Genomic DNA, 230,686 nt, shown 5'->3' on the forward strand with positions numbered 1-230,686 from the left:
ACACTGCTTCATTCAACGGCTTTAAAACAAGGTCCAGGGTTGGTCGTTTAGAAATTCCAAAAGAGACAATTTCCCCATTAAATAAGTCCATAATCGGGCTTAAATAAAGCTTCTCATTTCCTGCACATTTGAATTCCGTCACATCTGTGACTAATTTTTGGAGCCGTATTGGCGTGTGGAACCTGCGTTTTAATCGATTATGAGCCACTTTCCCAACTGTACCTTTGTACGATTTATACCGGGATTTTCTAGTGAATTTCTCACACTTCAATCCGAGCTCACCCATGATCCGATGAACTTTTTTATGGTTGATCCTATACCCCTGATTTCTAAGCTCGAAAGCAATGCGGCGATAGCCATATGTCCCGTTGTGCTTATGAAAGAGTTTCGTAATTATTTCTTTCCACTCTTTATTCGGATCTTCCTTCTGTAACTGCTTCTTCTGGTAATGATAAGTGGCTTCAGGAATGTCCACTCTTCGTAAAGCGTCTTTTACTTTGAATCCTTCTTGTTTGAGTTCGAATACCAGCGCTGCTTGTGCTTTTCGAGATAGGCGTCCGGATTCTCCTGAAAAGCTTTTAACTTTTTTAGATAAGAATTCTCTAAACGTAGGAGTTCATTTTCACGTTCCAATTGTTCTTCCCGAGTTGGTGCTTTTTCTGTTTTGGGTAACTTTTTCTTAGGTTTTTTTGACATAGAAGGCCGTCCTTTCGCTTTTTCCCGGAGGCCCTCGCTCCCTTCCTTCTGAAATATGTTGGCCCAGCTCGCAATTAAAGCAGGGTTGTTCAGTTGGAAGGCAATCGCAGTCTCCTGAAGAGAAGCTCCTGTCTGTTTCCTAAAGTTTAATACATCCATCTTGAATTGGACAGGGTGGACTTGTTTGGAATGCTTCCTTTTTAACCCTTCTTCTCCAAATGCTTGATAAGCACGAACCCAACGTAAGATTTGAGCATCACTAGGAATGGAGTACTTTTTAGCTAATAAAACGTATCCTTTATGTCCTTGAAGATATTCCCTTACCACCTTCAATTTAAATTCCTTACTATACTTTGCCATAGAAAACACCCCGGAAGTTAGATTTTTCACTCTAACTTCCGGGGTGCACTACCATCACCATGTGATGGCCTTCCGCTTTTCTTTTTGGGGAGTATAATCCTTTTTTCCTATTTAAAAGAATGGACACATCCAAAGATTATTCCCTTTCGTAACCTTTATAAAACGTGAAAGATTTACTGTATGTAAGTTATACTAAGGAATACTATAGGCCTGTATAAAGGGGAATTCTGAATGAATAGACCAACCGACCTGGAATTATACGAACGAATAGGTGACAAAGATAAAGCAGCACTGGAACTATTATATGAACGCTATGAAAAATTATTATATTCTTTCGCTTATCGACTTCTCAAAGACCAGCAGGGAGCAGAAGAAGTAATGCAGGATGTTTTTGTGAAACTGTGGAAAGGAAAGGGAGCCGGCCGCTATGTCAGCGAGAGAGGGAAATTCTCAAGCTGGCTGTTAACGATTACCAGAAATGCTTCGATTGATGTGATACGGAAAAAGAAAGTACAGGAAGTGGAATGGGACAACCGGGACTCCTTAAACGAAAAAATGCCAGGAGTCGAGGAAGAGATTCAAGATAAAGAAGAACGAGATCAGCTGCGTAAAGCCATTGATACACTTCCCGATGAACAGCAGCGAATGATCTGTCTCTTTTATTTCCAAGGTTTATCCCAAAGAGAAATTGCAGAGAAATGTAATATTCCTCTTGGAACAGTAAAAGGACGGGTACGTTTAGCATTAAAGAAGCTTCGTGAGCATCTAGAAGAGAAAGGGGGGACTTCCCATGAGTAAACAGCAATGTGATAAAGTACTTGATTATTTAAATAATAAACTTACTGATCAAGAAAAAGAAGAATATGAAAATCATCTGCGGGAGTGTCCCGAATGTCAGGAGGAAGTAAAGGAACTTGAAGAGATTATGGGAGAAGTTCCTTATCATATTGAAGAAACGGAAGTCCCGTCTGGTATGAAGTCCCGTGTACTTGGTGGAGTGTTTGAAGAAGAGACGGAAGGAACTGAACACCATGTAATCCCTTCAAAGCCAGCGAAATGGAAATTGTGGGCCGGCGCTCTTGCTGCAGGGCTTTTGCTTTCAATTGGCGGGAATATTTTTACAGGACTTCAGCTTCAACAGCTATCTTCCCAGAATGATCAACTGGAATCCACCCTTTCTGATCTGCAGACGGTGATTACACAACTGGAAGAACAGGGGAGAGGAACCGTATCACCACTGATGCAGACCCAGCTTGCATCGACAGGGGAAGCAGGTCAGGGAATCGCTACGATGGTTGATCAGGAAGATGGAGCGGAACTGCTGGTCCAGGTGAATGAAATGACAAAGCTTGAAGAAGGAACCGTTTATCAAGTGTGGCTTATCGAAGGTGAAAATCCGGAACCTGCCGGCGCATTTACAACGAACGAAGAAGGAAATGGGGCCGTAACCTTCCATTTTGATGATGAGAACCTTAAATCATGGGATTCCATCGCAGTTACGGTTGAACAAGAGCCTAACAATCCGCTTCCACAAGGAGATATCGTCCTGCAAGCTCAGTTATAAAAAAATAAGTTATCTAAATTTGCTCGAAAGCTCCTGCGATACAGGGATCTCTTGTTAAGATCCCTGTTTTTTTATGCTAAGATAAGAGTGATAATTTTCCATATTAAAATGAAATCCTTCAAGATGAGGAGTGATCTTTATCAATTTACACCCCCCTTTCAACAAGGTGGTAAAAACAGAAAGCGAGCTTCGTTCCATATTGGGGGAACCAGGTGAGCTTGCCCAAGAAAAGGTAATTCCTTATCTTGATGAACATTGCGTGCAATTTATTAATCAATCCCCTTTTGTTGTACTTTCCACCTTTAATAAGAATGGCACATGCGACGCTTCGCCTAGGGGAGACAGAGCAGGTTTTACTTATATAGTGGATAAAAACCGACTGGTGATTCCGGAAAGAAGAGGGAATAAGAGAGCGGATTCTCTTCTTAATATTATGAGTCAGCCCAGCATAGGCATGTCATTTTTCATCCCCGGGCTCAGTGATACATTACGTGTAAATGGAAAAGCATACATAACGAAAGATCATGAACTTTTAAATAACATGACAGTTGAAGGGAAAAATCCGTTATTAGGGATTGGTGTCTTAGTTGAGGAATGTTTTATCCATTGTGGAAAAGCCTTTAAAATATCTAAATTATGGAATTCAGAAACGTGGCCGCTGAAAAAAGACTTGCCTTCAAGTGGGAAGATAATGGCGGCTCATGCTCAATTAAAGGAAAATTCATCAGATATAGAAAAAAGGCTCGAAGAAGGGTATGTGAGAAGACTTTATTAAGGAGGAACATATGGTTGAAAATGTTTTAACCGTAGTAATTATCGCAGGACTTATCATCTCGAATATTATCACCTTTAAAAAGAGAAAAAAGCTGGGGATTACAGGATGGAGAAGCCTTCTTACTTCAATTTGCTTCTCGCTCATAGCTATTGTTCAGATCATAGCCTATTATTCAGGTTTTCTCGGCCTGATAAGCTGGATGATAACAATGATTTTGCTGTTGTTAGCAGCTTATTTTACAAAGTTTTTACCAAAACGAGAGAGTGAAGCTTGATCTGTTTAAATGATCCAGTTGGAATGTACCTTCACAAATTGAAATGCATAAGATGATTTTATAATTCGTGAAGGGAATGACCCGCATGTACTACTCCTCTAATATGGATTCCTATGCTTATGGCGGTCCAAATCAGGAGCAGCTTCTTGATGCTGTGCTTTCTGGGATCAAAGGAAAAGCCGAAGCCGCTGATTTTTACAGTCGCTTAGCAGCCTTCGCTCCGAATCAAAAACACAAAAGTGAGATTCTTCGAACGCTGGAAGAAGAAGAAGGCCATTTGAAAATGTTTACGGATACGTATGTAATGCTCACTGGGGAAATACCGCAATATGATCTTCACCCCCTCACCTTCAATACTTACGATGAGGGATTGGAAAAGGCCTATGAAACGGGTTTAACGAAGTATGAAGAATACCGGGACCATTACTTACTCACACAGCATCTACCGATTCGGGAAGTGTTCATGAGAGCTTGTAACGATGAAGTCGATCTAGTGGAACGCATTACTTCCTTATCATCTAAAGATGAACGTGTAGAGCTTGAGGACTTTGGAAAGCAGCCGTTTGTTATAAATATTGAAGAAGCGACTAAGCAAAATAATACTTTTCGCACCGCCATATGGACAGGAGATCACCTGCAGGTTACCTTAATGACTATAGACGTCGGAGATGACATTGGATTAGAAGTTCACCCTGAGGTTGACCAGTTTCTGCGCATTGAAGAAGGAGAAGGTCTTGTGCGAATGGGGGCGAGTCGGGAGCAGCTGGATTTTGAAGAAGAAGTATATGATGATTATGCTATCATGGTGCCGGCAGGAACATGGCATAATTTAATCAATACAGGTGATAAGCCGCTGAAGATTTATACAATTTATGCACCGCCAGAGCACCCTTTTGGTACTGTTCATGAAACGAAAGCAGATGCAATGGAAAAGGAATAAAAAGGAAGAGGCTATCCTTCAAGAAGGGTAGCCTTTGCTATTAGGAAAACTTTTGTTGAAAATGACTCGCTTTCTAAAGAGAGCCGTTTAACTAGCTTAGGTTACTAGCGCGAACCTTACCTTTTTTTAGAATGGGGAAAGACTGTTCCGTTTACTGTAGAAAGAGAAAAGCGGCTGGGAAATAGCTCGCTTTCCGCGGGGAGCCGGTGAGCTAGCTCGCTGCACTCGCGGATCTCACCCTGGGCTCTATCTCCCTGCAGGAGTCTCACCATTTCCCAACCTCTTTACCGCTGATGGTATAAACAGAATACTATGTTTGGAGGAGAATCCTCTACCTTTAGCCTATTACGTTAATGTTCCGTTACTCTAAAGAGTGATAAAGGGCCGTAGGAAACGGCGAGACTCCTATGGGAGGATAGAACAGGGTGAGATCCCGGAGGGCTAAAAGCCCGAGGAAGCTCACCGTTCGCCCATGGAAAGCGAGTCTTTCCCCAGGCCCGGTTCTCCATATTCAGGCAAACGGAACTCTCTTCCCGTTTTGTTAGAATCAAAGAGGTCTGCTTGGAAGCTCACCGTTCGCCCATGGAAAGCAAGTCGTTTCCCCTGGCTCAGTTTTCTTTATTCCAACAAACGGCTCCGACTTTCTAAAAGGAAAGAAAAGAAGATATTTTTTTACAGTAAAGGGTATAATTGAGGGTATTAGAAGACAAAATCTTGGAGGAAATGTCATGAAAAAGCGGCTAGTAGTTTTCACGGGGATAGCAGTAGCGGTAGCTTCCTTTATTAAATCTATTTTTGATACGAAGATTATAAAAATAAACCGATTGCAGTTGCAAAGCAGTAAACTGCCAAAAGCTGCAAACCTTAATATTATGCAGATCAGCGACCTTCACAATAAAGAATTCGGAAAGGGAAATAAACAGCTGATAGCTAAAGTTAATGAACTTAATCCTGATATTATCGTAATAACCGGCGATCTTATCAACCGGCAGACAAAGTATTTCCATAAAGTTTTTTCTTTTATTGAACAAATAACGGACAAACATGCCGTTTATTTTGTTACTGGAAATCATGAATGGGAAAACCCTGTGAAGGATGTATTTTTAAATGGGCTTAAAGCAAGAAATGTAGTCATTTTAAATAATGAAAATATGAATTTTACTAAAGCAAACACTGTTTTAAACATCGTCGGAGTAGACGATGTTTCCACAGAGAATGAGAATATAGAGAAAGCATTTAACGGCTTGACTAAGGATCGTTATACCTTGTTGCTTTCTCATGCTCCTGATGTGGCCTTGATATATAATGATCTTCCTGCAGACTTGATATTAAGCGGTCATACACACGGAGGACAGATAAGACTTCCTTTCATCGGTGCGTTAACCGCTCCTGGCCAAGGTTTTTTCCCGAAGTACGATAAAGGTATATTTTCTATTAGCGAAGGTCAAAAGCTTCATATCGACAGCGGACTAGGGACCGTCCACATTCCTGTTCGATTTTTCAATCAAAGTCAAGTCAGTTTCATTCAGCTCGTTAACCCTGATAATAGACAACAGTAGTCTATAACAGTGCAGGCTGCAGGAGGAGTAATAATATTGAACTTCCATTTACAAAGCCATGTACAATAATACCTGGCCAGATAGAATGAGTTTTCTCATATGCCCAGGCAAATACAATCCCGTCCATAAAATTAATCGGCATCGTATTTGTGGTCGGATAGTGGGCAGCTGTAAATATTAAAGAGCTTATTAATATTCCCATGCTTACACCGGTGCGCGTTCTAAGCCAGCGGTAAAGAAAGCCGCGGTAAAAAATTTCTTCATAAACGGGTGAAATAACGGCAGCACTGATAAGGCTAATTCCTATGGTGATCGGGGTAACATTTTTCTGAAGGCTGTCCGTTTTACTATTTTCGGGAGAAAGTCCTAAAGAGTCTGCTATTGCTATTAGAGCAAAACCGCCCGCCATCAAAAGGGAGATCCATAAAATAATCCAGAACCAATCTTTAGGAGGGAAAGTGCGGAGCCCTATTTTATTCCAGGTTAACTTTTTAGGTCTTAGAGCAATTAAATAAACGCCTGAGGTCAGGACGAGCGCGATCACTACTCCTGTGAGTGCCCCAGCATAAAGAGAGTGATCGAACCATTGCTCAAAAAAGGGCTGAACTCCATGTTTAACGAACAAGATAACAAAAATAAATTCGACTAGTAACAGACTGGTAAAAGTTTTCCATGTCCACGGGTCTTTTTCATTAAAGAAAGCTTTCTGATCCATATTTCTAAACACCTCCTTTTCAATACCTTTACTATATCGGCTGACGTAACGTCACTTACAAGCTTTTTTGAAAAAAGTTATAGGTTCTATTCAACCGGGTATAAAAAATGTAAAAGAAAATCATAGGCAGCCTATGATTTTTTATTTTTAGCAAAGACTATGTTTAGATGAAGGTATGCCAAACGAAACGAAGGGGATAAAATGACACAAAACATTATTAATGCAGGTTGGAATCTCAATAACAGCTATGCGCGTCTGCCGGACCCATTTTTTGAGAAAGTACAGCCAGATCCTGTCAGTAATCCTGAATTTGCAGTTTTTAATAAAGCTTTAGCGGAATCATTAGGACTTAATTCAGATAAATTAAATAGTCAGGAAGGTGCAGAAATTTTTTCTGGCAATACACTTCCCGAAGGTGCTATGCCTATAGCACAAGCTTACGCCGGCCACCAATTTGGGCATTTCACGATGCTTGGGGACGGAAGGGCAGTACTATTAGGCGAGCAGCTGACAGTTTCGGGTAAAAGATACGATATTCAGCTGAAAGGTTCCGGTCGTACTCCATTTTCTCGTGGGGGCGATGGCCGTGCCACACTTGGTCCGATGCTGCGCGAGCATATTATAAGTGAAGCTATGTATGCTCTCGGTATTCCTACGAATAGGAGTCTCGCGGTAGTGACTACCGGAGAGCCCGTTTTTAGGGAAAATGAGCTCCCTGGCGCTATTTTAACGAGGACAGCTTCCAGTCATTTACGAATCGGCACGTTTGAGTACGCCGCTCAGTGGGGCGGGAAAGAAGGCTTGAGGACGATTGCTGATTATGCGATTAAACGTCACTACCCTGAGGTTGAAGCTCAGGAAGATCGGTATGTAAAGCTATTTGAAAAAGTAGTGGAAAATCAAGCCGCCCTGATTGCAAGATGGCAGCTTGTCGGTTTTATCCATGGTGTTATGAATACGGATAATATGACAATAAGTGGAGAAACCATTGATTATGGGCCGTGTGCTTTTATGAATGAATACGATCCGGCTACTGTATTTAGTTCCATTGATGTTCAAGGCCGCTATGCCTATCAAAATCAGCCGCCGATCGGACAGTGGAATCTCGCTCGTTTTGGAGAGGCCCTTCTCCCATTGTTTGCGAAAGAACAGGATAAAGCAGTAGAACTTGCTCAAAGTGTACATTCTAAATTCGAAGAGCTGTATCACAAGCATTGGCTGGACGGAATGAGGGAAAAGCTCGGGTTTTTAGAAGGAGCTGCACAGGATGAACCGCTCATTGAAGATCTTTTAGGCATAATGAAAAAGCATCAAGCCGACTTTACCAACACATTCCGTGCCTTAACAATGGATAAGCCGGAAATTACACCAATGAAAGATACTCCCGACTTTACCAACTGGTATAAACAGTGGCAGGCAAGGCTTGAAAGGCAGAAAGTGTCTAAGAATGAGGCCTTTGCCAAAATGAAGAGTGTGAATCCTTCTGTCATTCCCCGAAACCATCTGGTAGAGGAAGCACTGGAAGCCGCTGTAAGGGATCGCGACTACAGTGTAATGGAACGCCTGCTGAATGTCCTTGCCGAGCCATATGCCTATTCTTCTGAACAGGAGGAATTTACGAAACTGCCTCCTGCCTGTGATCGACCTTATCGAACATTTTGCGGAACTTAATAACAAAAAGAAACGTCAGGATGGTGCTGCCCCAGCCGACGTTTCTTTTTATTTTATTTTTCTTTTACGGCTGTTCCTGCATAACGATCATGAGGAAGGATAGAGCCGTTCTCTCCTTCAAAAGATTTTCTGTCTTTTAAGTAATCAAAAGAGCTGATGGAATCCCGGTAAGCCATTCTTTTTACAATTTGTCCGCAGTCTGGCTTTTTCCCTTTTTCATTCTCAAGGATGATTCCCATTGCTTTATATCCTATAGTCTGACCTCTTTTTCGAAGCTGAGCATACTCTAGTGCCCACATTACGGCGGTGGGGGGAATCAGCGCATGAAAAGCCTCATTTTTTATCTTTTTTCGAAGTATGTATTCGACTCCCGCCGTTACAGCAGTAGAGACAGCAAAATCAATAAGTAGAGCTTTGGAACGTTTTTTTGTAAGAGAATGAATAGAAATTACCTCCTTTATATTTTCTCTGTAAGATACGTGTGATTATGAAAAAGGTTTCAATTTAAACATTAAAGAAGGCACAAAAAAAGTCTGCAGGGATCTCCTCTCTACAGACTTTTAAGATCATCTTAATATTCATTATGGGAGCGTTGAAGCTTGTCTTCCTTATCGTAATACCTGTCCTCACGATCATAATTTCGAAGCAGTGGATTATAATCTTCTACTTCATCATAACGCGGACGGCTGTGCTTACCTGAAGATTTATATTTAATGTGAAATTCTTCATGAAATTCAGGTTCATCCACTTCTTTTACCATTCCTGTTTTTCTCATACCATATATCCAGGTTTCGAATTTATATGTTCCTCTGTCAATAATCTGGCACAAATCTTCAAGGGTTTGAGTAAGCTCTGTTAAACAGTCCAGCCCGTTTCTTAAAATTATCCCTTTTTCCTTGGCTTTATCGACAGTGTGATCCAGCCTGTAAGTCTGTTCTTTATACTCGAATTCTATAAAGCAGCTGTTGCGGTCCCAGTTGAAAATGAAGTTTTCCACCTTTAGTCGTTTAATAACCTTAGCAAGTTTCTTTTCACAAATAAACTGTTCTCTGTATGGCATCCATTTAAAAAGCAAGTTCTTAAAGATATTAATGTTGGACATACCATCACCTTCCTTTAATTTTGGCTTTTGTACGACGGTCCCTTATACATAGAAGATTCTACAAAATAACTAAATCCCCTGTAAAAATCGTTAGACAAATATCGATGGAATTTGCAGAATTTGGATGCATATGATTGCTACGTAAGCCGTGATATGTTATACACCTTTCTCGGTTTTATAACGTTTATTTAGAAAAAGGTATAATTATTTAAAAAAATAATTTATTTCGATAAAAGATGATGGAATAGCCGTTCAAATTCTTCCTTCTTCTCATAGTTTAATAGAGAAGGAGGTGAATTTATGCCGATAGTTACGACAAAAGGGTATATTTATACTGTGAAACAAGGGGATACCCTTTATTCGATTGCCAATCGTTTTGGCAGCACCGTTGCTGCGATCGAAAGAGCAAATTATTTGTTTGATCCGGTAACAGACCGAGGATTAATATACCCGGGAGATGTACTGGTTATCCCAACTTCTGCACAGAACCGCATTATGAGTTATGTAGTTGCCAACGGTGATACTCTTACGAAAATTTCTAATAGATTTAACACGTATGTGGATCTTGTAGCAGGCGTCAACAAAATTGCAGATCCAAATAAAATCTCAGTAGACCAGCGTCTGCTTGTTCCTGCGTTCGCATATCGAGTGGAAAGTGGGGATTACCTTATTGCTATTTCTAGGAAGTTTGGCGTTTCAGTTTCCGCTATTGAAGCAGCGAATGCTAACAGACCAGGATTTCAAAGAGATGTGATTTGGCCAGATTACCACCTCATTATTCCAATACCGACTTCACGAAATATTTTTGTTTCGAACCCGCTTCCAGGTTCTACTATTAGTAGCGGCCAAAGATTAGAAGGGTATGCAAGAGTGTTTGAAGCGGTCGTCAGTTACCAGCTGCGTGACTCAAACGGAGTAGTTGTATCCAACGAACGCTTTACGATGACAGATGAAGGTGCTCCTGCTTATGGGTTCTTTAGCACCACTCTGCCATTTGATCGTCAGCCGACATCAAGTACAGGGGAACTTTGGGTGTATAGCCGAAGCGCTAATGATGGAAGTATTCAAGATTTAGTGAAAATAAAAGTATACTTTTAGTGTCTATTTTTTAGAAAGAACATTCTACAAGACGCTTATCTTCCAAGTGATAAGCGTTTTTTCTTTTTAATAGGAGAAACAGTTAGTCAAAGAAAGCTCGATGAGGTTTGAGAGTCCTAAAAAAGTCCTTTTATATGTCTCCAACGGTAAGAATTGCTATACTAAATACAAGATTCTAATAGAAGGGCTTGGTAGAAGTGGCAATTAGCAAGAGAAAACGTGCATTAAATGAAACAAAACAGCTCCTTATGATAACAATAGGTGCAATCATTGCAGCAGCTGGTCTTGAATTCTTTCTCGTGCCTAATAACATTTTAGATGGCGGAGTTATCGGTCTTTCGATTATTGCAGCAGAATTGAGCGGCTTACAGATGAGTATTTTTCTTATCATTTTAAATCTTCCTTTTCTTTACATAGGCTATCGAAGAATTGGCTCAAGATTTACTATACATACGTTGTATGGAGTTATTGTTTTATCTGTAAGTGCAGCTTATTTTCATCACTTTGAGCGGGCAACTAATGATTTGTTCTTAGCTACGGTAATCGGGGCTGTGATCCTTGGTACTGGAGTAGGACTTGTTATTCGTACAGGCGGAGCATTGGACGGTACAGAAATTATAGCTATCCTTGTCAGTAAAAGAAGGATCGTATCAGTCGGTCAGTTCATTATGATTATAAATATTTTTATCTTTATTCTTGCGGCATTTCTGGTGTTCAGCTGGGAAACAGCTATGTATTCTATTATTACTTACTATATTGCCTATAAAATGATAGATATTGTAGTTGAGGGAATGGAAGAGTTAAAGTCTGTGACGATAATTTCGAATGTACCTGAAGAAATCGCGGATGCTCTTATTAAACAGTTAGGCCGTGGAATGACCTATATACAGGGACAGGGTGTTTTTACTAATGAACCTAAAAAGATCATCTATACTATTGTAACCAGAATTGAGCTCTCTACCCTCCGGTCTATTGTGGATGAAATCGATCCGGAGGCTCTCGTAGCGATTGGAAACATTGCGGATGTAGCGGGAAGCAACTTTGACAAAAGTTCCGCACATTAATAATCAAAAAGGCAGCTTATTTAAAAGCTGCCTTTATTTTGTTGGTCTTTCATAGCCAATCAGAGTACCCGGTGAGCTAGCTCGCTGCACTCGCGGCTCTCACCCTGGCTCTACCTCCCTGCAGGAGTCTCGCCATTTCCCAGCCTCTTTAAATTTAATTGGAGAAACGGAACGCTGTAATCTCCGTAAGCTCTCTCATGAGATTGATCCCCTCTTCTTAAATGTTCCGTTACCCCCAAAAAACGTAAAGGGCCTGGGGAAACGGCGAGACTCCTATGGGAGGATAGAACAGGGGGAGATCCCGGAGGGCTAAAAGCCCGAGGAAGCTCACCGTTCACCTATGGAAAGCGAGTCGTTTCCCCCGGCCCGGTTCACTATATTCAGGTAAACGGAACAGGATCCTCATATTATTGAGAATCAAAGAAGGCTTTATCAGAGCACAGAACAAAGGTGAGATCCTGGAAGGCTTGGCCTGAAGAAGCTCACCTTATCTGGTTACTTGTTTATTCGCCCGATGCTCCGTACTAAAATAAATGATAGCAATCAGAAACAAAACCGTGGAAATCCACATAACTATCCCGTTTAATTCCCCGTTAAAAACGGTTGCATTTACAAGTGTCAGCATATGCATAAGAAAAATAATAATAAAAAGCACTTTGTAAGTTTTCATTCTCCCATCCTCCATTTGAAAAGTATCTTCTCTATGATTCCAAAATATAGCATTATGATCAAGGAAATTGATAGAATAAAAAGTGAAAGCCATAATGAAGGAGTCATTTATTTGCTTAATTATTTCAAAAATCCAATTGTTCTTATATCTATGATACTTATCGGCATCTTGATCATTTGGTTAATAGATACTACTCCTTCCCACCCTGTAGTGGAAGAGGCAGAACAGCATATCGGAGTGAGCTATCAAGAGGGAGGAGCCTTTCCTGAGCAGGGATTTGATAGTTCAGGTTTCATTCAATATGTTTTTAATGAAGTCTATGACTTCTTACTGCCTCGTACGCTCGATCAGCAGATAGAGCAGGGAAATGAGATATCACGGAATGAGCTGGAGGAAGGTGATGTTGTATTTTTCAGTAAGAATGGAGAAGGGGTGTCCCATTCGGCGATTTATATCGATAAAGACCGACTTATTCACCCCACAGTTTCTGGAGGAGTGGAGGTAACTCCTTTCGAAGAGAGCAGTTATTGGAGCAGCAATTTTATAGAAGCGAGGAGAATTACCGAGCCGCCTGATATTGCAGAAGATAACGACCTTGTAGCTGGAGCACAGAAATATTTAGGAGTTCCTTATGTATTTGGCGGAGAAACTCCTGAAGGATTTGATTGTTCTGGCCTTCTTCAATATGTATTTAAAGAAGTAAGTGATATTTACCTGCCGCGTACGACAGACCAACAGTGGGAAGCAGGAGAGAGCGTAGAGATGGAAGATATTCAGCCGGGTGATGTGCTTTTTTTCAGTGATACTTATAGAGATGGAATTTCTCATAATGGTCTATATATTGGAGGAGGTCAGTTTATTCATGCATCAAGAACTCAGGAAGTAACGACTTCTTATATTAGTGCTGACTACTGGCAGGAGAAGTTCACAGGAATCAAAAGGTTTCAACATTTAAAGATTTCAGAGAGTGATCCACTTGTCAGAGAAGCAGCCCGCTATATCGGTGAGATCCCCTATGAAAGAGGGGGGGCGAATCGTAAAGGCTTTGACACCACGGGCTTTATTCAGTTTGTTTTTCAAGAGGCAAAAGACATTAGATTGTCTCATTCAGCAGAGAAACAATGGAAAACAGGAGAACGAGTAGATAAGGAAAATCTTAAGCCTGGGGACCTGGTATTCTTCAAAGCTGATTATTTAAATCCTGCCATTTATGCAGGAGCAGACCAGGTAATCCATGTCACACCAGATGATGGGGTTACAGTCACTCATATGGAAGCGAGTAATTACTGGGAACCGAAATATTATGGTGCCAGACGTATACAGTCATAAAAGAAGGCAGCGCTAATAGCTGACTTCTTTTTTTGTTATTTTTAGGAAATAACAGGAGGATATGCTGACGCTTTATGGAATAGGTAATTTAATACAATATTTGCATTAAAATAATCTCCTCTTATTGTTTACCCGTTGTAGTATCAGTGTAAATTAATCGAAAGGTGGATTACATGTATAAAAATTTATTTAAAAGTACATTGGCAGCCCTCAGTATTTTAGCAATCATGCAATATGGAGAGGTAAATGCACAGTCTCAGCAAGCCGTTCACCACGATAGTCTTACAATTGGAAAAGGTAAGCTTCCTGAAACACGTACCATAACAGAACTGACAAGGGGAGTAACACACACAGAAATTACACGGGGGTATCAGTCAGATAAAGCCTTTTATACAGTAGATGTGGACTTTTTTAATGAAAAAAAATCCGCGATGAAGCTTGCCAAGGAGTTAAAGAAAGATGGATACCGGGCGACCGTTCATAAAATAGATCATAAACATAGAAAATCCACAGATGTCGATAGTAGAAAAATCGGTTATGTAGTGAGAACAGGATTTTTTACTAACGAGGAAGAGGCTGCAAGGCTAGCGTCTCGAGTTAAAGAAGAGGGTTATGAAGGAGCGAAAGCGGTCTATTCAGAATATGATGGAACCAAAAATACAAAGGGTCCCTGGCAGCTTGATGTTATTGAAATTAATCCAGGACAGTTTGACGGTGAATTAACCAGCGGCCTTGCTCAAGATAAAATACAAGAAAGAGAAACTATCTCCTCTATGGCCGAACGAATGAATGCGATTGCCGGTATAAATGGGGGATATTTTGTAGTAGGGTCAAAGGACGGAATACCAGGAGACCCGGCAGGCACCTATGTAATGGATGGGGAATTAATAAGTGAGTCAATCGGAGAGCGCTCGAGTTTATTAATTTCTAATAACAAGGCAGAGGTTTCTGAAGTATCCACAGAACTAAGTTTGGAATTAGAGGATGGTACCCATGCAATTGTTGATGGGGTAAACCGTAAGCCAGGACTTATTCGAAGCTGTGGTGGTATAGGAGACAGCCCAGGCAGCGAGCCGAGACACGATGTGACATGTACTGATGACTCTGAAATAATTCAATTTAACCGTTATTTTGGAGAAAATACACCGAAAGGTAATGGTTTTGAAGCGTTAATTAATGAGAATGGAAAGGTCCTAAATACATATGAAGAGCTTGGCCATGAAATCCCCGATAAGGGTACAGTCATTTCTGCTACTGGAGAACAGGCACGTTGGCTTCAAAACCACGTTGAAGTAGAAGATACTCTTAAATTAACAGAAAAAATCAAGGCAGATGGCAAACGGTTAAACCTTACTTCTTCTTTAGACGTCATTGGAGGCGGCCCCCAGCTGCTTAATGATGGAGCTGTAAACATTCAGGCAGAAGAAGAAGGGTTTCGCTGGAGTAATGATTTTTATTATCATTTTGCGCAATATCGGCATCCAAGAACACTTGCGGGAGTTAAAGATAATGGAAATATTTTACTTGTTACAGTGGATGGACGTAATCCTAAAGAGAGTATAGGCCTGAGTTTCTATGAGAGTGCACAGGTCCTTAAGTCTCTTGGTGCTGTAGATGGGCTGAATCTCGATGGAGGCGGCTCCACTTCAATGGCAATCAATGATCAACTGGTTAATTTTCCATCCGATCCTTCAGGGGAACGACCTGTGTCAGATGGAATCTTCTTAATAAAATAAAAAAGTCAGGCTTAGCTGCCTGACTTTTTTGCTTTATTTAGCTGTACTTGTTTTATTCATGAATTTTATCAAATCTGTAAGCAATGTGCTGAATGTCGATAAGTGGTTCTGCACTCGTCCAGGGTATTCGCTATCGATAAATTCAAGCGTATCATTGCTAGTATGCCAAATGCCTCCATGTTCGGCGGTCTGATCATATCCATCTAATGCCCCAATTTCCCAGTTTGTCGCTTCTAAGTAACCGTAAGGGATGCCTTTAGCTTTAAAAGGGGCATGGTCGCTCCAGTCTCCAGTAGTTCCTGTTGGATAGGAAGGGTTTAACCCTGGGTTAGTTTCCACGTCCAGCTTTTTCTTATCTGCAATTGCTAACGCCTGGTCGCGGATAAACCCGTCTTCTCCCGCCCCTCCATAAACATACATCTGGTCACCTGCTGCTAAGCTATCTAAATTAATCATTCCAATTGTGTTTTCGATTTCTTCTTCTGTCATTTGATCGGCATAATAGTTAGAACCTTGAAGGCCCGCTTCTTCAGCACCAAATGCTATATAGACGATTGAATAAGGTGTTTTAATCTTTTTCAGAACTTCCGCTATCTCTAAGAGAACCCCTACTCCTGAAGCATTATCATCAACACCGCGACCGACTGACACTGAATCATAATGAGCCCCCACAATGATCTGTTTGCTTGATTTCCCAGGCTTATAGGCGATGATATTCGATGAGGAGACTGTATGATTACGGTAGCTGAAGTTCTGTACCTCTGTCTTCAAGCCCATTCGTTCAAACTGAGATTCAATATATGTTTCTGCTTTTCTTTCATTTTCTGAACCAGCTGTTCTAGCACCTATGTCATAAGCTAAATATTTCATATGCTCATATGCCATCGCACCTGATTTATGGGCAAGAGACGGGTGATATGTAACGGTACTAGCGGAAACAGTGGCTCCTGCTAAGAAACTGCTGACTAAAATGATAAGGTAAACAACGAAATTCTTTTTCATTAAATAATCTCCCTTCAAAGTAAGGTTATTTTCTTTTAAGGTTAATAGATTATATAAGAAAAAGGAAACTTTAAGGTGGGTTTCGACAAAATGAGCTGAAATTAAAGTTATTTCCCGGGAAATTCGAAACTGCTAAATGTACATTATTTAAAATGATATAATTTTCATATCTTATTGTAAGGTGGTGGAAAGCATGAAGAAGATTTCAGCTGGGTTAATTCTCACAGACGGAGAGTATTTTTTAGGGTGTCATTCTACCGGCAACTGGTTTTATGATCTTCCAAAAGGCGGAATTAATAAAAACGAAAGACCAATTGACGCATGTATTAGAGAAACGAAAGAAGAAACAAACCTGGATATAGAAAAAGAAGAGTTAGTAGATCTGGGCGTGTTTTCCTACAATCCTCGCAAGGATCTTCATCTTTTTGCAAAATTCATGTGCGATCTTCCATCTACAGAACTGATGAGCTGTTCTACTGAATTCATTCATTATTATACTAAAGAAAAAACTCCCGAAGTTGACGGTTATAAGTATATTCGGTTTTGTGAAGCAGGAGAGTTTATGACAAAGAATATGCAAAAGGTTATTATAAAAGCTAAAGAAAAAACAAGGCACTAGAAAAAGGGGGAAACTTAACCAAAACTCCCTTAGCTTTGGAAATACTTGTGTAAGAGGTATGATTTACACCTTAACTCTGTTAGCATGAAACCAAGGGCGTAGTAATATGCCATTGTGCTAATTGGTCGGTCTATAAAATCCTCCATTTCACTTTGACATCCCGACGATGAGATTTGGATGTGCTGCCAGCTTTGTTAGTAAAAAAGGAGGTTTTTATGGAACCACGGATTTTATTTATAGCCGATGGCTATACAGATGCTTTAGATTTGCTTCATATTCTTGATGAAAACGATATCTTTTATCACTGTGAAAATATAGATCCTTCTAGTATGGAAAAGTTGTTAAAGGTTAATCGGATAAATTTAATATTATTAGATGAATCGTGTTTTTCGCTTTTGGGTTTCTTAAACAGTCTTACAGAAGCAACAGGAGTTATTATTGTTCTCCACCATCATAACGAAGAAACGATTAAGACTTCATGGAATTATAATATCTCCGGGTTTGTCGTAAAACCTAATTACTACGGACTTTTGCCTGCCATAGAAAAGGCCCTCTCCAATTAATAAAGAGCAATCGGCCTTCAGCTTTACAATTGAAGGCCGATTGCATTAAATTTTTCCGGTATAGACTAAAACAGCATCTCTTAAAAATTCGGCTCCCCCTTTTACGTGCTTATCATAGTATGCCGTGAATCTTTCATCAGCAACGTACATTTCAGCTAGACCTGCATGTGCATCTTTAGAGTAGCTGGACCAGGTGTACAACAGCCATTCTTTATGTTTAGCTGCCAGCATCTGAGCTTTGCGTGAGGCGGGGTCTCCGGTTTCAAACGCTTCTTTAAGAAGTGTAAGGACTTGGTCTTCTAGAACTGTCATAGCTTGATATTCTTCTTCAGACATTCCCATAAGCTTAGCGTTGCTTGCCTCAACTTCTCTATCTCCATACTTTTCCCGAATTTCTTTTCCATACTTTCTCTCGTTTGCCTCAATCATTTTTTCCTTGAAGCCTTCAAATTTTTCTTGATCTGACATATAAATCCCTCCTTCTCTACTTTCAATGGTCTTCTCGACCGTAGCAATTATTTTGTCAAGGCGGGTCCTTTTCTCTTTTAATTGATGATAATGGCTTTTCAACGCAACCGTCGGCTCAAAATCTGGATTATGAATAATATCCATAATGTCCTCCAGGCTGATTTCAAGCTCACGGTAAAATAAAATCTGCTGAAGCAGGTCAACTTCCTTCTGGCTGTAAATCCGGTAACCAGTAGAATTCATTCTGTGAGGCTTTAACAAGCCGATTTGATCATAATACCGAAGTGTGCGGCCGCTGACTCCTGATATTTTCGCTAATTGGCTTACCGTATATTCCATCTCACACCCTCCTGACACTTTTAATGATAAAGCTTTACGCTGCGTAAACCTCAAGAGTTTTTTTAGAGAAATTGAAAAAAGGGCTTTTGTATATTATTTCTCTCTCTTGAAATAATAACGGGGAATTTATGATGAGGAGGAGACGTAATGCCATTATTACCTAATGATTCATTCCGTCAGTTAACGAATATGAGGAGAGAGTTTGATCGCGTGTTTAATGAGCTTCCTTGGGGATTTGATGAGGAGAGAAGCCTTGGTGGAATAAGGGTGGATGTGCACGAAACAGAGAGTGAAGTTATTGCTGAATGCGATCTTCCGGGTCTTGAAAGTAAGGAAAACGTAGATATTGAAATCGAAAATAATGTTCTGCGAATCAGTGGTACAATTCACAAAACTAAGGAGAAGAAAGAAGAAAATATGCATCGCCAAGAGAGATATACAGGCAGTTTTCACCGTGCTATTACACTGCCATGCCCAGTCTCCCAGGAAGGTGCCAGCGCTGTCTATAAAAATGGTGTGCTGGAAGTGAAAATGCCTAAAAGGACAGAGGAAGAAAAAAATAAAATCGAAGTAGATTTCCATTAAGAAAAACAGCCGTCCCGGTTGTTTTTTTTATTTAGAAGATTCCACAAAGTAAATTATTTAATTTTGGATATTCTCACATATCTTTCATGTTTCGACATCAGGTATTATTAATTTACAGTATTATTTGAATTTGCAGAAAATTAAAACGGGGGAGGAAGAAAATGAAAAGAATATACGGCTTGGTACTCCTGATTTTTGTCCTTGTGCTTGCTGGATGTACAGATCCTACACAACCTGAGTCACAAGATGGAGAAGAAGCTTCTGCTTCAGATGGTGGAGGTACATTGACGATTACCGATTTGTCAGAGGGTCAAAGTCTAGACCCGCACGTAGTGACAGATGCCGCTTCTATGAGATACATCGAGAATATGTACAGTACGCTGTTCCGCTATAAAGCGGGGGCATATGGTGAAGTAGAAGGAGAATTGGTAGAGGACTATGACGTTTCAGAGGATGGATTAACGTACACTTTCACTTTGCATGACGGTGTAACTTTCCATAATGGAGATGATTTAACCTCTGAAGATGTGAAATACTCGATTGAGCGTATTATTGACAATGAAGTTAGAAAAGCACAATTTGACGCCCTTGAAAGTATTGAAACACCATCAGATACAGAGGTTGTTATCAATCTTACAGAGCCCGTTGCTCCATTTTTAACTTTCCTGGCAAATCCTATGAACGCGATTGTGAATCAAACGATCGTAGAGGAAAATGATGGCGACCTTTCGAATGCTGATGCAGGCTCCGGAGCTTTTCAGTTAGTAAATTGGTCCAAGGATCAGGAAATGGTTCTTGAGAAATTTGATGACTATTTTAAAGAAGGAAAACCTTATCTAGATGAAGTCGTATGGCGTTCTATTCCAGATGAGACAGCACGTTCAACGGCTATTCGAAATGGTGAAGTAGACATTGTTCTTCAGGCAGAGCCTAAGGATATCACTACTCTTGAAGAAGCTGAAGGAGTAAAAGTAGAAATGATTGACGGCTCTTATTGGGAGTACCTGGGCCTCAACACTGATTCAGGTCCGCTTGCAGAAAAAGAAGTGCGTCAGGCCATTGCATGGGCGATTGACCGCAGCGCCATCAATGATGCCGTGAAATTCGGAGAGGCCACCCCCCTTCTAAATGGTCCGATTCCAGAGAGTCATTGGGCACATGCTGAGGAAGATATTTACCCAGAGCCTGACCTTGATAAAGCTCAGGAACTGTTGGAGCAGGCAGGCTATGGAGATGGACTTGAACTTGAATTGATTGTGGGTACGAACCAGTATCAAATTGATGCAGCTCAAGTTATTAAACAACAGTTAAGTGAAGCAGGCATTACCGTTGACGTCCAGTCCTCAGAAGACAGTGTGTTTTTTGAAGCTTTAGGGTCTGGTGATTTTGAAATGACCGTCGTCGGCTGGGTAGGTTTCGTAGACCCGGATGAGTTCCTTTATAATATTTTCCACACAGACGGTATGTACAACCAGCAAGGCTATTCTAATCCAGAAGTGGACGAGCTGCTGGAGCAGGGACGAGCTGAGCTTGACCAGGAGAAACGCAAGGAAATCTATGATGAAGCTCAGGCTTTAATTTCAGAAGATGCACCGATGGCGTTCCTATATGTAAATCCGCAGATAACCGCAATGCGCGATCACGTCAAAGGTTTCGATGTGAATCCGACAGTTACAACGAAATCGCTTGAAGATACAAAAATTGAAGAATAAAAGGAAGGAATAAAGAAGCGGCCTTGCTTTCGGCCGCTTTTTTCCTTAATAAGAAAAACTTAACCTCGATATAGGAGGGACAAAAAATTGATTCAATATGTCATTAGACGACTGCTTATTTCTATACCGGTATTGCTTGGGATATCAATTGTTGCCTTCTTTATTGTCCGGCTCGTTCCCGGTGATACGGTAACGGCTATGCTTGGGAACACTTATACCCCAGAACAAGCCGAAACGCTGCGGGCTAAGTATGGATTAGACCAGCCGCTTATCCAGCAGTACTTCCTGTGGCTCGGTAACGTTCTGAAGGGTGATTTCGGTTATTCTCAATTCACAAATACACCCGTACTGGACGCCATTTTGGCTCGGCTGCCGATTACGATTGAGCTGGCCTTACTGAGTGTAACCATTGCAGTTCTTATTGCTATCCCTCTTGGAACAATAGCAGCGCTTCGAAGAAATAGTAAGTTTGATTATGGAGCAAGTGTTTTTGGTTTGCTCGGTATTTCAGTTCCAAACTTCTGGCTTGGTACGCTTATGATTTTGTTCTTTTCGTTATATGCAGGCTGGTTCCCTTCCGGCGGGTTTGTGGGATTAAGTGAAAGTATAATTGGAAACCTGCGCAGCATGCTGCTTCCGGCAATTGCCCTTGGAACAGCAGTAGGAGCTGTGGCAATGAGGATGACGCGTTCATCTATGCTGGAAGTAACGAATCAGGAATATATCAAGATGGCTCGCGCTAAAGGTGTTTCCACACAGCGGCTGATCTGGCGTCATGCTATAAAAAACGCAATGATACCTGTCATCACGGTGCTCGGTATTCAAACAGGATATCTGCTTGGGGGATCAGTTGTCATCGAGCAGATTTTCGGTCTTCCAGGTGTCGGACAGTTAGCACTGCAGGCGATTACCAACCGTGATTATGCTCTGCTTCAAGGGACCATCTTATTTATTGCCAGTGCTTTTGTTGTCGTCAATTTAGCAGTAGACATTATCTATGGATTTTTAAATCCCCAAATTCGCTATTAATAAGGAGAGATTACAGGTGTCAGAACTTTGGTATCAATTAAAGAAAAATAAGATTGCCATGTGTGGTCTTATTATGACAGGAATCCTGATAATCGTGGCCATTACAGCGCCCTGGGTCGCTCCATATGATCCTTATAAAATGGCACCCGATGCGAGATTGGCTGGTCCAAGTCTAGCCCATCTATTTGGAACCGATCAGTTCGGACGTGATATATTAAGTCGGATTATTTACGGATCAAGGATTTCTCTGCAAGTCGGCCTTATTTCTGTAGGATTATCAGTGGTGGCCGGTACGATTATAGGAGTAGTGGCTGCTTATTATGGAAAATGGGTGGATGCCGCATTATCCCGCTTAACAGATGTCATGTTCTCGTTCCCTGATATACTTCTGGCGCTTGTCATTATGGCAATCCTTGGACCAAGCCTTACGAATTTAATGATTGCGGTAGGAATAGTATATACGCCGATTTTTGCCCGAATTGCGCGAGGGGCTGTCTTATCTATAAAAAACTCTCTTTATATTGAAGCAGCCCGGTCGATGGGAATATCAAACATAAAAATTATGTGGAGACATATCCTCCCAAATAGTCTGGCTCCTTTGATTGTTCAAGTGACACTTTCCTTTGCTTTCGCGATTTTAGCAGAAGCGGCTCTCAGTTTTCTTGGCTTAGGAGTATCTCCAGATACGCCTTCCTGGGGAATTATGCTGAATGAAGGGAAGAGCTGGATGGAAACTGCCTGGTGGATTGCTGTCTTCCCTGGTATAGCCATAACCCTGGCTGTATTCAGCTTTAACGTCATGGGTGACGGACTAAGAGATGCCCTTGATCCAAGGCTTAAAAATGAGTCAGCGTAACAAAGGAGAGGCTGGAATGAACGATTATATTATGGAAGTCAAAGATCTAAAGACACATTTTCATACAAAAAAAGGGGTCGTTAAGGCCGTGGATGGAGTAAGTTTTAAAGTGAAGAAAGGAGAAATCCTTGCGATTGTTGGGGAGTCTGGCTGTGGGAAAAGCGTAACCTCCCAATCCATCATGCGCCTTGTCGGCCGGAAAAAAAGTGAAGAAGTCACAGGGGAAGTTCTCTACAACGGGGAAAATTTAATGTTAAAAACAGAAGAAGAGATGCGGAAAGTCCGTGGAAAAGACTTATCGATGATTTTTCAGGATCCGATGACTTCATTGAATCCAGCATATACCGTAGGGACCCAAATAGCAGAAATGCCGCTAATCCACGAGCGCACAGGCAAAAAAACCGCATGGAAGCGGGCAGTAGAGATGTTGACAAAAGTAGGCATTCCTTCTCCTGCAAAACGGGCCTCACAGTATCCCCACCAATTCAGTGGAGGGATGAGACAGCGCGGAGTAATTGCCATGTCCCTGGCATGTGATCCTGATTTAATTATTGCCGATGAACCGACAACCGCATTGGATGTTACGATTCAGGCGCAGGTATTGGATTTGCTGCGGGCTCTCAGGGATGATACAGGTGCTGCGATTATTTTGGTCACTCATGATTTAGGAGTGGTTGCTGAACTGTGTGACAAGGTGGCTGTCATGTATGCCGGTAAAATTGTGGAACAGGGTAAGATCGAGGATATTTTTGATCGGCCAAGCCATCCGTATACGAAGGGTCTTTTAAATTCTGTGCCGCGGCCGGGGAAGCGCGAGAGGCTCCAGCCGATTGAAGGGCAGCCGCCCAATCTTCATGACCTTCCAAACGGATGCCGCTTTGCAGAAAGGTGTCCATTTGTCATGGATATATGCCGGGAGAAGGAACCAGAGCTGCTGGCAGTTGATTCAGACGAACATACATCAGCCTGCTGGTTAGAAGAGGAGGGAAGAGAAAATGACAACAGAAGAGATTCTAAAAGTCGAGGGGCTGAAGAAGTACTTTGAAGTCTCTGGTGGTTTACTGAGGAAGAAAAGCTTAGTAAAAGCCGTCGATGATATCAGCTTAACCGTTTATAAAGGAGAAACACTCGGCATAGTTGGAGAGTCAGGATGTGGAAAATCAACGACTGGCCGATTGCTGATGAGACTGCTTGATGCCACTGAGGGTTCTGTATATTTTGAAGGCGAAAATATTATGGAGTGGAGCAGAAGAGAATTGAAACAGCGCCGCAGGGACTTTCAGATGATCTTCCAGGATCCATTCGCCTCCTTGAATCCGAGAATGACAGTAGAAGATATTATTGAAGAACCTCTGACTACTATAGGGATGCCAAGAGGAGAAAGAAAAAAGCGCGTAAGGCAACTCCTCAAGGATGTTGGAATCCCAGAAAGCTACACTGGACGGTACCCTCATGAGTTTTCAGGGGGGCAGCGTCAGCGAATTGGGATCGCCAGGGCTTTAGCTCTGAAGCCTAAGCTAATAATTGCCGATGAACCAGTAGCCGCCCTGGATGTCTCCATTCAGGCCCAAATTATTAATTTGTTGATGGATCTGCAAAAAGAGTATGGCTTCACCTACCTTTTTATCGCTCATGATTTAAGTGTCGTTCAGTATATCAGTGATCGTGTCGGTGTTATGTACCTGGGACAGATGGTAGAGCTGGCGGAAAGTGATGAATTGTATGAAAAACCTCTTCATCCTTATACACAGGCATTACTGTCTGCAATTCCAATCCCTGATATCCATATTAAGAAAGAAAAAATTAACTTAAAAGGAGAAGTGCCAAGTCCGGACAATCCGCCACAGGGCTGTCGCTTCCATACGAGATGTCCGATCGCCACAGAACAATGCAAACGAGAAGTACCTGTATTTAGAGAAATTAATAAAGGTCATTATGTGGCCTGTCATGAGGTGTAAACTATGAAGCTGAACACATTTTCAATTATAGCCCGCTGTCCAGAGACAGGATACTTTGGAGGTGCTGTAGCGACTTGCTTTCCAGGTGTTGGAGCTTACTCTCCTCATATTGAACCCGGCGTAGGAGCCGTTATTACACAGGGATGGGTGAATCCGCCGCTTGGACAGAAAGGGATCGATCACCTGAAAAGAGGGCGGACAGCAAACGAAACATTAAACCATCTGCTTATGAATGACCCCGGAAAGGAACTGCGGCAAGTGGCGGTAATGGACTGTTATGGGAACTGTGCGGTTTATACTGGAGTGGAAAATGATGAACATAAGGGGCACCGTGTAGGAGATCACTGGACGATTCAAGGGAATTTAATGACAGGTCCTGAAGTAATTGATGAAATGGCAGAAGCTTTTGTGAAGGCTCCAGGTCCTTTAGCTAACCGGCTGTTAGCTGCACTGGAAGCAGCAGATGCAGCAGGTGGAGACATAAGAGGAAAACAGTCGGCAGCTATTAGAGTTGTGGCTGTTGATCAATACCCTTTTGTCGATTTTCGAGTGGACGACCATAAAGAGCCTGTAGCTGAACTGCGCCGCATCTATGAAAAGAATAAATCTGTTTTAATTGAAAGATACTACGAATGGATTGATGCTGTAAAGCAAGGTACCACATTTTGAGGAATACGTTTTAAGTAAATCTTTCTTTATAGTAGATGATGAGGTGAAACGATGAAAAGTGAGCTGCTGAAACAGTTGAAAAATCAATTTCATCAGGAAAATATCTACTTAATTGATAAGCAGGAACGAAAAGCTGTGTCTGCCAGAGAAAACTTTATTAATGTTCCAAGCTGGATTGATATGTCTTTAGAAAGCCAAGAACCGATTATAAAATTATCAGATACGATGTATGGCTTTCAATATGACGATATCATCATCGTATTAACAGGAACAGCTTCTTATAATAAACAGGAAGCCTATCAATACTTTAAAAATAATGAGCAATGGCTAAAGCTTCTTATTAATTATTCAAGAAATGAAGAGAACCAGAATTCTTTGGACTTATTAATGAATGTAGCGCGGACACTTGCTTCCCGGATGTATGAAGAAAACATATTGGAAATAATCATTCAGTCTGTAGTTGATGCCATCCCGGCAGCGGACACCGGATTCTTGTTTTTACTGGATGAAAAGCTAAGTCGGCTTCTCGTCAAATCCGCTGTAGGCTTTCATGAAGAGTCTTACAAGAAGACGCGTTTGAAAATTGGGGAAGGCATAAGCGGACAAGTTTTCCAGCATGGGAAGTCTGTCATGATTCATGGAGAAAAAGAGATCGCTGCCCAAATGGCGAATATGTCTGAAGCGAACTTTCGCTATTATATTGATTCGACAATGTATAAGAATTTTCCAGACAGCATGATATCTGTCCCGCTTCGTTTTCAAAATGAGACAGTGGGAGTTCTGACTATTAACAGCTTTAAAGGAGGAAGTCTGTTTACGGAACAAGACTTAAATCTCCTCGAGTCTTTAGCTGACCATGTCGCTATCGTGATTACTCATGCAGAACTTTATAATAAGGAAAGAAAACAGAAAAAAGAGTTACAGAAAATTCATCAGGCGCTTCGCAATGAACATGTGACCCTTCAGCGCACGACTGATTTCCATAATCAGCTGACAAATATTGCTGCCAGAGGAGAGGGAGCAGATGCAATTGTCCGTACGCTGAAGTCCATGGTTCATTATCCTTTTGCTATTTATGATTCACTTCTTAAACCTTTTTATATCGATGAAGCAGTGAAAAATAAGCATCTGCCAAAGGGATTCTTAAGCCATGAGCGCGTAAAAAAAGTTATGTCTACAAATAAATGGCAGCAAATTACTTTAGATGGGCAGGAGAGGCTTGTGGTTCTGCCCGTCATTGGTGTGGAATCCATGTGGGGATTTCTTTGTATATGGATTGATTCTGCGGATTTCTTTGATAATGACATTTTTCTTTTTGAATATGGGGCTACTGTGCTATCACTGGAATTAACGAAGCAGGATGCTGTAAAGGCAGCAGAGAAACAGGCAAAGGGAGAATTTGTGGAAGTTCTTCTGACAGGGGGAATGCCCCCTGCACTCGAGGCACAGGCTGTGAATCTTGGTTTTCATTCTTCAGACTATTATGTTATGGTTCTCTGCAAAGTGGATCCGGAAGCTGTAGAAAAGAAATCAATGGATCAAAACATTCGCAGACAAAAAGGTGAAATTATCGAACTCCTTGAGCATGGATTAGTCAAACATCAGCTGAAAGGGATTGTATCCATAAATAGTACATACATTTTTGCTATGATTAGTTTTACAGAAACAGAGGGCAAGCTTTCAGCCAGGGAAAAAATTAAGCCATTTGTTCAATATTTAGAGAAAACTCCCGCCCTTATTAAAACGGGAATAGGCCGTGTACATAAGTACCTGTCAAACTTAAATAATTCCTATAAAGAAGCAGAGAAGTGCATTCAGCTTTTAAGAAGCCAGCAGGGGAAAAAGGTAATAAGCTATGCAGAATCAGGGATCTTCCGATTTTTCTTTCAAAACAGTGAAGAGGAATTAGCTCTATACGTTTCTGATATTCTTGGAACGCTTATCAATTATGACCGTCAAAAAAACACTGATTTTATTAGGACTTTAATGGCGTATATCACATATGATAAAAATTTACAGAGAGTAACAGATGCTTTAAATATTCACCCTAATACTTTATATTACAGAATTAAACGAATTCAAAATATTTTAGATCTTGATTTTGAACATTCAGAAGACTGGCTGAACGTGCAGCTTGCCTGTCAAGTTTACGAATACATCAACCAGAAAGAAGGGGAATTGCATTGATTGCGATACAAAACATTACGATACATCCGGTTACAAGCCCCCTGATCAAACATGCAACACTTTTTATTAAAGATGGAAAGATCGATAGAATTGAGCAAGGAGAAGTTGATGTTGCGGGTTGTGAACGAGTCATTAATGGTGAAGGAAAGTTCCTGACGCCAGGGTGGATTGATGCCCATACTCATCTCGGAATTGATGAAGAAGGTTATGGCTGGGAAGGAGCGGATTTTAATGAAACAACAGAGGCGGCTACTCCCCACTTAAGGGCCATTGACGGTATTAATCCTTTTGACATCGGCTTTCAAGATGCAGCTCAGGCGGGAATAACATCTGTCCAAGTCCTTCCGGGAAGTGCGAACGTCATTGGTGGATTGACCGCTATTTTAAAAGTTAAACCCGGAAAAATAGTGGAAGAGATGACGTTAGTAGAAGAAGCAGGCTTAAAGATGGCGCTCGGTGAAAATCCGAAGCTCTATCACGGCAAAGAAGGTCGTTTCCCGATGACCCGAATGGGCATCGCGGCTATGATTAGAGAATTTTTTGTAAAAGCTGATGAGTACTTATCGTCTGATATGCCTCGAAATTTGCGGCTCGAAGCATTAGGTAAGGTACTGAAAAAAGAAATACCGCTGCGTGTGCACGCCCACAGGGCGGACGATATTATGACAGCTATCCGACTTGCCAATGAGTTTAATATTAATATGAACCTGGAGCATGTAACCGAAGGACATAAAATTGTGGACCATTTAGAACATTATAAAAACCGCTACAAATTTTCCATTGGCCCCACTTTATCGAGCCGGAGCAAAGTAGAGCTTAAAAATATTTCCTGGGAAACGTACGCCACATTTGCTAAGCATAATATCCCTTTTTCCATGATCACTGATCACCCGGTGATCCCTGTCGGTCAGCTGCAAACCTCAGCACAGCTTGCGGTAAAAGCAGGTTTGAACGCAGATACGGCGCTTGAGAGTGTAACGATTCGTGCAGCAGAGGTACTTGGTCTTCAGAACCGCACAGGAAGTATTGAACAAGGGAAAGATGCTGATTTAACCATATGGGACAAGCATCCGATTAGAGAAAACGGACGAGCAGTAATGACATTTGTAGACGGAGAAGTGGTATTTGAATGATAAACAGCCGCCTTGTAAGGTGGCTGTTTTTTTTTGATATGATATAAAAGAAGGAGGGAAAGAAATGAATCGATGTGCCTGGGTAACAAACGAACCTCTATACGTGGAGTACCATGACAAAGAGTGGGGAATCCCTGTTTATGAGGACAAGAAGTTATTTGAAATGCTCTGCTTAGAAGGTGCTCAAGCCGGGCTGAGCTGGTGGACAATTTTGCAAAAACGGGAAAATTACCGCAAAGCCTTTGAGCAATTTGAGCCTGAAAAGATTGCTCTCTACAGTGACGAGAAGATTCGAACTTTGCTTGAAAATAAAGGGATTATACGCAATAAACTTAAGGTGAAAAGTGTGGTCACTAACGCAAAGGCATATTTAGCCATCCAAAAGGAGTATGGATCTTTTTCCAACTATATATGGTCATTTGTCGATCATACCCCAATCGTGAATCACTGGGAAACAATAAAAGATGTCCCGGTGTCCAATGAATTAAGTGAGAAGATGAGTAAACAGTTGAAAAAAGACGGCTTTAAATTTGTTGGTCCTACTATCTGTTACTCGTATATGCAGGCTGTTGGAATGATAAATGACCACACGCTTAACTGCTTCCGGCATCCTTCAAGGTTATAGTTAAAAACCTGTATTTTTCCTTTTTTTAGGAGAGTTAAAATAGTTACATTACCTGTACAAAGAGAAAAGAAGCGGGGAAGTGATTCGCTTTTTTAGCGGGGAGCCGATGAGCTAGCTCGCTGCACTCGTGGATCTCCCCTTGGCTCTTCTCCCTGCAGGAGCTTCGTTATCGCTTCATTTTCTTCTTAATGGTGAAAGAGAAAGAGCTGTTCCGTTTATCAAGTACGGAGAAAAGCGGCTGGGAAATAGCTCGCTTTCCGCGGGGAGCCGGTGAGCTAGCTCGTTACACTCGCGGATCTCACCATGGATCTATCTCCCTGCAGGAGTCTCACCATTTCCCAGCCTCATTACCATTGATAGTATAAACGGAACGCTGGAGTTTCAGTAGTCCCCTTAATAGTAATAGTCTTATCTTACTCAGGGTTCCGTTACTCCTAATAAACGCAAAGGGCCGGGGGAAACGGCGAGACTCCTATGGGAGAAAAGAACAGGTGAGATCCCGGAGGGCTAAAAGCCCGAGGAAGCTCACCGTTCGCCCATGGAAAGCAAGTTGTTTCCCCAGGCCCGATCCTCTATATTCAGCAAACGGAACAGGGTTCTCATTTTTTTGAGAATTAAAGTGATCTGCAAGGGAGTTATGAACATGGGGAAGCTCCGAAAGGCTATTTACCGGAGGAAGCTTACCGTACTCCCTGGAGAATAAATTTTCCCCCACGTTCTTTTCATTCTAACAACATGGGGACTCCTGAATTTTAAACGCTGCTTACTCCTTTTTTGTATCTCCGGAAGCCGTCAAAACAGTTCCAGACTGCAGCTGTTATAAATATAGTGCTGATCCCCCAAATAAAACTTGCCTGAAATTGTTCTGGGGCTACATTGAAAAGGTCCGCCATATAGCTGATAAACTCGGGGTTAAATAATCCGCTGCTTGTTATGATTATTATAAAGATAAGTGTGGCTGTCACTTCGTGTATGGTATTATACCAGGCCAGCCCAGCGGTCCACTGCCTTTTCAAAAGTTTATAAAGCGCAAACCCAATCTCCAGGCCAATCACAACAATAACAGCAGGCCAAAAGGAGTTTAAGACCTCCTGATTTAAAGAGGGAATAACAAAAGTTAATCCGTCTCCATGATTTTCATATACACCTAAAAGCTGGTCAGCATTAAAATAAACGGTGGACCAGACAGCTGTCCAAAATAGCCCAACAAATACTTCCCAAAGAGGAATGGCGCGTTTTTTTGGAACGTAAGTCACTGCTTTTAGTTGATCCGGGGTCCATTCCTGGCCATGCGGGGTGAGCGGCTGCTGATCAATTTTTTTATCAGCTCTTTCAATAAGAGCAAAGGTTAAAGTTACCCAAAAGAACACTTGAATACCGACTTCAATGACTCTCCAGATCCCTTCAGCAAAGATAGTAATTATAATATCAAGTGCGGAATTACTTTCTTCTGGAGAAAAGAAGGACTCAGCAGTCAGGCTGATCAAAGAAATAACGGCGGCAATGGGCAGAATCATTTTAATAAGAGAAATATACATATCATAATAGCGAGGACCAATTAGATGCATCGGTCTGTCCCTATAGCCGGCTGCAAGCAAAACCGGATTTCCCATTTGTTTAAGCACTTCTTTTACATTTTCTTCTGTATAATCATCTGGCAGCATATCCTCAATCGTCGACCTTATTTCAAGCAATATGTCCTCCCGATTCTTTTCTGGAAGGCGCCTTTCTACTTCCTGAAGATATACCTCAATTAATTTCATCGTTCTCCTCCTCAAGTAAACGAGATAGTTCTTTGGTCGCTTTGAACCATTCTTCTTTCAGCTGTTGGAATATTTCTTCTCCATAGTCTGATAACACATAATATTTCCTGGGCCGTGTTTCTGTTGTATCCCAGCTGCTCGTAACAAGCTCTTGTTTCTCAAGACGCCTGAGCAAAGGGTAGAGTGTGCTTTGCTCAATAAAGATGCCGGACTTTTCTAAAAGACGGACAAGTGAATATCCATACTGCGGTGATCTAAGCTGGCTTAACACAGCTAACGTAAGGTTACCGCGTCTTTGTTCTGTTAATAGCGTTTGGAGAAGCTGGTTCATATGTTCCCCTCCTTTTCATACTGTATGTCGTACTCTATATTTATAGTATATGTCGTACAGTGTTGTTTGTGCAACACTATTTTATTTCAAAAATAATTGACCAGTGTGGTCGAAAAGAATATAATGAAATTGACCACACTGGTCGACTGAAATATGACTTAAAAAGGGGGATCTCTGTGACAGGGAAGTTTGAAAGCCTTGAGGATGAGAAACGCGAGAGAATACTAAGGGCAGCCTTTCTTGAGTTTGCTGAGAAAGGGTATGACCAGGCCTCAACGAATGCCATTGTAAAAAATGCAGGCATTGGAAAAGGAATGCTGTTTTATTACTTTAAAAATAAAAAAGCCTTATATTATTACCTGATGAAATACAGTCTAAATGTAATCACTGAAGAATATTTTCAACGTATCGATATTACAGAAAGTGACTTTATTGAGCGGTTTAAACAAGCTTCACAAGTCAAAATGGAAACTTACCTGGAAAACCCGGAACTGTTTCGGTTCACTGGAACTTTTCTTGTACAACAAGAGGAGAACCTTTCGGAGGATTTGAAAAAACGACTGAATGACGTTCAGAAACAAGGGTTTTCCATCATTTATGATAATATCGACTATTCATTGTTTCGCAAGGACATTGATGTAGAAAAGGCTTTTAATCTGATCCGCTGGTCTATCGATGGCTATCAAAATGAGATTAAAGAGAGGCTAAAGGGCCAAAACCTGGCGGAAATAAATTTTGATCCTCTGTGGGAAGAATTCTATGAATACCTTGAAGTTTTAAAGAAAACCTTTTATTCGTAAGGGAGGCAGTGAGATGGCTGTATTAAAAACGAGAAACCTTACTAAGCATTATGGAAAGATTAAAGCTCTGGACGGTGTTGATATTCAAGTGAATGAAGGTGAAGTGTTTGGTTTTATTGGTCCTAATGGAGCGGGGAAGTCCACGACGCTTCGAGTCTTGCTCGGGATTATTAAGGCAACTTCGGGAGAAGCAGAGATTTTTGGGCAGGATGCCTGGAAGGATGCTGTTGAAATTCATAAGCGGATCGCCTATGTACCTGGGGATGTGAATTTATGGCCGAACCTGACGGGAGGGGAAGTCATTGATCTTTTTATAAAATTGCGAGGCGGGCATACTAACGGCCGTAAGGAAGAATTTATTGGAAAATTTGACTTGGATCCTACTAAAAAGTGCCGGACCTATTCGAAAGGAAACCGTCAGAAAGTGGCATTAGTGGCTGCCTTCTCTTCAGATGCCGATCTATATATTTTAGATGAACCGACATCAGGACTGGATCCCTTGATGGAGAGGATTTTTCAAGAGTGTGTGATGGAGGTTAAGAGAGAAGGGAAAAGTGTGCTGCTTTCAAGTCACATTTTATCTGAAGTTGAACGGTTATGTGATCGTGTCGGCATTATCCGCCAGGGTCAGATTATTGAAACAGGTTCACTATCTGAAATGCGCCATTTAACACGCACTGTTCTATTAGTGGAAACAAAACAGCCGATGCCTGAACTCAGCCAGCGAGAAGGTGTTCATAACGTAGAAAGATTAGAAGATGTTTATTCATTCCAAGTCGATTCAGAAAAGCTGGATAAGGTCATAGCTTACGTAAGCGGGTTTGGCATAAAGAAAATCGAGAGTGCTCCCCCGACATTGGAAGACTTATTTATGCGTCACTATGAAGGAGCAGGAGGTGAAAGATAATGAATCGGCAGTTATTTGCTAATTCAGGTCTGCTTTCCCGTCTTGTTTTAAGGCAGGATCGCATAAGACTGCCTATATGGCTGCTTGCATTTATCGTTTCAACCCTTCTAGTTGCTAATTCATTTTCAACGTTGTATTCCACACAGGAACAACGGCAGGCGATGGCAGAAACGATGTTAAATCCAGCAATGACGGCAATGGTAGGACCTGGGTACGGTCTTGATCATTATACGGTGGGTGCCATGCTGGCCCATCAAATGCTGCTGCTTACGGCTGTAGTGGTTGGAATTATGAATATTCTGCTCGTCACCCGGCATACACGTGCTGAAGAAGAAGATGGACGCCTTGAACTCGTTCGTGCTCTGCCTTCAGGAAAATTGTCTAATGTTACGGCTGCACTTTCAGTAATTTGTGGAGCAAATATTCTACTGGGTCTCCTGGTTGCCGTTGGTCTTACGGGTATGGGCATTGAAAGTATTGATATGGAGGGTGCCCTGATATATGGTGCCTCCTTAAGCGTAACAGGCATTTTCTTTGCTGGAGTAACTGCATTGATTGCTCAGTTATCTGGGAATCCGCGGGGAACGATCGGCCTGTCTATGGCCGTACTGCTGATTGCGTATTTGGTTCGTGCAATCGGAGATGTAAGTAGTGAAACACTTTCATGGTTTTCTCCTTTTGGCTGGATTGTCCGATCTGAAGCTCTTGTTAATAATGAATGGGGACCTGTTGCTTTAACATTAGGGGCAGCGGTATTATTGATCCTCATTGCTTTTTCTTTAAATACGATTCGGGATGTAGATGCAGCCTTTCTTCCATCAAAACCAGGCAGAAAACAAGCTTCTTTTTTCCTGTTGAGCGGGGCTGGACTTCCTCTAAGTCTCCAGCGTACAGCTATCATTTCCTGGGCAATAGGGATGCTTGTGCTAGGCGCATCCTATGGATCGGTGCTTGGAGATCTGGAGTCATTCTTTACGAATAATGATATGATGCAAGAACTCTTAACACCTGTTGAAGGTGTTTCCTTAACTGAACAGTTTCTCACCATGCTGATGGCTGTTCTTGCGATGCTTAGTACCATTCTCCCGATGATGGCTATACTAAAACTAAAAGGAGAAGAAAATAAAGGTCGTGTAGAACACCTGTTAGGAAGAGCGGTTTCACGCACTAAGCTGCTTGCAACTTATATAGGAGTTTCTATCGTCAGTGGGTTTATTACGCTATCTCTTGCTGCAGCAGGCATTAGTGGAGCAGGTCTAGCGGTAATGGAGGATGCTCCAGCCTTTAGTACATTTTATAAATCAGCTCTCGTTTATTTGCCGGCTATGTGGGTGATGATTGCTGTTTGTGTATTACTTTTAGGATGGGTGCCACGATTAACAGGAATCGCCTGGATGTATTTAATTTATTCTTTCATTGTCGTTTATTTAGGAGGGCTTTTTCAATTTGAGGAGTGGGTAGAAAAATTAACCCCATTCGGTCATATCCCTGAACTTCCAGTAGAAGAAGCCTCCTGGGGGAATTTAACCGTTCTGACTATTTTAGCGATTATCCTCATATTCATTGGTTTAGTGGGCTATAACAAGCGGGATATTCAAGGGTAATAAAAGCCGTCTTGATCACACCCTTGTTCCGTTTGCTTAAATAAAGAGGAGCAGGCCTGGGGAAAGGCTCGCTTTCCATGGGCGAACGCTGAGCTTCCTCAGTCTAAAGCCTTCCGGGATCTCACCCTGTTCTTTTCTCCCATAGGTGTCTCGCCGTTTCCCCCGACCCTTTATGTTTTTTGGGTAACGGAACATTTAAGAAGAGAGGAGTAATCCTATTAGAGAGCTTAATGAGATTACAGAGTTCCGTTTTCTCCATTAAATTTAAAGAGTCTGGGAAATGGTGAGACTCCTGCAGGGAGAAGAGCCAAGGTGAGATCCGCGAGTGTAACGAGCTAGCTCACTGGCTCCCCGCGGAAAGCGAGTCATTTCCCAGCCGCGTTTCTCTTTCAACAGAAACGGAACAGTTTTTTCCTTTCCTCACAAAGGGAAATGGTGAGATCCGTGAGTGTAGTGAGCTAGCTCACCGGCTCCCCCCCCCTGAAAAGCAGTTATTTCCCAGCCTCCTCCCTCCTATTACAGGAAACGGAACAGCTCCTTTCACATCCCTTTTTCCTTTGAAGAAACAAAGGGAGTCTATAGTCACAAAAAAGCCATTATAAGTTATATATCATTAGTCTGCTGTCCTTGCCATTATCCTTCAGCTTTCATATAATATGGAAACACTTAGGAAGAGATGATAGGAATGAGCAGAGATTATTTAAGGTGGTCAGAGGTCCCATATGCTGGAGAAAAACATCCGCCAACAAATCCAATCACACCTTATGCAGGATCATGGCCGCTTTTTTATTTAAAAAAGGATAGCAAAGGAGCATATTATGGACCGGACGGGCAGAAGTTAAACTTCCCACTTGTTCATCCGAAAAAAATTGATTTTTACGAAGAACTAAAGGAAGTAAAATATACGTTAAATCATCTGACTAAAGAACAAAAGAAAATTGCCATATATTATGGATCGGGCGTTCCGACTAAACAATGGTCTCCCGTTATTGATCGGTTGATTGATACGTATAATGTGAGTCCCACCTATGCAGCACGTATATTGGCAGTCGTTCAAGCTGCCGTAAATGATACGATGATGGTGGTTTGGGATATGAAATATAAATGGGATACGGCCCGCCCAGATCAATACGATCAGAAGCTGAGAACTATACTATGTACCCCAAGGTTCCCCACCTATCCATCCGGTCATGCTACGATGTCCGGATGCTCGGAAGTTGTCTTAAGCTATTTCTTTCCTTCTGAAGCGAAAAAGCTGAAAAAAATTGCTGAAGATGACGCTGTCAGCCGATTATACGCTGGTGTCCATTTTCCTTCCGATAATGAAGAAGGAATCAAATTAGGGAGGTATATTGGCCATATCATTGTCCAGCATTTAGAAAAAGAACGTGATATACGGGGGAAAAAGGTTGACCACCCTGTAACCGAATATAGAGACGCAAATATTTTTCCTTTAGACTATCAGCAATTTATTCCTTTTGATTTCGCTGCGGATTGCACGTCTCTTATGAAAGACTTTTATAATCACAAGGTAGAAAAGAAGGATAGTTTTCCAAATCACATATCAAAACCAAAACTATTTTATTAAAAAAGGAGGGCGGCTTTATGCCGTCTTCTTCTTTATGTAAGGGCAGTAAAGGGAGGTTAACTTATTTTTGTTGAGGTTGACAATGTTTGATGTAATAGGGTAACCTTCATTCATACATATTATAAAGAAGGTGCCTTTGATGAAATTATTAACTATGGTTTATGCCTCTTTATTTGCAGCAATAATAGGAGCTTTAGGTTTACTGCCTCCAATTGTTACGCCATTCACACCGGTTCCTATTACGGCTCAGACACTTGGTGTTATGCTGGCTGGGTCAATATTAGGGGCGAAACGAGGGGGGCTTAGTCTATTAATCTTTGTCCTGCTCGTTATGTTTGGAGCTCCTCTTCTTTCTGGAGGAAGAGGGGGACTTGGAACGTTATTTGGCCCTTCAGGTGGCTATATTATCGCATGGCCAGTGGCCGCCTTTGTTATTGGGTTATTAGTAGAACGCTTATGGAAAAAGTTGAACATCGGCCTTTATATTTTTATAAATATTTTAGGCGGGATACTGTTAGTCTATGCTTCGGGCGTTACCTATCTATCTTTTATGACACAGACTCCATGGCTAAGTGCGCTGACAGCTGCTCTCATATTTCTTCCGGGAGATATAGTAAAAGTAGTGGCAGCTTCGCTCCTTGCGCGGCAAATCAATCGAGTGTATCCGCTGATTGGGAAAGAAGAAAATTTAAAAAGGCATTCACGTGCTGCCTAGGCTTGCCTTATACAGGCAAGCCTTTTTTAAAAAGGAAAGGAATGAAAAGAAGTGACCTATATAGGAAAAGAGATAAAAAAGATAGCTGGATGCCATCCAAAACGAGTTGCTGTCAAAGCGGAAGGGGAATCTATTACTTATGAATCTTTCTTGGATTCCATTCAATCTCTCAACAAAAACCTCCATTCTGTTTTTTCGAATATGAAAGGAAGAAAGATAGGGTTTTTATTGGAGAATAGTCCCCAGTGGCTGGAGGTCTTTCTGGCGGTGAGTGAGAGCGGAGGGATTGCTCTTCCATTGGATCCGAAGTGGAGCAGTGCTCAGTTAATAAGTGTAATCAGTGAAGCTGAGCCTGACCTTGTCATCTTTGATTCCTGTTATACTGAACGTGTAGATCATTTATCTTTTGCTGTTTCCATGGATGAGTTAAAGAGACTTCCAGGTGCAGATAAAATAGGTAGACCAGTGTCTGATCAGCATCCTTTTTATATCGGCTATACTTCAGGTACGACGAGTCAGCCTAAAGGATTTGTAAGAAGTCACGCCTCATGGGCCAACTGTTTTTTAAAGGGGAAGGAAGTATTTTCCTTAAAAGAGAGTGACCAGATTCTCTGTCCAGGCCCAATGGTCCATTCTCATTTCTTGTATGCAGCCGTTCAGGCGTTACATATTGGAGCCACCCTGCATCTGACCTCGTCGTTTGACGGGGAAAAAGTTTTAAACCTGCTTCAAACAGAACAGATTTCTGTCTTGTACATCGTGCCTACTATGTTTGAAGCTATGTACAAGTTTAAAAGTAAAGGAGCCCCTCCAAAGCTGACTACGCTTATTTCCTCAGGAGCAAAATGGCCGGTTTCTTCTAAAATAGAAGCTCTTGAATTTTTTTCTGATGCTTCTATATATGAATTTTACGGAGCTTCAGAGTTGAGTTTTGTCAGTTATAAGCTTCTAAAGAATCAAAATCTGCAGGAAGAGACTATAGGTGTCCCGTTTCCCGATGTGGAGATTTCCATTATTACTTCGACCGGAAGACCAGCCCGGCAGGGAGAAGTCGGCCAATTATATATAAAAAGCCCGTGGGTGTTTGATGGTTATTTAAACCGCCCGGAAGAAACTAAGCAAGTCTTTTACGAACAGTGGGCAACTGTTGGCGATCTTGGTTTTAAGGATGAGTGTGGGCAGATCATTTTAAAGGGACGCAGCCAAAATATGATCATCAGCGGTGGTCTTAATATTTATCCTGAAGAAGTGGAGCAGGTGATTCGAAAACACCCTAATATTTATGAAGCTGTTGTCAAAGGAATTGAAGATAAGTATTGGGGAGAAAAGGTGGTAGCTTTTATCACATGTAAAGAAGGCAAGCAGCCTCATATAGACGATCTTATAAGCCTGGTCTTCCATCATCTTCCTAAATATAAGTGTCCGAAGGAATGGGTGGTGCTGGAGGAATTTCCTTATACGAGCAGCGGGAAAATAGCTCGAAAAGAATTGACCATTTCTTAAGGAGGGATTATATGCATGAAGCAGTGATCGTTGAAGCGAAACGAACACCTATTGGCAAGGCAGGCGGCAGGCTGTCCCACCTTCCTCCTGAAAAACTGATGCAGCCTCTTCTTGAAGTTTTAACAGAAGATCTTGATTGTAATGAGCTTAATGATGTAATACTGGGGAATGTCGTTGGGCCAGGAGGAAATATTGCCCGCTTGTCCCTTCTGACTGCAGGGCTGCCTGTCTCAGTTCCTGGTGTAACAATTGACAGACAGTGTGGGTCTGGACTGGAAGCTATTAATATGGCTGCAAGATTTATTCAGTCAGGAGCAGGTGATATTTATATTGCCGGAGGGGTAGAGAGTACAAGCCTTGCCCCATGGAAAATAAAGAAGCCTGCTTGTATTCATGAAGCTCCGGAAATTTTTACGCGAGCAAGGTTTTCTCCGCCATTTATCGGTGATCCGGAAATGGGAGAGGCGGCAGAGAATGTTGCAGAGCGTTATTTCATTTCAAGAGAAGAACAGGATGAATTTGCTTTTTACAGTCACAAAAAAGCAGTGCGAGCTCAGCGTGATGGTACTTTTAACGATGAAATTGTTACAGTCGATAATGTCGATCGCGATGAATGTCCCCGCCCGGATACTTCCCTTGAAAAGCTTTCACGTTTACAGCCCGTTTTTAAAAAAGGAGGAACTGTTACGGCTGGGAATGCCTGTCCAATGAATGACGGAGCGGCGGCTGTACTAATTATGTCGCTGGAAAAATGTCAGCAACTTGGATTTAAACCTCTGGCCCGTTTTGTTGATAGTACATCAGCGGGGGTGGACCCCAATTTATTGGGCATCGGACCTGTACCGGCTATAAAAAGGCTCTGGGAACGTCAGAATTTAAGTGAGCGTGATGTGGATTGTGTTGAATTTAATGAAGCATTTGCCTCTCAATCTCTGGCATCATTAAAAGAAATGAACATTTCTCTTGAGAAAGTGAATCGCTCTGGAGGAGCTCTGGCGCTTGGGCATCCTTATGGAGCTTCTGGAGCCGTACTGGTCACAAGGCTTATAGCAGAGATGAAGAGAAGTTCTTTTCACCGGGGAATGGCCTCACTCGGGGTTGGGGGAGGAATGGGACTGGCTGCTTTCTTCGAGTCACTTTAAGGGAGGGGAAAAATTAATGAACAGTCTAAAAGATGAAATTATCATTATCACAGGTTCAACTCGTGGGATCGGAAAAAGCACGGCTAAGGCTCTAGCAAAAAAAGGGGCGGCTGTTATGGTTAACGGTCGTGATGAGAAAAGCGTGAATAGAGTGGTTAAAGAAATAAAAGAACAAGGCGGGCGTGCTGAAGGACTGGCTAAATCAGTTATTGAGGAAGATGCCGGAAAAATGCTTGTTGAAAAGTCTGTGGGTGCTTTTGGAGGATTAACGGGAATTATCAATAATGCCGGGATTACTAGAGATCGTATTTCTTACAAAATGGAGTTAAAGGACTTTATGGATGTTATCGATTCCCATGTGAAAAGTACGTTCATTTGCAGTACCGAAGCTATCCGATATTTTAAGAGTAACGAAAGATCTGCCTTTATCCTTAATACGACGTCACTGGCCGGAATTCTCGGCAATCCTGGCCAGATTAATTACAGTGCGGCTAAGTCCGCAGTGATTGGTATGACATTAACTCTTGCAAAGGAACTTAAAAACAAAAAGATCCAGGTTAACGCACTGGCTCCTGCAGCCCTTACCGATATGACACGCCTATTTATAGAAAAAGCGGCAACAGAAGAGGAAGCAGCTTACTGGGATATTGGAACACCAGACCAGGTAGCAGATTTTATATGCGAGTTTATCGAAAAACGAAGCATAAAACAGACTGGAGAAATTTATGCGGTTAATAAAAGTGAAAAAGGCTGCTGGATTCCGCCTTCCTATGAAGTTTTATAAAAGGTACAATGGAAGAAACTTTCTCAGGTGGTGAAATGTCATCGATAAAGAGATTTTTCAAAAAGCTTATGAAACTTTTCAATACTTACATAATCACGCTGAAATCAGTTGGGAAGAAATTGAAACGACGAAATATATCGCGAAGATCTTAGAAAAAAGCGGGTGTCGGGTAACAACCTTTAATGACTGTCCAGGAGTTATCGGAGAATACGGGGATTTTAGTGGAAAACTTCCTGTGATAGGCATTCGTGCTGATATGGATGCCCTTTGGCAGCAGGTTGATGGTAATTACAAGGCGAATCATTCGTGCGGTCATGATGCCCATATGGCCATGGTATTGGGACTGCTTTGGAAGGTCGAGCAGGCGCCGGAGCTTTCTGAAAAAATTGCTCTGAAGTTTATTTTTCAACCGGCTGAAGAAAAAGGAGCTGGGGCTCTGAAGATGGTTGAAAAAGGGGCAGTCGATAATGTGGATTACTTATATGGCATTCACCTGCGTCCGAAGCAGGAAATGAAAATGGGGGACGCTTCCCCTGTTATCCAGCATGGAGCCGTACGCATGTATGATGTTGAGATTAAAGGAAAAGATGCTCATGGGGCAAGACCTCACCTTAACCATAATGCGATTGAACTCGGCTCACAGATTGTTCAGCTGCTGGCAAAGATTCATGTGGATCCTACGATTCCTCACTCGATAAAGATGACCCGATTTCATGCAGGGGGTAAAAATGTCAATATTATTCCAGGCAGTGCCTCTTTTTCTCTTGATCTTCGGGCACAGACGAATGAAGTGATGGGAGAAATTGAGGAGCAGGTACAGCGGATATTTGAAAGCTTAAGAAATCTTTATCCTGTTATTGTTGAGGTTACTCATATCGATTCCATTGCAGCTGCTATGGTAAACACAGAAGCCATAGATATTATGAGTATGGCAATTAAAAGGGCTTTAGGAGGAAACCATCTCCATCCGCCGCTGATTACGCCGGGGGGAGATGACTTTCACTTTTATACCTTAAAACGGCCATCTCTTAAAGCAACGATGATTGGATTAGGATGTAACTTGGAGCCGGGACTTCATCATCCCTCTATGACGTTTAACCATGAAGCTCTAACTAATGGTATTGAAATCTTATACCAGGCTGTTTTGGCTACCTATCAGTATGGAGCGGATGCAGAAAAAGCTGAGGAAAACTGATAAAATCTTTGCCCGAGTCTTTGAATAGGACAAATTCGCTTGTCATAGATATGAGTGATATGGATTATACAGGCAAAGGGAGGGGTTTTCGTGGCGTTTTTAGAATTGGATTCACAAACCAAGCTTTATTATGAGGATGAGGGAAAGGGCCAGCCCATAATTTTTATCCACGGCGTCATGATGAGCAGCCGTTTCTTTCATTATCAAATTCCGTACTTTAAAGAAAAGTATCGGACGATCACTTTCGACCTGCGCGGTCATGGACGTTCGAGCAAGGTACAGCATGGCCATACCGTCGCTCAATACGCCAAGGATTTAAAGAATTTTATTGAAAAGCTGGAGTTAACGAATGTAATTCTTGTCGGATGGTCGATGGGAGCTTTTGTTGTATGGGATTATGTGAATCAGTTTGGAACAGATAACATTAAAGGGGTTACGGTTGTCGATCAATCACCATCGGATTATTTATGGGAAGGCTGGAAGTTTGGAGCTTTTGACTTTGAAGCCATTAAAGGTGTCATGCAGTCCATTCAGGAAGATCAGCTTGGCTTTAATAGTGAATTCATTTATGGAATGTTTAAGGAATCACCGGACCCGGAAGTACACGAATGGATTTTAGAAGAAATGATGAAGGTACCGGCTTCTATTGCCAGTACCATTGTCTTTAATCAGACAGCGGTCGATTTCAGGGAATCCTTAAGTAATGTAGATATACCTGCCTTGATCTGCTTTGGCAGGGATGATAAATTTTTCCCTGTAGCCGCGGGAGAATATATACAGGAAAGAACCCCTGGTTCTAAGCTTGTACCATTCGAAGAAAGCAGCCACTGTTTGTTTTTAGAAGAACCAGATAAATTTAATCAGGAATTAGACGATTTTTTTCAGAGAAGATGTTAAAAGAAGCAGTAAATTTAAATGAAATAGCTCTGCCTCCGGTTATGCAGCCGGAGGTTTTTTGTTTGTTCCCATTCCAACTTTTTAGTTCTTAATACAATGGATCTAAACGTATACATGCTGTATTGGCGTCTTAATCTGGAAAGGATGATTTTATGAAATGTCCACAATGCGAAAATGAACAGTCATCAGGGAAGTTTTGTGGAGTATGCGGAAGTGCTTTAACCGTAGAGGAGGCAGCTTCTACTGCTTTAATAACGGTAGAAACTAAGGAAGCTGATACGATTGGAAAAGTAAAGGCATATTGGGATCAATCGCTTCTATATTTAAAACAGCCGCTGGAAGCCTTTCGGGTATCTGAATCTTTTTTTGCTCAAGGGGCGGCAGCACTTCTACTTTATACGCTTGCCTTTAGTTTAAGCATTTATTTTCTTGCCAATTCGATCATAAAAATAATGAGTCTGGGATGGGAAGAGGCGGAGAAACTCCCGTTTTTTGAAACGACTTCTAAAATTTTTCTTTATTCGATTGTCGGTGTGGCCATTAGCCTTGCTGCTATTATGATTGTTTCTAAACTTATGAAGCTGACATTGGATATGAAAAGGACAGTTGCCCAGTATGGAGCGCTGATCACACCTTTTATTCTAGTGAATTTAATTTCAATATTATTTGCATTAAGCGGTACGGTTACTGCTACTATAGTTCTACTTGGATCCTCACTGTCCTATGCCTTGTATTTAGTTCCGGTTTTGTTTATTTTCAATCACGGTGTAAGCGGTCAGAGACGACCTTATGCGTTTTATGGAGCGATCGGAACGAGTGTGATTATTTCATTTCTGACTTATTTCTTTTGGAAATGGAAGCTGATTGAGAAATTTAATGAATTTGACTCCTTTTTTAGTGGCTTTTACTTTTAAGAAAAATAAGTAGAGGAAGTACATTCCCGAATTCATAGAAGGAGAGGAGAAAGCTTGACATACTGCACCTCATGCGGCCGTTCTCTATCTAGCGACCATTCGTATTGTATTTACTGTGGAGCCGAACGGGGAGCTGAGCCACCTCCTTCCCGACAGGTTCGTCACTCCCGTAAACCTATGAAAAAAAACTGTCTGGATTGTAGTATCTGCTGCAGTTCTGCTGTTTGGAACCCACCAGTGGATTTCTTCGAAAATTGATCCAATGAAAACAATTAGAGCGATGGATCAATCGATGTCCTCCTTTGAAGCAGATGAATTTTTAAATTACGTGCAGCTGGATAAAGATGTGTTAATAAATAAGAGCGAATATTTCAAGTACATCCACTCAGAAGGATGGGAGGAAATCCGGGACCAATTAGAGGAAATAGTAGAAGGAAAAGAAGGAGAGAGCTTTAAAGTAAAAGATAGTGACGGTAATGAGATTTTTAAAGTCAAAAAGGAGCCTTACCTGCTGGGGTTCTATCATACTTTTGAAGTTTATGCGATTCCTCAGGAAATCAAAGTAGAAACCAGTCTAAACCCTATTACCATTGAATTCGGAGAAGAAAAGCGGAAAATAAAAGGTGAAAAAAATGTTGAATTTAATGCTTATCCTGGTAAATATCAGCTTGTAGGGTCTTATACAAGTACGTTCGGCAAAATTGAATATAAGGAAACAGTGCGTATCGAACCTAATAAAGAACAACAGTCCAACATTTCTATGAAATTCCCAGAAGAAGTCTACACAATTGATACCCAATATCCGGAAGCTGTTCTTTTTATTAATGGAAAAAGCACGGGGAAATCCTTAAATGATTTTCATACCCTTGGTCCTTTTCCTGAGGAAGAAGTCTGGATGTATGCTGAATGGACCGATGAAAAAGGAGAGGTTCAGCGAAGTGAAGAGGTCAGCCAGTATTATCAATATGGAGGTATGCTCACTTTCTGGTTTGACACGGAGCCAAATGAATACGGGGAGGAAGATGCATACCTTGAAAAAGAGACGGAAACAGAAAAAGTAACAGCAGGTGCAGAAGAATTTACAGACGGGCAGGCAGGAGAGTATGTTATTGATTTTAGAGAGGCATATGAGACAGCTTTGAATACAGGAGATTACAGCTATATCTCTAACTTTTTAGAGAAAGACAGTGAGGCGGCAGACGAGTTGGATGATTATATAACAGAGGTCAAAGGTAAGGGGTTCAGCTTTGATTTTCAAACGAATGAGGTGGTATCTGTGGAAAGGGAGGAGAACACCTATTATGTGCAGACAAATGAGAAGTTTACCTTCATAAATCAAGAGGGGAACGAAACACAGTATGTGCGGGTTAAAAATTATACATTGGTTAACACAGGCGATGGCATGAGAATTACGAAAATAGATATTAGTGAAACAGAAAGAAACGGAGAGGAAGGGTAACCTTCTTCTCCGTTTTCTTATGATAAGGAGTTTGTATCTTATAATGAACAGGACCATAAGACTAGATTAAGCCCTGTTTTTGCTGTTAGTAACAATCGTGTCACAAAAAGTTAACGAAAAAGTAAGAGTGAAAGCAGAGTAAATAGGTTATATACTTTATAGTGAGATAATTAACAGGGATGAGGGGGATTGGGAATGAAAGGGATTATTCTAGCAGGAGGAAGCGGGTCGCGCTTGTCGCCGAGTACGCTCAGCGTAAATAAACATCTTCTGGCTGTGTTTGACAAGCCGATGATTTATTACCCATTGTCTGTATTAATGCTTGGAGGTATTAAAGAAATCTTAATCATCTGTGCACCAGAAGATGTCAGCCGATTTCAAGCGCTGCTTGGGAATGGTGAATCTTTAGGGATTTCTATTACGTATGAAGTACAAGAAAATCCTAACGGAATTCCAGAAGCGCTCATTATAGGAGAAGACTTTATCGGCCGCGATGATGTCACGCTCATTCTTGGAGATAACATTTTTTACGGGCAAGGTTTTACTACTTTGCTTCGTAACGCGATAAAATCACATAAACACGCTACGGTTTTTGGTTATCGTGTAAAAGATCCAGAACGCTTCGGTGTCGTTGAATTTGATGAGAATAAGAAAGTGGTCTCATTAGAAGAAAAACCAGATGACCCGAAATCAGATTTTGCGGTCACAGGTCTCTATATTTATGATCACCGTGCTGTTGAAATTGCTAAAAAGCTTTCTCCTTCAGAACGCGGAGAACTGGAAATTACAGATCTAAATAAATATTATTTAAAAATGGATGAACTTGATGTGCAGCTGCTCGGACGGGGTTTTGCATGGATGGATGCGGGCACTCATGAATCTCTTTTTGAAGCATCGGAGTTTGTGAAGAATATTCAGCAGCGCCAGGGCTTTAAGCTTGCCTGCATTGAAGAAATCTCCTACTACTTAGGGCATATTGATAAGAACGAGCTTAGAGAAATTGGGAAATTTATGGCCAAGACCGATTATGGGCAGTATTTAATTGATATAGCAAATAGAAAGCATATTGAACAATACTGGGATGAAATGGACAGCCATCCGATGTTAGAGGTGAGTAAGAATGACTAATTCCAAGCCGTATCTTTTATTAACAGGGGGAGCGGGCTTTATTGGATCGAATTTTGTCAGCTATTATTTAAAAAAATATCCTGAAGCTGCTCTTTTAAATGTTGATAAATTAACATATGCAGGATCATTATCCAATCTTTCCAATCTGGAAAACTATGAAAACTATCAATTTATAAAGGGAGATATTGCAGATCCTGCATTCATTGATCGATTATTTAACGATTATCAGATTAAAGGAATTATAAACTTTGCAGCCGAATCCCATGTTGATCGCTCGATTGATGACGCTCGCTCGTTTATTGAGACTAATGTGATGGGGACACAGGTACTGCTTCAGTCTGCACTGCGTCATTGGGAAAAAAAGGGGACATTACAGGAGAATCGTTTTCATCAGATTTCCACTGATGAAGTTTACGGCTCGTTAGAAAGTGATGAAAAGTTTCACGAACATACTCCTTATGATCCGAGAAATCCATACAGTGCTTCCAAAGCCGGAGCTAATTTACTTGTAAGAAGCTTTGGGTATACATACGGGATGAATGTGGTTATCTCAAGCAGTTCTAATAACTACGGTCCGCGGCAGCATGAAGAAAAGCTGATCCCTACCATCATTTCCAATGCCTTAAAGCAACAGCCCATCCCTATATATGGCGATGGTCAAAATATAAGGGACTGGCTGTACGTAGAAGATCACTGCCGGGCATTAGATGCCATTTACCATAAGGGCGGTTCTATGGAGAACTACAATGTTGGCGGAGGCAATGAGTTGAAGAACATAGATCTTGCCGAAAAAATCTGTGAGATATTAGATGAAATCACCCCTCAGGCAAAAGGTGAGCTTCATAGTTTTAAAGAATTGATTACTTTTACAGAAGATCGTTTGGGACATGACCGCAGATATGCTGTAGATGATACGAAACTGAGACATTCACTGGGCTGGCAGCCGACCATTACCATGGCCCAGGGATTAAAAGAAACCGTAAGCTGGTATGTGCAGCAATGGGCCCAGCTAAGCCGGTAATATCAGTCGTAGTGCCGGTTTATGGCTGCCGCTCCTGCCTGAGAGATTTGTGTGAACGCGTGCGTACTACGATACTAAGTATTCCTGCAGATTATGAGATTATTTTAGTTAACGATTCAAGCCCTGACCATGCATGGCAAACGATTACTGATCTGGCCCTTGAGGATAAACAAATAATTGGTATTGATCTGGCAAGAAACTTCGGCCAGCATTATGCCATTACTGCAGGTCTCGATCATACGAACGGAGACTGGGTGGTTGTGATGGACTGTGACCTGCAGGACCGGCCAGAAGAAATCTCGTCCCTTTACCATAAAGCACAGGAAGGTTATGAAGTAGTTTTTGCGAAAAGAGTAGAGCGTCAGGACAGCTGGTTAAAAAAGATGTCCTCAAAGGTTTTCTATCGTGTATATGACTACTTCACCGGACAAGTGTCTGATCATACGGTTGCCAACTTCAGTATAGCTCATAGAAAAGTAATTGAGGGGTTTCGGCAAATGCGCGAACAGAGCCGGCTTTATCCCCTTTTTCTTCAATGGATGGGGTTTAAATCATCCAATATTGTTGTCGAGCATAACGAAAGAAGTGAAGGAAAGTCATCTTATAATTTAAAAAAATTGGTTACTTTAGCGACTGATACGATTATTGCTCAGTCTAATAAGCCACTGAGATTATCGATTCAACTCGGCTTTTTTTTATCGCTAGGCTCTTTCCTATACGGGCTTTACCTTTTTATGCGGTATTTCTTTATGGATGAACATGTGCAGGGGTGGACAAGTGTAATGGTCAGTCTGTATTTCATTGCAGGCCTGATGTTTTTTAATTTTGGAATTATTGGCCTTTATATAGGAAAAGTCTTTAATGAAGTGAAAGGCAGACCGATTTATTTAATTCGTGAACAAATCAATGAGAAAAAGCAGTGAACCGAACGGAGTTGATTTTATGAGGGAGTATTTACGTCCTACACCGTGGGATGTCCGTAACTTTAATATAGATACGTATGAAGTAATGAGTATGGAGGAAGAGGCGCTGGCACAGACCGATGAAAGAGAAGGACATTTCACCATAAAAATAGATCCTCTTTCAAATTCAAAGCTCCTTGTAGAGCATGGTTTTTATTATGTAGACACATTAATTGAGCCCGTATGTAAAAGAGATAAACTTCTGTCTGTTGAACAGGAAGGGATATCCATAGAAGAGGAATTTGATAGGAATATTATTCTTGAAATTGCTGAAGAAACCTTTCATCACGGGCGCTTTCATCGTGATTTTAACATTCCGGATGAACAGGCGGATAAAAGGTATATGAATTGGACGAGAGATCTTATGGACCAAAACCAAGTGTATGGCTTAAATTTTCATGGAGAAACGATGGGTTTTTTTGGCTTCGAAAAAAACCGCGTGCTTCTGCTTGGAATGGATAGAAGGTACCGTGGAAAAGGACTGGCAAAGGGATTTTTAAGTAAGGCTTGTCAAAAGCAGTTATTAAATTCGGGACATGAAGAACTGATTACTTCTATTTCCGCCGCTAATGTAGCGTCCTTAAACTTATTCTATTCCCTGGGATTCAGGCTGCGTAAAACGATAGACGTCTATCACAAGCTTAACCGGTTGGGCGGGTAAAGGATGGGATATTTATATATATTTGGAACCATCTTTTTCACTGTATATGGCCAGCTAATATTAAAATGGAAAATTGACCAGTATGGAGGTCTTCCCGCTCAGTGGACCGATAAAGCTATATTTCTTGTACAGCTGCTGCTTAATCCTTTTATCTTATCAGGCTTCCTATCTGCATTTGTAGCGTCGATTTTCTGGATGGCCGCGATGACGAAGTTTGATATCAGCTACGCCTATCCATTCATGAGCCTGTCTTTTGTTCTTGTATTCGTCCTATCTGTTTTTCTATTTGGAGAACCGATGACTTTAAAAAAAGTGATGGGCATCTCTTTAATTGTTGCAGGAATTATCGTAATGAGGTGATCTAATGATTCCATTTAACCGCCCGTGTATTCTAGGTGGAGAAGAAGAATTAATGAAAGAAGCATTAGCCAATGGTAAGCTCTCCGGTAACGGTCCATTTGATAAAAAGTGCGTCAGCTGGCTGGAAGAACGTCTTGATTGTAACCGTGCTTTTATGACTCCTTCTTGTACAGCCGCCTTAGAGATGGCTGCGATCTTAACTGAAACAGGTCCAGGGGATGAAGTAATTATGCCCTCGTACACATTTGTTTCAACAGCCAATGCGTTTGCACTCAGAGGAGCTCACATTCGGTTTGTCGATATTGAAGAAAAGACGTTAAACATATCTCCAAAGGAAATTGAGAAGGCAATAACTCCAAAGACGAAAGCTATTGTGGTCGTTCACTATGCAGGAGTTTCCTGTGATATGGATGAAATCATGAGCATCGCTGAAGAACATGGCTTATGGGTCATTGAAGACGCGGCGCAGGCGTTGACGAGTACATATAAAGGCAGACCTTTAGGTACCATCGGCCATTTAGGAACCTTCAGCTTTCATGAAACAAAAAATTACACATGTGGTGAAGGCGGTGCTCTAATCGTCAACCATCGTCCCTTTATCGAACGAGCGGAAATGGTTCAGGAAAAAGGAACAAACAGGGCTCAGTTTTCAAGGGGAATGGTTGATAAATATACATGGCGAGATGTAGGCTCCTCTTATTTGCTTAGTGAGTTGAACTCGGCTTATCTCTATGAGCAATTTATAAACATTCAAAAGATTAATGAGGATCGAATGAACACTTGGAATACGTATTGGCATGAACTGAAGGACGTAATGGCCCTACAAGGGATAGAGGGACCGTACATCCCCGCAGAAACAGAGCATAATGCCCATATGTTTTACTTGAAGTGTCGTGAGGAAACGGAGAGGGCCCAATTCATGGAATATTTAAAAGAAAACGGAATCATGGCTGTTCCGCATTATGTTCCTCTTCATTCATCGCTTGCTGGAGAAAAATTCGGATCTTTTGCAGGAGACGATAAGTTCACAACGCGCGAAAGTGAACGTGTACTCCGTCTGCCTTTATACTATGGAATTACAGAAGAGGATGTCCGTCATGTGGTTGAACATATTCAAATTTTTTATCAGACATAAGTGGCCCTTTCTTGCGTGTGCGATTTTATTTATGTATCTCCTGCCTTATTACACATTAGGAGGAGATGCTCATATACGTGTGCACGATAACCTTGATTCCAATATCGTCTGGTATAAAGTGCTGGCAGAAAGCGGCCACATTTTCGCATCACCCGGTACGACTCTCCCTAACATTGTTAACGGCTTACCGAGGAGTGCTCTGCCTTCTGCTTTAGACGGTATTCTTTGGCTGTACGTATGGTTTGGGCCGGTTGTGGCTTATATGATCAGCCAGACGATAATGAGGATGGGTGCTTTTTTTGGGATGTATCTATTATTAAATCGCTTCGTTATTCCTGAAAATCACCATAAATGGCTCTCAGCCGGAGTGGCGCTTGCATTTGCTATGCTGCCATTTTGGCCATCTGGTGTTTTAACAATTGCCGGCCTTCCTCTTGCGTTCTATTTATTTCTGACCGTACGGAAAAAAGGGAAGCAAACGCCCTGGTATATTTGGCTGACGATAGCCGTTATTCCGTTCTTCTCAAATTTCGTTCTTTCTTTTATTTTCTTCCTCGGAATTATGGGCGTATGGTGGCTGGTGGAATGGGTGAGAAAGAAACGATTCAATGGCCTGTTTTTTACAGCCATTGCCGGAATGACCTCACTGTATCTTATAAAAAATTACTTGCTGATCTATACGATGTTTATTGATTCAACATTTACCTCTCATCGGGAAGAATATAATCTTGGACATAAAGATATCGCCGGCACGCTGGAGCTTTTTGATAGAAACTTCTTTTTCGGTCATACTCATGATGAAGCCATACAAACTCCTCTCGTGATATTAGTCATTATTGCAGCACTGATCCTTGCGATTATCCGGGGAGCCTACCCTCTTAAACTCATACTGCTTTTTGGCGCAACACCAGTGCTTTCCTTGTTTTATGCATTATGGTACTGGCAAGGGCTGAGGCCTCTAAAAGACAGCATTAGTTTTTTTAACACCTTTAACTTGGCGAGGATTCATTTCTTTGATCCTATGCTGTGGTATTTGTGTTTTGCTATAGCTCTCGTCATTATTGCCAGGCAATTTAAAGGAAGCCAGCTCATTGCCGCTGTTCTCATTGTTATGCAGTGTTCCAATGTCTATCAGCTAAAGGAAGAAACGAAGTATGGTGAGTTCAATACACCAACATTTAATGAGTTTTACTCGACTGAGCTTTTTGAAGACATTCAGGTCTACATCGGTGAGGAGCCTTCAGAATACAGGGTGATCAGTGTTGCGATGCATCCGACCATACCGCAATATAATGGTTTTTATACGCTTGACACGTATAACAATACGTATCCGTTAGAATATAAGCATAAGTTCAGGAAAATTATCGCTCCTGAACTTGAGAAAACCCCTTCTTTGGAAAACTACTTCGATACTTGGGGTGGAAGGCTGTACGTCTATTCCAGTGAACTCGGTAAGGACTATATGTTTAAAAAGACGAGTGATCAGACGATTGAAGAGCTGCTCTTAGATACAAAGGCTTTAAAAGAGTTAGGTGGAGATTACATTCTTTCCGGTCTGCCTATTGAAAATTATGATGAAATAGGTCTTGAATTTGAACGTTCTTTTGAAAATGAAGCATCCCCGTGGAAAATTTACTTGTACCACGTCTAATGAGAAGTTACTTAGTCCCGGATAAAAGGAATTAGGAGACACAAGGAAAGAGCTTCATACCGACTATTTAACAGCAGATTAAAGAGCGGAATGTTGGGAATATAGGTTCAACTTTTATGCATCCGGTATCCCCTCCCAACAGCTTGTGTTATTTTTATAACCAATAGATGAGGAGGGGTGGAGGATGTATATGAAAAAAGTGGCAGGTTTTATACTTTGTAGTCTTTTTCTTTTCACTTTTTACCCGCAGACTGGATATGCTCATGCACTGGAGGCTCCATTGTCCGTACAGGATCAGAAGATTAAAGATGAAATTGAACAGCTTACAGCTGAACTAGAAGAGGAGAACATTTCAGAACTTCATTTTGTAACAGGGCTTGATGAACGACTTTCAAAGAAACCGAAATACAATAAAGCAAAGAGTCAGCCAGTACAAGATCCATCAGCTAATGACGGGGAGAACATGCTGCAAATACTGGCTGATACCGGAGCGACAGAATGGAACAGCTCGATAATTGAGTTTGCGGAAGAACTTCCTGTCTCACAGGAATCAAAAGAAACGTTGATCAAGCTCTTTAATTATCACGTAGTAAGCAATGTCGTTGTCTCCTCCATGGATTCAGATGATGTAACTGAGGCCATGATTCTTGAGTTGAAGGAAAAAGGGGTTACTGATGATTTTGCAAAAACTACTTCTCATACCTTAGTATTTTTGCTTTTGTAGGAAGCGTGTTACACAAAGAAAGCCCTTATCCTGGCCAGGATGAGGGCTTTCTTTGTCATTAATCTATCAAAGTGAATCTCTTCGATTGAACATCCTGGCTGTTTCCTCCAACAAATACTTCAAATTCACCTGCATCACTCTTGTATTCCATGTCAGGATGAATATAGCGTAACTGCTCCTCCGTGATCGTAAAATTAACCTGTTGGGTTTCTCCGGCTTCCAGGTGAATTTTTTGAAAGTCCTTTAATTCCTTCAGTGGACGAACGACCTGACCAATTAGATCTCTGACATAAAGCTGAACGATTTCTTCTCCAGCTGTTCCACTCGTATTCTTAACTTCTATACTAATAATAAGAGGTTCATCTTTTGTCATAGTCTCAGCCGAAATTTCAAGGGTGCTGTAGGCAAATGTACTGTAGCTTAAGCCGTAGCCAAAGGGCAGCAAAGCCTCATTCGGAGCATCTAAATATTGAGACACATAGCGAACCTGGGCATCTGGAGCATCTTTGGGCCGCCCTGTATTGTAGTGGTTGTAGTAAACAGGGACCTGGCCAACGGAATAAGGAAAGGACATGGACAGCTTCGCGGAGGGGTTCACTTTTCCAAATAGAATATCAGCAAGCGCATGGCCGCCTTCTGTTCCAGGATACCATGCTTCAACTACAGCATCTGCATGTTCCATAACTTCTTTTATATCAAGCGGGCGTCCATTAAACAGGACGGCAACCACTGGTTTACCGAGTTCTTTTATTTTCTTCAGCAAGTCCACTTGTACCTCTGGAATCCGGATGTCTGCACGTGAGCCTGCTTCTCCACTCATGTCAGAACGTTCACCAAGCGCTACTACAATTTTGTCGGCTTGCTTCGCTTTCTCAACCGCCTCCTGGAGGGTTTTCTCTGAACCTGTTTCAATGTCACATCCATCTGCTGTTAACAAATCCGCTACATAGTTTTTCATCCCCTGGTCAAGGGTGATGGTATCTTCTGGGGCGCCTGCCCAGGACCATGGACCTAAAATATCTGTACTCATTGAAAAAGGACCGACTAGTGCAATCTTTTCTTTTTTTAATGGAAGAACCTTTTCGTTTTTCAAAAGGACGATAGATTTCGAGGCAAGTTCTCTTGCCGCCGCTCTATGTTCTGAAGATAGAATAAATTCTTTTTCTTCTTCTTCATTTGCAAAGCGATGAGGATTCTCAAATAAGCCTAATTTCTTTTTCAATGTAAGAATTCTAAGTACCGCTTCATCCAACAGGTCCTCAGTAATCTTGCCTTCTTCAATCAATTCACTCAAATGATTTACGTAACAGGAGGTCATCATTTCAATATCTACTCCTGCTTTAAGCGCCTGCTCAGCTGCTTCTTTTTCATTTGCAGCTACCCCATGTGGAAGAAGCTCTTTTACGGCACCCCAGTCAGAGATGAGTACACCGTCAAAACCCCATTCTTTTCGCAGAAGATCACGCATAAGTGCTTTGTTTCCAGTAGAAGGAATACCATTTAATATATTAAATGCTGTCATAACCATTTCGCATCCTTCATCAAGGGCCGCTTTATAAGCGGGTAAATAGGATTCACGCAGCATCCATTCTGACATATCTACTGTATTATAATCTCTTCCTCCTTCAGGAGCGCCGTAAGCCGCGAAGTGTTTAACACAGGAAGCGACTTTGTACTTGTCACTCTCTAAGTTTCCTTGAAAACCTCGCACAAAGGCCCTTGCAAACGTACTATTTAAAAATACATCTTCTCCGGTCGATTCCATAACCCGTCCCCACCTGGGATCACGTGATAAATCTACCATCGGTGCAAATGACACATGAACTCCAGAAACGGCCGCTTCCTTTGCAGCAATCTCAGCACTTTTCTCTGCAAGCTCCATATCCCATGAACATCCAATCGCTAATGGAACCGGGAAAATCGTCTTAAATCCATGGACTATATCTGACATAAATAATAGCGGAATATTAAGACGGCTGCTTTCTAAATATTTTTTTTGGATATTTTTAATTTCCTTTGCTCCTGAGGCTCCTAAGACGGATCCTGCATTTATAATATCTTTATCGTTAATCCCCATATCCTGCATCGGTCCGGTAATTTGCCCGCTGTCGGAAGCCCCTTTAAAAAAAGGTGTGGCTAATTGCATTAGCTGTCCCGTTTTTTCTTCTAATGTCATTTCATTAAGCAGTTCTTTTAATTGATGGTCATTCATTTTAGTGTCCCCCTATCTAAAATTCGAAACGTTTCAATACATCATGGATAGAAGTATAAGCGTGGTTTCTAATTTCGTCAACCTTGTTACTAGGCTTTACACTTCATTTAAATGGAAAATTTGTAATTTTAAAAAATATATTGAAAGCGAATACAAAATTAAGTACAATAAGTTTATCGAAACGTTTCAACAAAACTTGGAGGGGGATTATTATGAAAACGAAAATATTTGCTTTGCTTGCTGTTGTTTTACTATCAGGTACATTGGCGGCTTGTTCAAGCGGTTCATCATCAGGAGAAGGTGACAATGAGACGGTTACAGTATGGGCAATGGGTGAAGAAGGTAAGAAGCTTAAAGAGTTTAGCAAAGGATTTGAAGAAGCAAACCCTGATTTAAAGGTAGATGTCCAGGCGATCCCATGGGACACAGCGCATGATAAATTGCTGACTGCCGTAGCTTCAGGTAATGGACCGGATGTCGTTCAGTTAGGAACAACCTGGGTGCCAGAGTTTGCAGAGGCAGGAGCACTACTCGATCTTTCTGAATACATGGAAGACTATCCGGGCTTTGCAAAAGAAAACTACTTTGAAGGCTCTGTCTCTACGATGGAATATGAGGATCAAATTGTAGGGATTCCGTGGTATGTGGAAACACGCGTATTGTATTATCGTACAGATATTTTAGAAGAAGCTGGATATGAGGAAGCCCCTAAAACGTGGGACGAGCTTAAGGATGCAGCACGTACGATCGCAGACAGTGGAGAGGATACGTATGGACTTGATATTGACAGAAATGATCAGATCACTCCGTTTATCTTCGCATGGCAGAATGGATATGATGCCGATATTGAAAACAAACAGCTGAACTTTGAGAGTCCTGAATTTAAAGAAGCTATCGAATACTATGCCAGTTATTTTGAAGAAGGAATTAGTCAGACTCAAGAAGGTGTAGATATAGTCCAGGCGTTTAAAGAAGGAAATAAACCGATGTTCTTCAGCGGACCTTGGATGATAAATATCATTAATGACCAGGCCCCTGACATTGAAGGGAAATGGGCAACGGCTGTTATGCCTGAGAAGGAGACAAATACTTCCAGTATGGGTGGAGCCAACTTATCTGTTTTCCATTCTTCCGATAACGTGGAAGGTGCTTTAGAGTACATTTCTTACATGACAGAAGTAGATACTCAAATGGAATGGCTGGAAGCATCGAATACACTACCTTCCCGCACAGATGCCTGGGAAAAGGATATTATGACTGAAGATCCAATGTACGCTACGTTTGGCGAGCAGCTTGAAAATACAAAACCTGGTCTTCAAACCCCTCAATTCGAAAGAATCGCTCAGGAGTTTCTCGGATCGATTGAACGGATTACAGAAGGCGGCGCAGATATAGACGAAGAGCTGGAGAGCTTTAACGAGAAAGCTAATAACTTAATTGACGAATAATAAATAATGAAACGGTGATGGGGTGGAGGGAATCTTTCACGCCATCATCCTTTTTTAAAAGCTCTTAACCATTCGGTTGATAAAGATAGGTGGGTATAAATGAAACCGTTAAGAAATTTATACAGTAACAGACATCCATATATGTTTATAGCACCAGCCGTTATACTGCTTGCTGTCTTCAGCTTAATTCCAATTCTTGTTGCATTTGTAATTAGTTTTTCTGATATGAATTTAAAAGGGCTGGCAGACTGGTCTTCGATCACCTTTATCGGGCTGGAGAATTATATGGATCTGTTTTCTGATGATACTTTTATAAAATCAATTTATAACACATTGTTTTATGTCATAATCGGTGTCCCGCTTGTAATCGTATCTTCTTTATCGATTGCACTGCTGCTTAACTATGGAACGAATAAAATTTTTACTGTGTTCCGCGCCGTATATTATATGCCTTCTATTACTAATATTATTGCTGTGGCTGTTATCTGGGGATATCTTTACAACACGGAATACGGATTGTTTAATTATCTTCTTTCCCTTTTAACAGTGGATAATATTCCGTGGCTGGAGGAGCCGACGATTGCCAAGCTTTCACTTATCCTTTTAGCGGTTTGGAAAGGTATTGGGATTAACATGATTATTTTTCTTGCGGCTTTACAGGGAATTCCTAAATCCTATTATGAAGCAGCCGAAATGGATGGAGCGAACCGTCTGCAAGTGCTTTTTAATGTGACTCTCCCTCTGTTAAGGTACGCAACCTTTTTCGTCACGATTACGACACTAATAGGCTGGATGCAGTTTTTCGAAGAGCCGTTCGTTATGACAGATGGCGGACCGCTTGACGGCACGATTTCCATTGCATTATTTATCTATAAAGAAGGCTTTCAATTCAGTGAATTTGGTTACGCGGCTGCTGGATCATTTATTCTGTTTGCCATGATTATAATCGTAACGCTGATTCAATTTAAGTTTAGAAAATCTGATACTCAGTACTAAAGGGGAAGGAGTGAAAGAAAATGGCAGTGGCTAAGAAACAGAATAAGTTAGAGAAATATTTCGTACTCGCTTTATTGATAATCGGCGGAATTGCTGTATCAATTCCTTTCATCTGGATGATATCAAGTTCGTTTAAACCAGAAAGTGAAGTGCTGTCTATCCCTCCGACGATTTTGCCTGATAATCCGACACTTGATAATTACATCAGCCTTTTTACGGGCATGAATTTTACTGTGTATTTACGAAATACACTCATTATAGTCTTCTTTTCGTTTATAGGACTGCTGTTTAATGCGATGGCCGGCTACGGTTTTGCTAAATACAGCTTTAAAGGCAGGGAGAAAGTTTTTTATCTAGTTTTGGCTACTATGATGATACCGGGGCAGGTAACGATGATTCCTGTGTATCTTATTTTGAATCAGATGGGACTCACGAATACAATGACAGGGATTGTGCTGCCTGGACTTGCCGTAGCATTTAGTATTTTCTTGTTCCGGCAGTTCATGACGACTGTCCCAGATGATTTAATAGAAGCTGCCAGGCTGGACGGCGCGGGGGAGTTTTATATCTTCTTCAAACTGGTCGTCCCGATTGCTAAACCAATTTTTGCAGTTCAGGGAATCCTGACTTTTATAGCAGGCTGGAATAGTTTCCTGTGGCCATTAATTATTGCAAATGATGAAAGCTTATACACCTTGTCTGTCGGTCTGTCTCTCCTCCAGGGGCAATATGCGAATAACTTTGCTTTACAGATGGCGGGTGCAGCCTTCATGGTTGTTCCAATTATTATTATCTTTTCCTTTTTTCAGAAGTATATTGTGGAAGGTTTTACAATGTCCGGAATTAAATAAATTCGAAATGTCATCCTAAAAACAAGTACAATAATTGTAAGCAGGATATAAAAGGAGCAGGAGTTAAGATGGCGACAATAAAAGATGTAGCTAAAAGAGCGGGAGTTGCGGTCTCCACAGCTTCTTACGCGCTAAACGGCATAAATAAAGTGAGTTCTGCCACTATTGAAAAGGTACTGAAAGCCGCTCAGGAGTTAAACTATAAAAAAAGCGGAACGGCTTCAGATTTAAAACGTACAAAGACGAATACCATTGCGTTGATACTCAGTGACTTATCCGGTCCTTATTTTTCAGAGTTAATTAAAGGTGTGCAGGAAGCCACGGCTTCTAATGGTTATGATCTTATCGCCTGCAGTTCAGTAGGCGGAGACAAGTCAACGGCTTCCAAGTTTTTAAAAGAAAAGCGTGTCGATGGGGCTATCGTTCTTGCACAGAATATTTCTTCAGAATTGATCAATGCGTCAGCACGTGAAGATTTCCCTGTCATCGTTCTTGATCGCAAGGTGGACAGTCCATATGCTCTCCACGTGAAAGTAAATAACAGGCAAGGTGGATATGAGGCAACACAATATATGATTAATAAAGGGCACCGGACGATCGCGTATATAAGCGGTCCTCTAAACTCCCATGATAATGAAGAACGTTTTAAAGGGTACCTTCAGGCATTGGAAGACCATGATCTTCCTTATCAATCACGCTGGAAAATAAGCGGTGATTTCACAAGAGAGGGCGGCTACCGGGCAACGAAAATGATGATTGCCCAGCAGAATCTCCCCGAAGCGGTATTTTATGCTAACGATGAAATGGCGATTGGCGGCCTGCAGGCGTTTGCGGAAAAAAATCTAAAGGTGCCGGAAGATATATCGGTGGCCGGGTTTGATGATATTCAATTATCTGAATATGTAAATCCTCCCCTTACTACCGTAAGACAGCCAAAATACGAAGCCGGTGCGCTGGCTGTTCATTTGATTTTTCAAATGTTAGCTGGAGAAAAGGTAGAAAAAACATACAATCTGCCCACTGATTTCGTTGAACGTTTATCAGTTAGAGCTAAGAAGTAAGTACAAAAAAACCTGCATCCTAATGGCTGGATGCAGGTTTTTTTATTTTTGTTTAGATGTCGATTCCCGGACGATCAGTTCAGCCGGCAGCAGAATTTCCTGGTGAGCTTTTTTAGGGTTTTCCATTCTCCAGAAGAGTCTTTCAACTGCAGTCTCTCCGAATACTCTGAAGTTGATATCCATTGTGGTAATGGAAGGAGTCGACAGCTGAGACAGCTGGCCGTTATCAAAACTGCAGACAGATGCGTCTTCAGGTACCTGGAGTCCATGCTGCTGCAATCCTGACGTAACAAGGTACCCCAAACCGTCATTCACACAGAACCATCCAGAAGGTTTAGGGGAAAGCTGCCCAATAAAGTGATTTATGACATTACTTTCTTCAGGAGCATCTGTAAATAAAAACTCTTTTTTTGTCTCGATACCATATTCCTGATGAGCGAGCAAAAATCCGTCCAGCCGTTCCTGATAGCTCGGTGAAAACCTCGTATTTCCTATGAATGCAATATCTCTATGACCGAGTTCAATTAAATGCTGAACTGCAGAATAAGCACCGAAACGGTTATTTGTTAAAACAGCGTCAGCTTTAATGCTTGGATGGTGATGATCAATAAGAATTGTGGGAATTCCTGTATCAAGTACTTTCTGAATATATTCATTACTTATATGAGAAAGGATAAGGACTCCATCCACCTCTCTATTTTCTATAAAAGAAGGAAGAGTGAGTGATTCTTTTGCCTGTAAATTGATGGATTGAATCAGCAGGTTCTTATTTCTTTTATTAACTTCGTTTTCAATGGTCAAATATATTTCTCCAAAGAAACTTCTCATTGAAAAAGCAAATTCGGAAGCAATTAAGGCGATGCTGCCGGTTTGTCTTTTGCCAGAGGTGCGTGTCTGGTATGAACGGTTATAACGATACCCGAGCTGATCGGCAACCTGCTTTACATGTTTTCTGAGTTCCTCACTGACTCCAGGCTTGCCTGTTAAGGCTTGGGATACAGAGTTTTTCGATATATTCAGGTGGTCGGCAATATCTTGCATTGTTACTTTTTTTGCCACGGAAAAAACAACCTCTCTATATAAACATTTTGTAACGTTACTTAATAATATACTTCAATACTATTATAAACACAATAACTTAAATTTATAAGGGTCTGTAAAATTACTATTGACATTACAAAGTGAAGTTGTATAATCAATTGTAAAGTTACTAATAAGCTGTTTCACAACAAAAACCTTTTGTAAGGTAAATTTTTTTAGTTGTAAATGAAAAGGCTTACAATTAAGAATGGAGGAGTAACGGCTCGATGAATGTATCACGGTTAAAAACGAACCCGCTAATCACACCCGAAGATTTAACTCCCTATCATGAAAACCATGAAATTATTGGAGTATTTAATGCAGGAGTAACAATGTACCAGGGAGAAACACTTCTTTTACTAAGAGTAGCAGAACGACCTATTGCAAACAATCCAGAGGTCGTTAAAGCTCCGGTTATCAATAGTTCAAACCAGCTGGAAATTATCGAACTCAGTAAGCATGATGAGACCTATGATTTTTCCGATCCACGAACCATCCGATATCAGAGGGATGGATCAACCGCTTATTTAACATCGCTTTCTTATATTCGTCTCGCCAGAAGTTCGGATGGAAAAATTTTCTCAGTAGATCCTCAACCTTTCATTTATCCGGAAAATAAGCATGAGTCCTTGGGAATTGAAGACGCCCGTGTGACTCAAATAGATGAGATTTATTATATCCAGTACAGTGCTGTATCACAACATGGAGTCGGCGTTGGACTTGCTTCGACAGAGGATTTTAGTACGTATAAACGTCTTGGCTTGATGCTTCATCCGGAAAATAAAGATGTGGCCATTTTTCCTGAAAAAATTAATGGGAAATACTATACGCTGCACCGGCCTGTTCCAAAAGGTATTGGAAACCCAGAGATCTGGATTGCAGAATCGGAGAATTTAATTCACTGGGGCAATCACCAGCACCTGCTGGGATTAAGTGAGGACGGATGGGATAGCGGACGAATCGGAGGCGGAGCAGTTCCTTTTAAAACAGAGAAAGGGTGGATGGAGATCTACCATGCCGCTGATAAAAATGACCGCTATTGTTTAGGGGCGGTTCTTCTTGATCTGCACGATCCCTCCAAGGTTTTGGCGAAAACTTTAGAACCGATATTAGTTCCGGAAGCTGATTATGAAGTTAATGGTTTCTTTGGTCAAGTAGTTTTCACTTGTGGAGTAACGTTACAAGATGGAATGGTACGTATTTATTATGGAGTAGCTGATACATCGATGGCTGCAGCTGACCTAAGAATTGATGACATTTTCAATCAGCTCACCTACGTAACGTTGGCTCGAGGAGGTGCGGTCGAATGACACACTCCGTCCAGAAGCTGCTGAAGGATTATGAAAAGGTAAAGGGAGTGAAGTACGCAGAAAAATTGAAATTTACTGGGGTAGGGGACCGTGATGTATATAACATTACAGCTCCTTTTTCAGATGAAGGAGTTAATGTAATCGCAGGCCGAGTAGAAAACAGGAACACGGAGTATTCAGATGTAATTTTCTTTAAAGAACAAAACAATCAATGGACTCCTTGTAAGAACTATCCAAACTATGCCCTGCAGGATCCATTTGTTACGAAAATTGGCGGCAAACTAGTGTTTGGCGGGGTGAAGGTTACCCCGCATCCTGATGATCATAAGAAGCTTACATGGAAAACGGTCTTTTACAGCGGAGAGAGTCTTAAAAAGCTTAAGTTCTTAACAGAAGGACCGGAGGGAATGAAAGATATTCGTCTGCTGGAAATGCAGGATGGACAGATTGCCGTATTTACCCGTCCTCAAGGTGTAAAAGGCGGAAGAGGGAAAATAGGCTTTACTAAAATAAATGACTTATCCGAGCTGACTTCCGCCAGTATCGAAAAAGCCCCTCTGATTCAACCTCACTTTTCAGAGGAGGAATGGGGAGGAGCAAATGAACTCTACCTACTTGAAAATGGAGATATTGGATTGCTCGGTCATATTGCACGATTTGATGAAGAAGGTGACAGGCATTATTACCCGATAACCTGCCGATATCAAATAGAATCTAATCAATTAACTGACATGAAGATCATCGCTGAAAGAAAGGATTTTCCGAAAGGAGCTGCAAAGCGTCCGGATCTCACAGATGTACTGTTTAGCGGAGGATTGCTTTTTTTAGAAAATGGTGATGCCGAGCTCTATGTAGGAGTAGGTGATGCTGAGGCTCATAAAGCAATCGTGCCTCATCCTTTTAATAAATAATAAAGAAAAAATGAGAGGGGAATGAAAGATGAAAAAGCTGCTTAATCTTCGTTTATTTGTTTTGCTGTTGGTAAGTCTATTTGCTGTCACTGGATGTCAGTCCGGAGAAGGCTCAGAAAATGGCGGTTCAGAGGATGGCTCAGTGGAGTTCGAATTCTGGGCAGCCCCTAACCCGACTCAGGAACAATTCTGGGATGAAATGGCTCAGAAGTATATGGAAGAAAATGAAGATGTAACGATTAACGTATCGCCGATGCCGGAGAGCCCGTCATCAGAAGCTGGTATTCAATCAGCTATTGCGGCGGGGAACGCGCCTGCTATTTCAGAAAATATTTCACGTGGATTTGGGGCTCAGTTAGCGGAAAGTAACGCGATTGTACCGCTCAATGAGTTTGATGGCTATCAGGAATTAATTGAAGAACGCCAAATGTCCGAAACGATGTCCACTTGGACGTTTGCTGATGACCAGCAATTTGTTCTGCCAATCTACTCAAATGCTATGTTGTTTGGGTGGAGAATGGATATTTTAAATGAACTTGGTTTTGAAGAAGTGCCAAAAACGTATGATGAAGTTTTGGAAGTGGGACAGAAGCTGAAAGATGAGTATCCGGAAAAATACCTTTGGGCTAGAGGAGATTTAGTAAAACCGACATGGTCTGCCCGCTGGTTTGACTTCTTCATGATCTATAATGCAGCGTCTGAAGGTAATGGTTTTGTAGAAGGCAGTGAGTTTACGGCTGATGATGAAGCTGGTGTGGAAACACTCAAATTCTTCCAGGATTTAAGTGAAAATGGACTTCTTTTAACACGAGAGGCTACAGATCCATTTGAATCTGGTGATTCAATCATGATGGACCTTGGTCCTTGGACGTTCTCTTACTGGGATGAAAAGTTCCCTGAAATGGAGCAGGGAGAGACTTATGAACTTGCGATGCCTCCTGTTCCTGAAGGAGAAGAGTCGACCACCTTTGCAGATACAAAAGGACTATCCATTTACGCATCTGCGACAGAAGATCAGCAGAAGGCCGCATTTGATTTTGTGAAATGGGTATTTTCAGATGCTGAAAATGACCTGGAGTGGTTTGAAGCAACAAACCTTCCTCCTGCTCGTGATGACTTAGCAGATAATGAAACATTCACTTCATTCTTAGAAGAGAACCCGGAGCTTAAGCAGTATGCAGATAACATTCCGAATTCTGTACCGCCAATGGATAATCCTCAAACGGCTGAAATTCAGGAGCTGATTGGAACACAAGGGTTAAATCCGGTTGTTAATGGAGACAAGGATGCTGAGCAAGCATGGGAGGACATAAAGACCGCGATTGACGGGGTGCTGAAATAATATGGATAAAAGTAATGCAAGGCTGGGTTGGCTGTTTGCCAGCCCTTACCTTATCTATTCCCTTATTTTCTTTTTATTTCCCCTTTTGTGGGCCACTTATTTAGCCTTTACTAACTGGAACTTAATTGCTCCTGATTTCGAATTTGTAGGGATTCAAAATTTTATCGAAGCTTTTTTCAGTGAAAGCGTACGTGCGGCCTTTTTTGTTACTTATAAATTTTTAGGAATGTTCGTCCCTATCGTTGTAGGAGGAGCTTTGATTCTTGCCATGATTATTCACACTCTTCCTAAGTTTAAAGGTTTGTTTTCTGTGGCTTTCTTTTTGCCATACTTAGCTTCAGGTGTAGCCTCTGCGATAATTGTAAATGGAGTGTTATCGTATAACAGCCCATTCAATGTTTGGCTGAGAAGCTCATTAGGACTGGACATTGACTGGTTAGGGTCTTCTATACTCGCTCCTTTAATTATTGCATTGATGATGGCTTGGAAATTTGCTGGCTACTACGCGCTTTTATTTGTGGCCGGACTGGAAAGTATTCCAAAAGAGGTATATGAAGCTGCTGAAATCGATGGAGCGGTTGGTTTTAAAAAGTTTTGGCACGTAACTATTCCGATGCTCTATCCATCATTTTATACAGTTACCATACTGGCTGTCGGACTGATGTTCGGGATTTTTACAGAACCTTATGTCCTTACAGGAGGCGGACCTGACCTGGCCACACATACGTGGCAGCTGGAAATTTACAGTCAGGCTTTTGAAAGACTAAACGCCGGTTATGGAACAGCTATTGCAGTGATCAACTCGATTGTTACATTTGGTTCCATACTTGTCTTCCGCAAAATTTTAGAGAAATGGGGGGCCAAGCATGGCTGGGAATAATAAACTGAAATTAACTTTTTTATATATTGCGGCCTTCAGTGTCCTCATTGTTATGGTGGCGCCTTATATCTATATGGTCTTAGGCTCGTTTGCTGTATGGGATCAGGTCGATCGTAAAATTATCCCTACTCAATTTACACTTAGGTCCTATGAATGGCTGTTTTTTGGTGGAGAGGGAGCAAATGCCAGGCCATGGCTCCGCGCCTTTTTTAACAGTATTTTCGTCAGTACCACTTCTGCTGTCTTAATGATTGCGACAGCATTACTTGTCGGTTATTCGTTAGCTAAGCTGAAATTTAAAGGAAACCGAATGATTAATAACGTCATTTTATTTCAAATGTTCTATCCTGCGGTTATTCTTTTAATTCCACTCTTTCTAATTATCCGCTACTTTGGGATGTATGACACATACTGGGCAATGATCCTTCCGAAAGCTGTGAATCTGTGGGCGATTTTTATGTACACGAACTTCTTTAGAGGACTGCCTGACGAACTAATTGAAGCGGCAAAAATCGATGGAGCAAGTCAGTGGAAAATCGTTTGGAAGATTGTCCTTCCTATGTCTAAGTCGATTACGACAATAATCTTCTTATTTGTATTTATGGAACGATGGGTGGAACTGTTGTGGGACATGCTTGTTGTAAACAGTGAAAACATGCTGACACTTAACGTATTGCTCGCGCAGATGTTCGGTCCATATGGCGGTTATCCAGGTCCCATGTATGCAGCATCTGTTCTGCTGACATTGCCTATCTTAATATTATTTATCATCTTTAGTAAGAACTTCAAGAAAGGGATGCAGTTTGTGCTTAAGTGATGTTCGGGAGATTAGGAATAATATAAAAAACCAAAAAATAAAAGGAGTGAGCGGATATCGCACCCATTGCTTTGCAATTATATTCGTTAAAGGATTATACGGAGAAGGATTTTACAGGGACCCTTGAAAAAGTAGCAGGAGCAGGATACAGCGGAGTAGAATTTGCCGGATATTATAATACATCGAGCAAAAATTTAAAAAAAGTTTTAAATCAGCTTGGTCTAAAAGCAGCAGGTAGTCATATCGGAATAGAAGATTTAGAGAATAGATTAGAAGAAATAATCGACTATTCTCTTACTATCGAGAGTCCATATATTATTTGCCCAGGTCTTCCTGAATCTTATAGAAACAGTGCAGATGCTTATAAGAAGACAGCCGAACAACTTAATAGAATTGGGGAAAAGTGCAGGGAAAGCGGGCTTTTATTTGGCTACCATAATCATCATGTAGAGTTTGAGCAATACGGAGGAAAATACGGACTCGATATTTTAGCAGAACATACAGGAGAGGAGAACCTCTTTCTCGAATTAGATACGTATTGGGCTGAGGTCTGCGGTATAAAGTCTGTCGATCTTATGGAAAAATACAAACAGCGTATGAAGATCCTTCACATTAAAGATATGAACAACTTTGACGAAAAAAGAAATGTAGAGATTGGCAGCGGTGTGTTGAATTTCCAGGAGATTGTAAAAACAGGTAAAGCCCAGAAGATAGATTGGTATACCGTGGAGCAGGAAGAATTTGATAAAGATCCATTCCTGAGCATTGAGGAAAGCTGTCAGTATTTGAAAAGCATTATGTAGGAGGATGAGCGCATGTCAGAAAACAAGCTGAAAGTAGGTATTGTCGGGTGTGGAGGCATCGCTAACGGAAAGCAGATGCCTAGTCTTGCCAAACTAGAAAAAGTGGAAATGACAGCATTTTGCGACATTGTGGAAGATCGTGCCCAAACAGCAGCTGCAGATTTCGGCACTGTGGATGCTAAAGTATTTATTGATTTCCAAGAATTACTTAAAGAAGACCTTGATGTGGTTCATGTTTGTACACCAAATAAATCTCATGCAGCGATAAGCATTGCAGCCCTTGAATCTGGTAAGCACGTCATGTGCGAAAAACCAATGGCGAAAACGGCATATGAGGCCAGAATGATGGCAGAAGCTTCTAAACGAACAGGGAAAAAATTGTCTATCGGTTATAATAACCGCTTCCGTAACGATTCCCAGTATTTAAAAAAGGTCTGTGAAAATGGGGAGCTTGGTGAAATCTATTTTGCCAAAGCCCATGCTATCCGCCGTAGAGCTGTGCCTACATGGGGAGTTTTTCTTAACGAAGAAGAACAGGGCGGCGGGCCGCTAATTGATATAGGCACTCACGCCCTTGATCTTACACTCTGGCTCATGGATAACTATGAAGTGAAAAGTGTAGTAGGAAATGTCTATCATAAGCTCTCTGATAAAAAAGATGCCGCCAACGCTTTTGGACCATGGGACCCTGAAGAATTTAAGGTAGAAGACTCAGCCTTTGGGTTCATTACGATGAAAAACGGAGCCACTATTATATTAGAATCAAGCTGGGCGTTAAATACACTAGATATTGATGAAGCGAAAAGTACACTATGCGGGACAGAGGGCGGTGCCGACATGAAAGACGGCCTTCGCCTCAATGGTGAGAAGTATGGGAAGCTACATGTGACAAATCCGGAACTTGGCGCAGGGGGAGTTGCTTTTTATGACGGAGCTGACGAAAGTGATAGTGACCGCGAAGCACGATTGTGGATTGAAAGTCTGCTAAATAATAAAGAGCCAGTGGTTACACCAAATCAGGCGCTGGTAGTTAGTGAGATTCTTGAAGCAATTTATACGTCAGCAAAGACAGGGGAAGCTGTTTACTTCTAAAATAAAGGATTAAAGATTAAAGGCTCATCAATATTGATGAGCCGTTTTTAATCATTCTCTAGTTTAATTTTCAAACCAATTCCTTGTTCATGATTGCCGAATTTCGGCCCGAATATATTGAGTCCTCCTTTATTTGCTGCTTCTTCTTTAATTCCTAATCGAAAGGAAATGTAAGGAAGGTTGTCTAATTGAAGATCGTTTATCGTAACATCAGAGATTTGTTCATTATCTATATAGCATCCTTCTTTAGTCACCTTCCAATTTTTTAAGAGCTCGTACTGTGTGAGATTAGTGCGCCACCAGTCAGGGGTGAGGGCTCCTCTTTCGCCGCCGAAGTCTCCTGGCGAAGTCCAAGTCCCTGTCTCTTTATGATTCACCCAAATAGTGATATCAGAAGGCCAGTCAAGTTTATGGTTGGGGGCTTCTGAACATAGCTCTAAACTAAATTCGATCTCTTTAGCGTGATGATCATAAGGGATACGGTTAGGGAAACGATATTCTACATAACCATCTCGAAAATATAGTAATTGAGCCCTGATTCGGTCAGGCTCATAAAACGATCGTGGATCGTCTTGATTGCCAATGTAATCTCTTTCGCTCACTATTCCACAGGGAGGAAGAGCATGGCAGTCAATATATTCACCAATACCCATCCAAAGGATGACTTCATGTTCATTTGACGTTTCTTCAGAATTATATAAATCAATTTGGATACGATCGTAATTTATCGCACTTACTTTTTGTGTGCCTCTTCCTGGAACAAGTTGAGTTAGAATTAAATTTACCTTCTCGAGCTTATTAATATGAGAAGCTGTTGTCGAGAAAGGGAGATCTAATTTCTCAGCTAGTTCATTAACATTATGGGGTTTTTCACTTAATAGCTTTAGTATTTTGATACGGGTAGGATTCGCTAATGCTTTATTAATGGGCAGCATATTATCAAAGCTAAGGGGTAACTTTTTCACTAGAGGGCCTCCATAGAATCAATTTCTTTTATTATAACAGAGGTTTTTTCTGAAAAAATATAACAAGCGAAGGACTTTATAAAAAGACCTTCGCAAAATCTTCTGATTACTAGCGTTTTCTTTTCGGAGCTTAATTTTCGACACTGTTTCTTTATATTCTGTTGCAGTTTTAAAGAACTATCCAGTAATTCTCTGCACGTTATGTGTAGGCTGAATGAAAAAGATATTGTTTTTTTGCCCCGTGTACACTTTAGTTACAATATTATATCTGGCCCTGATAAACTATAAATAATAGTAAAGTCAAGGAGGGGAAGTATGAGACATTCTCTAGAGCCTAAGGTTGGTGAAGGACCGAAATCTCCATTACCACAGCAGCTTCAATTATTGGATTCCATCATTCAATCAAGCTATGATGGTATTTTTGTAGCGGATGCATCAGGAATCGGCTGGACGATGAATGATGCCTACACGCGAATTACCGGGGTACCTAAACATAAGCTGTTACATAGAAATCTTAAAGATGCAATAGAGGAAGGGGTCATTTCTGACTCTGTCACTTATAAAGTATTGGACGAAAAGAAAGCGGTTACAATTGTGCAGAGTGTTAACGGAGTGGAAGTACTCGCTACGGGTAATCCTGTTAAAAACGAAGAAGGAGAGATCACGCATGTGGTAACAAATATACGTGATCTGCGTGACTTAAATTACTTAAAATTTGAGCTTCATTCTTCTAATCTAAGTGATGAAACGAGAATCCCCATAACTTCAAGAAGTATAGACCTGCCGCCAAAAGGAGTAGTTGCTAAGAGTAGAAAGATGAAAGAAGCGTTTAGAGTGGCCGAGAAAGCTGCTAGAGTAGATTCTACGATTCTTTTGACAGGTGAATCGGGGGCCGGAAAAGAAATAATTGCTAACTTTATACAAGGAAACAGTAAGCGGTCTAAAGCAGAATTCGTTAAAGTGAATTGTGGAGCGATTCCTTCGACACTCCTGGAGGCGGAGTTGTTCGGTTATGAAAAAGGGGCGTTTACCGGGGCTGTGAACAGCGGGAGAATCGGGCTGTTTGAGAAAGCGAATGGAGGTACTATTTTACTGGATGAAATTGGAGATATCCCTCTTGAGCTTCAAGTGAAATTGTTAAGAGTATTGCAGGAAAAGGAGATTCGAAGAGTGGGAGGGACCTATCAAATTCCGTTGCAGTTCAGGGTGATCGCCGCGACAAACCGCAACCTTGAAGAACTCGTGAAGGAGGGGGGATTTCGGGAGGATCTGTATTATCGTTTGAGCGTCATACCAATTCATGTGCCGCCATTAAGAGAACGCCGTGAAGACATAACCCCCATTGCCTTTTACTATCTCCAAAAATTAAATGAATCTTATGATATGGCGAAAACCTTACATCCTGATTCATTAGCCGTCTTAGAGCACTACAAATGGCCGGGAAATATAAGGGAACTGGAAAATGTGCTTGAGCGTGCAGCGGTTATTTCTGACGCAGATGTAATTCTCCCTGAAGATTTATCCATTTTATCTAAGGAAGGTCCTTCTATAATTCACGGGGAAAGTCTTAAAGCTAAAGTCCAGCAGCTTGAAATTGATTTGATCCGCGAAGCTTTGAATGACCATAAAACAACTAGAAAAGCGGCTAAAGCATTGGGCATTAGCCAATCGTCCCTTGTAAAGAAAATGAAGAAATATGAGTTGGCTGATCAGGAATATATACATGAATGAAAAGAAACGATCCAAATTCGTTTCTTTTTTGATTCTAATTTTCATCATTTTTATTCCAAATCGAATCAAAACTATTTTAGTATTTATCAAATAATGCTGAAGATTCGCAATTGTTAATCCAAAAAAAGTTGGCATGAATCTTGCTTGTAGTAGAGTGAATGACCTTTTAAGGAGAGGAGTGCCTCAATGAACAAAGAAATCATTCATGGAAGAGAAGTATATGCTTACACGCCACGCCCATCTACATTAATAGACATAGTTAAGGAGTCTGCAAATAGTAATCCTGATAGGGAAGCTATAGTCTATCAAGGAGAACGTGTGACATATAAGCAGCTGCTCCAGCAAGTGAATGTTATCAGTGCTTATCTTTATTATGAATGCCACTTAAAAAAAGGAGATCGTCTAGCTTTATTAGTCGGGAACCGGCCGGAGTTTATTCAAATGTTTCTCGCCTGTGCACGTCTAGGAGTTATCGTAGTTCCATTAAACCTTCGCTCTTCAGACAAGGAATTAATCGATATGATGATTAAAGCCGATATCTCTGTTTTATTCGCAGAAGAGGGGTTTGAAGATCTAGTTAGAAAGTGGAAGAAGCAGCATCCAACTTCAATAATTATCGGCACGGAAGGAATAAAAGGAGAAAATATTTATGACTCCTTTAAAAATCTGCTTCATCACAATTTCCCTGATCCAGAGTACCCCTCAATAGATGAAGAAGACCCGCTTTATATTATGTTCACATCAGGTACAACCGGAATGCCAAAAGGGGCAGTTGGCAGTCATGTAAATGTTATTCACAGCGCGCTTCATTATAAAGAAGTCTTTCAAGCAAAAGAACCTGTGCGTACACTAATTGCTGTACCGCTGTTTCATGTGACAGGTCTAATTGGACAGCTATTTTATATGCTGCTTATCGGCGGCACCTGTGTGTTAATGAAGCGGTATCAGACTGGAAAATTTCTTGACTTAATTGAAAGGGAAAACATTACGTTTCTGTTTAATGTACCGACTATATATATTATGATGCTGAGTCATGAGACCTTTCAGCCAGGCAAACTGCGTGCATTAGACATTGCAGCATTTGGAGGAGCGCCTATGTCACAGGAAACGATCGAGTCTTTAATGAAAGCGCTTCCTTTTTTAAGGCTTCATAATGCATATGGCGCTACAGAAACTTCTTCACCTGCAACCATTACTCCTATGATTGAAAATTTTTCTAAGATTGCATCAATTGGCCGAGTGGTGCCCGCCGGAGAAATGAAAGTGATAGGTGAAGATGGTATAGAAGCGGCACCTGGCGATGTAGGTGAATTATATATAAAGGGGCCTATGATTGTAGCGGGGTACTGGAGGAATGAGGAAGCAAATCGTCAGGCATTTGAAGATGGCTACTGGAAGTCTGAAGATATGGCAGCCATTGATGATGACGGCTTTGTATATTTAATGGACCGTAAAAAAGATATGATAAACCGCGGTGGTGAAAAGGTATTTTCTGCTGAAGTGGAAAATGTGCTATACGGGCATCCTGAAGTACTGGAAGCGGCAATTGTAGGTGTTCCTGATGAAATTTTTGGAGAAGAAGTGAAAGCTTTTATCGTGCCGAAGAAAGGATCGGCCCCTAAGGCAGAATCTATTCAAGCTTTTATGGAGGAGAGAGTGGCTGATTATAAAGTTCCAAAACTGATTACATTCATCGATGAACTGCCACGTAATCCTGGAGGGAAAATATTAAAACAGCAGCTTACTAAATTTATAGAAAAATAAAGAAAGGGGAGGATCGATTTGTTTAAGCTGGAAGGAAAGGTAGCGATGATCACTGGCGGCAGCAAAGGAATTGGATTAGGTATGGCCCACTGTCTTGGAAAGAGAGGGGTAAAGCTTGCGATTTCAAGCCGGGGTGAAGAAGACCTAAAGAGAGCAAGCATTGAATTAAAAGAGGAAGGTTATGAAGTTTTTGCTACACCCGTAGATGTAGCAAAACAACATAGTGTAGAAAATTGGATGGAGGAAGTCATTAACCACTTCGGGAAAGTGGATATTGTCGTAAATAATGCAGGTACAAACATTCGAAAACCGCTGGTTGATATTGAAGAAGAGGACTGGGATCGTGTCATTGATACAAATTTAAAGGGGGTATTCCTCGTTGGGCAAGCTGCAGCTAAACAGATGATTAAACAGGGAAAGGGCGGAAGAATTATTAATGTTTCTTCCATTTTTGGTGGTGTAGGAAGCAGTCATCAGACAAGTTATGCTTCTAGTAAAGGTGGAGTTAACCAGCTAACAAAGGTGTGGGCACATGAGCTTGCAAAAGACGGAATCAATGTAAATGCCCTGGCACCTGGTTATATAAAAACCCCAATGACTGCTGGATGGCTGAATGATGAAGACCGTTTACGCAAAATTATTGATCAAACAATGGTTAAACGAGTCGGTGAATTAAAAGATCTGGAAGGCCCCCTTTTGCTGCTTGCTTCAGATGAATCAAGCTACATGACAGGACAGACGATTTATGTGGACGGCGGATGGACCGCTCAATAAAAAGGAGGCAATATTATTGGGACCGACTGCGAAAAAGCTGGAGTGGGAAGAGAAACCAAAATCGAATAATATAATTGCAAAGCTGGCGATATTTTTTGCTAAATTAGCTGAACGCTGGCTTCCAGATGCCTTTGTTTTTGCCATTTTACTAACGTTAATTGCTTTTGTCAGCGGAATATTTTTAACGGAAAGTTCTCCGTTTGATATGGTTATTCACTGGGGAGACGGTTTCTGGGGACTGCTTGAATTTACAGCGCAGATAATTACAACTTTTGTGATGAGTTATGCATTAGCACTTACTAAACCTGTTTCTAATCTGCTCGAGAAAGCGGCAGGACTTTGTAAAGGACCGGCGTCTGCGATTTTAGTTGTTACCTTTTCCTCCCTTATCGGTTCTCTTATCAGCTGGGGATTAGGATTAGTAGTAGCTGGAATCATGGCTCGACTCGTAGGAAGAAAAGTTCCGAGTGTGGATTATCGAGTACTTGTGGCTGCCGGCTATTCGGGCTTCATCATTTGGGAGGGAGGTCTTTCTTCTTCACCTTCTCTATTTGTAGCAACCGAAGGACATAACTTTCAGGATATGGTAGGATTAATCCCAACATCAGAAACGTTATTTTCATTAACTAACATTATTCTAGTTCTGGTAATCTTTCTTACTCTGCCATTTGTCATGCTGCTCATTCACCCGAAACGCCCCGAAGACAGGGTGACTATCAGCAAAGATCTGCTGCAGGAAACTAAAATCACTCATGAGCAAATTAAGACAAAGGACATGAAGCCTAATGAAAAGCTGGATAACAGCCGGGTGATTGTTTTGGCAGGCGGACTGCTGGGAGTGACATATTTAACGGCGCAATTTTATCAGAATGGATTTGCCTTAGACTTAAACATTGTTAATCTCATGTTTTTAACAGCGGCTCTTCTGCTGTATAGCAATGTGAAAGAGCTGGGCAATGGAATTAAAGCTGCTTCAGGAAGCGTAGGACAATTTGCTTTGCAATATCCTTTCTACGCAGGAATTATGGGGATGATCAGTGGATCAGGATTAGCGATTTGGCTCTCGCAGAATATTTCAAGTATCGCTAGTGATCAAACACTGCCATTCTTTGCTTTTTTATCCTCAGGATTATTAAATATGTTTATTCCATCCGGGGGAGGACAGTGGGCTGTACAGGCACCGATTATGCTTCCGACAGCTATTGAGATGGGCGTAGATCCAGCTAAAATTGTCACTGCCGTAGCGTGGGGAGATGCCTGGACGAATATGATCCAACCGTTTTGGGCTGTACCAATGCTCGCAATTGCCGGTCTTAGAATTCGCGATATGATGGGGTTTGCGACGATTACATTATTATACACGGGGATTATAATTGCCATAGTGCTTTTATTTATCTCATAAAAGTAAGCGCTTACGAATGGAGGGGTCTGATGGCTGTGCTTACCGAACAAGACCGTAGTGAGATTAATTGGACAAAACTAAAAGAGCTGCTTACGGAGTCTATCCCGCAAGCCAATGGAGAACTTCAAGTGCAGCGTTTTTCAGCTGGTTATTCAAATATTACCTATGCTGTTTCAATTGGGGAATGGAAAGGAGTTCTGCGGCGGCCGCCTTTTGGGGCAATTCCACCCAGAGCACATGATATGGAGCGTGAATATAAGATTCTGCAAAAAATCCATCCTGTATTTCCACTTGCTCCAAAACCGTATGTATATCGTGATAATCTGGAAATTATGGATAAACATTTTTATGTAATGGAGTTAAAAGAAGGGGTAGTGATTGATGACGACCTTCCTGAGCACTATAAAGACATCGAGGGTATCAGAAAAATCATTTCAGAAGCAGTCATAGATTCCCTTGTAAGTCTCCACTCTATAGATATCAATCAAAATCAATTAAGAGAACTCGGAAAACCTGAAGGCTTTCTGGAGCGCCAGGTCAAGGGCTGGATTAAACGATATAACCGTTCGAAAACTTCCGAGTATGACGGGGTAAGTCAATTGGAGGAGTGGCTGCTTGCACGTATTCCCAATTCTCCGGAACCTACGATTGTCCATAACGATTTTAAATTAAATAACATGATGTTTGCTAACAGCCAGCCGGGGAAGGTAACGGGCGTATTTGACTGGGAACTCAGTACGATTGGTGATCCGCTTACTGATGTTGGGGCAGCACTTGCTTATTGGACAGAGCCGGGAGATGCAGATACAGGACTTACTGCTCTGACAAAAGAAGAAGGATTTTTCTCTCGAAAACAAATGCTTGAACTGTATGCCGAAAAGAGTGGAAGAGATATGTCCCAAATCGATTACTATCTCGTTTTTTCCTTTTATAAGATTGCCAGTATACTGCAGCAGATCTATGCAAGATGGAAAAGCGGAGAAATCCAGGATGATAGGTTTGCCGATTTAGATAAAGGTGTCGAAAATTTATTGTTAAAAGCACAGCAAGCTAGAAAAAGTCCAATTTTAAGATAATAGTGGAGGGGAAGAATATGTATACAACGAAATCTGTCAAAATTGAAGCATTGCAGGAAAAGCTCATCCAGTTTATGGAATCCCATGTCTATCCTAATGAAAAGCTTTATGAACAACAACTGAACGATGCAGAATCACGCTGGACGATTCCGCCGGTAATGGAAGAATTAAAGGATAAGGCAAAACAGGAAGGACTATGGAATTTATTTAACAGCGAAGAAGACTATGAGCTCCAGCTTACAAATTATGATTATGCTCATTTATGCGAAATTATGGGCCGATCTCTTATTGGTCCTGAAGTATTTAATTGTAATGCACCAGATACCGGAAATATGGAAGTGCTTATGAAATTCGGTACAGATGAACAGAAAGAGCGCTGGTTAAAACCCCTTCTCGAAGGAAAAATCCGCTCTTGTTTTACAATGACCGAGCCAGACGTTGCTTCTTCTGATGCAACAAATATTCAAAGCCATATCAAGCGTGATGGTGATGAATATGTGATCAATGCTAAAAAATGGTGGTCCTCAGGGGCGATGGATCCACGCTGTGAGATCGCTATATTTATGGGAAAAACAGATCCGGAAGGTCCTCGTCACCGACAGCAGTCTATGATTCTTGTTCCTATGGATACACCAGGAGTAGAAGTAAAACGTCACTTGCCGGTCTTTGGGTATGATCATGCGCCTCATGGGCATGCAGAAATTCATTTTACTAATGTTAGAGTACCGGTTGAAAACTTGATTTATGAAGAAGGGGCCGGCTTTGAAATTGCTCAGTCCCGTTTAGGGCCAGGCCGGATTCATCATTGCATGAGGGCGATTGGGGCAGCAGAGCGTGCGATCGAATTATTAGGCGAACGAGCTTTAAAAAGAGAGGCATTTGGATCTCCGCTGGCTGAAAAAGGGGTAATTCGGGAAGTAATTGCCGAGTCACGGATTGAAATTGATCAAGCTCGCCTATTGACTCTTCATGCAGCCCAAAAGATGGACGAACAAGGAGCAAAAGCAGCCAGGAAAGAGATTGCGATGATAAAAATAGTGGCACCTCGTGTGTCTTTAAATGTTATCGATCGTGCCATTCAAGTGTTTGGAGGAGCAGGAGTTTCAGAAGACTTCCCGCTGGCTGCTCACTGGGCTAACGCCAGAACCCTGAGAATTGTTGATGGACCCGATCAAGTCCACTTACGGGATATCGGCCGGTTGGAATTGAAAAAATTTCAGTAATGAATACTAACCAGTTAAGGACTCGTCTATACAGGCGAGTCTTTTTTAGTTACTATTGATATAGCGTTTACATAAGGAGAAGATGATGATGAAAGGCAGGTTTCATGTTTCTTTAAAAACAAAAATTCAAGTGTTAATTTTTACTCTAATCGTCTCTATTATTATTATCCTCTCTGGCGTATTTACTTACTGGGAGTTCGAAGATACGGAAGCTGTAATGGGGGATAAGGCTCTCCAGACGGCAACGACGATATCGTATATGCCCTCCGTAAGAGAAGCTTTTGAAGAACAAAACCCATCGGACAAGCTGCAGCCGCTTGCCCTGCAGATACAAGAGAGAATGGGGGCGGAATTCGTAGTTATTGGAAATACGGAAAGTATCCGCTATGCCCATCCGGATCCCTCTAGAATTGGGGGGAAGATGGTTGGGGGAGATAATGAACCTGCATTATTAGAAGGAAAATATTATGTGTCTCAGGCGAAAGGGACTCTCGGTCCTTCACTTCGGGGAAAGGCACCCATCTTTAACGATAATCAGGAGGTTATCGGCATAGTTTCAGTCGGCTTTTTAATGGAAGATATATATACTGCCTTTTTTAGAAGGCTGGGTAATATTGCCGGAATCTCTTTGCTCGTCCTTTTGATTGGCGGCATAGGGGGTTATTTACTGACTAGGAGTATCCGAAAAGACACGATGGGACTTGAACCTTATCAAATTGCTTCTCTATATCAAGAAAGAGAAGCGGTTCTTTCATCTATTAAAGAAGGAATTATTTCTATTACCCGTGATGGACGGGTATCCATGATTAATTCATCAGCTAGACAATTATTAAATATTACTGAAGATATTACTAATAAGCAGATAAGAGAGATCCTGCCTGCTTCAGAAGCAGAACGGGTGATACAAACGGGAGTAGCGGAACGGGATCGTGAGTTATATCTTAAAGATCGAACGGTTATCGTAAATAGAACCCCCGTTATAGAAAATGGGGAAGTAGTGGGAGTTGTTTCCAGCTTTCGTGATAAATCAGAAGTGCGTGATATGGTTAATGCATTGTCTGAAATCAAGAGATATTCAGAAGGTTTACGTTCACAAACCCATGAGTTTGCGAATAAGCTGTATGTTTTACTCGGTTTATTGCAGCTTAAGCATTATCAGGAAGCCATTGATTTAATAGAATCAGAATTTCAAATAGCCAGCAATCAATCAAGCCGCCTTCATCAAATTGAAGATGAAACTGTAGAAGCGATATTGCTTGGGAAATTGAGTAAAGCCTCTGAGATGAAAATTGATTTTCAAATTCATGAAGAATCTGCCTTAGGTATAATGCCTTCCCATATAAATCGTGCGAAGCTTGTAACTATACTCGGGAATCTAATCGATAACGCTTTTGAAGCAGTCAGTCCAAACAAAGTAAAAAAGGTGGTATTTTCCGCGATTGATGTTGGGGAAGAAATCGTTTTTGAAGTGAGCGACAATGGACCTGGAATTTCAGAAGAGCAGCTCCCTTATATATTTGATCAGGGATTTTCTACAAAGAAAGGCGACCATAGAGGGTTTGGGCTGCCTAATGTAAAAGAGATTTTAGAAGAGCTGGGCGGAGCATTTGAAATCGATACGAAACAAGGGAAAGGAACAACGTTTTCCGTTTTTATAGAAAAACGAAAGGAAGGGATAGAATGAGAGTCATCATAGCAGAAGATGATTATCGTGTGGCACAGCTCCATGAAAAATTTATAAATGAAATCAATGGTATGGAAGTGGCGGCCAAGGCTTTGAATGCAGGCGCTGCTTTGAAAGCTGTTAAAGACCATAAACCTGACCTTTTATTACTGGACGTCTATATGCCTGACCGGTTAGGGATTGATCTTCTTCCTGAACTTAGAGAAATTCATGTAGGTTTAGATATTATCATGATTACAGCAGCAAATGAAAAAGAAATGATCTCCAGAGCCCTTAATTATGGTGTGGTTGATTATATTATTAAACCTATCTCTATGGAACGATTTATAGAAACATTAGAATCCTATCGTAAGAAGAAGAAATTAATCAATAGTGCTGATAAATTAGATCAGCAAACGATTGACCAGTTAATAGGCAAAGATTCAAAAGTAAATCCTTCAAAACACGTGCCTAAAGGGATTGACCAATTAACCTTAAAGAAGATAAGACAGCTATTAAAAGAACGCGGTGATGATGGAGTAACAGCAGAAGAAGCAAGTGACTATTTAGGTGCCTCTAAAACGACAGCACGAAGATATTTAGAATATTTAATTTCTACAAAGGAAGGAATCGCAGAAATGAGGTACGGAAAAGTAGGACGGCCAGAAAGAAAATATTTCTATCAAAGTTGAAACAGCCTGGAGCAGGCTGTTTTTTTATGTCTTCATAAATTATATGAATTTAATTCAGCTTATTTTTTTAATAAGACTTATTTTGAAAACGATTACAAAAGAAAGTATGTCTATTACTATATGAATTACATAATTCTTAATTTTCTAAAAAGGAGGTCACGTTCTTGAAAAAAATATATAGTTTTTGCCTATTATTATTGTTAGTTATTCTCTCTGCATGTGGAAATCAATCTGCAAGTTCAGAAAACGGGGAGTTCAAACCTCAGCGGCCGATTGAAATGGTGGCACCGGCCGGTGCGGGAGGCGGATGGGATACGACAGCTCGTACGGTTAGTATGGTAATGGAAGAAGAAGGAATTATTGATGAGGATATTGGTGTTGTTAATAAACCGGGAGGCGGCGGAGCTGTCGGTTGGGCTTATATTGATAGAAAACAAGAAAACCCTCATTACCTTTTTGTCGGCTCACCACCTCTTATTTTTATTCCTTTAAATGGGCAGTCTCAGCTGGGATATGAGGATTTCACCCCTATTGTCAATATGATTGGAGATTATGCAGCATTTGCTGTAAGGGATGATGCCAGATGGGATAATTTGAATGAACTATTCGATGAGATGAAAAAGAATCCGAGTGAAATTACAGTAGTTGGTACATCTTCTCCCGGTTCGATGGATCATATGCAGTTTGTGAAAATTGCTAAAGCAGCAGGCGTAGATATTACGAAAATTAAGTATGTTTCCTCACAGGATGGCGGAGCACTTACCCAAATATTAAATGGAAGTGCCGATGTTGTTTCAACGGGTGTAGCAGAAACAGTGGAACAGGTAAGAGGCGGAAAAATTAAAGTACTAGGAATTACTGCGGAAGAACGTCTGGAAGGGGAGACTCTCTCAGAATTTCCTACCGCTAAAGAACAGGGAATTGATGCTACTTTTATAAACTGGAGAGGTTTTTTTGGACCTAAGGGTATGACGGAATCTCAAGTGAAATATTATGAAGAAAAATTTAAAGAAGTTAGTGATTCACAGGCATTTGATGAAATCCGCAAGAAATACGGATGGGAAGAAATGTATATGACGAGCGAGGAGTACAAAGAATTTCTAGCAGAACAAAATAAGGAGCTGGGAACTCTTCTTGATGAAATGGGATTAGGACGGTAGACAATGTACAAATGAGGTGATTCGATATGGTAAAAACAATGAACCAGAAAATTAGCATTGTGCTCATGTTATTTTCAATCGGCTATTTATATTTAAGCTTTAATTTAAGAGAGTACCCATATGTACCGGTGGATTCTGACCTGGTTCCTAAGGTGCTCGGGTTTATACTATTTGGTTTAGCGATTCTATTATATTTTGATAAATCCTCTGAAACAAAAGAGCAAAAAGCCAAAAGAGACGTTCCAAAAAGAGAAATTCCAATGATGCTCGGTGTCGCTGGAATGATTCTTATTTATATTTTCTTGTTTGAAATGATCGGCTTTTTGATTATGACAGCATTATTCGTCTTCGGTTGTGCAGCTTTCTTAGGATATCGCCGCTGGGTAACGAATGTCATTGTATCTCTTCTGTTTCCCGGGATATTATATTACGTCTTTAACTACTTGCTGCAAATTAGACTGCCACAAGGCATACTACCATTTTAAAAGGTGTTGATAGGTTATGGGAGGATATGATGGATTGCTGCAGGGCTTGCAGGTAGCCTTCAGTATCGAAGGAATATTATTTGTATTGATTGGCGTATTTATAGGAACATTTATCGGCATGATGCCAGGACTTGGACCGATTAGCGCGATTGCTATTATGATCCCTATTACGTATGGGATGAGTCCCACCTCGGCTTTAGTTATGATGGCAGGTGTTTATTATGGAGCCGTGTTTGGAGGATCCACGTCTTCTATATTATTAAATGCCCCTGGTATATCGGGGACAGTTGCTACCGCTTTTGACGGCTATCCAATGGCCCAAAGAGGAGAAGCAGGTAAAGCGTTAGCCATAGCAGCGGTTTCTTCCTTTGTCGGAGGGACAGTATCTGTAGTGCTGCTTATGTTATTTGCTCCGGCCTTAGCCCAGGTTGCTGTTACATTTGGACCGCCGGAGTACTTTGCTCTAATGTTTATGGGGCTGACCGCCATTACCAGTTTATCCGAAGGCTCAACGGTGAAGGCTTTAATCTCAGCGACCCTTGGTTTTATCGCTGTAACGGTCGGTATTGATGGACAGACAGGTACACCAAGGTTTACATTTAACAACCCTAACCTGTTAGAAGGGTTTGATTTCCTTGTTATCGCTCTTGGTTTATTCGCGTTAGCAGAAGTCTGTTTTCTGATTATAAACCGGAAGGACACTTCCTTAACTGATAAAAATGATGTGGGGAGTATCAAGTTGAGTAAAGAAGATTTAAAAGAAATGCGAGGGCCTATTTCGAGACAGTCATTTCTAGGTTTTCTCCTAGGAGTACTTCCTGGCGCCGGAGCTACAATTGCTTCTTTCATCGGTTATATTACAGAGAAAAAGATCTCAAAAAAACCCGAAGAATTTGGAAAAGGTTCAATCAAAGGTTTGTCTGCCCCTGAAACGGCCAATAATGCAGCGACAAGCGGTGCTTTTGTGCCATTATTAAGTCTTGGTATTCCTGGATCAGGCACGACTGCCGTATTACTTGGAGCATTCTTAGTCCTCGGCATCCAACCGGGTCCGCTGTTAGTACAGGACTCACCGGATATTTTCTGGGGAATCATTATAAGCATGTACGTTGGTAACATATTTTTGCTTGTACTGAACTTACCTTTAATTCCTTATATTTCTAAATTGCTTAAAATACCTAGACCGCTTTTAATATCACTCGTTATTATTTTTAGTATGATAGGGGTCTACTCTGTAAGCTTTAATGTGTTTCATCTTTATGTTCTTCTCTTCTTTGGAGTCATTGGTTATTTGATGAGGCTGATCTCGTTCCCGGCCGCTCCATTTATCCTCGCCTTTATTCTAGGTGGAATGATGGAACAGTCATTACGCCAGGCACTGACTGCTTCAAACGGAAGCTACATGGTGTTTGTCTCACAACCGATATCACTAACGCTGATTATAATTGGGCTGCTATCATTCTTAGTACCTGTTTTCCGGAGCCGAATGAGCAGCAGGCAAGCATAAAGTCATTTTAGAGGAAGCTTCCATTTTTAAAACGTTATCTCAGAAGCTGAACTATTGAAGATATTCAGAAAAAAGACCAGTTTTCTTGTTAAAGAAACTGGTCTTTTACTATATTCAAAGTTTACGTATTTGAAAGTTAGACTGAAGGACCGCCCAGTTTTGCGGAAACGGATTACCGAGTACCCAGTAGCTTCCGCCTTTTAATCCATATTCCTTCATTAAATCGTATTTTGCCTGCATACTGCGCGCGTCTTCAAACCACACCTCATGTTTTTGCCCGGTTGCATCTGTAAAGGAGAAGTGAGGGGATTGATGTTCCTCGTTATATTCTATAGGGACATTATATCGGGCAGCGAGTCCCACGGCCTCTTGCGGGCTGATCGTTCGTGCAAATGTCCCTTCCACCCAGGGTACTTTCCAATCCCGTCCATACAGCGGCATCCCCATCATAATTTTATCTCTTGGAATGACGGTTACCGCATAGTCGAGTACTTCTCTCATTTTATTGATTGGTGCCACTGCCCACGGTTCTCCCCCGGCCCATCCCCATTCATAGGTCATCAGGATAATGAAATCTACAATTTCCGCCTGTGCCCGGTAGTCGTGAGCTTCGTATAATAATCCTGTTTGATCGCCGCTGATTTTTGGGGCGAGAGCGGTGGAGACGAGAAGGTTTTTCTCATGAAACCTGTCTGTTAAGCGTTTTAGAAAATTAGTGTAATTCTCACGGTCTTCTGGATAAACATATTCGAAGTCAATATTTATTCCTTTATATCCCTTGTTTTGTATAACTTCCAATAGATTATTAATAAGGGTTTCTTGTATGTCCTCGTTTCTTAGGACAGCCGCCGCCAAGTCTGAATCAAAGTTGCCTGCTTGAAAGTTAGTGAGAGTCAGTAGTGGAGCAACATTTTGAGCAGCAGCTGCATCAAGTACAGGCTGTTCCTGTCTTTCAGTGATACTGCCATCTTCTTTAATTGCATACATAAAAGGGGAAAGATACGTAAAGTTTCGGCCAAGAGCTGTGACCTCCTGGGCTCCCTGAGGATTGAGCTGTGTAGTATAGGCATTTATCTCGGTAATTGGACGTGCGGGTGCAGGGATTATCATAATTTGGCCAACGGAAATCGTTTCAGGGCTTTCTATATTGTTCGCCTCAGCAATTTGACTGGCGCTGATTCCAACGCGTTGCGCGATATTTGTTAGTGTATCTCCTTGTTGAACTCTATACCTAAAATAAGGGATAATCAGCATTTCTCCCGTTGTAATTCTTGAGGGGTCTGCTATGTTATTAGCTTGTGCTAGATCGTTGATGCTCACTCCAAATCTTTGAGAAACGGCCCATAAATTATCTCCTGGCGTTACCACATATTCGCGGATTGGGTTGGGAATTACCAGGGCCTGGCCAATGACCAATATATCCGGGCTGGCCGGCTGGTTAAGGTATATAATCTGATTTATGTTTACCCCATAGGCCTGTGCGATCTGCCATAAGGTTTCTCCCTGCTTAACAACATGAATCCACATAGGACCTCTCCTTTATTAAACCTTTCTATTATAAAGTTATTCACAGGAGTCCTGTCCTATTATGGTTATCCTTTTCTTTAAAAATAAAAAAAGCCGGAGAGTGAGCAGGATCTCTCGCCGGCGGTTAAGTATTTTTACTTAAATTCAGGAAGCCAGTTTCCATGAGCTTCGATAAGATCATCACACATAGATGTAATATCGTCCATGGATAGTTCTGCACCTGTATGAGGATCAAGCATGGCTGCCTGGTAAATATGCTCCTTTTTTCCTGTAGCTGCAGCTTCAATGGTTAAAAGTTGTGTATTAATATTTGTACGGTTTAAGGCTGCTAACTGCTCCGGCAGATCTCCGATATAGACAGGGAGAATGCCATTGCGGTCAGCTATACACGGGACTTCTACACAAGCACTTTTCGGCAGATTTGAAATAAGCCCGCCCTCGTTTATCACATTTCCCCCGAATTTAAAGGGGATGTTTGTTTCCATCGCTTCAATTATCCGTGAGCCATACTCATGGGAACGCTCGTGGCTTAACTGCGCATTATGAACGATCTCCTCCCGCATCTCTTCCCAATCTCTTATTTGATTCACGCAGCGGCGCGGGTACTCATCAAGAGGAATGTTAAAGCGGTCAATCAATTCCGGGTAAGCATTTTTTATAAAATAAGGATGGTATTCAGCATTATGCTCGGAAGATTCGGTTATATAATAGCCGAATTTATCCATTAATTCGAATCGGACCATATCATCATGCTTTTCTTTCTGCTTCTCTTTGGCACGTTTCTTGATTTCAGGATATAAATCCTTGCCGTCTTTTTTTACTTCTAATAGCCAGGCCATATGGTTGATGCCGGCAATTTTTTCTTCCGTTCCTTCATGATCCATATCAAGTGCCTCAAATAAATCCTTCGTACAAACTTGGACACTGTGGCAGAGACCGATTGTTTTAATGTTTGTATAGCGCAGCATATACCCAGTTAATGCGGCCATTGGGTTTGTGTAGTTTAACAGCCAGGCATCCGGGCAGACCTCTTCCATATCATCAGCAATGGCTTTCATTACAGGAATTGTCCTTAGCGAACGGAAAATCCCCCCGATGCCTACCGTATCTCCGATCGTCTGCCGAAGACCATATTTTTTAGGAATCTCAAAATCTATAACCGTGCTCGGTTCATATCCACCGACCTGGATAGCATTTATAACGTATTTCGCTTCTTTTAGCGACTCTTTCCGGTCTGAATAAGAAACAATCTTAATGGACTGGTTATACCGCTCGGCCAGGTTTTTTAACATTTGTTCAGACTCTTTTAATCTCTTTTCATCAATATCATGTAGGGCAAATTCAAAACCATTTAAAGAAGGGACAAACATGCAGTCCCCCAAAATATTTTTGGCAAAAATCGTACTGCCTGCACCAATAAAAGTTATTTTTGACATTATCTTTCCTCCTGCTTCACGTATTTGAAAACGCTTTTAATTTAACCTAAACGGATAGGGTTGTACGGCTGTTCATAACTGCCGATTCACGATACTGAATCTTGCAGGGATGAGTAACTTTCGAAGGTACTTCTCTTCCTTCCATTCTTTCCTTTAATAACTTTACCGCTGATTTACCCATTTGCTCCGTAAAGACTTTAGCCGTAGTTAATGACGGACTCATGAATTTTGCTATTTCTACATCGTTGAAACTTGCAATGGATACCTGTTCCGGGCATTTAATGCCGGCTTCGTGCAATGCGCGGATCGCCCCTATTGCGAGGGGATCACTTGCAATAAGAAAAGCTGTTGGGAGATTCCCTTTATTTAGAGCTTTTTTCATCATTTGATAGCCTGAGTCTGTCGACCATTCACCGATATAGACATTTTCTTCGTTATAGCTTCCCTTGCTGCACATGATTTTTTTATAAGGAAGGTAGCGAAGTTTTTCCACATTATCCATCACATCCAGTTCAAGGGGAGATGAAGTAGAGTGAATAGTTTCTCCTCCACCTATAAAACCAATCTCCTCATGTCCTAAAGAGAATAAGTGTTTCATAAGCTGACTTGTTGCTCCAAAAAAGTTTGAGGTCACACTATCAAAAATCTCAGGATCCGGAGATTCATCCACAAAGACGACTCTATTAAACTTTTCATAAATAACTTGCACTACCTCAGGGATAACTTTGCCGACCACGATCACTCCATCTAAATCGTTTAGACTGTTTTCTTCTAAAAAATTACTACCCTGGCGAACGACAGTAGTGATATTCATATTTAAGCGGGCACTTTCTGCTTCTATGCCTACCCTTAGCCCGGTAAAGTATTCATCTTCAAATTCATAATCCTTTGAACAAAAAACAATTAAGCCGATCGACTTTTTAGATTTATATAGTAAAGAGGTTTTTTTCTTATCAGTTAATGAAAGATAATTTAGTTTTTTTGCAGATTGTAAGACTCTTTCGCGCGTAGAGTCAGCTACAGATAAGGTTTTATCGCCTCTCAGCACTCTGGAAACAGTTGCAATAGACACATTAGCCTCTTTTGCAACATCTTTTAAACTGGCCATTATTTCACCCTCTTCCTTTTTAACTAAAATTTTACTTATCAATTAATTTATCACATTCAGGTTACCATTACAAAGATTTTATTTGGGTTACCTTAATACTCTTCACAACAACCTGCACAACCAAACCCAGGCCTTCAGTTTAAATTATTGGCAAATAAATAAAAAATTCAAAAAATAACTTGTAAGCGATTTCTTTATCTGCTATATTCGTAGTAACTTAATAAAATTTTAGTAAAAATATTATGGTAATTGGTTTATTTTTACTAATTTGTTTGCAGTACTTTTTCATTCTATTTATAACGAGGGGGTAATTTAATGAAGAATTCAATGGTAAAGTTAATCGGCGTTGTAGGTATGTCAGCTTTGTTAGCAGCTTGTGGAAGTGGCGGTGCAGAAAGTGAAGGAAGCAATGGAGAAGGAGAAGTTACAGGGGCCCAGGAAGGAAAACTTACGGTAGCAATGACGGCAAGCAGCGAGGGCGAAAGAAATACTTTTGAAGAGTTAATTGCTGAATTTGAAGAAGAAAGTGATATTGACGTTGAAGCCAGTTTCCCTGCTGGTGGCTATGAAGACCAAATGAGAGTCCAAATGGCCGCAAATGATCTCCCTGATGTATTTGATACGCACGGATGGTCACAGCTTAGATATGGAGAATATGTAATGGACCAAAGAGATATGGACTGGGTGGACAAGCTAAAACCTGAAATGAAAGACATCGTAACCGATGAGGATGGGAAAGTTTACACTTACCCAGTAAACATGGCCCAGGATGGTGTCATTTATAATAAGAAAGTATTAGATGAATATGGAATTGAGGTGCCACAGACTTGGGACGAATTTGTAGCAGCTTTAAAAACCGTTCGAGATGAAAGCGGAGGTCAGGTTACTCCACTATGGATTGCCGGTGGAGATGGATTCCCATTAGGACAAATGGTAGACCAGATGTTAACTCCAATGTTTGCGACAGATGAAGATCATGATTATACCGAAGAGTTATTAGATGGATCCTTTGACTGGAGCCGTTATGAGTGGCTTCCTGAACAGCTTCTTATGCTCCAGGAAGAAAACCTTTTAAATCAGGACGTGTTAACAGCGAAGTATGCACAATCAGCAGAAATTATGGCTGGTGAACAGGCTGCTTTCATGTTTTCAGGCGGTTCTATCGGTCCGGATACTACTCAGGTAAACCCTGAAGTGGAAATCGGGCTGATGCCGACACCTACAGTCCATGAGGGAGACGAGCCTGTCTGGATTGGTGGAGAACGTTTTACACTTGCTATTTTTAAAGACTCTCAGATGAAAGAAGAAGCAAAACAGTTTATCGAATTTATGGCAGAGCCCGACCATGCACAGCAGATTGCAGAAGGCACCAACCTTGCATCAGCTCTTGAGGGAGTAGAAGCGGATACTTATTTCTCTGAAGATCTTAAAAAATATGAAGGTACAGAAATTGTCAGCTATTTCGACCGGGTTTACCTTCCTGGCGGCATGTGGGATGTTATGGCCACTACTACAGAGGAACTGCTGGCCGGCGGAACACCTGAACAGGCGGCTAAGACGATGGAGTCTGAATATAACCGATTAAGAGAAGAATAAAATTCGTTTGATAAATAGAGGGAGAGTATAAGCTCTCCCTTTTCTATTAAGGAGCAAACTCTTTTTATAAGGAGATGACAAAGAGTATGAGTGAACTGGTTGGGAAGTTGAAAAGCAGATCTGCGGAAATGGGAGGGAAGCGGAGGAAAATGAAAACGGAAAAATCTTTATGGTGGATGTATCTGCCAGCTGTTTTATTTGTAACCGTATTTATTGTCTACCCGTTTCTAGATGGGGTTAGAATTTCATTTACCGATTGGAACGGATTTTCTCAAACAATGAACTTTGTAGGATTGGAGCAGTACCAGAGAATGTTCTCAGATCCTACAACCTGGACGGTCATTCGGAACACACTTTTATATGGAATAGGAAGTACACTCCTGCAAAATGCGCTTGGTTTAGGTTATGCCCTGTTATTAAACAATTCTATTAAGTTTAGAACAGTAACTCGTACGATTGTATATCTTCCTGTTATTATCAGCCCATTAATTATGGGATACATTTTTTATTTATTTTTTGCTTTTCAAAATGGAGCCTTGAATGATGCCTTGATCTTCTTCGGGTTTGACCCAATAAATGCACTGGGGAATGCAAACATCAATCCATATATTATCGTCCTTGTAAATACGTATCAGTTTGTCGGTATTGCCATGATTATTTACTTGGCAGGTCTTCAAGGAATCTCGAAAGATTTTTATGAAGCAGCTGATATCGATGGTGCATCTTCTTTTCAGAAGTTTAAGAGGATCACTCTTCCGATGCTTGCGCCTTCCATAACAATCAATGTAGTCATTAATATCATTGGTGGTTTAAAACTATTTGATGTCATTGTAGCTTTAACAGGAGGCGGACCTGGTAATGCATCACAGTCCAGTTCTACGTTTATGTATGACTTATATTTCAGCAGGCAGGATGCCGGGTATGCAGCTACACAAGGTGTACTCATTGCGTTCATTATCCTTATTTTAAGCTTGCTTGCCCTGTGGTACTTCAAAAGGAAGGAGATTGAAGCCTGATGAGCCGATCAAAGAAATTATTACTGACAATTCTTGCTGTTCTGGTGGCAGCTATTCATATTATCCCCTTCTACATCCTTATCACTACAGCTTTAAAGACGAGAGGGGATTTCAGTTCCCGCTGGGCACTTCCTAAATATTTTAGTCTTGAGAATTTTTCCATTGCCTGGCAGCAGGCCAATCTAGGTCCTGCCTTTATAAACTCACTGATTATTACTTTTTTCGCTGCCGTATTACTCATTCTTTTTGGATCGATGGCGGCCTATCCTTTAGCACGCCGTGCGACTAAGATGAATAAGGCGGCGATGATGTTTTTTATTTCTATAATGGTGATCCCGCCGCTTACCGCACTTGTGCCGCTTTATCAATTGATCGTGGATATAGGAATGCTGAATACACGTACTGTCGCGGTTTTAAACAACGTGGCTGCTTTTATTCCGCTGACCGTATTTCTGTATGCGGGTTTTATTCGTTCTACGATTCCTAAAGAGCTTGAAGAAGCAGCGAAAATTGATGGAGCCAGTACGCTTGGAATTTTCTTCAGAGTTGTCTTTCCACTATTAAAGCCGGTTACAGCGTCTGTTTTAATTATCGCTTGTGTATTCATCTGGAATGATTATCAGTTTGCGATCTTCTTCCTGCAAAACAGTGATGTGCAGACATTAACTGTCGCTATGGCAAGCTTCTTTGGAGAAAATCAGCATAATCTCGGTCTTGTAGCAGCGGCCGCGTTCATTGCTATGATTCCGATGGCGATTTTATTCTTATTATTACAAAGATACTTTATTGCCGGTCTGTCATCCGGAGCGGTAAAAGGGTAAGTTATTCTACTAGATTTTGTTGTATGGAGGATTGTAAATATGCCGATACATTTCAATGAAACAACGAAAGAGTTCCATCTGCAAAACGATGGACTAAGCTATATATTTACTATTATAAAAAATCGCCAGCTGGGGCATTTATATTTTGGAAAAAGGATCCATCACCGTGAATCCTTTCAGCATCTGTTTAAAACACAGGCAAGGGCGGGAATGTCCAATGTTTACGAAGGAGATTTAGAATTTTCCTTAGACATTATAAAACAGGAATACCCAGCTTACGGAACGGGCGATTATCGTGAACCCGCCTTTCATCTTCTTCAGGAAGATGGAAGCCGGACAACACAGTTTGAATATATTTCTCATGAGATTATCAATGGGAAGCCTGGTCTTATAGGGCTTCCTGCCACCTATACAGAAGAAGACGAAGAGGCGTCGACTTTAATTGTAACACTCAAGGACACCCTGATTGAGGCAGAGATTGAACTGCTGTATACCGTTTATGAGACGCGCAATGTCATTACCCGGAGTGTGAGGTTTTTAAATAAGGGAGAGCAGAGACTTCAGTTAACGAGGTCGTTGAGTGCGAATGTTGATATGTTTGACGCAGATTTTGAGATGCTGCAGCTTTCTGGTTCATGGTCCAGAGAACGTCATGTGAAATCGAGGGAACTAATATCAGGTATTCAAAGTATAAGCAGTACAAGGGGAACGAGCAGCACTCAGCAGAATCCTTTCCTGGTTTTAAAGAGAAAGTCGGCAGATGAGCATCAAGGCGAAGTGTTTGGATTTAATCTTGTATACAGCGGGAATTTTCTCGCTCAGGTCGAAGTCGATCATTATGACACAGCAAGAGTTTCTATGGGGATAAATCCATTTGACTTTAACTGGCTGCTTGGACCGGGAGAAGTTTTCCAGGCGCCTGAAGTCGTCATGGTGTATTCGAGTGAAGGTTTAAATGGAATGAGTCAGGAATTCCACAGTCTTTATCGTGAACGTTTAGTCCGGGGGTATTGGAGAGACAAAGAACGACCTGTTCTCGTTAACAATTGGGAAGCCACTTATTTTGATTTTAACGAAGAAAAGCTTCTGAATATTGCCAAAGAGTCAAAGGAGCTGGGAATTGAGCTATTTGTTCTGGATGATGGATGGTTTGGGAAAAGAGATGATGATACAACATCTTTAGGTGATTGGTATGCTGATCGAACAAAACTGCCGAATGGGATAGAGGGTATTTCACGAAAAATCACTGATCTCGGAATGAAATTCGGTTTATGGTTTGAACCTGAAATGGTCAATAAACAAAGTGATTTATACGAACAGCATCCAGATTGGATTATCCAGGTTAAAGGGAGAAACAATTCGCATGGACGAAACCAATATGTACTAGACTTTTCCAGAAAAGAAGTCGTGGACAACTTGTATAAACAGATGGCGGCCGTACTGTCCAGTTCTCCCATTTCATATGTGAAATGGGATATGAACCGCTATATGACAGAGGTTGGGTCGCTAGCCTTGCCTGCTGAGCGTCAGAGCGAGGTAGCACACCGCTATATTTTAGGCGTATATGATTTATATGAGCGATTAACTTCTGAGTTTCCGTATGTCCTTTTTGAGTCCTGTGCCAGCGGCGGCGCCCGCTTTGATCCCGGGATGCTTTATTATGCCCCTCAGACCTGGACAAGTGATGATACAGATGCTATAGAACGGTTGAAAATTCAGTATGGAACATCTATGGCCTATCCGCTAAGCTCAATGGGTGCCCATGTTTCTGATATTCCTAATCATCAGGTTCAGCGCTTAACAGGACTTGAAATGAGGGGAGATGTCTCTTTATTTGGAATGTTTGGCTATGAGCTCGACATCACAAAGATGTCGCGAGAAGAAAAAGAGGAAGTGAAGCAGCAGGTCAGCGTATACAAGGAAAATCGCCGCCTTATTCAAAATGGTACATTCTATCGTCTGCTCAGCCCTTTTGATGAGAATGGAAACTATGTTTCCTGGATGGTTGTTTCTAATGATCAGAAAGAAGCGCTGGTTGGTTACTATAAAATTCTTGCTGAACCGAACCCGGGCTTTAAGAAGCTGCTGCTAAAAGGGCTTGATCGTAACAAAGAATATGCCATTGAAGGAAGACAATGGAGCTATTTTGGCGACGAACTCATGAACGCCGGTCTAATGCTTGATAATGAATACTCAGGATCAACAAAACCGCAGGAAGAAAAGCTTGGTGATTTTCGATCCAGGATTTATAAGCTAAAAGAAATAGATAAATAAAACAAGTCTGGCTCAATCCCGAGCCAGACTTGTTTTATTATATTTTGTAGTACTCTCTCTTTTAATTAATTTAGTGGGGATTACCACTTTTTTAGGAATGGTACGTTGAGTAGTTAATCGTTCGATCATCAATTCTACAGCTGTTTCACCCATGAATTCTGTATAAACTTTAACTGTTGATAAAGATGGCTGCAGGTAATTTGACGCGGCTATATCATTAAACCCAATGAGAGAAACTTCTTCTGGTACATGAATGTTTTGTTCATGTAATGCTTTTAAAGCACCAATAGCCATAGAATCACTGGCCACCACAAAAGCGGAAGGCAGGTTTGGCAGCTTCAGCGCTTTTTTCATGAGATTATAACCATTCTCCGGAGTAAACTTGCCTATAAAAACATACTCTTCCTTGAAAATTTGATGAGAGGTTAAATATTCCCGAAAAGCCGTTTCTCGATCATCCATAAGGATTTCCCCTGGACGAATATTCAAAACTCCTCCTATAAATCCGATTTCAGAATGTTTTAGTGCCATTAGATAATCGAGGATATTAGTCATTGCTCTTCTAAAGTCGATAATAACAGAATCAAATTTTGCTTCTTCCGGGGAAGTATCCACAAAAGTAATATATGTCGTTAATTTTTTAATTTCTTCTATCTCTTCAGGCGGTATTCTTCCGACTATAATCATACCGTCTATTTGACCTACGGCAGACAAATCCAGCTGATCATTTCTGCGGTAGACCTTTATTAAGTCTACATTTTTAGCCATAGATTCTTTTTCAATACCTAAACGAATCGCTAAAAAATAAGGATCATTAATCTCGTCCATCTCTGAGTGAAACAAAGTAATTCCAAGTTTATACTTTTGTTTGTTTGCCTTAGCTGAACGCTGCTTTAATGTCCGATAATTCAGTTCCTCGGAAACTTTAAATATGCGCTCTTTTGTTTCATTTGAGACTGACAAAGTTGTATCATAATTTAACACTCTGGATACAGTAGCAATGGAATAACCAGATTTCTCTGCAATATCCCGAATTGTGGCCATCTTGTACTCTCCTTCTATCATAAAAGCTCTAGTAAAAATAGTCTCTCTCTATACTATAGCACAGAGCCCTGGTAAGTAATGCGTCCAGGTGTATAACTATTTTGTCTTCTAACCATACTGTTTCTAGACTAACAGAAGGGCGAGACAGTTTTTGAGAAGATTAATCATGACAAGTTTGCCGCTTATTTACATGCTCATAATCTGGTATCAATCCAGCCATTCGATAACTGAAATTAAAGCCATTTTGGGGTTGAGTCCATGACGGTCAATGGTTTATTTGAAAGCCTTCATATCATTGAATTTGCGATCCTTTATGTTCTTCTGCTTGGTGCGTTAAAAGCAAACCGCAAATTATCCATGTTTACTAGTGTTTTAGCTGCTTTATTTGCCATGCTTTATGGCATGATCGATGAAATACATCAACTTTTTGTACCGGGCCGCTCTTTTACCGTAAATGATCTTATGAAAGATTGGATCGGTGTTGCGGCAGCTTTTATAATAGTCCACGTGTTCTTTTTAAAAAATAAGATAGTCACGGAGTCAGAAGCAGTCGGTGAAAGGAGAAGGAGTTCGGTGAAATAGACATAGGGTAAAGGTGCTTTCTTACAATAACCAGCTTAGCCCTGAGTTTAATTCAGCCGGATTGTTTTTCAAGAAGTGTGAGACCTGATCAGATAAATAATTCATTTTTACCGAAGCGGTGGTAAAAATGGATTATTTTTTTATAGAAAATATCCTTTACAATGAAAATAGTTGCAAAGTTGAGAGAAGGAGGAAATACATATGAAAATACTAGCTGTAACGGCATGTCCGGTTGGCATCGCCCATACTTACATGGCTGCGGAAAATCTGCAGAAAGCAGCAGATGAAATGGGCGTTGACATGAAAGTAGAAACACAAGGGTCCATTGGCGTGGAAAATCCGCTGACAGATCAAGAAATAGCAGAAGCAGACGGTATCATTATCGCCAGTGATAAAGAAGTTTCAAAAGAAAGGTTTGGAGGAAAACGTCTGCTTGTCGTTGGGGTGCAGGAAGGAATCCGTGAGCCTGAACGGCTGATCCAGAAAATTATAGATCATGAGGTGGAGGTATATGGAGGAGCATCTCCCTCAGTAGAAACTGGGAGGCAGCAGAAAAAAGAAAACCCTATTTACCGCCATTTAATGAATGGAGTTTCCTATATGATTCCTTTTATCGTGGTGGGGGGCCTGCTGATTGCCATCTCATTAGCTCTAGGTGGAGAACAGCAGCCAGAGGGAATCGTCATTCCTGAGGATTCATTTTGGAAACAGATTGAAGCGCTAGGGGCGGCTTCGTTCAGTTTTATGGTACCAATTTTAGCTGGTTTTATTGCATATAGTATCGCTGATCGTCCGGGATTGGCTCCTGGAATTATCGGAGGGTATATTGCAGCTGATGGAAGCTTTTATGGAAGTGAAGCGGGTGCGGGTTTTATCGGGGGAATTATTGCTGGATTTCTGGCAGGGTATGTAGTACTAGGAATAAAGAAAATCAAAGTTCCCCAGGCTGTTCAGCCGGTTATGCCTATTATTTTTATACCTATTATCGGTTCGTTAATTGTTGGCTTACTGTTTATTTTTGTAATAGGTGCACCTGTGGCAGCAATATTTGAAGGATTGACCTCATGGCTTGAAGGAATGCAAGGATCAAGCGCCGTGTTATTAGCAGTAATATTAGGTGCTATGATCGCTATTGATATGGGAGGACCTTTCAATAAAGTAGCCTTTCTATTCGGAGCCGCCATGATTGCAGAAGGAAACTATGAAATCATGGGAGCCATTGCTGTGGCGATCTGTATTCCGCCGCTGGGCATGGGGCTGGCCACCTTTATCAATAAGAAAAAATATCAGCAGGCTGAGCGTGAAACAGGAAAGGCATCCTTTACAATGGGACTGTTTGGAATTACAGAAGGTGCCATTCCATTTGCTGCGCAGGATCCGCTTCGCGTTATTCCGAGTATAGTAGTGGGCTCAGCAACCGGCTCTGTAATCGCAATGCTCAGCAGTGTGGGTGACCGGGTGGCTCATGGAGGACCAATTGTAGCGGTCCTGGGAGCGGTTGATAATATAATCATGTTCTTTGTAGCTGCCGCTGTCGGTATGGTAGTTACGGCCTTTATGGTAAATTTGCTGAAAAAAGAACCGGTAACAGCTTCCTCGGATGCTCAGGATACAACAAAGGCTGAATATCCAAGTCCTGCAGAGAATAAAGAAGAGCCAATAGAATTGAAGCAGCTGACGGATATTATCTCCTCAGACCTTATTCATACAAATGTGGCAGGCACTACACGTGATGAAGTCATTGATGAACTGATTGAGAGTTTAGATGAAAATGGAATTATAAATTCAAAATCTCTTTTTAGAGAAGCTATTTTAAACAGAGAAAGTAAAGGATCCACTGGGCTTGGCATGAACATCGCTATTCCGCACGGGAAGTCAGAAGCTGTTAAGCAGCCAGCTGTTGTATTCGGTCGGAAACTAGAAGGAGTAGACTGGAAGAGCGTGGATGGCACAAGCGCTAAGCTTATATTTATGATTGCTGTACCTAAAGATCGTGAAGGCGATGATCATTTGAAAATCTTGCAGATGCTGTCACGTAAACTTATGGATGAGGAATTTAGAAATGAGCTGCTAAAATCAGATAAAACAGAAGAAGCCTATCACTTACTGGAAAAAATTAAATAAATATAAATGAGTATCCAATATGCTTTGCTTCCTCTTATTTAACAGGGAAAGGGCTATTCCTTCCTTTTACTGTAGTATTAGAAAAGCGGCTGGGAAATGATTCGCTTTCAATGGGAAACCGGTGTCATCTTTTGAGAAGAGAAAAAGACTGTTCCGTTTACAGTAATAGGAGGGACGAGGCTGGGAAATAGCTCGCTTTCCTCGGGGAGCCGATGAGCTAACTCGTCGCACTCGCGAATCTCACCCTGGCTCTATCTCCTTTCTTGTGAAGGAGAAGGGCTGTTCCGTTTACTAGGGCAGGAAAAAAGCGGTTGGGAAATAGCTCGCTTTCCGCGGGGAGCCGGTGAGCTAGCTCGTTGCACTCGCGGATCTCACCTTGGCTCAATCTCCCTGCAGGAGTCTCCCCATTTCCCATCCACTTAACCGTTGATTGTATAAACGGAACGCTGTAGTATCAGTAACCGTTCTAATGAAAATAAGCTTTCCTTTCCCAATGTTCCGTTACTCTAAAAAAACACAAAGGGCCGGGGGAACGGCGAGACTCCTATGGGAGGATAGAACAGGGTGAGATCCCGGAGGGCTAAAAGCCCGAGGAAGCTTACCGTTCGCCCATGGAAAGCGAGTTGTTTCCCATGCCCTGCTTTCTATACTAAGTAAACGGAACCCACTTCCAAAATAGCTAAGAACGAAGCCTCACTGCGAGTTCAGCACGTAGTGAGATCCCGGAGGGCAAAGCCCGAGGAAGCTTACTGTTCGCCCATGGAAAGCGAGTTGCTTCCCCATGCCCTGCTTTCTATACTAAGTAAATGGAACTCACTTCCAAAATAGCTAAGAACGAAGCCTCACTGCGAGTTCAAAACGTAGTGAGATCCCGGAGGGCTAAAAGCCTGAGGAAGCTCACCGTTCGCCCATGGAAAGTGAGTCTTTCCCCAGGCCCGGATCTTTACGAAGGCTCTAGAAGCAAAGCATGGAGGATACTTTGCTTCTATTAATATTGTTCTTTATCGTCTTTATCGATCCACTCTTCAAAAGGCTGATTGTTTTCATCCAGGTCGATTGAATGAAAAGAAAGATCTCTTTCTTCTGGCGTTTTATTTAATTCCTTATAAATAAACTGATCATCAAATCCGCCGGCAGCTGCCTGCTGCTGATCTGCGGTATAATAAACCTTTTCAATCTTTGCCCAGTAAATCGCTCCAAGACACATTGGACACGGTTCACAGCTCGCGTATAACGTACAGGAGGAAAGGTCAAAAGTATTAAGATTTTCACACGCCTGGCGGATGGCCTGGATTTCGGCATGAGCCGTCGGATCATTTGCTTTTGTAACTATATTTTGTCCTGTTCCTATGATATGACCGTCTTGCCCTATAACAATAGCCCCGAATGGACCGCCGCCTGATCGAACACTATCAATAGCAAGCTGTACGGTTTGATGTAAATAATGCTTTTCCTTCATATTTTTCACCTACTATCAAATAAAAATTCCAACCCAAATTGCATTTATGACCGCCATTAATAAAAGGATTTTTTCAATATTTGAAACTTCATCAGGGGATTCTACATTCATTTTTAAAATTAAATAAATAGAGAAAGCGATTATTAAACCAACACCAAGTGCTGCCCACAAACGTTCAAGTCCTAACCAGAAAACACAAAGCCCTGTTAATAAAAAGTAAATGAGGGCTGGCAGACGACTGAATGCAATTCCAAATCTGTCCACAGACCAAACAACACTTGTTTTCTTTGATGGAACGGCATTTTTATCCGCTTCATAATCCGGTATATGATGAACCATTACCCATGAAATGCAAAAAAGGGCATTAATTACTGAATTTTGCCAGGCCCATTCAGGGATTGTATCTAAGGAAAGCCAGGCGCCTGCAACTCCTAGAAAAAGCACAGATGGAAACGTAGACAGCCATTCTCCAATGATTGGCCTGTAGCTTAACCGAAGGGGAGGGAGCGAGTAGGTAATCGCTCCCCATAGTCCTATCGAAAGTAAAATCGCCAGCTTAAGGAATCCAAATAAAAACAACCCTATCACAGCAGCTATTAGGACTGCAATCAATCCTTTTCCTAGTCGTCCCATCATTTCTGCAGATATTAACCCATTCTGTATCACACGGCTCCCTCCAGATAGAATAGCCGGGCTGTGATAATCGGTTCCTGAAAGGTGATCTGTATAATCGTTCAGTAAGTGAGTAAGAATGCCATGGATTAAAATGGAACCTACTAATAAAAGACAAAATAACCTTATGATGAAACTTACAGAAAACGAGTAGTAGAGAAGTAAAGGGAGAATAGTAGAAACGATCGTTGCACCACTTGAAGAGATAACAGCAATGGAGCGAAGAAGAACCCATCCGTTTTTGATAGCTGTCAGAGCCTGGTTTGTCATAATGGATCTCCTTTCAGCATGTATCAGCTATTAAGTAGACTACCCGATTTATGAAAAAGTAAATCGAAGTTTATATAAGAAAGCGTTTTTAATCTCTATTATTTATTGATAATATAGTAAGGAATTCTTTTAATGAGGAGAGTGTTATTTATCGGTTACTTTGATTTAAATGGAAAAACAGCTATTGTGACAGGTGGAAACAGGGGTCTGGGTGGAGCAATGTCTTACGGACTGGCAGAGGCAGGAGCAGATATTGCCATTGTTCAGAGGTCGAAAGAAGAAACAGAAGTCGTTCAAAAAATAAGAGATCTAGGGCGGCAGTGTGAAGTCTTCAGCTTTGATTTATCTCAAACAGGAAATCTGCCGGAGTTAGTAGATCAAATAAGCGAACGATTTGGAAAGATTGATATATTAATAAATAATGCCGGTGTCCAGCGCCGTTCTCCAGCTGTAGAATTTTCGGAAGAAGATTGGGATTTTGTTATCGAAGTTAACCAAAAGTCTGTGTTCAGGCTCTGTCAGCTTGTTGGTAAAAAGATGATTGACCAAGGAAGCGGAAAAATTATTAATCTTGCTTCACTTTTGTCCTTTCAAGGCGGCTATACGGTTCCAGCTTATGCAGCAGCTAAAGGAGCGGTAGCTCAGTTCACTAAATCTCTTGCTAACGAGTGGGCTTCTAAAAATGTAAATGTAAATGCTATAGCTCCAGGTTATATGGCAACAGAAATGAATACTGCTCTAATGGATGATGAATCACGAAGCCATCAGATTCTTGAGAGAATACCTGCAGGACGTTGGGGCAAGCCTGAAGATATGGCAGGAGCAGCTGTTTTTCTTGCATCGAATGCCTCGGATTACATACATGGTGAAATCATCACAGTTGATGGTGGATGGATGGGCCGATAGTGAAATCAATACGGCTTAAGTGGTATAATTTTAGAATAAAAAGCCGGAGGTCTGTAGCATGACAAAGAAGGAATCAACTACTGTTCAATCTGTTGATCGAGCACTGAATATTTTGGAGATCTTAAAAGAACAGCCGAGAGGATTGGGGGTGACCGAACTATCCTATCGTCTGGATGTATCTAAGAGCACTGTGCATCGTCTTTTGAGTTCTTTATTAAAAAAGGGATTTGTCAAGCAGGATGTGGAAAATGAGCGCTACTTGCTTGGACTGCGTTTAATCGAATTTGGAGAAATAGTTTCCAGTCGTTTAGATATTAGAAAAATAGCCGCGCCCTATTTAAATACACTTGCTGAAAATACTGGGGAAACCGTTCACCTCGTTCAAATGGACCAAAGTGAAATCGTCTATATTGATAAAACAGAGTCAGAAGCGACGATAAGGATGTTCTCAAAGATAGGGAAACGTGCACCCATGTACTGTACAGGAGTGGGAAAAGCAATCTTAGCTTATCTTCCTGAACAGGAAATCAAGCGTGTGTTAAATGAAAAAACGTTAAAGAAATATACAGAAAATACAATTACAAATAAAGAGGAAATGATCAGTCACTTAGAATTGATAAGAGATCGAGGGGTCTCCTTTGATATGGAAGAACACAAGGAAGGAATTAATTGTGCAGCAGCACCTATATTTAATGCGGCAGGAGAAGTAGTCGCAGGAATCAGTGTAGCTGGACCGGTAATGAGAGTAAACGCCGAGAAGCTTCGCAAATTAGCTCAAGAAGTTAAAAAGACGGCCAATGAAATCTCAAGGGAACTAGGTTCTTAGATTGACAGCGTTTTCTTATGTGTCGTATAATTTCTAGTAATATAGCGTTTGGTTTTTTATTTTAGAATGAAAAAGGAACGGTGTTTCGTATTAAGGAACAAGGAGGAGAAGATGAAAATAATTGATGTTATAAATAATGAGAAGGCTGTTGCTATTATTCGTTTGGATAATAACGATAAAGTAGAAAAGTTGGCAGACAGCTTATACGAGGGTGGAATTCGTGTACTTGAAGTCACTCTTAATACACCAGGGGCTTTCCAAAGCATACAGTCAATAAAAGAAAAGTATTCTGATTTACTAGTAGGTGCAGGGACTGTCCTTGATGGTGAAAGTGCTCGATCTGCAATTTCGGCTGGAGCTGACTTTTTACTGGCTCCCACTTTAAGCAAGGAAACGATAGAAACAGGAAATCGCTATGGGGTACCTGTGATACCCGGTGTGTTTACACCGACTGAAGCCCTTCAAGCTTACGAATATGGAGCACAGATGGTGAAAGTTTTTCCTGTACGTTCTGTCGGAGAGACGTTTGCAAAAGATCTGAATGGACCTCTTCCTTTTATAAAGGTTATGGCTGTCGGAGGAGTTTCACTGGAAAACTTTGAAGCTTACTTAGAGAAGGGGTGGCACTCCGCAGGTATAGGAAGCTCGCTGGTAAACCCTGCACTGATAAATAATGAAAATTATGCAGAGATTACAGAAAGAGCTGAAAAATTTATTGAAATTAGAAACCGCATAAACAAAAAGGGGTGATCGGTTGATTATCTTAATAGATTCAGGTACGACAAACTCAAGGATTCGTTTAGTAGAGGAAACAGAATTAAATGTTTCAGATTCTATAAAAGTAGAAGCGGGTGTCAGAAATACTGCGATAGAAGGAAATAATAAGAAGTTAAAAAACGAAATAGCTGCAGGAATAAAACAATTATTACAAAAACATTCTTTATCTCCTGATGATATAAAATACATAGTAGCGTCAGGTATGATTACATCTAACCTGGGGCTTTATGAAGTGCCACATATAGAGGCGCCTGCTCAATTAGATCATTTTTTAAAATCTGCAAAATTGATTAAGTCAAAAGACTTTTTTAATATTCCCTGCTTATACGTTCCTGGAATGAAGAACAAGACTAGCGGTTCTCTCTCTAAAGATTTAAGCAGCGTGAATGAACTGGACGTTATGAGGGGAGAAGAGATAGAAACGTTTGGACTTCTGCAGCAAATTTCCCCAAAAGGAAATGGAATAATGGTGCTTCCCGGCTCGCATACGAAGTTCGTTCGTGTAGGGAAAAATGAAAATCTCCTGAGCTGCAGAACTACTCTTGGAGGAGAGATGTTAAAGGCGGTCAGGGACCAGACAATTATTTCTGATTCATTAACTCCCAAACTAGTGGAAACGGTACTTTCTGAATATTTAATGAAGGGATTTAATGCAGCCCTCCAGGAAGGTGTAACCCGAAGCCTTTTTCATATTAGGCTTCTTCATCTTTTCTCTGAGTTAAGTGAAAATGAACGGGCAAATTATTACGCCGGAGTAATTCTTTCCTCAGATATAGAAGCATTGGATACAATCGTTGAAAGTGAAAAAGTAGATTGGATTTTAATTGGAGGATCCGATCCACTTAGGAGTCTTTTCCTGAATCTAATAACTTACAGAGACTATCACACAGAAATTATTGAAGCAAGCGAGGAACAGGTGGAAATGGCGGCGGTTTACGGGGCTGCTAAGATAGGAAAAGCCTATTATTCAAACGAGGGGTGAATTTATGAAAATACTTAGCTATGAGCTTTATCAAGTACCGCCAAGGTGGCTGTTCTTAAAAATTGAAACGACTGAAGGAATTACCGGATGGGGAGAGCCAGTTGTTGAAGGACGAGCCCATACGGTAAAAGCAGCGGTAGAAGAACTGATGGAGGGATTGATCGGGGAGGATCCCCTTCGTATAGAAGACCACTGGAATATGATGTATCGTTCCGGCTTTTACCGTGGCGGTCCGATATTGATGAGCGCTCTGTCGGGAATTGACCAGGCCTTATGGGATATTAAAGGAAAATTTTATAATGCCCCGATTTACCAGCTGCTAGGAGGTGCTTGCCGTGAGTCCATTAGAGTTTACTCGTGGATTGGAGGAGATCGGCCCTCAGAGGTAGGCACAGCTGCCAAGGAAGCGGTAGACCGGGGATTCACAGCAGTAAAAATGAATGGAACGGAAGAGCTTCAGTATATCGACAGCTACAGCAAAATTGACCAGGCTGTTGAACGTGTAGCTAATGTAAGAGAAAACGTCGGAAAAGATGTTGGAATTGGTATTGATTTTCATGGAAGAGTCCACAAACCGATGGCCAAGATACTGGCTAAAGAGCTGGAGCCTTATCGTCCGATGTTTATTGAAGAACCTGTGTTATCAGAAAACATTGAAGCCCTTCGCGATATCGCAGGACACACGCATATTCCGATTGCTACGGGTGAACGCATGTACTCACGCTGGGACTTTAAAACATTGCTTTCTGATGGATTTGTAGATATTATTCAGCCGGACTTATCTCATGCAGGGGGAATAACTGAAACTAAAAAGATCGCCTCTATGGCGGAAGCTTATGATGTCGCCTTAGCTCCTCACTGTCCTTTAGGACCGATCGCCTTAGCTTCCTGTCTGCATGTGGATGCTACTGCTTATAATGCATTTATTCAGGAGCAGAGTTTAGGAATTCACTACAACCAGGAAAATGATTTACTTGATTATGTAAAAGACAGAAGTGTATTTGATTATGAAGCGGGTCATGTTAAGTTTCCAAGCGGGCCGGGATTAGGCATCGAAATCGATGAAGATTATGTAAGAAAACGTGCAGAAGAAGGTCATAACTGGAGAAACCCCGTATGGCGACATAAGGATAAAAGTATTGCCGAGTGGTAAATCATATATGGTAATAAACAAAAAAAGCGCTGCCTTATAGGTCTGCGCTTTTTTTGTTTATGAATTTTTCATCATTTGAATGTACATCTGGTTATAAGCCTGCTGTTCTTCTTTATTCCCTATTTCTCCATATAGCTTTGCAAGCCATTGAACAGGCTGTGGATCATCATTACGAAGCTCCATTTCCCAGCTCATACAATCGATGGCTTTTTGGGGCTGATGGAAGTAATGATAAAGCTCTCCCAATTTTCTCTGCTGATTAGGATCTTCCATTAATACACACATTTCATTAACTTTTTGAATAAGAGGTTTTGTAAAGGATTGATGTTCAAAGGACTTCAGCCAATTACTCACGAAAGCAGGATTGTTTTTCTCAAGTAAAAGTTCAACCCCCTGATGAAGAATATTATGGGATACTTGTTCATCTGTTAAGTCTAGAACCAATAAACATACTTCTTTTAACTGTTCAGGATTCGATTGAAAGGCACTTAAGTTGTTTTCTTTAATAAGTGTACTTAAATGTTCGCGCTTTAATGGGGAAAGAGAGAGTTTATGTTTATGAATCAATGCCAGAGCTTTCTCTACTTTGGCATGTTCCAAATAATAATCGAGTAAATGGTCTAAAAATACTTCTGATTTAAAGCCGCGATTATATAGATCCTCATATAAGCCTAGTTTATCAAGGTCTACAGAGAGATTGTCCATGTCTTTTAAAAGCTCAAGATAAACTTTACCCGATTTTGTTTCCTGTATTGTTTTTAAATAGAGTGCAATCACATCTATTTGACGATCTTGGTTTTTATATAAATAAAGAAGTGTTTGAAATGATTTTTGGGAAGGTTTTTTATTTGTTAAATATTTCTCGGTATAAATTGGATCTTTTTCGATCAGAGAAGCATCCAAACTTTTATAGAGAGGGTCATAGCTTGAAATCTGAAAATCACTGGAGAATGTTTGAATTAAACTATGGGATGGAGAAAAGTCTTTAAGAAGACCTAGCAGCTGATAACATGAGAATAACTTTCCAGCTCGGCGTTGGATATAATACAGTTCTTTCAGGTAGTTGACTATTTGTTCTTTTGGAACAAAGGATTCAAAATAAGTAGAAATGAGGGCAGCTTCCTGAATAGTGTATTGTTTTTTAAGTTTTTTAAACAGATCCTCAATGTTTTGCTTTTCAAGATGAGTGTAATCGGAAAGAATCATTTTGATTAACGGATGAGGGTGAGTTAAGATTAAGCCTTTTTTAAAAACTTTTCCTACATAGGAATGGTTTTTTGGTTTCTTTGTCTTTACGTAGGTTAAATATTGGTCTTTATGAAAGAAAATAAAATATTTCTGCTCATCCTTAAAGGCTTCAATTACTTTACACTGTTGGTATACTGCCATGCGATGAACGGTTAATTCCTCGGTAAGACGATTCTTTTTAATAGTTACATTTGAAGATGGCACTATTAACCCTCCTTCTATTCCTCCTAAGCGTAACACTAAATCGCCTATAAGTCATTCTTATCCCATTTACTACATTGATTGGTATCATTTATCTATTCAGTTATTTTTTACCTTAATGTAACATTAATTTACCTGCTATTTATATCCAGTTCAAATACCTTCTCTAACATAGTAGGTAAATATGAAAGGAGAGGAAGCTATGAAGAAGTACATCTTTATTATTTTGACAGCTCTATTATTCTTGGGGGTGGCATTTGTGCCGTTAAGTACAGCGAGTGCTGAGGAGGTTAAGAATAAAGATAGGAAACAGACTTTGAACATTGCACACAGAGGGGCATCCGGCTATGCGCCTGAAAACACAATAGCTGCGTTTGACAAGGCGTTTGAAATGAAAGCAGATATGTTTGAGGTTGACGTACAGATGAGTAAAGATGGAGAGCTTGTTCTTATTCACGATACAACCGTGGATCGTACGACTGATGGTTCCGGTCAGGTTGGAGACTTTACATATGAGGAGCTCCAGGAGTTAGATGCCGGAAGCTGGTTTAGTGAAGAATTCTCTGGTGAAGAAATACCGACACTTGGGGAAGTCCTGGATAAATACAGAGGAAAGATTGGAATTTTAATTGAACTTAAATCCCCTGAACTTTATCCCGAACTGGAAGAAAAGGTAGCTGAAGAATTAAGAGAACGTAACCTTGATAAACCTAAAAACAATAAAATTATCGTCCAGTCCTTTAACCATGATTCTGTAAAAGAAATGCATGAATTACTGCCTTCCATTCCACTTGGTGTGCTTTTAGGCAATACTAAAGTAACAGATGAACAATTAACTGAGTTCGCTTCTTATGCAGAATACTTTAACCCAAACAAATCAATGATTACAAAAGAATTTGTAGACCGTTTGCATTCTTTTGGTCTTAAAACTCAACCGTATACTGTAAGGGACAAAGAATCTGCCGACTTTCTGATGAAAGCAGGGGTCGATGGTATTATTACAGACTTCCCGGATTATGTAGATCCGAGATAACTAGAATCTCTGTTTGCTTCAGTTCCCAATACCATTAGTAGAAACGACTTCCCTTACTTATCTGTGAAGTAGGCTTCGATGGTAAGTTTGCTTTAAAGGGGAAAAGAGTTCCGTTTACTTTGATTAGAAAATCGGGCCTGGGGAAAGACTCGCTTTCCATGGGCGAACGGTGAGCTTCCTCGGACTTTTCGCCCTCCGGGATCTCACCCTGTTCTATCCTCCCATAGGAGTCTCGCCGTTTCCCCTGGCCCTTTATGTATTTAGAGTAACGGAACATTAACGTAAGAGGCTAATAGTAGAGGATTTTACTCCAAACATAGTGTTCCGTTTATCCCGACAACGGTAAAGCGGCTGGGAAATGGCGAGACTCCTGCAGGGAGATAGAGCCAAGGTGAGATCCGCGAGTGTAACGAGCTAGCTCCCCGGCTCCCCGCGGAAAGCGAGTCATTTCCCAGCCTCGTCCCTCCTATTACAGTAAATGGAACAGTCTGTGCTCTACCTAAATGAAAAACGTAAGACTTCTGTAAGGAGATAAGCCATGGTGAGATCCGCGAGTGAGCGGGCTAGCTCCCCGGCTCCCTGGGGAAAGCGAGCTATTTCCCAGCCTCGTCCCTCCTATTACAGTAAACGGACCAGTCTGTGCTCTACCTAAAATGAAAAGTTAGGCCTAGAATTCAAATAGCCAAAAGGCGAGCATTCTCTGCTCGTCTTTTTTAATGCTTTGATATAATACAGGTAATCAATAATAAAGGATGAGATTATTGAAACTTCTCCCCGAACTTGCTGATAAAATTATTCAGGAAGTCCAGCTTGTTTTAAAAGAAAATATCATCGTTTTAGATGAGAAAGCCGTCATTATTGCTTCCACGGAGCCAGAACGTATCGGCAGTTTTCATGAAGTCGCTCAACGAGTGCTTAATACCCAAAAGAAACAATACATATCTCAAGCTGAAGCACGGCATATTAACGGAGTAAAAGCAGGAATAAACCTTCCTATTTTTTTTGAAAGAGAAGTCATTGGTGTGATCGGTATTACAGGAAAGCCGGATACTGTAGAACCATACGCTGACTTGCTGAGAAAGATGACAGAGCTTATGGTTCGAGAAACTTATTATTTGGAGCGAAAAGCTGCACAGTCCAGGGGGCTTGAATCTTACTTCTATGAATGGCTCTACACTGATGGCGTAGATGACGATTTTGTACATAGAGGTGAATTGTTAGGAATATCGGTTGATACACCTCACCTTTGTATTTTATTTCATGTGAATTCCAGTCAAAGTCGTGTCTATTCTTTTATGGAAGATACCTTTCGGCAGATCATGCCTTCCCAACCAGAGAATATATTCACTCAGTGGGGCGAAGGGCAATTTCTTCTATTAAAAAGTACGGAGGAAAATGATAATAAACGTCAGTTGAAACGTGAGCTTAAGCAATGGCAGGAGGCTTTCCAGCGAAAGCATGATCTAAAGTTAGCGATTGGTGTAAGTAAATCAACAGCCAAAAGGAATTTAAAGCCGACATATACGGAAGCTGAAAAAGCATTAAAGGTTTCTAAAGCTCGCGGTCGTATGATCCATTATGATGAATTAATGCTTGATATTATTTTAGAGGAAGTGAGTGAACCAGCTCAGCGTGAATATTTAGAGAGAGTCCTCGGAACTGTTCAGGAAAAAGAAGAATTGATGGAAACATTAACAGGTTATTTCTCTAACAATCAATCATTGGTTGAAACAGCTAGGGAACTGAACATCCATGTGAATACTCTACATTACCGGCTGAATCAGTTGAAAAATCTGACAGGAATTGATCCGAGGGAAGCCGAAGGAATTACGTTGTTTTATTTAGCTCTTAGTATTATGGGCAGGTATTCCCATAGAAAATAAAAAAGAAAGCCCTGGTATCCGTCTGTCATCCCCAGGGCTTTCTTTTCGATTTAAACAGGTTGAGTTTGAGCTGTTTCAAAGGCTTCCAGTAATAAATCTGCGATATGAACAGCTTTCATTTCACCAGATAACCCTTCTTTTTCAATTCCAAGCTTCATTTGCAAAAGACAGCCAGGGTTTGCGGTAACGATTGTCTTGGCTTTCGTTTCTTTTGTTTTTATCATTTTATAGTCAAGGACCTGCATGGACATTTCTGTTTCTACGAGATTATAAATACCCGCTGAACCGCAGCATCTCCCGGCGTCTTCCATTTCTACATATGAAACATTTTCGATTGAACTTAATAGAATTCGTGGTTCCATAAAAGTACGCTGGCCATTTTTTAAGTGACAGGAATCCTGATAAGTAATAATTTGAGAGTTTAGCTTTAACGTTTGTTTATGGAAATCCATTTCTACGAGGATACTCGTAACATCTTTCACTTTATTTGCCATGTTCTCTGCCCGTTCTTTCCACTCTTCTTCATCTTTTAAGAGATGGGAATAATCGACGAGAAAAGCACCACAGCCTCCCGCATTTGTAATTATATAATCTGCATCTTCTTGTTCAAAGACCATTATATTTTTCTTAGCCAGCTGCTTGGCTTTATTTTTTTCACCACTGTGGCCATGCAGGGCACCGCAGCAATTTTGACTTTCAGGTATCACGATTTCACAGCCCGCGTGCTGCAGCAGTTTTATAGTGGCATCATTTGTTGAAAGAAAGAGCGTATCCATCAGACATCCGGTGAAAAAAGCTACTTTTTTCTTTTGAGGTGATAGAGGTTTAAGGTGTCTCGGCCGGCTGAGCATCTCTTTTCGCTTAGGAGCTTCAGGCAGAACTTTTTCCATTGTACTTAAAGAGTCTGGAAGGAAATTATAGAAGCCTGATTTCCGAACCGCTTTCTGCACACCGGATCGTTGGTAAAAACTAAGAAGTCCTGTTACTGTTCTCATTCGATTCTGATAAGGAAATAAACCTTCAAAGGCCGTTTTTCTAAGAACCTTTGCCGGTAAGGACATTTTCTGATTCTGATATATGATGTCACGAGCTTGCTCAAGAAGGTGGCCATAGTTTACCCCGGAAGGACAGACCGGCTCGCAAGCACGGCAGCCTAAGCATAAGTCTAAGGAACGTTTTACTTCTTCGTCAGGTTCAATCACTCCGTCGACGACACCTTTCATTAGGGCGATCCTTCCTCTTGGTGACTGCACTTCATCATAGCCTGATTCAATATAAGTAGGACAACTAGGAAGGCAGAAACCACAGCGCATACAGTTTAACAGCTCGTCATAATCCATTTTTTCTTTAAATTCTTTCTGAATGGTCTGCTTTTCTTTATTATTCATCTTTTCACCACCACTCGTTTAGGATTAGATTTAGCAAAAATCTTTCCTGGATTCATTATGTTATTTGGATCGAATGCATTTTTCATACTTTGCATCACACTGATCCCCGCTTCTCCTACCTTTAAGTGCAGGTAATTAGATTTCATTGCTCCGACACCGTGTTCTCCTGTGATCGTACCTCCGAGTTCCACCGCTTTTTTAAAAATCTCTTCAAATGCTGCTTCTACACGTTCAATTTCTTCTTTATTTCTTTCATCTGTTAAACAAGTGGGGTGTAAGTTGCCGTCACCGGCGTGGCCGAATGTACAGATATCTACTCTATGTTTCTTTGCAATTTCATTAATAGACTGAACCATTCTGGCAATCTCTGAACGTGGAACGGTCGCATCTTCAAGGATTGTTGTCGGTCTTAGACGGGCAAGGGCTGATAAGGCTGAACGCCTGGCTGTACGAAGGGCTTCAGCTTCAGCTTCTGTTCTAGCAGTGTCTACCTGTACTGCTCCGTTTTCCTGACAGATTTGCTGCATTTTTTTCATGTCTTGTTCAACAGCATCAGCTGTTCCATCTTGTTCTATTAACAATACCGCCTGCACGTGGGTAGGAAGACCGATCTTTGAAAAATCTTCAACGACTTTAAGTGTCGGCTGATCTAGAAATTCCAGAGTAGTTGGTATAATACGGCTCGATATAATTTTCGAAACGCTCTCGGCTGCGGCATTTAGGTCTTCATAAAGGGCAAGCATTGTTTTCTTAGACTCAGGGAGAGGCACGAGCTTTAATGTAGCTTCAGTTACGATTCCAAGGGTGCCTTCAGATCCCACGAAGAGTCGGGTGAGATCATATCCGGCTACATCCTTAGCAAGTTTTCCACCCGTACGAATGATGTCTCCATTGGGAAGGACAATTTCAAGTCCCATGACATAATCTCTAGTCACCCCGTACTTTAATCCTCGTAAGCCACCGGAATTTTCGTTAATATTTCCACCGATTTGAGATATCTTCATTGAGCTTGGATCAGGCGGATAAAAAAGTCCCTTAGCTTCCACTGTTTCAATCAGCTTAAGAGTATTCATACCAGGCTGAGTAGTCACAGTGAGATTATTTTCATCGATTTCGAGGAGTTTATCCATATGTTTAAATAGCAGGACAATCCCTCCTTCTAAAGGAGTCGTTCCTGCGCTCAAGTTTGTCCCTGATCCTCTGGGAACAATAGGAACCTTATGTTTGCAGCATAATTTTACGATCTCAGAAACCTGATTTGTATTACGCGGTGCCACAATGGCATCAGGCATAGCCTGAAATTGGGGGGTGGCATCATATGAATAAGCCAGCTTACTGGCATTGGAAGACTGGACATTATCTTCCCCAACTATATGTACTAACTGTTTCATAATTTTTTTCTTAAGCATAACGGCCTCCTGATCAGCTAAGCTGGTTTACTTTTATCATACTCGAGAGCCCAGATAATGAATATGTGGGAATATACAAAATATGACTTAAACTTTTGCTGATAATTATATAAAACTATAAATAAGAGGGAGTTGAAAATTAGTTCAATTACTTTATAAAACTTCTTTTTTAGTTCTCTGTTTCATCCTAATGACCTACTATAATAGTTTCATTTACAAAATTATTACAAAATAATGGTTTTTAGTAAATTAAAGAATGATAGGATTTAATTGTAAAATATTCTTATATGGAGGGATTTAATGAAGAAGAAAGTTTGTTCAATGGGAATGTTGGCCACATTATTATTTGGGACTGCAGCCGGTACAGCAGTACCTGCGGTTCATGCCGAAGAAGAACCCGAGATTAAGAATGTAATTATGTTAATCGGGGATGGAATGGGCGCTACATACACAACGGCACACCGCTACATGAAAGACGATCCTGATACCCAGGAAATGGAGAAAACGGTTTTTGATGATTACTTAGTAGGCATGCAATCTACTTATTCTGCCGATCCATACTATGAAGGTGGAGAAGATGACGTGAAAGAAAATGTGCCGGATTCTGCCGCTACGGCAACAGCTATGTCTTCCGGTGTTAAAACCTATAACGGGGCTATTGCTAAGGACTTAGAGGAAGAAGATACCCCGACAGTGTTAGAAGCTGCCAAGGAAAAAGGGATGTCAACAGGGTTAGTATCCACTTCTGAAGTAAACCACGCCACTCCGGCTTCTTATGGTACCCATGACGTGTCTAGACAAAACTATCAGGAAATTGCAGACGACTACTATGATGATTTAATCAATGGCGAACATAAAGTTGATGTTCTGCTTGGCGGCGGAACAGACTACTTTGAAAACGATGATCGTAACATTGCTGAGTTATTTGAAGAAGATGGCTACAATTATGTAAAAACAACAGGTGAGCTTGAAGAAAACACAAATGAACAGGTTTTAGGTTTGTTTGCCCCTGTCGGAATGGATAAATATATCGACCGTCCGGAAGAACAGCCAACCTTAAAGCAAATGACAACCTCCGCTTTAGATCAGCTTAAGAAAAATGAGGATGGATTCTTTCTAATGGTAGAAGGAAGCCAGATTGACTGGGCTGGGCACGATAATGATGTCGTCGCAGCTATGAGTGAAATGGAAGATTTCGAGCGTGCCTTTGAATCGGCGATTGAGTTTGCTAAAGAGGACGAGCATACTCTTGTCGTTGCAACCGCTGACCACAGTACCGGCGGATTCTCTATTGGCGCTGATGGGGAATATAACTGGAATACTGACGTTATAAAAGCAGCAAAGAAAACTCCGGATTATATGGCGAATCAAATTGTTACGGAAGGACAGGATATTGAAAGTGTTTTAAATGAAAACATTGACTTTGATATCGAAAGTGAAGAATTACAGTCAGTCACTGATGCTTACGAAGAAGGTCAGTCGGAAGAAATGGAAGAAGAGGACCTTATATTGGCAGTAGATGACGCCATTGAAGAAATTTTTAATAAACGCTCATTAACAGGATGGACAACCGATGGACATACAGGTGACGATGTGCCTGTATATGCATATGGACCAGGTTCCGATATGTTTTCGGGAATGATCGATAATACAGACCAAGCGAAAAACATCTTCAAAGTTTTAGGTGTTTCTCCTGGGGAAGATGGAGGGGAGTTAGCGGATACCAGCACTTCCTATCCAACTGGAATGCTTCTTGGCGGGCTGCTGCTTGTCACTGGATCTATCTTCCTGTTTAGAAAAAAGAAAACAACTGCATAAACTAAGACCCTGCGGAGATCTTTTCTCTGCAGGGTTTTCTTATGAGATAACTTAGATGGGAAAAGCATACATTGATAAAAATGCTGACAGTTAAAGGGGAGATCCAATGTCCAAATCTAAAGGACTTCTCGTGCTCATTTTTGTCCTCGTCTCCTTAGCTGCGATATTGGCAGCTTTTTTTATGATGCCCTCCCAAAGTGCAAGGCGGGCTGTAGTAAGCTTTTATGAATTTGAGCAGCAAGGGGAGTTTTCAGAATCCTGGGAGATGTTTCATCCTCTAATGAAAGATAAATTTGATAAGGGGCATTATCTGCAGGATCGGGCCCACGTCTTTATGAATCACTTTGGGGTAACCACTTTTACTTTAGAGATTTTAAGTACTAAAAAAGTGAAAAAGTGGTCTATGGAAGAAGGAAGCCGCACCTTTAACCATGTTTATTCTACAAAGGTGGTTCAAACGTTCAAGGGAAAGTATGGGACATTTCACATTCAGCAGGAAATGTATGCAGTTAAGGAAAAGGGAGAATGGAAGCTGATGTGGGATTATAACAAATAAAAAGATCTCACTGCTCCATTTTCTTTAAAGGCTTAAGACCGCTTAGACGGTCTTTTTTTAGTTATAATCCAGTAGCTATCTTACGAATTTTTATATTATTTCTCCGTTCAAGGTAGGAGAAGTGCTTTTAATATTAAAAAAATAAATAAAAAATTTACATAAGTGATAATAATTTCATGAGAAATCCTCATTTTATTAGTCCGAGTGCAGGTAGTAAGGGGATTTTAACAGTGTAAATTCCTTGCCGGATAAGTAATTTATAGAAAATATATAAAGTAATTATTTTTTTACGATAATATTACATGTAGAAATTTACCAAAAAAGAGGTTTATGTTTTTGTGTATTGGTGAATTGTCTCTATGTAATAAAATTTCTGAAGGAGGATAAATCGAAATGGCTAAAAACAGTAACAAAAACAATAATAGCAATCAAGGAACAATGAGCAGAGAAGAAGCAGGTCGTAAAGGCGGAGAAAAAACAAGCCGCAAATACGATCAGGAGCATTTCGAGAATATTGGTCAAAAGGGCGGAAAAGAAACAGCCCGCAAGTATGATCAGGACCACTTCGAAGAAATCGGCCAAAAGGGCGGCGAAACGACAGCAAAAGAGTATGACCAGGAGCACTTCGAAAACATCGGTCAAAAAGGTGGAGAAACCACTGCGAAAGAGTATGACCAGGAGCATTTCGAAAACATTGGTCAAAAAGGCGGAGAAGCCACAAGCAAGAAGTACGGTGAAGAGCACTATGAGAAGATCGGCCAAAAAGGCGGACGTAACTCTTCAGGCAACAATTCTAACTCAAACAATAACCGTAATTCCTAAGAGATCTTTAGAGAGAGAAATATTACCAGAAAATGATATGTGAATATTTTTGTAAACAATTTCTATACGGAGGTGGCCATTGATGGCTAATAAACAGTATAAAACTGGCGAGAAGGCACCAGAAAGCGGTAAGTATAAAGTAGATAAGCTGGTAAACGGTAATACCAGTGGAGATAATACAGAAATCAATCTTAATGAAGGAGATCAATTTCCACCGTCTCCATCTGAGAATGAAGCAGCCTATTGGGTAAAAGCTTCCTCATAAGCTTATAAAACCCTCTTGATGCTAGCATCAAGAGGGTTTTATTCCGCACTGCGATAGAAAATTTTAACAAATATGAGAAGGCAAGGTGAAATAAACATGTTTTCCCACAAAAAAGAATTGCAATACCATGCGAAACCTGAGCGTCCAGATCCACTATTTGCTAAGCATCTACAGGAGATTCTTGGGGGGCAATTTGGTGAAATTTCAGTAGCCATGCAGTACCTTTTCCAAGGCTGGAACGCCCGTGGAGATGAAAAGTATAAAGATTTAATTATGGATACAGGTACCGAAGAGCTTGGACATATTGAAATGATTTCTACTATGATTGCTAGATTGCTGGACAATGCTCCGCTTAATGAGCAGGAAAAAGCAGCAGAAGATCCGGTGATCGGTGCTATTATGGGCGGAATGAACCCGCACCACGCGATTGTTTCCGGATTAGGTGCTATGCCAGAGAACAGCGCAGGGGTACCTTGGAGCGGCGGATATATTATTGCGAGCGGTAACTTAGTAGCCGACATGCGTGCGAACTTAAACGCTGAATCTCAAGGACGTCTTCAAGTTGCTCGTCTTTATGAGATGACAGATGACCGTGGAATTAAAGAAATGCTGTCCTTCCTGTTAGCCCGTGACACCATGCACCAAAATCAGTGGTATGCGGCTCTTAAAGAACTTGAAGAAGTTCACGGAACCACGGTGCCTGGTACAGTTCCAAGAGAATGGGAAGCAACGGACTTTTCCTATGATCTGATCAATTTCTCAGAAGGTGAAGAAAGTGCAGAAGGAAGCTGGGCTTCTGGTGCAACGCCTGACGGTGCCGGGGAATTTGCTTATGTCAAGGAACCAAAAGCACACGGCGGCAAACAGGAATTAAAGCCAGCGCCTTCCTATGTACACGGTACACCGCCAACTAAATAAATTACAGATGAAGGAGGACAATGATTATGTCAGTTAAAGGTTATGCAAAACATGAGATCTTAGAGGTACATGAAATATTAACAATAAAAAATGCTTGTGCTGCGAAATCTTCTATGATGCAAGGTTTGGCATCAGACAGCAAATTGAAAGAAATTTTAGAAGAAGATACTAAAATTTCTCAGGATGCAATTAAAGAACTTAAAGGGTTCCTAGAGGAAGTTAAATAAAAGGAGGAAGTAACATGGCGAGCATACTGGATAAGATTAATAATAAAGAATTAATTACAGACGAAGTAATTGCGACTGATTTACTTGTTTCTGCTAAAGCGGCAGTAAGAAGTTATGCTGTAGCAATTACTGAAACGGCAAGTGATGATATCCATGAAACTTTGAAAAAACAGTTAAATGATGCCATTGATCTTCATCATAAAATCGCGCAGTATATGATTGACAATGAGTTATACCATGCGTACGATATTGGTGAACAGGTGGAACATGACCTGAAAAAAGCTGAAGTAGCATTGGAAATGCCTACAGACAGTAAGTAAAAAAGAGGCGGAGTAATTCTCCGCCTCTTTTTTAGGTTTAATCCCTGTGGCTCACTCATGATAAACGGAATGATTTCTCTCCTTGAAGGAAGGTGCAATAAGATGAGATCCCATTTAAAAGCCATAATTGTTAAATTTGTTGGAACTTCTATTGTCCACGGAGTGGTCCTAAGTCTGTGGAACATACCACTGCCATCTATCTTCATTGTCAGCTTAGTCCTAACAGTGCTTGGCTATGTTATAGGTGATATATGGATGTTCCCTTCCTATGGGAACTGGATAACAACAATGGGAGATTTCGGCCTTTCCGTAATTGTTGCATGGCCGATAGGAAAGATAGTATTTCCTAATATTAATATTCTTTTAACTGCAGTAATATCCGCTTTGTTTATCTCATGTACAGAATGGCTGTTTCACAAGTATATGGCAAGAAACGTGCTAAGTAAAAGAAGCAGTCATGTAAGAAAAGAGGCATAAAAAGACCCCGGAACTCTTAATAAGACCCCGGGGAAGTTTATTTATTTTTTTAAAGTCTCAGGTAAGATACGTTCGGTTGTTAAAACAGACTCAATGCCATTTCGTCCTTCTCTTAATACTGATTCTCTCCATTCTTCTTCTTCAGGGTAGAACATAGCTTTAAACTCATCTAAAATCCATTTCCTGTCCTTTTCATTTTCTGCCCCTTCCCAATATAAGTGGTTTTCGAGAATAATGGTCATGAATTCTCTTAGCTCGGCTTTTTTACTTGTCCCAAATGTACCGAATTCAAATAGGGCGGTGAAAAGATAAGAGTGTGGATATTCCTCTTTTTTAAGTTTATAAAAATGGTTGGTTGAATCACCTTTAACTTTTTCAGGCGTAAATTTATTAACATTTTTTAAGTGGTATTCTGTTTCAAGTTCTTTTTCTTCCTTAGGATTATTTTCAGAAACTACCATTGTGATTTCATTAGTGGGTCCCAGAGCGGTATGCCAATCCATATGAATGACGCGCTTGAAATTACCAAGCAGCTTCCGCTGAATGCTCTTTAAGAAAGCAGTGGTCTCCTCTTCTCTGCTTCCCCCAAAATATACACCACGCGGAAACTGAAACTGACCCATGCCTTTCGCTTCTTTTAGACCTCCATAGCCTTCTTTAGCGAGAGCGATTCCCAGATCTTTATAAAGTTTCTTTCTCTCTTTATCAAGATCTTTTATTTTTCCTTTTGGCAGAAATAATTCACTTTCTTTCGCATAGTGAGTGTTTACATCTGTTGGAACAGAGTCCGCGTCATAAAGATAATTTCTATTTAAATCAACGTTGTTTTCATTTACTCTCCGGAAATTTTTCATGCCCCATGGATTTAAAGCGTGGATAAAGCAAATCCCTGTAGTTTCCTCATCTACCTGATCCAAATACTCTTCCACAAATAAATGAATCATTGCTGCTCCGGCATATCCTTCAATTCCGTGTTCTCCGGAAGTGAAAAAAAGCACTTGGTTATTAGATGTAGTGGCATCTGCATAAATCATATCAATGGTATTGTCCTGTCCTTGTCCAATTGTTTCGGTTGAAAGCTCTGCATCAGGCCATTTCTGCTTTATTTTTTGTAAATGACTCCGAAAAACTTCACGTGATTCTTCATAGGTATTTTTAAAGTAAACGTTGGTTTTCTCCATTATAGTTTTTCTCCTTTTATTAATGGTATTAGATATAGAAAAGGACTGAATAGAATTCAGCCCTTAGCTTAAGAGTCAAAGTCATCTGGATTTTTTTCACTTTTGTTATTAGAACGATTATTATCTTCCACTTCTCTTTGTGGGTCTACGTCACGGTTCGGGTCTTCTTCTTTTATTTTCTGTTCAGGAGAACGGTTATCATGTTGATATCTTTGGTTTTTGTGATCAGTCATTGTTTAAAACCTCCTTAGATGATTCTTATATAATTTTTTTCCTCTAATGGAGATCTTTTAAACATTATTTTAAAAAAATGAACGGTAGACGGTTAAATACTTTTTAATCAAAAGTATTAGGGGTACAGAAGGGTACTACTTTTATAAAGGAGGCAGTTTTAATGGAAGAACAATTTATTCCTTCTCAATCGTTGTGGAGAACAACGGAAATAACTTCTTTTCCAAAATTAGATAAAGATATTCAAACAGAGGTCACAGTTGTAGGGGGAGGAATTACAGGGACTACAACAGCTTACATGCTTGTTAAACAAGGTTTCGATGTGGTGCTGCTGGAAGCTGGAAGACTTGTAGAGGGAACAACCGGCTATACGACCGCAAAGATATCTTCCCAGCATGACCTTATTTATGCCAATTTGAAAAAGTCTTTAGGACAAGAAAAAGCAAGGCTTTATTATGAGGCGAATCAAGAAGGGTTCGATCTGATTGATACCATAAGAAAAGAGCTGAGGATCGACTGTGACTTCTCATATCAGGATGCTTTTATCTATGCAGATACCCAAAAACAGGAGAAATTAATAAAGAAAGAAGTAGCCGCCTATCAGGAGCTGAACATTAAAGGAGGATGGACAGATGAAGATGAGCTTCCTTACCCGACCCGTTCTTCAGCAATTATCTCCCAGCAGGCACAGTTTCATCCTGTTAAATACCTTCAAGGAATGATCCAGTTTCTTAAGGAAAAAAATACTCCTATCTATGAAAATTCAAGGGCTGAAAATATTGATAAAGGCCATACGCCAACTGTCATAGTAAGAGATGGACATCGTGTAGAATCGAATCATGTGGTTATGGCCTCACACTACCCATTTAATGATTTTGAAGGGGTTTATTTCAGCCGCCTCCATATTGAACGCTCTTATACGATAGCAGTTAAGACAGAGGATTATGTTCCTGCTGGAATGTACTTAAGAGCTGGCAGCCCGAAGAGGTCAATTAGAAGTGCACTAGATGAAAAAGGAGATTCACTTCTTCTTATTGGAGGAGAAGGTCATACAAGTGGACAGAAAGAAAATACAAACCGCTGTTATGAGAATCTACTGGAATTTGCGAAAAAATATTGGAAGGTTACAGACGTTCCATACAAATGGTCTTCTCAGGATATATCGACATTAGATCAGGTTCCATACATTGGACCAGTAACTGAAACGAATTCTAATGTGTATGTAGCCACAGGCTTTTCCAAGTGGGGAATGACGAATGGGACAATTGCTGCCAAAGTTATAACAGACCAGATTTCGAAAGTTTCTAATAAATATGAGGAGCTATTTAAACCATCCAGGTTTAATGCCAATAAAGATATCCCCAATTTTGCTTTCGAAAATCTTGATGTAGCTAAAGAATTTATTAAAGGGAAGCTTAATAGAAAAGATCATACAGTTGAGAATATTAAGAGAGGAGAGGCCTCTATCGTCCGTTATAACGGTAAAAAAGGAGGAGCCTATAAGGATGAGGAAGGAAATGTAACAGTAGTAGATACAAGCTGTACACATATGGGGTGTGATGTCGCCTGGAACAATGCTGAAAACTCATGGGATTGTCCTTGTCACGGTTCCAGATTTACGGCTGAAGGAGAAGTTATTGAGGGTCCTGCTGTTAAACCGTTAAAGCTGTTTTATCGGTCTGAAAAGCTAGTAAATATCAATTAACTATATTGATATAACACTGAGTCTCCCCTATAATAGGTATAAATAATGAGAAAAAAGACAAAATCTGTCGAACTTTATCGTTGCTAATAAATAACGTTTGTTTATAGCACAGTCCTAATGTACGGGGGGATTGATTGTGAAAGCTTGGAAACTATATGAGGATTTAAAGAAGGATTTTGAAATAAAGATCGGTCGAGAATTAAAAGAAGAAGAAAAGCAGCTCGTTCAATGGATGACCGAGCAGTATTTATTAGAATATGGAAAAAATCTTTTGAATAATTGATACGGTTTAATCACATCAATCCCATATTTAAACAGTCGCTTCCAGTAAGGAAGCGACTGTTTTTTACTCCATTTGACTATTATTCTCGTTTGGAGAAGTCTCATATGGAGGTTCACTAACCCGGCTTTTATCATCATGAGTATTGTGTGCGCCAGGAAATTGACGGGGCAAATTTGCATGAAGGTTGCGGTTTTCATAGGCAGAATTACTGTAGTACTGCTGTCCTTCCTTCCAAGGGGTATCCTTGTTTTCTACAGGAACCTTTTTTCCTTTAGCGGCACCAAAAGGACCTTCTGGAAATTCTTCAGAAGCAAGGAAATTCTGCTGAGTTTCCACATTGGCAAAGTCGGTGTATTTTTGATTTTTCTTAACCATTCAGATCAGCTCCATTTAAAATGAGACTTATCTTTAATGTGCCCTGATGCTCATAGGACATGTATAACTAATAAAAGTGCCCTTCTATTTGAGAAGGGCACATACTAAAATCAGGTTGTTTGAACAGGAATCTTTGTATGAAGAGGCGGTGTAATTAACCAGCCTTTTTCTTTATTTAATCGAAGGGCCCTGGCACCAGCTTGTGCTTTATTCATATGATATTGCCCAAAAAGCATAGCAATATCTTCTCTTGTACATTGACCAATAATCTGACTGCAAGCAATAAGGCCAGCAGCGATATTTGCTGATACCATTGCACTGATTTCTGGATCGTTAAAGCGGGCACCTACAGGAATCTCTTCGATATCAGCAACCGGACGCTCTGGAGGCGATGGAGGCAGAGCAATTCCATTAATTTTTAAAATTTCTTCGATTTCATTTACTTCTTGTTTAATCCCTTGGTTTAATTCTTCTAATAGCTGCCTAAGTTCTTTGTCACCTGTATGGTTGATATAAGTTTGGTAAGCAGCATGTGATCCTTTTGCAACAGCAAGGTATGTCCACATACCGAATATCTCTCCATAATGAAGAGGCTGTTTTTCTTGATTTCCTGATAAAATTCCCACAGATAGTATCCTCCTAAAAAGTTTTCTTGAATAGTTTATCTAAAGATTTCGTTGTTACTCTAATTTTATTTATTAAAGTAAAGGGAGACTTGCAATTATTTTACAATACATGTTTTAGATCATTTTAAAGTGGTATGTATCCTATGTAGATATAACATTTTAGTTAGGAGGAGGAGTGGACAATGGCGAATAATCAGAATAACAATCAAGGCAATATGAGCAGAGAAGAAGCAGGCAGTAAAGGCGGAAAAGAAACAGCGCGTAAATATGATCAGGAGCACTTTGAAGAGATTGGGCAAAAAGGCGGAGAAACTACAAGTGATGAGTATAGTCAGAAGCACTTTGAAGAAATAGGACAAAAAGGTGGAGAAACCACTAGTAAGAAGTACGGAGAAGAGCATTACGAAAAAATTGGACAAAAAGGCGGCCGCAATTCAGGAAACGGCTCTAACTCAAACCGAAATTCCTAATTTGCGACCGCAAAACAGAAAATGATTGGAAATTGAATACTTTGGTAAACAATTTCTCATTACAGTATAACGGAGGTGTTTTCTAATGGCAAATAAACAATATAAAACGGGTGAAAAAGCCCCTGAAAGTGGAAAATACAAAGTAGACAAGCTTGTGAATGGAAAGAACGCAGAAGATCAGACGGAAATTAATTTAAATGAAGGGGATCAATTCCCGCCTTCACCATCTGAAGGGGAAGCAGCATACTGGGTAAAATCGTCTTAAGTGGACAAAGCTTAAAGCAGGGGACAATGAGTTCCCGTTATGACATTAAAAGCGCGTGAAATTAAGATTATTACATTTAATTTCACACGCTTTTTTAATTTTTAGCACTTTTGGAAACACATAGTTTATTTTTCGACTAAATGAAATCCGATATATTCTAAAGCCGTTTGGATATTATGTACAGTTTTAACCCTTAATGATATAAATGAATGGTTGTTTACTTCTTGTCGAGCAAGAGCTGGAGTAATACCCGTCATGATGGTTTCGATGCCCATCAACTGAAGGGACTCCACGATTTCTATTAAGGATGGAGGGAACTCTTCATCTAGAATAATTAAACCAGACAGGTCAATAATAAAATAAGATAGCTGTTGGTCAGCTCCATATCGAAGGGCCTCAGATACTAATTTTTTTGACCGGAGCTCATCGATAATACCTTGTATTGAAAGAATAGAGACACCTTTCTTTAACGGGATAATGGGCACATTTAAAAAAGCCATATTATATTTCGTTTGATCGAGTTCAATAACATGTGAAAGAACTTCCGCCATTGATCTCAAATATTCAATATCATCCTTGTTAAATTCGCGTTCTTCACTATCCCCGACACATAGAGTTCCAAATACTTGGCCATTCATATCACGAAGTGTTACACCTAAGAAGCCCTTAATCTTCAGCTGGGGAGTTATTTCCATCTCTCGCGTTAATTCATTTTCCATAAGATTTATGGAGTTTACCGTACTATCGCTGTTTGAAAGGATCAATCGGCAATAGGATTTGCTATATTCAATGGTAAACCCTTCTGGTACAATTTCTTCTTTATTATTATAAGAGCTTAAGACAGTCATCTCATTGTCCCCGCGTTTAACTACATAGGCGGTTTGTACATTCAATCGCTTGCTGATGGAAGAAAACATTCTTTTAGAGGCCGCTTTCAGTGACCGAAAATCAGAAATACCTAAATTATATTGATCAGTCAAAAAGATCCCCCTTCCAAATATTATTCAAGTAAAATAATATTTTTTTTCATTTTAACATATATAAATTCTTATTATTAATTTAAATGCAGCGGATAGTCAATTATATAAGAAAGCTTGGTTTCGTTCAAAGAAAGGGATCGTAAGGGTTTTACACGTGTAAAAGCATAAGATGTGTTTAAATAGAATTAAAACCATTAGTATTTGGAGGATGTGTCAATGTCATGGAGTCAGCAATCAATTAAATCACAAAATAAAAGCAGAATACTACAGACCATTATTAGCGATTCCCCTATATCAAGAGCGTCTATTGCAAAAAAATTAAAAATAACTAAAGGTACAGTTTCATCCCTTGCCTCTGAACTTCTTGAAGAAGAAATAATAATTGAGTACGGACCTGGTTCTTCAAGTGGAGGGAGACGTCCGCTCATGCTATTATTTAATGAAAAAGCCGGTTTTTCCATAGGTATTGATCTTGGGGTGAACTACATATTAGCAACGCTTATAAATTTAAACGGGGAAGTCATTTATGAAAAAAAACAAACAATAACAGAACTAAATAAAGAAGTTATACTTACAGACGTCATTAAGATCATTAAGGAAACCATCTGCTCAGCACCACAATCTCCTTATGGGATGATCGGTATAGGCATAGGTGTTCCTGGTATTGTTAGTAATGAGGGAGTTATTCTGCTTGCTCCGAATTTAAAATGGGAACACGTGCCTTTAAAACAGATTCTCGAAGAGCAATTTAATGTACCGGTCTTTGTTGAGAATGAAGCGAATGCTGGAGCTTATGGTGAAAAAGGGTTCAGCTTGAAATATCCTGAAGCCGCAGACAATTTAGTCTATGTCAGTGCAGGTATGGGAATAGGCATTGGTATTATTATGAATGGGGTACTCTATAGAGGCAGAGATGGTTATGCTGGTGAAATGGGGCATATGAAAATTGATCTTAGGGGCAGGCAATGTTCATGCGGCAGTAAGGGTTGCTGGGAGATGTATGCATCTGAGAAAGCCCTCCAGCTGGAAGTTGATAATATGGGCATACTTTCAGAAGAGTTAAGTCTTGAGAAGATTAGAAAAGAAGCCGACACAAATAAAGAACTCCGAGAAGTATTTAAGAGGATCGGATTTTATCTAGGTGCAGGGATCAGCAATATTTTAAATACGTTTAATCCACAGGAAGTCGTCATCGGCAATCGTTTGGCTGAATATAAAGATTTATTAGAAGATGTAGTAATAGAATCAGTAAACCGTCACGCTTTAAGCTTTCAAACAGAGAATGTCACCATCAGGTTTTCAAATCTTACACCGTATTCAACAGCTCTGGGTGCTGGTTATTTTACGATAGAAAAATTTATAAATGAATTTTAAAAATTCCCCTTATCCGAATTACCTTGGATAAGGGGGAAATTATTTATGAAGAGCTCACCTCTTTGGAAAATTCATCAGTTTGACTCCACTGCCTCTCAAGCTGTTCTAAAGATTTACCTTTAGTTTCTGGAACGAACTTCCAGACAAATAAGGCAGAAAGGATGCTCATTAATCCATAAAACATATACGTAAGCCCACCGCTGAATTCCATCATGACCGGATAAGTGGAAGAAATAAAGTAGTTCGCTGCCCATTGAGCTGCCACAGCAACAGCGACAGCTTGTCCCCGAATCTTATTCGGAAAGATTTCAGAAATTAATACCCAGACGACCGGTCCCCATGACATCATAAACGAAGCTGTATAAATAATAATAAATATTAAAGTTCCTATCCCAATGGCATTAGAAAATGCCATTCCTGCAACACCAAACATTCCAATCGTCATACCGAGAGATCCTATAATCAGGAGCGGTTTTCTTCCAAACTTATCAACCGTCAAAATAGCTATTACTGTAAAAACAACATTTACGAGCCCCATAATAATGGTCTGAAACATTGAAGCATCGCGGGCTGCTCCCATACTTTCAAAAATCCTAGGCGCGTAGTAAAGCGCCACATTTATTCCGACAAACTGCTGAAATACGGACAGAAGAACCCCAATGACTATAATTGGAACTCCAAAGGAAAATAGTTTACCTTTTTTAGCATCAAATGAATGATTAATTTCCTGTAACGTTGCTTTTGCTCTTGATTCCTCATAAATCTTATTGAGAACTGTAAATGCTTTTTTATTCTTATTTTTAGAGACTAAATATCTTGGCGTCTCAGGGACAGCAAATAATAATAGCAGGAATAGGGCGGCAGGAATGGCTTCTGAAGCAAACATAAGCCTCCAGCCAATTTCGTTTACCCATTCCAGCGATTGACCTCTGGCAATTCCCCAATTAACAAAATAAACAACCAACATACCAAAAATGATGGCAAATTGATTTAAAGAAACTAGACGACCTCTAATATGGGCAGGGGCTATTTCGCCAATATACATAGGAGATACAGCCGATGCAAGCCCTACGCCAATTCCTCCTATAATGCGATAAAGATTAAAAGTAGTAAGTAAAGCGTAACTTGGACTATTTGATTCAAAAAATAGAAATTCAGGATATGCTGAACCGAGAGCAGAGATGAAAAATAAAATAGCAGCAAAAATCAATGTGTATTTTCTTCCGAACTTTGTAGAAAAAACTCCGGATAAAAGGCCGCCGATTATACATCCAATTAATGCGCTTGATACCGTAAGTCCATGAACTAAAGAGCTTAGCTTTAAGCTATCAGCGAAATAACTCTGCAATGAACCTTCTGCTCCTGAAATAACTGCCGTATCATAGCCGAACAACAGTCCTCCCAATGTGGCAACCAGAGTAATTAAAATGATATACATATTTTTTTTCATAATATTTGAAGTAACCGGATATTGTTACTTCCTCCTCCTCTCAAGAAATCGCTTTCAATAATCGTAGTATATCAACATTGACTTAGTTTGTATAGTGGACGAACTAAGTTTTTGTTATTGGTATAGACAACTATATATATTCATGGTAATTTACTTGTATGAAACGTTTTCAACAATAGATATTAAGGGTGGGTAAGTATATGTTAAATTTTCTTCAGCGTATCGGTAAGTCCCTGATGTTTCCGATCGCGACATTGCCGGCAGCTGCTTTGCTCGTACGTTTGGGCATGGAAGATATGCTGGATATACCTTTTGTTACTGCAGCAGGGAACGGAATATTAGAGAACCTTGCACTTATCTTTGCAATTGGTATAGCCATGGGGTTTGCAAAGGATGGAAGTGGTGCTGCGGCATTGGCAGGTGCAGTTGGTGTCCTCGTTCTTGAAGGCGGGATTGAAGCTATAGATAAAAACATAGAAATGGGGGTGTTTTCAGGTATTATTGCTGGTATTATCGGCGGCATGCTTTATAACAGATATCATGACGTTAAGTTCCCTGAATTTCTTTCGTTCTTCGGAGGGAAAAGGTTTGTACCGATCATTACATCACTTGTGATGGTCGCATTATCTTTTGTGTTTGGATATCTATGGGTTTACCCTCAAAACGTTCTTAACGCTACAGCAAACTGGATTTTAAATGCGGGTGAACTTGGAGTTGGAGTGTATGGAGTACTCAATCGTCTATTTATCCCGGTCGGTCTGCACCATGTGATGAATACACTAATCTGGTTTGATTTTGGTACATTTACAACAGCAGCAGGAGATGTATATAAAGGGGAAATTAATCGTTTTCTAAATGGCGATCCGGATGCGGGTTATTTCTTAGCTGGGTTTTTCCCGGTTATGATGTTTGGCCTGCCAGCAGCATGTCTGGCTATGTACGCTGCAGCGAAAAAACATCGGAAGGCCGCAGTGGGAGGTATGTTCTTTAGTATTGGGTTGACGGCCTTTTTAACAGGTGTAACCGAACCTATTGAATTCTCGTTTATGTTCCTATCACCTCTGCTTTATTTCATACATGCCCTGTTGACGGGGGTATCAATGATTGCTGCCTATATGCTGGATGTACGGCATGGTTTCGGATTTTCGGCAGGATTGATTGATTATCTCCTCAACTATGGAATTGCCCAAAATCCCCTAATGCTTATTATTATTGGTCTCCTATTATCTTTAGTTTATTTCTTCATATTCTACTTTCTCATTATAAAATTGGATTTGAAAACACCAGGACGAGAAGATGACGATATTGAAGGAAGTGGAGCCGAACAGCAGGAAGCAGGAAAAAGTGGAGGAGATGACGAAAAAGCTGGGGAGTATTTGAAAGCACTTGGTGGGCCGGAAAATATTAAAGCGCTCGATTACTGTACTACACGCCTGCGACTTGAAATGGTGGATCGTGAAAGAGTGGATGAGAATGCCCTCTCCCGGCTTGGATCGCGCGGAGTTGTTAAAATAGGGAAGCAAAACCTCCAGGTCATCATAGGAACCTCAGTAGAATTTATTGCAGAAGCTATGAAAAAGAAAATGAAGTAATCAGATTAAGTTTATAAAGATCATGTTCATTTAAAAGTCAGGAGGAGGAAAATGATGAGAACTATTGAAATAAAAAATATTAAGATTGCTGGAGAAGGAAAAACTCTTTCTTCTGGATCCCTCCTTGTTCAGGAGGGGAAAATCCAAGCTATATCTTCTGAACCTATTGGAGGAGCGGATCTCGTTATCGATGGAGCAGGGAAAAATTGGTCATTAGTTCCTGGGTTCATTGATGTTCATATCCACGGAGCCGGAGGTTATGATGTAATGGACGCTACCTCTGAAGCTTTAGAAGGTATTACTAAACAACTGCCCGCTGAAGGAACAACAAGTTTTCTTGCTACAACGATGACTCAGTCCAGCGAAAATATATCCTGTGCACTGAAAAATGCAGCTTCATTTATAGAGAAACAATATGAAGACGGAAGTGCTGAAGTGCTGGGTGTGCACTTAGAAGGCCCATTTATTGCAAAAAATAAAGCAGGAGCGCAGCCGTTAGAACATATTTCTTCTCCTTCGATCTCGCAATTTAATCTCTGGCAAAAGGAAAGTGGGGGCACGATTCGGCTGGTTACCCTTGCTCCTGAGGTGGAAGGCGGACTTGAACTGATTGAACATCTTACCAAATCAGGGGTTACTGCTTCAATCGGTCATAGTGAAGCAACATACATTCAGGTTGAGAAAGCCGTTGAGAAGGGAGCGCGTCACATCACTCACCTTTTTAATCAGATGAGCGGGCTTCACCATCGCGAACCAGGAGTCGTCGGTGCGGCCCTGCTGAACGATAAACTGAAGGTGGAGATGATTGTAGATTATGTCCATTCAAGACCGGAAGCCGTAAAGCTTGCTTATCAAAATACGCACGCCGCACGAACGATTCTTATTACGGATGCGATGCGAGCAAAGTGCCTGCCCGAGGGAACATATGATTTAGGAGGACAGCAGGTTGAAGTTCAGGGCAAAGAAGCCCGGCTAAAGGATGGTACACTGGCGGGAAGCATCCTGACCTTAGATGAAGCCGTTAGAAATATGAAATCGAACCTTAATCTGTCTCTTGAGGACATCGTAAAGATCACTTCTTCCAATGCAGCAGAGCAGTTAAATGTTATTGATCGTAAGGGATCGATTGCTGAAGGGAAAGACGCGGATCTTGTAATAATGGACGAAAATTTTGAAGTTATTATGACTCTTTGCCGGGGCGTGATGGCATATCAGCGGGAAGAGAAAATGACATGAACGTTATCCTCACAGAAAACTATCAGGAATTAAGTGAAAAAGCGGCGCAATTGATAGAAAAACAAGTACAGGCAGACCCTCAGTCTATTCTTGGATTAGCAACAGGCAGCACCCCCTTAGGGACATATCAGGAACTTATTAAAGGATATAAAACGCGGCACATCGATTATAGGGACATTCTTACATTAAATTTGGATGAATATGTGGGGTTGGACAAAAACAGCATCCAAAGCTACCATTTTTTTATGAAGCATAAGTTATTTAATAAAACAGGCAAATGCCCGTTTTTTTTCTTCTTTAAAGGAAGTCCCAAAACAGGCTGTGACTATGGGGATTGCCTCTATATTAAAAAGCAAGAAAATCATCCTATTAGCATCTGGTGAAAATAAAGCAGAAGCTATTAGTAGACTGTTGCGAGAACCAGTAACTGGAAACTTCCCTGCCTCTGCACTAAAACTTCATTCTAATGTTACTCTTATAGTAGATCAGCAGGCTTACAGGAAAGTAAATCTTGGAAAGGAGTAAATAAATGATTGATAAGAAATCACCGCTTCCGATGTATTATCAAATCGAAGAAAATATAAAGCAGCGCATTTCAAATGGAGATTACCAGCCTTCAGATATGATTCCTTCAGAACGTGAACTCTCGGATACTTATAAAGTCAGCCGCATGACTGTAAGACAAGCTATTAACAATATGGTAAATAAAGGGATCTTATTTAGGGAAAAGGGAAAAGGGACCTTTGTCTCTGCAAAAAAGATTGAGCAGCCGCTAAAAGGATTAACGAGTTTCACAGAAGATATGCAGGCACGTGGGATGAAACCGAGCAGCAAGTTAGTATCCTTCAATAAAATTGGAGCTTCTGCCGAACTGGCTCGAAAGTTTGAGAGAGAAGAGGGAGAACTTGTTTTTCAAATAAAGCGAATAAGGTATGCAGACGGAAAAACAATGGCCATTGAAAATTCGTATATACCTGTTGAGTTACTTCCTGATTTAACGGAGCAAGTAGTAAGCGGTTCCATCTATGATTACGTTGAAAAAACGCTAAAACAGTCCATTGGAAAAGCGAGCCAGTTTATTGAAGCGAGTATTGCTGAAGACAGCCAGTCAGCTATGCTTCAAATTCCCCCTGACTCTGCTATCTTAAATATCGAACGAAACACGTTCCTGGCTGATGGAACTCCTTTTGAAGTTGTCAATTCATCTTATAGAGCCGACCGTTATAAATTCATTAGTGACATCTATCGAGTTTGAAGGAGAATCAAATATGACTTATCTTTCTAAGGTTATTCGTCACCTTCAGGAGCTTGAAACTTCTAATACAAAGGAATTGGGGAGAAGAATTACAGAGCGGCTGATCAATGGCGGGATTATTCAGCTATTCGGCTGCGGCCATTCAAGTCTTCTCGCTCAGGAACCTTATTATAGAGCAGGAGGCCTTGTCCCTGTTAAACCGATTATTATTGAGCCGCTTATGCTGCACGAAGGGCCTGTTAGGTCGAGTGCCTATGAAAAAACCTCTCATTATGTAGAGAATTATTTAGAAGACGTAGATCTAAGAAAAGAAGATACATTAATTATAATTTCCACATCGGGACGAAATCCTGCACCGATTGATACCGCTCTCTGGGGTAAGAAAAAAGGGGCGTATGTTCTCGGGATTCTTTCTAAAGCTTACTCCATATCACAGCCTTCCAGACATTTGTCGGGGAAGAGGCTGGAAGATGTAGTGGATGACGTTATCGATACGAATATTCCTGTAGGAGATGCGATACTTGAAGAAGGATCTACAGGTCAGCCTTTTGCTCCCGCCTCGTCTGTTGCAGGGATCGCTTTACTCCAAAATCTGCTGGCTGAAGTAGTCACCTGTTATAAAGAGTTCGGAGAAGAACCTCCTATTTTTTGGAGTGGGAATCTGGATGGTGTAGAAGAACATAATAAACGGTTAATTGAAAAGTTTGAACACCGGATCAATTTTGAATAAACAAAGCCCTGTTTCTGATTAAACAGGGCTTTGTTTATATATTCTGCCTCATGGAAGAGACAAATCCGAGACGGCTTGAAACAAGCTTATTTACATTTTTCAATGTTTTAGTAATGGTTTCTTTGTTATTTCTCATACGCTCGGTAGGACCTGCTACACTGACTGCGGCTATGGCGCGGCCGGTATAGTTGAAAATTGGGACTGCTATGCAAGTCAAGCCAGCTTCGGCTTCTTCATCATCCATAGCATAGCCATTCTCCCTCACGCTAATTAATTCCTCTAAATACCTCTGTTTGTCGGTTATTGTTTTACCCGTAAATTTAGCCATTCCTTTTTCAACTAATATACGATTTATTTCTTCTGAGGGAAAAGTGGAGACGATTGCTTTGCCAAGCCCGGTGGAATGTATCGGTTTACGTGTGCCGAGGTCAGCTGTCGTTCGGACAGATTGATTAGCTTCCGCTTTGTATAAATACACAACTTCCCCTTTATCATAAACAGCTAAGAAGGCGGTTTCGTTTAAATCTGAAGCAAGCTGCCGCAAATGTGGCGTTGTAACATCCACCAAATTCCACTTCGTAAGGCTGGACATACCTACTTCGATGGCTTTCAATCCCACCTGATACTTTTCTGCAGCCTCGATTTGTTCAATAAACCCCTTGTTTTTAAGAGCTTCCATAATACGATGTGCAGTACTTTTTGCGATACCAAGTTCTTGAGAAATCTCAGCAAGACTCATTGGTTCTCTCTTTTCAGCAATCAGCTCCAGGATGGTTAGTGCCCTCTCAACAGCTGAATTTGATTGGGAAACACTTTCTTTATCTGTCATTTCATTCAGCTCCTCCTGCAAATAATGGAACGCTATTCCTGTATTTTAATGTTAAGAAAAAATATACACCAAGTCAAATTAATTATTTCGTTAGGAAAAATTGTTGAAATATTTAAAAACATTGTTACAATAAAATTATGGAACGTTATTCCGTTTAAAAACAAACGTTATTATTTTATGGGAAGGATGAGATTTATGGAAGTCAGATATGCAACGAACCCGAGAGATTTTAATCAGTATGACAATGAAAGAATCCGTGAAGATTTTTTAGTAGAAAATTTATTCGTGAGAGGCCGGCTCAATATGGTATATTCCCATTATGACCGTTTAATCGTAGGTGGAGCAATTCCTACGGATGCCCCTTTAAAGCTGGAAGATCCGGAAACTTTGAAAACAGAATTTTTTCTCGAAAGAAGAGAGATTGGAATTATTAATATTTCTGATCAGCCAGGAAAGGTTACAGTAGATGGAGAAGAATATGAGCTTAATAAAAGAGATTGTTTATATGTAGGAAAAGGAAAAGAAGATGTTACAATAGAAAGTGCAGATGCCTCAGAGCCTGCTTCATTTTACCTTGTTTCTGCAACCGCTCACAAATCTTATCCTGTACAGAAGATGGCGCGCGAAGAAACGGATGAAACCCATTTAGGTTCAGATGCAGAGTCAAACAACCGGGTGATTTGTAAATATATTCACGAAGACGGCTTAAAGAGCTGCCAACTAATGCTGGGCATGACGTTTTTAGCGCCAAACAATATGTGGAATACGATGCCGGCTCATGTACATGACCGCCGTATGGAAGCTTATCTATATTTTGATATGGATGAAAGCTCCAAGGTATTTCACTTTATGGGAGAACCAAATAATACAAGAAACCTTGTGGTGAGAAACCAGCAGGTCGTACTTTCCCCACCATGGTCCATTCATTCAGGGGTAGGGACAAGTAATTATACGTTCATTTGGGCAATGGCCGGGGAAAATTACACGTTTACTGACATGGATCATGTGGATATGGAAGATATGAAGTAATGATAAAGCCTCTTAATTGAGGCTTCATTTTTTTATGATCAGTGCATAAAGGAGAGTGTATCATGAAGGATATTATAACTATCGGAGATGCTATGATTGCATTTGAACCCGATTCTACCGGCCCCCTGAGATTTGCAAGCCAATTTCAAAAGAAGGTGGGCGGCGCAGAATTAAATGTGATGGTCGGCTGTTCACGTTTAGGGTTAAATACAGGCTGGATCAGCCGTTTAGGACATGATGAATTTGGCAGAGCCATCCGAAATTATGCCAGAGGAGAAGGGGTGGATGTATCTCAAGTGGAATTTGTCACAGGCCATCCAACCTCTGTGTACTTTAAAGAGATGATGGAAGACGGAAGTGTCCGCACATTGTATTATCGTGAAAAATCGCCTACACTCCCGATGAGAGCTGAAGACCTGGACGAAGATTATATTAAACAGGCAAAAATCCTTCACATTACAGGAATCTTTCCAGCGATTGATGAAAGTAATGTAGCGATCATTGAAAGAGCCATTTCCCTGGCGAAAAAACATGGAGTGAAAGTCTCTTTCGATCCGAATATCCGGTTGAAACTGTGGAGTAAGGAAGAGGCTAGAGATACTTTGGGCCGTATCCTTCCGAGTGTAGATATCCTGCTGGCAGGGGCCGATGAGATGGACATATTAATCGGAGAAAAAGATCCAGCAAAAATTATTGAGAAAACAAAAGAACTGGGTATCGAATATACGGCGATTAAGATGGGAAGTGAGGGATCTGTAGGATTCTTTGAAGGAAAAACGATAAATGCTCCGCCAGTTCCTTCGAAGAAAGTAGTGGATACAGTGGGTGCTGGTGACGGATTTAATGCCGGGTTTCTATATGGTTTTATTCAGAACTGGTCTATTGAAAAGACTTTGCATTTTGCTAATACAATTGGCTCTATGGTCGTCGGGGTAAAAGGTGATAATGAAGGCTTGCCGTATTATGAAGATGTGCAAATTCTCCTCGGAGAGAAAGAATTAATAGAGAGATAGAAAGGAAGTATTAGATGAACAAAATTCATACACTTCAGAAGCTGGAAAAAGAGAAACTCGTAGCAGTCATTCGAGGAGAGACAAGTGAAGAAGCACAAAAAATTTCAGAAGGCGCTTATGCCGGCGGAATTAAGATCATGGAGATTACTTATACAGTACCAAATGCCTCCCAATTAATTGAAAAACTTTCCGCAGATCAGGAGCGGGACTGGGTGATTGGTGCTGGGACTGTTCTGGACGAAGTTACCGCACGAATGGCCATCCTTGCCGGTGCTGAGTTTATTGTCGCTCCTAATTTTAATCTCGATGTCGCTAAGCTATGCAATCGATATCAAATCCCTTACATTCCTGGCTGTTACACTGTAAACGAAGTAGTACAAGCTATGGAAGCAGGAGCCGATATCATTAAAATATTCCCTGGAAACACAATCTCTCCTGCCGGAATAAAAGCTATTAAAGGACCTCTCCCACAGGCAAATATAATGCCATCAGGAGGAGTCAGCGCTGACAACTTAAACGAGTGGCTGGAAAAAGGAGCCGTAGCGGTAAGTATAGGAGGCAGCTTGTATAAAGAGAACTTTGAAGACATTAAAGCAGCAGCAGAAGAACTCGTTCAGAAATTATAAAAGTGTACCTGGCACCAGAATATTTACCACTGTGCCAGGTACACTTTTTGTCTTGTGATTTATAAACTATAAATCTAGTATCTTCCGGTAATATTAGGTAAGATAGAATTGACCAATTAAAGGAAGGGATGAATTTTCAATGACGAAAGAGAGTTTGTACAAAAAATCATATTTTGACCGGCTTCCAGAAATAGGAGATCTGGCACCGGAAGCCTTCAAAGCATTTGTGAATTTTGATCAAAAAGCAATGGCTCCCGGAAACTTGTCAGTTAAGTTAAAAGAAACTATTGCCATTGCTGTTGCTCATACTACCGGCTGCCCTTACTGTATTGAAGTTCACGTAAAGAACAGTAAAAATCAGGAAGTCTCTAAAGAAGAAATGTCAGAAAGTATATTAGTAGCAGCCGCTCTAAAAGCAGGGTCAGCTATTGCGCACGGTGTAAATGCTCTCAATACATATGATAATCATTCCGATACAGAACTATATAAACAACAATATTTTGATCGAATTAAAGAGTTTGCTGATCTTGCCGGGGAACCATTTAAGGGTTTTATCGACTTTGACACGAAAGCAATGAAGTCAGGAGCATTAACAGCAAAGGAAAAAGAACTGATTGCAGTCGCTGTCGCTCACACCACCGGCTGCCCGTATTGTATTGATATTCATACAAAAGGAGCAAAAAGTCAGGGAGCATCTAAAGAAGAAGTAGCAGAAAGTATTCTTGTGGCTACAGCATTAAAAGCCGGATCAGCAATCGCTCATTCGGTCAACGCCTTGAACGCATATGAAGATTAAAGTTTTCCCTTACTTGCCATAGGCAGGTAAGGGATTTTTATTTGTAAAGAGGAAAATTATTGGAAAAAAATTGGGAAATGGAGTGTAAATCACGATAATGTACATAAACTGTCCGTCGTATTGTGATGAAAGCGGATTCATTACAATCTTTTCATTGATAATATTAATAACGAAGGAGGGATCAAGTTGACGCTTAGCGAACGGAGCAGAATTATTCTTGATGAATTGGTCATTAACCCAAGGGTTACAAGTATGGACATAGAGAAGAAGCATTCATTAACCCGACGGCAGCTTGGCTATAGTTTCAATAAAATCAATCAATGGCTTATGAAAAAAAACCTTCCTGTTATTGAACGTACGAGACAAGGCCACTTCATTATTGACCAATCTGTCTTTACTGCTCTAAATACGGACCAGGCAGAAGTGATTCGAGAAGCTGATTTTCTGACGGAGGAACAACGTATCTATTTTATTTTAATGATGCTTATAAGCAGTGAAGAAGAGCTTTCCCTCCATCACTTTACAAGTCAGCTGAAAGTCAGCAAAAATACGGTGCTTAGTGACCTTAAAAAAGTCCAGATTTTCTTAAACGATTACGATCTTACTTTTCGATATACAAGAAAAGCCGGCTATGTACTGGAAGGCCAGGAATTTCAAATCCGCAAGCTGCTGATCAATGTCACCTATCACTTATCACAAATGGCAGGAGGCAGTTATTGGATTAAGAAGCTTGGGAATTTAAAGCAGAATCAGATTAATCAGTATGTAGGAAAAATAGAAAACGTAGAAAAGAAGCTGAACCTTAAGTTTACAGATGAGAAGATCAGCACCATGCCTTACATCTTTCTGCTGGTTTTAAGAAGAATTCATAGAGGCCGTCTCGTCGAATTCTCTTCGATTAAATACGAGGAGCTTTCTGATACGAAAGAATATTTAGCCACTGAGGAACTTTTTCAGGAAACGAAAGAGATTCCCGAGCAGGAGCGGCTGTTTATGACACTTCACCTGTTAACAGCCAACGTTTATTGGTCTGAGTATTTAGAGAATAATGATGCTGTTCCTAATTTGCTGCCAGCGGTCGACCAAATGGTCCGTCAGTTTGAAAGAAGTGCTTGTATTTACCTACAGGACAGAGAACAGCTTTTGAGTAAGCTCCTGCAGCATATCAAGCCAGCCTATTATCGAATTAAATATCAGCTTACAGAAGTGATTAACATGCAGGATTCGCTGAGTAAGGAATTTAAGGAACTACATCACTTGATTAAAAGGTCTTCAGGGCCGCTTGAAGAGTTAATTGGTCAGAAAATCCCTGAAAGTGAATTGACGTTTATTACTTTTCTAATTGGTGGATGGATGACTAGGCAAGGAGACAGCATTGACGAAAAAGTAAAAGCTATTGTTGTCTGCCCTCAAGGAGTGTCTGTATCTAGGCTGATGTTTAATGAATTGAGAGAGTTGTTTCCAGAGTTTATTTTCCTCGATTCATTATCCGTCCGTGATTATTTGAATTATAAGCTGGATTATAATCTCGTATTCTCTTCAACATCCTTAGATACAGAAAAAAGTTTATTCGTAACGAAACCTTATCTAAATAAGGAAGAAAAATATCGTTTGCGGAAGAAAGTGATGCTGCAGCTGCACGGCTATATGGTGGATGATATTCATGTACCGCAATTAATCGAGATTATAAAAAATCATTCCGTGATTAAGGATGAACGTGCATTAACGAAGGAGCTTGAAAATTATATCCATCGTGAGGAAGATTCCTCAGTAACTCAACAAGTGAACAAACAGCAAGCAAATTTGAATGAGCTGATCACTCCAAATCATATTACAATCCGCCATTCCATGACTTCATGGGAGAAGGCTGTTCAAGCAAGTGCCCGACCGCTGCTGGATAATGGACAAATCACACAAAGATATGTAGAAGCTATGATTCAGCAGGAAGAAAGGGACCCATATATTATTATCGGCAAAAACATGGCCATTCCTCATGCATCTCCTGATGAAGGGGTTAATGAAGTTGGTATGAGTCTTCTTCGGTTAAAAAAGGGTGTTTCCTTCAATGAAGATTACCGTATAAATTTAATTTTTGTAATTGCTGCAGTTGATAAGCAGCAGCACATTCATGCATTGATGCAGCTAATGAAAATAGCAGGTTCAGAAGAAGATCAAGAACGTTTAATCCAGGCTGGATCTGTATCTGAAATGCATGATATTCTATCCGCTTATTCCAGAGGATGAGCAATAGTCACAGACACAAACGGGGTGAACAGAAAATGAGTGAATTATATTTCAATGAATCTATGATTCTATTAGATTTAAATGTTAAGACAAAAGAAGAAGCTCTTACAGTAATGGGGCAGAATTTAGTAGAGAAAAAGCTTGTAAAAGAAACATTTACAGAGGCTATCCTGCAACGCGAGAAAGAATTTGCGACTGGCCTTCCGACAGCCGGTGTATCTGTGGCTATTCCGCATACAGATGTGGAGCACGTAAATCAGAAAACGATAAGCATCGCAGTTTTACGGAACCCTGTACATTTTGGGGTCATGGGGGATGATAGTGAAACGACAGCAGTTAAAGTTGTTTTCTTATTAGCAATGGATGAAGCTCATTCCCAATTATCTTTACTGCAAAAACTGATGCAGCTGTTTCAAAATGAGGTAACGCTGAACAGTCTGGCATCTGCAAATAATAAACAGGAAATAAAAAACCTGGTAGAAGAAAAATTAAGCTTTTCAAATATTAAGGAGGAATTTTAAATGAAAAAGAAACAAGTATTAGTTGCATGTGGAGCTGGAATTGCTACATCTACGGTCGTTAACGGAGCTATTGAAGATATGGCTAAAGAGAATAACCTGAAAGTCGATCTCGTCCAAATTAAGATTTCCGAAGTTGGTGGATACGAAGATACAGCTGATTTACTCGTAACTACAGCAATGACGAAAAAGGAATATCCTTTCCCTGTGATCAATGCACGATCATTTCTAACGGGTATTGGAACAGACCAAACGAAGCAGCAGATTCTGGAAGAGCTGAAAAAATAAAAAAAGCTGAATAACTTTTAAGTGGGGAGGATGAATAGTATGCAAGGTTTTGTTGATTTTATCCAGGGATTCCTCGACCTCGGGGCAACGGTAATCCTGCCTGTAGCGATTTTCCTGTTAGGCCTGTTATTTGGCCAGAAGCCAGGAAAAGCCTTCCGTTCTGGTCTAACGATCGGAGTAGCTTTTGTAGGGATCTTTTTAGTAGTAGATTTGCTTGTAAATAACTTAGGTCCGGCTGCTCAAGGTATGGTGGACCGCTTAGGTGTAGATTTGAATGTCATTGATGTAGGCTGGCCGGCTACTTCATCCATTGCCTGGGCGTCTGTTGTGGCGGCCTTCATCATCCCGCTCGGACTTGTCGTAAACGTAGTCATGCTTGTCACGAAAACAACAAAAACGATGAATGTTGATATTTGGAACTACTGGCACTATACCTTTATGGCAGCTATGGTATATGCCGTTTCAGGAAGCATTATTCAAGGGTTAATTGCTGCCGTACTTTTCCAGATTGTCTGTCTGAAGGTTGCCGACTGGACAGCACCGATGGTCAGCGAGTTTTATGAACTGCCTGGAGTATCAATTGCTACTGGAAGTACGATCTCTTATGCACCTGGGATCTTTTTAGTAAACCTATTGCAGAAGGTGCCTGTCATTAATAAATGGAATGCTGATCCAGATACTATTCAAAAACGATTCGGGATTTTTGGAGAGTCCATCTTTATCGGACTGTTTTTAGGGGCAGCCATTGGTATTTTGGCAGGATACAGTACAGGTGATGTTATCGAGATTGGAATGGCGATGGCAGCAGTTATGGTGCTAATGCCAAGGATGGTAAAAATCCTGATGGAGGGGCTAATGCCAGTTTCAGAGTCTGCCCGTGAATGGTTATCGAAGAAGTTTGGTGACCGGGAAATTTATATTGGACTTGATGCTGCTGTAGCTCTCGGGCACCCCGCTGTTATCTCTACCGCACTTATCCTCGTCCCGATTACTGTAGTGCTTGCTGTTATCCTGCCAGGGAACGCTCTCCTGCCTTTCGGTGACTTAGCGACAATTCCTTTTATTGTTGCCTTTATTGTAGGCGGGGCTAAAGGAAACATTGTGCACTCCGTAATTGTAGGAACAGTAATGATTGCCCTCTCTTTATATCTGGCTACAGATGTGGCCCCGATATTTACAGAGATGGCCGTAAATGCCGACTTCAATATGCCGGAAGGATCGGCTAGAATCTCGAGTATCGACCAGGGTGGAAATTTAGTCAACTGGGTGATCTATAAATTTTTTGCCTTATTTAACTAGTAAAGGAGCTGCCAATTATGAAAGCGCTTGTTAAGAAAGAGCTCGGATTTGGAAACTTGGAAATTCAGGAAAAGCCTATACCTCAGCCAGGTCCCGGCCAGGTGAAAATTGAAGTCAAATATGCCGGTATTTGCGGATCTGATATTCATACGTACGAAGGTTATTATAAAGTAGCAGCTCCTGTCACCTTAGGCCACGAATTTGCAGGTGAAGTTGTGGAAACAGGAGAAGGTGTTACTGAATTTAAGCCCGGAGATCGAGTAACTTCAGAAACAACTTACTATGTATGCGGTGAGTGTGAATATTGTCAGTCGGGTGATTATAACCTATGTAATCATCGAAAAGGATTAGGGTCCCAGCAAGACGGAGGGTTTGCGAAATATTTAATTGCACGCAAAGAAAGTGTCCATCACCTTCCGGACCATGTTGATTATCGATCGGCTGCCATGACAGAACCATTAGCATGTACTTACCACGCGGTTGCCAAAACAACGATTAAAGAAGGAGACATTGTCGTTGTAATCGGTCCGGGACCAATAGGACTTTTCACTGCGCAAGTTGCTAAAAGTAAAGGAGCTACTGTAGTGATTACCGGTCTTTCTAATGACCGCATCCGTTTAGAAAAGGCCGAAGAACTCGGAATTGACTACACTGTTAACGTGCAGGAACAGGATCTAAAAGAGCTGGTGCAAAGGTTAACCGACGGGTACGGAGCAGATGTAGTGTTCGAATGTTCAGGAGCACCGCCTGCAGCAAAGCAGGGGCTTGATCTACTAAGAAAGAAAGGCCAATACGCCCAAGTTGGGATTTTTGCTTCCCCGGAGGTAACGTTTGACCTTGAAAAAATCATCCAAAAAGAAATTCAAGTGGTGGGCAGCCGAAGCCAAAAATCAGCAGACTGGGAGCCGTCCCTGGAATTAATGAATGACGGACTTGTAGATGCTCAGGCTCTCGTTACACATGAGTACAAGATTGATCAATGGGATGAAGCATATGAAGCAATAAAGAGCGGCAAAGCCATTAAGGTTCTGCTGACTCCTATGGATTAAGCGAAAGGGAGGATTCTATGGTAGACGCAATGCTGGACTTTATGCTCGGACCCATGCGGGGCATAGGGACCTTTTACTATGAAAATCAAATGATATTTAACACGCTGATTGTAGGTATAGCTATTTATAAATTATCCGGTAAAAAGCGGACGTCAGCGAACCAGTCTTGAAAGGAGATAGCTTATGAAAGCATTGAACTTATATGCTGCTCAAGATCTCCGCTATGAAGAAACAATAGAGCCGGTTATTGAGAATGAGGACGATGTGATTGTAAAAGTGAAGGCCGCCGGTATCTGTGGATCCGATCTTTCACGTTATAAAAAACTCGGCCCCTATGTAGAAGGAATGACCTTTGGTCACGAGTTTGCAGGAGAAGTGTCAAAAGTAGGGCCTAAGGTTACACATGTAAAAGTGGGAGACCGGGTGGCCGGCTGCCCGGCTTATTATTGCGGAAAGTGTGAAAGCTGCCAAAAAGGAGAACTGGCGAGATGTGAAAAGCTTACGGTAATTGGCGCCCGCCATCCAGGAGCATACGCACAACTTGTCAAACTTCCAGCAGAAAATATTATTCCGCTGCCTGATCATGTTGATTATGAAACGGCCGCCTTAATCGAGCCTTCTTCCGTAGTAGCCCATGGATTTTATCGTACCCATATGAATCCGGGAGATGAAGTCGCAGTGATCGGTTGTGGAAGTATTGGCCTCCTGGCCGTTCAGTGGGCTAAAATATTTGGCGCCAAAACTGTATATGCCATTGACATTGATGATGCTAAGCTGGCTGTTGCAAAAGAAGTTGGCGCAGATGAATTGATAAACTCAAGAAATCAATCAGCTGATGAGCAGATTAAAAAACTTACAGGTGGACGTGGTGTTGACGTAGCCATTGAGTCTGCTGGGTCACCTGTAACCTCAGCCCAGGTTTTTGCCTTGCCTAAAAAAGGGGGAGAGGTCGTATTTATGGGGATTCCTTACGCTGATATTCAGATTGAACGCTATTATTTTGAAAAAATCGTGAGGAATGAATTAAGAATTTTAGGTTCCTGGAACGCGATTTCCTCTCCATTTCCCGGGAAAGAATGGAAAGCAACGGTTCATTATATGAACACTGGGCAGTTAAACGTAAAGCCGATGATATCACATCAGCTTACTTTAGATAAGGGACCGGAGATTTTTGAGAAAATTATTAATCGGAAAGAAAATTACGTAAAAGTGCTGTTTCAGCCAAATTAAATGTGGAAAACCTTAAATCAGCTTAATACTCAAAAAAAGCCTCCGATATGGAGGCTTTTCGTTATGGCAAAAGACTTTCTACGTGTCCGTTATTTTGTACAATTAATAATACTTTTCCTTCATCCAAATCTTCTTCGTACTCAGCTGCTTCTTCTTCGGAATACCCCATTTCCTGGATTTTCGTACGAAGTTCATCACCTTTTTTGCTGAAGATATTACTAATAAAGTTCTTAGTATCCTGTTCAGAGAAACCAATTGTGTTAGCATTTACGTTTTCAGCAATACGATTAGTGCGGTCATCATCATGAGAAAGAACATAAATGTCACGGCTGTTTACACCTTCATTTTGCAGTTTCTTGACAGCTTCCATCAGTTTCTCGTCATTTGTATATTCGCGTGTAAATGGCATCTTGGGTTTCACTCCTTAGAGTTAATAGTTTTACACTGCTCTATATACCCTTCATTTTTTCAAAAAAACCTAATAAGTCTACTTTTAATATTATCCCATCCCTGGATCACCGGGATCTGCTAATGCAATTTCAGTTACTCCCGGAGTGTCTATAGTCTGTCCTTCTGGATAAACTTGAAATCCCCACATTATGAACACAGTTAATAATACGGCAGCAAATAACTTTCTCATTATAATTCTCCTCTTATATTATTTTGAGACGCTTCAGGCAGGAATTAAGCAGCTGGATAAATAATATCTGCACACGCTGATAAAAAAATGCCGAGTGCGGGGATAATTTCTAGCGCATTTTTCAAGATCGAAATAATCCACTGGAAACACGCCAAATTTTGTAAAGAAGAATGTTATTATTTCTGGCAAAACTAATGGAGAAAGGATGGAGATAAAATGTTGTCTGTCTACTTGAGGAAAGATAAGCTGAATCTTACTTATATTTTCTTTGTCAGAATCGTTTAATAACAAGGTGCCGTTAATTTATTTAGAAATCTTACTTCCATATAATGTAACCATTATACCTTGTTAAAACTATACTAGTAAACGGTTTCAGGGGAAATTTGAAATATACTAAAAAACAAAACGCCAGCAATTTTAGCGTTTTGTTTAGAGATTAATATATTTTCTAAGATAAATTAACGGGAGTTTAGCAAAAAAATGATCTCCCAGCTGGTATTTAAAACGCCGGTACGCATTTAATAATCGTTGGGGGTCGTCCGAGGCTGCACCTAAGTAGGTTTCCTGGAAGGGGGAAGGGTTATTTATTTCCTTTAAAATTTTGAAAGCTGTTTTGTAATCTCTGTCAGCTAAAGCCAGGTGAGCAGATTCCGTCGCATCTGTTGTATTTATGCCTTCTATTTTTCCGTGAAAGGCACTGATAAAGGGGATCGTGTTATTTTCAAGGGTGGAGATAGATGTAGTTATTTGAGCTTCATTTGCTACTTTAAGGGCCATTTGGGCATGGCTTATGGAAGCAGCATAACCTTCATATAAATTACATAATGCCAGATGATGATACATCTTGCTTAGCTGTCGTCCTGGAAGAACTTTATTAATATATTTATAAGCGTATTTTTGAGCGAGGAGTTTGTTATCTGTTTTCCAGTAATGATGAAAGGCCACTTCTTCAAAACGAAGCTTCATAAAATAATAGAAAAGAGGTTCATTTATTTTATTTAAAGCTGCTTCACAAGATTCAATATACTTATCAAACCCTGTGTACTGTTTTATGTCATAATATCCGTAAATCATTGTGTAAATATGAAGACAGTGAAGAGAAGGATGTTTGAAAGACATACTTTCCAGCATCTCTAGATCATTCTTTTTCAGTAGATTTATCTTTCGCTTCATCAGAAGCTTATACAGCCAGACGGCTTTTGGCTCAAAGTAAGGGGAGTCCAACAGCTCATTAAGTTCTTCTAAGTAATCATTTGTATACAGGAATTCTAAAAAAGCAAGCTGATCTTCAAAATTTTTAGGAGAGTGTGTCAGACAGTAGTGACGTGTAAGTTGTGCAGCTTTTTCGTTAGAAAAATTTTTTAAAGCCTGATGGTAATACGTATAGACAGTTGATACCTGATACATCTGAATCTTAGTAATGGGACTTGGCTCAATGACGTTATAGCATCCCATTCTTCACAATCCCTTCTGCCTCTAAGGCTTAATTAACTGCATATAAGGTAATTATATACTATTAATTTAATAATACAAAACTTACCTTTTATACAAAGAGAGCAGATATAAAGAAAAGAAAAGGTGATAGATCTTGATATCAAGAGGTTCCAGTCAGTTTCAATTAATAGAATTTTTTAAATTATAATAAATAAAAACTGGAAACCGGTTTAGTTAAATTCTACTAGTGGTACTAGTAACTCGTATTCTCATTTACATACTAGTATTAAGAAGGAGGAATAAGCTAGATGGGTAAAGATAATAAAAAAGACGATCAGTTAGAGGAATTTCGTACAGATGATCGTGGAAAAGAAATGACGACTAACCATGGAGTGAAGGTTTCGGAAGATGAATTTTCTTTAAAAGCAGGTGAACGTGGTCCTACTTTAATGGAAGACTTTCATTTCCGTGAGAAAATGACCCACTTTGATCATGAACGTATTCCTGAACGAATTGTCCATGCTCGTGGTTTTGCGGCACATGGAGACTTTCAAGTCTATGAATCGATGAAAGAATATACGAAAGCAGGTTTCCTCCAGGATCCAAGTAAGAAGACGCCGGTTTTTGTTCGTTTTTCTACAGTTGCAGGTTCTAAAGGGTCTGCAGAAGCGGTAAGAGATGCCCGCGGATTTGCTACAAAGTTTTACACAGAGGAAGGGAATTATGATTTAGTAGGAAACAATATTCCAGTGTTCTTTATTCAGGATGCTTTGAAATTCCCGGACTTAGTTCATGCTGTAAAACCTGAGCCCCATAATGAAATGCCTCAGGCTGCTTCAGCTCACGATACATTCTGGGATTTCATAGCAAATAACCAGGAGTCAGCTCATATGGTAATGTGGACGATGTCTGACCGTGCCATTCCAAGAAGTTTCCGTATGATGGAAGGGTTTGGTGTACATACCTTCCGTTTTGTTAATGAGAAAGGCGAAGGTCACTTTGTGAAATTCCACTGGAAACCTGTACTAGGAACACACTCTCTCGTATGGGATGAAGCACAAAAAATAAACGGTAAAGATCCCGATTTTCATCGTGGTGATCTTTATGAGTCTATTGAGGAAGGTAATTACCCGGAATATGAGTTAGGTGTTCAAATTGTGAAAGAAGGCGATGAATTTAACTTTGATTTTGACCTTTTGGATCCCACGAAACTTTGGCCGGAAGAAGATATACCTGTAAAGCTTATCGGCAAATTAACATTGAACCGCAATGTAGATAACGTTTTCGCAGAAACAGAACAAGCGGCTTTCCACCCGGGGAATGTTGTACCGGGGATTGACTTTACGAATGATCCACTTCTTCAAGGACGACTATTCTCTTATACGGATACCCAGCTTATTCGCTTAGGCGGACCAAACTTCCATGAGCTTCCGATTAATCGTCCGGTATGTCCTTTTCATAATAATCAGCGTGACGGATACAGTCGTATGACGATAAATAAAGGGCCGGTTAGTTACCACAAAAACTCGCTGGCGAAAAATACACCTGCCCCAGTTGAAGAAGAGAAGGGCGGCTATGTCCATTATCAAGAAAAAGTAGATGGACGAAAAGTAAGAGCAAGGAGCGACAGCTTTAAAGATCACTTCTCCCAAGCAACTTTATTCTGGAACAGTATGAGTAACGCAGAGAAGAATCATATAAAAGAAGCCTTCAGTTTTGAACTTGGAAAAGTTGAGAGCGAATCTGTTAAACAGCAGGTTATTGATATGTATGCCAATGTAAGTTTAGAGCTTGCTCAGGATGTTGCTGAAAACATTGGTGTGCGAATTCCTGAAACGGGTGGATCTGATGTTACGAAGTCCTCCCCAGCCTTAAGCCAGGAAAATACAAAGAAAAAACCTAATACCCGTAAAGTTGCTGTTCTTTTAACAGAAGGTTTTGATGGAAAAGAAGTAAATTCTATTTTAAAAGATCTTGAAGGTAAGGGCGTAGCCCCAGAGATTATAAGTGATAAATTAGGTAAAGTAAAAGGTGCCGATGGGTCTGAGCTGAAAGCAGATCACACTTATTTAACGGGTGAATCTATATTGTTTGATGCTATTTATGCAGTAGGCAGTAACAACCCAAGTGAAAAGGTGCAAAAGGATGCCTTGTACTTTATCCAGGAAGCTTTTTCACACTTTAAGCCGATTGGTGCTACCCATGATGGAGAAAAATGGATTAATGAAGCAAATATCGCTGGTGCTCCAGGCGTAGTAGTAGGGAAAGATGCAAAAGAATTTGTAAAAGATTTTGTCGAGGCCATCTCCGAGCACCGTCATTGGAACAGATCATTAGTATAATTAACAAGGAAAGCCATGTTGAGAGGATCTCAACATGGCTTTTCACTTGCTATGGAAATTTTATTTAATTTGGACTCTGCAAGTCTTTTTCACAGAAACAGGAGAATTGTGCTCCGTTTGCCTGAATATAAAAAAACCGGGCGTGGGGAAAGACTCGCTTTCCATAAGCGAACAGTGACCTTCCTCAGGCTAAAGCCTTCTGGGATCTCCCTGTTCTATCCTCCCATAGGAGTCTCGCCATTTCCCCCGTCCCTCTATGTTTTTTTTAGAAGTAACGGAACATTGAATTTCTAACCAACAGCGTCCGTTTCCACTGCTAACGTTAAAGAGGCTGGGAAATGGCGAGACTCCTGCAGGGAGATAGAGCCGAGGTGAGAGCCGCGAGTGTAGCGAGCTAGCTCACCGGCTCCCCGCGGAAAGCGAGTTATTTCCCAGCCGCTTTTTTCTTGCTACAGTAAACGGAACAGGCTTTTCCTTCTCACCAATAAGTTAAAATAAAAAAATGGTGAGACTCCTGCATAGAGATAGACCCATGGTAAGCTTCGCGTTTACAGATAGCTAGATCACCGTGCAAAGTGAGCTATTCTCCAGTCCACTTTTTCTCATTGTGTAAAAAGAAACAAGCTTTTCACCCGTAAAATGCTGTGCCTCCCTGCGGCTTCGGCAAAGTGGATTCTATTAAAAGCCATGCTATACAGCTTTTTTGGCACCTAATTTTTCTCCCAGCAGGAGTAATGATTGATTGATTCTCCATATATAATAAATATGGTGAACAAGGTCGATATGGTGCTGGGTATCTATTGGAGCGGAGCGTTCAATTTGTTCTCTTTCTTTAGTTAATAAATAGAGTTCAGCTTCTGAGTCTCTCTCATAAAGCAATCTTTTGATAACCCCAAGATTATGAAGTAGTTTTTCTTCAAGGATAGGAAATGAATCCTTAACTTCTGAGGGATATCCAAGATTTTTCTGATAGGATGAGGCAATCAAGTGACTTGAATAATAATTGATTGCTGTAAAGATAGTGAGCCATCTCGGCAGCTCTGACATTCGGCGCCCAAATGGATTATTCAGTGCGGGTTCGGCTTCCTCCTGAAGGACTTTCAGTTTTTCATCGAGGGTGAACAGATGGTCGGTTAGTTCTTTCACATTGATTTGCTGGTTAAAACTCCGGATATATTGAGTAAGGTATTCTTCAAGCTCAGTTATATAGTCCCTAAAAGAATCAACCACCTTATCATTTGTTTTCGTAGGAAGCAGGTATGCAGAAACAAGAAGAGCGATTGAAGCCCCTGCGATTGTATCTATGATTCGTGCTCCTAAAAGCGAAAAGCTGATACCCCCAAGAAGCAGGTCGTACATAAAGGCAATGAGCATAGTTATAAACATGCTCATTATCGTATAAGACACGGTCAATAAGTAAAAGGCAAAAAAGACAACGACAAAAATTAAGAATACTTCAATAAAGGAATTGCCGGAAACCATTTGAGCAAGAAAAAAACCGATCACTGCTCCTATGACTGTTCCAATGGAACGCTGCATTCCCTTCTGATAAATGCGACCGACGGATTGAGTGCCAAGTAATACAATAAAGGAAGTTAATACCACCCAGTAAGGCTGTACGGGAGAGATGGCATAACCGACTGCAATTGAAATAGCCCCTGCAACTAGTGCCTGAAAAGCTTTCTTTGTAGAAGGCTTTAATTCACCAGAATCATCTTTTGAATGTGATGCTTCCTCTTTTCTATCATTAATTGTATCTCTTTGAACGGCAGGCAATGGTTGATTTTTAGCACGTTGAATACTAAGGGCAGCATATGTTACATGTTTTGAAATGGATTCAATTCGTCGGAGTAAGAACAGCCAGCTGTCAGGGACGTCTTTTTGTTTTTCGAAAAGCTGGTTAATGGTGTTATTTAATTCTTTTGTAGCTTCCTGGGCTTCTGCCAGGTTTTTTTCATCATAGTTTTCAGCCAGCACGTCCGCCTGCTGTAAGGACCTGATCACCCGAAGGAGAAGATCGCGAATATACTTAGTTTCTAACACCTGATGATTTTGTGTTAGTTGCTGGAGAGAGTCGTTCAATGTTGCTACAAGCATGGCTGTATCAAAGATATATAGTTTTAGTTGTTTATTTTTCAGGCCTGGCCAAATTTCCTGTACATTGTGGGCAGATAAATCAGTAGAAACATGTCCTGCATATTCCCTGAGCTTTCTTACATTATGAGTCAGCCTGTTTTTCTTACCTTCTTCTGCACGGCTCTCTAATAGGTCAATCAACATATCAAACGTTAAGTTTGCCTGTTTATGGAAAGAAAAAAGGCTTCTTCTTAAAATGTGTACAGAACTTTTAAACAGGATAAAATTAAGTGAATAAGCAAAGAGAACCCCAATGAAAGAAGCCCCAAAAAACCATAGAATATCAGATGGGGGAAGCTGCAGAAAAGAAGAAAAATAAAGGGTAATGAATGCGACCATAAATATTGAGAAATAGCGGCTTCCATACTTAGTAAAATAGAAGGCACTAAAAATAACTGAAATCATTAGTAAGGAAATTAAGTAAACGTTCGAAGCTAATAGAGAGCCAAGTGTAATTCCAAATAAGGCAGGAACAATCAGTAATATGGTCGTTATTTTTTTATCTCGTTGGGTATTATCATTGACAACCAATATACCGAGCATACCTATTATTCCTCCCATAATTGCAGGAGTCAGCGCTGGTCCGTTTGTTAAATTAATGATGAATAGAATGGTAAATACAGAGGATATCAAGCTTAAAGTAGCTTGGAGCGCTTGATTCAGCCGTTTTCGGCCAGGATCAGAAGCTTGAAGGCGACTTAACCAGTATTGGAACGTTTTGTCATTTTTCAAATACATCAACCTTTTGTTGTAAATAGTATCTTCTACTATGATAAATAGTTCATTCTATGGAAGCAACTTTAAGGTTTAACTCTAGAAAAATTTGTATTTCGTAGTATAGTAAAAGGATATACGTGAAGGAATCTGGTGATGAAATAATGAACAAAATTTATATAATGCTCCTTTTAGTTATGATGGCCTGGGGATTTAATGTAGCAGCGATTAAAGTATTAGTCACAAACATTGATCCCATTTTACTAACCTCAGCCCGTATCTTTGCGGCAGGAATCGGGGTTCTAATTACCCTGCAATTTATGAAAATCCTACGTTTACCTACGAAAAAAGAAGTGCTGCTCATTTTTTATATTTCGTTTTTTAATGTCGTGATTCACCATGGCTTAATGGCTATGGGGTTAACTTTAACGACAGGAGTTAATGCAGGGGTGATTGTTGGGCTGGGTCCGCTTCTAACGATGATCCTTTCGACATTGCTTCTAAGCCGACACATTACAATGTTTAAAGCGTTTGGTTTCTTTCTCGGCTTTGCTGGAGTGATGATGACAACGCTTCTTGGATCAGGAGGATTGGGCTCTGTTTCTATTGGAGATTTGTACATATTTCTCTCCATAGCAGCTCAGGCTTTTAGTTTTATACTAATAAGTAAACTAAATCCAGACCTTGATCCTCGACTGCTGACAGGCTATATGATGGTGGGGGGATCAGTTGTTATTTTTATTGCCAGCCTCTCTCTTGAATCGAGACCTGAGCAGCTTATTCAATTATGGGATCCCAAGCTTGGCATGATTTTTCTATTCAGTGCCTTCATATGTACAGCATTTGGACATATGATTTATAACTTTGCGATTAAACAAGTAGGCCCAGCTGAAACAGCGATTTTTATTAATTTTAACTCTTTCTTTGCTTTATTAGGTTCAGTGTTATTCTTAGGGGAATTCATTAAGTGGTATCACATCGCCGGATTAGTTTTAATTGTCAGTGGTGTTATCATTGGGACAGGAGCTTTAGAATATATAATCAGCAGGAAAAAGCGCACTAAAGTTGCATAGCCAGAGTGTTTTCTATATAAATTTACGGAGGAAGAAAAAGCGGAAGAGCCCCGTTTCAATTTGAAACGAGGTTCTTTCTTATTCTTCTTCTTCTTTTAACGCTCTCTCTGCGGCTTTCTTCACTTCGTGTAAATCTTTTCCCATGCCTGCTTCTACTGCAGCTACATAAGATCCTTCCAGAAGGGGAGCGTTTGCTATTTCGATATTTTCCTGCCCGCTCATTTCTACGGCGAGTTCAGAATTCATCATGGCGCTTCCGAGGTCATAAATGAGAAGGACCCCTTTGTCAGACTGTGCCTTTTCAATGGCATGCTGAATTTTTTCTATACTTGTCCCAATTTCATTCTCATCTGTCCCTCCAGCTGTAGCAATAGTCACTTCTTTTGCGACCTGCTCGATGATCTCCTTGATCCCTTCAACAACTTTTGAGCTGTGAGATATTAATACAAGTCCTACATTAGCCATAAGTTACTGTCCTCCTTCTATCGTTTCAGCAAGTGCTTCGAATAAGTAAAAGGAGGATACCGATCCTGGGTCGAGGTGGCCGATAGAACGGTCTCCTAGATAGGAGGCTCTGCCTTTAGTTGCTTTGATGTCTTTAGTTTTATTCATCAGTGATTCACTTATATCTTTTAAGGACTGAGAATCAAAATCTGATTGTTCTTTAAGACTTTCAGTTAAAGGAACCCAGACATCAAGGAGTGTTTTCTCTCCTGACTCTGCTTTCCCTCTTTGTTTAATTCCTTCAACGCCTGCATTAAGACTTTCAACAAAGTTACTGAAATCAATGACATCCTTGCCTTTTACTTGGGTGGACAATTTAAGAAAAGCTGTCCCATACAAAGGACCAGCTGCACCACCTACTTTACTCATCAGTGTCATAGCTACATCTTTCAGTACATCAGAAGGTGTCTCATAATCCTGGTCAATTTTTTTAATCACTTCTGAAAAGCCGCGTGCCATATTTACTCCATGATCACCGTCTCCTACGGCCTGATCAAGCTCCGTTAAGTATTCCTTTTTATCCTGGAATTTTTTATCTGCCTTTTTCATCCATGTCTTAATATGATCAGCTGTAAGCTCCATCATTAGCTCCTCCTTTTTCAAATATTAAATGCCAAAGATTCAGCCTCGGCTTCTAAAAGTGCTTTTAATTCTTCATCTAATTTTAAGATGGTAATTGAACATCCTGACATTTCAAGGGAAGTCATGTAATTACCAACAAATGTCCTGTGAATATGGAGGCCGCGTTCTGTTAATAGTTGATTAACTTTTTTGTTTAAAATATAAAGCTCCATTTCTGGAGTACCGCCCATTCCATTAATCAATACGGCCGCTTCCTCCCCTTCATTCCAGGAAAGATCGTCCAATATTTTTTCAGTTAATTCTGTTGCAATTTCATCAGCTGATGCAATTGGTTTCTTTTCAATCCCTGGTTCGCCATGTATACCAATTCCGATTTCCATTTCGTTTTCCTCTAAAGAAAAACTCGGTTTCTTTGCAGATGGTACGTGACATGGAGTTAACGCCATCCCCATAGATCGGACATTAGCAACGACTTTTTCAGCGACACTCTTTACCTCTTTTAGTGAACCTCCATCTGCTGCTTTAGCGCCTGCAATTTTGTGAACAAATATTGTGCCGGCAATTCCGCGGCGTCCAGTTGTAAATGAACTATCCTCTACAGCCACATCATCATTAACGATAACTTTCTCTACTTGAATTCCTTCAGCTTCCGCTAATTCAGCAGCCATATCAAAATTCATGACATCTCCGCTGTAATTTTTGATAATAAGAAAAACCCCAGCACCGCTGTCTACTGCCTTAATGGCCTCGAATACCTGGTCTGGCGTTGGTGAAGTGAACATTTCTCCGCAGACAGCAGCATCAAGCATACCATCTCCAATATAGCCAGCATGAGCCGGTTCATGACCGCTGCCTCCGCCACTGACTAGTCCAACTTTATTAGGGACAGGAGCATCTTTTCTAACAATTACTGTGGTTTCCGGAAGTTGTGTAAGCAGGTCAGGGTGGGCAGCCGTTAGACCAGCTATCATTTCCGAAACTACGGACTCTGGGTTATTGATGATTTTTTTCATATTCTCACTCCTTAAAATGGTATCGTGAGGTGATGATCATGAGGTAACGTACACGCTTTCATTTTAATATAAATAGGCGCATAATCATAGAACCGGAACTGCAGACATGTGTAAAAGAGAGAAACTGCAGCTGTAACTGCCGCAGTTTCTTTACATTTAGAATATAAATATGGCGAGCACAGTGGATATAAATAATCCTGTAATAACCGGAATGAAATTTTTTCTGACAAGCTCCATCACGGGTACTCCGCAAAAACCGGCAATCGCAATGAGAGAAGACCAGGCAATAATGGTACCGCCTCCTGTCCATATGGACCCCATTTGACCAATGGCTGCCAGGGTAACTGGATCGATGCTGCTATTAGCAAGAGATGCAGATAAAGCTCCGGTTAGAGGAAGGCCGGAGAAACCGGACCCATCCAGCCCTGTAATAATTCCGATAATTAATATACTGAGTGCTGCCAAAAAGGCACTTTGAGGAAGAATGTCCTGCGTAGACTGAACAAGATCAAATAGTAAGGCAGGTGCTGATTCTTCATTTATGGACAGAATATTACCTGCGAAGTCCGGGCTGCCAAGAAAGAAAAAACCAGCAATAGGAATCACCGGCCCCATTGCTTTAAAAGCAAAAACAAATCCATCGGTGATATGGTCACTAATATAATCTAAGGCACGAAGCTTTCCAAAAGCTGCAGTGGATAAAAGAAGCAGCACGGCAGCAACGCCCCCAATAAAAGCTGCTCCATCTCCGCCTTCAAAATTGCCTGAACTGCCCGAGTTAACTTTGGAGAGAACCATAAAAATCATAACAGCCAGCATAGATAGAGGGACAATCACAGCGAATAGTCTGCTCCATATGTGAAGGTTGGTATCTTTAGAAGGATGCTTTTTTGTAACTCCCTGCATTAAAAGAATTTCTTCCTCGTTTCTTGGATCAGAAGATCTCCGAAATGTTTTTCTACTCATAAAGTAACCTAAGAAAATAGCGACTCCTCCGGTAATTAAAGATAGAACTAGAGCCTGGTCCATTACGGCAGCTGTAGATAAACCGGCTGATTTAGCAGAAATGCCAGGGGCTACTTGAATAATATAATCGGATGACAGGGCCATTCCCTGGCCGGCTAATGCAACAGCCATTGCGGCTGTTATCGCTGGAAGTCCTGTACGTACTGCAGCTGGAACGAGAAGGGCACATATGAGAGGAACCGCTGGTGTTGGCCAAAAAAACAAAGAAATGAGATAGGTGATAATGATTAATACAAAAAAAGAAATATGACTATTTATCATTATTTTTTGCAGTGGTTCAATCATTCTCCTGTCTGCATCAAGGTCCTTTAAAGAATGGAGAAGGGCAACCATAAAAGTGATGATAAGGAAAATATTGAATAATTCTTTAGCTGCCACTAAATTTGCATTAAATACGGCAGTAAATCCTCCTATTAAACTTCCATTAAAAACCCAGGCGATAATAAAGGTCCCAAGCAGGGTAGGAAGAACAACCCCTTTTCGAAAAACCATCGTCATAATGATGAGTAAGGTAAAAAAACCATAGAGCCAGTGAGATAATGTCAGTTCCACGTAAGATACCTCCTTGAACGCCCCGTAGCAGAGGCGATCTAGGAGTAGATTATGCGTGGGAAAGCGATTGGGTGTTTTATCTAAGAAGCCGGCCTCGCTTTTAAGTTATTCCATTTCTAATTCTAATGGAATAAGAGAAAAAGTATCGACATCAGCAAGTCCGCGATTGGTAATTCTTAATGATGGAATGACAGGCAGTGCGATGAGAGAAAAAGTCATAAACGGAGCATGCAGATTACATCCTAAGTGAGCCCAAGCTCTTTCTAATTCCTGGACCTGTTTTGTTACTTTTTCTACTGGCTGATCGGACATTAGACCAGCTATTGGCAGAGGTACTTCAGCAATGACTTTTTGATTTTCTACAACGATCATTCCTCCGCCTCTATTAATCAGTTCATTTGCAGCATACGCCATGTCTTTAATATCAGATCCCATAACGAGTAGATTATGACTGTCATGAGCAACTGTGGAAGCTACAGCACCCTTCTTAATTCCAAATCCGCTTACAAATGCATTAGATATGGCTCCACTTTGATGATGACGGTCGATACAGGATAAGTGAATGATATCCTGATCGATATCCGGCTGGATACGTCCATTTTCTACGGATAATACAGCGGAGGACTGCTTCGTTCTCGCATTGTTTTCCAGGGCATGAATGATATTGACTTTCGTTATATCTTCTCTGTTTGTTTTAACGAGAAAATCGTCAGGCTGGAGAGGACCCTTAACTTTAACAGATTGTTTTGCTTTTTCAGGATAACTATAGGCAGGGAAATCAATTTGATACTTGCCTTCATCGTATATGACTTCTCCATTTATCATTACAGTAGAAGGTTCCATTTTCTCCAAATCATCTATCAATAAAAGGTCTGCATATTTACCTGGCACCAAACTGCCTAAGTTGTTTCCATAACCAAAATAATTGGCTGCATTTATGGTTGCCAGCTGGATAGCTGTAACAGGATCGATTCCTTCTTGGATAGCTTTGCGTACGACATAATTAAGGTGCCCCTCAGCTTCCAATGTTTGAGGATACACATCATCCGTAATTAAGGACATATTCTCTGTAGGCAGCTTATCTTTTGTGATAACCGGTGCGAGTTGTTTCACGTCCTGCCAGGCAGAACCTTCACGGATCATCAGATGCATGCCTAACCTTACTTTTTCAATAGCTTGTTCGCGGGTCACTGTTTCGTGACATGAAGTAATCCCTGAAGCGATATAAGCTTGGAGAAGACCGGGATCTTTAGAAGGAATGTGCCCTGTTACTGTTTTTCCAGCTTTTATTGTTGCATCGATTTCTTTCATCATTTTTTGTTCTCCATGAACGACACCTGGAAAATTCATTACTTCCCCAAGTCCTGCAACGTTTTTCCATTGAAGAGCCTCTTCAATTTCTTCGGGTAGAAGCTCTGCTCCGGCATCTTCTAAATTGTCTGTAGCTGGAACACATGAAGGTACAGTGGTAAAAACTCTTAGAGGAAGCTGCTGCCCTTCTTCATGCATCCAATGCACACCTTCAAGACCAAACACGTTAGCAATCTCATGAGGATCCATAAATATAGAGGTTGTCCCTTTTTTGATTGCTGCTTTGGCAAATTCAGTCACAGTAAGCATCGTACTTTCTACATGCATATGGCCATCCATTAAGCCTGGTGTTATATATCGGTTAGTAGCATCCAATACAATAGTTTCATCACCTCGTAAGTGAGAGCAGTCGCCAATAAAGCTGATGCATCCTTCATTTATAGCGATTTCTTTTTGATAAAGTAGTTCTTTAGAATGGACGTTGACCAAAATCCCGTTGGTAATAATAACATCTGCTTTTAGATTACCGAGAGCAGCAGATGCTATTTTTTTTCTAATATCCATAGACATGGATGAATTCCTCCTTTTTAAAAGACCGTCTAAAGTTAAAAAGCTCATTTAGTTAATCGATAGTATAGAAGAAGCAGGAAAGAACGTCAATTTAATTGGTAAGTAACTTGACAGAAGGAAAAAGAAGGATAATATCTTGGGCGATAATGATAATCTTTATCAACTTCAGTTTGTGTACATAAGGGTGTTAGTAACAAAACGGTGAAGAGTTCTCTAAGAAAACAGCCTTTTTCAAAATTGAATAATCTTAATAATTGTATAAATTATAATAAACAAAAACCAAAAAAATATTTTCCCTTAAAGGTTATTAAAACTTTACTAAATTCAGGGCTTAAAAAAGACATTTTTACATATTAGCAAGATTCATAGATCCACGATATTGTATGAGTACCAATACATGCGGAGGGATCGCTATGAGTTACTTTGATCATCTGAACAGAAAAGAGTTATTAGAAGCTGCTGTCACGAAATCCACCTGCTGGAAGTGTAAAGAACTTATGGATGAAAGGGAATTAGTTACAGTGACAAACGGAAATACGTCGTGGGTTGAACTGTGCGAGGACTGTTATAGATTCTATGAGGAGTTAAAGAGATTTTCCAAGTACGGTAAGAAAGGATAAAAGGGATTACATAGACATTTCCTCACTTTTCCCATAAAATAATTGTAGATGAGTGAGGGGGCCAGAGGATGACAACAATCAATGATATTGCAAAAATGGCGAATGTTTCCCGCACAACCGTTTCTAGAGTTCTTAACAATAATGGTTATGTAAGCGAAGAAGTTCGAAAAAGAATTGTAAAAATCGTAGAAGAAACCGGCTATATTCCTAGTCTTTCTGCTAAATCACTAAGAACGAAAAAGTCAGGAGTTATCGGTGTCATACTTCCCAGGATTAATACAGAAACAGCGAGCAGGGTAGTAAGCGGAATTAATGAAGTAGTAGCAAAAGAGAATTTTCAAATTCTATTAACAGATACAGAGTTAGATAGAAGCAAGGAAATTGAGTATATTAAGCTTTTGCAAAGCCGGCATGTGGACGGAATTATATTATTAGCTACAAATATTAATAACAAGCTAATCTCGACGATAAAAGATGCTAATTTACCCTTTATCTCTTTAGGGCAGGATTTACCCGATGTTACTTCTATTGTTTATGATGATTATCATGCAGCAGCAGATCTAACAAATATGCTTGTTAACCACGGACATAAAAAAATTGCTTTTATCGGTGTAAAGGAAGATGATCCATCTGTTGGACAACTGCGAAAGAAAGGGTACCTGGACACTCTTTCGAAATACGAACTTCCAATAGTGGAAAGCTGGATACAAACAGGGGACTTTAGCATTGAATCTGGTTATGAGAGCATGAAGAACATTATTAAAGATAATCGTCAATTACCGACTGCCGTGTTTGCTGTAACAGACTCAATGGCTATAGGTGCTATGGAGTACCTGCGGGAACAAGGCTTTAAAATTCCAAATGATATGGCTGTTGCTGGTATCGGGGCATCTACTCTTTCTAAGCATGTCACTCCATCGTTAACGACAGTGGACTATTTTAATAAAGAAGCAGGTGAAAAAACAGCCCGTCTTCTAATAGACCAAATAAAGAAAAAAAAGGAAAAAGAAAAATATATACAAAACTATAGACTGATTAAAGGTGATAGTGTATGATACTATTTAAACAGAGGATATGTGATCGATTACACATCATCCTCAATTTTTTGAAGTAATTTACAAACGCTTACATTTTTTATTTTGACAATGTGGTATCGATTACACAAATTGAAATTTTGAAAGTGCTATCATATTATTTTTGAATGATGTGTAATCGATCACACAAAAAGATAAGGGAGGAAGAAAAAATGGCCAGCTATTCAGAAATCGCTAAGCAAGTGATTGAAGCGGTTGGGGGAGAAGAGAATATCCAGTCAATTGCTCACTGTGCTACTCGTTTAAGGGTAATGGTTCATGATCGTGAGAAAGTGAATGCGGAAGCTTTAGAAGAAATTGAAAAAGTTAAAGGGGCTTTTTATAATTCCGGCCAGTATCAGGTGATCTTTGGGACAGGTACCGTTAACCGCGTATATGAAGCAGTCACTGAACTTGGAGTAGAAGGAAGTACAAAATCAGAAATGAAAGAGAAAACGGCTAAACAGGGGAATGCATTCCAGCGAGCGATACGGGTGTTTGGTGATGTGTTTGTACCTATTATTCCTGTTCTTGTAGCTACTGGTTTATTTATGGGTCTTCGAGGATTGCTGCTGCAAGAGCAAATTCTTCAGATTTTTGGACTGACTCCAGACAGCGTTCCGGAAAATTTGATACTTTTTACACAAGTACTAACAGATACGGCGTTCGTATTCCTGCCTGCACTTGTCGCATGGTCGGCTTTTAGGGTATTCGGGGGAACTCCGGTTATAGGTCTTGTCTTAGGGTTAATGCTTGTTTCTCCATCACTGCCCAATGCCTGGGCGGTTGCAGAGGGTAACGCTGATCCGATATACTTCCTGGATTTTATTCCAATCATCGGATATCAAGGATCTGTACTACCGGCATTTTTCGCAGGCTTTGTTGGTGCGAAGCTGGAGAAATGGTGTCGTAAACGTGTCCCTGAAGCATTAGACTTGATTCTGACACCTTTTATTGTGCTGCTTGTAATGATTACTCTATCACTGTTCATTCTAGGCCCAATCCTTCACGCGGCTGAAAATGGAATTTTTGAAGCGATGCTCTTCCTGCTTGATTTGCCGTTTGGACTAAGTGGCTTAATCATTGGTTTAACACACCAGATTATCGTAATCACAGGTATTCACCATATCTTCAACTTCCTGGAGATTCAGCTTTTAGAAAACTTGGGAGCTAACCCGTTTAATCCAATTATTACAGGGGCAATCGCAGCACAAGGTGGAGCTGCCTTAGCTGTAGCTGTAAAAACGAAATCTAAAAAGCTAAAAGCGCTGTCTTATCCATCTGCACTTTCCGCTTTCTTAGGAATTACTGAGCCGGCGATTTTCGGGGTAAACTTAAGATACATGAAGCCATTTGTAATGGGAATTATCGCAGGTGGAGCGTCCGGGTTTCTTGCATCTATCCTTAACCTGGAAGCAACAGGAATGGCAATTACAGTAATACCTGGTACCCTCCTCTATCTCAACTCTCAGATTTTTGGCTACTTGCTTGTAAACATTGTAGCCATCGGGTTAGCGTTTGGATTAACTTATATGTTTGGATTTAATGATAAAATGCTAGATAAAAAATAAGAACGAAAGAGAGACCTGGATATTACTGGGTCTCCTTTTCTTGTAAGGGAGTATTTAAACTTATGAAGCAGGATGACGTGCTGAAACAGCAAGCTTATGCCGCTGTAGAAAATCAAGGAGAAACTGTAAAAAATGATCCCTATTATCCGGGATTTCATTTAGCTCCTCCTACCGGTCTGCTGAATGATCCCAATGGGTGGATTCAGTGGAATGGAACATATCATTTATTCTTTCAGTGGATGCCGTTTGAAACGGGTCACGGCGCTAAGTTTTGGGGACATTACACTTCGGAGGATTTGGTGTATTGGAAGCTTGAACCGATTGCGTTAACTCCAAGTGATTGGTTTGATAAAAATGGCTGTTATTCCGGGAGCGCTATTACGGAAGGAGATAAGTTAAAGATCTTCTATACTGGTAATGTAAAAGATGAGCATAACAACAGAGAGAGTTATCAAATATTAGCGGAATCTGATGATGGAATCTCTTTTATTAAAAAAGGAGTTAAAATCAGACTTCCTGAAAACTATACCGCTCATTTTAGAGATCCTAAGGTTTGGTCACATGGTGGAAGCTGGTATATGGTAATTGGGGCACAGACGAAAGATGAGCGTGGAGCAGTCGTCTTATTTGAATCTAAGGATTTAGAAGAATGGACACACAGAGGAATCCTAAGTCATGCTGATCAAAAGCCTTTAACAGACTTAGGGTATATGTGGGAATGTCCGGATCTGTTTGAACTGGGCGGGAAAGACGTCCTTATGTTTTCTCCGCAAGGGATTGAGGCAGATGAAATTCATTACAATAACAAGTATCAGACAGGATATGTTAAAGGTAAACTTGATTATGAGCTGGGCGTTTATAATCATGGGACTTTTACGGAACTGGACAGAGGCTTTGAATTTTATGCTCCGCAATCCACTTTAGATGATAAAGGCAGGAGGATTGTTATTGGCTGGATGGGAGTGCCCGATCAAAACGAGAAGCTCCAGCCTACTGTTGTAAACGGTTGGGTTCACCAAATGACTCTCCCGCGGGAGATTTTACTAAAAGGTGAGGATCTCTTTCAGCGTCCACTAACAGAAATGAAAGAGCTGAGAATAAATGAACGAATAAATACAACGATCAATGGGGCCATTTCTTTAGAAATCGAAAGAACATCAGAGGTTTTAATTGATGGTTGTATTGATTCTATGGATCTCTTTGATTATGCAAAATTAAAATATGAGCCTCAAAGCAGGATGCTTACTTTAGAAAGGCAGAGTTACACAGATGGAAAGATAGAGGAGCGCAGCTGTATTTTGAAGGATCCATTACATCATCTGCAAATCTTTGTGGATCATTCCTCTCTGGAGATTTTTGTGAATCGTGGAGAAGAAGTATTTACTTCGAGGGTTTTCGCTGATCCATCCAATCGAATACTAAAAATAAATTCTCAAAACTCTCCAGGTTTAAAAGTATGGAATTTGAAAAGTGATACAATAAAGCTAGAAAACTTTAAGAGGTGATTAGAAGTATGAAGCTTGGCGCAATTGAAGCGGGAGGCACTAAATTTATATGTGCCGTAGGAAATGATCAGGGGGAAATTCTTGAAAAGGTCGTCATCCCAACGGAAGCTCCATCTATTACAATGCCTAAAGTCTATCAATTTTTTAAAGACAAAGGAATTGAAAGAATGGGGATCGGCAGCTTTGGTCCAATTGATTTAAATAAAGAGGGCGGCTCCTATGGAACTATTCAAAAGACTCCTAAAATCGACTGGATTGATTTCCCGTTGGCTGGTGAAATTACTAAGCAGCTTGAAATACCCGTTGTCGTAGATACAGATGTGAATGTCGCAGCTCTTTCTGAATCGCGCTGGGGGAATGCAACGGATGTAAATACATGTTTGTATATAACAGTCGGGACAGGAATCGGAGCAGGAGCCGTTGTAAATGGAGCGACAGTTAAAGGTCTTTCCCACCCGGAGATGGGGCATATTGGTGTGCGCCGTCATCAAGCGGATTCTTACGAAGGGAAATGCCCTTACCATAAGGATTGCTTGGAAGGCATGGCAGCTGGACCGGCTATTGAAGCACGATGGGGTAAAAAAGGAATCGAGCTGGCTGACGATCCGAAAGTATGGGATCTTGAAGCTTACTACCTGGCGCAGGGCCTTGTTAATTTTATATATATTCTTTCCCCTGAGCGGATTATTATGGGCGGGGGCGTGATGCAGCAGGAACAGTTATTTGGGAAGGTGAGAAAATATGTCATTGAAATGCTGAATGGCTATGTTAGTTCACCTAGGCTGAACGCAAATAATATTGATGAATATATAGTGCCCCCTGGCTTAACTACAGAGGCGGGAATAAAAGGTGCTCTTGGGCTTGTTATGAATTAAAAGTCATGTATGCACAAAAAAACACGTTTCAGTTTTAATTACTGAACGTGTTTTTGTTTTATGCTTTATTTGAATGAGAAGTTATAATTTTCGCTTTTCCTGTAACCGTATAGCTTTGAACGGTAGATGGGACAATAAAATGATCCCCTTTTTTAAAAGAATAATCTACCCCGTCAATGGTAATGCGGCCTCTGCCATCCAGAACACTCATCAATCTGTATCTTTGAAGAGTGATTTCTTTGCTGCGCCCCTCAAGTTCCCAAAGGAAGACAGTGAAATAGTCTTCTTCTACAAGCTTTTCATAGCGCAGACCGTCTATAGCTGAAGCTTCTCTTTTGAGTAAAGGGTCTTCATGAGGAACAGTGGTTACATTAAGTGAATGATCAAGGTGCAGCTCACGTTTTTGTCCGTCCTGTCCTACACGATCATAGTCATATACACGATAAGTGATGTCGGAGCTTTGCTGCGTTTCTAAGATTTGAATTCCTTCACCGATCGCGTGGATCGTGCCGCTTGGTACATAGAAAAAGTCTCCTGGCTTAACGGGAATTTTTCTAAGCAGCTTATCCCATTGCCCATTTTGAACCATAGATGTTAATTCTTCTTTGCCTTTCGCATGGTGGCCAAAAATAATTTCCGAGCCTTCTTCGCAATCAATGACATACCAGCATTCTGTTTTACCATACGTCTCATTTTCTACATCACGGGCATATTGGTCATCAGGATGAACTTGTACTGATAAATCTTTCTTAGAGTCAAGGATCTTGACCAGGAGAGGGAATTCTTCTCCTTCTTCATTGGAAAACAATTCACGATGTTGTTCCCAGGCTTCTCCTAATGTTTTTCCGGCAAGAGGGCCGTTTTTGATCCGGTTTGGTCCATTTGCATGACCGGAAATCCCCCAGCATTCACCAGTTTCTTGAGAAGGAATGTCATAGTTGAAAATTTCTTTAAGCTTTGTTCCTCCCCAAATACGTTCTTTAAATTCTGGCTCTAAGAAAATAGGTTCATTATACATTCTTTGCTCACACCTTTGACTGTTAGTTCAACTCTATCGGCATTGTACCATAATTTTTATGTCAGCGTTTTACCCAGATAAACTCATAGGCACCCAGAGTAATCGTTTCTTCTATACGATTTCCATGAAGAACAGTAAATTCTTCTGCGTTTTTATAAGGATTAGAGAACTGAACAGGTTGTGTGGAAGTGTTGACGGCAAAGAAGATTTCTTCATCACTTTCACTATTTCTGCGTTTTAGGCTAAAGATGCGGTCGTCTATATCTATAACCTCCTGGTGAGCATATGGAGAAAAGGCGCTTTCCTGTTTACGGACAGCCATCATATCTTTTAAACCATTAAAAATTCCAGATCTGCGGCTGCTGCTGACAAGTTCTTTTTTAATGGTTTCATATTCTAATTTCTCTCTGTTAATTCTTCGGGGGATCCCTGACTGTTTTAATCCTTGATAATCATTAGAGGAACCCAGAAGTGAGTGATAATAGATAGCAGGTACGCCAATGACAGATAGTAAAATTGAATGAGCGGCAAGCATCTTTTGAATTTGAAGATCTTCCGTTGTATCTTCGCCTTTATTAATTAGGGCTTCGGAGTAATTAATATTTAGCTCATACACCGATTGACTGCCATCAGGGTTGCTTTTATAGGATACTTTTCCACCGTTTCTTTGAACTTGTTCTACGAGACTTTGTTTTTCTTGTTCAGTAAGGATTCCTTCTGCAGGTCGCATGCCAATTCCATCATGGCTTGCAAGGAAATTAAAGTACGTGGCATCATCTGATACTTTGTTTATAGTTTTTGCCCAGTCAGATAGTTTCCTTGCGTTATGAGTCATCAAACTGTAAAGGACTAATGGCGGAAGGCTGAACTGGTAGACCATATTAGCCTCATCCTCACTATTGCCAAAATAACTGATGTTTTCTTTATGAGGTACATTTGTTTCTGTAATAATTTGCGTATTAGGTTTAAAGGCATTTAGAATTGTATGCCAGAGTTTAATGATTTCGTGAGCCTGCGGCAGGTGGATAGAAGAGGTACCCGATTCTTTCCATATAAATCCGATAGCATCCAGACGAATACCTGCGGCCCCATTATACGCATATTCAAGCAGAATATCTGTCATTTCAACAAGTACTGGAATATGTTTGAAATTGACATCTACTTGATCTTCACTAAAGGTAGTCCAGGCTGTTTTTTCATTTTCATATTGATGAAAGAGTGGAGAGGTACGGGGACGTACCACCTGGCTAGTATCAAAGTCGGGATCTTCTGGGATGAAGTAGTTTTTGTATTTCGGGTCATCGTTTAAATAACCCTTAAACCAATGGCTGGATTGTGAGATATGGTTAGCTACAAAATCATACATCATTCGAAAATCACGGGAAAATCGATTGATATCATTCCATTCACCAAGCTTTGGATCAATCAAACGGTAATCTACTACTGAGAATCCGTCATCTGAAGTATAAGGAAACATAGGGAGCAGGTGAACATCTGTGATGAGATCGCCTGCTTCTTCTGTTAAAAATTTGTGGAGAACCGGAAGAGTCGGTTCATTTTTATGGATAACGCTGTCTCCGTAAGCAATTAAATAGATATTCTCTTCCGATGGCGCTTCTGCCGCCTGCCATTTTTCCTTCGACCAACGGTCTATCAGATCTTTAAATAGACTAAGATCCTTTTCATTTACTTGATGATAGATTTTTTCTAAATGAAGTTCAATTTTTTGTAAAAGCTGTGATTTGTTCATGTTAAACCTCCTTGCTTAATTGAATGGTTTGAAATCCTCGAGCAGGAACAATAAGGTCACCTTCTGCTGGTTCTTCCTTTAAGTTCACTAATTCCATTTTATACTTTGTGGAAATATTAATTGTTTTCGGCTCTTCACAAGGATTATAGAGCCTGATAATTATGCTGTTATTGTCGTGAGATTTCTTAAGGGAGCTCACAAATAGATCACTTGATACCTCTGCTAAAGAATATTCTGCAGGCAGTTCTTTTACTGGATAAGGGATCTCAAAACGATCCAGCCGTTCTTCAAAAGTATTTAAATCCTGAAGCTGATAAGAAACATAACGCTCTTTGTATTGGTCTGCAGTTGCAAAGAGTGTGTCGGCGGGAAGTTTATTAGGTGACAGCTGCAGCGCATATTCAAACGTCATCTTTTCCTGCAGCTGAGCATCAGGTGTAGTTACCACTTTGTTATTAATTCCTGATGCCCGTCCGGGACGCCATAATAAGTCATCACGTCCTAACAATCCTACACTTCTAAACAATGTTAAGGCCAAAGTGTTCTCTGACACTTGATATTCCTTTATTCCTTTAGTGAAGGCAATAAGAGAGCCTTTTTCCTCGAGTATTCCAGCAAACTGTTCAATTTTGTAAATCGAGACGGGGGCTTCTTTATATCCTGCTTCACGCCAGGTTTTTATCCGGTTATTAACGGCAGTTCGGCCGATTAAACTGTAGCCTTGATCCCCGTAAGAGTGAGTTGGATCAATAACAGGGGACTTTATGAGGGCTCTTATCCGGTGGTCTTTCACCTTATTATTAATTACATGCTTTAGTCTCACGTATGCTTCATCCGAGCGAAGTTCAATTTCTGTATCAATTGATAAAGTAGTATCTGACAAATTTTGCTTTCGAGCTTCTAAATCTTCAGGAAGGTGAAGTTTATGCCGGATAGTCAGCTTTTTCACTTTTTCCGACTGCTTTATTGAAAGAAGCTCAGCTTCACCGGAAAGAATGGGGGTATCTCCCTGTAAAGGAGAGTAATCATAAGAATCCCCCGCATCAGCAGTATCTTCAAATTGAAGGAAATCATTGAGAGTGAGCCCAGATGTCCTGTCCTGTAAGGAAAAGCGGCCATTCTCGTAAGTCACTGAGTAAGCTTCATTGCTGATCTCTGATTGAGTTGAAGACTGTAATTTATGACTTGGTGTATCTTCGAAAATACAGAAAGTAGTATAACCAAGGGAAGGAAGCTGTGCTTTATGAATAATTACCTTTGTACGATAGTAGCCCGGAATTTCAACTTCTTTATCACCCTCTGCTGTTACAACAATTTTTTTGCCTCCACTTAAATACTCCTGTTCTGTCACGGTAAGATCTATTTGCTCCCCATCTATGGAATGGATTCCAATATGAGGAGAGCGGGTAAACAACACGGTTTCAAGGGGTCCTTGATAAGGCTTAGGGTGAGTGTTCCAAAAAACGACGATATTGTCGTTCTTTAGAGTTTTAGAAACAGCGCTTGTCATTTGCTTTTTCAAAAGATTCATCAGCCCGTCAGCCTGGCGATCAATTTTTATAAGCCGTTGCTTAATATCGTGATTGGTGTCATCAGAATTACAACCACCGATACTATCATGGGCATGGACATCAAACAGCTGTTTCCACATAATATCCAGCCATTCCTGGGGGTATCTAAGTCCGAGACTTTGTCCGATCACGGCTAAAGGTTCCAGCTGGTTAATGATTTTGTGTTCGACTTTATCATTTAAGCTCTTTAAGTCATAACGCTGAGATCCGATAGTATTGTGAATACGGGCTGATTCTGTACCAATCAGTTCTCCTTTTACTGTATGGGTGAAGGGTTTATTCTTCCACGTATCCTCCATAAATGATTCATAATCTGACAGCAGAAATTCATAGTCGTCACTTTTCTTATTTAATTCATCAATGGTCTTAGGAAAGTGCTCACGGACAAGCACTTGGTCTCCGCCCGCAGGGAGAAGCAGGTGGTCTGTATCACAGTTTTGCTCTTTCAGTTTCTCCAGCATAGGCAGCAGACGTTCTTCATAGAATTCATCATCAGAGCTGAGGAATTTCCCAGGGCCATAGCCTAAAGGGATTAGGTTTGTCGGAATCTTAATACCATCCGGACTTTCCCATAAAAAGTTCGTGTTTCCATCGAGCTGATCTGAATAAATTCCGCGCTGCAAAATAGAGTGTTCTATTCCCAATCCCATAAACACAGAAGGAAGGTACTGATTTTGTCCAAATATATCTGGTAGATAGCCTATATTCAGGGAATGGCCCATTTCATCCGCTCCTTTTACACCATAGAGCAGGTTACGTACCAGTGCTTCTTTATGAACAAGCAGGGAATCAGCCTGTGTATACCATGGGCCTACAAAGATGCGCTTTTCTGTAATCAGTTTACGTAATCTTTCTGCATGGAAAGGACGGACTTTTAAATATTCATCTACAACTGAAACCTGAGCGTCAAATACATACCCATGATAGTCCACATTTTCTTCTAAAAGCTGAATCAAATGGTCAAGGTTCTCAGCGAGAAGTACATTCGAATCTTCTATTGTAAAGTACCATTCCCTGTCCCAGTGGGAGTGAGGGACAACGTACACTCTTTTTTTACTCATTAGAAATCCTCCTGTCATAAGGACAGCCTATCTGATTCAATCAGACAGGCTGTCAATGTAAGGTTTTAGTTAAATCTTAAGACGTCCCTTTTTAATAAGGGCATGGCGAACAAATATGTTTGCAAACGCTATAAACAGTGCACCGACGGCCAGACCAATTAAATAGGACCAGACATTTTCAACAAGCGGCCATCCCCAGAATGCCGGAAGAGGGTACCATTGGACAGCTCCAAGCAGGACGGCTGTAACTGAGCCGATAATTGCACCCAGAATGTTAATTGGGATGGTTATAACTGGGTTTCTAAGCATAAATGGTATGGCACCTTCACTGATAGCAATAAATCCTAACAGGATGGAAGTGTTTCCTGCTACACGCAAGTTGGCGTCGAAGACTCTCCGTCCTACAACAAAGCGGTCTAATACTGTAGCCAGTCCCAACCCAATTGGCGGTATAACTATAGCAAGTACCCGTGCAGTTAATGGGAAAATTTCATCGGCCGCTAAACCAATCGCTATAGCACCAGCAGCTTTATTAATTGGTCCACCAAGGTCAAAGGCAGTCGCAGAAGCAATAATGGTAGATAAAACGATTTCCCCTGATTCCTGGGCTGATTCAATCGTTACACGCAGCAGCTCATTTAAACCGCCGAATACAGGATCAACAATGTAAAAGTTCAATAAGAAAATAGATAAAACACTAATGGCCGGAATAATTAACATCGGCTTCATAGCCTGAAAGTTTTTATTTAATTTTATTTTTTCATTTAGAAATCTGGCAAGGTAACCAGCGGTTAAACCTAAAATTAAAGCTCCAAGGAATCCAGAGGGGATACCTTCTTCTATGCCCCAATACTGATAATGAACACCTGCAGCAAATAAACCACCGATAAAGCCGGCAACAATTCCTACTCGATCTGCAAGGGAATAGGCGGTAAATGCAGCAAAAATCGGATACATAAATTGAAAGATTAAAAAGCCGAATTTATCCAAATGGTGAAGAATTACAAAAAGTTCATTGCCAGAAGTGGCGTAGCTTGGATCACTGATTTCGTTAACCAGTCCAAATGGAATAGCCCCAAGCTTAGCAATTCCCATCATTAAACCTGCTGCTACGATGACAGGAATCATATAAGAGATCCCAGTTAGTATGGCCTGTCCCATTTCAGCAAGAACGCCTTGTTTTTTATTAGCTGTCATTACTTCCTCACCAGACCCATTTCCTTCAACTTTTCCATCGGGCTGATTTAACGCACGGTCAAGCAGCTCTTCCGCTTTCTCAAGAGGAGCGGCGACTCTTGTTTGTACATAGGGAAGTCCTTTATAACGCTCCTTGCCTTTTGGAGTAATGTCTGTAGCAAAAACAACGGCATCCGCTTTTCGAATCATGTCTGCCGTATGTTCATCCTCAAGCCCGTTAGCCCCTTGTTTTTCTGAAAAAACACGAATTCCTTTTTTCTTTCCGGCCTGTTCCATAGCCTCAGCCGCCATATACGTATGGGCAATACCAGCGGCACAGGCTGTGATCACTAATACCGTCTTATCTGTAACCTGGGACGGCTCTTCTTTAGATTTTAGAGAATGATTATCAAGGGCATCCATGAATTCAGAGGCATTTTGAGCCTGCATCAGCTGATGATAATATTTTTTATCCATGAGGCGGGTACTTAATTCAGCTAGAAGGTTTAAGTGTGTGGATCCAGCTTCTCCTTCAGGAATTGCGAGTAGAAAAACAAGCTCTACTTTATTGTCTGGATCGATGCTTTCCCAGTCTTCGATAGGTTTTTCCAGGCGAGCCACTGCAAATCCGGCTTTTTGAACAGCAGCAGATTTACCATGAGGAATAGCAAGACCTGCTTCAAAGCCTGTTGCCGATAATTTTTCTCTTTCAAGGACTTCGTGATAAAAGTCCTCCTTAGAGGAAAGATAACCTTGTTCATATAATTGTTCCGTTAATTTCCAAATGACATCTTTTTTCTTTGTGTCTATAAGATCAAAGCGAATGAGCGCCTGATCGGTCATTTGTGCTAAGTTCATTCCAGTCACCTCTTTTAATCTTATTTGTAAGTGTTTTCATCCCTTATATTTATTTGTAACACATGTGAATATAGAGCAGTTATACAGAAAATGTACATTTGTACATTTCAAATGCTATAATCTTATTAGCTTTCAGAAAGGGGAACTTACTTATGGGAGTCTTACTTGATAAATTTGCTGCGAAAATCCCTTTACTGACTCACTCCGAAAAGCGCGTACTGTATTTCATAGAGCACCATTTGGAACAATCAAAGATGATGCCGCTTACTCAAATGGCTGAAGAAAACAGTGTGAGTACAACAACAGTCATTCGTTTATGTCATAAGCTCGGTCTTGAAGGCTATTCGGAGTTAAAATTTTTCTTAAAAAGCTGCCATTCTGACGTTCTCCCTGAAGATATAGATCCGATTACAAGATACCTTCAGGATGTCCAAAAAAGCTTATCTCAATTAAGCTCTGCAAGCCTTGAAGAACTAGCATTTTCTCTTGATAAAGCAGATCGGATTGTTATTTTGTCTGTAGGGCTTACTAAAATGATTGGGGAATATTTAAGTAAGCGATTGATGCAGATGAATCTCTCTTCAACCTATATATATGAATCTCACATGATCGATCTTATAAGTAACTGGATAAGCCGGGATGATCTCGTCATTTTTATTTCATCAAGCGGAGAAACGGAAACATTAATCAAAGCTTGTGAAAAGCTGGATCATTTAAATATCAATACTGCAGCGATTACTAATAATCCGGCCAGCGATTTGTATAAGATGTGCCGGCAGTCTATCAGTGCACCTGTCCAGAAAGTTTCTTATGAGGGTTACGATGTTTCCAATCGGTCTTCTTTAGTTATGCTGGCCGATCTTACATTTGAATATTTTTTAAAACATAAAGCGGAAAATCAATAAACAAAAATCCCCCGGCAGAGGCAAAAGCCTTCCCGGGGGATTTTTGTTTATTGAATATGTTTTCGCTGAAATTCGGCAATAGAGTCGTATTCTTCTTTTAATATACGTGAAAGGCGGATATATATCGGCAGCAGCTCACGGTAGACGGAAGATGTTTCCGGCTGCGGTTCGTGTGTATGTGTCGTTCCAATCATTTCAGAAATGATACTAAAATCTTCAATCTCACCAGTTGCATACATACCTAGGACTACTGCACCTAAACAGGAACTTTCATAGCTCTCAGGAACGACTACCGGTTTATCAAAGATATCAGTCATCATTTGCCGCCAAACGGTAGAACGGGCAAAACCTCCGGTGGCCTGGATACGCTTTGGCTCTCCTGTCAGTTCCTCAAGCGCTAGTAACACAGTATAAAGGTTATAAATGATTCCTTCCAGTACTGCACGAACCATATGCTGCTTTTCATGGTGAATGCTAAGGCCAAAGAAGGAGCCGCGGGCGCTGGAGTTCCATAGTGGAGCCCGTTCACCCGTCAAGAACGGGTGGAAAATTAATCCGTCCGAACCGGGATTTACGTTCGTTGCTATTTTTGTCAGGACATCATAAGGGTCAATTCCTAACCTTTTGGCAGTTTCTACTTCAGCTGCTGCAAACTCATCACGGAGCCAGCGCAGCACCATGCCGCCGTTATTAACGGGCCCCCCGATTACCCAATGTTTTTCTGTAAGGGCATAGCAGAAGATTCTCCCTTTTGGATCCGTTTTAGGTTCGTTCGTCACACTGCGGATGGCTCCACTTGTTCCAATGGTCACTGCAATGACACCTGGATCAATGGCATTAACTCCTAAATTGGACAATACACCGTCACTTGCCCCGACGATAAATGGTATATTCTCCGGAAGACCTAAGAATTGTTCATATTCTTTCTTTATCCCGGTCATAGAATGAGTGGTAGGAACTAAGGTTGATAACTTACCTTTTGTAATACCGGCAACCTGTAGAGCTTCTTCATCCCAGTCGAGATCTTTTAAGTTGAACAAACCGGTAGCAGAAGCGATGGAATGGTCGACTACATACTCACCGAACAGTTTGTAAAATACGTATTCTTTAATAGAAATAAATTTAGCCGCTTTTTTGTAGATTTCTGGCTTTTCTGTTTTCAGCCAAAGTAATTTTGACAGGGGAGACATGGCATGAATCGGAGTGCCTGTCCGTAAATAAATTTCGTGGCCATTATGGTTTTCTTTAATATCCTTAGCATATGCGGCACTGCGAGTGTCTGCCCAAGTGATGCTGTTTGTTAAAAGGGTATTGTTTTCATCGACAGCGATGAAGCTGTGCATGGCCGAACTGAATGAAGCAAATTGAACCTGGCTGCTGTTCACATCGCTTTTTCTAATGGCATCTCTAATGGTTCCAAGAACGGCTTCAAAAATTTCCTCAGGATCCTGCTCTGCCACCAAAGGATTTGGTGTATGTAAAGGGTAATTAATTGTATGCTGTCCCTGTACTTCTCCTTTTTTATTAAAAAGAACAGATTTCGTACTTGTGGTTCCTATATCTACACCTAAATAATACTGCATGGATAAACCTCCATTAAACTTAATTTACTTAGAAAACAAAAGGGATAGACAAGGCTATCCCTTTTTAGAATATCATTTATTTTATGCGATAAACAGACTGATGATAAATGCTACACCAAATCCTACAAAACCAATTATGGTTTCCATTACTGTCCAGGATTTTAATGTATCTTTTACGTCAAGTCCAAAGTAGCGGTTAACAAGCCAGAAACCGGAGTCGTTAACGTGTGAGAACACGGTAGCTCCTGAAGCGATAGAAATAACCATTAAACCAAGCATCGGTCCATCAAGGCCCAATGTATCAATTAAAGGTGAAATTAATCCAGCTGCTGTTACCATGGCTACTGTTGCCGACCCCTGTGCCAGACGAACAGCAGTAGAAATAACAAAGGCAAGAAGTACAGGCGGTAAGGCAGATTGAATCATGATATTACCTAAGACATCTCCAACACCTGAATCAATAAGTACTTGTTTAAATACACCACCGGCACCTGTAACTAGGATGATGATCCCTGCTGGTTCCAGTGCTTTAGTGGCTATATCCTGTACATCCTGGCGGGTATAGCCGCGCTTAGTTCCAAGAAAAGTAAATGTAAGAAGTGTCGCTATGGTTAATGCTACAAAAGGGTGTCCCAGGAAAGTGGCGATACTTCTAAAAGTATTTCCTTCTTCTAACAATAAATCAGATAAAGTATTGACTAAAATTAAAACAAGCGGTACTAGAATCAGACTAGTAATTAATCCGAATCCAGGAAGCTCTTTGTCATATCCTTTTTTCGGTTCATCATCATCACTTTCCATGTAATCTGGTACACCAACATCAATTTTAGAAGCAATATAACGTCCGAAAATAGGTCCTGCAAGGATCATGGCTGGTAAACCAGCGATAGCACCGAACAAGATAACCCATCCTAAATCTGCCCCAACAAGGTCGGCCACAGCAATTGGTCCCGGAGTAGGGGGGATGAAACTGTGGGTGACAGCTAACCCGGCCAATAATGGAATCCCGTAGTACAAAACAGATTTTCCGGCTTTCTTAGCTAAACCATAAACGATCGGTACAAGAATAATGAATCCAACATCAAAGAATACTGGGATAGCAACTAGGAAACCTGTAATACCAAGAGCCCACTGGGCTTTATCTTCACCAAATTTTGCAATTAGAGTCTGTGCAAGACGTTCAGCTCCGCCTGAAACTTCGAGAAGCTTTCCAAACATCGCACCCAGACCTACAACTATTGCCACAAATCCAAGGGTGCCGCCCATACCGTCTTCCATCGATTCGATAACCCCGCTAAGCGGCATACCAGCAGCAATACCAACAATTAAGCTGACAAGTAATAGAGCTACAAAAGCGTGAAGCTTAGTGCGGATGACAAGGAAAAGTAAAAGAAATATTCCTGCCATTGCTACAAAAATTAACGATAAATCTGACATTTTAATTCCTCCTTAAACGCTTACAAAGAATAGAAATTTCTTAGTTTTTAACGACTGCATGACCACCAAATTCGTTTCTTAAAGCTGCTACAACTTTACCAGAGAAAGTGTCATTTTCCTGTGAGCGGTATCTCATCATGAGAGAAAGAGCAATGATAGGAGCAGAAGCCTCAAGCTCGAGTGCAGTTTCGACTGTCCATTTACCTTCACCTGATGAATTCATTACTCCACGTAAATCATCAAGATTAGCATCTTTTGCAAATGCCTGTTCCATTAATTCCATCAGCCATGAGCGAACAACAGATCCATTGTTCCAGACTTTAGCGACTTTTTCATAATTGTAATCGAATTCACTTTTATGGAGGATGTCAAAGCCTTCGCCAATCGCCTGCATCATGCCATACTCGATTCCATTATGGACCATTTTAAGAAAATGACCACTTCCTGTTTTTCCTGTATATAGGTAGCCATTCTCTATGCAAACGTCTTCAAAAATAGGTTCGATATGTTTGAATTTATCTGGATGGCCGCCGATCATTGTGCATGCGCCTTCACGAGCCCCATCAGTTCCACCGCTCGTTCCGCAGTCAAAGAAATAAATGCCTTTTTCCTCAAGCTTCTCCGAGCGTTGAAGGGTCTCCTTATAATTGGAATTTCCTCCATCAATGATCATATCTCCAGGTTCCAGAAGGGTAGATAGATCAGAGATCGTTGCTTCCGTAATTTCTCCTGCCGGTACCATAAGCCATACCACTCTAGGTGTAGGAAGTTCCCGCACTAGGTTTTCCAGTGAATTCGAGAAAGAAAAGTTCTTGTTCGAAATTTTTTCCTTAATTGATATATCCTTATCATAACCTGCAACTTCATGATTGTGGTCAAGTAAGTTAAGGGTTAAGTTAAAACCCATCTTTCCAAGACCGACCATACCGATTTTCATAAGTGTTTCCCCCTGTTGTAAAAAAATATTTTTTTGTCTATGTCGAATTATATCAAAATTTTTTTCGATTACAATGTATTTATGAAATTTTTTTTCGTATATAATAAAACCAATGATGTTAAATAGAGGTGATCTTCCATGGAAAATGAAACACAGCATGGTTTAGCGAGAATTAGAAGTCATTACGGAAGGTTTAGCGATAAGGAGAAAAAAATTGCGGATTATATTTTGGATAACCCAGAAATCATTATCCATCATACGATTAATCAAGTAGCAGACGAATTAAATGTAGCTGAATCGACCGTATTTAGATTTTGTAAACGAATTGGCTTTAAAGGGTATCAGGCTTTTAAGATAGCTCTGGCAGCAGAGATAGTAACACCAATGAAAGACATACACGAAGAGATTGCAGATGGAGACAGCATGGGAACGGTAGCGGAGAAAGTCTTTCAGTCAAATAACAAAACTTTAACAAGCACATTGCAAATACTTGATGGTAAGGCCATAGAGGAAGCGGTTCATTTAATTCTCAAGGCTAATAAATTAGAGTTCTTCGGTTATGGAGGGTCAGCAGCTGTAGCGCTCGACAGCTACCATAAATTTATTAGGACAGGAATCCCTGTAGCGGCTCAATTGGACTCCCATATGCAGTTAATGTCAGCTTCTCAAATGTCTGAGAGAGATGTCGCTATTGTTATTTCACACTCCGGGACGACAAAGGATTCACTGGACGTACTTGAAGTACTAAATGACAGGGGAGTAAAAACAATTGCCATTACAAATTTTGCAAAGTCCCCTTTAACTAAAAAAGCTGATATTTGTCTTTACACTGTGTCAGAAGAAACGGATTTTCGTTCTGAAGCTTTTTCTTCAAGAATTGCCCAGCTTAGTATCATAGATGCCCTTTACACAAATGTAATGCTGGCCCAGAAAAGTAATGGGAAACAGGCCATTGAACAAATGCGAAAAGCCATGGCTTTAAAAAGGTTATAAAAGAAGCGGATTCTCTCCGCTTCTTTTTTTAGATGAAAATTCTCATAGTTTATGAATGATAAATAGGGGAATTTAGAGTATGTTAGACATTGAAGAAACTAGACGATATTAACAGACGAAGCAGGTGAGATGATGGATAAAAAACAACCTATTTTTTTTCTAATGAACTCAATTGATTTAGAGCGCGGGGGTCTGACAAAAGCCTCTTTAAAACAAGCCTCTACATTTGCGGAAATGGGTTATGAAGTTTATATGCTCACATTCAATTATAACGTGAGATATCCAAATATTAGAAAACAGTTGATAGAGATGAATAAAATTCATCCAAAAGTAAAGATCTTAAACCTTTACGAAGCACTGGATGGGCGTGTCAATAATCATTCAAGTCGCAAAACGTTAAAGAAGGCTACACTAAAAGCCCTTGCAGCTGGCGGTGTAGCAGATAAGAGGAAAGGGAAAAATGCTTATCGAATTTTCCAAAAAGGAATATATGTGAAATATATTGATTACGATGAAAATAATCACCTTCGCTTTATTGATTATTTTAATGAAAATAGATACCGCACAAAACGGGAGGAATATGATCTTAAAGGAAATATTAAACGAGTACTTTTTATGGATTATCAGAGAAATAAACCTCGTCAGATTATCTATTACAACTATAAACACCAACCGTATCTTTCTGAGTGGATCAATCCGAAAACGAGTGAAATCACAAGGATTACAATGTTTGATTTAAAAACAGGGGAAGTAACAAAAAAGTACAGGGATGGAACAACAAAATTTAAAACGGATTGGGTTCACCAATTGTTGGAAAAACATACAGCCCCGGTTATTGTTTCTGATACAAGAAGCACCGATGGCGTGCTTGCTGAAATTAATAGTAAGCTTGCCCTGAAATTATGGCGTCTTCACAGCAGCCATGTAAATTATCCGTTTGATAAGAATGGTGAAATTGCTTCTAAGGTAAAGACAGGAATTGAGAACCTTAATAACTATGACGGTGCTTTAGTATTAACAGAACAGCAGAGAAAGGATTTAATTCAAAGATTTGGTTATGAAAACTTCTTTCACACTGTGCCTCACTATCATGAGGGCGCGAAGAAAAGTGGCTTTAAGAAACTATTGGTAGAAGAAAAAGAAACTGATCGGAATACTGCCGTCATTGTCAGTCGTTTATCAACTTTGAAGCGGATTGATCATTCAATTAAAGCATTTAAAAAGGTAGTAAGAGTACTTCCAGATGTGAAACTTGAAATATGGGGAACTGGAACAGAAGATGAGAAGCTGAAAACAATGGTGAATGATTTAAATTTAGAAAACAATGTAATTATAAAAGGCTATACTCATGATCCAGATTCTATCTATCAGCGAGGTCTGTTTTCTCTTCTTACTTCAAAAAGTGAAGGGTTTGCCTTGTCGGTCTTAGAAAGCACAGCAAATAAAACCCCTGTAGTCAGCTATAACGTTAGATATGGACCGGCAGATTTAATAAAGCACAACGAAACAGGGAAGCTTGTTGAAGATAAAAACATAAATGAGCTGGCAGAAGCGATGATCGAACTTTTTAAAAATCCTGATAAAGCTATAGAAATGGGTGAGAGGGCATCTTCCTTTATAAAAGAGAACTTTAATAAAGAAATTTATAAAGAAAAGTTTTTAACAGCTATAAACAATGCAGAACAATGGAAGAAAACAAGAAAGCATAGAGGTGAATAGCCTCTATGCTTTTTTTGATGAGGAAGTTAAGTGACAATTCCTTTCTCTCTTAAATAATTGACGCTAATCTCTAAACTTTCAAAAGGAGTCCTGCGGCTTTCATCCTGTTCTACGACCCACCATCTGACGCCGGCAGCTTCACCTCTATTAATTACGGATTCCAGGTCCACTCCTCCGGTACCAAGCTCCGCAAAAAATTGCTCTTCGTCTGTAGTCATATCCTTTAAATGAATAAGCGGTGTTCGACCTTGATAACGTTCAATCCAGGCAGAAGGGTCATGCCCCGCTTTTTTGATCCAATAAATATCCAGCTCGGCTTTAAGATCATTTGCGTCAGTTTCCTCAAAAATAGTATCTAATGCTGTTCTTCCATCCGAAAGTTCAGCTAATTCAAAATCATGATTGTGGTAACATAGGGTAATTCCTTCTAATCGGCACATTTCTCCCGCACGTTTTAAAATACCGATCAGTTTAATATAATCCTCTTCACCTTCAGGTTCAAAATAAGGACAAACCAAATATTGGGTCCCCAGAGTTTTCTGCACTTCTATTACTTGGGTTAGATTATTTTTAATTTGTTCTAAAGGGACATGGCTCGATACAGCTTGAAGCCCCAGCTCATCCAAAAGCTGCTTCATGTCGTGAGGCGTATAGTCTCCTAAACCGGCGAACTCTACCCCTTCAAATCCCAGGTCAGCGACTTTTCTTAACGTTCCTTCGAAATCCTTCTCTGTTTCGTTTCTTAATGTATAAAGCTGAACAGCTGCAGGAATAGTCATTCTATCAGTCCTCATTTCTCTATGTAATAGATAGTCTTCTTGATCATACATAAGATAATAGAAAAAACCAAATATTCGGTAATTTTTTTAAAAGCTTAACTTATTGCATTGAAAGCATTTTCAAGGAAAGTGAAAAAAATTCAGAAAATCATGTTGTGTTTAAATAATCACCATGTTATAGTTTGTGTAATGAATTTGTGCAAACGTATTCACAAACCGCTTTCATTCCTTGTATCAATGACAGTTAAGCAAATCCACGGCATAATTTGATTTTTTAAGAACTCAAAGTGCAAACGAGTGCACTAAAGGTGCACAGGTGTTCAATGTGAAACTATTAATCTCATTAAGTTCCACATATTTTTTTAGTGAATATGGAAGCGCATTCAATTCATTATGTAAGAAAAATTAGGGGAGTGTGTTACATGAAGAAAAAATTGTTTACTGGTTTAGCTTCTGCTGCATTAGCAACATCTGTTTTGGCTGGCTGTTCCTTTTCTTCCGGAGGAAATTCAGAAGAGGCATCGGAAGATCAGGTTACAGTTGATGTGTTCCAATTTAAAGTAGAATTCAAGGATCAATTTGAAGAGCTTGTACAGATGTATGAGGAAGAAAACCCCGATGTTAACATAAACGTTAAAACGGTTGGCGGAGGTAATGATTACGGACAAGCTTTGAAGACATCTTTCTCATCTGGTGAAGAGCCTGATATCTTTAATGTAGGTGGTCCTACGGATGTTGATGAATATGAAGATTACTTAGCAGACTTGTCCGATACAGAAGCTGCTGGAGCTGCTCTTGATGGAACACTGACTTCAGTAGAGCGTGAGGATCAAATTTTAGGGCTTCCTTTTAACCAGGAAGGATATGGAATTTTATATAATAAGGAAGTTTTTGAGAAGGCAGGTATTGATCCTGAGTCTATCAAGACAATGGATGATCTAGAAGACGCAGTAAAAACGCTTGATGAACAAAAAGAAGATTTAGGTATTGAAGCACCATTCGCTCTTCCAGGAAAAGAAAAGTGGGTAATGGGAAACCACTTAGCTAATACTTATCTTGCCGATGAATTCAACCATGATGTTCAGGAAACATATGAAGCGAAAACCGTAGAATTTGCAATGGGAGACCAAATGCAGCGCTTCTTGGATCTGCAGGCTGAGAATTCTATTCAGCCAGTACTGAGTCTTGACTACTCTCAGCAGGTAGAAGAGCATTTCTCTCTAGGTAATGTAGCAATGATTCAGCAAGGAAACTGGGTATACAACACAATCGAATCTATGGATCCAGAATTCGCAGAAAACAATGTAGGCCTTCTTCCTATCCCTGTAGAAGGATATGAAGGAAAAGTTCCTGTAGGTGTACCAAACTATTGGGTAGTTAACAAAGAGGCTGGAGACGAAGTCGTTCAAGCGAGTAAAGACTTCTTAGATTGGATGTACACTTCTGAAGAAGGGAAGAAATTCGTAACAGAAGAATTTAAGTTTATCCCGGCTTATGAAGGATATGAAGATCAAGAGATTGCTGATCCAATTTCCCAAGAAATTTATGAATATGCGGCTAATGGCGATACATTAGGATGGGTGTTCCTTGGAGCTCCCACTGGATGGACTGAAGATGCGCTTGGTTCGGCCATGCAAAGCTATCTTGGCGGTGACATCACTTGGGAAGAAGTAGAACAGAGAGCAAAAGATAATTGGGAAAAATCACGTCAATAAAATGAGCAAGTAAGTCAGCAGGAGATTTATTTCTCTTGCTGACTACATATAATATCTTTTCTATTAAGTTGTTTATTATAACCATAAACAGCCTAATAGATGAGATGTTACTTATAAATTATGAAATCGATCTCATAGAAAGCTTTGGACTAGCAGTGTAATTATTAGAGAAGGGCGGGTATCGGATGAAAAATAAAAGTTTTGCTTTTTGGATTTTTATGGCACCGGTAATCTTAGGTTTAGGGATTGTTGTGGTAATCCCATTTATATATGGATTTATTTATTCTTTTACAGACTGGAATGGTTTAAGAGTTAATAATTTTCTAGGTTTGCAAAACTATATCAGTTTATTTCAGGAACGTGAGTTTTTAAATGCTGTTTGGTTTACGACAAAGTTTGCGGTAGTAGCGGTGATTTTGCTGAATATTTTCGGGTTGGCGCTGGCGTTAATTGTTACTCGCAATATTAAATCAAATAATCTTCTACGTACCATTTTCTTTATGCCGAACTTAATTGGAGGCTTAATCTTAGGATTCATCTGGCAGTTTATTTTTATCAGCGTTTTTGGAGATGTGGCAGATCTTACAGGGATTGAAGGTTTTAATGGATGGCTTTCAACAGCAAATACAGGTTTCTGGGGAATCGTAATTCTAACATGCTGGCAGATGGCCGGTTATATCATGATCATTTACATTGCTTACTTAGAAAATATCCCGAAAGACCTGATTGAAGCCGCTAAAATTGATGGAGCAAGTTCTTTTCAACGGTTTAAAAACATTACCTTTCCGTTAGTGGCCCCTGCTTTTACGATCAGTATGTTCTTAACGCTTTCCATGTCCTTTAAAATTTATGACCAAAACTTGTCGCTTACAAATGGTGGACCGGCTAACCAAACACAGATGGTAGCCATGGATATTGTAAACACAGCCTTTTCGGATAATGACATGGCATTCGCTCAGGCTAAAGCGGTTATCTTCTTCTTGATTGTATCAGTGGTTGCACTTACTCAAGTGTATTACAACAAGAAGCGGGAGGTTGAAATGTAATGAAAAAAAACAACGAAAAGAGAAATTTGTTTTCAATAGAAGTTTTAGGGATTATACTCGGCCTGTTGTGGATTGCTCCCTTTTATTTAATGATCGTCAATGCCTTTAAGACAAAGCGGGATATTTTCTCAGGTGTTCTCGGTCTGCCGGAAGAATGGATTACGGAAAATTTTGTAGAAGCATTTATAGACCTGGAATTTCTTAAATCTTTATTTAATTCTGTGTTGATTACGGTGCTGAGTGTGGCCGTTATCATTATTTTCTCAGCTATGGCTGGTTATGCTCTCCAGCGAAACAAAAGTAAACTCAGCGGGATTATGTTTTTCGTTTTTGTTGCCGCGATGTTGATTCCGTTCCAATCCGTAATGATCCCACTTATCGCGCTGTTTGGACAGGCGGATATGCTTAATGCCGGCGGGCTGATCTTTATGTATTTAGGATTTGGCTGCAGTCTTTCCATCTTTTTATATCATGGAGCGATGACCGGTGTATCCAAGTCAATGGATGAAGCGGCCATTATTGATGGAGCTAACCGTTTTCAGTTATTTTGGTTTATCATTTTCCCATTGCTTAAACCGATTTCTGTAACGGTGGGCATACTGAACGTTATTTGGATTTGGAATGACTACCTGCTTCCTTCGTTGGTTCTTAATGAATCCAATGCTACGATTCCTTTAAAAATGTTTTATTTCTTCGGTCAGTATACGAAGCAGTGGCACTTGGCGCTTGCAGGATTAACTATTGCAATTATTCCAGTAATCATCGGTTACTTCTTTGCCCAAAAACAAATTATCCAGGGTGTATCTGAAGGCGCAGTTAAATAATTTAAGGGGTGGATGAAAATTGTCAGTCACTATAAAAGATGTTGCCAGACAAGCAAATGTGGCTCCATCCACTGTCTCCAGGGTAATATCTGATAGTCCAAGGATCAGTGAAGACACCAAGAGAAGAGTACGCAAGGTTATGGAAGAAATGGGCTACCATTTAAACATTAATGGCCGTGTTCTTGTTCGTCAGTCGACACAGACGATTGGTATTGTAATGAAAGATTCGGCAACTCATTCATTTGAGAATCCGTTCTTTTCAGAAATTTTAAAGGGGATAAGTGGTTCATGCCATGCAAAGGATTACAGCATTAATTTAACTACAGGTGAATCACAAGAGGCTATCTTCCAGGACGTTGTTAAAATGGTACAGGGTAAACGAGTAGATGGAATTATCGTTCTTTATTCACGTGAAGATGATCCAGTTGTTCCTTATTTAATGGAACGCGACTTTCCTTTTGTTGTTGTGGGAAAACCACTTTTTGGAGCTAATAAGCATATGTATGTAGACAATGACAATGTGGAGGCCAGTCGCGAAGCTGCGAATCACCTTATTAATCTGGGACATAGACGTCTTGGGTTCATAGGCGGCGACCTTAAGTTTGAGGTCGCAAAGGATCGGTTAAATGGTTTTAAACAGGCTGCCTATGAGAATGGAATAAAGGAAGAAGAGTTATATATTTTGAGCACCGAATTAAATAATCCAGTGACTACAGGCAAGAAAATTGTAAGCAAGTTAATGGAACTGTCCCATAGGCCGACAGCCTTGCTGGTAACAGACGATTATAATGGACTTACTGTTATTTCTGCTTTCCAGGAACATAACATTAAAGTGCCTGAAGATGTCAGTGTTATTGGATTTAATAACACGATGATTGCAAAATTGGCCTATCCCCCTTTAACTACTGTGGATACCAATCCGTATCAACTGGGATTTCAGGCATCGAATAGTTTGATAGATGTTCTAAATGACCCTTCTGCTTTAAAAAGGGGAGTCATCATTCCAACGACAATTGTCGAAAGGGATTCCTGCAAATCTGTTGAAATAGTGCAGTAAGAAACGAATATAAAAGGAGCGAAACTAATGAACATTACAGTATGGAACGAATTCAGACATGAAAAAGAAGATCAGGTGGTTGCAGATATTTATCCAGAAGGCATCCATGGCGCTATTGCCGGCTTTCTTGAAGAAGATGACCACATCGTACGCACAGCTACACTTGATGAAGAAGAGCATGGATTAACAGAGGAAGTGTTAGATAACACCGATGTTCTCGTATGGTGGGGGCATAAAGCCCACGATGAAGTGAAAGAAGAAATTGCTGAGAAAGTTAAACAGCGTGTGCTGGATGGAATGGGTCTTGTCGTTCTTCACTCCGGTCACTTTTCAAAAGTATTTAAGAAGTTAATGGGAACAACGTGTGATTTGAAGTGGAGAGAAGCCGATGATAAAGAGCGCATCTGGGTAGTAGATCCGACTCATCCAATTGCGGAAGGTCTCGGAGAATACATTGATATTGAAAAAGAAGAAATGTATGGAGAGCATTTTGATATCCCAACTCCGGACGAGCTCGTATTTGTCAGCTGGTTTGAAGGCGGCGAAGTATTTAGAAGCGGAGCAACCTTTAAGCGAGGCCGTGGAAAGGTTTTCTATTTCCGCCCTGGACATGAAACTTACCCGACTTATTACCATGAAGATGTTCAAAAAGTAATCCAGAATGGTGTGAAATGGGCGTATAACGGAGGCACACCTAAAAATGTATATGGAAATGCCCAGCCTTTAGAAAAGATTACAGAAAAATAAGCAGTTTTATATTTTAAAAGGAGGAACCAGATAATGACACAATTAAAAGTAGCAGTAATCGGTTGCGGAAGCATTGCACAAAATCGTCACCTTCTGGAGTATGAAGCGAATGATAATGTAGATATCACAGCTGTCTGCGATATAGTAGAAGAGCGTGCAATGGTAACGGCAGAAGCATTTGGCGCCCATTCTTATACAGACTATAAAGATCTTTTTAATAAAGAAGAGGTGGACCTTGTAAGTGTCTGTCTCCCTAACAATTTACACGCACCTGTTTCCATTGCTGCATTAAACGCCGGTGCACATGTTCTTTGTGAAAAGCCAATGGCGACTTCACGTCAGGAAGCAGAAGAAATGATAGAAGCAGCAGAGCGTAATAATAAAAAGTTGATGATTGGTCACAACCAGCGTTTTGTTCCTTCCCATCAGAAGGCCAAGCAGCTTATTGAAGCAGGAGAAATCGGGAAAGTGTACAGTTTCCGTACAACGTTTGGTCATGGCGGACCGGAAGGCTGGAGTGCAGACGGAATGGAGAGCTGGTTCTTTAAGAAGGATGAGGCTTTTATCGGGGCAATGGGTGACCTTGGTGTACATAAATCAGATTTGCTTCGCTATATTCTTGGAGAAGAATTTACTGAGGCCGCAGGATTTGTTGAAAATAATGCTAAGCAGAATATTACGGTTGATGATAATGCAGTATGTATCCTGCGCACAGAAAGCGGAGTAGTTGGGACGCTTACAGCAAGCTGGGCTTACAATGCAGGCGAAGATAATTCAACGGTTATATATGGAGAAAAAGGGATTCTGCGCATGGAAGATGATCCTGCGTATTCACTAATTGCCCAGTATTCCACTGGTGAAACTGTTAAATATGAGCTTGGACAGATTCAATCCAACGATGCCGGCGGACAGACGAGTACAGGGGTTATCGATCACTTTGTAGAATCAGTGCTTGAAGACAAGCAGCCGCTGATTGACGGTCAAGAAGGAATGCGTTCCTTAGAGGTAATAATTGCTGCCCTTGAATCCAGTGAATCAGGTAAAATTACGAAAGTAGAGAAGTGATACTATGAGTAAGTTGAAAATGGGAGTGATTGGTGTAGGCGGGATAGCCCTGGATCGGCATATCCCTGCTTATGCCGGAATGATAGATACAGTCGAATTAACTGCTCTCCAGGATATTAACAAGGAAAGAGCAGAAGAAGCTGCCAAAAACTATGACATTCCCTATGTATTTGAAGACTATTACGATCTATTTAAAAAAGTAGACGCAGTGACAATTTGTACACCGAATAAGTTTCATTCTGAAATCGCAATAGCTGCCCTGGAAGCAGGTGTGCACGTATTAGTAGAAAAGCCCATGGCTATTACATCAGCAGAGTGTGAAGCAATGATTGCAGCCGCTGAAAAAAATGACCGCTTGCTTTCCATTGCCTATCACTATCGTTACACTCCTGAAGCTAAACTGGCAAAAGAAGCGATAAATAATGGAGAAATCGGCGATCCGCTTGTGACAAGAGTTCAGGCCATGCGCCGTCGTAAAGTTCCTGGCTGGGGGGTTTTCACGAATAAAGACCTTCAAGGCGGAGGCAGTTTAATTGATTTTGGCTGTCACCTGCTTGACTTGGCATTATGGCTGCTTGATGACCCTCAGCCTGTAGAAGTTATTGGAAGAACTTATGATAACTTAAGCAAAACCCCTGGCCAGGTCAACGACTGGGGGGCATTTGACCATGAAACCTTTAATGTTGATGACCATGTAACAAGCTATATTACTTTTGATAATGGCATGTCCCTCCAATTTGAATGTTCCTGGGCGGCCAATATAAAAGAGGATTTTACCGCTCTGAGCATATCCGGAGTAAACGGCGGCCTTGATGTTTATCCCTTCCAACTCTATCAGACAAGGTATGGAACGGTTTGGAACAGTCAGCCTAACTTAAAAGAAGACAAATTAAGCCCAGGATTTTACCAGGCGAAAAATTTCGTAGACAGTTGTCTCGGAAATGACGAGTTAATCGTTAAGCCGGAACAGGCTCAAAAGGTTACAGCATTAATGGAAGCTATTTATAAAAGCAGTGAAACCAGTTCGAGTGTAAAGCTAACTTAATTAAGGAGGTAAGAGACTTATGAAATTAGGAGTATTTACTGTACTTTTTTCTGATCTGTCTTTTGAAGAGATGCTAGATAAAGCTAAAGAATCAGGCCTGAAGGCTGTGGAAATCGGCACTGGCGGTTATCCAGGTGCCGCTCATTGTAAAATAGATGAGCTTTTAGAAAGTGAAGCAAAGCGTCAAGAGTATCTGGAGAAGGTTAACAGTCGAGGCCTTACAATTAGTGCGTTCAGCTGTCATGGTAACCCGATTTCACCTGATGAGAAATTTTCAAAAGAGTCTCACGATGCGTTGGTTAAGTCAATTAAATTAGCTGGCTTAATGAATGTTCCGGTTGTTAATACATTCTCAGGTACACCTGCTGGTTCTGAAAATGATACGACTCCTAACTGGCCGGTAACTCCATGGCCGGCAGAGTACTCTGATATTCTTACTTGGCAGTGGGAAGAAAAACTGATTCCTTATTGGAAAGAGGTTGGCAAGCTGGCAGAAGAGAATGATGTTAAAATAGGACTGGAGCTGCACGCAGGTTTTCTTGTTCATACTCCATATACTATGCTTAAGCTACGGGAAGCCACTAGTCCGGCAGTCGGTGCTAATCTCGATCCCAGCCATTTATGGTGGCAGGGTATCGATCCGGTAGCAGCGATTAAGATTCTTGGAAGAGAAGGTGCCATCCACCACTTCCACGCAAAAGATACGTACATTGATCAAGAAAATGTTAACATGTACGGATTGACAGATATGCAGCCTTATGGTGAAGTACAAACCCGGGCATGGAGCTTTAGATCTGTTGGATATGGTCATGGGATTCAAGAATGGTCCAATATAGTCAGTGCACTGAGAACATTTGGTTACGATCATGTCATCAGTATTGAGCATGAAGATCCAATTATGTCTATTAGTGAAGGTTTCAGCCAGGCAGTGAAAAACTTAAGAGCCGTAATGATTGAAGAACAGCCTGCTGAAATGTGGTGGGCATAAGGGAATAAGAAGGAGAGATGGAGATGGCTAAAGGGTTAATAGGTGGATTATTTGGTGTAAGTGAATGGATCATGAAATTTTCACTGGGAAATCTACAATGGACTCTGTTCAACCTGCCTATAGGCCTTCTTCTTCTCAGCTTATTATCCCTTGAAAGCAGCGGTCTTGCTTTTTATATTCTGCTTCCGCTCGGTTTATTGACACCTTTCATATTCTTTCCAGCCACAGCAGCTCTTTTTGCTAAAGCAAGGGAATGGGTGAAAAAAGACGAAGAATTAAACCGAGAGCAGTCTTATTTCAGCTATTATAAAGAAAACTATTTAAAGAGCATGATAGGAGGAGTTATTTTCTTAATCCTCTGGAGTGTCCTGATTGCGGACGTTTATTACTTTTCAACGAGGAATTCTGTTCTAATGAATGTTTTCCTCATTATGGGGATTCTGTTATATGTATGGACGATTAATTTCCTTTGTGTTCTTGTCCAATATGATATGAAACTTATTAAAGTTATGAAACAATCTTTTGTTATTACAATAGGAAGTCCAATACTATTTGCTGCCATTGTAATCTGCAGTGGGATCATCCTGCTCATAAGTTTGTACGTATTTCCACTGATCATTCCGATCTTTACAGGTTCAATCATTGCTTTTTTATCGTTTTCGGCCTTTTATAGAGTATATTTAAAAGCCGCTGCTGAAAAATAGAAACAACCCGGTTTGCTGTTGATCCTTAAGTTTGAGTAAAACCTGACTTAATGGCACAGTACTTCCGGGTTATTTTTATAATCTGTAAAATTTAAATCTGCTATAGTATAAGAAAAGGTTTAGGGGGAAGTTATATGTTGAAACCGATAGACCAGCGCAGGCGTTTTCGTGATCAGTTGGAAACAGGGACAACTTCCGGGATGTGCGATAACTACTTGCAGGCAAATTTAATCACTCTGCCAAAGGAGTATGCGTTTGACTTTCTTTTATTCTGCCAGCGAAACCCGAAGCCCTGCCCGATTATTGACGTTCTGGAGCCGGGGGAATATCAGCCGCGCGTAGCCGAGGCCGATATTAGAACAGATTTGCCTAAATATAGAATATACAAAAATGGGAAGCTTTCCGAAGAAGTATATGATATTAAAAAGTACTGGAGAGAGGATTTTGTAACTTTCCTGATCGGGTGCAGTTTTACATTTGAGAAAGCATTACTTGATGAGGGAATCAGGCTTCTTCACCAGGAACAGCAGCGTGTTGTCCCTATGTACAAAACGAACATTCCTTGCGAAAGTGCCGGGTGTTTTGAGGGGAATATGGTAGTGAGTATGCGGGCGCTTACACCTGAAGAGGCTGACCGTGCAGTAGATATTACTAATAATTTTCAAACTTCTCATGGGGGACCTGTGCATATAGGGAAACCTGAAGAAATTGGAATAAAGGATCTGGACAAACCTGACTATGGACAAAGTGTAGATTTTAATAAAGAGGAACGAATTCCAGTATTTTGGGCCTGCGGTGTTACACCGCAAAATGTATGTCTACAGGCCAAACCTGAGATTGTGATTTCACATGCTCCCGGTCATATGCTGATTACAGATCAGCTGGAGGAACAGTAAAAGAATCCTATATAAAACGCTGGAATAAAAATATCTCATCATTTATGAAATGTAGAAAGCCGATCCATGATAGGATCGGCTATTTTTATTTTTATATGAGAATTACGCCGATTCATACTTTCCGTAAATAAATAATTACTCCCTCCTCTTTTGAATACAAGCCATCCGCCGTCAACTCTTACCTTATACAAGGAGTTATGTGTAGGAAAAATATCATAGTTAATTGTTAATGATAAATAATCTAATTATCACTATAAAGGAAGAATATGAGCGTATTATAAAGGATAATAGAGAATTAATGAGTTAATTATATATTAACTTGAAATATAATGAAAAAATAAGGAACTATGACTTCATATGCAATTATTCAGAATATTTACATGATTAACAATTTTTGAGATAATAATAATTGACTACAAAAGGGGGAGACAAAATGAGAAAACTAAAATTAAGCGGGCTTTTAATAGGTCTGCTGCTTTCTATCATACTGGTAGGATGCGGTACATCTGAGTCTGAAGGTTCTGAGGGAGAAGGCGGGGAAACTTACACAGTAGCTACCGATAATAACTTCGTACCTTTTGAATTTCTGGATGAAGAAACAGGAGAAATGACAGGTTTCGATATGGATCTGATTCGTGCAATTGCTGAAGAAGCAGGCTTTGAAGTAAAGATCGAATCTATGAAATTTGATGGCGTGGTTACTGGTATGCAGACTGCCAAATATGATATCGGTATTGCCGGAATGACAATTACAGATGAGCGTGCCGAGACAATTGATTTCTCTGAACCCTATTACGATGCAGGTTTAATGCTTGCCGTTCAGGAAAGTAATACAGAGATAAAATCAGAAGATGATTTAGCTGGAAAGAAAGTGGCAACTCGTTCAGGTACTACAAGTGAAACTTACTTAAAAGATAACCACCCGGATGCTGAAGTTGTAACTTTCCCGGGAATTGTTGAAGCTTATATGGATCTGCAGGATGGACGTGTTGATGCAGTTATGTATGACGTGCCTAACGTCCAGTACTATGTGGCTAACGATTCAGAAGGCTTAAAAACAGTGGGAGATGTCCTGCAAGGTGAACAGTACGGAATTGCATTCCCTAAAGATTCCGAGCTAGTGGAAGATGTAAACGAAGCACTTCAAACACTTATTGATAATGGAACATATGACGATATCTATGAAGAGTGGTTTGGAGAGCGTAAATACGGCACTGAAGCTGATTAAAAATCACATGGGGCGTAGCAGGTCTATGGCTTGCTGCGTTTTTTTAAATCCACTACTAAACATACTATATAGTGAAGACATTAAGGGGAGTTATTACTAATGGACGCTTTCATGGAGAGTCACTACGCACGCGTAATGCCCTTTTTGCTAGAGGGGCTTGTTTATACACTTTTAATTACAGGGGTAGGTTTATTTTTTGGTTTTATTTTAGGGGCAATTTTTGGAATGGCCCGACTTTCTAAAAACAAACTAATCTACGGGATTGCATCCATTTATGTTGAGGTTTTAAGAGGAACCCCAATCCTTGCACAAATTTTATTCATTTATTTTGGTCTACCGGACTTATTAGGATTTAATATTGATAAAATTACGGCTTCTATTATCGCTATTGCAGTTAATGCAGGAGCCTATATTGCAGAAATTGTTCGTGGGGCCGTTTACTCAATCGACAAAGGTCAGACAGAGGCCGGCCGTTCGATCGGTTTAACGAAAGTACAGACGATGCGTTATATCATTTGGCCGCAGGCTTTTAAACGAATGATCCCGCCACTAGGGAATCAATTTGTTATTAGCTTAAAAGATACATCTTTATTCTCCGTTATCGCGGTTGGGGAACTCCTTTATATGGGGCAGCAGTATTATGGACTGACATTTGCAGCGTTTGAAGCGCTGACGATGGTATGTCTTATGTATTTGGCGATTACAGTACCCGCCTCCGTTTATTTAAGACGGGTTGAAAGGAGACTTGATGTCTAATGATTAGTGTAAGAGATTTGCATAAGTCCTTTGGAGATGTAAAAGTCCTTAAAGGCATCAACTTGGAAGTTAAGCCTCAGGAAGTTGTATGTGTGATCGGCCCATCCGGTTCAGGAAAAAGCACGCTGTTGAGGTGTCTGAATTTATTAGAGGAAGTAACGAGTGGAGAGGTGCTCATAGAAGGAGATAATCTTACTGATAAAAATGTGAATATTAATAAAGTAAGAACTCGTGTAGGGATGGTTTTTCAGCATTTTAATCTTTTTCCACATATGACCGTTATGGATAACATTACGATAGGGCCAAAAAAAATTAAGGGGAAAAATAAAAAAGAAGCTGAAGCTGAAGCTGAACCTATATTAGAAAAAGTCGGACTTAGTGACAAAGCGAATGTTTATCCTGACAGCTTATCAGGCGGACAGAAACAAAGGGTGGCTATTGCTCGATCACTAGCTATGAACCCTAAAATTATGCTTTTCGATGAGCCCACATCCGCATTAGATCCTGAATTAGTCGGAGATGTGTTAGCTGTTATGAAGGAACTGGCCAAAGAAGGGATGACAATGGTAGTCGTTACTCATGAAATGGGTTTTGCCCGTGAAGTGGGTGACCGGGTAATCTTTATGGATGAAGGGATCATTATGGAAGAAAACGTGCCGGAGAAAATCTTTGGTGACCCAGACAACCCTCGAACGAGAGAATTCTTAAGTAAAGTTCTGTAAATTGCAAAAGCCGCTATCTAACAAATAGCGGCTTTTATATTTTGTCATATTATGTCTGGGAAATGGGATATTAGATAGGAATTCTTTTTAAACTATTCTATAATGAAAATACATATAATGAAGGGGTTGTACGAATGAAAACAAGAAAAGATATACATAAGCGAAAGAGAAGAAAGTGGGTCTGGATCACTTTAAGTATCATTTTATTAATTGGAGTAGGTGTTGCCGCTTACGCTTACTCTATTTATTATAATGTAAAATCTACGGTTGATAATGATATCCATGAAACAGTTACTGGAATTGACCATGAAGCAACAAAGAAAAAGATAGAGGCTGAAGAGCCCCTGAATATATTACTTCTTGGTGTGGATGAACGGGAAGGAGATAGAGGACGTTCGGACACAATGATTGTTATGACACTTGATCCTGCGAACGAGAAAATGCAGATGATTAGCATCCCGCGTGATACAAGAACACAGATTGTCGGCAAAGGAATCGATGACAAAATTAATCATGCTTATGCTTTTGGCGGAAGTGAAATGAGCGTAAATACTGTAGAAAACTTCCTTGATATTGAATTGGACTATTATTTACGGATGAATATGGAAGGGCTTGGCCAGCTCGTTGATGCTGTCGGCGGTATATCCGTTCAAAATGAGTTCGCCTTTGAATATAGTGGAAAGAACTTTCCAAAAGGAGAGATTAGTCTTAACGGTGAAGAAGCCTTAGCCTGGGTGCGTATGAGATATGATGACCCTCAAGGGGACGCCGGTCGAAATGAGAGACAGAGGCAGGTAATACAGGGAATCATTGATAAGGGTGCTAATATGAATGCGGTCGGCAAAATTAATGAAGTAATGGATGTCCTTGGAAATAACGTAGCTACTAATATGAAATTTGCAGATATGAGAAATCTAGCTACAAACTATAGAGGAGCAAGAAGAGATATTTCTACTTATCAAATGACTGGAGAGGGAACACGCATTGATGATATCTATTATTTGCAGATCCCTCAGTCAGAGGTTGATAAAACTCATGAAATGATAACAGATGTAACCTCATAAATTTATTTCCCAGGGAATATGTCGATTTACAGCAAGAAAGCCCGCTATCTATGTAGTGGGCTTAACAGCAGGTTAATAGAACTGGTGAATGGTTTAAGCTTCCTTGCATGCAGGATTCATTTAGCTAATCGGTTACTTTTTTCACCCTGCTCCTTAAAACAATATTTACAAGCAAAAAGGTCACTGATAATTCAGTGACCTTTTTATTATTCAAAGAGCTGAGGAATTCCATCAATTAGGGTATAAACGCCCATATAGGACATGGCGACGACAATAATTATTCCAAAAATCGTCATCCAAATCGGGTGTTTATAATCGCCAACAATTCTCGACTTATGTGCAGCTAACAGCATAACACCGAGCGCTATTGGAAGAATTAATCCATTCACTGAGCCCACTAATACTAATACATTTACAGGTTGTCCGATAAAAACAAATACAATAGTAGAAATTGTTATAAATCCGATCGTTAAATAACGATGATTTTTTTCTAAAACAGGACTAAAGGTACGAATAAAGGAAACGGAGGTGTATGCAGCTCCAACTACAGAAGAGACGGCTGCGGCCCACATAACGATACCGAACATCTTATAGCCAACATTTCCTGCGGCAAGCTGAAATACAGAAGCAGGTGGGTTATCAGGGTTAAGAGTGAGTCCTTGGGAAACGACGCCTAATACAGCCAGGAATAAGAAGATCCTCATAATGGAAGCCACCCCGATAGCATATACAGAACTGCGGGTAACTTCCGGGAGTGCACTTTTACCTTTTAAACCAGCTTCAATCAGTCTATGGCCGCCTGCAAAAGTAATATACCCGCCGACAGTTCCTCCTACTAAAGTAACGATGGCCATAAAATCAATTGTATCAGGGGCAAAGGATTTAGTGACCGCTTCACCCACAGGCGGCTGGGCTGTGAACATCACATAAATCGTTAATGCGATCATTAAGAAACCAAGGATTTGGGTGAAACGGTCCATGATGCGTCCAGCTTCTTTTACGGTGAAAATTCCTATAGCTAAAACACCGCTCAAGAGGGCCCCTGTCTTAGGGGATATTCCGAAGAGAACATTAGTACCTAATCCTGCACCAGCAATGTTTCCAATATTAAATGCTAAACCGCCGGCAACAACTAAAGCTGCAAGAAAATAACCTAAGCCGGGAAGGACGGCATTGGCTATATCCTGGGCTCTTTTTTCACTGACAGCAATAATCCGCCAAATATTCATTTGTGCACCTATATCAATGATAATCGACGCAAGAATAACAAAGCCAAAGCTGGCCAGCAAAGTTTCTGTGAACACAGTCGTTTGTGTCAGGAAGCCAGGGCCAATGGCAGATGTCGCCATTAAAAAAGCGGCTCCAATTAAAATACTGCGATTTGATGTTTTCAAAGTAATTTTCCACCTTTAACTTATAAAATATTGTGTATAGGGGTCTTGGTGATCCCGGCATCGGCAAGAGAAGAAGAAATATTATCCGCAAATTCTAATGCTGTTTGCCCATCTCCGTGGATACAGATGGTCTGAGCTTTAATAGTGATATCCTGTCCTTGTACAGTATGAACCTTATTTTCTTTAACCATACGGATGACTTGCTGAATGGCTTCCTGCGGGTCTGTAAGAAGAGCATTCTTTTCTTTTCGTGAAGTAAGTGATCCATCATGCTGGTATGTCCGATCGGAGAAAACCTCATTCGCTGTTTTCAGCCCGATATTTTCCCCGGCTTTTACGAGTTCGCTTCCCGAGAGGCCAAACAATATAAGTTCAGGATTGACATCGTATACGGCTTCTGCAATACCTTTCGAAAGCTCGAAATCTTTGGCAGCCATGTTGAATAGAGCTCCATGTGGTTTCACATGCTGCATTTTTCCGCCTTCTGTCTTTACAAACCCATAAAGAGCACCTATTTGATAAACGACAAGGTCGTAAGCTTCCTGTGGAGAGATTTGAATATTTCTGCGGCCGAATCCAGCCAGGTCCGGAAGGCCGGGATGAGCACCAATTCCCACCCCTTTTTCTATAGCCATCTTCACCGTCTTTTTCATTGTAGCCGGATCTCCTGCATGAAAGCCGCAGGCGATATTCGCAGATGTGATGAAATCCAGTATTTCTTCATCACGTCCTAAAGTATAAGCGCCAAAGCTTTCCCCCATATCACAATTGATATCTACTAAGTAACTCATTCTTTTTCCCCTCTCCTTTTATTTGAAATGGACCGTTTAAGCAATTCAATATCGTTTTCCTGTTTTATTAAAGCAAGCTGTGCTTCTTCCAACGTAATTTTCTTAAATGAAATTTGCTCTCCAGGTTTTACCTGGGTAATGGCAGGTAAGTCTACACTTGCAGCCTGCCCGATTTTTGGGTACCCTCCAGTAGTCTGTCTATCTGCCAGTAATATAATTGGATTACCGTCAGCAGGGACCTGAATGGAACCAAATGCCACAGCTTCAGATATAAGTTCTTTTTTTTCTTCTAAAGAAAGAGAAGGACCGTTTAACCGATATCCCATCCGATCGGACTGAGAGGAAACTTTGAAGGGCTCTGTAAATAAAGACTTCTGGCTTATTTCGTCGAACCAGTCGAACTGAGGCCCTTCTATAATTGAAACAACAGGACGAGGAGAATAATCTGGAATCATGCTTGAGGACACCATCCACTTGCTTTCAGTGAATCCCTTTCCTTCTACGAACTGCTTTTGCTCTTTAGAAAGTGAGGATTGAAACAAGATTTCATCTCCAGAACTCAAAGCCCGTCCTTTAAAACCGCCAAGTTCAGCCCGAAGGTAGGTTGACTGGCTTTCCATAACCTCTGGAATATCAAGCCCGCCAGCGATGGCCAGGTACGCCCGGCAGCCAGATCTAGGTTTACCGAACTTAAGAGTAGCACCTTTCTCAATATAAATAGGTTTCCACATTCGAATGTTTTTCCCATTTATTTGAGGGGATAAGTCGCCTCCGCATAAGGAAATAAGGGCGTCTTCTTCAAATTTTATTTCGGGTCCAAGTAAAGTTATCTCAATTGTTGCTGCCTTTTCTTCATTTCCTATAAGGATGTTTGCGATCCGATGGGCATAAGTGTCCATGCTTCCACTTGAAATTACTCCATACTTTTGGTAACCGGTCCGGCCCAAATCCTGAATGCTGGTTAACAATCCATCTTTAATTACCTTAATCATTGGAACCGGTCCTCCCAGCTTTTGTATTGATCACTATCTATTTGTTTAAACCGGATGCGATCGCCTGCTTTTAACAAACTGGGGGTTTCAGCTTCAGGGGTGAATAGCTTAACAGGCGTCCGGCCAATTAACTGCCAGCCTCCAGGTGTCTCAATTGGATAAACTCCCGTCTGATTTCCGGCAATCCCGACAGTAAGTGCAGGAATCTTGAGTCTTGGTGACTCTCTCCGAGGTGCTGCGATTTTTTCAGACATTCCTCCTATAAAAGGAAAACCCGGGGCGAAGCCGATCATATAAACAATATAATCTCCCGATTGATGGATATCGATGACTTCTTCTTGCGTTAATCCATTGTGTTCGGCGACAAATTCCAAGTCGGGTCCATAATCACCGCCATAGCATACGGGAATTTCAATAGTTCGAGGTTCTTCCATTTCTGTTTCTTTTACAGTGGCAATAATCTCTGCCACAGAGGCTTTTGCTTGTTCATATGGAAAATATGAATTCCTGAAAGAGAAAGGGTTGTAAAAAATGGTGATCGTAGTAAATGCAGGAATATATTCAATCATCCATTCAGGCTTTTGCTCTTCGAGTGCTTGTGTAAGGTTAAGGATTTTCTTTTGAGCATCTTCGTTTATATGGTCACTTACATTGACCACCAAGGCCTGATCTCCCAATGGAGTTATTGTATAATCCAACTTTTCACCTCATTTTCATAAGATTTTAAAAATATACCCTGTATTATAGAGGATTCGCTTACAAGTGACAAATTGTGAGGTGAAAGTCCGACAACGTTTTTTGAATTACTTGACGATTTATGGTACAAAGAGGAGGTATTTGTTTTTGATTGTAAAAGGAGTGTAAATAGATGCAATCCAGAAAGGTGAAAAATCAAAGAAAACGTAAAAAGACGTGGCTTAAAATCGTTCTTGCTTTCTTTCTGCTGATCGCAGGCGGAAGTGCTGCCTACTTTTATTCAATCTATAATAATGTAAAAACTACAGTTAATGATAATATCCATGAAGATATAGAGGGTATTAATGCTGAGCAAACTAAAAAAAAGCTTAAAGAAGAGAAGTCGCTTAACATTTTACTGCTTGGCGTAGATGAACGAGAGAATGATACTGGTCGCGCTGATACGATGATTGTTTTGTCGCTTGACCCGGCAAATGATCGAATGCAGATGGTAAGTATTCCTAGAGACGCAAGGGCAGAAATTCCTGGTGAAGGAATAGATAAAATTAATCATTCGTATGCATATGGAGGAAGTGACAGATCTGTACAGACGGTTGAAAATTTCCTTGATATAGAGCTTGATTATTATGTGCGCATGAATATGGATGGTCTATCTCAAATGGTGGATGCTGTGGGCGGCATTGAAGTAGTCAATGATCAGTCCTTTTCCCAGGGGGGTCATGATTTCGAAAAAGGAAATTTACAGTTGAACGGTGAAGAAGCCCTGGCTTATGTAAGAATGCGAAAAAACGATCCTAAAGGTGATGCTGGCCGTAATGACCGCCAGCGTGATGTTATACAGGGAACCATTAATCAGGGGGCAAGTATGAATATGGCAAACAATATTGATAAAATGATGAAAGTTCTTGGAGATAATGCGGCGACAAATATGAAATTTGCAGATATGAAAAATCTAGTCACAAATTACCGTAATGCCCGTCATGAAATGAATATGTATCAAATGAAAGGTGAAGATACGTATATCAATAATATTTACTATATGAATATCCCGGAATCAGAAATTCAAAACACGAGAGAGAAAATTATTGAATATAGTAAAGGGTAATTAAAATGTCCGCTTATTAGCGGACATTTTTTATGTTATATTGTTGAAAAAGGGAGAGAGGTGGAAATATATGCAGGGTTTCAATAAGATTGGCTTTATTGGTACAGGTGTCATGGGAAAAAGTATGGCGATGAGGCTGCTGAAAGAAGGATATGACTTACATATTTTCACGAGGACAAAGGAAAAAGCAACAGATCTAATGGAGACAGGGGCAAGTTGGCATGATACTATCCCGGCGGTTGCAGCTAATTCTGATGTAATTATTACAATGGTTGGCTATCCAAGTGATGTAGAAGAAGTTTATTTAGGAGAGCATGGCTTACTAAATTATATCAATCCTCAGACGTTAGTGATAGATATGACAACTTCGTCTCCAGATCTGGCTTCAAGAATTGCAGAAAAAGCTAAAAGCAAACAGGCTGCAGCTATAGATGCTCCAGTTTCAGGTGGAGACATTGGAGCACGCAACGGTACACTGTCGATTATGGCGGGAGGGGAAGAGGAAGCTTTTCATAAAGCAGAGCCCCTTTTTGAAATAATGGGCAGTCAGGCTGTTCTACAGGGTCCAGCTGGTGCCGGACAATATACGAAAATGTGCAATCAGATTGCCATTGCATCAACAATGATAGGTGTAACAGAAGCCCTTGTATATGCAGAGAAAGCCGGCCTTGATCCCGATAAAGTTCTTAAGAGTATAAGTGGAGGAGCTGCTGGAAGCTGGTCTTTAAGCAACTTAACACCACGAGTTATAAAAAGAGATTTTTCCCCAGGATTCTTTGTTAAACATTTCATTAAAGATATGAAAATTGCGATCGAATCTGCAGAGAAGCTTGGCTTAGATCTACCAGGGCTGCAGCTTGCCAAAGATATGTATGAAAGAATTGCCGAAGACGGAGAAAATGAAAGCGGTACTCAAGCGCTTTATAAGTATTATCAATGAACGAAATATGCTTAAGGATTATCAAAAAAGCCGCTCTTTAAAAGAGCGGCTTTTTGGTGGAGAAAAACCTACACCCTGGGTAACAGAGGGAAGCAGGCGGGTAGAAACTACGGTTAGCTTCTTAACAAATCTGCTATGATTCTTAAATAAGAGCGGTAGTTTTTCAAATTTCCCATCATTCGCAAAAAAGACCGGCTTTATATCTAACTTTAAGATTCTCCTTGTTCATTGTCTTCAATTGTAGACGTTTCTTGTTCCATCAGCCATTCATTATACTCATTTAAGTCGGCTCTTACTTGTTTACGTACAAGATTCAGCACATATACATCATCTACTAAACCAAGAACAGGAATGAAATCAGGAATGGCATCCAATGGAACGACCAGATAAATGATACCTCCAAGGATCGCTGTAACTGCGCGTTTTGGAGCTTTATCGTAATTACCACGGATCCAATCTTTAAGCAATGCGAACATTAATTGTAAATCATGCCACACCTCAGCCAAGGGTCCCTCATTATCAAAGGCTTTATCAATTCCCTGCTTTAAAACAACTCTTGCTTTGTCAGGGTTGTTTAATAACTCTGATGCTTTCCCCTTAAATTTTTCAAAAAGTTGACGAGCTTTCTTCTTTTCTGTTGTCTGCATAGCAATTCCTCCTATTAAATAAAAAAACAGCGTTTTTTCTCTTTTCCTTTTAATAGTTTATACTAAACTATAATAGTATAGGAAAGGAGACTCAAATATGTCCAAAGTAGGTAGAAATGACCCCTGCCCATGTGGAAGTGGCAAGAAATACAAAAAATGCCATGGTAAATTAAACCTTATTGAATTCCCCGGCAGTAGAACAACTGAAGAACTCGACCAGTTTTTTCTACAGTTCCAGACATATATGAGGGAGAATTACCCGCATATGTTTCCAAGCAGTCAGCCTGTTTCAGAGGAAGAAGAAGTTCAATCCTTTATCAGCTTACTTTATAAAGGGTTAGCTGCTCCTCAAAAAGGCGGGGCCACCGTTTATCAGCGTTTCTTACGCAGGGTAGAAAGAAAAGTAACACGCCCTTCTGTGGAAGAGGCGTTAAGAGACTGGGAAGGTGCGAGACCGAGCATATTTAAGATGACTGGTGTTGAGCCAGAGAACGACATATTTGTCACTGACCTACTTAATGACAAGAATTATAAGGTTGATAGAAAACGAATTCCATTAAAAGATGAAGACTTACATTCAGCTCCTTATTATACCGGCATTCTGCTGCAATGGGGCGATTTTTATAGATTTTCTCCAATGGCAGTCCCAATAGAGACGTCTAAATATAAAATTTACCATAATAAACTTATGAAAGGATTCGAAGATCAAACGATTTATAAATCTCTCCCTGATTATTTTCATTATACATTTCTAGAGAAGCATCTGCCGTTATGGATTTACTCTGAAAGGGAACTTGTCAGGGAAAGCAGAACGGAAAATAAATCTCGTATTGAAACTGAAGTAATTGAATTACTGGATCAAAGGATAGATTCAAAGGTAACAGAGACCGATGCCTACCAAAATATTAAACGGCTATGGAGACAATTTTTTAGGAATGAGCAGCCTGCTGTCAGAAAGGTAGAAGTAATGGCCGCAGCCCTGGAATATTACTTCTATCATACAAACTCTTCCTCGGAAAGTCTTTCACAAAAAGAGATCTCTCATAAATATGGAATAAGCCCTAATAGCTTATCTAAATGGAATGCAAAATTAGAAGCTTTCTCTAATGAGAAAAACCATTATGTGACTAACTAAAAAAGCCAGCTCAAATTTTTACTTGAGCTGGCTTTTCTCTTATTTTTTTCTTGTACTTCTCATAATTAAACTTAAAATAAATACAAAAATGATGGCACCGATCAGTGCTGGAATAATAGCAATACCTGCTAAGGTAGGACCCATTGAACCTAAGAGTTCACCGCCGATCCACGCACCGACGATTCCTGCGATAATATTACCTATAATACCAAGTGGCATGTCTCTCCCAATTAACACTTGGGCCAGCCAGCCGATTAATCCTCCGACAATTAAATATAAGATAAATCCCACATGAAAACCTCCTTTCTGCTAAGTCTAATTCTCTTTTTCCCCTTTTCTTTTATTTTTGAAACATAAGTTCGTATTAATTATTTTTTAAAGGTGAAAAATATATTATAATAGAAATATACTGTTATCAAGAATTAGGATGATTGAAATAGTGTTGTAATGGGATATGTACCCTTTTTAAAGTATAGTAGTATCAGAAGATTTTTGAGGATGCCTTGAAAATTGCACATGTGGAAAGTGTTCGTTTAAATGAAAGAATTACCTCTGTTTCACTAAGCCGTTTTATGCGGTAGATCTCTTCCTAGGGGGTACAGACGTGGATAAAAACAGTGAATTAGAGAAGGAAATTGAACAAGTCAGGTTTAAAATGTATAAATGTTATTTAGAAAATCCAACAGATCCATGTGTGATTGATGTGTCTACACAATTAGACACGTTACTCAACAAACTCGACGAAGAGGGAAAGTAAGAATAAAAATAAAGACTAGAAACCATATGTTTATGGTTTCTAGTTTTTTATAGGGAAATATTCTAGTGTGGCTAGAAGTATTCTATAGAAGAATTTAATTAACGTTTCGTTTCTAAAGTAAAGTTATTGATCATATTACTCGTTTTCTTTATTTCTTCCTCAGACATCTCAATTAAATACATCCCAGAGCTTGTTTTGCTGCTTCCTGACATTTGATAATTGGTTATATGGTTCCTTGCATTGCGGTATTTAGTAGCTAGATTTCTTATATCCTCAAAGTCCATATTCGTATTCACATTATCTCCAAGTACTTTCATGACGTCACCGACTTGGTTAATCATATTGGGATTGGCTCCTTTTTCTATTATACCTTCAATGACTTGGCGCTGACGCTCATTTCTTCCTAAGTCTCCTTTAGGATCTTCTTTTCGCATACGAACATAGGATAAAGCATGGCTTCCAGAAAGTGTTGTCTGGCCCTCCGGGAAATGATAGCCATCTTGAGTGAAGGCCCGGTAATTACGGACGGTAATACCGTTGACAGAATCAACAAGTTGAGATAGCCCGTTCATGTTCACCTTAATAAAATAATCAAAATTTACATCTAAAAAATTCTCAACAGTATCTACTGCCATATTACTGCCCCCATAAGCATAAGCGTGATTAATACGCGTCGTTCTGCCATCTCCGATGATTTCCGCTTCCGTATCTCTAGGAATACTAAAAAGCTGCATTTGGTCGTTATTAGGGTCCAATGTCATAACGATCATAGTATCTGAGCGTCCTTTGTCATTTTCACGCTCATCGACACCCAGCAAAAGTATATTTACGGGCTCATCATTTTTTATTTTAGCCTTTGTAGCTGAGGCATCTATGGAGGTAATCTCTTCATAAATCTTATCGTTCACAGTATTTCTTACGTCATTTAATATCATAAAGGCAAATGCTCCGACAGTAAGTACGACAGCCCCTGTTATTATTAGAAAAACCTTTAAGAGGCGAACTCTTTTGGTTTTAGATTTTAATTTCTTATGACTCACACTCTTTCACCTCTGCCTAGGAAATAAGTTCTAATTTTCCCTATATTATACTTCCACTGGCTTAAAATGTAAAAGAATATTCTGTAAATTTTTTTGTAATAGAGCTTTATGATAAAGTGTAACTATTTAAGAAAGTCAGGGGGAAGTATTTTGAGAGAAGTTGTTTTAATCCTGGCAGAGATCATCAATATATTTCATGAGTTAATCTGGGGCCTTTCGAATCGCTTAGAACTAGATCTAACGGATAAAGAGCTGCATTTTTGGGTGATCGGCATATTAGGAATCATTGGGCTGTTTTTCGTAGATTTAGCGTTTCATGCGATTTCTAAGTGGAGTATTACGGCGATTTCTTTTCTTTTTACATTTGCGATGGTCCTTGTTTTTGTATTTGCTGTTGAAATACAGCAGCGAATCACAGGAGCAGGGAATATGGAATTCGCCGATGCCGCGTACAGCATTTTTGGTTTTTTTGCTTTTTGTATTATTTATGTCTTGTTTAAAGTGATATTTTATTTTGTGAGGCGCTCATAAAAAAACCTTTTCTCAAAAAGAAAAGGTTTTTTATTTATATAGCTTACCACTGGAATCCATGTATACAGAAGATATAACCGTTCGATTAAAAGGATAATTTCCCAACGTTTTCCCATAGATATCTATCGTAAAATTATAGACTCCTTCACCAAGATTTGCTATTTTTTTCGAAAAAGCGTTCACTTGGGTCCATGGAAAGGTGTGAGACGTTTGCTTTCCTGAATGGTAATGCTCAAGTCTGATCGTACTGTTAATTGAACCAATAAAAGGAGGAACTTTCTGTAGAGAGATTATCATATTATCTGCTTCATCAAGAGCCAGCTCTAATTCTTTATTTAAATAGCTTTGATAATGGATCATTAATAAGTAACGACTGTTTTTGTTTTTTGAATGAATACTCCATTTTCCAGCTTGTGGGTGATCAATTTTTAAAAAATGATGAGCGCTTCCTTGAAATATATAGGTTTGGTCAACATGACTTTTAAACTCAGTGAATACTTCTCCAGCAGGACCTTTTACACTTAAGTCTGTATTCATTTGATCACTAATCCAATTAATCGTAACAGCATCCACACCATCTTCTACGTAAAAATCTTCTTCTGTTTCCTCCACAGAGTAGCCGCCGCGTACATAAGATGCCGCAGTAGTCGAAGGTTTAGCAGGTAATGTGTTTGCCAGTTGCTGGGTTATGTTTTTAAATAAGTAATCATGAAAAAATGGAAATGTTAAATTTCCTTGTAAAATCTCGTAATGATTCCAGTCGCTGACTCCAATTTCATTGGCATAAGACAGTCTGGAACTCTTTACTGTAACTACTCCATCATTGCTGCCATAACTACTTAAATATAAACCTCCCCAGTAAAGAGATGTGCCAAAAAATCCCCAGCCTGTACCGGCCATTGTATAAAAAGGTACTTTTTTAATCGCTGGATAGTTATCTATTCTACTACGGAATAATTTCATATTTCCTGTCTGTAAGGAAAATGTAGCCTCATTCCTGCTCCCTAGTATTTCTGCAAGCCAGCCAGCCCAGCTGCTGTAAGCTAAATCTGCCAGTTCAGCCCCATGATGTGGCGATGAAAGAGTAATAACTCTTTGAACATAAGAGGAGGCGCCGTTGTGGAAGAGAGCAGTCTGGGCATCTATACCGCCTTTACTATGAGCAATAAGTATGACTTTTTCACCAAAGTGGTTGTAAATTTCTTTTAACTGACTGGCGAGGAGCTCACCGTTGTTCCACATATCCTTAGTTGGATAAAGATCTACAAATGCAGTCTGAAAGCCTTCATTAAATGCAATTTCATACATGTTGCTTTCTTCTATCCATATATACGAAGAGCCATTTAATCCATGTATAAATACAATGGGAGCCTTATTTTTATCAATAGGGGAGGGAGTGGCTCCGGTATACCATACACCAGGAGTTCCAGGAGGACTGTCTTTACCCATATTTGTATATGGAAAATGTGAAAAGTCGATATCCATCACTCTCCTTGTTTCATCTTCAGTCCTTATTGAACCACTTATTATTTATTATCTCTCGTTAGAAAAAAATGTAAAGGGGGTTAAGGATTTCCTGAAAAAATTCCCTTCTTAAAGAGAAGGGAATTAGGAGGAGAATTTATTAAGTCTCAGTTCTTGAAAATAGTTCAGCAAGAATTAGTGAAATTGCTCCCAGAGAGGTAGCATGTTCCCCAAATTTCGAAGTCATCACTGTTGTCTGTTTAGCAGAAGTTGTCATGGCCCGATTTTGGATTGTATCTTTTACACTGTTAAGAAGTAATTCCCCCGCTTGTGACACACCGCCAGCGATAATAATTTTGGTAGGATTAATGGTATGAATCAAATTGGTAAGACCTATTCCAAGGTAAATACCAGCTTCTTTTAAAACTTCTTTACTTAATGAGTCTCCTTCTAGGGCAGATTCGTAGATCATCTTTCCGTTAATCTTTTCTAGATCATGGCCCACTTTGTCTCGCAGCAAACTCTCTTTACCGATGGATATTTCTTTGGCTGCCCTTTCGGCAATGGCTGGACCAGAAGCTAAAGTCTGTAAACACCCATAATTCCCACAGCTGCACTTAGTTCCCCGAATATCAATGGTCATATGCCCAATTTCACCGGCAATAAATCCTTCTCCGTGAAACAGCTCGCCATTTATAATCATACCAGCACCAATACCGCGTCCCAGGTTTACAGCTACAATATTCTCAGCATTACTTCCGTTCCCAAACCATAACTCTCCAAGGGCGATAGCACGCGCATCATTTTCTACCCGCACACTAATGCCAAAATCCTTCTCCAATGATTGTTGAATGGGAATGTCTCTCAGCTGGAGGTTAGGCGCGAACAAAGAAGTCCCATTTGTAACATCCACGACTCCGTGCATTCCTACACCGATCCCAATAATTTTTTCTTTATCTACATCCATCAAACTCTCAATTTCTTCTTTCATAAGTGATAAAAACTTCTCATTAGTAGTCGGTTTTATAATTTCTGAACAACGCTCTTTAATAACTGTTCCGTTCAAGTCAGTAAGGAGAGATTTTAGCTGAGCAGGACCTGCATCAATACCGATAATATAAAAGTTTATTGCATTAATAATAAGCATAGTAGGTTTCCGGCCGCCTTTTGACTGTCCTTGAGCACTTTCTATAACGAGTTCTGTCTCCAATAGCTCTTTTACAATACTGCTGACAGTAGGCGGAGTCAGTTTCGTTTCTTTTGCAATATCTGCCCGAGAGATAGGTCCGTCCGTACGAATCTTATTTAAGATTACAGTGCGGTTCAGGGATTTCATTAGCTGAAAGCTGCCCTTCACTTGCATTTCCATTCCTCCAATTGGTTACGGGAAAATTTAAAAATAGTTTGTTTTCTTTGTAATCCTATAATAACATAAATAATAGTTAATTTAATTAAGTAAGTTTTATTTTAGAAGATATCAATAAAAGGAGGGAAAAAACTTGATCATAGATAAAGTAAGAGGGTTTTTAGAAACTGAAGGCTTTGATGGACTGCTGTTAAGAAAAAGGAATAATTTTTCGTGGGTGACTCAGGGGAGATATAACCATATTGTTCAAACAACAGAGTTAGGAGTAGCTGATCTGCTGATTACACCAGATGAAGTATATCTTATCACATCTAAAATGGAAGAACGCCGCCTGGTCGAAGAAGAGTGTGCGCAATTGCCCTATGAAGTAAAAGTCTTAGCTGATGATTGGTATGAGGATATAGATCAGCTTATTCATAAGGCGGGAGAAGGAAAAAGAATGGCCACGGATAGTCCATTCAGCGACTGGGAGGTGGTTGAGCAGGAATTAGTAAAAATAAGATCTATACTTAGTGAACTTGAGCAGAATAAATATCGAGAGCTTTGTCAGCGAGCGGCTCTTGCAGTAGAAGAAACTTGTTATGAAATAGAGCAAGGTCAGACAGAACATGAAATCGAAGCCCACCTTGCCGCTAAAGTACTTGCTCAAGGAATTCGAATACAAGTCACCTTAGTAGCTACAGATGATCGTATCTATAAATACCGTCATCCGATTCCTACAAATAAGCCACTAGAAAAGCATGCTATGATAGTACTTTGTGCAGAAAGGCATGGCCTCGTGGCCAATGTTACAAGGTTTGTTCATTTTGGCGACCTCTCTAGAGAATTACAAGTTCATAAAGAAAAAGCAGCACGGATAGATGCGGTGATGAATAATGCCACAATGCCGGGAGTAACAGCTGGTGAAGTAATTCGGGCGGGAATTAGTCAGTATGAAAAAGAAGGATTTCCAAATGACTGGAAACTATTGCACCAAGGTGGGTTAACGGGCTACTCATCAAGAGAGTTTCTGGCAGATCCTGAAACACCTGCTAAAATTGAAGTGAACCAGGCTTATGCGTGGAATCCTTCTCTTCCTGGCGTAAAGTCGGAAGATACCATCCTGGTTAAAGAAGAAGGAATAGATTTTCTGACACATACCAATAGATGGGTATATCAAAACATTACAGTTGATCAGAAAATTTACAAAAGACCGGATATATTAATTCGGTAAAAACCATTGACAGAAAAATCTATAAATAGTAGTTTTATAGTTAATTAAATAAATTAATTAACTAACCAACTAAATAAAAAAATAACTATTAAAAGTCAGAGGGTGAAAAATATGAAAAGACTACAGGAAGCTTTTATTGAGAGATTTGGCCAAAATGATGAACTCACTCACTTTTATGCACCCGGTCGCGTGAATTTAATAGGAGAACATACTGACTATAATGGAGGCCATGTATTTCCATGTGCTTTAAATGTAGGGACATATGCAGTCGCAAGAAAACGAGAGGACAGGAAGATTAAGCTATTTTCTATGAATTTTCCTGAACTTGGAGTGATTGAAACAGATCTGGATCAGCTCGTATTTAACGAAGTCCACGACTGGGCGAATTACCCAAAAGGAGTTATAGCCGGCATCCAGGAAACGGTAGAAGAACTTTCAGACGGAGTAGAGATAGCTTATTACGGAAATATTCCTAACGGAGCAGGTTTGTCATCTTCTGCATCAATAGAATTGGTAACTGGAGTTGTTATAAATAAGTTATTTAATTTAAATATTGATCGAATTGAATTAGTGAAAATTGCTCAAAGAGCAGAAAATGAGTTTGTCGGAGTTAATTGCGGCATTATGGACCAGTTTGCTATTGGTATGGGGAAGAAGGACCATGCCATTCTTCTGGATTGTGAGTCGCTTGACTATGAATACACCCCAATTAATTTAAAAGAAGAAAAATTGGTGATCGCAAACACCAATAAACGCCGGGGCTTAGCAGGTTCAAAATATAATGAGCGCCGACAGGAATGTGAACAGGCCCTTAAAGAATTACAACAAAATGTGAAGATCAGAAGTCTTGGAGACCTGACGATTAAGGAATTTGAAGAAAACAAGCATCTCATAAGTGAAGAAGTTGTTCGAAAAAGGGCCCGTCATGCTGTATATGAAAATGCCCGTACCATTCAAGCGGTTGAAAAATTACGGCAGGGAAAAGTAGAAGATTTCGGAAAGCTGATGAATGATTCCCATCGTTCCTTAAGAGATGATTATGAAGTGACAGGGAAAGAGCTGGATGCCTTGACCGAAGCTGCCTGGGAGGAAGGGGCGATCGGATCCCGGATGACAGGAGCAGGCTTTGGAGGCTGCACGATTAATTTAGTGAAAGAAAATGTAGTAGAAAGTTTTATCGAAAAAGTAGGCCGGAAATATTCGGAAGCAACCGGGCTTAAGGCAGACTTTTATGTAGTTGATATTGGAGATGGGGCAAAGGTACTTTCGGAGGTGGAAGGGTAATGGCTGTACTTGTGTGTGGGGGGGCTGGCTTTATTGGAAGCCACGCAGTAGCTCAGCTGCTAGATAACAATGAATCGGTTGTCATCATAGACAACTTGCAAAATGGTCATAGAGCCGCAGTGTTAGAAGGTGCAAAATATTATAATGGCGACCTTCGGGACAAGAAATTTCTGAACGAAGTGTTCTCAGAAAATGAGATTGCTTCTGTCATTCACTTTGCTGCAGATTCACTTGTCGGTGAAAGTGTTGAGCAGCCCCTGAAGTATTACGATAATAATGTAAATGGAGCGATAAGCTTACTTTCAGTTATGGCTGTTCATAATGTTCGAAGAATTGTGTTCTCTTCAACAGCCGCTGCCTATGGAGAGGCTGAACGCATGCCTATTCAGGAAACAGATCCTACGGTTCCCACTAATCCTTACGGAGAAACGAAGCTGGCCATTGAAAAAATGCTGAAATGGACAGAAAAGGCTCATGGGATTGAATACGTAATATTAAGATATTTTAATGTCGCGGGTGCAGACCCAGCAGGAAGAATTGGTGAAGACCACCGTCCAGAAACACACTTAATTCCGATCATCCTGCAAGTAGCTCTTGGGAAGAGAGAAAAAGTCTTTATATTTGGAGAAGATTATGCTACCAAAGATGGGACATGTGTAAGGGATTATATTCATGTTACAGACTTAGTAGATGCTCACCTTCTCGCTATTGAGCATTTAAAAGCTGGAAAAGGGAGCAATACTTTTAATTTGGGGAATGGGGAAGGTTTTACAGTAAAAGAAGTTATCGATGCTGCCAGGCGTGTTACCGGCCATGAGATTCCGGCAGACTCTGCTCCCAGACGGGCGGGCGATCCCGCACAGCTTGTGGCATCGTCTGAAAAAGCTATAAAAGAACTGGGGTGGAAGCCGAAGTATTCGGAACTGGAAACTATGATTCACACCGCCTGGAATTGGTTTCAAAAGAATCCAGATGGATACGAGAATGAAGTGTAGAAGGGAGACAGCGGCATGAAAGTAAATATCTATAAGGAAATTGACAGGCTGATTAAATATGGTATAGAGAAAAAGCTAATTTCAGTATGGGATATTGATTATGTGCGGAATTCCCTTCTAGATATTTTTGAACTCAGCACCTACGAGTCAGTTGAGACTGAAAATGAATCTTTGAAGAACCCTGTGCCTATTCTGGACAAAATGCTGGACTATGCCATAGATGAAAAATTAATAGAGAATGCCATCACGGATCGGGATATTTTTGATACGAAGATTATGGATAAGCTAGTTCCTTTCCCTGGTGAAGTGATTCGTACTTTTTATGAAAAATATCAGTCAGAGAATGCAGAAAGAGCTACTGACTATTTTTATCAGCTTTCTAAAGACTCCAATTATATTAGAACCAATCGGATTGCTAAAAACGTGCATTGGTTCAGCCCAACTCAATATGGCGACTTGGAGATAACGATTAACTTATCGAAGCCTGAGAAGGATCCAAAAGCAATCGCGGCCGCCAAAGGCAACACTTCAGCCTCTTATCCAAAATGTTTATTGTGCAAAGAAAATGTCGGTTATGCAGGGCGGCTTGACCATCCGGCCAGACACAATCATCGAATTATTCCATTGGAACTCGAGGGAGAGAGATGGTATCTTCAGTATTCTCCTTACGTTTATTACAATGAACATGCCATCGTGTTTTCAAGAGATCACCGACCAATGAAAGTATCAAAAGCGGGATTTGACAGGCTTCTTGATTTTGTTGAACAGTATCCTCATTACTTTGTTGGGTCGAATGCAGATTTGCCCATTGTAGGAGGATCTATCCTGAGTCATGATCATTTCCAGGCTGGGTACCATGATTTTCCTATGGCAAAGGCACCAGTTGAGGAGACATACAATTTTAATAAGCACCCTGGAGTAACAGCTGGGATCGTTAATTGGCCGATGTCGGTACTGAGGCTGCAAAGTGAAAACAGGAGACAGTTGACAGAGCTAGGTGAAGAAATTCTATCTGCCTGGCGAGAGTATACAGATGAGAGCGTGGGAATTCTGAGCCGCTCTAATGAAGAACCACACAATACGATTACTCCTATAGCCAGAATGAGGGGTGGTACGTTTGAACTGGATCTTGTCTTTAGAAATAATCGTACAGATAAAAAACATCCATTAGGAATATTCCACCCGCATGAGGAAGTGCACCATATTAAAAAAGAGAACATTGGACTCATTGAGGTTATGGGGCTCGCTGTTCTTCCGGGACGGCTTATTGATGAAATGGACGAGCTGAGCCAATATATCCTTACTAACCAATTGATTGTAAAAGGACGGGCGAATGAAAAAACAGCTAAACATGTGGACTGGGCGCTTAAAATTGTGGAAGCTGAACCTAAATTGAATGAATCCAACATTAAGAGTGTATTACGGCGGGAAATAGGAAAAACTTTCTCTTCGGTTTTGGAGCATTCGGGTGTATTTAAACGAACATCCGAAGGGAAGGAAGCTTTCGTACGATTTATTAAGAGCTTAGACGGTTATTGAGTAAGAGCTAGCTCACAGGGAATTTGTTTTGCTTATAAATCAAAATAAAGAAAGCGTGAAAATCGGATAACAATATCTGTATTTCACGCTTTTTTTATTTAAACTAAATTTATATTTTCCTGGAAAAATCAGCAGTTGTCATCTGTACAGGCTGCGCCTTTATGGGAACTGAGATCTTCTAGTACTGGTTTTTCACTTTCTTCCTCCAGCACTTTCTGGATGCTTTGGACAAAGGTTTCGATAGGCTGAGCACCTGATATGGCATATTTGCTGTTAAACACAAAAAATGGTACACCTTGTACACCCAGTTGACGTGCTTCCATTTCTTCTTCACGCACTTTGGCCGAGAATTTGCTATTAATCAGCACGTCACGAATCTCTTCATCAGTGAGCCCGCAGCTCTTGCCTATGGTAGATAGTATATCGATGTTGCCGACATCCTGACCTTTCGTAAATACGGCCTCAAATAGTTTTTCAGCGACTTCTTTATCCAGTCCTCTGCTTTCTGCTATTTTAGTAAGCTGATGAGCATCAAACGTATTAGTCGGTACTTGTTTATCAAAATTAAAGGTAAGTCCGACTTCAGCTGCCTGCTGTTCCATATTTGAAGTCATTTGTTTTGCTTCTTCTATACTTCTTCCGTATTTTTCTGCCAGTTTTTCATGAATGGTTTGTCCAGAATTTTTAGATGCCCCTGGATCAAGTTCAAAGCTCTTATATATAATTTCAGCGTCTGTAAAAGACAATTGCTCCAAAGCAGTCTCCAGCTTTCTTTTTCCTATATAGCAAAAGGGACACACAAAATCAGACCATATCTCAATTTTCATCTTATCACCTCTGCCTTTTATTTTACGGGGAGGATGTAATAAAAGCTATTATTCTGTTTAGAACTATAGGAAAGAGGAGCTACTAAATAATGCGAATCTTTTATAACTAATGTCTCATTTTAAATAATTTACAATATTATGATAGTTATTCCAAATTATTCTTTTATACTGTAAGAGTAATTATATTTATTGGCAGGAGTGGTAATCTCAAATGAAAAAGACAGTTATCGCAAGTATGGCAGCTGTATTAGCTTTAAGTCCCTTATCTAGTCTGCATTCTTCCGCACAGGTGGAAGGAGAATCGGATTTATTCTTTTCAGAATACATAGAGGGCAGCGGATACAATAAAGCTGTAGAAATTTATAATGGTACTGAAATTGATATCGATCTATCCTCCTACAGCATTGAAATGTATGCTAATGGGGCAGCAGAACCGACGGGCACTTTCAAACTGGATGGTTCCTTAGAAAGTAAGGAAGTTTTTGTTGCTGCCAACAGCAGGGCAGACGAAGAAGTCTTGAATAAGGCAGATGTGACCAATAATACAGCCATAAATTTCAATGGGAATGACCCGCTTATTTTAAGAAAAGATGGAGAGATAATTGATTCGATCGGTCAAATTGGCAATGATAAAAACTTTGGAGCTGATGTAACCCTTATTCGCCAGCCAGAAGTAAATACGGGAGACACAGATCCTGCTGATGATTTTTCACCAGCTGAAGAATGGGATAGTTATGCAGCGAACACTTTTGATTATTTAGGTTCATATGAAATGCCTGAAACTGAACCTGTCGAACTACAGACTATTAAAGAGGCACGTGGGGAAGATCCTGGAAGTATTGTTAAAGTCGAAGGGATAGTTACAGCCGCTTTTGAAACAGGTGGACAGACAAATTACTATATTCAGGATGATTCAGCAGGAATCATTGTACGAGTTCCGGGAAATCCAGCCGAAACAGGAGATAAAATCTCTGCAACTGGCGAGTTTTCTGATTACTATGGAATGCAGCAAATTCTTTCCTCCACAGCAAATCTGGAAGTAGTCTCAGAAGGTACGGGTGTTCCTCAGCCTGAACTTGTAAACTCTAAAAGCTTTACATCTGACCAGGGTGAAGATATAGAAGGTGAATTTGTAAAAGTTGAAGATGTGGAAGTAGTATCAAAAAACAGCTACGGCGATTTTACAGTAAAAGATTCGCATGGAGAATTCATCATTACACCACAGGATGAGAATCTTCTTAAGACAGGAAATACTTATGAACAAATTTCTGGAGTGGTAAACTACAGCTTTGAAGAATATAAACTCGTACCTCGCAGCCAAAAAGATGTAGTGCCGATAGTGTTCGCTGTCACCGCTGATCCGGGTTCTGGTTCCATCGTCAGTGGCGGAACCGTTAAATTATATACAGCTGAAGAAGGAGCAGAAATTCGATATACTACAGACGGTACTGTTCCAGATGGAAACAGCACCCTATATGAAGATTCGATAACTATCACGGAAAATACGACGATTAAAGCAGCCGCTGTTCGTGAAAATGGAGAGTTAAGCCCGATCGCTGAGTTTAATTATGAAGTCCTTACACCAATTGATGAAGTAGAAATTCATCATATTCAAGGGGCTGGCCATACATCACCATATGAAGGTGAAGTCGTTGAAAAAGTAAGTGGTATTGTGACAAAGCTTGATCGTTCAAATGGATTTTATATGCAGTCGATAAATCCTGATGATGATATAGCTACTTCCGAAGGAATTTATGTATTCAGTCGAAACTCAGGAGTGAAAACTGGAGATGCTGTGGAAGTAGACGGTAAGGTTACGGAGTGGAGAGAAGAAGGATATTCAGATGCCGATGATCTTCTGACAACACAGCTCACTGCTTCAGAAGTCAGAGTTGAGTCCTCTGGTAATCAGATTCCTGAGCCGGTCGTTATTGGTGAAGATCGTATGCCGCCGACTGAAGTCATTGAAGATGATAACATGGAAGCCTTCGATCCACAGGAAGATGGTCTAGACTTTTATGAAAGTCTTGAAGGAATGTTAATCGCTGTGGAAGAAGCCGTTGTTGCTGCTCCAGTAAGTTATGATGAACTGACTGTTTATGATGTTACTAGTGAAGAACAGAAGATTACCCAGGCAGGAGGGCTCCGTATTTCTCCTGACGACTATAACCCTGAACGTATTATGTTTGATGTTGACGGCTTAGGGCTTGAAGCAGTGACTGGTGACAAGTTAGATGGCAGAGCCACTGGTGTTGTAAGTTACGATTACAGCAACTTTAAAATTCGACCGACTGGTGAGTTTCCAGAACTTATAAAGGGAGATACTGTCCCTGAGATCACGGAACTTGAAGGTACGGATGATCAATTATCAGCAGCTGTATACAATATGGAGAATTTCTCACCGGCAAGCGGCCCAGAAAAAGCAGAACGGATCGGTGAACAGATCGTTGAAAATATGAACACTCCTGATATTGTCGGCCTTGTTGAAGTCCAGGATAACAATGGAGCGGCAGATGACGGGACAGTGGAAGCTGACCAAAGTTATCAAACACTGATTGAGGCCATTGAAGAGGCTGGCGGTCCTGAATATGAATATACAGATATAGCTCCGATCGATAAGGAAGATGGGGGACAGCCAGGTGGTAATATCCGTGTCGGTTATATTTATAACCCGGATCGGGTAACGTTAACAGACAAACCAAAAGGTGATGCAGTAACTTCCGTAGAAGTAACAAAAGACGGTCTTTCTCATAATCCTGGTCGAATTGAACCGGAAGATGAGGCTTTCGCTGATTCAAGAAAATCACTGGCTGCTGAATTTGAATTTAATGGAGAATCATTTATCTTTGTTACCAACCATTTAAATTCTAAAGGTGGAGATGATGCGCTGTTTGGTGCCAGCCATCCTGTCGAATTAGGCAGTGAAGTCCAGCGGATGAAGCAGGCTGAGGTATTAAATAATTTCATTCAAGAGGCAGAAGCAGAGTTAGATCATGCGAACCTTGTGTTCATGGGAGATTTTAATGATTTTGAATTCTCTAAACCCATTCAGACACTCAAAGGAAATCAGTTAAGTAATTTAACGGAAAAGCTCCCTGATAAAGATCGCTATTCTTATATCTATCAAGGAAATTCACAGACACTTGATCATATTTTAGTCAGTCAAAATTTAGAAAAAGCTGCGGATATTGACGCCGTGCATATGAATGCTGATTTTTCGGAGCTTAGTGGACGGGCAAGTGATCATGATCCTATGGTTACCTTAATTGATACAAGTGATAACGATCATCACCATGGAAAAGGCAAAGGAAATAAAGGTAAAGGAAAAGGACATGACAAAGGCAAAGGAAAGGGGCATGACAAAGGGAATGGTGAAGGACATAAAAAGCACCAATAAAAAGCAACCTCCGCACAGCGGGGGTTGCTTTACTTCTTATGGTCAATTGCTGCTTTAGAACGATCAAGAAATTCAATGACCTCATCGTAATAGTTGGAAACATAGGTCATAAATAATACGTCTATTACATGGAGCTGAGCGAGCCTTGATGAGGTAGCAGCACTCCTGATCGTTGCTTCTTCGGTTGCCGAAGTGTAAAGTGGAATGTCTGCCAGCTGGGAAATTGGAGAAGACCCGTATTTAGTTATACTAATTGTTTGTAGTCCGTTCTTTTTCGCCAGTTTTAAAAATTGCAGCGTCTCTTTTGTTTTTCCTGAAAAAGAAATAACCACAGCGACATCATTAGCTTCTGCATTAGAAAGTGATGTATAGGAGAGGTGGGGATCCTGCAGATAAAAGGCATAGCTTCCCGCTCTTAAAAATTTCTGCTGAGCGTCATAGGCTACAAGACCTGAAGCCCCTACACCGAAAATGTGTAGAGAACGAGCATTATAAATAGCGGACACTGCACGGTCTACATCTTCTCTTCTCAGCATTTCGTCCGTTTCTCTCAACATTTGAATCCCATTGTGTGTCATCTGTTCAATAATATGGTGGGAAGACTCTCCTTTATCAATGTCACGGTACTCCACAGAAGAAGGTTTTTGAACATCTCCGGCAATCCGCATTTTCAATTCCTGAAAACCTTTCAAGTCCATTGACTTACATAAACGTATAACAGCCGCAGAGCTTGTCTCGCTTTTTTCAGCTAATTGCTTGACTGTCATTGTGATCACCGATTCAGGTGATGACATAATAAATTGAGCGATTTTTTTTTCAGACGCAGGGAGGCTGGACTCTACGCTTTTAAGCATAGAAAGACCTCCGGATATATAGGACACAGGATTCCTCCTTTATTGGCAAATAGCAAAAGATTACCTTTATTATATGCTATAATGAAATTAAATTTCAAATATATTATCCTTTCTTTGAAATGGAATAATAAGTGAGGTGATTTTGTTGATTATCGGTATTGATGCAGGGGGAACTTCTACTAAAGGAGCCTTGATAAATGAACAGGGGAAGGCGGTTTTTACGTGCCGGTCCGGTTTTGGGAATCCTTTGATTGACTATAAAAAGGCGCTTGAAAATATTAAAGAAACTGTGCAAATTTGTATGGATTCAGCATCTGAAAAAATAGAACATATCATTATCGGAATGGCTGGTTTTAACACGGTAAAAAGTGAGGTGAATCTTGCAAAAAACTGGGAGGCTACAGTGACGCTGATGACAGATGCAGAACTTGCGTTAGAAGCAGCAGTACCCTCAGGAAGCGGTATTTTAACTATTGCGGGAACAGGCTCTGTACATATTGGGAAGACTAGAGAAGATATATACATATCCGGCGGCTGGGGACACCTGCTTGGAGACGAAGGCGGAGGATACAGCATTGGCAGGCACGCTATTCGTTATACGTTGAATGACCTAGAATCAGCCGGTCCACTTTCCCAGCTTTCCCAGCACATTCTTACCCGCATCCAAAAAAAAGACATAAATGATGTTAAAAATTGGTTTTACAAACAAAGCAAGACAGAGGTAGCCAGTCTGGCAGAAGAGGTTCTTCAGCTTGCGGCCAAAGACTTTGCCGCAACATCTATTTTAGATCAGGAAGCTGAGCAGCTCGCACTGCAGGTCGATCGATTCTATAAAAAAATGGCTCTTGATTCAAATGCAAAACTTGTCGTTTCAGGCAGTGTTTTATTGAATAATGAAGTGTATTTTGAAAGGTTTAAGCAGTATATAAAAAATTCTTTTTTTAAAATCGAAAAAATGAATGTCCCTGCTTATATGGGCGCATATTCGTATTATAAAAGAAATCATACCAATTAAATTTCCACCCGCTTCCATTAATAACAGGAAACGGGTGGTTTTTAATTTGACATTTGTGTGCTTATCAATAATAATGTTATCGTAATATTCATTAAATTCTAATAATTATTATTTTTGTTTTACTTGCTGAATAATGATAACGCTTTCAATGGAGGGTTTTAATGGTTTATGTTCTGGCATTATCTTTAATTACAATTTTATCTGTTGTCTTGTTCCTTAAAAAGAAAAAAATGATTTATCTGGCTCTTCCAATGGTTACTCTTCTGGGATTTGCCTTAGTTAAGGTGTGGATGGTTCCCATGCCGTTTTGGGATACGGTGAAATTTATATTTGACTTGAGAGGGTAGCAGTTTCACTGGGATTTGAAAGGAGGTGAAAAAAATGCAAAAAATCGAACGTAAACATGCCGATGCTTATTTTAAGGCAAGGACCACTATGATTGCCATTTATTTAATTATCTGGGCTGCAGTTTCATATGGAGTTGTTTTCTTTGCCGAACCGCTTTCTTCCTTCAATGTATTAGGTATCCCTTTTCACTATTACATGGGGGCACAGGGAGCAGTAATAACTTTTATTATTCTTTTGTTTGTTAATGCCGTCGTGGGTGACAAGATTGATAAAAAATACGGCTTTAATCCAGAGTTTATCGAAGTTACTGAAGAAGAGAAAAAGGTGTTGGATCACTAAGGGGAGGGAATGACGAGTGGATGGACAATTTCTTATATCTCTGGCATTAATTATTGCAACATTCGCTTTATACATAGGGATTGCCCAGTTTAATAAAGCGAGACAAACATCAGACTTCTACGTAGCAGGACGAGGCGTACCTCCTATTTACAATGGAATGGCAATTGGCGCTGACTGGATGAGTGCGGCTTCATTCATTGGTATGGCTGGCACGGTTATGGTACTTGGATATGATGGGCTCGCTTATATTATGGGGTGGACAGGAGGTTATTTGTTACTAACTTTTTTATTGGCTCCACAGCTTCGAAAATACGGTCGCTATACAGTGCCGGAATTTATTGGAGATCGTTATAGAAGCAACACCGCTAGAATAATCGCAGCAATCGCAACAATCATCATTAGTTTTACGTATTCTGTAGGACAGTTATCTGGATCGGGAATCGTTATAGGACGTCTGTTAGAGGTAAACACTTCGATTGGAACACTTATCGGAGTTGTATTAATTGCTTACTATTCAGCCATGGGGGGAATGAAAGGGATCACGTGGACCCAGGTTGCTCAATACCTCGTATTAATCGTAGCCTATTTAATTCCCGTTATTTTTATGTCTTTACAGTTAACTCAAAGCCCTGCCCCTTGGCTTTCTTATGGATCCGTCATAGAAGAGATGCGGCAGCTTGATCAACAGCTTGGAATATCAGAATATGTGGTTCCATTTACTGAAGCAACAAAGTGGCAGTTTTTAGCTTTAATGTTTACATTGATGGCCGGTACGGCAGGACTCCCTCATGTTATCGTAAGGTTTTTTACAGTAGCCACAATGAAAGCTGCAAGGTGGAGTGGGGCGTGGGCACTTCTATTTATTGGTTTATTGTACTTATCCGCGCCTGTTTATGCAGCATTTTCCCGTTTTATTCTCATGACGGAAGTAGCTGGATCTTCCATCAATTCCCTTCCAGCCTGGACAACGGCATGGATCGATACGGGACAGCTTTCTGTTGCGGATACAAATGGAGATGGTATACTCCAATGGTCTGAACTTGTAATCAGCAATGATATTGTAGTTATGGCTACACCCGAGATTGCCAATTTAGGTGGGTTTGTCATTGGTTTAATGGCAGCCGGAGCCATGGCCGCTGCATTATCAACGGCAGGCGGGCTGATGATCGCTATTTCTGCAGCCCTTTCACATGATATCTACTATCGTTCCATTAATCCACAGGCAAGTGAAAGAAAACGTCTCCTCGTAGGACGCTGGTCTATTGTTCTTGCCACAGTGGCTGCTGGTCTGCTGGCATTAAACCCTCCTGGAGCGATTACTCAAATCGTTGCCTGGGCCTTTGCCTTAGCCTCAGGTTCCTTCTTTCCGGCACTCGTTCTTGGTGTATGGTGGAAACGATCGAACGGACCTGGTGTAATAGCTGGGATGATCACTGGTTTAACTGTAACCCTTACTTATATTTTTGCCTCTAAATTCTTCGGATTCACGATACTGGGAATCATAGATACAGGAGCCGGTATTTTCGGGGCATCATCTGCTATTTTAGCTAATGTCATTGTATCCTTAATGACTGAACCTCCTTCTAAAGAAGTGCAGGATGAAGTAACAGACCTAAGATATCCGGAGCAGGTTCATTATAAGAATGGTGAGGTATGGCTTAAGAAGACGAACTAAGTAAAAGACGGACAGCTTAAAAGCTGTCCGTCTTAAGTTTTATAATAGTTTTAAAAAGCGGAAGATGGACAATTTCCTGTTATTTCCATCTTCTTTTTTTATGGAAACTTTTAGCCAGGTTCTCAGCCCCACCATGAGATCTTTTATTCTCTTTTTTCTCCTATTTCGAATAAAGATTTCTGGTAAACTAGTAGAATCGATATTTTGAAAGGAAGAATCAGGGGATATGTCTATATTTATCGAAGTCGTCCTGCCCGTTATATTAATCTTTTTTGCTGGATACCTGCTTCAAAAGTTTAAAAAGCTGGAGGTCAAGTCGATTTCCACGGTAGTAGTGTACATATTATTGCCTTGTCTTGTGTTTGAGACGTTTTATGAGGCAGAATTTAATCAGGAATATATGATGATGATTGCTTTTTCTATTCTTCTGCTTCTGTCTATCCTCGTAATCAACAAGGTATTTACACGTTTTGCGCGCTATAGCACTTCAGTAGAAAGTGGTTTGATTCTCTCTACAGCTTTTATGAATGCGGGAAATTATGGGACCCCGATTGTTTTATTTGCTTTTGGGGAACAAGGTTTTGTATATGCGGTTTCTTTTATGGTCATTCAGCAAATTGTGATGAACTTTTTTGGTGTATATTATGCCGCTAAAGGAACAGCAGGGTTTTGGCTCGCTGTTCAGACGGTTTTAAAGATGCCGCCTACATATGCCGTAATTATTGCTCTGGCTGCTAAGTTTACTAATGTGCCGGTTTCAGACAATTTATTATCCAGCATAGGGTTACTCGGACAAGCTGCGATACCGGTAGTCATGGTGCTGTTAGGAATGCAGCTCGCTAATATTACAATTAAACAACTGGACTGGGGAAAAGTCACTTATGCCTCTTTACTTCGGCTTGTAGTTTCTCCATTTATTGCGTGGGGGCTCACAACGGTTCTTCCCATGAACGGTTTAATGGCAAGTGTCTTAATAATGGCTGCTGCTATGCCTTCTGCGGCTACAACGACCATGTATGCTGTTCAGTTTGACGCAAAACCTGATCTCGTATCAAGTATCACGCTAATTACTACATTATTGAGTATTATGACCATACCTATTGTGTTAAATATCCTAGCTTAAATTAAAAAAGAAAAAACATGAAAGTCAAACTCCTATAATTTCACTATAGGTAAAAAGCCGCGAGCTTAATCGCGGCTTTTTTTATTTCTTCTATCCTTAACAAACATGTATAGATTGGCAATAATAAAAGCTATTGCTAAAGCGGCCCCTGTTGAAGACAGATTGAGCGGTGTCACATAACCGGCCACTAAGAAAAGGGAAAAAAACAAAGCAAACAAAAGATAATACATACAATTCTTCCTTTCCAGTGAGTTCTCCATCATTTTAACATGAGAATTGACTGGTTAAGAATTGATATAGGAGAAAATTTTTAAGCGAAGCGTTTTTCTCATTCTTTTAATAGTGGAGGGACTGCACTGCAAATAATAGCTGGCTTCATTCACACGACAGCCTTTTAAGAAAAGAAGCAGTACCTCCTTTTCGAAATCAGTAAGTTTACAGTTCTGCAGGAGGTCCAAATAAGTAATTACATCCGTGAAGGGATCGTTTTCCTGAAAGGATTCAATGAAGAATGGAAGATGATGGTTCTTACGGAGAATAGATTGGAAACAGTAGATTAATTGATAGGTGAAATAAGTAGAAAACCTGGAAAGAGAAGGGTTATAAGTCTTTCTGCACTTTTCATAAACTATGTATGCTTCTTGAACATAGTCTTCGTAAGGGAGAGGAGCTTTGAGTTTGTGAAGAGTGTAGTAAATTAGAGACTGATATTTCATAAATGATTGATTCAATTTCATCTCGTTTTCTAATTGAATATCCAATTTATTATTACGCGTAATTTTATTATCTCGTAAAATCTGAAAAATAGAAATAGTTTTCTGAATATTTTACTAATTTTTCAATAATTTAATTTTTAACTAAGAAAATTTAAAAAAATTCAATTTTCGTGACACCAAATGAGCTCCTTAATTCGATCATAGTTATAGAAGGGTAAAATCGACAAAGGAGCTAAGAGATGAAAAATGAAGATTTAGAGTTTGAAGAGATAGTCAAAAGGAATGAGCGCCTCATTTATTTCCACATTAAGAACCTCCATATTAAAGACCCCGCAGGCGAGTATTTCGCTGAAGGATTAGAAGCCCTCTGGAAAGCCTATCATACATACGATCCCTCCATTGGTAAATTCTCAACTTATTTAAGCTGGAAAGTTAGAAATGCTTTAATAGACCGTATCCGCAAGGAGATAAGACGAGTAAAAAAAGAAGAGGTATTTGTTCAGTACCAGAAGGCAGCAGACAAACACTTTACTGAAGATGTTATAAAAGATGATTATTTTTGGACAAAAATACGTTCATTACTTACAGAGAATCAGTGGAAGTGGGTGTATTACTTTATAGTTTTAGATCAGTCTATAGAGGAAATCGCCAAAAGAGAAGGTGTAAAGAAGGATGCAGTTAAGAACTGGGGACGTTACGCCCGTAAAAAGCTGCGTTCAAAATTAAATAAGACAGCCGTGTTTTAAAACACGGCTGTCTTATTATTTCTCAATAGTAATGTTAATTTTACTTAAACCAAGGGCCCTGGCCGCTTTGATCATACGTGCAGCTTCCTGCTCAGCATCGTTAATTGAAATATTACTCCTCGAAATATTTAATGAAGTGCCGCCGAACAGTGGGAAATTTTCTTCCTGTTCATCTCTAATAGAAGGAGTCGTCTCCAGCTCAGAAAGGATTTCATGTTTGCTTCGATTCACACGGCCGCGGATTTTACGACCATGGTAAACGACGCTCGCATATGGACAACCGGTTTCAGCAGAAATTTCGCGGTAATTTTTCTCGGTGTCTTGAATTAAACGTTTAACTTCAATTAAATCGTATTCATATTGTTTGTTTCGTTTTGCCATAAACTTTAACTCCTTTATTAATATCTATTCATTTATTGTATACAAACTTTTACTATTTTTATAGTGTAATTTATCACCATATTCAAACAATTTCTGCGGCCAGTTAATAATAAAAAAAGAACCAGTTTATTTACTGGTTCAAAGGAGCGGAATTAACGGCTGTTACCCCGTTTATATCAGCTTGTAACAAATCGATATTATATTGTGATAAATCTGTGATGAGATTCGTGAAGTTAGTACTGGTATGAAACATGCCAATCATTGTAGGACCTGCACCACTGATATAGTAACCGAGAGCTTTATGTTTATTCAGAACTTCAGATACTTTCGGAAAGTCGGGAATTAATTCGCCCCTGTAAGGCTGATGCCATTTGTCCTGTTTCATCATTCTCCCGACAAGCTGCCAGTCTTGCTCAGCTAAAGCTGCTACTAAGACATTAGCCATTCCGCTGGCATAAACCGCATCTTTATAGGGAAGCTGAGTTGGTAAAATAGCGCGCGCTTTCTCAGTTTCTACATGATAATCAGGAATCACAGCGGCAAACGTCACGTTTTCAAGACCTTTGGAAAAGCGGACAGATTCCAGGTTATGGCCGTCATAACTTGAAACGGTAATTCCTCCATAAATAGCGGGTGCCACATTGTCAGGATGGCCTTCTATTTCACAGGCGATTAACAGCTTTTGCCGTTTTGTCAGATTCAAGTTTAACAGCTGATTAGCAAGTTCAATTCCTCCTACAACAGCGGTCGACGAGCTGCCAAGTCCCCTTGCAATTGGGACATCATTTGTCATTCGAATCTGACAAGGAGGCAGTTCGTTTTCTTTAAACTTGGCTGCAGTAAACAAAGCAGATTTATAAATGAGATTATTTTTATCGTTTGGTATGAACGGAGCATCCTGCTCAGAAAGAACGAAATTCCATTCATCTGCGGGCTCACATTCAAGTGTGACATAAAGCTGCAAAGCTAAGCCCACAGAATCGAATCCTGGTCCTAAATTTGCTGATGTTGCAGGGATTCTAATTGTAAACATACTCATGATCGAACGCCTGCAGCTTCTGAGAATTGTTTAAGATCATTCTCAATAACAATTGGTTTAATTTTGCTTTTTTCAATGGCCGTATTTGGATCTTTTAAGCCATTTCCTGTTAACACATGAACAACCTTGGAACCTTGAGGAATTGTACCGTCTTTAACTTTCTTAATCGTGCCCGCGATAGAAGCACAGGAAGCGGGTTCTGCGAAGACCCCTTCGGTTTCTGCCAGCCACTGATAAGCCTCAATGATTTCATCATCGGTTACTTCATTTATACTCCCTTTTGACTCTTCAGCTGCTTTTAACGCAGGCTGCCAGCTTGCCGGATTACCGATCCGAATCGCAGTCGCAATTGTTTCAGGATTCTCAATCACTTCATTTCTCACAATAGCAGCAGAACCGCTGGCTTCAAATCCAAGCATTTTTGGCAGCTTTGTTCCTTTACTCTCATGATATTCTTTAAAACCTTTCCAATAAGCGGTAATGTTCCCCGCGTTTCCCACAGGAATACTAAGGAAGTCAGGGGCATCGCCTAGTACATCACATACTTCGAAAGAGGCTGTTTTCTGTCCTTCAATTCGATAAGGGTTTACAGAATTCACAAGAGTAACAGGCTCTTTTTCAGCAATTTCACGTACCATTTTCAGTGCCTGATCAAAATTTCCTTTAATAGAAAAGATCTCTGCCCCATACATAACGGCTTGAGCTAACTTTCCTTCTGCAATTTTCCCATCAGGAATGACGACGATACAGCGCAGTCCTGCCCGTGCAGCGAATGCTGCAGCAGATGCGGACGTATTGCCGGTTGAGGCACATATAACCGCTTTAGACCCGGCTTCTATAGCTTTAGCCATAGCCATAACCATTCCTCTGTCTTTAAATGAACCAGTCGGGTTGGCCCCTTCGATTTTCACATAAGCATCAATTCCAAGTTCTTTTGAAATCGTAGGAATTGGCAATAGAGGAGTATTTCCTTCGTATAATGTAAGGTTAGGAGTTTCTTCAGTTACCGGTAAATGGTTTGAGTATTTATCTATAAGACCTTTCCACATTTTATTCGCTCCCTTCTACACGGAACACACTATCAACTGAACGAATGGATGAAAGTTTTCCAAGTTCTTCATAAGCGCGCTCGAAATCTGCTTCACTCACCTGGTGCGTAATCATCATGAGCTCCCGTTCATCTTCTGCATCTGCTTTTCGCTGGATGATCTGGTCAAATGAGATATCATATTGAGCAAAAATTTTCGTTAATTCCATTAACATACCAGGCTGATCATGAACGTGCAGGCGTAAATATTTTTTAGTTATTGTATCATTTTTAGTTTTCATTTTCTTAGGAAATTGCGGTTGTACATAGGCCATGCCAGAGGTTCCCAGTCTTAAACTTTTTATAACAGCAATTAAATCGGACACGACAGCTGTGGCAGTAGGAAATTTACCTGCTCCTGGACCATAAAACATGGTTTCACCAACAGCGTCACCGTATACATATACTGCATTGTACTCATCATTTACAGATGAGAGTGGGTGATCAAGAGGCAGCAGGGTAGGCTCTACACTGATCGACGCTCCATTTTCACTGTGATCTGCAACGCCGATTAATTTAACAGAATAGCCCAGCTGTTTCGCATAATTGATGTCAGAAAGTGACAACCCTCTTATCCCTTTTATTTGGACATCTTCAAGGTTAATAGGCATCGAAAACCCAAGGATAGAAAGAATGGTCATTTTTCTTGCTGCATCAAGACCATCGACATCTGCAGTAGGATCAGCTTCAGCGAAGCCAAGATCCTGGGCCTCTTTCAGTACTGTATCGAAGTCGACGCCTTCTTTCGACATTTTAGTTAGAATATAATTAGTCGTTCCATTGACAATTCCCATCATCTTACGAATACGGTCAGATGACAAACCATCCAGAATAGCTCGAAGGATTGGAATGCCTCCCGCTACGCTGGCTTCGTAAAAGAGGTCGCATTTGTTTCGCTGTGTGGCTTCAAGTAATTCAGCACCATACTGAGCGACTAAATCCTTATTTGCTGTTACAATGTGTTTCCCATTTTCAATGGCTTCCATCAATATTTTTAAAGTATGGTCAATGCCTCCCATGACCTCAACCACAACATCTATTTCAGGATCCTGCGTGATATCTGTGTATTGATCAGTAAGTTTAGTTTCATTGTTTTGCAGGTTTCTAGGTTTTGATAAATTGTTGACAAGAACTGTTTTAATATTTACGTTACAACCCGTTTTATGTTGAATACTTTCTTTATGATCTTCCAGGATTTCAATTACGCCGCTTCCAACAGTACCTAATCCCAGAAGTCCTACAGAAATTGTTTCTTTCATTTTCCCACACTCCCTGTCCACTTGAAATAAACATTTTATTATATGTAATGGACATTGTAACGAAAAGATAAAGGTTTCACAAGGTGAAACAGGTTTTCCTTCATTCTTTTCTCTGTTTATTTGAATATTTTTAATATTTTAGTTGTCTCAATTTTAACATATTGTCACTAAAGACTTCGCTGAAAGTTCTTAAAAATAAGTGATTTGATGAAAAATTTGACATATATCAACATTAAAAACAATTTTGAATAATAACAAGAAAGCATAAAAAAGTATAGGGCAGTTGACTATTTGAGATGTTCATTATATAAGTAATTATACCTATTTGGAGGTGAAGATAATTATGAAAAAAGTCACGTATTCATGGAGAATGTATGAGGTGATGATCGCCCGGATTATTGAAGAAATGGGGCTGTCAGGGAAAGAAGAAATTTTTATGAAGGAAGGGATGAAGGTTTTTCATCAATATATTAAAAGCCAACCTGCAGAGGCTGTAAATGACTATTCACTACATAATGAAATTCGCAAACATTTTCGGTCACTTATGCCTTATTAAAAAATTGGAGGATCGGTAATTAAAATTACTTTATTTTTTGCCCAAAGTAAGGGATAATATAGTAAAATACAGAAAATTCTGATTTAAAGGGGTGGGCTCCATGCTTAATATTAAAATGTTAAAGCCATATTATGTTAAGGAAGATAAGCGATTTATTAGAGTTGTTCTCGCCTACCAGTACTTTTCCCTGTTTATTGATGATGAACTGTATCAATTTATCCCTATGGAATCAAGAGAGATTATTTATGACAGAGAAAGTAAGCGCATTCATAACGTTTTTGACATTTTTGTATTTCAGCGAGGAAAACGGACTGTATATGTATCAGTCGCTGATTTACTGAAACTGCCTGAGTTTCTTACACATTTAAATTCAATTATTATGCCGTTTGATAGACAAAAGAAAGAGACACTTAAAATCGAAGATACGAAAACAGACCTAATCATTCAGGAACTGGAAAAAGAAAATTTGCGAAGGATGATTGATTTAGCTCTTGATGCTAAAGATATTGATAAGTTTAATGAACTGGCGGCTAAATGGAGTAAAGTAAATTCTTAAACACCCTCCTGGACCCCCGAAGTAAGAGTAAAGAACTAATTTTTAGGGGCTGGCACCTTCTCAGGAGGGTGTTTTGTGTTTTTTTTGTTCTTTATTACGAAAATAACACTTTTAATGATGAACTTCACACGTTATAATGTACATAAATTATTCTTTATAAAGAACGAAAGGAGTGATGTAATGTCAGAGATTGGAGAGCGAATTAAAACGATAAGAAAAGACAGAGGACTTTCAATAAATAAATTCGCTAAACAAGCTGGTGTTTCCAAATCTTATGTAAGTAATATTGAAAGAGGGGTGCAGGAGAATCCATCGCTGGGCGTATTAGATAAAATGGCTTCCACTCTTAATGTATCAATCCAGGATTTGTTATCAGGTGAAGGTTATATTCGACAAAAAAAGGAAAAAGAGAATGAGGTAACGGAAACGTCTTAATCAGGTTTCGAGCGTTTTTTACAATAAAAATGAAATCTTTATTTCAAATTAAATGAAAAATATTAAAATTATCTGAAAAATATTAAAAACAATTTCTGGAAATTTATTTATAATGGTCATATGTTTTTAAGAGATCGCGAATGGGATTAGAAAAGTTCGCAGAATGAACGGGGAGGTTCATTGGAAATGAAAGCATGGTCTCGTAGGGATTCATTGGATACAGATTGGATGGAGATGATGAAAGAAGCTAAAGAATTGGGGTTAACGTTAGAAGAGGTAAGAAAATTTCTTACCGATACAATTAAGAGGAGTAAACAAGACATCAGCTAAGAGCTGATGTTATTTTTTTGAAAAATAATATATATTGAGTGTAGGAGGGGATACGATAATGAGAATTCGACAATTGGAATTGTTTCAATTGCTGAGGGATTGTGCCAGGATTTTTAGAACATCCATTCTGGCATTAAATGAAAAAGACGGAGTAATAAGATATTTTCCCGATACATTTCAGCTTCCACCTAAAATATTTCATTCTACCCTTCAGCATTGTTTAATGGAAAGTAAAAAGAATCCTTTTCAAATACAGATTTTTTCAGATGTGTTTTTTCAAAGTTTTTTCATCTATCCTCTAGAAGATAAAGAGGGAGATTTTACATTTATCGGAGTCGGCCCTTACCTTACCCATGAAGTAGGGAAGTTTCAAGTACGCAAGCTTCTTATTTTGAATGGTCTGGATTTCTCTTATGAAGGGGAAACAATTGAATATTTTAAACAGCTTCCAGTTGTTGAGAAAAAAGATCTTATGGCAGTAGAAAGGCTGCTTCATGCGCTCCTTCCTAATGAGGCAGAAGGGGTTTATTCTCTCAAAGATATCCCTACAAAAGAACTACAGGAATATCGTGAATATAAGTTGAATCAGCTTCACTCACAAGACTATCGACATTTAATTGAATTAAATGACAATTTCAACCGTTTTTTTAAACAAGGGGATATAAAAGCCTTGGAAGAATATAAAAAATTGAGGAAGACCTCCCAATATCCACTGGGAAATGGTGACGAGTTGAGGTCGGCTAAAAATAATATCATTACACTCATTTCAAAACTAACGAGAATCTCTATTGAAGAAGGGGTTAATAAAAATGAAGCTTTTACCCTCCATGATTTTTACATAAATCACTTAGAATCTAAGAAAAAGGTACAGGACGTTGAGAATCTGGAGTATACGATTGTGCGGGCATTTCTTGATGCGATTAAACAAAAAAACCTGATAAGCCGTGTCTCCCCGCTTGTACATAAAACAAAGAATATTATCTTTCAAAAATTAACAGAAAATATTACCCTCAGAGGCATAGCCCAGGAACTAAAAGTAAACCCGAATTACTTGTCGAGTGTTTTCACCAAGGAGACAGGAATATCCCTGACTAAATACATTAACGAGCAAAGGATAAAAGAAGCAAAAGAACTACTGAGAGAAACGCCGTACTCTCTTATGGAAATCAGCATTCTTTTAGGCTATAACAGCCAAAGTTATTTTACCAGAGTATTCAAAAAGCAGGTAGGAATCGGTCCAAAAGAATTCAGAGAAAAGCTGTATAGTGGACAATAGCCATATATGGAAAAATAGCTATTTCTATTTTTTGAAAAAACTGACCATTTATTGTAGAAATGTGTTAAAATGTGGAGAAAGTACTGTTGGCTGAAAGGAAACATATGAAAAAGATAGGCAACTGGATCCCTGCATTCTTTTGGATGGGGATTATTTTTTATTCCTCATCTACACCCTATGAAAAACAAAACGTTCAGCCGCTTTTAAAGCAATGGCTTGATCTGGCCTGGCTGACACCTTACATAGATGGATCTACTTTTACATACAACGGACAGGTTGTCAGCACTGCTGCACTTGGAACAGAAGGCTTCGTCGAATTTTTCATTAGAAAAGGGGCCCATGTCGCAGTGTTTTTTATTTTGGCGCTTTTATTCTACTGGGCCGTTCATCAGACCTGGCAAGTATCTGAACGCTTGGTTCTACTTATCTCCTGGCTGTTTACTGTCTTATATGCCATTACTGATGAACTGCATCAAGGGCTGACACCTAATCGAAGCCCGTATGTTGGAGATGTCGTTTTAGACAGTGCGGGCGCTTTAGCAGCCATTCTATGTATTTATTTAATAGGGCATAAAGTTGGAAAACGCTAAAAAGAAGTTTTGAAATCAAATTATATAGGTATAGAGATTACTAAGAATATAGAAAAGGTGATAGAAATTGACAAAAGCTGAGGAATTAAAAGAAATGCTTCAATTAATTTTAACTCAAACGGAAAATTCCGAATTATCGTCATCAGAAGAGGTCATCAAGCAGATGATTCAACAACTGCAAGTATAGACAAAAAAGGACAAAGATTTTGTCCTTTTTCTGTATTTATTGCCCCTGAAATAAGGGTATATATGTTATAATTACTTCCCAATACATAGTTAGAATATTATAACAAAGGACTGATAATATGACTTGGAATGATCACTTTAACCGCTGGAACGAATTTACTTCTTTAGACGCTTCGTTAAGAACACAGCTCGATAAGCTGCAGCAGGATGAGCAGTCATTGGAAGAGGCCTATTATAAGGATCTCGAGTTCGGTACAGGCGGTATGAGAGGGAAGCTAGGGCCAGGTACCAACCGAATGAATATCTACACAGTTCGACGTGCAGCTGAAGGACTGGCTTCTTATGTTGAAAGCCAGAATGGAAAGGAAAAGGGTGTCGCCATTGCTTATGATTCCCGGTATATGTCAAAAGAATTTGCAGTCGAAACGGCTAGAGTCTTAGGACAGCACCAAATTCAATCCTATGTTTTTTCCTCTTTACGTCCCACTCCAGAATTATCATTTGCTGTAAGGCACCTTGGCGCAGCAGCGGGAGTAGTCATTACGGCGAGTCATAACCCACCCGAATATAATGGTTTTAAAGCTTATAACTCTGATGGCGGACAGCTCCCGCCAAACGAAGCGAGTACTGTAATAGATATGGTGAACAAGGTTGAAAACGAACTTGAAGTGGAAGCGGCAGACCAGGCTGAATTGGAAGCCAGCGGCTTACTAAAGTGGATCGATGAAGATGTCGACAGGCCTTATCTTGAAGCATTAAAGACAGTGAATGTTAAAAAAGATATAAACAGCCTTGCCGATGATTTAAGCGTCGTCTTTACTCCACTTCACGGCACTGCTAAAATGCTCGTTGAAAAAGGATTAGAGCAGATGGGGCTGAAAAAAGTATATACAGTCGAAGAACAAGCTAAACCAGACCCTGAGTTTTCTACCGTTGCTTCTCCTAATCCTGAAGAACATCAGGCATTTAAATTAGCCATTGCAAAAGGAAAAGAAACGAATGCGGATGTGCTCATTGCTACTGATCCGGATGCTGACCGATTAGGTGTAGCTGCTCCAGATGAAAACGGTGACTATAAAGTGTTAACAGGTAACCAGACAGGGGCTCTTTTAATTGATTATCTGCTTTCCCAGTCTGAAGAAATTCCGCAGAATGGAATTGTTATTAAAACCATTGTTACGTCGGAATTTGGGCGCGTCATTGCTGAGCATTACGGTCTTTCCAGTCTGGATACACTGACAGGTTTTAAATTCATAGGTGAAAAGATAAAAGAATATGAGCAGACAGGTGAACATACATTTATGTTTGGCTATGAGGAAAGTTATGGCTATCTGGTAAAAGATTTTGCGAGGGATAAGGACGCTATTCAGGCTGCTGTACTATCAGCAGAAGTAGCGGCATACTGGAAGTCCCAAGGCAAAACTCTGCATGAAGCTTTAGATACGCTGTATCAGAAGCATGGTTACTTCCTTGAAGATCTGCAATCTATGACTATGGAAGGAAAGACAGGAAGCGAACGAATTGGACAGATAATGGACGATTTTAGAAGCAATCCTTTAACGCAGGCAGGAGGTCTTCAAGTCCTTGCCGTCGAAGACTATTCTTCATCTGAACGGAAAAACGCTGATGGTACAGAAGAAACCATTGAGCTGCCAAAATCAAATGTGGTTAAGTTTATTTTAGAAAATGACAGCTGGTTCTGCCTGCGTCCATCTGGGACAGAGCCAAAGATTAAGTTTTATTATGGTGTGAAAACAAATTCCAGTGAAGAAAGCCGCAGCCTCCTGGAAAAAGTAAAAGAGAGTGTCAATGAGCAAATTAAGAAAAGCGTATAATTGTGGAAGCTCTGATTTTAATCAGGGCTTTTTTTGTTGGATGGAAAACTAAAATATTTTTTACTTTAAATATCCAATTTAGTTTATTTCTTACTATATTATTAAATTGCTTTTTCAAAATCCCTTAAATTGCCCAAAACCCAATATTACGTGTGATATAATGGGGGTCGGTATAATTTTAAAGGGGCTTCCCTTGTCAAGTGAGGATTATTATGATTATTTATATAAAAATACTAGCTGCTTTTCTTTTGTCAATGGCTGTCAGTTATCTGCTCGTATTTCCAGTCATAAAATTGGCGAAAAAGTGGAAGATGATGGACCATCCTGAAGCAAGGAAAATTCATGAAATCATCACACCGAGAATGGGCGGTCTAGCCATTTTTGGCGGTGTTGTCGCAGGAATGCTAATCATCCGTCCTGATATTCAATATTTCACAGCTATCTCGATCGGAGCTGTCGTCATTGTATTGACAGGTCTCTTAGATGATCGTTTCCAGATTAGGCCTGTCGCAAAGCTTCTCGGACAGGTTTTAGCGGCGTCAATTTTGATATTCTCCGGGCTTCAGATCGATATTTTAACCATTCCTTTTATTGGGATGATACCTTTAAGTGATCCAGTAAGTATCATATTGTCATACTTTTGGATTATTGGGATAACGAATGCAATCAACTTAATTGATGGTCTGGATGGTCTTGCCACCGGAGTTACGACTATATCTTTAATAAGTGTGGCTATAATGGCACTAGCGATAGAGCCTCAAGTAGCTATTGTATTTCTTTGTATCGTATTAATAGGCAGTAATTTAGGCTTTTTAGTCCATAATTTTTACCCGGCAAAAATTTACATGGGTGATTCAGGATCATTATTTTTAGGTTATTCGATGGCCGTTATCTCGATGGTCGGGTTATTTAAAAATGTTACCCTTTTCAGCTTTGTAATTCCAATTATCGTTTTAGCCATCCCTTTATTTGATACACTGTTTTCTATTATTCGAAGGTTCTTAAACAAACAGAAGATTATGATGCCGGACAATAAGCATATTCACTATCAAATTTTAGCCGCTGGCTTCAGCCACCGTACAACAGTGTTGATTATTTATGGCTTCAGTGCATTATTTGGCTTTCTGGCCATTATGTTTTCCTTAACATCTTTTAGTGTTTCATTAGGAATCACCTTTATTATGCTATTCCTGCTTCATTTGTTTGCTGAAATGACAGGAGTTGTTCAGAAAGGGAAACGGCCTGTTCTTCATACAATTCGCAGGATCTATAAAGGAAATTCAACAAAGAGAAAGAAGGACAATGAAGGATAATTAGATGGTATTTAAAAATTTGGTTAAGACAGAGTCATTGGTTAGACATACGTAAGACTCTGGCAAATATCTAAAATAGAAAACCTAGTTTAGCCAAGAAGCTATTCTGGGTTTTCTACATTTAATTATTCTTTGTCTAGGTAGGTCTTCATATGTCCTATTCATCTTTCAGCTAAACAATTTGGTTCATTCAATATGAGAAGTTTGTCACATTATGTGAGCAGGAATACATGATTCCCCTAAGAGTACGACCAAAAAACAGGGGGTTTTTATAAAGAAGAGGAGTTAAAGAGTATGGTTAGAGAATGGAATTATTTAAGAGTGTTAGCATGCCTATCCATTGTTTTCCTGCATAGTACAACCAATATGGGAAGACAATTGGGTCTCCCTGATTCAGAATTATATACGTTAGCAAGAGTATTACTATGTTATGCCACCCCAACTTTTATTGTTTTATCAGAAATCATTTTGGCAAATCGATATCCAGATAAATTGCCGGAAGGGTTTTTTAGAAAGAGATTTAAATTCATTCTATTACCTTATTTCTCGTTTGCCATTATTGATGCATTAGTAAAGAACTATATAGATCCAAATATTATTGTATCGCAAAAGATTGTTGACAATATGTTTTTTGGCCAATTTGAAGGGTATTTTATACTAATCATTCTGCAGTTTTATATTCTTCATTATATTGTGGTGACTTTTAATGTGTCTATGAAAACTCTACTGCCTATCAGTTTCTTTGTAATGTGCATTCATTTAATGGCTTTCAATTCAGGCTTTCAATTTCTACAAGATTATACAAAGTATCATAAGCTTTTCTTTACTGCCTGGTTTGGCTATTTTACTGTCGCTTTTATTATTGGTAAGTACTATAAAGAAGTTTTACACTTTCTTGAAAAAAATAAATGGCTTCCTTTCTTATGTATGTTCTTTTCAATTGCTATTATATATATTAATTTTCAAAATGGAGAAACAGGTGTACATTCTCGCAGATTAGATTTATATGCATTTACGATTTTCTTAAGCTTAAGTGTCCTGAGCTTGAAGCGTTACTTTATTGATTCTAAGATCATAAATCTAATTAGTAACTATTCGTTAGGAATTTATTTAGTGCATTGGCAAGTCCAGCGGCTTATCGCCCCGTATGCTGGAGATTTTTTCGGCAGAAACAGTATAGGGGTAATTGGTTTATTCATAATATCATTACTGCTTACAATCTTGATTATTAAAATAATCTCTATTCTTCCTTTAGGAGCTTTCGTTGTCGGGAATACGAAGAGAAGAAGTTATCAAGACAAGAAAAAAGCACTTCCTGCAGTAAGTTAAAAAAGCTCCATGTGCCTAATGCACATGGAGCTTTTAATGTTGACTTACAAATTCAGGAAGTCTTGATGTTTTTTTATCATATACAGCTTCAATTAATTTTTCACTGGATCGGCCATCGGAAAACTCATTCCATTGCTTTGAAAATCGTTTGATTAATTCAAAATTAAAGTTTTCTTCCCAAAGAATTTCAATAATTTCCTGAGTAGTATATGCTACTGGTCCTGGTGTCATGGTATGATAGTCTTCCCAAAATCCCCTCACCCTTACATATTCTTCTAAATCAAAAGAGTAGAAAATCATTGGCTTGTTCAGCAATGAAAACTCGTAAGGTATTGAAGAATAATCAGTAATTAGAACATCAGTAATTAACAACAGATGATTAATATGCACACCGCTGGAGACATCCACTATAAATTCAGGATAAGGATTGTGAAAGTTCGAATTAACTGCTGGATGAAGCTTTAGAAGAAGTATGCTGTCTTCCTGAAGCGATTCATACATCAATTTAAGGTCCAGCTGAATTTCAGGGTTTGTTAATTGATGCTCTCTAAAGGTTGGGGCGTACAGCAGAACTTTCTTGCCTTTAATTTGGGAGAATTGTTGTCTTAATTTTTTCTCAATTTGGCTATGGTCATCATAGAAGAAATCTGTTCGCGGAATCCCTGTTTTTAAAATATTATGATCTTCTAAATCAAAACTTTTCTTGAAAATTTCTGCCATTTTATCTGATCCCACAATCACTTTGTCAAACCGCTGATAGACTTTTCGAAACCTCTCTTTTGCTTTCATAGTCCGCCCTTC

General features: G+C 40.3%; 219 protein-coding genes and 1 pseudogene (1 of these 220 only partly in view). 157 read left to right on the plus strand and 63 right to left on the minus strand.

Annotated elements, in window-relative coordinates:
* Positions 1-529: IS3 family transposase (locus B7E06_RS06090; RefSeq protein ID WP_143414555.1), on the minus strand; the 529-nt coding region annotated here is incomplete at its 3' end.
* Positions 493-1,056 carry a helix-turn-helix domain-containing protein gene (locus tag B7E06_RS06095; protein ID WP_082233124.1) on the minus strand — a complete coding sequence of 188 codons (564 nt, stop codon included), beginning with the start codon at positions 1,054-1,056 and terminating at the stop codon, positions 493-495. The genes B7E06_RS06090 and B7E06_RS06095, both read right to left, overlap by 37 nt.
* Before the next feature lie 231 nt (positions 1,057-1,287).
* Here B7E06_RS06095 and B7E06_RS06100 point away from each other — a divergent pair, with 231 nt between their 5' ends.
* The 6 genes from B7E06_RS06100 (at position 1,288) to B7E06_RS06125 (ending at position 6,168) form a co-directional block, all read left to right on the plus strand.
* Positions 1,288-1,854, plus strand: coding sequence for an RNA polymerase sigma factor (locus tag B7E06_RS06100; protein ID WP_082233126.1), 567 nt, complete (start codon positions 1,288-1,290; stop codon positions 1,852-1,854).
* Entirely contained in the window at positions 1,847-2,620 is a 774-nt protein-coding gene (locus tag B7E06_RS06105; protein WP_082235929.1) for an anti-sigma factor, read from the plus strand. Before B7E06_RS06100 ends, B7E06_RS06105 begins: the two co-directional genes overlap by 8 nt.
* A 139-nt stretch (positions 2,621-2,759) precedes the next feature.
* Positions 2,760-3,395 (plus strand): MSMEG_1061 family FMN-dependent PPOX-type flavoprotein, encoded by a 636-nt coding sequence (locus B7E06_RS06110; RefSeq protein ID WP_082235930.1) that lies wholly within the window; start codon positions 2,760-2,762, stop codon positions 3,393-3,395.
* Between the two features lie 10 nt (positions 3,396-3,405).
* Positions 3,406-3,669, plus strand: a complete 264-nt coding sequence (locus B7E06_RS06115) for a hypothetical protein (RefSeq protein WP_082233127.1) — start codon at positions 3,406-3,408, stop codon at positions 3,667-3,669.
* An 85-nt stretch (positions 3,670-3,754) separates the two neighbouring features.
* Positions 3,755-4,609: a cupin domain-containing protein gene (locus tag B7E06_RS06120; protein WP_082233128.1), complete on the plus strand. Its 855-nt coding sequence runs from the start codon at positions 3,755-3,757 to the stop codon at positions 4,607-4,609.
* Between the two features lie 728 nt (positions 4,610-5,337).
* Positions 5,338-6,168, plus strand: a complete 831-nt coding sequence (locus B7E06_RS06125) for a metallophosphoesterase (RefSeq protein ID WP_082233129.1) — start codon at positions 5,338-5,340, stop codon at positions 6,166-6,168.
* Position 6,169: 1 nt separating this feature from the next.
* On the opposite strand, the gene B7E06_RS06130 is transcribed toward B7E06_RS06125, so the two are convergent.
* Positions 6,170-6,883, minus strand: coding sequence for a CPBP family intramembrane glutamic endopeptidase (locus B7E06_RS06130; protein ID WP_082233130.1), 714 nt, complete (start codon positions 6,881-6,883; stop codon positions 6,170-6,172).
* Between the two features lie 201 nt (positions 6,884-7,084).
* Between B7E06_RS06130 and B7E06_RS06135 the strand changes: the two genes are divergently transcribed.
* Positions 7,085-8,554: a protein adenylyltransferase SelO gene (locus tag B7E06_RS06135; protein ID WP_179133989.1), complete on the plus strand. Its 1,470-nt coding sequence runs from the start codon at positions 7,085-7,087 to the stop codon at positions 8,552-8,554.
* Positions 8,555-8,607: 53 nt separating this feature from the next.
* On the opposite strand, the gene B7E06_RS06140 is transcribed toward B7E06_RS06135, so the two are convergent.
* Both B7E06_RS06140 and B7E06_RS06145 read right to left on the minus strand, forming a co-directional pair.
* Entirely contained in the window at positions 8,608-8,997 is a 390-nt protein-coding gene (locus tag B7E06_RS06140; protein WP_082233135.1) for an RDD family protein, read from the minus strand.
* Positions 8,998-9,125: 128 nt separating this feature from the next.
* Positions 9,126-9,656: a hypothetical protein gene (locus B7E06_RS06145; RefSeq protein WP_082233132.1), complete on the minus strand. Its 531-nt coding sequence runs from the start codon at positions 9,654-9,656 to the stop codon at positions 9,126-9,128.
* A gap of 300 nt (positions 9,657-9,956) precedes the next feature.
* Here B7E06_RS06145 and B7E06_RS06150 point away from each other — a divergent pair, with 300 nt between their 5' ends.
* Positions 9,957-10,754, plus strand: a complete 798-nt coding sequence (locus B7E06_RS06150) for a LysM peptidoglycan-binding domain-containing protein (protein WP_082233133.1) — start codon at positions 9,957-9,959, stop codon at positions 10,752-10,754.
* A 197-nt stretch (positions 10,755-10,951) separates the two neighbouring features.
* The gene (locus B7E06_RS06155; protein ID WP_179133990.1) at positions 10,952-11,818 is read left to right on the plus strand and encodes a YitT family protein; all 867 of its coding nucleotides are present in this window, start codon (positions 10,952-10,954) and stop codon (positions 11,816-11,818) included.
* A 487-nt stretch (positions 11,819-12,305) separates the two neighbouring features.
* Here B7E06_RS06155 and B7E06_RS06160 read toward each other — a convergent pair whose 3' ends face one another.
* Positions 12,306-12,488 (minus strand): hypothetical protein, encoded by a 183-nt coding sequence (locus tag B7E06_RS06160; RefSeq protein ID WP_082233134.1) that lies wholly within the window; start codon positions 12,486-12,488, stop codon positions 12,306-12,308.
* Between the two features lie 111 nt (positions 12,489-12,599).
* On the opposite strand from B7E06_RS06160, the gene B7E06_RS06165 reads away from it, so the two are divergent.
* Together B7E06_RS06165 and B7E06_RS06170 are read left to right on the plus strand one after the other, a co-directional pair.
* A complete protein-coding gene (locus B7E06_RS06165; protein ID WP_245807687.1) occupies positions 12,600-13,817 on the plus strand; it encodes a C40 family peptidase in 1,218 nt (405 codons plus the stop codon).
* 173 nt (positions 13,818-13,990) lie between these two features.
* A complete protein-coding gene (locus B7E06_RS06170) occupies positions 13,991-15,553 on the plus strand; it encodes a phosphodiester glycosidase family protein (protein WP_082233136.1) in 1,563 nt (520 codons plus the stop codon).
* Positions 15,554-15,586: 33 nt separating this feature from the next.
* Here B7E06_RS06170 and B7E06_RS06175 read toward each other — a convergent pair whose 3' ends face one another.
* The gene (locus tag B7E06_RS06175) at positions 15,587-16,555 is read right to left on the minus strand and encodes a M20/M25/M40 family metallo-hydrolase (RefSeq protein WP_082233137.1); all 969 of its coding nucleotides are present in this window, start codon (positions 16,553-16,555) and stop codon (positions 15,587-15,589) included.
* Positions 16,556-16,748: 193 nt separating this feature from the next.
* On the opposite strand from B7E06_RS06175, the gene B7E06_RS06180 reads away from it, so the two are divergent.
* Both B7E06_RS06180 and B7E06_RS06185 read left to right on the plus strand, forming a co-directional pair.
* Positions 16,749-17,174, plus strand: coding sequence for an NUDIX hydrolase (locus B7E06_RS06180; protein WP_082233138.1), 426 nt, complete (start codon positions 16,749-16,751; stop codon positions 17,172-17,174).
* Positions 17,175-17,389: 215 nt separating this feature from the next.
* Positions 17,390-17,737, plus strand: a complete 348-nt coding sequence (locus B7E06_RS06185; RefSeq protein WP_082233139.1) for a response regulator — start codon at positions 17,390-17,392, stop codon at positions 17,735-17,737.
* 45 nt (positions 17,738-17,782) lie between these two features.
* Here the strand turns inward: B7E06_RS06185 and B7E06_RS06190 are convergent, their stop codons facing one another.
* The gene (locus tag B7E06_RS06190; protein WP_082233140.1) at positions 17,783-18,544 is read right to left on the minus strand and encodes a MerR family transcriptional regulator; all 762 of its coding nucleotides are present in this window, start codon (positions 18,542-18,544) and stop codon (positions 17,783-17,785) included.
* Positions 18,545-18,691: 147 nt separating this feature from the next.
* Between B7E06_RS06190 and B7E06_RS06195 the strand changes: the two genes are divergently transcribed.
* From B7E06_RS06195 to B7E06_RS06240, 10 genes are all read left to right on the plus strand, one after another.
* On the plus strand, positions 18,692-19,129 hold the full coding sequence (locus B7E06_RS06195; protein ID WP_082233141.1) for an Hsp20/alpha crystallin family protein: 438 nt from the start codon (positions 18,692-18,694) through the stop codon (positions 19,127-19,129).
* Between the two features lie 161 nt (positions 19,130-19,290).
* On the plus strand, positions 19,291-20,841 hold the full coding sequence (locus tag B7E06_RS06200; protein WP_082233142.1) for an ABC transporter substrate-binding protein: 1,551 nt from the start codon (positions 19,291-19,293) through the stop codon (positions 20,839-20,841).
* Between the two features lie 87 nt (positions 20,842-20,928).
* Positions 20,929-21,870 carry an ABC transporter permease gene (locus tag B7E06_RS06205; RefSeq protein ID WP_082233143.1) on the plus strand — a complete coding sequence of 314 codons (942 nt, stop codon included), beginning with the start codon at positions 20,929-20,931 and terminating at the stop codon, positions 21,868-21,870.
* Positions 21,871-21,886: 16 nt separating this feature from the next.
* Positions 21,887-22,726: an ABC transporter permease gene (locus B7E06_RS06210; protein ID WP_082233144.1), complete on the plus strand. Its 840-nt coding sequence runs from the start codon at positions 21,887-21,889 to the stop codon at positions 22,724-22,726.
* 16 nt (positions 22,727-22,742) lie between these two features.
* Positions 22,743-23,771, plus strand: a complete 1,029-nt coding sequence (locus tag B7E06_RS06215) for an ABC transporter ATP-binding protein (protein ID WP_082233145.1) — start codon at positions 22,743-22,745, stop codon at positions 23,769-23,771.
* On the plus strand, positions 23,722-24,684 hold the full coding sequence (locus B7E06_RS06220; protein WP_082233146.1) for an ABC transporter ATP-binding protein: 963 nt from the start codon (positions 23,722-23,724) through the stop codon (positions 24,682-24,684). Before B7E06_RS06215 ends, B7E06_RS06220 begins: the two co-directional genes overlap by 50 nt.
* 3 nt (positions 24,685-24,687) lie before the next feature.
* A complete protein-coding gene (locus B7E06_RS06225; RefSeq protein WP_082233147.1) occupies positions 24,688-25,353 on the plus strand; it encodes a DUF1028 domain-containing protein in 666 nt (221 codons plus the stop codon).
* A 51-nt stretch (positions 25,354-25,404) separates the two neighbouring features.
* Positions 25,405-27,540 (plus strand): helix-turn-helix domain-containing protein, encoded by a 2,136-nt coding sequence (locus B7E06_RS06230; protein ID WP_082233148.1) that lies wholly within the window; start codon positions 25,405-25,407, stop codon positions 27,538-27,540.
* Positions 27,537-28,673: an amidohydrolase gene (locus B7E06_RS06235; RefSeq protein ID WP_082233149.1), complete on the plus strand. Its 1,137-nt coding sequence runs from the start codon at positions 27,537-27,539 to the stop codon at positions 28,671-28,673. Before B7E06_RS06230 ends, B7E06_RS06235 begins: the two co-directional genes overlap by 4 nt.
* A gap of 64 nt (positions 28,674-28,737) precedes the next feature.
* Positions 28,738-29,298 (plus strand): DNA-3-methyladenine glycosylase I, encoded by a 561-nt coding sequence (locus tag B7E06_RS06240; protein WP_082233150.1) that lies wholly within the window; start codon positions 28,738-28,740, stop codon positions 29,296-29,298.
* Between the two features lie 752 nt (positions 29,299-30,050).
* On the opposite strand, the gene B7E06_RS06250 is transcribed toward B7E06_RS06240, so the two are convergent.
* Together B7E06_RS06250 and B7E06_RS06255 are read right to left on the minus strand one after the other, a co-directional pair.
* Complete coding sequence (locus B7E06_RS06250; protein ID WP_082233152.1) at positions 30,051-31,061, minus strand: HAAS signaling domain-containing protein; 1,011 nt, start codon at positions 31,059-31,061, stop codon at positions 30,051-30,053.
* On the minus strand, positions 31,048-31,392 hold the full coding sequence (locus B7E06_RS06255) for a PadR family transcriptional regulator (RefSeq protein ID WP_082233153.1): 345 nt from the start codon (positions 31,390-31,392) through the stop codon (positions 31,048-31,050). The genes B7E06_RS06250 and B7E06_RS06255 overlap by 14 nt, the downstream gene beginning before the upstream one ends.
* Before the next feature lie 176 nt (positions 31,393-31,568).
* On the opposite strand from B7E06_RS06255, the gene B7E06_RS06260 reads away from it, so the two are divergent.
* The 21 genes from B7E06_RS06260 to B7E06_RS06360 all read left to right on the plus strand — a co-directional run bounded on the left by B7E06_RS06260 (position 31,569) and on the right by B7E06_RS06360 (position 52,542).
* Positions 31,569-32,192, plus strand: a complete 624-nt coding sequence (locus B7E06_RS06260) for a TetR/AcrR family transcriptional regulator (protein ID WP_082233154.1) — start codon at positions 31,569-31,571, stop codon at positions 32,190-32,192.
* Between the two features lie 13 nt (positions 32,193-32,205).
* On the plus strand, positions 32,206-33,099 hold the full coding sequence (locus tag B7E06_RS06265) for an ABC transporter ATP-binding protein (RefSeq protein ID WP_082233155.1): 894 nt from the start codon (positions 32,206-32,208) through the stop codon (positions 33,097-33,099).
* A complete protein-coding gene (locus B7E06_RS06270) occupies positions 33,099-34,703 on the plus strand; it encodes an ABC transporter permease (RefSeq protein WP_082233156.1) in 1,605 nt (534 codons plus the stop codon). The genes B7E06_RS06265 and B7E06_RS06270 overlap by 1 nt, the downstream gene beginning before the upstream one ends.
* 685 nt (positions 34,704-35,388) lie before the next feature.
* Positions 35,389-36,291, plus strand: a complete 903-nt coding sequence (locus tag B7E06_RS06275; protein ID WP_082233157.1) for a vanadium-dependent haloperoxidase — start codon at positions 35,389-35,391, stop codon at positions 36,289-36,291.
* Between the two features lie 139 nt (positions 36,292-36,430).
* Positions 36,431-37,006, plus strand: a complete 576-nt coding sequence (locus B7E06_RS06280) for a biotin transporter BioY (RefSeq protein ID WP_082233158.1) — start codon at positions 36,431-36,433, stop codon at positions 37,004-37,006.
* 51 nt (positions 37,007-37,057) lie between these two features.
* Positions 37,058-38,509, plus strand: a complete 1,452-nt coding sequence (locus B7E06_RS06285; RefSeq protein ID WP_082233159.1) for an AMP-binding protein — start codon at positions 37,058-37,060, stop codon at positions 38,507-38,509.
* Between the two features lie 11 nt (positions 38,510-38,520).
* Entirely contained in the window at positions 38,521-39,651 is a 1,131-nt protein-coding gene (locus B7E06_RS06290; RefSeq protein ID WP_082233160.1) for a thiolase family protein, read from the plus strand.
* A 16-nt stretch (positions 39,652-39,667) separates the two neighbouring features.
* A complete protein-coding gene (locus tag B7E06_RS06295) occupies positions 39,668-40,435 on the plus strand; it encodes an SDR family NAD(P)-dependent oxidoreductase (RefSeq protein ID WP_082233161.1) in 768 nt (255 codons plus the stop codon).
* Between the two features lie 40 nt (positions 40,436-40,475).
* Complete coding sequence (locus B7E06_RS06300) at positions 40,476-41,630, plus strand: M20 peptidase aminoacylase family protein (RefSeq protein WP_082233162.1); 1,155 nt, start codon at positions 40,476-40,478, stop codon at positions 41,628-41,630.
* Positions 41,631-41,720: 90 nt separating this feature from the next.
* Positions 41,721-42,527 (plus strand): alpha/beta fold hydrolase, encoded by an 807-nt coding sequence (locus B7E06_RS06305; RefSeq protein WP_082233163.1) that lies wholly within the window; start codon positions 41,721-41,723, stop codon positions 42,525-42,527.
* Between the two features lie 152 nt (positions 42,528-42,679).
* Positions 42,680-43,441: a hypothetical protein gene (locus B7E06_RS06310; RefSeq protein WP_082233164.1), complete on the plus strand. Its 762-nt coding sequence runs from the start codon at positions 42,680-42,682 to the stop codon at positions 43,439-43,441.
* Between the two features lie 54 nt (positions 43,442-43,495).
* Positions 43,496-43,699 (plus strand): zinc-ribbon domain-containing protein, encoded by a 204-nt coding sequence (locus B7E06_RS22470; RefSeq protein WP_179133994.1) that lies wholly within the window; start codon positions 43,496-43,498, stop codon positions 43,697-43,699.
* Positions 43,700-43,703: 4 nt separating this feature from the next.
* Positions 43,704-44,900: a TcaA NTF2-like domain-containing protein gene (locus tag B7E06_RS06320; protein ID WP_143414464.1), complete on the plus strand. Its 1,197-nt coding sequence runs from the start codon at positions 43,704-43,706 to the stop codon at positions 44,898-44,900.
* Between the two features lie 195 nt (positions 44,901-45,095).
* On the plus strand, positions 45,096-46,028 hold the full coding sequence (rfbA, locus tag B7E06_RS06325; RefSeq protein WP_082233167.1) for a glucose-1-phosphate thymidylyltransferase RfbA: 933 nt from the start codon (positions 45,096-45,098) through the stop codon (positions 46,026-46,028).
* Complete coding sequence (rfbB, locus tag B7E06_RS06330; protein ID WP_082233168.1) at positions 46,021-47,049, plus strand: dTDP-glucose 4,6-dehydratase; 1,029 nt, start codon at positions 46,021-46,023, stop codon at positions 47,047-47,049. The genes rfbA and rfbB overlap by 8 nt, the downstream gene beginning before the upstream one ends.
* Entirely contained in the window at positions 47,028-47,972 is a 945-nt protein-coding gene (locus B7E06_RS06335) for a glycosyltransferase family 2 protein (RefSeq protein ID WP_082233169.1), read from the plus strand. The genes rfbB and B7E06_RS06335 overlap by 22 nt, the downstream gene beginning before the upstream one ends.
* Positions 47,973-47,991: 19 nt before the next feature.
* Entirely contained in the window at positions 47,992-48,672 is a 681-nt protein-coding gene (locus tag B7E06_RS06340) for a GNAT family N-acetyltransferase (protein WP_082233170.1), read from the plus strand.
* A 3-nt stretch (positions 48,673-48,675) separates the two neighbouring features.
* Entirely contained in the window at positions 48,676-49,032 is a 357-nt protein-coding gene (locus B7E06_RS06345) for an EamA family transporter (RefSeq protein WP_082233171.1), read from the plus strand.
* A 4-nt stretch (positions 49,033-49,036) separates the two neighbouring features.
* Positions 49,037-50,167 (plus strand): dTDP-4-amino-4,6-dideoxygalactose transaminase, encoded by a 1,131-nt coding sequence (gene rffA / locus B7E06_RS06350; RefSeq protein WP_082233172.1) that lies wholly within the window; start codon positions 49,037-49,039, stop codon positions 50,165-50,167.
* Positions 50,130-51,818, plus strand: coding sequence for a DUF6044 family protein (locus B7E06_RS06355; RefSeq protein WP_082233173.1), 1,689 nt, complete (start codon positions 50,130-50,132; stop codon positions 51,816-51,818). The genes rffA and B7E06_RS06355 overlap by 38 nt, the downstream gene beginning before the upstream one ends.
* Before the next feature lie 184 nt (positions 51,819-52,002).
* Positions 52,003-52,542, plus strand: coding sequence for a hypothetical protein (locus B7E06_RS06360; RefSeq protein ID WP_082233174.1), 540 nt, complete (start codon positions 52,003-52,005; stop codon positions 52,540-52,542).
* Positions 52,543-52,600: 58 nt separating this feature from the next.
* On the opposite strand, the gene B7E06_RS06365 is transcribed toward B7E06_RS06360, so the two are convergent.
* A complete protein-coding gene (locus B7E06_RS06365) occupies positions 52,601-54,754 on the minus strand; it encodes a glycoside hydrolase family 3 N-terminal domain-containing protein (RefSeq protein WP_082233175.1) in 2,154 nt (717 codons plus the stop codon).
* A 212-nt stretch (positions 54,755-54,966) separates the two neighbouring features.
* Here B7E06_RS06365 and B7E06_RS06370 point away from each other — a divergent pair, with 212 nt between their 5' ends.
* From B7E06_RS06370 to B7E06_RS06385, 4 genes are all read left to right on the plus strand, one after another.
* Positions 54,967-56,202 (plus strand): sugar ABC transporter substrate-binding protein, encoded by a 1,236-nt coding sequence (locus B7E06_RS06370; RefSeq protein WP_082233176.1) that lies wholly within the window; start codon positions 54,967-54,969, stop codon positions 56,200-56,202.
* Positions 56,203-56,301: 99 nt separating this feature from the next.
* Positions 56,302-57,198 carry a carbohydrate ABC transporter permease gene (locus B7E06_RS06375; RefSeq protein ID WP_082233177.1) on the plus strand — a complete coding sequence of 299 codons (897 nt, stop codon included), beginning with the start codon at positions 56,302-56,304 and terminating at the stop codon, positions 57,196-57,198.
* Between the two features lie 20 nt (positions 57,199-57,218).
* Positions 57,219-58,049, plus strand: coding sequence for a carbohydrate ABC transporter permease (locus tag B7E06_RS06380; protein WP_082233178.1), 831 nt, complete (start codon positions 57,219-57,221; stop codon positions 58,047-58,049).
* Positions 58,050-58,117: 68 nt separating this feature from the next.
* Positions 58,118-59,110, plus strand: a complete 993-nt coding sequence (locus B7E06_RS06385) for a LacI family DNA-binding transcriptional regulator (protein ID WP_082233179.1) — start codon at positions 58,118-58,120, stop codon at positions 59,108-59,110.
* A 42-nt stretch (positions 59,111-59,152) separates the two neighbouring features.
* On the opposite strand, the gene B7E06_RS06390 is transcribed toward B7E06_RS06385, so the two are convergent.
* Complete coding sequence (locus B7E06_RS06390) at positions 59,153-60,169, minus strand: LacI family DNA-binding transcriptional regulator (RefSeq protein WP_082233180.1); 1,017 nt, start codon at positions 60,167-60,169, stop codon at positions 59,153-59,155.
* A 248-nt stretch (positions 60,170-60,417) separates the two neighbouring features.
* Between B7E06_RS06390 and B7E06_RS06395 the strand changes: the two genes are divergently transcribed.
* From B7E06_RS06395 to B7E06_RS06425, 7 genes are all read left to right on the plus strand, one after another.
* A complete protein-coding gene (locus B7E06_RS06395; RefSeq protein ID WP_082233181.1) occupies positions 60,418-61,500 on the plus strand; it encodes a BtaManbiosPhlase in 1,083 nt (360 codons plus the stop codon).
* Positions 61,497-62,411, plus strand: a complete 915-nt coding sequence (locus tag B7E06_RS06400) for a DUF1861 family protein (RefSeq protein WP_082233182.1) — start codon at positions 61,497-61,499, stop codon at positions 62,409-62,411. Before B7E06_RS06395 ends, B7E06_RS06400 begins: the two co-directional genes overlap by 4 nt.
* 28 nt (positions 62,412-62,439) lie before the next feature.
* A complete protein-coding gene (locus B7E06_RS06405; RefSeq protein ID WP_082233183.1) occupies positions 62,440-63,753 on the plus strand; it encodes an extracellular solute-binding protein in 1,314 nt (437 codons plus the stop codon).
* A 1-nt stretch (position 63,754) separates the two neighbouring features.
* Entirely contained in the window at positions 63,755-64,633 is an 879-nt protein-coding gene (locus tag B7E06_RS06410; RefSeq protein WP_082233184.1) for a carbohydrate ABC transporter permease, read from the plus strand.
* A complete protein-coding gene (locus B7E06_RS06415; protein WP_082233185.1) occupies positions 64,620-65,450 on the plus strand; it encodes a carbohydrate ABC transporter permease in 831 nt (276 codons plus the stop codon). Before B7E06_RS06410 ends, B7E06_RS06415 begins: the two co-directional genes overlap by 14 nt.
* A gap of 71 nt (positions 65,451-65,521) precedes the next feature.
* Entirely contained in the window at positions 65,522-66,253 is a 732-nt protein-coding gene (locus B7E06_RS06420; protein ID WP_179133996.1) for a sugar phosphate isomerase/epimerase family protein, read from the plus strand.
* Positions 66,254-66,265: 12 nt separating this feature from the next.
* Positions 66,266-67,345 (plus strand): Gfo/Idh/MocA family protein, encoded by a 1,080-nt coding sequence (locus B7E06_RS06425; protein WP_082233187.1) that lies wholly within the window; start codon positions 66,266-66,268, stop codon positions 67,343-67,345.
* A 47-nt stretch (positions 67,346-67,392) separates the two neighbouring features.
* On the opposite strand, the gene B7E06_RS06430 is transcribed toward B7E06_RS06425, so the two are convergent.
* Entirely contained in the window at positions 67,393-68,310 is a 918-nt protein-coding gene (locus tag B7E06_RS06430; RefSeq protein ID WP_082233188.1) for an ArsR/SmtB family transcription factor, read from the minus strand.
* Positions 68,311-68,625: 315 nt separating this feature from the next.
* Here B7E06_RS06430 and B7E06_RS06435 point away from each other — a divergent pair, with 315 nt between their 5' ends.
* From B7E06_RS06435 to B7E06_RS06485, 11 genes are all read left to right on the plus strand, one after another.
* The gene (locus B7E06_RS06435) at positions 68,626-70,041 is read left to right on the plus strand and encodes a sigma-54 interaction domain-containing protein (protein WP_082233189.1); all 1,416 of its coding nucleotides are present in this window, start codon (positions 68,626-68,628) and stop codon (positions 70,039-70,041) included.
* A 186-nt stretch (positions 70,042-70,227) separates the two neighbouring features.
* Positions 70,228-71,805 carry a class I adenylate-forming enzyme family protein gene (locus B7E06_RS06440; RefSeq protein WP_082233190.1) on the plus strand — a complete coding sequence of 526 codons (1,578 nt, stop codon included), beginning with the start codon at positions 70,228-70,230 and terminating at the stop codon, positions 71,803-71,805.
* An 18-nt stretch (positions 71,806-71,823) separates the two neighbouring features.
* Entirely contained in the window at positions 71,824-72,579 is a 756-nt protein-coding gene (locus B7E06_RS06445) for an SDR family NAD(P)-dependent oxidoreductase (RefSeq protein ID WP_082233191.1), read from the plus strand.
* A 16-nt stretch (positions 72,580-72,595) separates the two neighbouring features.
* Positions 72,596-73,981 carry a short-chain fatty acid transporter gene (locus tag B7E06_RS06450; protein WP_245807688.1) on the plus strand — a complete coding sequence of 462 codons (1,386 nt, stop codon included), beginning with the start codon at positions 72,596-72,598 and terminating at the stop codon, positions 73,979-73,981.
* Between the two features lie 29 nt (positions 73,982-74,010).
* Positions 74,011-75,057 carry a phosphotransferase family protein gene (locus B7E06_RS06455; protein WP_082233193.1) on the plus strand — a complete coding sequence of 349 codons (1,047 nt, stop codon included), beginning with the start codon at positions 74,011-74,013 and terminating at the stop codon, positions 75,055-75,057.
* Positions 75,058-75,074: 17 nt separating this feature from the next.
* A complete protein-coding gene (locus B7E06_RS06460) occupies positions 75,075-76,280 on the plus strand; it encodes an acyl-CoA dehydrogenase family protein (RefSeq protein WP_082233194.1) in 1,206 nt (401 codons plus the stop codon).
* An 88-nt stretch (positions 76,281-76,368) separates the two neighbouring features.
* Entirely contained in the window at positions 76,369-77,964 is a 1,596-nt protein-coding gene (locus tag B7E06_RS06465; protein ID WP_245807689.1) for an ATP-binding protein, read from the plus strand.
* Positions 77,961-78,635 (plus strand): response regulator, encoded by a 675-nt coding sequence (locus B7E06_RS06470; protein WP_082233196.1) that lies wholly within the window; start codon positions 77,961-77,963, stop codon positions 78,633-78,635. The genes B7E06_RS06465 and B7E06_RS06470 overlap by 4 nt, the downstream gene beginning before the upstream one ends.
* 164 nt (positions 78,636-78,799) lie before the next feature.
* Positions 78,800-79,795: a tripartite tricarboxylate transporter substrate binding protein gene (locus tag B7E06_RS06475; protein ID WP_245807690.1), complete on the plus strand. Its 996-nt coding sequence runs from the start codon at positions 78,800-78,802 to the stop codon at positions 79,793-79,795.
* A gap of 26 nt (positions 79,796-79,821) precedes the next feature.
* Positions 79,822-80,280: a tripartite tricarboxylate transporter TctB family protein gene (locus B7E06_RS06480; protein WP_082233197.1), complete on the plus strand. Its 459-nt coding sequence runs from the start codon at positions 79,822-79,824 to the stop codon at positions 80,278-80,280.
* 16 nt (positions 80,281-80,296) lie between these two features.
* Positions 80,297-81,787, plus strand: a complete 1,491-nt coding sequence (locus B7E06_RS06485; protein ID WP_082233198.1) for a tripartite tricarboxylate transporter permease — start codon at positions 80,297-80,299, stop codon at positions 81,785-81,787.
* 114 nt (positions 81,788-81,901) lie between these two features.
* Here B7E06_RS06485 and B7E06_RS06490 read toward each other — a convergent pair whose 3' ends face one another.
* From B7E06_RS06490 to B7E06_RS06500, 3 genes are all read right to left on the minus strand, one after another.
* Positions 81,902-83,314: a glycoside hydrolase family 18 protein gene (locus B7E06_RS06490; protein ID WP_082233199.1), complete on the minus strand. Its 1,413-nt coding sequence runs from the start codon at positions 83,312-83,314 to the stop codon at positions 81,902-81,904.
* Positions 83,315-83,448: 134 nt separating this feature from the next.
* Entirely contained in the window at positions 83,449-84,750 is a 1,302-nt protein-coding gene (gene melA / locus B7E06_RS06495; protein ID WP_082233200.1) for an alpha-glucosidase/alpha-galactosidase, read from the minus strand.
* Positions 84,751-84,796: 46 nt separating this feature from the next.
* Positions 84,797-85,858: a LacI family DNA-binding transcriptional regulator gene (locus B7E06_RS06500; RefSeq protein ID WP_082233201.1), complete on the minus strand. Its 1,062-nt coding sequence runs from the start codon at positions 85,856-85,858 to the stop codon at positions 84,797-84,799.
* Positions 85,859-86,173: 315 nt separating this feature from the next.
* Here B7E06_RS06500 and B7E06_RS06505 point away from each other — a divergent pair, with 315 nt between their 5' ends.
* From B7E06_RS06505 to B7E06_RS06520, 4 genes are all read left to right on the plus strand, one after another.
* Complete coding sequence (locus tag B7E06_RS06505) at positions 86,174-87,454, plus strand: ABC transporter substrate-binding protein (protein ID WP_082233202.1); 1,281 nt, start codon at positions 86,174-86,176, stop codon at positions 87,452-87,454.
* An 86-nt stretch (positions 87,455-87,540) separates the two neighbouring features.
* Entirely contained in the window at positions 87,541-88,470 is a 930-nt protein-coding gene (locus B7E06_RS06510; RefSeq protein ID WP_082233203.1) for a carbohydrate ABC transporter permease, read from the plus strand.
* Entirely contained in the window at positions 88,470-89,291 is an 822-nt protein-coding gene (locus tag B7E06_RS06515; protein ID WP_082233204.1) for a carbohydrate ABC transporter permease, read from the plus strand. Before B7E06_RS06510 ends, B7E06_RS06515 begins: the two co-directional genes overlap by 1 nt.
* Positions 89,292-89,330: 39 nt before the next feature.
* Positions 89,331-91,565: an alpha-galactosidase gene (locus B7E06_RS06520; protein WP_082233205.1), complete on the plus strand. Its 2,235-nt coding sequence runs from the start codon at positions 89,331-89,333 to the stop codon at positions 91,563-91,565.
* Positions 91,566-91,577: 12 nt separating this feature from the next.
* Here the strand turns inward: B7E06_RS06520 and B7E06_RS06525 are convergent, their stop codons facing one another.
* Entirely contained in the window at positions 91,578-92,609 is a 1,032-nt protein-coding gene (locus B7E06_RS06525; protein WP_082233206.1) for a LacI family DNA-binding transcriptional regulator, read from the minus strand.
* 258 nt (positions 92,610-92,867) lie between these two features.
* On the opposite strand from B7E06_RS06525, the gene B7E06_RS06530 reads away from it, so the two are divergent.
* Together B7E06_RS06530 and B7E06_RS06535 are read left to right on the plus strand one after the other, a co-directional pair.
* A complete protein-coding gene (locus B7E06_RS06530) occupies positions 92,868-93,191 on the plus strand; it encodes a VanZ family protein (RefSeq protein ID WP_082233207.1) in 324 nt (107 codons plus the stop codon).
* 201 nt (positions 93,192-93,392) lie between these two features.
* Positions 93,393-95,315, plus strand: coding sequence for a PTS fructose transporter subunit IIABC (locus tag B7E06_RS06535; protein WP_082233208.1), 1,923 nt, complete (start codon positions 93,393-93,395; stop codon positions 95,313-95,315).
* A 988-nt stretch (positions 95,316-96,303) separates the two neighbouring features.
* Here the strand turns inward: B7E06_RS06535 and B7E06_RS06540 are convergent.
* Entirely contained in the window at positions 96,304-96,774 is a 471-nt protein-coding gene (locus B7E06_RS06540; protein ID WP_082233209.1) for a nucleoside deaminase, read from the minus strand.
* 15 nt (positions 96,775-96,789) lie between these two features.
* Positions 96,790-97,716 carry a prenyltransferase gene (locus B7E06_RS06545; protein WP_082233210.1) on the minus strand — a complete coding sequence of 309 codons (927 nt, stop codon included), beginning with the start codon at positions 97,714-97,716 and terminating at the stop codon, positions 96,790-96,792.
* Positions 97,717-97,848: 132 nt separating this feature from the next.
* On the opposite strand from B7E06_RS06545, the gene kduD reads away from it, so the two are divergent.
* From kduD to dgoD, 5 genes are all read left to right on the plus strand, one after another.
* Positions 97,849-98,622, plus strand: a complete 774-nt coding sequence (kduD, locus tag B7E06_RS06550) for a 2-dehydro-3-deoxy-D-gluconate 5-dehydrogenase KduD (RefSeq protein ID WP_082233211.1) — start codon at positions 97,849-97,851, stop codon at positions 98,620-98,622.
* Between the two features lie 58 nt (positions 98,623-98,680).
* Entirely contained in the window at positions 98,681-99,448 is a 768-nt protein-coding gene (locus B7E06_RS06555; protein WP_082233212.1) for an IclR family transcriptional regulator, read from the plus strand.
* Positions 99,449-99,559: 111 nt separating this feature from the next.
* On the plus strand, positions 99,560-100,198 hold the full coding sequence (locus B7E06_RS06560; protein ID WP_082233213.1) for a bifunctional 4-hydroxy-2-oxoglutarate aldolase/2-dehydro-3-deoxy-phosphogluconate aldolase: 639 nt from the start codon (positions 99,560-99,562) through the stop codon (positions 100,196-100,198).
* A 4-nt stretch (positions 100,199-100,202) separates the two neighbouring features.
* Positions 100,203-101,207 carry a 2-dehydro-3-deoxygalactonokinase gene (locus B7E06_RS06565; RefSeq protein ID WP_082233214.1) on the plus strand — a complete coding sequence of 335 codons (1,005 nt, stop codon included), beginning with the start codon at positions 100,203-100,205 and terminating at the stop codon, positions 101,205-101,207.
* Between the two features lie 4 nt (positions 101,208-101,211).
* Positions 101,212-102,360 carry a galactonate dehydratase gene (gene dgoD, locus B7E06_RS06570; RefSeq protein ID WP_082233215.1) on the plus strand — a complete coding sequence of 383 codons (1,149 nt, stop codon included), beginning with the start codon at positions 101,212-101,214 and terminating at the stop codon, positions 102,358-102,360.
* A gap of 57 nt (positions 102,361-102,417) precedes the next feature.
* On the opposite strand, the gene B7E06_RS06575 is transcribed toward dgoD, so the two are convergent.
* Positions 102,418-103,812, minus strand: a complete 1,395-nt coding sequence (locus B7E06_RS06575) for a hypothetical protein (RefSeq protein ID WP_082233216.1) — start codon at positions 103,810-103,812, stop codon at positions 102,418-102,420.
* Between the two features lie 199 nt (positions 103,813-104,011).
* Between B7E06_RS06575 and B7E06_RS06580 the strand changes: the two genes are divergently transcribed.
* Together B7E06_RS06580 and B7E06_RS06585 are read left to right on the plus strand one after the other, a co-directional pair.
* Positions 104,012-104,842, plus strand: coding sequence for a glycerophosphodiester phosphodiesterase (locus B7E06_RS06580; protein ID WP_082233217.1), 831 nt, complete (start codon positions 104,012-104,014; stop codon positions 104,840-104,842).
* Positions 104,843-105,603: 761 nt separating this feature from the next.
* Positions 105,604-106,725, plus strand: a complete 1,122-nt coding sequence (locus B7E06_RS06585; RefSeq protein ID WP_179133997.1) for a CdaR family transcriptional regulator — start codon at positions 105,604-105,606, stop codon at positions 106,723-106,725.
* Positions 106,726-106,775: 50 nt separating this feature from the next.
* Here B7E06_RS06585 and B7E06_RS06590 read toward each other — a convergent pair whose 3' ends face one another.
* Positions 106,776-108,113: a (Fe-S)-binding protein gene (locus tag B7E06_RS06590; RefSeq protein WP_082233219.1), complete on the minus strand. Its 1,338-nt coding sequence runs from the start codon at positions 108,111-108,113 to the stop codon at positions 106,776-106,778.
* A complete protein-coding gene (gene glcD, locus B7E06_RS06595) occupies positions 108,110-109,522 on the minus strand; it encodes a glycolate oxidase subunit GlcD (protein WP_082233220.1) in 1,413 nt (470 codons plus the stop codon). The genes B7E06_RS06590 and glcD overlap by 4 nt, the downstream gene beginning before the upstream one ends.
* Positions 109,523-109,822: 300 nt before the next feature.
* Between glcD and B7E06_RS06600 the strand changes: the two genes are divergently transcribed.
* From B7E06_RS06600 to B7E06_RS06635, 8 genes are all read left to right on the plus strand, one after another.
* Positions 109,823-111,340: an alkaline phosphatase gene (locus B7E06_RS06600; protein ID WP_082233221.1), complete on the plus strand. Its 1,518-nt coding sequence runs from the start codon at positions 109,823-109,825 to the stop codon at positions 111,338-111,340.
* Positions 111,341-111,446: 106 nt separating this feature from the next.
* On the plus strand, positions 111,447-111,896 hold the full coding sequence (locus tag B7E06_RS06605) for a hypothetical protein (RefSeq protein ID WP_082233222.1): 450 nt from the start codon (positions 111,447-111,449) through the stop codon (positions 111,894-111,896).
* Between the two features lie 393 nt (positions 111,897-112,289).
* A complete protein-coding gene (locus B7E06_RS06610) occupies positions 112,290-112,718 on the plus strand; it encodes a glucose starvation-inducible protein B (protein ID WP_082233223.1) in 429 nt (142 codons plus the stop codon).
* A gap of 82 nt (positions 112,719-112,800) precedes the next feature.
* Positions 112,801-112,983, plus strand: coding sequence for a YjzC family protein (locus tag B7E06_RS06615; protein ID WP_082233224.1), 183 nt, complete (start codon positions 112,801-112,803; stop codon positions 112,981-112,983).
* Between the two features lie 96 nt (positions 112,984-113,079).
* A complete protein-coding gene (locus B7E06_RS06620; protein WP_082233225.1) occupies positions 113,080-113,901 on the plus strand; it encodes a manganese catalase in 822 nt (273 codons plus the stop codon).
* Positions 113,902-113,927: 26 nt separating this feature from the next.
* Positions 113,928-114,128, plus strand: coding sequence for a hypothetical protein (locus B7E06_RS06625; RefSeq protein WP_082233226.1), 201 nt, complete (start codon positions 113,928-113,930; stop codon positions 114,126-114,128).
* Positions 114,129-114,142: 14 nt separating this feature from the next.
* Positions 114,143-114,448: a spore coat protein gene (locus B7E06_RS06630; protein WP_082233227.1), complete on the plus strand. Its 306-nt coding sequence runs from the start codon at positions 114,143-114,145 to the stop codon at positions 114,446-114,448.
* A 102-nt stretch (positions 114,449-114,550) separates the two neighbouring features.
* A complete protein-coding gene (locus tag B7E06_RS06635) occupies positions 114,551-114,925 on the plus strand; it encodes a DUF2512 family protein (RefSeq protein ID WP_179133998.1) in 375 nt (124 codons plus the stop codon).
* A 41-nt stretch (positions 114,926-114,966) separates the two neighbouring features.
* On the opposite strand, the gene B7E06_RS06640 is transcribed toward B7E06_RS06635, so the two are convergent.
* Together B7E06_RS06640 and B7E06_RS21800 are read right to left on the minus strand one after the other, a co-directional pair.
* Complete coding sequence (locus B7E06_RS06640) at positions 114,967-116,106, minus strand: M14 family metallopeptidase (RefSeq protein WP_082233229.1); 1,140 nt, start codon at positions 116,104-116,106, stop codon at positions 114,967-114,969.
* A gap of 68 nt (positions 116,107-116,174) precedes the next feature.
* Entirely contained in the window at positions 116,175-116,339 is a 165-nt protein-coding gene (locus B7E06_RS21800) for a hypothetical protein (RefSeq protein ID WP_179134000.1), read from the minus strand.
* 161 nt (positions 116,340-116,500) lie between these two features.
* On the opposite strand from B7E06_RS21800, the gene B7E06_RS06645 reads away from it, so the two are divergent.
* Together B7E06_RS06645 and B7E06_RS21805 are read left to right on the plus strand one after the other, a co-directional pair.
* Complete coding sequence (locus B7E06_RS06645) at positions 116,501-118,042, plus strand: FAD-dependent oxidoreductase (RefSeq protein WP_082233230.1); 1,542 nt, start codon at positions 116,501-116,503, stop codon at positions 118,040-118,042.
* 136 nt (positions 118,043-118,178) lie between these two features.
* A complete protein-coding gene (locus B7E06_RS21805) occupies positions 118,179-118,325 on the plus strand; it encodes a hypothetical protein (RefSeq protein ID WP_179134001.1) in 147 nt (48 codons plus the stop codon).
* 63 nt (positions 118,326-118,388) lie between these two features.
* Here B7E06_RS21805 and B7E06_RS06650 read toward each other — a convergent pair whose 3' ends face one another.
* Positions 118,389-118,700: a hypothetical protein gene (locus B7E06_RS06650; protein ID WP_082233231.1), complete on the minus strand. Its 312-nt coding sequence runs from the start codon at positions 118,698-118,700 to the stop codon at positions 118,389-118,391.
* A 110-nt stretch (positions 118,701-118,810) separates the two neighbouring features.
* The gene (locus tag B7E06_RS06655) at positions 118,811-119,326 is read right to left on the minus strand and encodes a DUF3231 family protein (protein ID WP_082233232.1); all 516 of its coding nucleotides are present in this window, start codon (positions 119,324-119,326) and stop codon (positions 118,811-118,813) included.
* A 182-nt stretch (positions 119,327-119,508) separates the two neighbouring features.
* On the opposite strand from B7E06_RS06655, the gene B7E06_RS06660 reads away from it, so the two are divergent.
* Together B7E06_RS06660 and B7E06_RS06665 are read left to right on the plus strand one after the other, a co-directional pair.
* Positions 119,509-119,796: a general stress protein gene (locus tag B7E06_RS06660; protein WP_082233233.1), complete on the plus strand. Its 288-nt coding sequence runs from the start codon at positions 119,509-119,511 to the stop codon at positions 119,794-119,796.
* An 85-nt stretch (positions 119,797-119,881) separates the two neighbouring features.
* Positions 119,882-120,061: a YjzC family protein gene (locus B7E06_RS06665; protein ID WP_082233234.1), complete on the plus strand. Its 180-nt coding sequence runs from the start codon at positions 119,882-119,884 to the stop codon at positions 120,059-120,061.
* Between the two features lie 125 nt (positions 120,062-120,186).
* Here B7E06_RS06665 and B7E06_RS06670 read toward each other — a convergent pair whose 3' ends face one another.
* Positions 120,187-121,041, minus strand: coding sequence for a GAF domain-containing protein (locus B7E06_RS06670; RefSeq protein WP_082233235.1), 855 nt, complete (start codon positions 121,039-121,041; stop codon positions 120,187-120,189).
* Positions 121,042-121,257: 216 nt separating this feature from the next.
* On the opposite strand from B7E06_RS06670, the gene B7E06_RS06675 reads away from it, so the two are divergent.
* A complete protein-coding gene (locus B7E06_RS06675) occupies positions 121,258-122,415 on the plus strand; it encodes an ROK family protein (RefSeq protein ID WP_082233236.1) in 1,158 nt (385 codons plus the stop codon).
* 43 nt (positions 122,416-122,458) lie between these two features.
* On the opposite strand, the gene xylE is transcribed toward B7E06_RS06675, so the two are convergent.
* Positions 122,459-123,865, minus strand: a complete 1,407-nt coding sequence (gene xylE / locus B7E06_RS06680) for a D-xylose transporter XylE (RefSeq protein WP_082233237.1) — start codon at positions 123,863-123,865, stop codon at positions 122,459-122,461.
* A gap of 200 nt (positions 123,866-124,065) precedes the next feature.
* Here xylE and nagE point away from each other — a divergent pair, with 200 nt between their 5' ends.
* From nagE to B7E06_RS06705, 5 genes and pseudogenes are all read left to right on the plus strand, one after another.
* Positions 124,066-125,457, plus strand: a complete 1,392-nt coding sequence (nagE, locus tag B7E06_RS06685; protein WP_082233238.1) for an N-acetylglucosamine-specific PTS transporter subunit IIBC — start codon at positions 124,066-124,068, stop codon at positions 125,455-125,457.
* A gap of 51 nt (positions 125,458-125,508) precedes the next feature.
* Positions 125,509-126,693 carry an N-acetylglucosamine-6-phosphate deacetylase gene (nagA, locus tag B7E06_RS06690; protein WP_082233239.1) on the plus strand — a complete coding sequence of 395 codons (1,185 nt, stop codon included), beginning with the start codon at positions 125,509-125,511 and terminating at the stop codon, positions 126,691-126,693.
* Positions 126,690-127,218 (plus strand): annotated as a pseudogene (locus tag B7E06_RS06695) (glucosamine-6-phosphate deaminase). The gene nagA and the pseudogene B7E06_RS06695 overlap by 4 nt, the downstream one beginning before the upstream one ends.
* Positions 127,219-127,222: 4 nt before the next feature.
* The gene (phnF, locus tag B7E06_RS06700) at positions 127,223-127,948 is read left to right on the plus strand and encodes a phosphonate metabolism transcriptional regulator PhnF (RefSeq protein WP_082233240.1); all 726 of its coding nucleotides are present in this window, start codon (positions 127,223-127,225) and stop codon (positions 127,946-127,948) included.
* Positions 127,949-127,961: 13 nt separating this feature from the next.
* Complete coding sequence (locus tag B7E06_RS06705) at positions 127,962-128,678, plus strand: sugar isomerase domain-containing protein (protein ID WP_082233241.1); 717 nt, start codon at positions 127,962-127,964, stop codon at positions 128,676-128,678.
* 34 nt (positions 128,679-128,712) lie between these two features.
* Here B7E06_RS06705 and B7E06_RS06710 read toward each other — a convergent pair whose 3' ends face one another.
* Positions 128,713-129,507 (minus strand): IclR family transcriptional regulator, encoded by a 795-nt coding sequence (locus B7E06_RS06710; RefSeq protein WP_082233242.1) that lies wholly within the window; start codon positions 129,505-129,507, stop codon positions 128,713-128,715.
* Between the two features lie 195 nt (positions 129,508-129,702).
* On the opposite strand from B7E06_RS06710, the gene kduI reads away from it, so the two are divergent.
* From kduI to B7E06_RS06760, 11 genes are all read left to right on the plus strand, one after another.
* Positions 129,703-130,536: a 5-dehydro-4-deoxy-D-glucuronate isomerase gene (kduI, locus tag B7E06_RS06715; RefSeq protein ID WP_082233243.1), complete on the plus strand. Its 834-nt coding sequence runs from the start codon at positions 129,703-129,705 to the stop codon at positions 130,534-130,536.
* A 62-nt stretch (positions 130,537-130,598) separates the two neighbouring features.
* The gene (locus B7E06_RS06720; RefSeq protein WP_082233244.1) at positions 130,599-131,549 is read left to right on the plus strand and encodes a sugar kinase; all 951 of its coding nucleotides are present in this window, start codon (positions 130,599-130,601) and stop codon (positions 131,547-131,549) included.
* Positions 131,550-131,563: 14 nt separating this feature from the next.
* Positions 131,564-132,175, plus strand: a complete 612-nt coding sequence (locus B7E06_RS06725; RefSeq protein ID WP_082233245.1) for a bifunctional 2-keto-4-hydroxyglutarate aldolase/2-keto-3-deoxy-6-phosphogluconate aldolase — start codon at positions 131,564-131,566, stop codon at positions 132,173-132,175.
* Positions 132,176-132,314: 139 nt separating this feature from the next.
* Positions 132,315-132,971: a carboxymuconolactone decarboxylase family protein gene (locus B7E06_RS06730; RefSeq protein WP_082233246.1), complete on the plus strand. Its 657-nt coding sequence runs from the start codon at positions 132,315-132,317 to the stop codon at positions 132,969-132,971.
* Between the two features lie 186 nt (positions 132,972-133,157).
* Positions 133,158-135,215, plus strand: coding sequence for a BglG family transcription antiterminator (locus B7E06_RS06735; protein WP_082233247.1), 2,058 nt, complete (start codon positions 133,158-133,160; stop codon positions 135,213-135,215).
* 35 nt (positions 135,216-135,250) lie between these two features.
* Complete coding sequence (locus B7E06_RS06740) at positions 135,251-135,736, plus strand: PTS sugar transporter subunit IIA (protein WP_082233248.1); 486 nt, start codon at positions 135,251-135,253, stop codon at positions 135,734-135,736.
* On the plus strand, positions 135,737-136,021 hold the full coding sequence (locus B7E06_RS06745) for a PTS sugar transporter subunit IIB (RefSeq protein WP_082233249.1): 285 nt from the start codon (positions 135,737-135,739) through the stop codon (positions 136,019-136,021).
* Positions 136,022-136,060: 39 nt separating this feature from the next.
* A complete protein-coding gene (locus tag B7E06_RS06750; RefSeq protein WP_082233250.1) occupies positions 136,061-137,320 on the plus strand; it encodes a galactitol-specific PTS transporter subunit IIC in 1,260 nt (419 codons plus the stop codon).
* A 17-nt stretch (positions 137,321-137,337) separates the two neighbouring features.
* Positions 137,338-138,369, plus strand: coding sequence for a zinc-binding dehydrogenase (locus B7E06_RS06755; protein ID WP_082233251.1), 1,032 nt, complete (start codon positions 137,338-137,340; stop codon positions 138,367-138,369).
* Between the two features lie 17 nt (positions 138,370-138,386).
* Entirely contained in the window at positions 138,387-138,539 is a 153-nt protein-coding gene (locus B7E06_RS21810; protein WP_179134002.1) for a hypothetical protein, read from the plus strand.
* 13 nt (positions 138,540-138,552) lie between these two features.
* Positions 138,553-139,599 carry a galactitol-1-phosphate 5-dehydrogenase gene (locus B7E06_RS06760; protein WP_082233252.1) on the plus strand — a complete coding sequence of 349 codons (1,047 nt, stop codon included), beginning with the start codon at positions 138,553-138,555 and terminating at the stop codon, positions 139,597-139,599.
* A gap of 61 nt (positions 139,600-139,660) precedes the next feature.
* Here B7E06_RS06760 and B7E06_RS06765 read toward each other — a convergent pair whose 3' ends face one another.
* The 3 genes from B7E06_RS06765 to B7E06_RS06770 form a co-directional block, all read right to left on the minus strand.
* The gene (locus tag B7E06_RS06765) at positions 139,661-140,008 is read right to left on the minus strand and encodes a YflT domain-containing protein (protein ID WP_082233253.1); all 348 of its coding nucleotides are present in this window, start codon (positions 140,006-140,008) and stop codon (positions 139,661-139,663) included.
* 90 nt (positions 140,009-140,098) lie between these two features.
* The gene (locus tag B7E06_RS21815; RefSeq protein ID WP_179134003.1) at positions 140,099-140,239 is read right to left on the minus strand and encodes a hypothetical protein; all 141 of its coding nucleotides are present in this window, start codon (positions 140,237-140,239) and stop codon (positions 140,099-140,101) included.
* A gap of 429 nt (positions 140,240-140,668) precedes the next feature.
* Complete coding sequence (locus B7E06_RS06770; protein WP_082233254.1) at positions 140,669-141,694, minus strand: AimR family lysis-lysogeny pheromone receptor; 1,026 nt, start codon at positions 141,692-141,694, stop codon at positions 140,669-140,671.
* 287 nt (positions 141,695-141,981) lie between these two features.
* Between B7E06_RS06770 and B7E06_RS06775 the strand changes: the two genes are divergently transcribed.
* Complete coding sequence (locus tag B7E06_RS06775; RefSeq protein ID WP_082233255.1) at positions 141,982-144,015, plus strand: catalase; 2,034 nt, start codon at positions 141,982-141,984, stop codon at positions 144,013-144,015.
* Positions 144,016-144,705: 690 nt separating this feature from the next.
* Here the strand turns inward: B7E06_RS06775 and B7E06_RS06780 are convergent.
* The gene (locus B7E06_RS06780; protein WP_245807691.1) at positions 144,706-146,883 is read right to left on the minus strand and encodes an FUSC family protein; all 2,178 of its coding nucleotides are present in this window, start codon (positions 146,881-146,883) and stop codon (positions 144,706-144,708) included.
* A 146-nt stretch (positions 146,884-147,029) separates the two neighbouring features.
* On the opposite strand from B7E06_RS06780, the gene B7E06_RS06785 reads away from it, so the two are divergent.
* Positions 147,030-147,938 (plus strand): DMT family transporter, encoded by a 909-nt coding sequence (locus B7E06_RS06785; protein ID WP_082233257.1) that lies wholly within the window; start codon positions 147,030-147,032, stop codon positions 147,936-147,938.
* Positions 147,939-148,016: 78 nt separating this feature from the next.
* Here the strand turns inward: B7E06_RS06785 and dhaM are convergent, their stop codons facing one another.
* The 5 genes from dhaM to ade all read right to left on the minus strand — a co-directional run bounded on the left by dhaM (position 148,017) and on the right by ade (position 153,496).
* Positions 148,017-148,403: a dihydroxyacetone kinase phosphoryl donor subunit DhaM gene (gene dhaM / locus B7E06_RS06790; RefSeq protein ID WP_082233258.1), complete on the minus strand. Its 387-nt coding sequence runs from the start codon at positions 148,401-148,403 to the stop codon at positions 148,017-148,019.
* 3 nt (positions 148,404-148,406) lie between these two features.
* Positions 148,407-149,027: a dihydroxyacetone kinase subunit DhaL gene (dhaL, locus tag B7E06_RS06795; RefSeq protein WP_342743617.1), complete on the minus strand. Its 621-nt coding sequence runs from the start codon at positions 149,025-149,027 to the stop codon at positions 148,407-148,409.
* 14 nt (positions 149,028-149,041) lie between these two features.
* Positions 149,042-150,037, minus strand: a complete 996-nt coding sequence (gene dhaK / locus B7E06_RS06800; RefSeq protein WP_082233260.1) for a dihydroxyacetone kinase subunit DhaK — start codon at positions 150,035-150,037, stop codon at positions 149,042-149,044.
* Between the two features lie 156 nt (positions 150,038-150,193).
* A complete protein-coding gene (locus B7E06_RS06805) occupies positions 150,194-151,615 on the minus strand; it encodes a hypothetical protein (protein ID WP_082233261.1) in 1,422 nt (473 codons plus the stop codon).
* A 105-nt stretch (positions 151,616-151,720) separates the two neighbouring features.
* Positions 151,721-153,496 carry an adenine deaminase gene (ade, locus tag B7E06_RS06810; protein ID WP_082233262.1) on the minus strand — a complete coding sequence of 592 codons (1,776 nt, stop codon included), beginning with the start codon at positions 153,494-153,496 and terminating at the stop codon, positions 151,721-151,723.
* Between the two features lie 413 nt (positions 153,497-153,909).
* Between ade and B7E06_RS06815 the strand changes: the two genes are divergently transcribed.
* The 5 genes from B7E06_RS06815 (at position 153,910) to B7E06_RS06835 (ending at position 159,140) form a co-directional block, all read left to right on the plus strand.
* Positions 153,910-154,116 (plus strand): hypothetical protein, encoded by a 207-nt coding sequence (locus tag B7E06_RS06815; protein ID WP_082233263.1) that lies wholly within the window; start codon positions 153,910-153,912, stop codon positions 154,114-154,116.
* 68 nt (positions 154,117-154,184) lie between these two features.
* The gene (locus B7E06_RS06820) at positions 154,185-155,171 is read left to right on the plus strand and encodes a LacI family DNA-binding transcriptional regulator (RefSeq protein ID WP_082233264.1); all 987 of its coding nucleotides are present in this window, start codon (positions 154,185-154,187) and stop codon (positions 155,169-155,171) included.
* A 191-nt stretch (positions 155,172-155,362) separates the two neighbouring features.
* On the plus strand, positions 155,363-156,760 hold the full coding sequence (locus B7E06_RS06825) for a sucrose-specific PTS transporter subunit IIBC (RefSeq protein ID WP_082233265.1): 1,398 nt from the start codon (positions 155,363-155,365) through the stop codon (positions 156,758-156,760).
* Between the two features lie 62 nt (positions 156,761-156,822).
* A complete protein-coding gene (locus B7E06_RS06830; RefSeq protein WP_082233266.1) occupies positions 156,823-158,265 on the plus strand; it encodes a sucrose-6-phosphate hydrolase in 1,443 nt (480 codons plus the stop codon).
* Between the two features lie 8 nt (positions 158,266-158,273).
* On the plus strand, positions 158,274-159,140 hold the full coding sequence (locus tag B7E06_RS06835; protein ID WP_082233267.1) for an ROK family protein: 867 nt from the start codon (positions 158,274-158,276) through the stop codon (positions 159,138-159,140).
* Positions 159,141-159,198: 58 nt separating this feature from the next.
* Here B7E06_RS06835 and manA read toward each other — a convergent pair whose 3' ends face one another.
* The 4 genes from manA to B7E06_RS06855 form a co-directional block, all read right to left on the minus strand.
* Positions 159,199-160,158 (minus strand): mannose-6-phosphate isomerase, class I, encoded by a 960-nt coding sequence (manA, locus tag B7E06_RS06840; RefSeq protein WP_082233268.1) that lies wholly within the window; start codon positions 160,156-160,158, stop codon positions 159,199-159,201.
* A gap of 61 nt (positions 160,159-160,219) precedes the next feature.
* The gene (locus B7E06_RS06845) at positions 160,220-161,908 is read right to left on the minus strand and encodes a sugar phosphorylase (RefSeq protein ID WP_082233269.1); all 1,689 of its coding nucleotides are present in this window, start codon (positions 161,906-161,908) and stop codon (positions 160,220-160,222) included.
* 1 nt (position 161,909) lies between these two features.
* Positions 161,910-164,540 carry a glycoside hydrolase family 38 N-terminal domain-containing protein gene (locus tag B7E06_RS06850; RefSeq protein WP_082233270.1) on the minus strand — a complete coding sequence of 877 codons (2,631 nt, stop codon included), beginning with the start codon at positions 164,538-164,540 and terminating at the stop codon, positions 161,910-161,912.
* A gap of 69 nt (positions 164,541-164,609) precedes the next feature.
* Positions 164,610-166,574, minus strand: coding sequence for a fructose-specific PTS transporter subunit EIIC (locus tag B7E06_RS06855; RefSeq protein ID WP_082233271.1), 1,965 nt, complete (start codon positions 166,572-166,574; stop codon positions 164,610-164,612).
* Between the two features lie 152 nt (positions 166,575-166,726).
* Here B7E06_RS06855 and B7E06_RS06860 point away from each other — a divergent pair, with 152 nt between their 5' ends.
* Positions 166,727-167,479 (plus strand): MurR/RpiR family transcriptional regulator, encoded by a 753-nt coding sequence (locus B7E06_RS06860; protein ID WP_082233272.1) that lies wholly within the window; start codon positions 166,727-166,729, stop codon positions 167,477-167,479.
* A 47-nt stretch (positions 167,480-167,526) separates the two neighbouring features.
* Here the strand turns inward: B7E06_RS06860 and gntK are convergent, their stop codons facing one another.
* The 3 genes from gntK to gnd all read right to left on the minus strand — a co-directional run bounded on the left by gntK (position 167,527) and on the right by gnd (position 171,436).
* Positions 167,527-169,062 (minus strand): gluconokinase, encoded by a 1,536-nt coding sequence (gntK, locus tag B7E06_RS06865; protein ID WP_082233273.1) that lies wholly within the window; start codon positions 169,060-169,062, stop codon positions 167,527-167,529.
* Positions 169,063-169,143: 81 nt separating this feature from the next.
* Positions 169,144-170,499, minus strand: coding sequence for a GntT/GntP/DsdX family permease (locus B7E06_RS06870; RefSeq protein ID WP_082233274.1), 1,356 nt, complete (start codon positions 170,497-170,499; stop codon positions 169,144-169,146).
* A 40-nt stretch (positions 170,500-170,539) separates the two neighbouring features.
* Positions 170,540-171,436: a phosphogluconate dehydrogenase (NAD(+)-dependent, decarboxylating) gene (gnd, locus tag B7E06_RS06875; RefSeq protein WP_082233275.1), complete on the minus strand. Its 897-nt coding sequence runs from the start codon at positions 171,434-171,436 to the stop codon at positions 170,540-170,542.
* A 138-nt stretch (positions 171,437-171,574) separates the two neighbouring features.
* Here gnd and B7E06_RS06880 point away from each other — a divergent pair, with 138 nt between their 5' ends.
* Both B7E06_RS06880 and B7E06_RS06885 read left to right on the plus strand, forming a co-directional pair.
* Complete coding sequence (locus tag B7E06_RS06880; RefSeq protein ID WP_082233276.1) at positions 171,575-172,429, plus strand: MurR/RpiR family transcriptional regulator; 855 nt, start codon at positions 171,575-171,577, stop codon at positions 172,427-172,429.
* A 132-nt stretch (positions 172,430-172,561) separates the two neighbouring features.
* Positions 172,562-174,148, plus strand: coding sequence for a glycosyltransferase (locus B7E06_RS06885; protein WP_179134004.1), 1,587 nt, complete (start codon positions 172,562-172,564; stop codon positions 174,146-174,148).
* A gap of 26 nt (positions 174,149-174,174) precedes the next feature.
* On the opposite strand, the gene B7E06_RS06890 is transcribed toward B7E06_RS06885, so the two are convergent.
* Complete coding sequence (locus tag B7E06_RS06890; RefSeq protein ID WP_082233278.1) at positions 174,175-174,927, minus strand: sugar phosphate isomerase/epimerase family protein; 753 nt, start codon at positions 174,925-174,927, stop codon at positions 174,175-174,177.
* 422 nt (positions 174,928-175,349) lie between these two features.
* Between B7E06_RS06890 and B7E06_RS06895 the strand changes: the two genes are divergently transcribed.
* From B7E06_RS06895 to B7E06_RS06960, 14 genes are all read left to right on the plus strand, one after another.
* Positions 175,350-176,642 (plus strand): ABC transporter substrate-binding protein, encoded by a 1,293-nt coding sequence (locus B7E06_RS06895; RefSeq protein ID WP_082233279.1) that lies wholly within the window; start codon positions 175,350-175,352, stop codon positions 176,640-176,642.
* 185 nt (positions 176,643-176,827) lie between these two features.
* On the plus strand, positions 176,828-177,688 hold the full coding sequence (locus tag B7E06_RS06900) for a carbohydrate ABC transporter permease (protein WP_082233280.1): 861 nt from the start codon (positions 176,828-176,830) through the stop codon (positions 177,686-177,688).
* On the plus strand, positions 177,688-178,512 hold the full coding sequence (locus B7E06_RS06905) for a carbohydrate ABC transporter permease (RefSeq protein ID WP_082233281.1): 825 nt from the start codon (positions 177,688-177,690) through the stop codon (positions 178,510-178,512). Before B7E06_RS06900 ends, B7E06_RS06905 begins: the two co-directional genes overlap by 1 nt.
* Positions 178,513-178,531: 19 nt before the next feature.
* Positions 178,532-179,569: a LacI family DNA-binding transcriptional regulator gene (locus B7E06_RS06910; RefSeq protein WP_082233282.1), complete on the plus strand. Its 1,038-nt coding sequence runs from the start codon at positions 178,532-178,534 to the stop codon at positions 179,567-179,569.
* 27 nt (positions 179,570-179,596) lie between these two features.
* The gene (locus B7E06_RS06915; protein ID WP_082233283.1) at positions 179,597-180,316 is read left to right on the plus strand and encodes a ThuA domain-containing protein; all 720 of its coding nucleotides are present in this window, start codon (positions 179,597-179,599) and stop codon (positions 180,314-180,316) included.
* Positions 180,317-180,349: 33 nt separating this feature from the next.
* Entirely contained in the window at positions 180,350-181,381 is a 1,032-nt protein-coding gene (locus B7E06_RS06920) for a Gfo/Idh/MocA family protein (RefSeq protein WP_082233284.1), read from the plus strand.
* 4 nt (positions 181,382-181,385) lie between these two features.
* Positions 181,386-182,426: a Gfo/Idh/MocA family protein gene (locus B7E06_RS06925; RefSeq protein ID WP_082233285.1), complete on the plus strand. Its 1,041-nt coding sequence runs from the start codon at positions 181,386-181,388 to the stop codon at positions 182,424-182,426.
* A gap of 19 nt (positions 182,427-182,445) precedes the next feature.
* Positions 182,446-183,414: a sugar phosphate isomerase/epimerase family protein gene (locus B7E06_RS06930; RefSeq protein WP_082233286.1), complete on the plus strand. Its 969-nt coding sequence runs from the start codon at positions 182,446-182,448 to the stop codon at positions 183,412-183,414.
* A 23-nt stretch (positions 183,415-183,437) separates the two neighbouring features.
* Positions 183,438-184,118, plus strand: a complete 681-nt coding sequence (locus B7E06_RS06935; protein WP_245807692.1) for a YesL family protein — start codon at positions 183,438-183,440, stop codon at positions 184,116-184,118.
* A 134-nt stretch (positions 184,119-184,252) separates the two neighbouring features.
* The gene (locus B7E06_RS06940) at positions 184,253-185,014 is read left to right on the plus strand and encodes a putative hydro-lyase (protein WP_082233288.1); all 762 of its coding nucleotides are present in this window, start codon (positions 184,253-184,255) and stop codon (positions 185,012-185,014) included.
* A 433-nt stretch (positions 185,015-185,447) separates the two neighbouring features.
* The gene (locus tag B7E06_RS06945; protein WP_082233289.1) at positions 185,448-186,242 is read left to right on the plus strand and encodes a glutamine ABC transporter substrate-binding protein; all 795 of its coding nucleotides are present in this window, start codon (positions 185,448-185,450) and stop codon (positions 186,240-186,242) included.
* Positions 186,243-186,341: 99 nt separating this feature from the next.
* Positions 186,342-186,998 (plus strand): amino acid ABC transporter permease, encoded by a 657-nt coding sequence (locus B7E06_RS06950; protein ID WP_082233290.1) that lies wholly within the window; start codon positions 186,342-186,344, stop codon positions 186,996-186,998.
* Positions 186,998-187,720 (plus strand): amino acid ABC transporter ATP-binding protein, encoded by a 723-nt coding sequence (locus B7E06_RS06955; protein ID WP_082233291.1) that lies wholly within the window; start codon positions 186,998-187,000, stop codon positions 187,718-187,720. The genes B7E06_RS06950 and B7E06_RS06955 overlap by 1 nt, the downstream gene beginning before the upstream one ends.
* A gap of 134 nt (positions 187,721-187,854) precedes the next feature.
* On the plus strand, positions 187,855-188,784 hold the full coding sequence (locus B7E06_RS06960) for an LCP family glycopolymer transferase (protein ID WP_082233292.1): 930 nt from the start codon (positions 187,855-187,857) through the stop codon (positions 188,782-188,784).
* A 206-nt stretch (positions 188,785-188,990) separates the two neighbouring features.
* Here B7E06_RS06960 and B7E06_RS06965 read toward each other — a convergent pair whose 3' ends face one another.
* The 4 genes from B7E06_RS06965 to pxpB all read right to left on the minus strand — a co-directional run bounded on the left by B7E06_RS06965 (position 188,991) and on the right by pxpB (position 192,659).
* On the minus strand, positions 188,991-190,133 hold the full coding sequence (locus tag B7E06_RS06965) for an NRAMP family divalent metal transporter (RefSeq protein ID WP_082235935.1): 1,143 nt from the start codon (positions 190,131-190,133) through the stop codon (positions 188,991-188,993).
* Between the two features lie 65 nt (positions 190,134-190,198).
* Positions 190,199-190,969, minus strand: coding sequence for a LamB/YcsF family protein (locus tag B7E06_RS06970; protein ID WP_082233293.1), 771 nt, complete (start codon positions 190,967-190,969; stop codon positions 190,199-190,201).
* Entirely contained in the window at positions 190,966-191,961 is a 996-nt protein-coding gene (locus tag B7E06_RS06975) for a 5-oxoprolinase subunit C family protein (RefSeq protein WP_082233294.1), read from the minus strand. Before B7E06_RS06975 ends, B7E06_RS06970 begins: the two co-directional genes overlap by 4 nt.
* On the minus strand, positions 191,958-192,659 hold the full coding sequence (pxpB, locus tag B7E06_RS06980; RefSeq protein ID WP_082233295.1) for a 5-oxoprolinase subunit PxpB: 702 nt from the start codon (positions 192,657-192,659) through the stop codon (positions 191,958-191,960). The genes B7E06_RS06975 and pxpB overlap by 4 nt, the downstream gene beginning before the upstream one ends.
* Before the next feature lie 170 nt (positions 192,660-192,829).
* On the opposite strand from pxpB, the gene B7E06_RS06985 reads away from it, so the two are divergent.
* Both B7E06_RS06985 and B7E06_RS06990 read left to right on the plus strand, forming a co-directional pair.
* Positions 192,830-193,762 carry an LCP family glycopolymer transferase gene (locus tag B7E06_RS06985; RefSeq protein WP_082233296.1) on the plus strand — a complete coding sequence of 311 codons (933 nt, stop codon included), beginning with the start codon at positions 192,830-192,832 and terminating at the stop codon, positions 193,760-193,762.
* Positions 193,763-193,832: 70 nt separating this feature from the next.
* Entirely contained in the window at positions 193,833-194,702 is an 870-nt protein-coding gene (locus B7E06_RS06990; RefSeq protein ID WP_082233297.1) for an NAD(P)-dependent oxidoreductase, read from the plus strand.
* A gap of 209 nt (positions 194,703-194,911) precedes the next feature.
* Here B7E06_RS06990 and B7E06_RS06995 read toward each other — a convergent pair whose 3' ends face one another.
* Positions 194,912-195,349 carry a YkvA family protein gene (locus B7E06_RS06995; protein WP_082233298.1) on the minus strand — a complete coding sequence of 146 codons (438 nt, stop codon included), beginning with the start codon at positions 195,347-195,349 and terminating at the stop codon, positions 194,912-194,914.
* Positions 195,350-195,446: 97 nt separating this feature from the next.
* On the opposite strand from B7E06_RS06995, the gene B7E06_RS07000 reads away from it, so the two are divergent.
* Positions 195,447-196,484, plus strand: coding sequence for a YecA family protein (locus B7E06_RS07000; protein WP_082233299.1), 1,038 nt, complete (start codon positions 195,447-195,449; stop codon positions 196,482-196,484).
* Between the two features lie 39 nt (positions 196,485-196,523).
* Here the strand turns inward: B7E06_RS07000 and B7E06_RS07005 are convergent, their stop codons facing one another.
* Positions 196,524-196,775 carry a GlsB/YeaQ/YmgE family stress response membrane protein gene (locus B7E06_RS07005; RefSeq protein WP_082233300.1) on the minus strand — a complete coding sequence of 84 codons (252 nt, stop codon included), beginning with the start codon at positions 196,773-196,775 and terminating at the stop codon, positions 196,524-196,526.
* A 313-nt stretch (positions 196,776-197,088) separates the two neighbouring features.
* Here B7E06_RS07005 and B7E06_RS07010 point away from each other — a divergent pair, with 313 nt between their 5' ends.
* Positions 197,089-197,241 (plus strand): aspartyl-phosphate phosphatase Spo0E family protein, encoded by a 153-nt coding sequence (locus tag B7E06_RS07010; RefSeq protein WP_082233301.1) that lies wholly within the window; start codon positions 197,089-197,091, stop codon positions 197,239-197,241.
* A 98-nt stretch (positions 197,242-197,339) separates the two neighbouring features.
* Here B7E06_RS07010 and B7E06_RS07015 read toward each other — a convergent pair whose 3' ends face one another.
* On the minus strand, positions 197,340-198,281 hold the full coding sequence (locus B7E06_RS07015; RefSeq protein ID WP_082233302.1) for an LCP family glycopolymer transferase: 942 nt from the start codon (positions 198,279-198,281) through the stop codon (positions 197,340-197,342).
* A 150-nt stretch (positions 198,282-198,431) separates the two neighbouring features.
* Between B7E06_RS07015 and B7E06_RS07020 the strand changes: the two genes are divergently transcribed.
* The gene (locus B7E06_RS07020) at positions 198,432-198,812 is read left to right on the plus strand and encodes a hypothetical protein (protein WP_082233303.1); all 381 of its coding nucleotides are present in this window, start codon (positions 198,432-198,434) and stop codon (positions 198,810-198,812) included.
* Between the two features lie 30 nt (positions 198,813-198,842).
* On the opposite strand, the gene B7E06_RS07025 is transcribed toward B7E06_RS07020, so the two are convergent.
* Entirely contained in the window at positions 198,843-200,297 is a 1,455-nt protein-coding gene (locus tag B7E06_RS07025) for an esterase/lipase family protein (RefSeq protein ID WP_082233304.1), read from the minus strand.
* Positions 200,298-200,436: 139 nt separating this feature from the next.
* A complete protein-coding gene (locus B7E06_RS07030) occupies positions 200,437-201,639 on the minus strand; it encodes an ROK family transcriptional regulator (RefSeq protein ID WP_082233305.1) in 1,203 nt (400 codons plus the stop codon).
* A gap of 136 nt (positions 201,640-201,775) precedes the next feature.
* Here B7E06_RS07030 and B7E06_RS07035 point away from each other — a divergent pair, with 136 nt between their 5' ends.
* The 4 genes from B7E06_RS07035 (at position 201,776) to galT (ending at position 206,673) form a co-directional block, all read left to right on the plus strand.
* Complete coding sequence (locus B7E06_RS07035; protein ID WP_245807693.1) at positions 201,776-202,855, plus strand: M24 family metallopeptidase; 1,080 nt, start codon at positions 201,776-201,778, stop codon at positions 202,853-202,855.
* A gap of 111 nt (positions 202,856-202,966) precedes the next feature.
* On the plus strand, positions 202,967-204,139 hold the full coding sequence (locus tag B7E06_RS07040) for a galactokinase (RefSeq protein WP_082233306.1): 1,173 nt from the start codon (positions 202,967-202,969) through the stop codon (positions 204,137-204,139).
* On the plus strand, positions 204,139-205,134 hold the full coding sequence (gene galE, locus B7E06_RS07045) for a UDP-glucose 4-epimerase GalE (RefSeq protein ID WP_082233307.1): 996 nt from the start codon (positions 204,139-204,141) through the stop codon (positions 205,132-205,134). The genes B7E06_RS07040 and galE overlap by 1 nt, the downstream gene beginning before the upstream one ends.
* A 15-nt stretch (positions 205,135-205,149) precedes the next feature.
* Complete coding sequence (gene galT / locus B7E06_RS07050; protein WP_082233308.1) at positions 205,150-206,673, plus strand: UDP-glucose--hexose-1-phosphate uridylyltransferase; 1,524 nt, start codon at positions 205,150-205,152, stop codon at positions 206,671-206,673.
* A 128-nt stretch (positions 206,674-206,801) separates the two neighbouring features.
* On the opposite strand, the gene B7E06_RS07055 is transcribed toward galT, so the two are convergent.
* Positions 206,802-207,500 carry a DsbA family oxidoreductase gene (locus tag B7E06_RS07055; protein WP_082233309.1) on the minus strand — a complete coding sequence of 233 codons (699 nt, stop codon included), beginning with the start codon at positions 207,498-207,500 and terminating at the stop codon, positions 206,802-206,804.
* 211 nt (positions 207,501-207,711) lie between these two features.
* Between B7E06_RS07055 and B7E06_RS07060 the strand changes: the two genes are divergently transcribed.
* Entirely contained in the window at positions 207,712-210,897 is a 3,186-nt protein-coding gene (locus B7E06_RS07060) for a chitobiase/beta-hexosaminidase C-terminal domain-containing protein (RefSeq protein ID WP_082233310.1), read from the plus strand.
* 29 nt (positions 210,898-210,926) lie between these two features.
* Here B7E06_RS07060 and B7E06_RS07065 read toward each other — a convergent pair whose 3' ends face one another.
* Positions 210,927-211,751 carry a MurR/RpiR family transcriptional regulator gene (locus tag B7E06_RS07065; RefSeq protein ID WP_082235937.1) on the minus strand — a complete coding sequence of 275 codons (825 nt, stop codon included), beginning with the start codon at positions 211,749-211,751 and terminating at the stop codon, positions 210,927-210,929.
* 145 nt (positions 211,752-211,896) lie between these two features.
* Here B7E06_RS07065 and B7E06_RS07070 point away from each other — a divergent pair, with 145 nt between their 5' ends.
* The 5 genes from B7E06_RS07070 (at position 211,897) to B7E06_RS07090 (ending at position 216,251) form a co-directional block, all read left to right on the plus strand.
* Complete coding sequence (locus B7E06_RS07070) at positions 211,897-212,766, plus strand: N-acetylglucosamine kinase (RefSeq protein ID WP_179134006.1); 870 nt, start codon at positions 211,897-211,899, stop codon at positions 212,764-212,766.
* Between the two features lie 161 nt (positions 212,767-212,927).
* Positions 212,928-213,113 carry a hypothetical protein gene (locus B7E06_RS07075; RefSeq protein WP_082233312.1) on the plus strand — a complete coding sequence of 62 codons (186 nt, stop codon included), beginning with the start codon at positions 212,928-212,930 and terminating at the stop codon, positions 213,111-213,113.
* 34 nt (positions 213,114-213,147) lie between these two features.
* On the plus strand, positions 213,148-213,453 hold the full coding sequence (locus tag B7E06_RS07080) for a DUF4212 domain-containing protein (RefSeq protein WP_082233313.1): 306 nt from the start codon (positions 213,148-213,150) through the stop codon (positions 213,451-213,453).
* 16 nt (positions 213,454-213,469) lie between these two features.
* Positions 213,470-215,128, plus strand: a complete 1,659-nt coding sequence (locus B7E06_RS07085; protein ID WP_082233314.1) for a sodium:solute symporter family protein — start codon at positions 213,470-213,472, stop codon at positions 215,126-215,128.
* 226 nt (positions 215,129-215,354) lie between these two features.
* On the plus strand, positions 215,355-216,251 hold the full coding sequence (locus B7E06_RS07090; RefSeq protein WP_082233315.1) for an AEC family transporter: 897 nt from the start codon (positions 215,355-215,357) through the stop codon (positions 216,249-216,251).
* A gap of 65 nt (positions 216,252-216,316) precedes the next feature.
* Here B7E06_RS07090 and B7E06_RS21820 read toward each other — a convergent pair whose 3' ends face one another.
* Positions 216,317-216,481, minus strand: a complete 165-nt coding sequence (locus B7E06_RS21820) for a hypothetical protein (RefSeq protein ID WP_179134008.1) — start codon at positions 216,479-216,481, stop codon at positions 216,317-216,319.
* Between the two features lie 725 nt (positions 216,482-217,206).
* On the opposite strand from B7E06_RS21820, the gene B7E06_RS07095 reads away from it, so the two are divergent.
* Complete coding sequence (locus B7E06_RS07095) at positions 217,207-217,713, plus strand: sigma-70 family RNA polymerase sigma factor (RefSeq protein WP_082233316.1); 507 nt, start codon at positions 217,207-217,209, stop codon at positions 217,711-217,713.
* A gap of 15 nt (positions 217,714-217,728) precedes the next feature.
* Here B7E06_RS07095 and B7E06_RS07100 read toward each other — a convergent pair whose 3' ends face one another.
* From B7E06_RS07100 to B7E06_RS07115, 4 genes are all read right to left on the minus strand, one after another.
* Positions 217,729-218,094: a hypothetical protein gene (locus B7E06_RS07100; protein ID WP_082233317.1), complete on the minus strand. Its 366-nt coding sequence runs from the start codon at positions 218,092-218,094 to the stop codon at positions 217,729-217,731.
* Positions 218,095-218,224: 130 nt separating this feature from the next.
* Positions 218,225-219,133 (minus strand): homoserine kinase, encoded by a 909-nt coding sequence (thrB, locus tag B7E06_RS07105; protein ID WP_082233318.1) that lies wholly within the window; start codon positions 219,131-219,133, stop codon positions 218,225-218,227.
* Positions 219,130-220,182 (minus strand): threonine synthase, encoded by a 1,053-nt coding sequence (gene thrC / locus B7E06_RS07110; protein ID WP_082233319.1) that lies wholly within the window; start codon positions 220,180-220,182, stop codon positions 219,130-219,132. Before thrC ends, thrB begins: the two co-directional genes overlap by 4 nt.
* A 1-nt stretch (position 220,183) precedes the next feature.
* Positions 220,184-221,479 (minus strand): homoserine dehydrogenase, encoded by a 1,296-nt coding sequence (locus B7E06_RS07115; RefSeq protein ID WP_082233320.1) that lies wholly within the window; start codon positions 221,477-221,479, stop codon positions 220,184-220,186.
* A gap of 343 nt (positions 221,480-221,822) precedes the next feature.
* Here B7E06_RS07115 and B7E06_RS07120 point away from each other — a divergent pair, with 343 nt between their 5' ends.
* The 9 genes from B7E06_RS07120 (at position 221,823) to B7E06_RS07160 (ending at position 229,885) form a co-directional block, all read left to right on the plus strand.
* A complete protein-coding gene (locus tag B7E06_RS07120; protein WP_082233321.1) occupies positions 221,823-222,035 on the plus strand; it encodes a hypothetical protein in 213 nt (70 codons plus the stop codon).
* A gap of 100 nt (positions 222,036-222,135) precedes the next feature.
* Positions 222,136-222,591 (plus strand): IDEAL domain-containing protein, encoded by a 456-nt coding sequence (locus B7E06_RS07125; protein ID WP_082233322.1) that lies wholly within the window; start codon positions 222,136-222,138, stop codon positions 222,589-222,591.
* Between the two features lie 180 nt (positions 222,592-222,771).
* Positions 222,772-223,026, plus strand: coding sequence for a helix-turn-helix domain-containing protein (locus tag B7E06_RS07130; RefSeq protein ID WP_082235938.1), 255 nt, complete (start codon positions 222,772-222,774; stop codon positions 223,024-223,026).
* A gap of 186 nt (positions 223,027-223,212) precedes the next feature.
* On the plus strand, positions 223,213-223,356 hold the full coding sequence (locus B7E06_RS07135; protein ID WP_082233323.1) for an anti-repressor SinI family protein: 144 nt from the start codon (positions 223,213-223,215) through the stop codon (positions 223,354-223,356).
* A 58-nt stretch (positions 223,357-223,414) separates the two neighbouring features.
* Positions 223,415-224,632, plus strand: coding sequence for a helix-turn-helix transcriptional regulator (locus tag B7E06_RS07140; protein ID WP_082233324.1), 1,218 nt, complete (start codon positions 223,415-223,417; stop codon positions 224,630-224,632).
* An 86-nt stretch (positions 224,633-224,718) separates the two neighbouring features.
* Complete coding sequence (locus tag B7E06_RS07145; protein WP_245807694.1) at positions 224,719-225,222, plus strand: VanZ family protein; 504 nt, start codon at positions 224,719-224,721, stop codon at positions 225,220-225,222.
* 305 nt (positions 225,223-225,527) lie between these two features.
* Positions 225,528-227,243, plus strand: coding sequence for a phospho-sugar mutase (locus B7E06_RS07150; RefSeq protein ID WP_082233325.1), 1,716 nt, complete (start codon positions 225,528-225,530; stop codon positions 227,241-227,243).
* A 212-nt stretch (positions 227,244-227,455) separates the two neighbouring features.
* Entirely contained in the window at positions 227,456-228,556 is a 1,101-nt protein-coding gene (locus B7E06_RS07155) for a glycosyltransferase family 4 protein (protein WP_082233326.1), read from the plus strand.
* 294 nt (positions 228,557-228,850) lie between these two features.
* Positions 228,851-229,885, plus strand: coding sequence for an acyltransferase family protein (locus B7E06_RS07160; protein ID WP_082233327.1), 1,035 nt, complete (start codon positions 228,851-228,853; stop codon positions 229,883-229,885).
* A gap of 33 nt (positions 229,886-229,918) precedes the next feature.
* On the opposite strand, the gene B7E06_RS07165 is transcribed toward B7E06_RS07160, so the two are convergent.
* Positions 229,919-230,686: the 3' portion of a CDP-glycerol glycerophosphotransferase family protein gene (locus B7E06_RS07165; RefSeq protein WP_082233328.1), read on the minus strand. Its footprint extends 420 nt past the window's final position; only the last 768 of its 1,188 coding nucleotides appear in the window; its start codon lies beyond the right edge, outside the window; it ends in the stop codon at positions 229,919-229,921.

Origin of the sequence: Halobacillus massiliensis (genome assembly GCF_900166625.1) — a bacterium.
Classification (GTDB): Bacteria; Bacillota; Bacilli; order Bacillales; family Halobacillaceae; genus Halobacillus_A; species Halobacillus_A massiliensis.

Excerpts from the sequence above, each read along its gene's own strand:
- B7E06_RS06095 (WP_082233124.1), bottom strand. The coding sequence starts at position 1,056 with ATGGCAAAGTATAGTAAGGAATTTAAATTGAAGGTGGTAAGGGAATAT.
- B7E06_RS06100 (WP_082233126.1), top strand. The coding sequence starts at position 1,288 with ATGAATAGACCAACCGACCTGGAATTATACGAACGAATAGGTGACAAA.
- B7E06_RS06105 (WP_082235929.1), top strand. The coding sequence starts at position 1,847 with ATGAGTAAACAGCAATGTGATAAAGTACTTGATTATTTAAATAATAAA.
- B7E06_RS06115 (WP_082233127.1), top strand. The coding sequence starts at position 3,406 with ATGGTTGAAAATGTTTTAACCGTAGTAATTATCGCAGGACTTATCATC.
- B7E06_RS06120 (WP_082233128.1), top strand. The coding sequence starts at position 3,755 with ATGTACTACTCCTCTAATATGGATTCCTATGCTTATGGCGGTCCAAAT.
- B7E06_RS06125 (WP_082233129.1), top strand. The coding sequence starts at position 5,338 with ATGAAAAAGCGGCTAGTAGTTTTCACGGGGATAGCAGTAGCGGTAGCT.
- B7E06_RS06130 (WP_082233130.1), bottom strand. The coding sequence starts at position 6,883 with ATGGATCAGAAAGCTTTCTTTAATGAAAAAGACCCGTGGACATGGAAA.
- B7E06_RS06135 (WP_179133989.1), top strand. The coding sequence starts at position 7,085 with ATGACACAAAACATTATTAATGCAGGTTGGAATCTCAATAACAGCTAT.
- B7E06_RS06145 (WP_082233132.1), bottom strand. The coding sequence starts at position 9,656 with ATGTCCAACATTAATATCTTTAAGAACTTGCTTTTTAAATGGATGCCA.
- B7E06_RS06150 (WP_082233133.1), top strand. The coding sequence starts at position 9,957 with ATGCCGATAGTTACGACAAAAGGGTATATTTATACTGTGAAACAAGGG.
- B7E06_RS06160 (WP_082233134.1), bottom strand. The coding sequence starts at position 12,488 with ATGAAAACTTACAAAGTGCTTTTTATTATTATTTTTCTTATGCATATG.
- B7E06_RS06170 (WP_082233136.1), top strand. The coding sequence starts at position 13,991 with ATGTATAAAAATTTATTTAAAAGTACATTGGCAGCCCTCAGTATTTTA.
- B7E06_RS06175 (WP_082233137.1), bottom strand. The coding sequence starts at position 16,555 with ATGAAAAAGAATTTCGTTGTTTACCTTATCATTTTAGTCAGCAGTTTC.
- B7E06_RS06180 (WP_082233138.1), top strand. The coding sequence starts at position 16,749 with ATGAAGAAGATTTCAGCTGGGTTAATTCTCACAGACGGAGAGTATTTT.
- B7E06_RS06185 (WP_082233139.1), top strand. The coding sequence starts at position 17,390 with ATGGAACCACGGATTTTATTTATAGCCGATGGCTATACAGATGCTTTA.
- B7E06_RS06190 (WP_082233140.1), bottom strand. The coding sequence starts at position 18,544 with ATGGAATATACGGTAAGCCAATTAGCGAAAATATCAGGAGTCAGCGGC.
- B7E06_RS06195 (WP_082233141.1), top strand. The coding sequence starts at position 18,692 with ATGCCATTATTACCTAATGATTCATTCCGTCAGTTAACGAATATGAGG.
- B7E06_RS06200 (WP_082233142.1), top strand. The coding sequence starts at position 19,291 with ATGAAAAGAATATACGGCTTGGTACTCCTGATTTTTGTCCTTGTGCTT.
- B7E06_RS06215 (WP_082233145.1), top strand. The coding sequence starts at position 22,743 with ATGAACGATTATATTATGGAAGTCAAAGATCTAAAGACACATTTTCAT.
- B7E06_RS06220 (WP_082233146.1), top strand. The coding sequence starts at position 23,722 with ATGACAACAGAAGAGATTCTAAAAGTCGAGGGGCTGAAGAAGTACTTT.
- B7E06_RS06225 (WP_082233147.1), top strand. The coding sequence starts at position 24,688 with ATGAAGCTGAACACATTTTCAATTATAGCCCGCTGTCCAGAGACAGGA.
- B7E06_RS06230 (WP_082233148.1), top strand. The coding sequence starts at position 25,405 with ATGAAAAGTGAGCTGCTGAAACAGTTGAAAAATCAATTTCATCAGGAA.
- B7E06_RS06240 (WP_082233150.1), top strand. The coding sequence starts at position 28,738 with ATGAATCGATGTGCCTGGGTAACAAACGAACCTCTATACGTGGAGTAC.
- B7E06_RS06250 (WP_082233152.1), bottom strand. The coding sequence starts at position 31,061 with ATGAAATTAATTGAGGTATATCTTCAGGAAGTAGAAAGGCGCCTTCCA.
- B7E06_RS06255 (WP_082233153.1), bottom strand. The coding sequence starts at position 31,392 with ATGAACCAGCTTCTCCAAACGCTATTAACAGAACAAAGACGCGGTAAC.
- B7E06_RS06265 (WP_082233155.1), top strand. The coding sequence starts at position 32,206 with ATGGCTGTATTAAAAACGAGAAACCTTACTAAGCATTATGGAAAGATT.
- B7E06_RS06270 (WP_082233156.1), top strand. The coding sequence starts at position 33,099 with ATGAATCGGCAGTTATTTGCTAATTCAGGTCTGCTTTCCCGTCTTGTT.
- B7E06_RS06275 (WP_082233157.1), top strand. The coding sequence starts at position 35,389 with ATGAGCAGAGATTATTTAAGGTGGTCAGAGGTCCCATATGCTGGAGAA.
- B7E06_RS06280 (WP_082233158.1), top strand. The coding sequence starts at position 36,431 with ATGAAATTATTAACTATGGTTTATGCCTCTTTATTTGCAGCAATAATA.
- B7E06_RS06290 (WP_082233160.1), top strand. The coding sequence starts at position 38,521 with ATGCATGAAGCAGTGATCGTTGAAGCGAAACGAACACCTATTGGCAAG.
- B7E06_RS06295 (WP_082233161.1), top strand. The coding sequence starts at position 39,668 with ATGAACAGTCTAAAAGATGAAATTATCATTATCACAGGTTCAACTCGT.
- B7E06_RS06310 (WP_082233164.1), top strand. The coding sequence starts at position 42,680 with ATGAAATGTCCACAATGCGAAAATGAACAGTCATCAGGGAAGTTTTGT.
- B7E06_RS06320 (WP_143414464.1), top strand. The coding sequence starts at position 43,704 with ATGAAAACAATTAGAGCGATGGATCAATCGATGTCCTCCTTTGAAGCA.
- rfbA (WP_082233167.1), top strand. The coding sequence starts at position 45,096 with ATGAAAGGGATTATTCTAGCAGGAGGAAGCGGGTCGCGCTTGTCGCCG.
- rfbB (WP_082233168.1), top strand. The coding sequence starts at position 46,021 with ATGACTAATTCCAAGCCGTATCTTTTATTAACAGGGGGAGCGGGCTTT.
- B7E06_RS06335 (WP_082233169.1), top strand. The coding sequence starts at position 47,028 with ATGGGCCCAGCTAAGCCGGTAATATCAGTCGTAGTGCCGGTTTATGGC.
- B7E06_RS06340 (WP_082233170.1), top strand. The coding sequence starts at position 47,992 with ATGAGGGAGTATTTACGTCCTACACCGTGGGATGTCCGTAACTTTAAT.
- B7E06_RS06345 (WP_082233171.1), top strand. The coding sequence starts at position 48,676 with ATGGGATATTTATATATATTTGGAACCATCTTTTTCACTGTATATGGC.
- rffA (WP_082233172.1), top strand. The coding sequence starts at position 49,037 with ATGATTCCATTTAACCGCCCGTGTATTCTAGGTGGAGAAGAAGAATTA.
- B7E06_RS06355 (WP_082233173.1), top strand. The coding sequence starts at position 50,130 with ATGTGGTTGAACATATTCAAATTTTTTATCAGACATAAGTGGCCCTTT.
- B7E06_RS06360 (WP_082233174.1), top strand. The coding sequence starts at position 52,003 with ATGTATATGAAAAAAGTGGCAGGTTTTATACTTTGTAGTCTTTTTCTT.
- B7E06_RS06365 (WP_082233175.1), bottom strand. The coding sequence starts at position 54,754 with ATGAATGACCATCAATTAAAAGAACTGCTTAATGAAATGACATTAGAA.
- B7E06_RS06370 (WP_082233176.1), top strand. The coding sequence starts at position 54,967 with ATGAAAACGAAAATATTTGCTTTGCTTGCTGTTGTTTTACTATCAGGT.
- B7E06_RS06375 (WP_082233177.1), top strand. The coding sequence starts at position 56,302 with ATGAAACCGTTAAGAAATTTATACAGTAACAGACATCCATATATGTTT.
- B7E06_RS06380 (WP_082233178.1), top strand. The coding sequence starts at position 57,219 with ATGGCAGTGGCTAAGAAACAGAATAAGTTAGAGAAATATTTCGTACTC.
- B7E06_RS06385 (WP_082233179.1), top strand. The coding sequence starts at position 58,118 with ATGGCGACAATAAAAGATGTAGCTAAAAGAGCGGGAGTTGCGGTCTCC.
- B7E06_RS06395 (WP_082233181.1), top strand. The coding sequence starts at position 60,418 with ATGAATGTATCACGGTTAAAAACGAACCCGCTAATCACACCCGAAGAT.
- B7E06_RS06400 (WP_082233182.1), top strand. The coding sequence starts at position 61,497 with ATGACACACTCCGTCCAGAAGCTGCTGAAGGATTATGAAAAGGTAAAG.
- B7E06_RS06405 (WP_082233183.1), top strand. The coding sequence starts at position 62,440 with ATGAAAAAGCTGCTTAATCTTCGTTTATTTGTTTTGCTGTTGGTAAGT.
- B7E06_RS06410 (WP_082233184.1), top strand. The coding sequence starts at position 63,755 with ATGGATAAAAGTAATGCAAGGCTGGGTTGGCTGTTTGCCAGCCCTTAC.
- B7E06_RS06415 (WP_082233185.1), top strand. The coding sequence starts at position 64,620 with ATGGCTGGGAATAATAAACTGAAATTAACTTTTTTATATATTGCGGCC.
- B7E06_RS06425 (WP_082233187.1), top strand. The coding sequence starts at position 66,266 with ATGTCAGAAAACAAGCTGAAAGTAGGTATTGTCGGGTGTGGAGGCATC.
- B7E06_RS06435 (WP_082233189.1), top strand. The coding sequence starts at position 68,626 with ATGAGACATTCTCTAGAGCCTAAGGTTGGTGAAGGACCGAAATCTCCA.
- B7E06_RS06440 (WP_082233190.1), top strand. The coding sequence starts at position 70,228 with ATGAACAAAGAAATCATTCATGGAAGAGAAGTATATGCTTACACGCCA.
- B7E06_RS06455 (WP_082233193.1), top strand. The coding sequence starts at position 74,011 with ATGGCTGTGCTTACCGAACAAGACCGTAGTGAGATTAATTGGACAAAA.
- B7E06_RS06460 (WP_082233194.1), top strand. The coding sequence starts at position 75,075 with ATGTATACAACGAAATCTGTCAAAATTGAAGCATTGCAGGAAAAGCTC.
- B7E06_RS06465 (WP_245807689.1), top strand. The coding sequence starts at position 76,369 with ATGAAAGGCAGGTTTCATGTTTCTTTAAAAACAAAAATTCAAGTGTTA.
- B7E06_RS06470 (WP_082233196.1), top strand. The coding sequence starts at position 77,961 with ATGAGAGTCATCATAGCAGAAGATGATTATCGTGTGGCACAGCTCCAT.
- B7E06_RS06480 (WP_082233197.1), top strand. The coding sequence starts at position 79,822 with ATGGTAAAAACAATGAACCAGAAAATTAGCATTGTGCTCATGTTATTT.
- B7E06_RS06485 (WP_082233198.1), top strand. The coding sequence starts at position 80,297 with ATGGGAGGATATGATGGATTGCTGCAGGGCTTGCAGGTAGCCTTCAGT.
- B7E06_RS06490 (WP_082233199.1), bottom strand. The coding sequence starts at position 83,314 with ATGTGGATTCATGTTGTTAAGCAGGGAGAAACCTTATGGCAGATCGCA.
- melA (WP_082233200.1), bottom strand. The coding sequence starts at position 84,750 with ATGTCAAAAATAACTTTTATTGGTGCAGGCAGTACGATTTTTGCCAAA.
- B7E06_RS06500 (WP_082233201.1), bottom strand. The coding sequence starts at position 85,858 with ATGGCCAGTTTAAAAGATGTTGCAAAAGAGGCTAATGTGTCTATTGCA.
- B7E06_RS06505 (WP_082233202.1), top strand. The coding sequence starts at position 86,174 with ATGAAGAATTCAATGGTAAAGTTAATCGGCGTTGTAGGTATGTCAGCT.
- B7E06_RS06510 (WP_082233203.1), top strand. The coding sequence starts at position 87,541 with ATGAGTGAACTGGTTGGGAAGTTGAAAAGCAGATCTGCGGAAATGGGA.
- B7E06_RS06515 (WP_082233204.1), top strand. The coding sequence starts at position 88,470 with ATGAGCCGATCAAAGAAATTATTACTGACAATTCTTGCTGTTCTGGTG.
- B7E06_RS06520 (WP_082233205.1), top strand. The coding sequence starts at position 89,331 with ATGCCGATACATTTCAATGAAACAACGAAAGAGTTCCATCTGCAAAAC.
- B7E06_RS06525 (WP_082233206.1), bottom strand. The coding sequence starts at position 92,609 with ATGGCCACAATTCGGGATATTGCAGAGAAATCTGGTTATTCCATTGCT.
- B7E06_RS06530 (WP_082233207.1), top strand. The coding sequence starts at position 92,868 with ATGACGGTCAATGGTTTATTTGAAAGCCTTCATATCATTGAATTTGCG.
- B7E06_RS06535 (WP_082233208.1), top strand. The coding sequence starts at position 93,393 with ATGAAAATACTAGCTGTAACGGCATGTCCGGTTGGCATCGCCCATACT.
- B7E06_RS06540 (WP_082233209.1), bottom strand. The coding sequence starts at position 96,774 with ATGAAGGAAAAGCATTATTTACATCAAACCGTACAGCTTGCTATTGAT.
- B7E06_RS06545 (WP_082233210.1), bottom strand. The coding sequence starts at position 97,716 with ATGACAAACCAGGCTCTGACAGCTATCAAAAACGGATGGGTTCTTCTT.
- kduD (WP_082233211.1), top strand. The coding sequence starts at position 97,849 with ATGAGGAGAGTGTTATTTATCGGTTACTTTGATTTAAATGGAAAAACA.
- B7E06_RS06555 (WP_082233212.1), top strand. The coding sequence starts at position 98,681 with ATGACAAAGAAGGAATCAACTACTGTTCAATCTGTTGATCGAGCACTG.
- B7E06_RS06560 (WP_082233213.1), top strand. The coding sequence starts at position 99,560 with ATGAAAATAATTGATGTTATAAATAATGAGAAGGCTGTTGCTATTATT.
- dgoD (WP_082233215.1), top strand. The coding sequence starts at position 101,212 with ATGAAAATACTTAGCTATGAGCTTTATCAAGTACCGCCAAGGTGGCTG.
- B7E06_RS06580 (WP_082233217.1), top strand. The coding sequence starts at position 104,012 with ATGAAGAAGTACATCTTTATTATTTTGACAGCTCTATTATTCTTGGGG.
- B7E06_RS06590 (WP_082233219.1), bottom strand. The coding sequence starts at position 108,113 with ATGAATAATAAAGAAAAGCAGACCATTCAGAAAGAATTTAAAGAAAAA.
- glcD (WP_082233220.1), bottom strand. The coding sequence starts at position 109,522 with ATGCTTAAGAAAAAAATTATGAAACAGTTAGTACATATAGTTGGGGAA.
- B7E06_RS06600 (WP_082233221.1), top strand. The coding sequence starts at position 109,823 with ATGAAGAAGAAAGTTTGTTCAATGGGAATGTTGGCCACATTATTATTT.
- B7E06_RS06605 (WP_082233222.1), top strand. The coding sequence starts at position 111,447 with ATGTCCAAATCTAAAGGACTTCTCGTGCTCATTTTTGTCCTCGTCTCC.
- B7E06_RS06610 (WP_082233223.1), top strand. The coding sequence starts at position 112,290 with ATGGCTAAAAACAGTAACAAAAACAATAATAGCAATCAAGGAACAATG.
- B7E06_RS06615 (WP_082233224.1), top strand. The coding sequence starts at position 112,801 with ATGGCTAATAAACAGTATAAAACTGGCGAGAAGGCACCAGAAAGCGGT.
- B7E06_RS06620 (WP_082233225.1), top strand. The coding sequence starts at position 113,080 with ATGTTTTCCCACAAAAAAGAATTGCAATACCATGCGAAACCTGAGCGT.
- B7E06_RS06625 (WP_082233226.1), top strand. The coding sequence starts at position 113,928 with ATGTCAGTTAAAGGTTATGCAAAACATGAGATCTTAGAGGTACATGAA.
- B7E06_RS06630 (WP_082233227.1), top strand. The coding sequence starts at position 114,143 with ATGGCGAGCATACTGGATAAGATTAATAATAAAGAATTAATTACAGAC.
- B7E06_RS06635 (WP_179133998.1), top strand. The coding sequence starts at position 114,551 with ATGAGATCCCATTTAAAAGCCATAATTGTTAAATTTGTTGGAACTTCT.
- B7E06_RS06640 (WP_082233229.1), bottom strand. The coding sequence starts at position 116,106 with ATGGAGAAAACCAACGTTTACTTTAAAAATACCTATGAAGAATCACGT.
- B7E06_RS21800 (WP_179134000.1), bottom strand. The coding sequence starts at position 116,339 with ATGACTGATCACAAAAACCAAAGATATCAACATGATAACCGTTCTCCT.
- B7E06_RS06645 (WP_082233230.1), top strand. The coding sequence starts at position 116,501 with ATGGAAGAACAATTTATTCCTTCTCAATCGTTGTGGAGAACAACGGAA.
- B7E06_RS06650 (WP_082233231.1), bottom strand. The coding sequence starts at position 118,700 with ATGGTTAAGAAAAATCAAAAATACACCGACTTTGCCAATGTGGAAACT.
- B7E06_RS06660 (WP_082233233.1), top strand. The coding sequence starts at position 119,509 with ATGGCGAATAATCAGAATAACAATCAAGGCAATATGAGCAGAGAAGAA.
- B7E06_RS06665 (WP_082233234.1), top strand. The coding sequence starts at position 119,882 with ATGGCAAATAAACAATATAAAACGGGTGAAAAAGCCCCTGAAAGTGGA.
- B7E06_RS06675 (WP_082233236.1), top strand. The coding sequence starts at position 121,258 with ATGTCATGGAGTCAGCAATCAATTAAATCACAAAATAAAAGCAGAATA.
- xylE (WP_082233237.1), bottom strand. The coding sequence starts at position 123,865 with ATGAAAAAAAATATGTATATCATTTTAATTACTCTGGTTGCCACATTG.
- nagE (WP_082233238.1), top strand. The coding sequence starts at position 124,066 with ATGTTAAATTTTCTTCAGCGTATCGGTAAGTCCCTGATGTTTCCGATC.
- nagA (WP_082233239.1), top strand. The coding sequence starts at position 125,509 with ATGATGAGAACTATTGAAATAAAAAATATTAAGATTGCTGGAGAAGGA.
- phnF (WP_082233240.1), top strand. The coding sequence starts at position 127,223 with ATGATTGATAAGAAATCACCGCTTCCGATGTATTATCAAATCGAAGAA.
- B7E06_RS06705 (WP_082233241.1), top strand. The coding sequence starts at position 127,962 with ATGACTTATCTTTCTAAGGTTATTCGTCACCTTCAGGAGCTTGAAACT.
- B7E06_RS06710 (WP_082233242.1), bottom strand. The coding sequence starts at position 129,507 with ATGACAGATAAAGAAAGTGTTTCCCAATCAAATTCAGCTGTTGAGAGG.
- kduI (WP_082233243.1), top strand. The coding sequence starts at position 129,703 with ATGGAAGTCAGATATGCAACGAACCCGAGAGATTTTAATCAGTATGAC.
- B7E06_RS06720 (WP_082233244.1), top strand. The coding sequence starts at position 130,599 with ATGAAGGATATTATAACTATCGGAGATGCTATGATTGCATTTGAACCC.
- B7E06_RS06725 (WP_082233245.1), top strand. The coding sequence starts at position 131,564 with ATGAACAAAATTCATACACTTCAGAAGCTGGAAAAAGAGAAACTCGTA.
- B7E06_RS06730 (WP_082233246.1), top strand. The coding sequence starts at position 132,315 with ATGACGAAAGAGAGTTTGTACAAAAAATCATATTTTGACCGGCTTCCA.
- B7E06_RS06740 (WP_082233248.1), top strand. The coding sequence starts at position 135,251 with ATGAGTGAATTATATTTCAATGAATCTATGATTCTATTAGATTTAAAT.
- B7E06_RS06745 (WP_082233249.1), top strand. The coding sequence starts at position 135,737 with ATGAAAAAGAAACAAGTATTAGTTGCATGTGGAGCTGGAATTGCTACA.
- B7E06_RS06750 (WP_082233250.1), top strand. The coding sequence starts at position 136,061 with ATGCAAGGTTTTGTTGATTTTATCCAGGGATTCCTCGACCTCGGGGCA.
- B7E06_RS06755 (WP_082233251.1), top strand. The coding sequence starts at position 137,338 with ATGAAAGCGCTTGTTAAGAAAGAGCTCGGATTTGGAAACTTGGAAATT.
- B7E06_RS21810 (WP_179134002.1), top strand. The coding sequence starts at position 138,387 with ATGGTAGACGCAATGCTGGACTTTATGCTCGGACCCATGCGGGGCATA.
- B7E06_RS06760 (WP_082233252.1), top strand. The coding sequence starts at position 138,553 with ATGAAAGCATTGAACTTATATGCTGCTCAAGATCTCCGCTATGAAGAA.
- B7E06_RS06765 (WP_082233253.1), bottom strand. The coding sequence starts at position 140,008 with ATGCCATTTACACGCGAATATACAAATGACGAGAAACTGATGGAAGCT.
- B7E06_RS21815 (WP_179134003.1), bottom strand. The coding sequence starts at position 140,239 with ATGAGAAAGTTATTTGCTGCCGTATTATTAACTGTGTTCATAATGTGG.
- B7E06_RS06770 (WP_082233254.1), bottom strand. The coding sequence starts at position 141,694 with ATGGGATGCTATAACGTCATTGAGCCAAGTCCCATTACTAAGATTCAG.
- B7E06_RS06775 (WP_082233255.1), top strand. The coding sequence starts at position 141,982 with ATGGGTAAAGATAATAAAAAAGACGATCAGTTAGAGGAATTTCGTACA.
- B7E06_RS06785 (WP_082233257.1), top strand. The coding sequence starts at position 147,030 with ATGAACAAAATTTATATAATGCTCCTTTTAGTTATGATGGCCTGGGGA.
- dhaM (WP_082233258.1), bottom strand. The coding sequence starts at position 148,403 with ATGGCTAATGTAGGACTTGTATTAATATCTCACAGCTCAAAAGTTGTT.
- dhaL (WP_342743617.1), bottom strand. The coding sequence starts at position 149,027 with ATGATGGAGCTTACAGCTGATCATATTAAGACATGGATGAAAAAGGCA.
- dhaK (WP_082233260.1), bottom strand. The coding sequence starts at position 150,037 with ATGAAAAAAATCATCAATAACCCAGAGTCCGTAGTTTCGGAAATGATA.
- ade (WP_082233262.1), bottom strand. The coding sequence starts at position 153,496 with ATGTCTATGGATATTAGAAAAAAAATAGCATCTGCTGCTCTCGGTAAT.
- B7E06_RS06815 (WP_082233263.1), top strand. The coding sequence starts at position 153,910 with ATGAGTTACTTTGATCATCTGAACAGAAAAGAGTTATTAGAAGCTGCT.
- B7E06_RS06820 (WP_082233264.1), top strand. The coding sequence starts at position 154,185 with ATGACAACAATCAATGATATTGCAAAAATGGCGAATGTTTCCCGCACA.
- B7E06_RS06825 (WP_082233265.1), top strand. The coding sequence starts at position 155,363 with ATGGCCAGCTATTCAGAAATCGCTAAGCAAGTGATTGAAGCGGTTGGG.
- B7E06_RS06830 (WP_082233266.1), top strand. The coding sequence starts at position 156,823 with ATGAAGCAGGATGACGTGCTGAAACAGCAAGCTTATGCCGCTGTAGAA.
- B7E06_RS06835 (WP_082233267.1), top strand. The coding sequence starts at position 158,274 with ATGAAGCTTGGCGCAATTGAAGCGGGAGGCACTAAATTTATATGTGCC.
- manA (WP_082233268.1), bottom strand. The coding sequence starts at position 160,158 with ATGTATAATGAACCTATTTTCTTAGAGCCAGAATTTAAAGAACGTATT.
- B7E06_RS06845 (WP_082233269.1), bottom strand. The coding sequence starts at position 161,908 with ATGAACAAATCACAGCTTTTACAAAAAATTGAACTTCATTTAGAAAAA.
- B7E06_RS06850 (WP_082233270.1), bottom strand. The coding sequence starts at position 164,540 with ATGAGTAAAAAAAGAGTGTACGTTGTCCCTCACTCCCACTGGGACAGG.
- B7E06_RS06855 (WP_082233271.1), bottom strand. The coding sequence starts at position 166,574 with ATGAACTTAGCACAAATGACCGATCAGGCGCTCATTCGCTTTGATCTT.
- B7E06_RS06860 (WP_082233272.1), top strand. The coding sequence starts at position 166,727 with ATGGGAGTCTTACTTGATAAATTTGCTGCGAAAATCCCTTTACTGACT.
- gntK (WP_082233273.1), bottom strand. The coding sequence starts at position 169,062 with ATGCAGTATTATTTAGGTGTAGATATAGGAACCACAAGTACGAAATCT.
- B7E06_RS06870 (WP_082233274.1), bottom strand. The coding sequence starts at position 170,499 with ATGTCAGATTTATCGTTAATTTTTGTAGCAATGGCAGGAATATTTCTT.
- gnd (WP_082233275.1), bottom strand. The coding sequence starts at position 171,436 with ATGAAAATCGGTATGGTCGGTCTTGGAAAGATGGGTTTTAACTTAACC.
- B7E06_RS06880 (WP_082233276.1), top strand. The coding sequence starts at position 171,575 with ATGGAAAATGAAACACAGCATGGTTTAGCGAGAATTAGAAGTCATTAC.
- B7E06_RS06885 (WP_179134004.1), top strand. The coding sequence starts at position 172,562 with ATGGATAAAAAACAACCTATTTTTTTTCTAATGAACTCAATTGATTTA.
- B7E06_RS06890 (WP_082233278.1), bottom strand. The coding sequence starts at position 174,927 with ATGACTATTCCTGCAGCTGTTCAGCTTTATACATTAAGAAACGAAACA.
- B7E06_RS06895 (WP_082233279.1), top strand. The coding sequence starts at position 175,350 with ATGAAGAAAAAATTGTTTACTGGTTTAGCTTCTGCTGCATTAGCAACA.
- B7E06_RS06900 (WP_082233280.1), top strand. The coding sequence starts at position 176,828 with ATGAAAAATAAAAGTTTTGCTTTTTGGATTTTTATGGCACCGGTAATC.
- B7E06_RS06905 (WP_082233281.1), top strand. The coding sequence starts at position 177,688 with ATGAAAAAAAACAACGAAAAGAGAAATTTGTTTTCAATAGAAGTTTTA.
- B7E06_RS06915 (WP_082233283.1), top strand. The coding sequence starts at position 179,597 with ATGAACATTACAGTATGGAACGAATTCAGACATGAAAAAGAAGATCAG.
- B7E06_RS06920 (WP_082233284.1), top strand. The coding sequence starts at position 180,350 with ATGACACAATTAAAAGTAGCAGTAATCGGTTGCGGAAGCATTGCACAA.
- B7E06_RS06925 (WP_082233285.1), top strand. The coding sequence starts at position 181,386 with ATGAGTAAGTTGAAAATGGGAGTGATTGGTGTAGGCGGGATAGCCCTG.
- B7E06_RS06930 (WP_082233286.1), top strand. The coding sequence starts at position 182,446 with ATGAAATTAGGAGTATTTACTGTACTTTTTTCTGATCTGTCTTTTGAA.
- B7E06_RS06935 (WP_245807692.1), top strand. The coding sequence starts at position 183,438 with ATGGCTAAAGGGTTAATAGGTGGATTATTTGGTGTAAGTGAATGGATC.
- B7E06_RS06940 (WP_082233288.1), top strand. The coding sequence starts at position 184,253 with ATGTTGAAACCGATAGACCAGCGCAGGCGTTTTCGTGATCAGTTGGAA.
- B7E06_RS06945 (WP_082233289.1), top strand. The coding sequence starts at position 185,448 with ATGAGAAAACTAAAATTAAGCGGGCTTTTAATAGGTCTGCTGCTTTCT.
- B7E06_RS06950 (WP_082233290.1), top strand. The coding sequence starts at position 186,342 with ATGGACGCTTTCATGGAGAGTCACTACGCACGCGTAATGCCCTTTTTG.
- B7E06_RS06955 (WP_082233291.1), top strand. The coding sequence starts at position 186,998 with ATGATTAGTGTAAGAGATTTGCATAAGTCCTTTGGAGATGTAAAAGTC.
- B7E06_RS06960 (WP_082233292.1), top strand. The coding sequence starts at position 187,855 with ATGAAAACAAGAAAAGATATACATAAGCGAAAGAGAAGAAAGTGGGTC.
- B7E06_RS06965 (WP_082235935.1), bottom strand. The coding sequence starts at position 190,133 with ATGGCGACATCTGCCATTGGCCCTGGCTTCCTGACACAAACGACTGTG.
- B7E06_RS06970 (WP_082233293.1), bottom strand. The coding sequence starts at position 190,969 with ATGAGTTACTTAGTAGATATCAATTGTGATATGGGGGAAAGCTTTGGC.
- B7E06_RS06975 (WP_082233294.1), bottom strand. The coding sequence starts at position 191,961 with ATGATTAAGGTAATTAAAGATGGATTGTTAACCAGCATTCAGGATTTG.
- B7E06_RS06985 (WP_082233296.1), top strand. The coding sequence starts at position 192,830 with ATGCAATCCAGAAAGGTGAAAAATCAAAGAAAACGTAAAAAGACGTGG.
- B7E06_RS06990 (WP_082233297.1), top strand. The coding sequence starts at position 193,833 with ATGCAGGGTTTCAATAAGATTGGCTTTATTGGTACAGGTGTCATGGGA.
- B7E06_RS06995 (WP_082233298.1), bottom strand. The coding sequence starts at position 195,349 with ATGCAGACAACAGAAAAGAAGAAAGCTCGTCAACTTTTTGAAAAATTT.
- B7E06_RS07000 (WP_082233299.1), top strand. The coding sequence starts at position 195,447 with ATGTCCAAAGTAGGTAGAAATGACCCCTGCCCATGTGGAAGTGGCAAG.
- B7E06_RS07025 (WP_082233304.1), bottom strand. The coding sequence starts at position 200,297 with ATGGATATCGACTTTTCACATTTTCCATATACAAATATGGGTAAAGAC.
- B7E06_RS07030 (WP_082233305.1), bottom strand. The coding sequence starts at position 201,639 with ATGCAAGTGAAGGGCAGCTTTCAGCTAATGAAATCCCTGAACCGCACT.
- B7E06_RS07040 (WP_082233306.1), top strand. The coding sequence starts at position 202,967 with ATGAAAAGACTACAGGAAGCTTTTATTGAGAGATTTGGCCAAAATGAT.
- galE (WP_082233307.1), top strand. The coding sequence starts at position 204,139 with ATGGCTGTACTTGTGTGTGGGGGGGCTGGCTTTATTGGAAGCCACGCA.
- galT (WP_082233308.1), top strand. The coding sequence starts at position 205,150 with ATGAAAGTAAATATCTATAAGGAAATTGACAGGCTGATTAAATATGGT.
- B7E06_RS07055 (WP_082233309.1), bottom strand. The coding sequence starts at position 207,500 with ATGAAAATTGAGATATGGTCTGATTTTGTGTGTCCCTTTTGCTATATA.
- B7E06_RS07060 (WP_082233310.1), top strand. The coding sequence starts at position 207,712 with ATGAAAAAGACAGTTATCGCAAGTATGGCAGCTGTATTAGCTTTAAGT.
- B7E06_RS07065 (WP_082235937.1), bottom strand. The coding sequence starts at position 211,751 with ATGCTTAAAAGCGTAGAGTCCAGCCTCCCTGCGTCTGAAAAAAAAATC.
- B7E06_RS07075 (WP_082233312.1), top strand. The coding sequence starts at position 212,928 with ATGGTTTATGTTCTGGCATTATCTTTAATTACAATTTTATCTGTTGTC.
- B7E06_RS07080 (WP_082233313.1), top strand. The coding sequence starts at position 213,148 with ATGCAAAAAATCGAACGTAAACATGCCGATGCTTATTTTAAGGCAAGG.
- B7E06_RS07090 (WP_082233315.1), top strand. The coding sequence starts at position 215,355 with ATGTCTATATTTATCGAAGTCGTCCTGCCCGTTATATTAATCTTTTTT.
- B7E06_RS21820 (WP_179134008.1), bottom strand. The coding sequence starts at position 216,481 with ATGTATTATCTTTTGTTTGCTTTGTTTTTTTCCCTTTTCTTAGTGGCC.
- B7E06_RS07095 (WP_082233316.1), top strand. The coding sequence starts at position 217,207 with ATGAAAAATGAAGATTTAGAGTTTGAAGAGATAGTCAAAAGGAATGAG.
- B7E06_RS07100 (WP_082233317.1), bottom strand. The coding sequence starts at position 218,094 with ATGGCAAAACGAAACAAACAATATGAATACGATTTAATTGAAGTTAAA.
- thrB (WP_082233318.1), bottom strand. The coding sequence starts at position 219,133 with ATGAGTATGTTTACAATTAGAATCCCTGCAACATCAGCAAATTTAGGA.
- thrC (WP_082233319.1), bottom strand. The coding sequence starts at position 220,182 with ATGTGGAAAGGTCTTATAGATAAATACTCAAACCATTTACCGGTAACT.
- B7E06_RS07115 (WP_082233320.1), bottom strand. The coding sequence starts at position 221,479 with ATGAAAGAAACAATTTCTGTAGGACTTCTGGGATTAGGTACTGTTGGA.
- B7E06_RS07120 (WP_082233321.1), top strand. The coding sequence starts at position 221,823 with ATGAAAAAAGTCACGTATTCATGGAGAATGTATGAGGTGATGATCGCC.
- B7E06_RS07125 (WP_082233322.1), top strand. The coding sequence starts at position 222,136 with ATGCTTAATATTAAAATGTTAAAGCCATATTATGTTAAGGAAGATAAG.
- B7E06_RS07130 (WP_082235938.1), top strand. The coding sequence starts at position 222,772 with ATGTCAGAGATTGGAGAGCGAATTAAAACGATAAGAAAAGACAGAGGA.
- B7E06_RS07135 (WP_082233323.1), top strand. The coding sequence starts at position 223,213 with ATGAAAGCATGGTCTCGTAGGGATTCATTGGATACAGATTGGATGGAG.
- B7E06_RS07140 (WP_082233324.1), top strand. The coding sequence starts at position 223,415 with ATGAGAATTCGACAATTGGAATTGTTTCAATTGCTGAGGGATTGTGCC.
- B7E06_RS07150 (WP_082233325.1), top strand. The coding sequence starts at position 225,528 with ATGACTTGGAATGATCACTTTAACCGCTGGAACGAATTTACTTCTTTA.
- B7E06_RS07155 (WP_082233326.1), top strand. The coding sequence starts at position 227,456 with ATGATTATTTATATAAAAATACTAGCTGCTTTTCTTTTGTCAATGGCT.
- B7E06_RS07160 (WP_082233327.1), top strand. The coding sequence starts at position 228,851 with ATGGTTAGAGAATGGAATTATTTAAGAGTGTTAGCATGCCTATCCATT.